General features: G+C 66.7%; 225 protein-coding genes, 2 tRNA genes and 2 riboswitches (2 of these 229 cut by a window edge). Of the genes, 122 read left to right on the top strand and 105 right to left on the bottom strand.

Going from position 1 to position 221,106, the window contains the following annotated elements:
* The 8 genes from GD628_RS05650 to GD628_RS05615 form a co-directional block, all read left to right on the top strand.
* Positions 1-470, top strand: partial view of an ABC-2 transporter permease gene (locus GD628_RS05650; RefSeq protein ID WP_091600908.1) — the 3' portion only. The gene continues 406 nt to the left of window position 1, outside the view; the window shows 470 of its 876 coding nt (coding positions 407-876); the start codon falls outside the window, past its left edge; it ends in the stop codon at positions 468-470.
* 161 nt (positions 471-631) lie between these two features.
* Positions 632-1,906, top strand: coding sequence for a M18 family aminopeptidase (locus tag GD628_RS05645; RefSeq protein WP_193313201.1), 1,275 nt, complete (start codon positions 632-634; stop codon positions 1,904-1,906).
* A gap of 211 nt (positions 1,907-2,117) precedes the next feature.
* The gene (gene rpsF / locus GD628_RS05640; protein ID WP_091600910.1) at positions 2,118-2,423 is read left to right on the top strand and encodes a 30S ribosomal protein S6; all 306 of its coding nucleotides are present in this window, start codon (positions 2,118-2,120) and stop codon (positions 2,421-2,423) included.
* A gap of 68 nt (positions 2,424-2,491) precedes the next feature.
* Positions 2,492-3,043 carry a single-stranded DNA-binding protein gene (locus GD628_RS05635; protein WP_055242870.1) on the top strand — a complete coding sequence of 184 codons (552 nt, stop codon included), beginning with the start codon at positions 2,492-2,494 and terminating at the stop codon, positions 3,041-3,043.
* A 103-nt stretch (positions 3,044-3,146) separates the two neighbouring features.
* Positions 3,147-3,386: a 30S ribosomal protein S18 gene (rpsR, locus tag GD628_RS05630; protein WP_003800144.1), complete on the top strand. Its 240-nt coding sequence runs from the start codon at positions 3,147-3,149 to the stop codon at positions 3,384-3,386.
* An 18-nt stretch (positions 3,387-3,404) separates the two neighbouring features.
* Positions 3,405-3,854, top strand: coding sequence for a 50S ribosomal protein L9 (gene rplI, locus GD628_RS05625; protein WP_055242872.1), 450 nt, complete (start codon positions 3,405-3,407; stop codon positions 3,852-3,854).
* Between the two features lie 569 nt (positions 3,855-4,423).
* Positions 4,424-5,803: a replicative DNA helicase gene (gene dnaB, locus GD628_RS05620; RefSeq protein WP_091600911.1), complete on the top strand. Its 1,380-nt coding sequence runs from the start codon at positions 4,424-4,426 to the stop codon at positions 5,801-5,803.
* A 44-nt stretch (positions 5,804-5,847) separates the two neighbouring features.
* Positions 5,848-6,471, top strand: coding sequence for a hypothetical protein (locus tag GD628_RS05615; protein ID WP_152274071.1), 624 nt, complete (start codon positions 5,848-5,850; stop codon positions 6,469-6,471).
* 15 nt (positions 6,472-6,486) lie between these two features.
* Here the strand turns inward: GD628_RS05615 and GD628_RS05610 are convergent, their stop codons facing one another.
* Positions 6,487-7,080 carry a helix-turn-helix domain-containing protein gene (locus GD628_RS05610; protein ID WP_152274070.1) on the bottom strand — a complete coding sequence of 198 codons (594 nt, stop codon included), beginning with the start codon at positions 7,078-7,080 and terminating at the stop codon, positions 6,487-6,489.
* A 110-nt stretch (positions 7,081-7,190) separates the two neighbouring features.
* Between GD628_RS05610 and GD628_RS05605 the strand changes: the two genes are divergently transcribed.
* A complete protein-coding gene (locus GD628_RS05605) occupies positions 7,191-8,231 on the top strand; it encodes an NAD(P)/FAD-dependent oxidoreductase (RefSeq protein WP_226802352.1) in 1,041 nt (346 codons plus the stop codon).
* 2 nt (positions 8,232-8,233) lie between these two features.
* On the opposite strand, the gene GD628_RS05600 is transcribed toward GD628_RS05605, so the two are convergent.
* Positions 8,234-10,264 (bottom strand): APC family permease, encoded by a 2,031-nt coding sequence (locus tag GD628_RS05600; RefSeq protein WP_226802351.1) that lies wholly within the window; start codon positions 10,262-10,264, stop codon positions 8,234-8,236.
* 415 nt (positions 10,265-10,679) lie between these two features.
* Between GD628_RS05600 and GD628_RS05595 the strand changes: the two genes are divergently transcribed.
* Positions 10,680-11,393: a LysM peptidoglycan-binding domain-containing protein gene (locus tag GD628_RS05595; protein WP_152274069.1), complete on the top strand. Its 714-nt coding sequence runs from the start codon at positions 10,680-10,682 to the stop codon at positions 11,391-11,393.
* A 99-nt stretch (positions 11,394-11,492) separates the two neighbouring features.
* On the opposite strand, the gene GD628_RS05590 is transcribed toward GD628_RS05595, so the two are convergent.
* Both GD628_RS05590 and GD628_RS05585 read right to left on the bottom strand, forming a co-directional pair.
* Positions 11,493-11,786, bottom strand: coding sequence for a MoaD/ThiS family protein (locus GD628_RS05590; RefSeq protein WP_226802350.1), 294 nt, complete (start codon positions 11,784-11,786; stop codon positions 11,493-11,495).
* Positions 11,783-12,886, bottom strand: a complete 1,104-nt coding sequence (locus tag GD628_RS05585; RefSeq protein WP_152274068.1) for a WD40/YVTN/BNR-like repeat-containing protein — start codon at positions 12,884-12,886, stop codon at positions 11,783-11,785. The genes GD628_RS05590 and GD628_RS05585 overlap by 4 nt, the downstream gene beginning before the upstream one ends.
* Before the next feature lie 145 nt (positions 12,887-13,031).
* Between GD628_RS05585 and GD628_RS05580 the strand changes: the two genes are divergently transcribed.
* The 5 genes from GD628_RS05580 to GD628_RS05560 all read left to right on the top strand — a co-directional run bounded on the left by GD628_RS05580 (position 13,032) and on the right by GD628_RS05560 (position 17,650).
* Positions 13,032-13,952 carry a DUF4031 domain-containing protein gene (locus GD628_RS05580; RefSeq protein ID WP_152274067.1) on the top strand — a complete coding sequence of 307 codons (921 nt, stop codon included), beginning with the start codon at positions 13,032-13,034 and terminating at the stop codon, positions 13,950-13,952.
* Positions 13,945-15,195, top strand: a complete 1,251-nt coding sequence (locus GD628_RS05575) for an MFS transporter (RefSeq protein WP_091601513.1) — start codon at positions 13,945-13,947, stop codon at positions 15,193-15,195. Before GD628_RS05580 ends, GD628_RS05575 begins: the two co-directional genes overlap by 8 nt.
* On the top strand, positions 15,192-16,550 hold the full coding sequence (locus GD628_RS05570) for an MATE family efflux transporter (RefSeq protein ID WP_226802349.1): 1,359 nt from the start codon (positions 15,192-15,194) through the stop codon (positions 16,548-16,550). The genes GD628_RS05575 and GD628_RS05570 overlap by 4 nt, the downstream gene beginning before the upstream one ends.
* Before the next feature lie 52 nt (positions 16,551-16,602).
* Positions 16,603-17,193 carry a DUF308 domain-containing protein gene (locus GD628_RS05565; protein ID WP_152274066.1) on the top strand — a complete coding sequence of 197 codons (591 nt, stop codon included), beginning with the start codon at positions 16,603-16,605 and terminating at the stop codon, positions 17,191-17,193.
* 64 nt (positions 17,194-17,257) lie between these two features.
* Positions 17,258-17,650 (top strand): hypothetical protein, encoded by a 393-nt coding sequence (locus GD628_RS05560; protein ID WP_193313200.1) that lies wholly within the window; start codon positions 17,258-17,260, stop codon positions 17,648-17,650.
* A 19-nt stretch (positions 17,651-17,669) separates the two neighbouring features.
* On the opposite strand, the gene GD628_RS05555 is transcribed toward GD628_RS05560, so the two are convergent.
* The 3 genes from GD628_RS05555 to GD628_RS05545 form a co-directional block, all read right to left on the bottom strand.
* Entirely contained in the window at positions 17,670-18,077 is a 408-nt protein-coding gene (locus GD628_RS05555) for a hypothetical protein (protein WP_091600925.1), read from the bottom strand.
* Between the two features lie 190 nt (positions 18,078-18,267).
* Positions 18,268-18,504 (bottom strand): hypothetical protein, encoded by a 237-nt coding sequence (locus GD628_RS05550; protein ID WP_091600927.1) that lies wholly within the window; start codon positions 18,502-18,504, stop codon positions 18,268-18,270.
* Between the two features lie 18 nt (positions 18,505-18,522).
* Complete coding sequence (locus GD628_RS05545; protein ID WP_152274243.1) at positions 18,523-19,083, bottom strand: CGNR zinc finger domain-containing protein; 561 nt, start codon at positions 19,081-19,083, stop codon at positions 18,523-18,525.
* Positions 19,084-19,183: 100 nt separating this feature from the next.
* On the opposite strand from GD628_RS05545, the gene GD628_RS05540 reads away from it, so the two are divergent.
* Both GD628_RS05540 and GD628_RS05535 read left to right on the top strand, forming a co-directional pair.
* Positions 19,184-20,245 (top strand): EamA family transporter, encoded by a 1,062-nt coding sequence (locus GD628_RS05540; RefSeq protein WP_152274065.1) that lies wholly within the window; start codon positions 19,184-19,186, stop codon positions 20,243-20,245.
* 97 nt (positions 20,246-20,342) lie between these two features.
* Entirely contained in the window at positions 20,343-21,272 is a 930-nt protein-coding gene (locus GD628_RS05535) for a cytochrome b/b6 domain-containing protein (RefSeq protein ID WP_091600933.1), read from the top strand.
* Between the two features lie 22 nt (positions 21,273-21,294).
* On the opposite strand, the gene GD628_RS05530 is transcribed toward GD628_RS05535, so the two are convergent.
* Entirely contained in the window at positions 21,295-22,839 is a 1,545-nt protein-coding gene (locus GD628_RS05530) for a long-chain-fatty-acid--CoA ligase (protein ID WP_152274064.1), read from the bottom strand.
* 190 nt (positions 22,840-23,029) lie between these two features.
* Here GD628_RS05530 and GD628_RS05525 point away from each other — a divergent pair, with 190 nt between their 5' ends.
* Entirely contained in the window at positions 23,030-23,737 is a 708-nt protein-coding gene (locus GD628_RS05525) for a ScbR family autoregulator-binding transcription factor (RefSeq protein ID WP_226802348.1), read from the top strand.
* Positions 23,738-23,989: 252 nt separating this feature from the next.
* Here the strand turns inward: GD628_RS05525 and GD628_RS05520 are convergent, their stop codons facing one another.
* The 6 genes from GD628_RS05520 to GD628_RS05490 form a co-directional block, all read right to left on the bottom strand.
* Positions 23,990-25,210: an MFS transporter gene (locus tag GD628_RS05520; protein ID WP_226802347.1), complete on the bottom strand. Its 1,221-nt coding sequence runs from the start codon at positions 25,208-25,210 to the stop codon at positions 23,990-23,992.
* The gene (locus GD628_RS05515) at positions 25,207-25,782 is read right to left on the bottom strand and encodes a TetR/AcrR family transcriptional regulator (RefSeq protein WP_152274063.1); all 576 of its coding nucleotides are present in this window, start codon (positions 25,780-25,782) and stop codon (positions 25,207-25,209) included. The genes GD628_RS05520 and GD628_RS05515 overlap by 4 nt, the downstream gene beginning before the upstream one ends.
* 403 nt (positions 25,783-26,185) lie before the next feature.
* A complete protein-coding gene (locus GD628_RS05505; RefSeq protein ID WP_152274062.1) occupies positions 26,186-27,049 on the bottom strand; it encodes a glycosyltransferase family 2 protein in 864 nt (287 codons plus the stop codon).
* The gene (locus GD628_RS05500) at positions 27,046-28,101 is read right to left on the bottom strand and encodes a glycosyltransferase (RefSeq protein WP_152274061.1); all 1,056 of its coding nucleotides are present in this window, start codon (positions 28,099-28,101) and stop codon (positions 27,046-27,048) included. The genes GD628_RS05505 and GD628_RS05500 overlap by 4 nt, the downstream gene beginning before the upstream one ends.
* Entirely contained in the window at positions 28,098-29,165 is a 1,068-nt protein-coding gene (locus GD628_RS05495) for a glycosyltransferase (protein WP_152274060.1), read from the bottom strand. Before GD628_RS05495 ends, GD628_RS05500 begins: the two co-directional genes overlap by 4 nt.
* Positions 29,162-30,277 (bottom strand): glycosyltransferase family protein, encoded by a 1,116-nt coding sequence (locus tag GD628_RS05490; protein ID WP_152274059.1) that lies wholly within the window; start codon positions 30,275-30,277, stop codon positions 29,162-29,164. The genes GD628_RS05495 and GD628_RS05490 overlap by 4 nt, the downstream gene beginning before the upstream one ends.
* Positions 30,278-30,403: 126 nt before the next feature.
* Between GD628_RS05490 and GD628_RS05485 the strand changes: the two genes are divergently transcribed.
* Complete coding sequence (locus GD628_RS05485) at positions 30,404-30,883, top strand: CinA family protein (protein WP_152274058.1); 480 nt, start codon at positions 30,404-30,406, stop codon at positions 30,881-30,883.
* A 52-nt stretch (positions 30,884-30,935) separates the two neighbouring features.
* Here GD628_RS05485 and GD628_RS05480 read toward each other — a convergent pair whose 3' ends face one another.
* The gene (locus GD628_RS05480; protein ID WP_152274057.1) at positions 30,936-32,585 is read right to left on the bottom strand and encodes a RecQ family ATP-dependent DNA helicase; all 1,650 of its coding nucleotides are present in this window, start codon (positions 32,583-32,585) and stop codon (positions 30,936-30,938) included.
* Between the two features lie 72 nt (positions 32,586-32,657).
* A complete protein-coding gene (locus GD628_RS05475; protein WP_152274056.1) occupies positions 32,658-33,542 on the bottom strand; it encodes a dihydrodipicolinate synthase family protein in 885 nt (294 codons plus the stop codon).
* A gap of 62 nt (positions 33,543-33,604) precedes the next feature.
* Between GD628_RS05475 and GD628_RS05470 the strand changes: the two genes are divergently transcribed.
* The 8 genes from GD628_RS05470 (at position 33,605) to GD628_RS05435 (ending at position 41,283) form a co-directional block, all read left to right on the top strand.
* The gene (locus tag GD628_RS05470) at positions 33,605-34,672 is read left to right on the top strand and encodes a serine hydrolase domain-containing protein (RefSeq protein WP_152274055.1); all 1,068 of its coding nucleotides are present in this window, start codon (positions 33,605-33,607) and stop codon (positions 34,670-34,672) included.
* Positions 34,673-34,795: 123 nt separating this feature from the next.
* Positions 34,796-36,301 carry a SulP family inorganic anion transporter gene (locus GD628_RS05465; RefSeq protein WP_226802346.1) on the top strand — a complete coding sequence of 502 codons (1,506 nt, stop codon included), beginning with the start codon at positions 34,796-34,798 and terminating at the stop codon, positions 36,299-36,301.
* A gap of 161 nt (positions 36,302-36,462) precedes the next feature.
* Positions 36,463-37,347, top strand: a complete 885-nt coding sequence (locus GD628_RS05460) for an amidohydrolase family protein (RefSeq protein WP_152274054.1) — start codon at positions 36,463-36,465, stop codon at positions 37,345-37,347.
* Positions 37,344-38,519, top strand: a complete 1,176-nt coding sequence (locus GD628_RS05455; protein WP_152274053.1) for an acyl-CoA dehydrogenase family protein — start codon at positions 37,344-37,346, stop codon at positions 38,517-38,519. Before GD628_RS05460 ends, GD628_RS05455 begins: the two co-directional genes overlap by 4 nt.
* Positions 38,520-38,577: 58 nt before the next feature.
* Entirely contained in the window at positions 38,578-39,051 is a 474-nt protein-coding gene (locus GD628_RS05450) for an RNA polymerase sigma factor (RefSeq protein ID WP_377955065.1), read from the top strand.
* Positions 39,048-39,647, top strand: a complete 600-nt coding sequence (locus tag GD628_RS05445; RefSeq protein ID WP_152274051.1) for a methylated-DNA--[protein]-cysteine S-methyltransferase — start codon at positions 39,048-39,050, stop codon at positions 39,645-39,647. The genes GD628_RS05450 and GD628_RS05445 overlap by 4 nt, the downstream gene beginning before the upstream one ends.
* Positions 39,644-40,330, top strand: coding sequence for an alpha-ketoglutarate-dependent dioxygenase AlkB family protein (locus GD628_RS05440; protein WP_152274050.1), 687 nt, complete (start codon positions 39,644-39,646; stop codon positions 40,328-40,330). Before GD628_RS05445 ends, GD628_RS05440 begins: the two co-directional genes overlap by 4 nt.
* Entirely contained in the window at positions 40,327-41,283 is a 957-nt protein-coding gene (locus GD628_RS05435) for a DNA-3-methyladenine glycosylase family protein (RefSeq protein WP_226802345.1), read from the top strand. The genes GD628_RS05440 and GD628_RS05435 overlap by 4 nt, the downstream gene beginning before the upstream one ends.
* Here the strand turns inward: GD628_RS05435 and GD628_RS05430 are convergent.
* Positions 41,270-41,653 (bottom strand): DUF1304 domain-containing protein, encoded by a 384-nt coding sequence (locus GD628_RS05430; RefSeq protein ID WP_176697499.1) that lies wholly within the window; start codon positions 41,651-41,653, stop codon positions 41,270-41,272. The genes GD628_RS05435 and GD628_RS05430 overlap by 14 nt on opposite strands.
* A 261-nt stretch (positions 41,654-41,914) precedes the next feature.
* Here GD628_RS05430 and pstS point away from each other — a divergent pair, with 261 nt between their 5' ends.
* The 3 genes from pstS to GD628_RS05415 all read left to right on the top strand — a co-directional run bounded on the left by pstS (position 41,915) and on the right by GD628_RS05415 (position 44,992).
* The gene (pstS, locus tag GD628_RS05425) at positions 41,915-43,030 is read left to right on the top strand and encodes a phosphate ABC transporter substrate-binding protein PstS (RefSeq protein ID WP_152274049.1); all 1,116 of its coding nucleotides are present in this window, start codon (positions 41,915-41,917) and stop codon (positions 43,028-43,030) included.
* A 167-nt stretch (positions 43,031-43,197) separates the two neighbouring features.
* A complete protein-coding gene (locus tag GD628_RS05420; RefSeq protein ID WP_091600979.1) occupies positions 43,198-43,398 on the top strand; it encodes a hypothetical protein in 201 nt (66 codons plus the stop codon).
* Between the two features lie 97 nt (positions 43,399-43,495).
* Entirely contained in the window at positions 43,496-44,992 is a 1,497-nt protein-coding gene (locus GD628_RS05415) for a mannitol dehydrogenase family protein (protein WP_152274048.1), read from the top strand.
* Here GD628_RS05415 and GD628_RS05410 read toward each other — a convergent pair.
* The 3 genes from GD628_RS05410 to GD628_RS05400 form a co-directional block, all read right to left on the bottom strand.
* Positions 44,989-46,386, bottom strand: a complete 1,398-nt coding sequence (locus tag GD628_RS05410; RefSeq protein WP_152274047.1) for an APC family permease — start codon at positions 46,384-46,386, stop codon at positions 44,989-44,991. The two genes, GD628_RS05415 and GD628_RS05410, sit on opposite strands and share 4 nt — an antisense overlap.
* Positions 46,387-46,547: 161 nt before the next feature.
* Positions 46,548-46,624 (bottom strand) — tRNA-Met (locus GD628_RS05405).
* Between the two features lie 55 nt (positions 46,625-46,679).
* Positions 46,680-47,537 (bottom strand): sugar-binding transcriptional regulator, encoded by an 858-nt coding sequence (locus GD628_RS05400; RefSeq protein ID WP_226802344.1) that lies wholly within the window; start codon positions 47,535-47,537, stop codon positions 46,680-46,682.
* Between the two features lie 195 nt (positions 47,538-47,732).
* Here GD628_RS05400 and GD628_RS05395 point away from each other — a divergent pair, with 195 nt between their 5' ends.
* The 7 genes from GD628_RS05395 (at position 47,733) to GD628_RS05365 (ending at position 56,159) form a co-directional block, all read left to right on the top strand.
* Positions 47,733-49,112, top strand: coding sequence for an ABC transporter substrate-binding protein (locus GD628_RS05395; protein ID WP_152274045.1), 1,380 nt, complete (start codon positions 47,733-47,735; stop codon positions 49,110-49,112).
* Entirely contained in the window at positions 49,112-50,056 is a 945-nt protein-coding gene (locus GD628_RS05390; RefSeq protein WP_152274044.1) for a carbohydrate ABC transporter permease, read from the top strand. The genes GD628_RS05395 and GD628_RS05390 overlap by 1 nt, the downstream gene beginning before the upstream one ends.
* 2 nt (positions 50,057-50,058) lie before the next feature.
* The gene (locus tag GD628_RS05385; RefSeq protein WP_193313199.1) at positions 50,059-50,952 is read left to right on the top strand and encodes a carbohydrate ABC transporter permease; all 894 of its coding nucleotides are present in this window, start codon (positions 50,059-50,061) and stop codon (positions 50,950-50,952) included.
* Positions 50,949-51,974 (top strand): NAD(P)-dependent alcohol dehydrogenase, encoded by a 1,026-nt coding sequence (locus tag GD628_RS05380; protein WP_226802343.1) that lies wholly within the window; start codon positions 50,949-50,951, stop codon positions 51,972-51,974. The genes GD628_RS05385 and GD628_RS05380 overlap by 4 nt, the downstream gene beginning before the upstream one ends.
* 126 nt (positions 51,975-52,100) lie before the next feature.
* Entirely contained in the window at positions 52,101-53,057 is a 957-nt protein-coding gene (locus GD628_RS05375) for an AraC-like ligand-binding domain-containing protein (RefSeq protein ID WP_091600991.1), read from the top strand.
* A 110-nt stretch (positions 53,058-53,167) separates the two neighbouring features.
* Positions 53,168-54,592 carry an aldehyde dehydrogenase family protein gene (locus tag GD628_RS05370; protein ID WP_152274043.1) on the top strand — a complete coding sequence of 475 codons (1,425 nt, stop codon included), beginning with the start codon at positions 53,168-53,170 and terminating at the stop codon, positions 54,590-54,592.
* 43 nt (positions 54,593-54,635) lie between these two features.
* Positions 54,636-56,159, top strand: coding sequence for a GMC family oxidoreductase (locus tag GD628_RS05365; RefSeq protein ID WP_152274042.1), 1,524 nt, complete (start codon positions 54,636-54,638; stop codon positions 56,157-56,159).
* Positions 56,160-56,244: 85 nt separating this feature from the next.
* On the opposite strand, the gene GD628_RS05360 is transcribed toward GD628_RS05365, so the two are convergent.
* Positions 56,245-56,814 (bottom strand): TetR/AcrR family transcriptional regulator, encoded by a 570-nt coding sequence (locus GD628_RS05360; protein WP_152274041.1) that lies wholly within the window; start codon positions 56,812-56,814, stop codon positions 56,245-56,247.
* Between the two features lie 85 nt (positions 56,815-56,899).
* Between GD628_RS05360 and GD628_RS05355 the strand changes: the two genes are divergently transcribed.
* The gene (locus GD628_RS05355; RefSeq protein WP_226802342.1) at positions 56,900-58,072 is read left to right on the top strand and encodes an MFS transporter; all 1,173 of its coding nucleotides are present in this window, start codon (positions 56,900-56,902) and stop codon (positions 58,070-58,072) included.
* Between the two features lie 106 nt (positions 58,073-58,178).
* The gene (locus tag GD628_RS05350) at positions 58,179-59,417 is read left to right on the top strand and encodes an MFS transporter (protein ID WP_152274040.1); all 1,239 of its coding nucleotides are present in this window, start codon (positions 58,179-58,181) and stop codon (positions 59,415-59,417) included.
* On the opposite strand, the gene GD628_RS05345 is transcribed toward GD628_RS05350, so the two are convergent.
* Positions 59,414-60,229 carry an SMP-30/gluconolactonase/LRE family protein gene (locus tag GD628_RS05345; protein ID WP_152274039.1) on the bottom strand — a complete coding sequence of 272 codons (816 nt, stop codon included), beginning with the start codon at positions 60,227-60,229 and terminating at the stop codon, positions 59,414-59,416. The two genes, GD628_RS05350 and GD628_RS05345, sit on opposite strands and share 4 nt — an antisense overlap.
* A 175-nt stretch (positions 60,230-60,404) precedes the next feature.
* On the opposite strand from GD628_RS05345, the gene GD628_RS05340 reads away from it, so the two are divergent.
* Together GD628_RS05340 and GD628_RS05335 are read left to right on the top strand one after the other, a co-directional pair.
* Complete coding sequence (locus GD628_RS05340) at positions 60,405-60,875, top strand: nucleoside deaminase (protein WP_091601003.1); 471 nt, start codon at positions 60,405-60,407, stop codon at positions 60,873-60,875.
* Between the two features lie 83 nt (positions 60,876-60,958).
* Positions 60,959-61,774 carry a DUF1295 domain-containing protein gene (locus GD628_RS05335; RefSeq protein ID WP_152274038.1) on the top strand — a complete coding sequence of 272 codons (816 nt, stop codon included), beginning with the start codon at positions 60,959-60,961 and terminating at the stop codon, positions 61,772-61,774.
* Here the strand turns inward: GD628_RS05335 and GD628_RS05330 are convergent.
* The gene (locus GD628_RS05330; RefSeq protein WP_091601007.1) at positions 61,771-62,289 is read right to left on the bottom strand and encodes a GNAT family N-acetyltransferase; all 519 of its coding nucleotides are present in this window, start codon (positions 62,287-62,289) and stop codon (positions 61,771-61,773) included. The two genes, GD628_RS05335 and GD628_RS05330, sit on opposite strands and share 4 nt — an antisense overlap.
* A 130-nt stretch (positions 62,290-62,419) precedes the next feature.
* On the opposite strand from GD628_RS05330, the gene rlmN reads away from it, so the two are divergent.
* A complete protein-coding gene (rlmN, locus tag GD628_RS05325) occupies positions 62,420-63,646 on the top strand; it encodes a dual-specificity RNA methyltransferase RlmN (RefSeq protein WP_152274037.1) in 1,227 nt (408 codons plus the stop codon).
* Positions 63,647-63,719: 73 nt separating this feature from the next.
* Here rlmN and purB read toward each other — a convergent pair whose 3' ends face one another.
* Positions 63,720-65,144, bottom strand: a complete 1,425-nt coding sequence (gene purB / locus GD628_RS05320) for an adenylosuccinate lyase (protein WP_152274036.1) — start codon at positions 65,142-65,144, stop codon at positions 63,720-63,722.
* A gap of 229 nt (positions 65,145-65,373) precedes the next feature.
* On the opposite strand from purB, the gene GD628_RS05315 reads away from it, so the two are divergent.
* The gene (locus GD628_RS05315) at positions 65,374-65,649 is read left to right on the top strand and encodes a hypothetical protein (protein WP_091601013.1); all 276 of its coding nucleotides are present in this window, start codon (positions 65,374-65,376) and stop codon (positions 65,647-65,649) included.
* The gene (locus GD628_RS05310; RefSeq protein ID WP_152274035.1) at positions 65,646-66,992 is read left to right on the top strand and encodes a hypothetical protein; all 1,347 of its coding nucleotides are present in this window, start codon (positions 65,646-65,648) and stop codon (positions 66,990-66,992) included. Before GD628_RS05315 ends, GD628_RS05310 begins: the two co-directional genes overlap by 4 nt.
* Here GD628_RS05310 and GD628_RS05305 read toward each other — a convergent pair.
* Complete coding sequence (locus GD628_RS05305; protein ID WP_152274034.1) at positions 66,989-67,387, bottom strand: phage holin family protein; 399 nt, start codon at positions 67,385-67,387, stop codon at positions 66,989-66,991. The genes GD628_RS05310 and GD628_RS05305 overlap by 4 nt on opposite strands.
* A gap of 114 nt (positions 67,388-67,501) precedes the next feature.
* On the opposite strand from GD628_RS05305, the gene GD628_RS05300 reads away from it, so the two are divergent.
* The 5 genes from GD628_RS05300 (at position 67,502) to GD628_RS05280 (ending at position 72,723) form a co-directional block, all read left to right on the top strand.
* Positions 67,502-68,641: a histidinol-phosphate transaminase gene (locus GD628_RS05300; protein WP_152274033.1), complete on the top strand. Its 1,140-nt coding sequence runs from the start codon at positions 67,502-67,504 to the stop codon at positions 68,639-68,641.
* Between the two features lie 145 nt (positions 68,642-68,786).
* Positions 68,787-69,992 (top strand): pyruvate dehydrogenase (acetyl-transferring) E1 component subunit alpha, encoded by a 1,206-nt coding sequence (gene pdhA, locus GD628_RS05295; RefSeq protein ID WP_152274032.1) that lies wholly within the window; start codon positions 68,787-68,789, stop codon positions 69,990-69,992.
* The gene (locus GD628_RS05290; protein ID WP_152274031.1) at positions 69,989-70,963 is read left to right on the top strand and encodes an alpha-ketoacid dehydrogenase subunit beta; all 975 of its coding nucleotides are present in this window, start codon (positions 69,989-69,991) and stop codon (positions 70,961-70,963) included. Before pdhA ends, GD628_RS05290 begins: the two co-directional genes overlap by 4 nt.
* Positions 70,964-71,024: 61 nt before the next feature.
* Entirely contained in the window at positions 71,025-72,485 is a 1,461-nt protein-coding gene (locus tag GD628_RS05285) for a dihydrolipoamide acetyltransferase family protein (protein ID WP_152274030.1), read from the top strand.
* 31 nt (positions 72,486-72,516) lie between these two features.
* Positions 72,517-72,723 carry a hypothetical protein gene (locus GD628_RS05280; protein ID WP_141653613.1) on the top strand — a complete coding sequence of 69 codons (207 nt, stop codon included), beginning with the start codon at positions 72,517-72,519 and terminating at the stop codon, positions 72,721-72,723.
* A 29-nt stretch (positions 72,724-72,752) separates the two neighbouring features.
* Here the strand turns inward: GD628_RS05280 and GD628_RS05275 are convergent, their stop codons facing one another.
* A complete protein-coding gene (locus GD628_RS05275; RefSeq protein WP_152274029.1) occupies positions 72,753-74,048 on the bottom strand; it encodes an aminotransferase-like domain-containing protein in 1,296 nt (431 codons plus the stop codon).
* Between the two features lie 45 nt (positions 74,049-74,093).
* A complete protein-coding gene (locus GD628_RS05270) occupies positions 74,094-75,062 on the bottom strand; it encodes a helix-turn-helix transcriptional regulator (protein WP_152274028.1) in 969 nt (322 codons plus the stop codon).
* Between the two features lie 515 nt (positions 75,063-75,577).
* On the opposite strand from GD628_RS05270, the gene GD628_RS05265 reads away from it, so the two are divergent.
* The 3 genes from GD628_RS05265 to GD628_RS05255 all read left to right on the top strand — a co-directional run bounded on the left by GD628_RS05265 (position 75,578) and on the right by GD628_RS05255 (position 79,273).
* On the top strand, positions 75,578-76,537 hold the full coding sequence (locus tag GD628_RS05265; RefSeq protein WP_091601035.1) for a lantibiotic dehydratase C-terminal domain-containing protein: 960 nt from the start codon (positions 75,578-75,580) through the stop codon (positions 76,535-76,537).
* A 51-nt stretch (positions 76,538-76,588) separates the two neighbouring features.
* Positions 76,589-76,780: a hypothetical protein gene (locus tag GD628_RS05260; protein WP_091601037.1), complete on the top strand. Its 192-nt coding sequence runs from the start codon at positions 76,589-76,591 to the stop codon at positions 76,778-76,780.
* 270 nt (positions 76,781-77,050) lie between these two features.
* A complete protein-coding gene (locus GD628_RS05255; RefSeq protein ID WP_152274027.1) occupies positions 77,051-79,273 on the top strand; it encodes a catalase in 2,223 nt (740 codons plus the stop codon).
* Positions 79,274-79,355: 82 nt separating this feature from the next.
* Here the strand turns inward: GD628_RS05255 and GD628_RS05250 are convergent, their stop codons facing one another.
* Positions 79,356-79,727, bottom strand: coding sequence for a hypothetical protein (locus tag GD628_RS05250; RefSeq protein ID WP_152274026.1), 372 nt, complete (start codon positions 79,725-79,727; stop codon positions 79,356-79,358).
* Between the two features lie 365 nt (positions 79,728-80,092).
* Between GD628_RS05250 and GD628_RS05245 the strand changes: the two genes are divergently transcribed.
* The 3 genes from GD628_RS05245 to GD628_RS05235 all read left to right on the top strand — a co-directional run bounded on the left by GD628_RS05245 (position 80,093) and on the right by GD628_RS05235 (position 83,289).
* Positions 80,093-80,830 (top strand): GAF and ANTAR domain-containing protein, encoded by a 738-nt coding sequence (locus tag GD628_RS05245; protein ID WP_152274025.1) that lies wholly within the window; start codon positions 80,093-80,095, stop codon positions 80,828-80,830.
* Positions 80,827-81,873, top strand: coding sequence for a Gfo/Idh/MocA family protein (locus GD628_RS05240; protein WP_152274024.1), 1,047 nt, complete (start codon positions 80,827-80,829; stop codon positions 81,871-81,873). Before GD628_RS05245 ends, GD628_RS05240 begins: the two co-directional genes overlap by 4 nt.
* An 84-nt stretch (positions 81,874-81,957) precedes the next feature.
* Complete coding sequence (locus GD628_RS05235; protein ID WP_091601049.1) at positions 81,958-83,289, top strand: MFS transporter; 1,332 nt, start codon at positions 81,958-81,960, stop codon at positions 83,287-83,289.
* Positions 83,290-83,360: 71 nt separating this feature from the next.
* On the opposite strand, the gene ald is transcribed toward GD628_RS05235, so the two are convergent.
* Positions 83,361-84,479, bottom strand: a complete 1,119-nt coding sequence (gene ald / locus GD628_RS05230; RefSeq protein ID WP_152274023.1) for an alanine dehydrogenase — start codon at positions 84,477-84,479, stop codon at positions 83,361-83,363.
* Positions 84,480-84,567: 88 nt separating this feature from the next.
* On the bottom strand, positions 84,568-85,029 hold the full coding sequence (locus tag GD628_RS05225) for a helix-turn-helix domain-containing protein (RefSeq protein WP_152274022.1): 462 nt from the start codon (positions 85,027-85,029) through the stop codon (positions 84,568-84,570).
* A 161-nt stretch (positions 85,030-85,190) separates the two neighbouring features.
* Between GD628_RS05225 and GD628_RS05220 the strand changes: the two genes are divergently transcribed.
* The gene (locus tag GD628_RS05220; protein WP_152274021.1) at positions 85,191-86,306 is read left to right on the top strand and encodes an alcohol dehydrogenase catalytic domain-containing protein; all 1,116 of its coding nucleotides are present in this window, start codon (positions 85,191-85,193) and stop codon (positions 86,304-86,306) included.
* A 326-nt stretch (positions 86,307-86,632) separates the two neighbouring features.
* Here GD628_RS05220 and aceB read toward each other — a convergent pair whose 3' ends face one another.
* The gene (gene aceB / locus GD628_RS05215) at positions 86,633-88,231 is read right to left on the bottom strand and encodes a malate synthase A (protein WP_152274020.1); all 1,599 of its coding nucleotides are present in this window, start codon (positions 88,229-88,231) and stop codon (positions 86,633-86,635) included.
* A 374-nt stretch (positions 88,232-88,605) separates the two neighbouring features.
* On the opposite strand from aceB, the gene GD628_RS05210 reads away from it, so the two are divergent.
* The 6 genes from GD628_RS05210 to GD628_RS05185 all read left to right on the top strand — a co-directional run bounded on the left by GD628_RS05210 (position 88,606) and on the right by GD628_RS05185 (position 91,947).
* Entirely contained in the window at positions 88,606-89,124 is a 519-nt protein-coding gene (locus GD628_RS05210; RefSeq protein ID WP_091601059.1) for an Asp23/Gls24 family envelope stress response protein, read from the top strand.
* A 62-nt stretch (positions 89,125-89,186) separates the two neighbouring features.
* Positions 89,187-89,366, top strand: a complete 180-nt coding sequence (locus tag GD628_RS05205; RefSeq protein ID WP_091601061.1) for a hypothetical protein — start codon at positions 89,187-89,189, stop codon at positions 89,364-89,366.
* Positions 89,367-89,368: 2 nt separating this feature from the next.
* Positions 89,369-89,767 carry an Asp23/Gls24 family envelope stress response protein gene (locus GD628_RS05200; protein ID WP_141653615.1) on the top strand — a complete coding sequence of 133 codons (399 nt, stop codon included), beginning with the start codon at positions 89,369-89,371 and terminating at the stop codon, positions 89,765-89,767.
* Positions 89,764-90,351, top strand: a complete 588-nt coding sequence (locus GD628_RS05195) for a DUF6286 domain-containing protein (RefSeq protein ID WP_152274019.1) — start codon at positions 89,764-89,766, stop codon at positions 90,349-90,351. Before GD628_RS05200 ends, GD628_RS05195 begins: the two co-directional genes overlap by 4 nt.
* A gap of 24 nt (positions 90,352-90,375) precedes the next feature.
* Positions 90,376-90,993: a hypothetical protein gene (locus tag GD628_RS05190; protein ID WP_152274018.1), complete on the top strand. Its 618-nt coding sequence runs from the start codon at positions 90,376-90,378 to the stop codon at positions 90,991-90,993.
* 114 nt (positions 90,994-91,107) lie between these two features.
* A complete protein-coding gene (locus GD628_RS05185; RefSeq protein WP_226802341.1) occupies positions 91,108-91,947 on the top strand; it encodes an MBL fold metallo-hydrolase in 840 nt (279 codons plus the stop codon).
* On the opposite strand, the gene cycA is transcribed toward GD628_RS05185, so the two are convergent.
* A complete protein-coding gene (cycA, locus tag GD628_RS05180; RefSeq protein ID WP_377955364.1) occupies positions 91,934-93,337 on the bottom strand; it encodes a D-serine/D-alanine/glycine transporter in 1,404 nt (467 codons plus the stop codon). The genes GD628_RS05185 and cycA overlap by 14 nt on opposite strands.
* 359 nt (positions 93,338-93,696) lie before the next feature.
* Positions 93,697-93,798, top strand: a riboswitch (glycine riboswitch).
* Positions 93,799-93,945: 147 nt separating this feature from the next.
* Here cycA and gcvP point away from each other — a divergent pair.
* The 7 genes from gcvP (at position 93,946) to GD628_RS05145 (ending at position 102,091) form a co-directional block, all read left to right on the top strand.
* Complete coding sequence (gene gcvP / locus GD628_RS05175; RefSeq protein WP_152274017.1) at positions 93,946-96,795, top strand: aminomethyl-transferring glycine dehydrogenase; 2,850 nt, start codon at positions 93,946-93,948, stop codon at positions 96,793-96,795.
* A 13-nt stretch (positions 96,796-96,808) separates the two neighbouring features.
* Complete coding sequence (gene gcvT, locus GD628_RS05170; RefSeq protein WP_152274016.1) at positions 96,809-97,930, top strand: glycine cleavage system aminomethyltransferase GcvT; 1,122 nt, start codon at positions 96,809-96,811, stop codon at positions 97,928-97,930.
* 318 nt (positions 97,931-98,248) lie between these two features.
* The gene (gene gcvH, locus GD628_RS05165; RefSeq protein WP_091601076.1) at positions 98,249-98,626 is read left to right on the top strand and encodes a glycine cleavage system protein GcvH; all 378 of its coding nucleotides are present in this window, start codon (positions 98,249-98,251) and stop codon (positions 98,624-98,626) included.
* Complete coding sequence (gene glyA / locus GD628_RS05160) at positions 98,623-99,924, top strand: serine hydroxymethyltransferase (protein ID WP_152274015.1); 1,302 nt, start codon at positions 98,623-98,625, stop codon at positions 99,922-99,924. Before gcvH ends, glyA begins: the two co-directional genes overlap by 4 nt.
* A gap of 24 nt (positions 99,925-99,948) precedes the next feature.
* Positions 99,949-101,370: an L-serine ammonia-lyase gene (locus GD628_RS05155; RefSeq protein WP_091601081.1), complete on the top strand. Its 1,422-nt coding sequence runs from the start codon at positions 99,949-99,951 to the stop codon at positions 101,368-101,370.
* Between the two features lie 80 nt (positions 101,371-101,450).
* Entirely contained in the window at positions 101,451-101,669 is a 219-nt protein-coding gene (locus tag GD628_RS05150; RefSeq protein WP_091601083.1) for a hypothetical protein, read from the top strand.
* A gap of 2 nt (positions 101,670-101,671) precedes the next feature.
* Positions 101,672-102,091: a ChaB family protein gene (locus tag GD628_RS05145; RefSeq protein WP_091601085.1), complete on the top strand. Its 420-nt coding sequence runs from the start codon at positions 101,672-101,674 to the stop codon at positions 102,089-102,091.
* On the opposite strand, the gene GD628_RS05140 is transcribed toward GD628_RS05145, so the two are convergent.
* Positions 102,088-102,663 (bottom strand): SDR family oxidoreductase, encoded by a 576-nt coding sequence (locus GD628_RS05140; RefSeq protein ID WP_152274014.1) that lies wholly within the window; start codon positions 102,661-102,663, stop codon positions 102,088-102,090. The genes GD628_RS05145 and GD628_RS05140 overlap by 4 nt on opposite strands.
* A 170-nt stretch (positions 102,664-102,833) precedes the next feature.
* Here GD628_RS05140 and GD628_RS05135 point away from each other — a divergent pair, with 170 nt between their 5' ends.
* Positions 102,834-104,648 carry an L-lactate permease gene (locus GD628_RS05135; RefSeq protein ID WP_226802340.1) on the top strand — a complete coding sequence of 605 codons (1,815 nt, stop codon included), beginning with the start codon at positions 102,834-102,836 and terminating at the stop codon, positions 104,646-104,648.
* Positions 104,649-104,685: 37 nt separating this feature from the next.
* Positions 104,686-106,059 carry an FAD-binding oxidoreductase gene (locus tag GD628_RS05130; protein WP_152274233.1) on the top strand — a complete coding sequence of 458 codons (1,374 nt, stop codon included), beginning with the start codon at positions 104,686-104,688 and terminating at the stop codon, positions 106,057-106,059.
* A 12-nt stretch (positions 106,060-106,071) separates the two neighbouring features.
* Here the strand turns inward: GD628_RS05130 and GD628_RS16840 are convergent, their stop codons facing one another.
* From GD628_RS16840 to GD628_RS05110, 4 genes are all read right to left on the bottom strand, one after another.
* Complete coding sequence (locus GD628_RS16840; protein WP_193313197.1) at positions 106,072-107,418, bottom strand: collagen-like domain-containing protein; 1,347 nt, start codon at positions 107,416-107,418, stop codon at positions 106,072-106,074.
* 268 nt (positions 107,419-107,686) lie between these two features.
* The gene (locus GD628_RS05120; RefSeq protein WP_152274012.1) at positions 107,687-110,185 is read right to left on the bottom strand and encodes an MMPL family transporter; all 2,499 of its coding nucleotides are present in this window, start codon (positions 110,183-110,185) and stop codon (positions 107,687-107,689) included.
* Positions 110,186-110,261: 76 nt separating this feature from the next.
* Positions 110,262-110,906: a TetR/AcrR family transcriptional regulator gene (locus GD628_RS05115; protein WP_152274011.1), complete on the bottom strand. Its 645-nt coding sequence runs from the start codon at positions 110,904-110,906 to the stop codon at positions 110,262-110,264.
* A 36-nt stretch (positions 110,907-110,942) separates the two neighbouring features.
* Positions 110,943-111,224, bottom strand: a complete 282-nt coding sequence (locus tag GD628_RS05110; protein WP_152274010.1) for a hypothetical protein — start codon at positions 111,222-111,224, stop codon at positions 110,943-110,945.
* 207 nt (positions 111,225-111,431) lie between these two features.
* Between GD628_RS05110 and GD628_RS05105 the strand changes: the two genes are divergently transcribed.
* The gene (locus GD628_RS05105; protein WP_152274009.1) at positions 111,432-112,277 is read left to right on the top strand and encodes an HpcH/HpaI aldolase/citrate lyase family protein; all 846 of its coding nucleotides are present in this window, start codon (positions 111,432-111,434) and stop codon (positions 112,275-112,277) included.
* A 127-nt stretch (positions 112,278-112,404) separates the two neighbouring features.
* Here the strand turns inward: GD628_RS05105 and rraA are convergent, their stop codons facing one another.
* Positions 112,405-112,872 (bottom strand): ribonuclease E activity regulator RraA, encoded by a 468-nt coding sequence (gene rraA, locus GD628_RS05100; protein WP_152274008.1) that lies wholly within the window; start codon positions 112,870-112,872, stop codon positions 112,405-112,407.
* A 65-nt stretch (positions 112,873-112,937) separates the two neighbouring features.
* On the bottom strand, positions 112,938-113,504 hold the full coding sequence (locus GD628_RS05095) for a TetR/AcrR family transcriptional regulator (protein WP_091601104.1): 567 nt from the start codon (positions 113,502-113,504) through the stop codon (positions 112,938-112,940).
* Between the two features lie 137 nt (positions 113,505-113,641).
* Here GD628_RS05095 and GD628_RS05090 point away from each other — a divergent pair, with 137 nt between their 5' ends.
* Positions 113,642-115,342, top strand: coding sequence for an MFS transporter (locus GD628_RS05090; protein ID WP_226802338.1), 1,701 nt, complete (start codon positions 113,642-113,644; stop codon positions 115,340-115,342).
* Between the two features lie 10 nt (positions 115,343-115,352).
* On the opposite strand, the gene GD628_RS05085 is transcribed toward GD628_RS05090, so the two are convergent.
* On the bottom strand, positions 115,353-115,793 hold the full coding sequence (locus GD628_RS05085; protein WP_152274007.1) for a universal stress protein: 441 nt from the start codon (positions 115,791-115,793) through the stop codon (positions 115,353-115,355).
* A 100-nt stretch (positions 115,794-115,893) separates the two neighbouring features.
* On the opposite strand from GD628_RS05085, the gene GD628_RS05080 reads away from it, so the two are divergent.
* Positions 115,894-117,096: a multidrug effflux MFS transporter gene (locus GD628_RS05080; RefSeq protein WP_226802337.1), complete on the top strand. Its 1,203-nt coding sequence runs from the start codon at positions 115,894-115,896 to the stop codon at positions 117,094-117,096.
* A 261-nt stretch (positions 117,097-117,357) separates the two neighbouring features.
* Positions 117,358-118,266 carry an SDR family oxidoreductase gene (locus tag GD628_RS05075; RefSeq protein ID WP_091601110.1) on the top strand — a complete coding sequence of 303 codons (909 nt, stop codon included), beginning with the start codon at positions 117,358-117,360 and terminating at the stop codon, positions 118,264-118,266.
* Between the two features lie 66 nt (positions 118,267-118,332).
* Here GD628_RS05075 and GD628_RS05070 read toward each other — a convergent pair whose 3' ends face one another.
* The gene (locus GD628_RS05070; RefSeq protein ID WP_152274005.1) at positions 118,333-119,355 is read right to left on the bottom strand and encodes a YrzE family protein; all 1,023 of its coding nucleotides are present in this window, start codon (positions 119,353-119,355) and stop codon (positions 118,333-118,335) included.
* A gap of 128 nt (positions 119,356-119,483) precedes the next feature.
* Between GD628_RS05070 and GD628_RS05065 the strand changes: the two genes are divergently transcribed.
* The gene (locus GD628_RS05065; protein ID WP_091601114.1) at positions 119,484-119,984 is read left to right on the top strand and encodes a DUF456 domain-containing protein; all 501 of its coding nucleotides are present in this window, start codon (positions 119,484-119,486) and stop codon (positions 119,982-119,984) included.
* Between the two features lie 2 nt (positions 119,985-119,986).
* On the opposite strand, the gene GD628_RS05060 is transcribed toward GD628_RS05065, so the two are convergent.
* On the bottom strand, positions 119,987-120,550 hold the full coding sequence (locus GD628_RS05060; protein WP_152274004.1) for a dihydrofolate reductase family protein: 564 nt from the start codon (positions 120,548-120,550) through the stop codon (positions 119,987-119,989).
* 162 nt (positions 120,551-120,712) lie between these two features.
* Here GD628_RS05060 and GD628_RS05055 point away from each other — a divergent pair, with 162 nt between their 5' ends.
* Complete coding sequence (locus tag GD628_RS05055) at positions 120,713-121,297, top strand: YdeI/OmpD-associated family protein (RefSeq protein ID WP_152274003.1); 585 nt, start codon at positions 120,713-120,715, stop codon at positions 121,295-121,297.
* On the opposite strand, the gene GD628_RS05050 is transcribed toward GD628_RS05055, so the two are convergent.
* On the bottom strand, positions 121,294-122,829 hold the full coding sequence (locus tag GD628_RS05050; RefSeq protein ID WP_152274002.1) for a S10 family peptidase: 1,536 nt from the start codon (positions 122,827-122,829) through the stop codon (positions 121,294-121,296). The genes GD628_RS05055 and GD628_RS05050 overlap by 4 nt on opposite strands.
* Before the next feature lie 359 nt (positions 122,830-123,188).
* Here GD628_RS05050 and GD628_RS05045 point away from each other — a divergent pair, with 359 nt between their 5' ends.
* Entirely contained in the window at positions 123,189-124,535 is a 1,347-nt protein-coding gene (locus GD628_RS05045; RefSeq protein ID WP_091601120.1) for an MFS transporter, read from the top strand.
* 90 nt (positions 124,536-124,625) lie between these two features.
* On the opposite strand, the gene GD628_RS05040 is transcribed toward GD628_RS05045, so the two are convergent.
* The 3 genes from GD628_RS05040 to GD628_RS05030 all read right to left on the bottom strand — a co-directional run bounded on the left by GD628_RS05040 (position 124,626) and on the right by GD628_RS05030 (position 126,785).
* On the bottom strand, positions 124,626-125,057 hold the full coding sequence (locus GD628_RS05040; protein ID WP_152274001.1) for an META domain-containing protein: 432 nt from the start codon (positions 125,055-125,057) through the stop codon (positions 124,626-124,628).
* 11 nt (positions 125,058-125,068) lie between these two features.
* Entirely contained in the window at positions 125,069-126,064 is a 996-nt protein-coding gene (locus tag GD628_RS05035; protein ID WP_152274000.1) for a magnesium and cobalt transport protein CorA, read from the bottom strand.
* A 76-nt stretch (positions 126,065-126,140) separates the two neighbouring features.
* The gene (locus GD628_RS05030) at positions 126,141-126,785 is read right to left on the bottom strand and encodes a M23 family metallopeptidase (protein ID WP_152273999.1); all 645 of its coding nucleotides are present in this window, start codon (positions 126,783-126,785) and stop codon (positions 126,141-126,143) included.
* A gap of 83 nt (positions 126,786-126,868) precedes the next feature.
* On the opposite strand from GD628_RS05030, the gene GD628_RS05025 reads away from it, so the two are divergent.
* Together GD628_RS05025 and GD628_RS05020 are read left to right on the top strand one after the other, a co-directional pair.
* Positions 126,869-127,876: an acetamidase/formamidase family protein gene (locus GD628_RS05025; protein WP_152273998.1), complete on the top strand. Its 1,008-nt coding sequence runs from the start codon at positions 126,869-126,871 to the stop codon at positions 127,874-127,876.
* An 8-nt stretch (positions 127,877-127,884) separates the two neighbouring features.
* On the top strand, positions 127,885-128,646 hold the full coding sequence (locus GD628_RS05020) for an SDR family NAD(P)-dependent oxidoreductase (protein WP_152273997.1): 762 nt from the start codon (positions 127,885-127,887) through the stop codon (positions 128,644-128,646).
* A 481-nt stretch (positions 128,647-129,127) separates the two neighbouring features.
* Here the strand turns inward: GD628_RS05020 and hpaD are convergent, their stop codons facing one another.
* From hpaD to GD628_RS05000, 4 genes are read right to left on the bottom strand one after another with little or no spacing between them, the layout of a single operon-like run.
* Entirely contained in the window at positions 129,128-130,198 is a 1,071-nt protein-coding gene (gene hpaD / locus GD628_RS05015; RefSeq protein WP_152273996.1) for a 3,4-dihydroxyphenylacetate 2,3-dioxygenase, read from the bottom strand.
* A 29-nt stretch (positions 130,199-130,227) separates the two neighbouring features.
* The gene (hpaE, locus tag GD628_RS05010; protein ID WP_152273995.1) at positions 130,228-131,745 is read right to left on the bottom strand and encodes a 5-carboxymethyl-2-hydroxymuconate semialdehyde dehydrogenase; all 1,518 of its coding nucleotides are present in this window, start codon (positions 131,743-131,745) and stop codon (positions 130,228-130,230) included.
* A gap of 36 nt (positions 131,746-131,781) precedes the next feature.
* Positions 131,782-132,459, bottom strand: coding sequence for a GntR family transcriptional regulator (locus tag GD628_RS05005; RefSeq protein ID WP_152273994.1), 678 nt, complete (start codon positions 132,457-132,459; stop codon positions 131,782-131,784).
* Positions 132,456-133,946 carry a fumarylacetoacetate hydrolase family protein gene (locus GD628_RS05000; RefSeq protein WP_152273993.1) on the bottom strand — a complete coding sequence of 497 codons (1,491 nt, stop codon included), beginning with the start codon at positions 133,944-133,946 and terminating at the stop codon, positions 132,456-132,458. The genes GD628_RS05005 and GD628_RS05000 overlap by 4 nt, the downstream gene beginning before the upstream one ends.
* A 265-nt stretch (positions 133,947-134,211) precedes the next feature.
* Between GD628_RS05000 and GD628_RS04995 the strand changes: the two genes are divergently transcribed.
* Entirely contained in the window at positions 134,212-135,732 is a 1,521-nt protein-coding gene (locus GD628_RS04995) for an SNIPE associated domain-containing protein (RefSeq protein WP_193313196.1), read from the top strand.
* A gap of 219 nt (positions 135,733-135,951) precedes the next feature.
* Here the strand turns inward: GD628_RS04995 and GD628_RS04990 are convergent, their stop codons facing one another.
* The 4 genes from GD628_RS04990 to GD628_RS16455 all read right to left on the bottom strand — a co-directional run bounded on the left by GD628_RS04990 (position 135,952) and on the right by GD628_RS16455 (position 140,707).
* Complete coding sequence (locus tag GD628_RS04990) at positions 135,952-137,283, bottom strand: hypothetical protein (protein ID WP_193313195.1); 1,332 nt, start codon at positions 137,281-137,283, stop codon at positions 135,952-135,954.
* Between the two features lie 612 nt (positions 137,284-137,895).
* Entirely contained in the window at positions 137,896-139,440 is a 1,545-nt protein-coding gene (locus GD628_RS04985; protein ID WP_152273990.1) for a DUF6297 family protein, read from the bottom strand.
* A gap of 3 nt (positions 139,441-139,443) precedes the next feature.
* Positions 139,444-140,130, bottom strand: a complete 687-nt coding sequence (locus tag GD628_RS04980; protein ID WP_152273989.1) for an ABC transporter ATP-binding protein — start codon at positions 140,128-140,130, stop codon at positions 139,444-139,446.
* Positions 140,131-140,134: 4 nt separating this feature from the next.
* On the bottom strand, positions 140,135-140,707 hold the full coding sequence (locus GD628_RS16455; RefSeq protein WP_193313194.1) for a hypothetical protein: 573 nt from the start codon (positions 140,705-140,707) through the stop codon (positions 140,135-140,137).
* A 188-nt stretch (positions 140,708-140,895) separates the two neighbouring features.
* Here GD628_RS16455 and GD628_RS04970 point away from each other — a divergent pair, with 188 nt between their 5' ends.
* A complete protein-coding gene (locus tag GD628_RS04970; RefSeq protein ID WP_152273988.1) occupies positions 140,896-141,021 on the top strand; it encodes a YegP family protein in 126 nt (41 codons plus the stop codon).
* A gap of 80 nt (positions 141,022-141,101) precedes the next feature.
* Positions 141,102-141,908 carry a PIG-L deacetylase family protein gene (locus tag GD628_RS04965; RefSeq protein ID WP_152273987.1) on the top strand — a complete coding sequence of 269 codons (807 nt, stop codon included), beginning with the start codon at positions 141,102-141,104 and terminating at the stop codon, positions 141,906-141,908.
* 45 nt (positions 141,909-141,953) lie between these two features.
* On the opposite strand, the gene GD628_RS04960 is transcribed toward GD628_RS04965, so the two are convergent.
* Positions 141,954-143,087: a baeRF2 domain-containing protein gene (locus tag GD628_RS04960; RefSeq protein WP_152273986.1), complete on the bottom strand. Its 1,134-nt coding sequence runs from the start codon at positions 143,085-143,087 to the stop codon at positions 141,954-141,956.
* A 162-nt stretch (positions 143,088-143,249) separates the two neighbouring features.
* Positions 143,250-143,942 carry a helix-turn-helix transcriptional regulator gene (locus tag GD628_RS04955; protein ID WP_152273985.1) on the bottom strand — a complete coding sequence of 231 codons (693 nt, stop codon included), beginning with the start codon at positions 143,940-143,942 and terminating at the stop codon, positions 143,250-143,252.
* Positions 143,943-144,012: 70 nt separating this feature from the next.
* On the opposite strand from GD628_RS04955, the gene GD628_RS04950 reads away from it, so the two are divergent.
* Positions 144,013-144,726: an alpha/beta fold hydrolase gene (locus tag GD628_RS04950; protein WP_152273984.1), complete on the top strand. Its 714-nt coding sequence runs from the start codon at positions 144,013-144,015 to the stop codon at positions 144,724-144,726.
* 1,282 nt (positions 144,727-146,008) lie between these two features.
* On the opposite strand, the gene GD628_RS04945 is transcribed toward GD628_RS04950, so the two are convergent.
* The gene (locus GD628_RS04945; protein ID WP_091601174.1) at positions 146,009-146,836 is read right to left on the bottom strand and encodes a formate/nitrite transporter family protein; all 828 of its coding nucleotides are present in this window, start codon (positions 146,834-146,836) and stop codon (positions 146,009-146,011) included.
* A 10-nt stretch (positions 146,837-146,846) separates the two neighbouring features.
* Positions 146,847-147,299: a cyanase gene (gene cynS, locus GD628_RS04940; RefSeq protein ID WP_091601176.1), complete on the bottom strand. Its 453-nt coding sequence runs from the start codon at positions 147,297-147,299 to the stop codon at positions 146,847-146,849.
* Between the two features lie 215 nt (positions 147,300-147,514).
* Here cynS and GD628_RS04935 point away from each other — a divergent pair, with 215 nt between their 5' ends.
* From GD628_RS04935 to GD628_RS04910, 6 genes are all read left to right on the top strand, one after another.
* Positions 147,515-148,249 (top strand): helix-turn-helix transcriptional regulator, encoded by a 735-nt coding sequence (locus GD628_RS04935; RefSeq protein ID WP_152273983.1) that lies wholly within the window; start codon positions 147,515-147,517, stop codon positions 148,247-148,249.
* Between the two features lie 91 nt (positions 148,250-148,340).
* The gene (locus GD628_RS04930; protein ID WP_152273982.1) at positions 148,341-149,699 is read left to right on the top strand and encodes a hypothetical protein; all 1,359 of its coding nucleotides are present in this window, start codon (positions 148,341-148,343) and stop codon (positions 149,697-149,699) included.
* A gap of 121 nt (positions 149,700-149,820) precedes the next feature.
* Complete coding sequence (locus tag GD628_RS04925; protein ID WP_152273981.1) at positions 149,821-150,744, top strand: metal ABC transporter substrate-binding protein; 924 nt, start codon at positions 149,821-149,823, stop codon at positions 150,742-150,744.
* On the top strand, positions 150,737-151,525 hold the full coding sequence (locus GD628_RS04920) for a metal ABC transporter ATP-binding protein (protein WP_152273980.1): 789 nt from the start codon (positions 150,737-150,739) through the stop codon (positions 151,523-151,525). Before GD628_RS04925 ends, GD628_RS04920 begins: the two co-directional genes overlap by 8 nt.
* 35 nt (positions 151,526-151,560) lie before the next feature.
* Positions 151,561-152,430 (top strand): metal ABC transporter permease, encoded by an 870-nt coding sequence (locus tag GD628_RS04915; RefSeq protein ID WP_152274231.1) that lies wholly within the window; start codon positions 151,561-151,563, stop codon positions 152,428-152,430.
* Between the two features lie 12 nt (positions 152,431-152,442).
* Positions 152,443-152,667: a hypothetical protein gene (locus GD628_RS04910; RefSeq protein ID WP_152273979.1), complete on the top strand. Its 225-nt coding sequence runs from the start codon at positions 152,443-152,445 to the stop codon at positions 152,665-152,667.
* Positions 152,668-152,695: 28 nt separating this feature from the next.
* Here the strand turns inward: GD628_RS04910 and GD628_RS04905 are convergent, their stop codons facing one another.
* Positions 152,696-153,907: a DUF8173 domain-containing protein gene (locus tag GD628_RS04905; RefSeq protein WP_152273978.1), complete on the bottom strand. Its 1,212-nt coding sequence runs from the start codon at positions 153,905-153,907 to the stop codon at positions 152,696-152,698.
* Between the two features lie 210 nt (positions 153,908-154,117).
* On the opposite strand from GD628_RS04905, the gene GD628_RS04900 reads away from it, so the two are divergent.
* The 4 genes from GD628_RS04900 (at position 154,118) to GD628_RS04885 (ending at position 157,813) form a co-directional block, all read left to right on the top strand.
* Complete coding sequence (locus tag GD628_RS04900) at positions 154,118-154,813, top strand: NADPH-dependent F420 reductase (protein ID WP_152273977.1); 696 nt, start codon at positions 154,118-154,120, stop codon at positions 154,811-154,813.
* Positions 154,814-154,894: 81 nt separating this feature from the next.
* Positions 154,895-155,611 carry an NADPH-dependent F420 reductase gene (locus tag GD628_RS04895; protein ID WP_152273976.1) on the top strand — a complete coding sequence of 239 codons (717 nt, stop codon included), beginning with the start codon at positions 154,895-154,897 and terminating at the stop codon, positions 155,609-155,611.
* Positions 155,612-155,810: 199 nt separating this feature from the next.
* Entirely contained in the window at positions 155,811-156,509 is a 699-nt protein-coding gene (locus GD628_RS04890; protein ID WP_152273975.1) for an NADPH-dependent F420 reductase, read from the top strand.
* Between the two features lie 224 nt (positions 156,510-156,733).
* The gene (locus tag GD628_RS04885) at positions 156,734-157,813 is read left to right on the top strand and encodes an alkene reductase (RefSeq protein ID WP_091601193.1); all 1,080 of its coding nucleotides are present in this window, start codon (positions 156,734-156,736) and stop codon (positions 157,811-157,813) included.
* 111 nt (positions 157,814-157,924) lie between these two features.
* Here GD628_RS04885 and GD628_RS04880 read toward each other — a convergent pair whose 3' ends face one another.
* Complete coding sequence (locus GD628_RS04880) at positions 157,925-158,635, bottom strand: TetR/AcrR family transcriptional regulator C-terminal domain-containing protein (protein WP_091601195.1); 711 nt, start codon at positions 158,633-158,635, stop codon at positions 157,925-157,927.
* Positions 158,636-158,903: 268 nt separating this feature from the next.
* Here GD628_RS04880 and GD628_RS04875 point away from each other — a divergent pair, with 268 nt between their 5' ends.
* Positions 158,904-159,263, top strand: coding sequence for a primase-like DNA-binding domain-containing protein (locus GD628_RS04875; RefSeq protein WP_091601197.1), 360 nt, complete (start codon positions 158,904-158,906; stop codon positions 159,261-159,263).
* Here the strand turns inward: GD628_RS04875 and GD628_RS04870 are convergent.
* Entirely contained in the window at positions 159,260-159,610 is a 351-nt protein-coding gene (locus GD628_RS04870) for a nuclear transport factor 2 family protein (protein ID WP_091601199.1), read from the bottom strand. The two genes, GD628_RS04875 and GD628_RS04870, sit on opposite strands and share 4 nt — an antisense overlap.
* A 66-nt stretch (positions 159,611-159,676) precedes the next feature.
* A complete protein-coding gene (locus tag GD628_RS04865) occupies positions 159,677-160,966 on the bottom strand; it encodes an MFS transporter (protein ID WP_152273974.1) in 1,290 nt (429 codons plus the stop codon).
* Between the two features lie 62 nt (positions 160,967-161,028).
* On the opposite strand from GD628_RS04865, the gene soxR reads away from it, so the two are divergent.
* Positions 161,029-161,496 carry a redox-sensitive transcriptional activator SoxR gene (gene soxR, locus GD628_RS04860; protein WP_091601203.1) on the top strand — a complete coding sequence of 156 codons (468 nt, stop codon included), beginning with the start codon at positions 161,029-161,031 and terminating at the stop codon, positions 161,494-161,496.
* On the opposite strand, the gene GD628_RS04855 is transcribed toward soxR, so the two are convergent.
* From GD628_RS04855 to GD628_RS04815, 9 genes are all read right to left on the bottom strand, one after another.
* Positions 161,493-162,050, bottom strand: coding sequence for a TOPRIM nucleotidyl transferase/hydrolase domain-containing protein (locus GD628_RS04855; RefSeq protein ID WP_152273973.1), 558 nt, complete (start codon positions 162,048-162,050; stop codon positions 161,493-161,495). The genes soxR and GD628_RS04855 overlap by 4 nt on opposite strands.
* 18 nt (positions 162,051-162,068) lie before the next feature.
* Complete coding sequence (locus GD628_RS04850) at positions 162,069-162,488, bottom strand: hypothetical protein (protein WP_152273972.1); 420 nt, start codon at positions 162,486-162,488, stop codon at positions 162,069-162,071.
* 110 nt (positions 162,489-162,598) lie between these two features.
* Positions 162,599-165,499, bottom strand: a complete 2,901-nt coding sequence (locus GD628_RS04845; protein WP_152273971.1) for an aminotransferase — start codon at positions 165,497-165,499, stop codon at positions 162,599-162,601.
* 221 nt (positions 165,500-165,720) lie between these two features.
* Positions 165,721-167,685, bottom strand: a complete 1,965-nt coding sequence (locus tag GD628_RS04840; RefSeq protein ID WP_152273970.1) for a heavy metal translocating P-type ATPase — start codon at positions 167,683-167,685, stop codon at positions 165,721-165,723.
* A 164-nt stretch (positions 167,686-167,849) separates the two neighbouring features.
* A complete protein-coding gene (locus GD628_RS04835) occupies positions 167,850-168,563 on the bottom strand; it encodes an IclR family transcriptional regulator (RefSeq protein WP_091601215.1) in 714 nt (237 codons plus the stop codon).
* 15 nt (positions 168,564-168,578) lie between these two features.
* Positions 168,579-169,439 (bottom strand): metal ABC transporter permease, encoded by an 861-nt coding sequence (locus tag GD628_RS04830; RefSeq protein WP_276529348.1) that lies wholly within the window; start codon positions 169,437-169,439, stop codon positions 168,579-168,581.
* Positions 169,439-170,203, bottom strand: coding sequence for a metal ABC transporter ATP-binding protein (locus GD628_RS04825; RefSeq protein ID WP_091601217.1), 765 nt, complete (start codon positions 170,201-170,203; stop codon positions 169,439-169,441). The genes GD628_RS04830 and GD628_RS04825 overlap by 1 nt, the downstream gene beginning before the upstream one ends.
* Complete coding sequence (locus GD628_RS04820) at positions 170,200-171,126, bottom strand: metal ABC transporter substrate-binding protein (protein WP_152273969.1); 927 nt, start codon at positions 171,124-171,126, stop codon at positions 170,200-170,202. The genes GD628_RS04825 and GD628_RS04820 overlap by 4 nt, the downstream gene beginning before the upstream one ends.
* A 93-nt stretch (positions 171,127-171,219) precedes the next feature.
* Positions 171,220-171,444, bottom strand: a complete 225-nt coding sequence (locus tag GD628_RS04815; RefSeq protein WP_091601219.1) for a hypothetical protein — start codon at positions 171,442-171,444, stop codon at positions 171,220-171,222.
* A gap of 162 nt (positions 171,445-171,606) precedes the next feature.
* Between GD628_RS04815 and GD628_RS04810 the strand changes: the two genes are divergently transcribed.
* Entirely contained in the window at positions 171,607-172,134 is a 528-nt protein-coding gene (locus tag GD628_RS04810) for a mycothiol transferase (protein ID WP_152273968.1), read from the top strand.
* Here the strand turns inward: GD628_RS04810 and GD628_RS04805 are convergent.
* Positions 172,131-172,538 carry a four-helix bundle copper-binding protein gene (locus GD628_RS04805; RefSeq protein WP_091601223.1) on the bottom strand — a complete coding sequence of 136 codons (408 nt, stop codon included), beginning with the start codon at positions 172,536-172,538 and terminating at the stop codon, positions 172,131-172,133. The two genes, GD628_RS04810 and GD628_RS04805, sit on opposite strands and share 4 nt — an antisense overlap.
* A 166-nt stretch (positions 172,539-172,704) precedes the next feature.
* On the opposite strand from GD628_RS04805, the gene GD628_RS04800 reads away from it, so the two are divergent.
* The 3 genes from GD628_RS04800 to GD628_RS04790 all read left to right on the top strand — a co-directional run bounded on the left by GD628_RS04800 (position 172,705) and on the right by GD628_RS04790 (position 173,833).
* A tRNA-Ala gene (locus tag GD628_RS04800) sits at positions 172,705-172,777 on the top strand.
* A 143-nt stretch (positions 172,778-172,920) separates the two neighbouring features.
* The gene (locus GD628_RS04795) at positions 172,921-173,295 is read left to right on the top strand and encodes a nuclear transport factor 2 family protein (RefSeq protein WP_055242628.1); all 375 of its coding nucleotides are present in this window, start codon (positions 172,921-172,923) and stop codon (positions 173,293-173,295) included.
* 31 nt (positions 173,296-173,326) lie between these two features.
* Positions 173,327-173,833, top strand: a complete 507-nt coding sequence (locus tag GD628_RS04790; protein ID WP_152273967.1) for a GNAT family N-acetyltransferase — start codon at positions 173,327-173,329, stop codon at positions 173,831-173,833.
* Here GD628_RS04790 and GD628_RS04785 read toward each other — a convergent pair.
* Positions 173,830-174,414, bottom strand: coding sequence for a hypothetical protein (locus GD628_RS04785; protein ID WP_141653619.1), 585 nt, complete (start codon positions 174,412-174,414; stop codon positions 173,830-173,832). The genes GD628_RS04790 and GD628_RS04785 overlap by 4 nt on opposite strands.
* The gene (locus GD628_RS04780; protein WP_152273966.1) at positions 174,411-175,010 is read right to left on the bottom strand and encodes a hypothetical protein; all 600 of its coding nucleotides are present in this window, start codon (positions 175,008-175,010) and stop codon (positions 174,411-174,413) included. The genes GD628_RS04785 and GD628_RS04780 overlap by 4 nt, the downstream gene beginning before the upstream one ends.
* 301 nt (positions 175,011-175,311) lie before the next feature.
* On the opposite strand from GD628_RS04780, the gene GD628_RS04775 reads away from it, so the two are divergent.
* From GD628_RS04775 to GD628_RS04755, 5 genes are all read left to right on the top strand, one after another.
* Positions 175,312-177,675: a transglycosylase domain-containing protein gene (locus GD628_RS04775; RefSeq protein WP_176697505.1), complete on the top strand. Its 2,364-nt coding sequence runs from the start codon at positions 175,312-175,314 to the stop codon at positions 177,673-177,675.
* Positions 177,676-177,814: 139 nt separating this feature from the next.
* Positions 177,815-178,765, top strand: coding sequence for an ABC transporter ATP-binding protein (locus tag GD628_RS04770; protein ID WP_218054917.1), 951 nt, complete (start codon positions 177,815-177,817; stop codon positions 178,763-178,765).
* Positions 178,762-179,643: an ABC transporter permease gene (locus GD628_RS04765; protein ID WP_152273965.1), complete on the top strand. Its 882-nt coding sequence runs from the start codon at positions 178,762-178,764 to the stop codon at positions 179,641-179,643. The genes GD628_RS04770 and GD628_RS04765 overlap by 4 nt, the downstream gene beginning before the upstream one ends.
* Positions 179,644-179,742: 99 nt before the next feature.
* Positions 179,743-180,339 carry a winged helix-turn-helix domain-containing protein gene (locus GD628_RS04760; protein ID WP_152273964.1) on the top strand — a complete coding sequence of 199 codons (597 nt, stop codon included), beginning with the start codon at positions 179,743-179,745 and terminating at the stop codon, positions 180,337-180,339.
* Positions 180,336-180,566 carry a hypothetical protein gene (locus GD628_RS04755; RefSeq protein WP_152273963.1) on the top strand — a complete coding sequence of 77 codons (231 nt, stop codon included), beginning with the start codon at positions 180,336-180,338 and terminating at the stop codon, positions 180,564-180,566. Before GD628_RS04760 ends, GD628_RS04755 begins: the two co-directional genes overlap by 4 nt.
* A gap of 17 nt (positions 180,567-180,583) precedes the next feature.
* Here the strand turns inward: GD628_RS04755 and GD628_RS04750 are convergent, their stop codons facing one another.
* Both GD628_RS04750 and GD628_RS04745 read right to left on the bottom strand, forming a co-directional pair.
* Complete coding sequence (locus GD628_RS04750) at positions 180,584-181,846, bottom strand: Nramp family divalent metal transporter (RefSeq protein ID WP_152273962.1); 1,263 nt, start codon at positions 181,844-181,846, stop codon at positions 180,584-180,586.
* A 104-nt stretch (positions 181,847-181,950) separates the two neighbouring features.
* Positions 181,951-182,196: a PLDc N-terminal domain-containing protein gene (locus GD628_RS04745; RefSeq protein WP_091601241.1), complete on the bottom strand. Its 246-nt coding sequence runs from the start codon at positions 182,194-182,196 to the stop codon at positions 181,951-181,953.
* A gap of 202 nt (positions 182,197-182,398) precedes the next feature.
* Here GD628_RS04745 and GD628_RS04740 point away from each other — a divergent pair, with 202 nt between their 5' ends.
* Complete coding sequence (locus tag GD628_RS04740; RefSeq protein ID WP_152273961.1) at positions 182,399-182,893, top strand: hypothetical protein; 495 nt, start codon at positions 182,399-182,401, stop codon at positions 182,891-182,893.
* Here GD628_RS04740 and GD628_RS04735 read toward each other — a convergent pair.
* The 3 genes from GD628_RS04735 to GD628_RS04725 all read right to left on the bottom strand — a co-directional run bounded on the left by GD628_RS04735 (position 182,888) and on the right by GD628_RS04725 (position 184,185).
* On the bottom strand, positions 182,888-183,262 hold the full coding sequence (locus GD628_RS04735; protein ID WP_091601563.1) for a DUF1622 domain-containing protein: 375 nt from the start codon (positions 183,260-183,262) through the stop codon (positions 182,888-182,890). The genes GD628_RS04740 and GD628_RS04735 overlap by 6 nt on opposite strands.
* A 74-nt stretch (positions 183,263-183,336) precedes the next feature.
* On the bottom strand, positions 183,337-183,654 hold the full coding sequence (locus GD628_RS04730; protein WP_152273960.1) for a hypothetical protein: 318 nt from the start codon (positions 183,652-183,654) through the stop codon (positions 183,337-183,339).
* Positions 183,655-183,714: 60 nt separating this feature from the next.
* A complete protein-coding gene (locus GD628_RS04725) occupies positions 183,715-184,185 on the bottom strand; it encodes a hypothetical protein (protein ID WP_141653621.1) in 471 nt (156 codons plus the stop codon).
* 126 nt (positions 184,186-184,311) lie between these two features.
* Between GD628_RS04725 and GD628_RS04720 the strand changes: the two genes are divergently transcribed.
* The 3 genes from GD628_RS04720 to GD628_RS04710 are packed head-to-tail and all read left to right on the top strand — an operon-like array spanning position 184,312 to position 187,932.
* The gene (locus GD628_RS04720; RefSeq protein ID WP_226802336.1) at positions 184,312-185,610 is read left to right on the top strand and encodes an MFS transporter; all 1,299 of its coding nucleotides are present in this window, start codon (positions 184,312-184,314) and stop codon (positions 185,608-185,610) included.
* Positions 185,611-185,657: 47 nt separating this feature from the next.
* Positions 185,658-186,401 (top strand): response regulator transcription factor, encoded by a 744-nt coding sequence (locus GD628_RS04715; protein WP_152273959.1) that lies wholly within the window; start codon positions 185,658-185,660, stop codon positions 186,399-186,401.
* Between the two features lie 7 nt (positions 186,402-186,408).
* A complete protein-coding gene (locus GD628_RS04710) occupies positions 186,409-187,932 on the top strand; it encodes a HAMP domain-containing sensor histidine kinase (RefSeq protein ID WP_152273958.1) in 1,524 nt (507 codons plus the stop codon).
* Here GD628_RS04710 and GD628_RS04705 read toward each other — a convergent pair.
* Positions 187,929-189,419 carry an amino acid permease gene (locus GD628_RS04705; protein WP_152273957.1) on the bottom strand — a complete coding sequence of 497 codons (1,491 nt, stop codon included), beginning with the start codon at positions 189,417-189,419 and terminating at the stop codon, positions 187,929-187,931. The two genes, GD628_RS04710 and GD628_RS04705, sit on opposite strands and share 4 nt — an antisense overlap.
* Positions 189,420-189,633: 214 nt before the next feature.
* Complete coding sequence (locus GD628_RS04700; protein ID WP_152273956.1) at positions 189,634-190,665, bottom strand: M14 family zinc carboxypeptidase; 1,032 nt, start codon at positions 190,663-190,665, stop codon at positions 189,634-189,636.
* Positions 190,666-190,893: 228 nt separating this feature from the next.
* On the opposite strand from GD628_RS04700, the gene GD628_RS04695 reads away from it, so the two are divergent.
* Positions 190,894-192,420, top strand: a complete 1,527-nt coding sequence (locus tag GD628_RS04695) for an acetyl-CoA hydrolase/transferase family protein (protein WP_152273955.1) — start codon at positions 190,894-190,896, stop codon at positions 192,418-192,420.
* A 30-nt stretch (positions 192,421-192,450) separates the two neighbouring features.
* Here the strand turns inward: GD628_RS04695 and GD628_RS04690 are convergent, their stop codons facing one another.
* Positions 192,451-192,801, bottom strand: coding sequence for a DMT family transporter (locus GD628_RS04690; protein WP_152273954.1), 351 nt, complete (start codon positions 192,799-192,801; stop codon positions 192,451-192,453).
* A 2-nt stretch (positions 192,802-192,803) separates the two neighbouring features.
* Positions 192,804-193,118: a DMT family transporter gene (locus tag GD628_RS04685; protein ID WP_091601258.1), complete on the bottom strand. Its 315-nt coding sequence runs from the start codon at positions 193,116-193,118 to the stop codon at positions 192,804-192,806.
* A 10-nt stretch (positions 193,119-193,128) separates the two neighbouring features.
* A riboswitch (guanidine-III (ykkC-III) riboswitch) is annotated at positions 193,129-193,196 on the bottom strand.
* Positions 193,197-193,566: 370 nt separating this feature from the next.
* Here GD628_RS04685 and uriH point away from each other — a divergent pair.
* Genes uriH through GD628_RS04670 form a run of 3 tightly spaced genes read left to right on the top strand, consistent with a single transcriptional unit; the run spans position 193,567 to position 196,879 of the window.
* The gene (uriH, locus tag GD628_RS04680) at positions 193,567-194,514 is read left to right on the top strand and encodes a uridine-preferring nucleoside hydrolase UriH (RefSeq protein WP_091601260.1); all 948 of its coding nucleotides are present in this window, start codon (positions 193,567-193,569) and stop codon (positions 194,512-194,514) included.
* Positions 194,511-195,935: a uridine transporter UriT gene (uriT, locus tag GD628_RS04675; RefSeq protein ID WP_476726878.1), complete on the top strand. Its 1,425-nt coding sequence runs from the start codon at positions 194,511-194,513 to the stop codon at positions 195,933-195,935. The genes uriH and uriT overlap by 4 nt, the downstream gene beginning before the upstream one ends.
* Before the next feature lie 29 nt (positions 195,936-195,964).
* The gene (locus GD628_RS04670; RefSeq protein WP_152273953.1) at positions 195,965-196,879 is read left to right on the top strand and encodes a ribokinase; all 915 of its coding nucleotides are present in this window, start codon (positions 195,965-195,967) and stop codon (positions 196,877-196,879) included.
* Positions 196,880-196,962: 83 nt separating this feature from the next.
* Here the strand turns inward: GD628_RS04670 and GD628_RS04665 are convergent, their stop codons facing one another.
* Positions 196,963-198,744: a BCCT family transporter gene (locus tag GD628_RS04665; protein ID WP_152273952.1), complete on the bottom strand. Its 1,782-nt coding sequence runs from the start codon at positions 198,742-198,744 to the stop codon at positions 196,963-196,965.
* A gap of 214 nt (positions 198,745-198,958) precedes the next feature.
* Positions 198,959-199,579, bottom strand: a complete 621-nt coding sequence (locus GD628_RS04660; RefSeq protein WP_152273951.1) for a flavin reductase family protein — start codon at positions 199,577-199,579, stop codon at positions 198,959-198,961.
* A gap of 91 nt (positions 199,580-199,670) precedes the next feature.
* Here GD628_RS04660 and GD628_RS04655 point away from each other — a divergent pair, with 91 nt between their 5' ends.
* The 3 genes from GD628_RS04655 (at position 199,671) to GD628_RS04645 (ending at position 200,951) form a co-directional block, all read left to right on the top strand.
* The gene (locus GD628_RS04655; protein ID WP_091601569.1) at positions 199,671-199,898 is read left to right on the top strand and encodes a hexameric tyrosine-coordinated heme protein; all 228 of its coding nucleotides are present in this window, start codon (positions 199,671-199,673) and stop codon (positions 199,896-199,898) included.
* A gap of 154 nt (positions 199,899-200,052) precedes the next feature.
* Positions 200,053-200,352: a hypothetical protein gene (locus GD628_RS04650; RefSeq protein WP_091601273.1), complete on the top strand. Its 300-nt coding sequence runs from the start codon at positions 200,053-200,055 to the stop codon at positions 200,350-200,352.
* A 125-nt stretch (positions 200,353-200,477) separates the two neighbouring features.
* Positions 200,478-200,951 (top strand): hypothetical protein, encoded by a 474-nt coding sequence (locus tag GD628_RS04645; RefSeq protein ID WP_152273950.1) that lies wholly within the window; start codon positions 200,478-200,480, stop codon positions 200,949-200,951.
* A 32-nt stretch (positions 200,952-200,983) separates the two neighbouring features.
* Here GD628_RS04645 and GD628_RS04640 read toward each other — a convergent pair whose 3' ends face one another.
* Complete coding sequence (locus tag GD628_RS04640; RefSeq protein WP_193313193.1) at positions 200,984-201,484, bottom strand: GNAT family N-acetyltransferase; 501 nt, start codon at positions 201,482-201,484, stop codon at positions 200,984-200,986.
* 46 nt (positions 201,485-201,530) lie between these two features.
* Positions 201,531-202,556 carry an LLM class flavin-dependent oxidoreductase gene (locus tag GD628_RS04635; protein WP_091601279.1) on the bottom strand — a complete coding sequence of 342 codons (1,026 nt, stop codon included), beginning with the start codon at positions 202,554-202,556 and terminating at the stop codon, positions 201,531-201,533.
* Positions 202,557-202,631: 75 nt separating this feature from the next.
* Here GD628_RS04635 and GD628_RS04630 point away from each other — a divergent pair, with 75 nt between their 5' ends.
* Positions 202,632-202,997 (top strand): nuclear transport factor 2 family protein, encoded by a 366-nt coding sequence (locus GD628_RS04630; protein ID WP_152273949.1) that lies wholly within the window; start codon positions 202,632-202,634, stop codon positions 202,995-202,997.
* 10 nt (positions 202,998-203,007) lie between these two features.
* On the opposite strand, the gene GD628_RS04625 is transcribed toward GD628_RS04630, so the two are convergent.
* From GD628_RS04625 to GD628_RS04610, 4 genes are all read right to left on the bottom strand, one after another.
* A complete protein-coding gene (locus tag GD628_RS04625) occupies positions 203,008-203,703 on the bottom strand; it encodes an HAD family hydrolase (protein WP_152273948.1) in 696 nt (231 codons plus the stop codon).
* A 138-nt stretch (positions 203,704-203,841) separates the two neighbouring features.
* Positions 203,842-204,558: a DUF3592 domain-containing protein gene (locus GD628_RS04620; RefSeq protein ID WP_152273947.1), complete on the bottom strand. Its 717-nt coding sequence runs from the start codon at positions 204,556-204,558 to the stop codon at positions 203,842-203,844.
* A 20-nt stretch (positions 204,559-204,578) separates the two neighbouring features.
* Positions 204,579-205,247: an alpha/beta hydrolase family protein gene (locus tag GD628_RS04615; protein ID WP_152273946.1), complete on the bottom strand. Its 669-nt coding sequence runs from the start codon at positions 205,245-205,247 to the stop codon at positions 204,579-204,581.
* Between the two features lie 37 nt (positions 205,248-205,284).
* Positions 205,285-205,734 (bottom strand): Lrp/AsnC family transcriptional regulator, encoded by a 450-nt coding sequence (locus GD628_RS04610; protein WP_091601289.1) that lies wholly within the window; start codon positions 205,732-205,734, stop codon positions 205,285-205,287.
* A gap of 80 nt (positions 205,735-205,814) precedes the next feature.
* Here GD628_RS04610 and GD628_RS04605 point away from each other — a divergent pair, with 80 nt between their 5' ends.
* Positions 205,815-206,543, top strand: coding sequence for a LysE family translocator (locus GD628_RS04605; protein ID WP_091601291.1), 729 nt, complete (start codon positions 205,815-205,817; stop codon positions 206,541-206,543).
* Positions 206,544-206,655: 112 nt separating this feature from the next.
* On the opposite strand, the gene GD628_RS04600 is transcribed toward GD628_RS04605, so the two are convergent.
* The 3 genes from GD628_RS04600 to GD628_RS04590 are packed head-to-tail and all read right to left on the bottom strand — an operon-like array spanning position 206,656 to position 209,540.
* Positions 206,656-207,900, bottom strand: coding sequence for an NAD(P)/FAD-dependent oxidoreductase (locus tag GD628_RS04600; RefSeq protein ID WP_152273945.1), 1,245 nt, complete (start codon positions 207,898-207,900; stop codon positions 206,656-206,658).
* 1 nt (position 207,901) lies between these two features.
* Entirely contained in the window at positions 207,902-208,225 is a 324-nt protein-coding gene (locus GD628_RS04595) for a 2Fe-2S iron-sulfur cluster-binding protein (protein ID WP_091601294.1), read from the bottom strand.
* A gap of 22 nt (positions 208,226-208,247) precedes the next feature.
* Positions 208,248-209,540 (bottom strand): cytochrome P450, encoded by a 1,293-nt coding sequence (locus tag GD628_RS04590; RefSeq protein WP_152273944.1) that lies wholly within the window; start codon positions 209,538-209,540, stop codon positions 208,248-208,250.
* Between the two features lie 118 nt (positions 209,541-209,658).
* On the opposite strand from GD628_RS04590, the gene GD628_RS04585 reads away from it, so the two are divergent.
* Both GD628_RS04585 and GD628_RS04580 read left to right on the top strand, forming a co-directional pair.
* The gene (locus tag GD628_RS04585; protein ID WP_226802335.1) at positions 209,659-210,555 is read left to right on the top strand and encodes a LysR substrate-binding domain-containing protein; all 897 of its coding nucleotides are present in this window, start codon (positions 209,659-209,661) and stop codon (positions 210,553-210,555) included.
* 170 nt (positions 210,556-210,725) lie between these two features.
* Entirely contained in the window at positions 210,726-211,325 is a 600-nt protein-coding gene (locus GD628_RS04580; protein WP_091601572.1) for an antibiotic biosynthesis monooxygenase, read from the top strand.
* A 60-nt stretch (positions 211,326-211,385) separates the two neighbouring features.
* Here the strand turns inward: GD628_RS04580 and GD628_RS04575 are convergent, their stop codons facing one another.
* The 3 genes from GD628_RS04575 to GD628_RS04565 are packed head-to-tail and all read right to left on the bottom strand — an operon-like array spanning position 211,386 to position 213,396.
* The gene (locus tag GD628_RS04575) at positions 211,386-212,366 is read right to left on the bottom strand and encodes a permease prefix domain 1-containing protein (RefSeq protein ID WP_152273943.1); all 981 of its coding nucleotides are present in this window, start codon (positions 212,364-212,366) and stop codon (positions 211,386-211,388) included.
* Positions 212,363-212,701, bottom strand: coding sequence for a PadR family transcriptional regulator (locus GD628_RS04570; protein ID WP_091601301.1), 339 nt, complete (start codon positions 212,699-212,701; stop codon positions 212,363-212,365). Before GD628_RS04570 ends, GD628_RS04575 begins: the two co-directional genes overlap by 4 nt.
* A gap of 50 nt (positions 212,702-212,751) precedes the next feature.
* Positions 212,752-213,396, bottom strand: a complete 645-nt coding sequence (locus GD628_RS04565; RefSeq protein WP_152273942.1) for a GyrI-like domain-containing protein — start codon at positions 213,394-213,396, stop codon at positions 212,752-212,754.
* Positions 213,397-213,524: 128 nt separating this feature from the next.
* Between GD628_RS04565 and GD628_RS04560 the strand changes: the two genes are divergently transcribed.
* Positions 213,525-214,229, top strand: coding sequence for an NUDIX hydrolase (locus GD628_RS04560; protein ID WP_193313192.1), 705 nt, complete (start codon positions 213,525-213,527; stop codon positions 214,227-214,229).
* Here GD628_RS04560 and GD628_RS04555 read toward each other — a convergent pair.
* The 3 genes from GD628_RS04555 to GD628_RS04545 all read right to left on the bottom strand — a co-directional run bounded on the left by GD628_RS04555 (position 214,226) and on the right by GD628_RS04545 (position 216,438).
* Entirely contained in the window at positions 214,226-215,473 is a 1,248-nt protein-coding gene (locus GD628_RS04555) for an MFS transporter (RefSeq protein ID WP_226802334.1), read from the bottom strand. The two genes, GD628_RS04560 and GD628_RS04555, sit on opposite strands and share 4 nt — an antisense overlap.
* 128 nt (positions 215,474-215,601) lie before the next feature.
* Positions 215,602-215,850 carry a hypothetical protein gene (locus GD628_RS04550; RefSeq protein WP_091601309.1) on the bottom strand — a complete coding sequence of 83 codons (249 nt, stop codon included), beginning with the start codon at positions 215,848-215,850 and terminating at the stop codon, positions 215,602-215,604.
* A gap of 90 nt (positions 215,851-215,940) precedes the next feature.
* Positions 215,941-216,438: a MarR family winged helix-turn-helix transcriptional regulator gene (locus GD628_RS04545; RefSeq protein ID WP_091601311.1), complete on the bottom strand. Its 498-nt coding sequence runs from the start codon at positions 216,436-216,438 to the stop codon at positions 215,941-215,943.
* 148 nt (positions 216,439-216,586) lie between these two features.
* On the opposite strand from GD628_RS04545, the gene GD628_RS04540 reads away from it, so the two are divergent.
* Positions 216,587-216,841, top strand: a complete 255-nt coding sequence (locus GD628_RS04540) for a hypothetical protein (protein ID WP_091601313.1) — start codon at positions 216,587-216,589, stop codon at positions 216,839-216,841.
* 9 nt (positions 216,842-216,850) lie between these two features.
* Here the strand turns inward: GD628_RS04540 and GD628_RS04535 are convergent, their stop codons facing one another.
* From GD628_RS04535 to fepB, 5 genes are all read right to left on the bottom strand, one after another.
* Entirely contained in the window at positions 216,851-218,197 is a 1,347-nt protein-coding gene (locus GD628_RS04535; protein WP_193313191.1) for an alpha/beta hydrolase-fold protein, read from the bottom strand.
* Positions 218,187-219,008, bottom strand: coding sequence for an ABC transporter ATP-binding protein (locus GD628_RS04530; RefSeq protein ID WP_226802333.1), 822 nt, complete (start codon positions 219,006-219,008; stop codon positions 218,187-218,189). The genes GD628_RS04535 and GD628_RS04530 overlap by 11 nt, the downstream gene beginning before the upstream one ends.
* 2 nt (positions 219,009-219,010) lie before the next feature.
* Positions 219,011-219,976 carry a FecCD family ABC transporter permease gene (locus GD628_RS04525; RefSeq protein WP_152273938.1) on the bottom strand — a complete coding sequence of 322 codons (966 nt, stop codon included), beginning with the start codon at positions 219,974-219,976 and terminating at the stop codon, positions 219,011-219,013.
* 74 nt (positions 219,977-220,050) lie between these two features.
* A complete protein-coding gene (locus GD628_RS04520; RefSeq protein ID WP_091601319.1) occupies positions 220,051-221,070 on the bottom strand; it encodes a FecCD family ABC transporter permease in 1,020 nt (339 codons plus the stop codon).
* Between the two features lie 23 nt (positions 221,071-221,093).
* On the bottom strand, positions 221,094-221,106 hold the end of the coding sequence (gene fepB, locus GD628_RS04515; RefSeq protein ID WP_226802332.1) for a Fe2+-enterobactin ABC transporter substrate-binding protein. The gene runs 995 nt beyond the window's last position; only the last 13 of its 1,008 coding nucleotides appear in the window; the start codon falls outside the window, past its right edge — the gene reads right to left on this strand; its stop codon occupies positions 221,094-221,096.

The raw sequence follows: 221,106 nt of genomic DNA, 5'->3' as shown, positions 1-221,106 counted from the left end.
CGCTGCTCGCCAAGGCCATCATCATCGCGCTGGTTGCCTTCGTCATCGGAGTCGCCGGAGCGTTCGCCAGCTACCTGATCAGCCAGCCGCTGCTGGCACCGGAGAACCTGGACTTCGGCCTGGACGCTCCGTGGGTGCTGCCCAGCATCATCAACACCGGAACACTCCTTGCCGGCATCGCGATCATGGGCGTAGCCACCGGATCGCTGCTCCGCAGCACGGCCGGCGGAATCGTCACCATCATTGGCGTGCTGTTCGTGCTGCCGGTGATCATCCAGCTGATCTCCGGTTTGGCGGACTGGATTCCCGACGCCGCCCGGTTCCTTCCCAGCAACGCAGGAACCCAGCTGGTGGCCACGAACATCGCCGACGGTGCCCTGAACCAGCTGGAAGGCGGACTGGTCCTTGGCGGCTGGGCAGTTGTCCTGCTGGTCGTGGCGATGATCGTCACCAAGCGCCGCGACGTCTAGGCGCACAAGACTTCGGTGAAGGCGGCGGTGGAAGAACGGCCGCCGACGTCTTCACTGAAAACCCCTCCACAACCCCCGGTGCCCGGCACCGGGGGTTGTTTGTTTCCACGGGCACATCCCACCGGTTACGCGGGCGCCCCCGGCTCTGGTTGAATCGGAACATGTCTGACGCACTGGCCCACGTAAAAGACCTCGGCGAATATGTAGCCGCCTCACCTTCCAGCTTCCACGCCGCCCGAACGGCAGCAGACCGGCTGCAGGCCGCCGGTTTCATCGAGCTGCATGAAGACGCGAACTGGCCGGAGACTGCCGGTAAGTACGTGGTGGTCCGTGACGGCGCATTCATCGCCTGGATTATTCCGGAGGGTGCAGCGGCAGGCACCGGATTCAACATTTTCGGCACCCACACCGACTCGCCTACCTTCAAGCTGAAGCCTTCTCCCACCACCGGGAAGTTCGGCTGGCTGCAGGCCGGCGTTGAGGTCTACGGCGGTCCGCTGCTGAACTCCTGGCTGGACCGCGAACTCCAGCTGGCCGGGCGGCTGGTGACGCTCGACGGCGCCGAGCACCTGGTTGCCACCGGTCCGCTGCTGCGTTTCCCGCAGCTGGCCATCCACCTGGACCGCGCCGTGAACGAAGGCCTGAAACTGGATAAGCAGCAGCACATGAATCCGGTCTGGGGGCTTGGGGACCCGTCTGCGGCAGACCTGCTGGGACTGCTCGCGGCCAGGGCCGGCGTGGACCGCGAAGAAATCGGCGGGTACGACGTCGTTGCCGCGGACACGCAACCCGCACAGGTGTTTGGCGCCAATGCTGAGTTTTTCGCCTCCGGACGGCTGGACAACCTCTCCTCCGTTCACGCGGGACTGTGTGCCCTTGAATCGGCGGCCGAATCCAAGAGCGGCGGATCGATCGCCGTGCTGGCTGCCTTCGACCATGAAGAAGTGGGAAGCGGAAGCCGTTCCGGTGCGGCAGGCCCGTTCCTGGAGGACGTCCTTGCCCGCATCGGTGCCGGGATGGGAGCCGGAACCGCGGATTCCCAGCGTGCCCTTGCCGCCTCCTTCTGCATCTCCGCGGATGCCGGGCACGCCGTGCACCCGAACTACGCCGAACGCCACGACCCAGCCAACCGTCCGGTGCTGGGCGGCGGGCCACTGCTGAAGATCAACGCCAACCAGCGCTACACGACGGACGCGCCAGGCGCCGCGTACTGGGCTGCGCTGTGCCGCGAGGCAGAGGTTCCCTACCAGGAGTTCGTCTCCAACAACTCGATTCCCTGCGGCTCAACGATCGGCCCGCTGACAGCAACCCGCCTGGGCATCCGCACCATCGACGTCGGGATTCCGCTGCTTTCGATGCACTCCGCCCGCGAAATGTCCGGGGTCAGCGACCCGTTCCAGCTTTCCCGGGCCGCTGCAGCGTTCTTCACGCGGTAGCCGCACGCTGGGAGACGGGGCTCTGTCCACAGGTGAACTTTGGAGTCGCGAAAATCCGATAGGATAGTGAAGTCTGTGCTGTCGGCTTCGGCTGGCAGGCTTCCGGGCGCAACGCGGGTTCACCGCCGGCCCGGAGCGCAAAGACAACGCTAAAGAACCTCCTGTTACGGAAAGACCGTGACCGTATAGCCCAAAGGAGGTGGGTTCACAAATGCGTGCTTATGAACTGATGGTAATCATCGACCCCGAGGTCGAAGAGCGTACCGTGGAGCCTTCGCTCGACAAGTTCCTCAACGTTGTCCGCAACGAGGGTGGAACCGTCGACAAGGTTGACATCTGGGGTCGCCGCCGCCTGGCCTACGACATCAAGAAGAAGTCTGAAGGCATCTACGCGGTGGTTAACTTCACCGCCAGCCCTGCAGCTGCTGCTGAGCTTGACCGCCAGCTTGGCCTCAACGAGACCATCCTGCGTACCAAGATCATCCGCCCCGAAGACCAGAAGGTTGTTGCCGAGTAATTTCGGTCCATCCTTTAATCGTCAACGAAAGGCCCGGGCATTCCGGGCCGAGACACCAGGAGGCATAAATGGCAGGCGAGACAACGATCACCGTGGTCGGCAACCTGACGAACGATCCGGAACTCCGGTTCACCCCGTCCGGTTCAGCAGTGGCGAACTTCACCATTGCCTCGACGCCGCGCACCTTCGACCGGCAGTCCAATGAATGGAAGGACGGCGAAACGCTGTTCCTCCGTGCGTCGGTCTGGCGTGAAGCTGCGGAAAACGTCGCCGAGTCCCTGACCAAGGGAACCCGCGTCGTCTGCCAGGGCCGCCTGAAGTCGCGTTCGTACGAGACCAAAGAGGGCGAAAAGCGTACCGTCATGGAGCTTGAGGTCGACGAAATCGGCCCCTCGCTTCGTTACGCGTCCGCAAAGGTCACCCGCACCCAGCGCTCCGGCGGTGGCGGCGGTGGCTTCGGCGGGAACGCCGGCGGCGGCTTCGGCGGCAACTCCAACTCCGGTTGGGGCGGCCAGCAGCAGCAGCAGTCCGCACCTGCGGACGATCCCTGGGGTGCCCCTGCAGGCGGCAACTCAGGCGGCTGGGGAGCCGGCCCGGATTCCAACGATCCGCCCTTCTAAGCAATACCCACGTGCCGCAAGGCACAACCTCTGACGGCAACCGCCGTCGAGCCCATCCCGTGGAACTGATCCACGGGCTCCACTAGACATAAGGAGCTCCACGATGGCTAAGGCTGAACTTCGCAAGCCCAAACCAAAGTCCAATCCCTTGAAGGCCGCTGACATCACTGTCATCGACTACAAGGACGTAGCATTGCTGCGCAAGTTCATTTCCGACCGCGGAAAGATCCGCGCTCGTCGCGTAACTGGCGTAACCGTGCAGGAACAGCGCAAGATCGCACAGGCAATCAAGAACGCCCGTGAAGTTGCACTCCTGCCTTACTCCGGCGCTGGCCGCGGCTAAAGGAAAGGAACCTAACTCATGGCAAAGCTCATTCTGACCCACGAAGTCACCGGTCTCGGTGCCGCAGGCGACGTTGTTGAGGTGAAGGACGGTTACGCACGTAACTACCTGGTACCCCGCGGCTTCGCTCTCACCTGGACCAAGGGTGGCGAGAAGCAGGTTGAGTCCATCAAGGCTGCCCGCGCTGCCCGCGAGCACGCTTCGCTGGAAGACGCCCAGAAGCAGGCTGCTGCACTCTCCGCCAAGCCGGTCAAGCTGACCGTCAAGGCCGGCGAGTCCGGACGCCTCTTCGGCACGGTCAAGCCCGCTGACGTTGCTGCTGCCGTTGAAGCTGCCGGCCTCGGCAGCATCGACAAGCGCAAGGTTGAACTGCCGACCCACATCAAGTCGGTTGGTTCCTTCCAGGCCAACGTCCGCCTGCACGACGACGTTGCTGCCGTCATCGACCTCGAGGTCGTTGCCAGCTAACAGCGTTTAGACGCACACTGCGGAATCTGCTGCGCCCCCGCCTCCTGAGGAGACGGGGGCGCAGCTGCGTTATAAGGGCCGTCGGCGTGGCAAGCAGGCTGAGCGTCGCGAGTAATCCCAAGAACCTCACAAGTATGTGGATATCGGCTGTGGATAACGGCGTGCTTATGCGCGATCCGTGAATCTGTCAACCTGAAGGTTGAGGCTGAATGTTGACCAAAATAGTTGTCTGTACACAGGTGTGGAGAAGTGTTTGCCCTAGTCAAACCCGTATTTTCCGTAAAAGAATTTTCTTTTCCACAGCCTTATGCCCAACCTGTGCACAAGACACGCCCGGTTATGAACAGCCTATCCACACCACCTGTGGATAACTCGTTTGATGAGGGGGCCTTACAGGGCTACGGTTGCGGTGGACTCCCTCATCGGCGCACCCGGCAGTATCGGCGAGGGCACGGCGGGCGCTGTCGCCCAGTGTCAGTGCCGTCGGCTAGAACTAAGCCAGCCTTACACGTTTTTTGGGTCTGCCTGACGGGACCCATGGATAGAACATTCTTTGAAAGGGTGGCCTCGTGTCGCTTGCACATGCGGATTCCGCTGAATCAACCCGAACTCCCGATTTTGGCCGGACTCCGCCCCAGGACCTGGTGGCGGAGCAGTCGGTGCTTGGCGGCATGATGCTTTCCAAGGACGCGATCGCAGACTGCGTTGAGGTGCTGCGCGGTGTGGACTTCTACCGCCCCGCCCATGAGGCCATCTACGAGGCCATCATTGACCTGTACGGACGCGGCGAGCCGGCGGACGCCGTCACCGTCTCCGATGAGCTGACCAAGCGCGGGGAAATCACGCGTATTGGCGGGCCCGCCTACCTGCACACCCTGATCCAGTCCGTCCCCACGGCCGCCAACGCCGGCTTCTACGCCGAGATTGTGCGTGAGCGCGCCGTCCTGCGACGCCTGGTGGACGCCGGCACCAAGATTGTCCAGCTGGGCTACTCCAATGACGGAGAAGTCGATGACCTGGTCAATGCTGCGCAGGCCGAGGTCTACGCCGTCGCCGAACGCCGCACGGCGGAAGACTATGTTCCGCTGAAGGACATCATTGAGGGCACGGTGGACGAAATCGAGTCCGCCGGCCACCGCGGCGAAGGCATGACCGGTGTTCCCACCGGTTTCTACGAACTCGACGAACTGACCCAGGGCCTGCACGGCGGCCAGATGATCGTCATCGCGGCCCGTCCCGCCGTCGGCAAGTCCACCTTCGCCCTGGACTTCGCCCGGTCGGCGGCCATCAAGCACAACATGACCACGGTTTTCTTCTCCCTGGAAATGGGCCGCAACGAAATCGCCATGCGCCTGCTCTCCGCCGAGGCCACCATCGGCCTGCAGGATCTGCGCAAGGGCACCATCAAGGACGAGCAGTGGGGCAAAATCGCCACCACGATGGGCCGGATGAACGATGCCCCGCTGTTCATCGATGACAGCCCCAACATGTCCCTGATGGAAATCCGGGCCAAGTGCCGGCGCCTGAAGCAGCGGCATGACCTGAAGCTCGTGGTCCTGGACTACCTTCAGCTGATGTCCTCCGGCAAGCGTGTCGAATCCCGCCAGCAGGAAGTCTCGGAGTTCTCCCGTGCACTGAAACTGCTGGCCAAGGAACTTGAAGTGCCGGTCATCGCCCTCTCGCAGCTGAACCGTGGTTCCGAGCAGCGCACCGACAAGAAGCCCATGGTCTCGGACCTGCGTGAATCCGGCTCGATCGAGCAGGACGCTGACATGGTGATCCTGCTGCACCGCGAGGACATCTACGACAAGGAGTCCCCGCGGGCCGGTGAAGCCGACGTGATTGTGGCCAAGCACCGTAACGGTCCCACCAAGACCATCGTGGTTGGGTTCCAGGGCCACTATTCGCGGTTCTCCAACATGGCCGTAGAAGGCGGCTCCGGCTTCTAGCCGCAGCCTCAAAGCAGTATCCACCCCACACCAGGAGATCCGCAGTGCCCAAGTCAAAGCCACGCAGGAAGGCCGTCCACAAGAAGAAGCAGGCCCGCCGCGCGGAGCACGAAGTCAACGCGATGCTTCGCGGGGAGACCGCCTACTTCAGCGACGACGCCGATGCGCTGCTGACCGCACGCGGCTGGATCAGTGAGCGGACCCAGCCCGGCGGCGCTGATCAGGGCGATGCGTGGTACTGGATGCCGTCGCAGCTGCCGGCCTATCTGGAGGAGGGTGAGCCGGTACCAACCTCGGTCTACCCCTCGACTGAGAACACCTTCGTTGCCCAGCTGGCGACTCCGGACGGCTCCGTGCCGCCCGCTGCGCAAACCGAGTACGGTTCCCTCGACGAGCTCGAAGCAGACCTGGAGCGCCTCGAGGCCTACCGTGTGCCCGCCGGTACCTGGACGGCGCTGCCCGGAGCGGACGAGGAGACACCGGCGAATCTGATCGACTCGATCTCCGAGGAGTGGGAGCTGATCGCCGAGCTGATCCATTACCCCTACACCGACGGCGACGAGTCCCGCTCCTTCGCCGTCGTCGAGCAGGCCGCGCAGGACGGCCGGCTCACGGACTATGCCTACCGGTCAGTCCTTGCCGGGCGCGGTGCCGCTTCCGCAAAGTAGTCCTGCGGGGCGGGGTCAGGACCGCTTTCGGGGATCCGCAGGCCTCGCCCGGACGTGCGCCTTCTCTCCCTGCGGTCCAAAGAGCGCGAGGAACTCCACCACGTCCGGTCCGGCGTTTCCCATCCAGTGCGGCACCCGGGTATCAAACTCGGCAGCCTCACCGGCGCCCAGGATGAGCTCGGTCTTTCCCAGCAGCAGCCGCAGCCGGCCGCTGAGCACGTACAGCCATTCATAGCCGTCGTGGGTCTTGGGGTCCGGGGCGGCTGGTTCCTTCGGTGCCGGAAGTATGTACTTGAATGCACCGATGCCGCTGGCCTTTTCGGTCAGGGCAATGACGGTCGCGCCCTGGCGGCGCACCGACCGCATGTGCACGCGCGGATCTCCGGTCCTGGGGCCGCCCACCAGTTCATCCAGAGTGACGGCGTAAATCCGGGCCAGGGGCAGCAGCAGTTCCAGGGTGGCCCGCCGCTGTCCGCTTTCCAGCCGGGAGAGGGTGCTGAGGGACATCCCGCTGGTCTCCGCGACTTCCGTCAGGGTTTTTCCGCGGGCTGTGCGCAGCGACCGCAGCCGGGGTCCGATTCCTGCCAGGACAGATTCGTCGTCGTTCATAATCCCCGATCTTGCCATAACAGCAAAACTTATTGCCGCCCGCAGGGGCGCCCGGAAGACTGGCACGCAGGGCGCCGGCGCATTGCCGGCCCAACGGGCCAAGGAGTTTGATGACCATGCTGGATTCGGAACAGGACGGCACAGCAGCCGCAGAGTACGACGTCGTTATTGTGGGTGGGGCCGCCGCGGGACTCAGTGCGGGGCTGGTGCTCTCCCGGGCGCGGCGGAGGGTTGCCGTGGTCGATGCGGGTGAACCCCGCAACGCTGCTGCCGGACACATTCACAACTACCTGGGCCGCGAAGGAGCCGCCCCCGGCGAGCTCTACGCTGCAGGACGGGAGGAAGTCCGCAGCTACGGCGGCACGATCATCCCGGGACGGGCCCAGAACGTTGAGCACCGCGGCAGCGGGATGTTCCGGGTCATCCTGGAGGACGGCAGGACGCTCTCCTGCCGCAAAATCCTCGCCGCCAGCGGAGCCCTCGATGAACTTCCGGCAGTTCCGGGCCTGTCAGGTTTCTGGGGCACCGATGTGCTGCACTGCCCGTACTGCCACGGCTGGGAGGCAGGAGGGAAGGCACTTGGCGTCCTGGCCTCCAACCTGGACGCAGCCATCCACCAGGCACTGATGTGGCGGCAGTGGTGCGCGGACATTGTGCTTTTCCTCAACGGCACTGGCACGCCGAGCGACGAACAGGAAGGGCAGCTCGCCGCCCGCGGAATTCGGATCGTGGACGGCCCGGTAACTGCGGTGGAGGGCGACGGCGCCGGCCTGGCCGGGGTGCGGCTGGCGTCGGGGGAGTTTGTGCCCCGCCAGGCCCTCGTTGTGATGTCGAAGCTGCGTGCCCGGGACGGTTACCTTGCCGGCGTGGGGCTGGCCGCGGAGGATCAGTACTTTGGGGACCTTGCCATTGGAACTGCCGTACCCGCGGAGCCCAGCGGTGCGACCTCCGTCCCAGGGGTGTATGCCACAGGCAACTTGACGTCCCCCATGACGCAGGTCATCGGGGCCGCCGCCGCCGGGCTCGCCACGGCCGCAGCGATTAACGCCGAGCTGATCGCCGAGGACACGGCCGCCGCCGTTGCTGCGGCCCGCCGGGAAGGGCTGCAGGACGAGGCTTTCGGCGCGGAAGCCGGCCCGCTGCTGCGCTAGGGTCAGAGGGTCTTGGCGTCCGGGTTCGGCTGCGCAACCGAACTCGGACGGACATCCTCGCCCGCTTCGCGTGACGCTGCGGCGGCGTCACGGCTGGAGGCCAGCTGCCACGGAACACTGGCAACCATGATGCCCGGTTCAAAGTGGAGCCGTGCCTTGATCCGCAGGGCGGTCTGGTTGTGCACGAGCTGCTCCCACCAGCGCCCGACGACGTACTCGGGAATGTAGACCACGAACAGTTCCCGCGGAGAGGCACGGCGGGCTTCACGCAGGTACGCCAGGACCGGTGAGACGGTTTCCCGGTAGGGGGAGGAAAGAACTGTCAGGGGCACGGGGATGCGCAGCCGCTCCCATTCACGGACGGTCCTCTCCGTTTCATCCGCATCCAGGTCCACAATGATGGCGTTCAGGCTCGAGGGGCGTGAGGCCCGTGCGTAGGCCAGGGCCCGCAGGACGGGCTTGTGCACCTTGGAGACCAGGATCACCGCGTTGACCCGGCTGGGAAGCGCCAGGACCGAGGGATCTTCCTCGACCCGCAGTTCTTCGGCAACCGCCTCGTAGTGCCGGCGGATGCTGTCCATCACCACGTACAGGAATGCCATGGCTAACAGGGCAATCCAGGCTCCGTGCTCAAACTTGGTGACCACCACGATCACCAGCACCAGGGCCGTCATGCCGAAACCACAGGAGTTGATCAGCCTGGAACGGACCATCCGGCGCCGGTTTTCAGGTTTGCGTTCGGTGCGGAGCTTGGCGGTCCAGTGCCGGATCATGCCCAGCTGGCTTGCCGTGAAGGAGACAAAGACGCCAACGATGTAAAGCTGGATCAGCCGTGTCACATCCGCGTTGAAAATGAGGATCAGGGCTAGTGCCGCCAGCCCGAGGACGATGATGCCGTTGCTGAAGGCCAGCCGGTCCCCGCGGGTGCGCATCTGCCGGGGCAGGTAGCCGTCCTTCGCCAGCACGGACGCCAGGATGGGGAAACCGTTGAAGGCCGTGTTGGATGCGAACACCAGGATCAGTCCGGTCGAGGCGACCACAACGTAGAAGAACAGTGAGCCGTCTCCGAAGACGGTCTCTGCCAGCTGGCTGATGACCGGGTGCTGGATGTAGTCCTGGACCGGCAACCCGTTCTGCAGCAGCTGGGTGGCAGGGTCCTGCACAAAATGGACCTTGGTGAGGGTCGCCAGGGCGAGGATGCCGGCAAGCATGGCTGCTGCCAGCCCGCCCAGCAGCAGCAGGGTAGTGGCGGCATTGCGGCTCTTGGGCTTGCGGAACGTCGGAACGCCGTTGCTGATGGCTTCCACGCCGGTGAGCGCGGCAGCGCCGGAGGAGAACGCCCGGAGCAGGAGGAAGGCACCGGCCAGACCGGTGAGTCCGGCGTCGAGTCCCGCCTCGGGAAGCAGGTCGAACCCTGCGGAAGGTGCCTGCTCCAGGGTGCCCGTGGCCGCCTGGAACAGGCCGATGGCGCACATGCCCAGCACTGAAGCGAGGAAGAGGTAGGTTGGCACCGCGAACACGGAGCCCGCTTCCTTCACGCCGCGCAGGTTGATGAGCATGAGGATCACCACGCCGGCTGCGGCGAGCAGCCCCTGCCGCCCGTGCAGCGCCGGCACGGCGGTGACGAGGTACTGGGCCGCCGAGGACATCGACACCGCGACGGTGAGTACGTAGTCCACCAGCAGGGCGGATCCGACGGTCAGGCCGGCTTTGCGGCCGAGGTTTTCACTGGCGATTTCGTAGTCGCCGCCGCCGGACGGATACGCATGGACGTTCTGGCGGTAGGACGCAACGACCGTTAGCAGAACCACGATGACTGCCAGTCCCACCCAGGGGGAAAGCGTTACCGCGGCCACCCCGGCCAGGGCGAGCGTCAGGAGGATTTCATCCGGGGCGTAGGCGGCGGATGACAGCGCGTCCGAGGCATATACCGGCAGGGCCACGCGCTTGCGCAGCAGTGTGCGGGAGAGCTGCTCGTTGCCGTACGGACGCCCCACCAGAATGCGCTTGAGCGCATTGAAGAATGTGAGCACGAGGACAAACCCTAGACCGGTTGCAGGACCAAGTCCAGACAGTCGGAAACCCGCTTTTCCGCGCTCTGTGGCAAAGTGCACATTGCGCCGCCCGATCGGCATGAGCACGCGGATCGCACGGTTGGCAACGACACTCCGGAGAAGGTCTCGGTTTGATATCGATTTGTGTCTTCCCTACCTTAGATGAGTGCCCGAAACACGGGCGGTAGCCGGGTCCCGAAAAGCTGAACCTGATCCGGCCGGCAGCACCCCATCAGACGGTGCAGCCGAGACAAATTGCATCGTGCCCCACGCCACCGCGCGTCGCCGCTGTGGGAGCACTGAACAAGACCTCTAACAGTCGGGGGCAGGCGACGGCGTAATGAAGCCCGGGGACGGGCGGAGCGCAGGTGGGCCTCAGGAGCAGATACAGCTAATGAAGAACTCGAAGATCACCCGTTACGTCCGTCGTGGACTTGCTGCCGCTGCCATCACTGGTGCCGGCGCTGCCGGACTCGCCGGCATGGCCGCTCCGGCCAACGCAGCCTCAATGGACTGGGATGCCCTCGCACAGTGCGAAAGCGGCGGTAACTGGGGCATCAGCACCGGTAACGGATTCTCCGGCGGCCTGCAGTTCACGCCCAGCACCTGGGCGGCATTCGGCGGCACCGGCGACCCCTCCAACGCAAGCCGTGAGCAGCAGATCGCTGTTGCCGAGCGTGTACTGGCCGAGCAGGGCCCCGGCGCCTGGCCTGCCTGCACTGCCAAGCTGGGCATGACCGGCGCTACTGCCAACCCGCAGGCTGCGGCTCCGGTGCAGCAGGCACCTGTTGCCGAAGCCCCCGTTCAGACCTACTCGGTACCGGTAGAGGCTCCGGCTGCACCGGTCGAGACCTACACCGCTCCGGTTCAGCCTGAAGCCGTTGCACCGGTAGAGGTTCCGGCCACCTCGCAGGGCGTTGCCGCTGCGGTTCCGGCTCCCGCGGTCAGCGGCGAGTCCTACACCGTCCAGGCTGGCGACACCCTGTCCACCATCGCCGAGAAGCTCGGCATCGAAGGCGGCTGGCAGGCTCTGTACGCAGCCAACACCGGCACCGTAATCCACCCCGACCTGATCCTCACCGGACAGGCCCTGCAGCTCCCGGCCTAACCGGTACCTGCAGCGAAAACGGCCGGACACCCCTCAAGGGTGTCCGGCCGTTCTTCTGTTTAACCGGGGGTCCACCCCGCAGTGGCGGCAGGAAGGCCTTCAGCCGCCGGCGATTGACTGCAGGATCAGCACTTCGGCACCAGGGCTGACCTCACTGTGCTGGCGGTCCAGGCCGCGGATGTCCTCGCCGTCCACATATATATTGACGAAACGGCGGACAGTTCCCTGCTCATCGCGGATACGCCGTTCCAGGACAGGGAAGCGGGAGCCCAGTCCGTCCAGCAGGGAACCTACGGTCAGCCCGGCCTCTCCCGGAACGCTGAGTTCCCGGGTTCCTCCTGCGGCAGCTGCGAGAACCTCCGGCAGGACGATCCGAACCTCGGTGCCGGTCACGGTTCCGGAGTTCCGACGGCGGCGGCCCGGACGCAGAGTACGTCCGGAAGGTTGGACGCCACGAGGGAAAACGTTCCGCCCTCATCGGCACTGGCATACACATCGCCCGCTCGGGTCCCAAAGTAGACGCCAGCCGGCTCGGCCGTATCGACCGCAGCGGCATCGCGCAGGACTGCGTTGTATTCGGCTGAGGGCAGCCCGGTGTCCTGCCGGGTCCATGATTCCCCGGCATCCGTGCTCCGGTAGACGGCCAGCTCGCCTCCGGGGGGAATGCGCTCGCCGTCGGCAACCAATGGAATGGTCCAGAGCGTGCCGCCGGTATGCGGATGAGCCAGCATGACGAATCCGAAATCCGCGGGCAGTCCGTCGGCAATCGATATCCAGGTGTCCCCGGCGTCGTCACTGCGGTACACCCCGTGGTGGTTCTGGGCGTACAGGCGGGCAGGATCCGCGGCGTCCCGCGCCACCTTATGCACGCACTGGCCGAATTCGGGATTCGGGTCCGGCAGGAAGTAGGCGGAGATCCCGTGGTTTCGCGCAGCCCAGGACTGCCCGCCGTCGTCGGAACGGTACACCCCGCCGGAACTGATCGCCACGTGCACACTCTCGTCTGCCGGGCTCGGAAGGACCGTGTGCGCTGCCGCTCCGCCGTACCCCTCGCCCCAGTCCGGGCGGTGGGGATGGTTCCACAGTGCCTCGTTCAGTTCGAAGCTGGTGCCGCCGTCGGTGGATTTCCAGACGGAGATCGGCTCGCAGCCGGCCCAGATGACTTCGGGGCGGTCAGCCGAGTCCGGCTGCAGCTGCCAGATCCGGCCCAGTGCCTCGCCTGTTTCGGGCGGAAAAGTGATGGCTCCCGCCTCCGGTTCGGTCCAGGTTTCCCCGAGGTCTCCGGAGATCACAACCGTGGGACCCCAGTGCGGGGAAAGCAGCCCGGCGAGGATACGCGGGGGAGAGTGCCGGGTGTCCAGGGCGACGCTGGCTACCTCGTTCATCAGGAAATGGGGACCGCTGAGCTTCCAGCCCGTGCGGTCGCTGCTCTGTGCCAGCCACAGGCCCTTGCGGGTGCCGATGGCAAGGAGGGTGTCCCCGGTCTGTGTCATGGCAGATATTGGACCACCCGGCGGGCGGCGGGACAAGGGAGTTCCGAAGCCGGATGGCGTGCCTGTCAGGGGCCGGATGGAAAATACGGGGCCGGTGGGCTAAGGATGGAGGAATGGTTGCTGCTCATTTCCCGGACGTGCGCGCTTGATCTACATTGATCCGCCCCTCTGGCCGGCCCACGGAACGTACTTCTCCCACCTCGTCTCCGACTCCTCCCTGGAAGAGCTCCACGCCTTCGCCGCCGCAGCGGGCATCCCGCGCCGGGCCTTCGACCGTGACCATTACGATGTGCCGCAGCACCGCCATGCGGATCTGGTGGCCGCCGGTGCCGCGCCGGTTGACGGCGCCACCCTGGTCCGTGCGCTGATTGCCGGCGGACTGCGTATCCCGGCCCGCGAGCGGGCGGCATCACTGGTGCATCCGCTGCGCCGCCGCTGGGACGCGCTCGTCCCCGGCGCAGAGGAGCTGGGCGCCGAACTGCTGAACCGCTGGGGTGAGCCGCACCGGCACTACCATGACAGGCGGCACCTTCTGCAGGTGCTAGAGGCGCTGCACCGGCTCGGCTGTTCCGACCGTCCGGTGCTCCTGGCCGCGTGGTTCCATGACGCTGTGTATGACGGCGTGGCGGGTGCGGATGAGGAAGCCTCGGCGGGGCTGGCCGAGGAACTGCTGCCGCCTGCCGGAATCCCGGCAGCCGAAACCGCCGAGGCCGCTCGGCTGGTCCGCCTCACAGCGGCCCACGACCCGGCAGCCGATGACGAACGCGGACGGCTGCTCTGCGACGCGGACCTGGCAGTGCTGGGCAGGGCCCCGGCGGATTATGACCGCTACGCGGCCGATGTCCGGCGCGAATACCGGCATGTTGGGGATTCCGCCTTTGCCGAAGGCCGCCGGAGAGTACTTGAAACGCTGCTTGCGCGCGGTGTGGACCTGTACCGGACGCAGCGCGGCGAAGAGCTGTGGGGCTCAGCGGCACGGTCAAACCTTGCCCGTGAGCTGGCTTCGCTCGCGCCGGGCAGCTACCCGGCCGGGAGCGGCAGCGGATCCGGTGCGGGCCGTGGCTGAAACGGCCGGCTTCGCCGGACATCTCCGGGGCAGCTCCGGTTACCGCAGGGTACTGGTGGGCCTGGCGGCCGCAGGGGTGGCGACCTTCGCGCAGCTCTATTCGGTTCAGGGCCTGCTGCCCCAGCTCGCCGCAGACTTTAACGTGAGCGCGGCCACCGCTGCGCTCAGCGTCTCGGCGGCAACACTGGGCCTTGCCGTCGCCGTGATCCCCTGGTCTGCGGCAGCAGACCGTTTTGGCCGCCTGCCCGCCATGCGCACAGCGATCATCACCGCCGTCATCCTGGGGCTTGTGGTGCCGCTGTCACCTGACTTCTCCGTCCTGCTGGCCCTGCGGTTCGCGGAGGGGGCGGCCCTGGGCGGGATTCCCGCCGTCGCCCTGGCCTACCTGAGCGAGGAGGTGAGTCCGGTCCATGCAGCCGTCGCCGCCGGGACCTACGTTTCCGGAACCACAGTCGGCGGCCTTGCCGGACGCATCCTGGCAGCGCCGGTCGGTGAATATTCCTCCTGGCGCATAGGTGTGGCGGCAGTGAGCCTGCTCGCCGCCGCGGCCGCCGTCGTGTTCATGCTCGCCGCGCCGCGGCAGCGCGGCCACGTTCCACAGCGCAGGGCCGACGGCGGAGCCACACTGGCCGTCCGCCTCACCGTGAATCTCCGCTCGGGACGCCAGCTGGTGCTGTATGCCCAGGCATTCCTGCTCATGGGCGGGTTCGTGGCCGTCTACAACTATCTTGGATTCCGGCTTGAGCTCGCCCCGTTCAATCTGCCCCAGTCGCTCGCCAGCTCGCTGTTTCTTGCCTACCTGGCGGGCACCTGGTCCTCGCGCTTCGCAGGCAAGGCCTCAGGATGGGCGCGCGGCGGCCGCCGCACCGTGCTGCTGGCGTGCACCGCGGTCATGGCCGGCGGGCTGGCCCTGACCCTGCTGCAGTCCCTTCCCGCCGTCATAGCCGGCCTGGTGATTTTCACCGCCGGCTTCTTCGGAGCGCATGCGGTTGCCTCGGGCTGGGTGCCGGTCCTGGCCCCGGCCGGCCGGGCCCAGGCCTCGTCCCTCTACAACCTCGCCTATTACACCGGGTCCAGTCTGGTGGGCTGGGCAGCGGGACTCTTCTTCCAAAGCGCGGGCTGGAACGGACTGGCCGGATTCGTGCTCTGTCTCATGGGCATTGCCGCGGCCCTGGCAGCCACCCTGCCCGGCCGGCTGAAACAAACTGCCGGCACTGCCGCCGGACGTAGGCTGGAAGCGTGAAAACCCGGAGCCCCGCACCGAACCGGACGCTCGGACGGCAGATCCTCGCCCTGGCGCTCCCGGCGCTGGGGGCGCTGATCGCCGAGCCGATGTTCCTGCTCGCCGATGCCGCCATCGTCGGCCACCTGGGCGTGAACCAGCTGGCCGGCGTCGGGCTGGCCTCCACCGTGCTCCAGACCGCCGTGGGACTGATGGTCTTCCTGGCGTATTCAACCACCGGAACGGTGGCCCGCTTCCTCGGCGGAAACCGGATCCCTGAGGCGATAGCCTCCGGCCGGGACGGCATTGCCCTGGCAGTCCTGCTGGGTGCGGCGCTCTCCACGGCGGGAATCCTGCTTGCTCCCTGGCTCACCGGTGCCCTCGGGGCGGAGGGGGAAGTGCAGCAGTTCGCGGTGGACTACCTGCGCTGGTCCATGCCAGGACTGACGGCGATGCTGGTGGTACTGGCAGCCACCGGCGTGCTGCGCGGCCTGCAGGACACCAGGACGCCGCTGGTTGTTGCGGTTGCCGGCTTCAGTCTGAACATTGCACTGAATTTCCTGCTGGTCTACGGCTTTGGCCTGTCCGTCACCGGCGCTGCCATGGGCACCAGCATCAGCCAGTGGGGCATGGCAGCGGCCTACCTGGTAATGGTGGCGCGCATGGCCCGGAGGCACGGGGTCTCGCTGAGGCCCACGGTTGCCGGCATCACCGCAGGTGTGCAGGTGGGGTCCTGGCTGATGCTGCGCACGGCGAGCCTGCGTATTGCGGTACTCGCCGCCGTCGTTGTTGCCACGGCCCAGGGGCCGGTTTCCCTCGCAGCGCACCAGCTGGTCATGACGTTCTTCACTTTCCTTGCCTTTGCGCTGGATGCCCTGGCGATTGCTGCCCAGGCCATGATCGGCAAGGAACTGGGAGCCGGAAACCGGGCGATGGCGAGGGAGCTGACCCGGAAGATGTCAGTCTGGGGAGTGGGTTTCGGCGTCCTCACCGGGGTGCTGCTGGCAGCCGCGGCGCCGTTCGCCGGCTGGATCTTCACTACTGACCCCTCGGTGGTCACCGCCCTTGCGCCAGGACTGTGGGTTCTGGCCGCGGCGCAGCCTGTCTGCGGCCTGGTCTTTGTCCTGGACGGGGTGCTGATCGGTGCCGGGGACGCCAAATACCTGGCCCTGACCGGTGTGCTCAACCTGGTGGCCTACCTTCCGCTGCTCTGGTGGGTCCATGCCTCGGGCCTGGAGGGCGGCTCTGGAATCGCCTGGCTGTGGGCAGCCTTCGGGCTCGGCTATATGACGGCACGCGCCGTGACACTTTCCTGGCGGGCCCGCTCCGACGCCTGGATGGTAACCGGTGCGGCAACCGGCACTATGAACGACTAAGCTAAGAACCGGCCGGACCGGCCGTCAAGCAACCTGAAAGCGGAGGCTCGCCGTGGGCGCACCCCACCCCAAAGCACCCTGGGTTCCGATTCTTCTCCGTTCCGCGATCGCCGCGGTCTACGGCGGACTGACCATCTTCTGGCAGGAACCCACACTTTCCGTGCTCGCCATTGCGGGCGGACTGTACTTCGTCCTCACGGGCCTGAGCCTGTGGCGCATGTCCGCGCTGGCTCGTTCCTGCCGCGTCCCGCAGGTCCCGGGGGCGCTGCTGGTAGCCGCGGCGCTCTACGCAGTGGCCGGTGTTGTTGTAGCGCTGACCCAGTCCACCACCGTCTTCGCCTATGTTGGCGGTGCGGCCCTGCTGGTGGGCGGCCTGATCGAGTTCGCCTTCTGGTTCCGGGTCCGCAAGGATTTCACGCCGGCACGTGACTGGCTGATCACCGGTGCCGCCGCGATCGGTGCTGCTGCGCTGATGCCGGCGTTCCTGGCCCTGGCGGAAAGCAGCCATGTCCGCGCGCTGCTCGGCGTCAGCGGAGGCTCCGCCGTCATCATCGCCGTGGTCCTGGCTATCTCCGGGCTGGGCCTGCGCCATGACGCAAGCCTGGCACCGGAAAGCGACGAACCGTCGAAGGCCGTAAACTAGTACCATCCGCGGCTTTCTACCGAAGGTAGAAGACCGCCCAGCCGACAACGCAGGAGGACACATAGTGGCGAAGAGCCAGCCCGGCGGGACGCAGAAACGGAACTCCGTGAAGGCCCCGCTGGTTTTCTCCGCAGTCCTGGCCGTCATCGCCGGTATTTTCACCATGATCTTCGCCACCGGCGGAGCCACCAAGGACCTGCGCTTCGACCTCGGCCTCACGGCCGCCGGGATCGCCTTCATCGCCTCCCTGCTGATTTCCTCGCTGCTCCTGATGACCGAAAAGCCGAATCCGGACCACCTTAGTGAAGGGTCCGGGGTTAACCGCAGCTCGGCCAAGATCCCCGGTGGAGCGGGCAGCGTCGGGGCGCCGGCCCCGCGCAGTGGGAAGGCCTCGGCTGAAAACGGCGGTCCCGCAGGGTCGGATCCGAACGACACCCAGGACGAGAGCGGCCACTAGGCCGGCCCGCGCTTGCGCATCAGCGTTTCCGGCCCTTCCCCGGCTGGTTTCTCTTAGCCATCGCGCCAGCGCCGGCCCCCGCCACCTGACCGGCCGGCGGGGATGCCGGTCCGTCCAGCAGCTGGTCAAGGCCAGCCTCCTCCGCCGTGTCCAGCAGGGAGGCAGGCGCCTGTACCCCTTCCGGCTCTTCCGGGTGACGGCTTGCGCGGCGGTGCAGCAGCAGGGCCCCAACGGCCGCGGCCGCTGCCACCACACTGGCCAGGGCTGCCAGGGCGTTAAGGTACAGCCACAGGAACATCAGTACCGGAGGTACTGACGAGGGCAGCTGCAGCAGGCCAAGGGCTGAGAGAAGCCAGAAAAATGCACAGATTCCCAGGACGCTCCATGCAGTCCGGGCGGGCAGGGCAGAAAGCAGCTTTTGCTCCATCAGTGGCTCCTGGAAGCTGGGGGTGCCGTACTGCTCGACCCGGCAAGTCTAGTTTTCCACCGCGGCCCGCCGGACCCCCTCCGGCCCAAAAGCGCCGTGTCTGAAGCCAATCTTTTGACCGGTCCTGCCCAGACGAAGATCGGGTGCTCCGGGGGGACTGCACCGATGTGCAGTCCCCCGAAGGCACTACCTACCGGGCAGCCACTGCCGCCCCGCGGGTGCGCCGGCGGCTGAGGCCAATGCCTGCGGCGCCGCCGGCCAGGAGGACTCCGGCGGCGGAAAGCAATGCCGTCAGCGATCCTCCGTCAGCACCGGTAGCGGCCAGTCCGCCCGGAGTCCTGGTAACAGCCGCGGCCTGGAGCGCCGTCACCGCGAAGGTGGCGGAGGCAGGGGCCGAGCCCACGCCGTCGAGCTCCTGGACGGACAATTCGAAAGGCTACTTGTTTTACTCTCCAAGTACCTGCGCCGACGATGCGAGACGGCGCCGGTACGCCCGCACGTGCTGCCGGTTGCCGCAGTTTCCGGTGTCGCAGTAGCGGCGTGACCGGTTGCGGGACAGATCGACGACGGCGTTGCTGCAGTCCGGTGCCGCGCAGGTCCGCAGCCGGGCCAGTTCACCGGCCCGGACGACGTCGGCCAGTGCCATTGCCGCCTCAGTAGCCATCCGGTCAGCCAGCTCGGCCTCCGGTGGAGTGCAATGCAGGTGCCAGTCCCAGCCGTCATGCCGGACCAGCTGGGGGAGCGCGCTCGCCGTGAAGAGGAGGCGGTTGATTCCATCCACCAGGTCTTCCTCGCCGGCGGTCCACAACTCGGTGAGTTCGGCCCTCAGCCGGAGAACCGCTTCCAGCTCCGGGGGCGTGTGGGTGCGGGATCCGGAGAACCGTTCCTGTGCCAGGAAACGGGTCAGCCCGGCGTCGTCTGCCAGCGGATCAGGGTCCTGGGAGCCGGTGTTGACCAGTGCCGCAGCAGTGGACAGCGCCATTTCCGTGTCATAAGTGAAAACCATCTTGACTCCTGACATGCGCGACTTTAGTGTCACTAGCATAGGCCCTTATAGCTCGTGACATGCCAGCCGGGAGCGGGCCCATCCCCTGGAAAGGTCCTCCATGGCAAAACCCATCTCCCTGCGGGCTTCCGGGACTGCGCACGTGCGTAGCGCCGGTGCTTCGGGTCTGCTGATCGCACTGCTCTCATCTTCGGTCTTCGGCCTCTCGGGTTCCTTCGCCAAATCCCTCATGGAACAGGGCTGGACGCCCGCAACGGCCGTGGCCGTCCGGATGGGCGGAGCGGCGGCAGTACTGCTTATTCCCGCCCTGATCGCGCTGCACGGGCGCTGGTTCCAGGTGAGGCAGAACTGGAAAACCATCGGGCTCTTCGGGCTGGTGGGTGTGGCCGGCTGCCAGTTCTTCTACTTCAACGCCGTGGAACGGCTCTCCGTGGGCGTGGCCCTGCTGCTGGAGTTCCTGGCACCGGTGCTGATGGTGCTGTGGATCTGGCTGCGGACCCGCCGCCGCCCGGGCGCGGCCACCATTGCCGGTGCCGCTGCCGCGGTCGTCGGCCTGGTCCTGGTGCTGGACCTCGGCGGCGACCTGCGCGTGGATCCTCTCGGCATCATGTGGGGCCTGGCCGCGGCCGTGTGCCTCGCCATGTACTTCTTCATCACCGCCAAGCAGAATGACACCCTTCCTCCGCTCGTGCTCACCACCGGCGGGCTGCTGGTTGGTGCGGCGACCATGGCCCTGCTGGGCCTCACCGGCCTCCTGCCCGTCGGCTTCAGCACCAGCGACGTCGAACTGGCCGGCTGGGTCACGCGGTGGTGGGTGCCGCTGGTGGGCCTGGTGCTCCTCTCCACCGTCCTGGCCTATGTCACCGGCATCATCGCCGCACGGGCGCTCGGCCCGCGGGTGGCATCCTTTATTTCCCTGACCGAGGTCCTGTTCGCCGTGCTCTGGGCCTGGCTCCTGCTCGCGGAACTGCCCCGCACCGTACAGCTGGCAGGCGGTGCCCTGATTGTCACAGGCCTTGTGCTGGTGCGCCTGGACCGGAAAACCGACCTGCCGGACGTGTCCGGTGAGGCGGTTCCGGCCGAGGACCCTGAACCGGTTGACGCCATGCGGCACGACCAGCCGCTGAATCAGGGTAGGCTCACCGGCAGAGACAGGCACTAGGACCAAACGGGAGCGCCACAACGATGTACCCTTCCACTTCGCATCTTCGCGGAAGATCCTGCCTGGCCGGCCGCAGTGCGGCCGCGGGGGCAGGGGCATGAGCCCCACAGCCGTCAAACCGACGGCGCGCTCCCGCTGGACGCGGCTGATCTGGCTGATTCCGGCGTCGATCGCCGCACTTGCCCTGGTGGTGCTGGCCGCCCGGTGGCTGCGCGAAACCTCCGGCGGCCAGGAGTTCCTCAACATGTACCCCGGGCATACGGACCTGCCGGAGGGCGCTCCGGTCGGCCTGCCCGCCTGGGTGGGATGGCAGCACTTCCTGAACTCGCTGCTCCTGCTGCTGATTGTCCGGTCCGGGTGGATGATCCGTACCCGGCAGCGGCCGGTGGGGTCGTGGACCCGCAACAATAAAGGGTTCATCCGCACCAAGAACCAGCCCAAGAGGATCAGCCTGGACCTGTGGTTCCACCTGAGCCTGGACGTACTCTGGGTGCTCAACGGCCTGGTCTTCTACATCCTGCTTTTCGCAACCGGACAGTGGATGCGGCTGGTTCCCACCAGCTGGGGCGTTTTCCCGAACGCCGCCTCCACGGCCCTGCAGTATGCTTCGCTGGACTGGCCCACTGAAAACGGCTGGGTGAACTACAACAGCCTGCAGGTCCTCTCCTACTTCTCCATCGTCTTCATCGCTGCTCCGCTGGCCATCCTCACGGGCCTGCGGATGTCCCCATCATGGCCCGCCCAGGCGAAGCGCCTCAACAAGGCGTTCCCGATCCAAGCAGCCAGGGCACTCCACTTCCCGGTGATGGTCTACTTCGTGCTGTTCATCGTCGTCCACGTGACCCTGGTCCTGGCCACCGGCGCGCTGCGAAACCTGAACCATATGTACGCTGCCTCGGACGGCACAGGCTGGACTGGATTCTGGTTCTTCGCGGCGTCGTTGGCGGTGATGGTGGCAGCGTGGGTTGCCGCCCGCCCGCTGTTCCTGCGGCCGGTCGCCGCCCTGACCGGCAAGGTGTCCCGGTAGGGAGCCCTGCCGGCCGGGCGGGCTAGGCCTCTGCGGCCGTGACCGGAACGCCGGACTGCTCATCGCGGATCTGGCGCTTGAGGATCTTGCCGGTGGGCCCCTTGGGCAGCTCGTCGGTAAAGATCACCCGGCGCGGATACTTGTAGGCGGCGAGCCGGTCCTTGGCGAACTGTTGGATCTCCTCGGCCAGGGCCTGCCGCTGCTCATTCCCGGCGGGTGCGGCGTCGGGTTTCAGGCCGATGACGGCGGCAACTTCCTCGCCGTTGAGCTCATCCGGTACACCGATAACGGCAGCCTCCGAAACAGCCGGGTGTTCGTACAGCACTTCTTCGACCTCCCGCGGGTACACGTTGTAGCCGCCGCGCAGGATCATGTCCTTCTTGCGGTCCACGATGTAGATGTTTCCCTCGTCGTCGAAGCGGGCCAGGTCTCCGGTACGGAACCAGCCGTCCGGGATGGCTGCTTCGGTCGCCTCCGGGTTGTTCCAGTACCCCTTCATCACCCCTAGTCCGCGAACTGACAGCTCCCCGATCTCACCTGTCGGCACGTCGCGGCCCTCGCCGTCGAGCATCCGTACCTCCATGCCGGAGACGGGCTTGCCGATCGAGCCGGGTCTCCGGCCTCCGCCGGGCAGATTGAAGGACACGATCGGGGAGGTTTCGGACAGGCCGTAGCCTTCGAGGAGGTCGATGCCGAAAACCTCCTCGAACTCCCGCAGGACTTCCAATGGCATGGGTGCTCCGCCGGTGATCGCACCGCGCAGCGAGGAGGTGTCTGTCTCCGCGAGCTTCGGGTGGCGCAGCATGGCGATGTACATGGCCGGAACGCCCTGGAAGATCGTCACTCCGTCCCGTTCAATAATCGCCAGTGCTTCACCAGGGTCAAACCTGGCCAGCAGGCTGATCATGGCGCCGGTCAGCACCGCTGCATTCAGCGCCGAAGTCTGTCCGAAGACGTGGAAGAACGGCAGGCCGCCAAAGATCACGTCATTCTCGTTCGTATCCAGGAGGTTCCGTGCCACCTCGGCGTTGCTGCGGAGGTTGTCATGGGTGAGCGCGGCGCCCTTGGGCCGGCCGGTGGTTCCGGAGGTGTAAAGGATGACGGCGACGTCGTCCCCGTCCACTTCCGCAACCGAATCATCCGCCTCGCTGTCCGCAAGCAGCTGCCGGAAACTGCCGGTGTTGACGGGAATGACGTCGACGCCGCCGGCTTCCTGGGCGCCGGCCGTGGCTTCCGGAAGCATCAGTTCGAACGCAAACAGCAGTCCGGCGCCCGAATCCTTAAGGGTGTGGGCCACCTCGCGGCCTTTCAGCAGCGGGTTCATGGGCACCACCACTGCCCCATACCGCAGCACCCCGTAGTACACGGAAGCCATGGGTGGAATATTCGGCATCATGAGTGCCACGCGGTCCCCCCGCTGCACGCCGCGGGCGCGGAGCAGTCCCGCGACTTGGGCGCTCATCGCATTCAGCATCGAGTAGCTGATGACCGTGTCATTGATCCGCAGGGCGGGGCGGTCGGGCATCCGTCCAGCGGTTTCGGTCAGAATTCCGGCGAGGTTGGGCATGGACGATCTCCTTTGATCGGGCCCGGGGGCGAGCCGTAGTGCTGCGAGGCTACCAATCTGCCGGCGCCGGGGGAATGCCCAAGCCCGGAAGCGCGCGGCAGGACGGCGGCACTCCCGAGGGGGGTCCTGGCCCGCAGTATGCTCAACCGGGGCCGGCGAACCACCGTAACCCTTTTCCATCTCGATTAATTTGCATCTAACTTGGAGGTGGGGGCAGTGCCGAGCGAAGGACCTAACCATCAAAGAACTGCAGGACAGGGCGAAAGCCACACGTGATGCCATCTTGGCCGGAGCAGCATCGGTTTTCGAAGAGCTGGGCTATGGCCGGGCCTCCCTCAGCCAAGTGGCGGAACGGGCCGGGGTCACCAAAGGTGCCCTCTACTTCCACTTCCCGTCCAAGGAGGACCTGGCCAGGGCCGTCATCGCCGAACAGCACGGGTACGTTTCAGCGGACAACTCCGCCGTGCTGCAGCTGGGGTTGCCACCCCTTGAATCGATGGTTGTGCTGTGCCGGAGGTTTGCCGAGAACCTGCTCCAGGCACCTATCGTCAGGGCCGGAACCCGGCTGACCCTCGAAGCCTCGATTTTCCATGAGGATGTCCGCCAGCCATACGACGACTGGATTGAGGTGATGGCGCGCCTTGCGTGCCAGGCGCAGGAGCAGGGCCAGATCCGCGCGGAAGTGGACGCCCCGGCCTTTGGCCGCCTGGTCGTGTCCGCGCTGGTTGGCGTGCAGATTACATCCGCGGTGCTGACGGCCCGTTCGGACCTGTTGGAGCGGGTGGAGCAAATGTGGACACTGATGCTCCCCGGCGTCGTGGTTCCGGCCCTCGCTGGCAGGATTGGTGAGCTTGCCCGGTATACCCCGGAGGGTGGCCAGCAGCTGCCGGATTCGTAGGTGTAACGGCCCGGACGTCAAAAACCGGTCAACCGTCTTGTTTTAATCGCGCTGAGCATTTAGGCTCTGGGCTGTGGGGGGGTACTGGGAGAATAACCGGGGGCCTTTGCCTGCCTTGACCGGCCCCGCTGTGTGGACGCAGCGGTGTGGCGGATGAGGGCGGGATGAGTACCGGCTCCCTGGTTTCGCAGTAGGGGAGGGCGGGTGGAGGCTTGTGCCGCCACCCGCCTGTGCTGTCTCCAGGCATGGAGCCTAGGAGGAGGCCCCCGCCCGCTTGGCGAGCACCGGTGAAGCAGCGAGCACCGCGAGTCCCGCAAGCGGAATAACAAGCAGTCCCGCGCGAAGCCCTGCGGTGTCCGCCACTGCACCCACGACGGGCGGGGAAATCAGGAATCCGAGCCGCATCAGCCAGCTCACCACCGTCAGGCCGGTGCCGGGACGCAGCCCGGGAAGGTTGTCTGCGCTTTGCATGGCCGCGGGAACCAGGGTGGCAACCCCCAGCCCTGCAGCCGCGAAGCCGATGATGGTACCCGGCACGGAAGGAAAGGCCAGGGCGAGTCCCATCCCTACTGCGGCGACGGCGCCGCCTGCCTGGGCTACCGCGCGCTGGCCGAAACGGTCCACCAGCCGGTCGCCCATGAGCCGTCCGGCAAACTGGGCGCCCACCAGGGCGACGAAGCCGAGTCCGGCAACGGTGGTCGATGCCTCAAGTCCGTTGACCAGGTAGAGGGCAGCCCAGGAACTGCCGGCATCCTCTACCAGCGTGCCGGCCATGGCAATGAGCACCAGTGCGGCCAGGATGCCGTAGCGCAACAGGTGCGGCCTGAAGGCAGCGGGCTGACCGGTGGTGGTTGCGGCGGCGCCGGGGCCGGCCTCTTCCGGCTCGGGCCCGGGCAACAGGAACGGGTAGCAGGCTCCTGCCAGGACGGAGAAAAGGGTCCCTGATACCGCCAGATGGACGGCCAGGGGGACGTTCCAGGCGGCCGCGGCGGTTCCCATTAGCCCGCCCAGCACCGCTCCAATGCTCCAGACGGCATGGAACGAATTGATGATCGACCGCCTGTAAAGCCGCTGTACCCGCAGTCCATGGGAGTTCTGCGCAACGTCGGTTATGGCGTCCATGGCGCCCGCCGTAAACAGTCCCGCCGCGAGCAGCCCCCAGGACGGGGAAGTTCCCGCGAGAAAGATCCCGGCACTGGTCAGGACCATGCCTGCGACTGCCACCCGTGAGGACCTGAATCGGCGGATCAGCACGCCGGCCGTGAGCCCGGCCAGCAGCGCGCCGAGCGGGAAGGCTGCCACGGCCAGACCGAACTGGGTGTTGGCCAGACCCAGATGGTCCACGATTGCGGGGTAGCGGGGTACCAGGTTTGCAAAGACAGCACCGTTGGTCAGGAAGAGGACCGCCACGGCGGCCCGGGCCCGCCGGGCCTGGACGGTAGGGGTCACCTTCGAGGGTGCGAGGGTATTCACTGAGGTGTCACGACTCTCTGAAGTGCTTCACGGATAAGGTTTCGGGGCAGGGGCTCGAGTGACAGGGCGCTGTGCATGGAAAGCCCTTCAATCATGGCGTCGAGCATGACCGTGGTTTGCTCGTCGAAATGCCGCCCGAGGGCGGCACGGCTGCGTGCCATCCAGCGGTCGGTGATCCGGCGCAGTTCCGGGCGCCGGGCTGCCATGAGGTAGAGCTCATAGGACGGGAACAGCGTTCCGGGGCTGCCGAGCATGCCGAGGATGTAGCCGCTGATAACATCCAGAGCCTCGTCGGGGGAGGCGGCGGCACCGAGGTCCTGTGCGTACTGCGCCGCCGTCCGTTCGGCGAGCCGGGTGAAGGCTGCTGCCAGCAGGTCATCCAGCGACGCGAAGTGGTAGGTCACTGAGCCGACGGGCACGTCCGCTGCTGCGGCGATCTTCCGGTGGGTGGTTCCGGCAACGCCGTGCCGGGCAATAACGTCCAGTGTGGTGTCGATCAGACGGTCCCTGCGATCCGGATCGAATCGGCGGGTGGCGGTTCCCGTTGTGATGCTGCCGTCGCTGTGCGTCATGGGCCGTCCTCTGCATGAACTGAAAGTGCAGGCCATCGGGCCGCCTTTATGTACAAATGTACATAACCATGCCATGTGCAGAATGGCAAGGAAAAAGGCAGGCGCCGAAGCTGCCTGCCTTCGTCCCGTCCGCTGCGGAGCTTACTCTTTCTTCAGTTTGTCCTGCACGGAGCCGGCGATCTTCTCCACCGTGTTCGGCAGTTCAGTAGTCCCGTAGTACCGCGAATCCGGGTGGGTGGGCGGAGGCGCAGACGCGGCACGGAAGTGTTCCCGGCGTCGTCCGCCGTGTGGGCTCCCATCTGGCTGCGGGAGCGTTCCGTTACTGTTTGGGCCGCCCTGTGGCACCGCCTGACCGGTGGAGTTCCCTATGCGGGCACACGGATCAGCAAAGCCGGCCATTCACTCAGGGAACTGCGGCGGACGGTTCCCGGGGCCCGGTGATACCGTCGGCCAGCTCGCAGCGTTCGGCGCCCGTCCCGCCGCGGATAAGTCCGCGCTCCCGAAACGCTGTCAGCCAGCCGCCCATGGGCCAGGCTCCCCACCGTTCGTAGAAGAGGTTGGCGTTGCGGACAATGTCTGCCACATGCTGCACCGGCGGATCTTCCGTGGGATGCCACTGGTGGTAGGCGCGTGCGGCACCCACCCAGGCGAGGCCGACGCCGCTGCGGCGGGCGAGGCGGGCAAAGTCGGTGTCCTCCCCGCCGTAGCCGGTGTAGTCCTCGCAGAAGCCGCCGATCCGCTGCCAGGTAGCAGCAGTCACGGCGAAGGACAGGGACCAGAACAGGTCCGGGTTTTCATCCGGAACCACCTTTCCCGGTTCCGGTGCTGGCCGGGCCGGATGGGGGTTGTCCAGCCGGGCCAGTCCGGAGAGGTCATATCCGCCCGTTCCCGGAGGATCCAGGTAGGTCACCGGCCCGCAGAGCAGCCGGCCGGCTCCCGCAGGGTCCCTTGCCGCCTGCTCGTAGCCGGAGAGGAGATCCGGAGCCGGCAGGCAGTCCACGTCCAGGAAGACCAGCAGTTCTGCCCCGCGGGCCAGGGCGGTTTCGGCCCCCAGGTTCCGGGCCCGCGCCAGAGGCAGGTTTCCACCGGCCGAATCCACGCGAAGGACAGTTCCGGACACATCCGGATGCGGCGCGGCAATCGCCGGATCATCCATCGCTACCACCACATAGTCTCCAGGCCGGAGGGTTGAATCACGCAGGGCCTGCTGCTGGCCGGCAAGGTGCGCATGCCGGTCGTGCGCCAGCGTTATGACGGCGGTTTTCATGCCCCGGCTCCGGACCGTGCGGCTGCGGCGGACGGTAAGCCTCCGCGAAGCCCGCGGCCAGCGGGAAGCGCGGTTATCCCAGCTGTTTGGGCGATGACCCGGGCGGCCCGTTCAGCACCTTCGCCGTCGTTCCACACAGTCCACTTCCGTCCGTCGAGCCGGGCGGCGGCTTCCAGTACGGCGGCCCAGTCCTGGCGGGCGAACCCGGAGGAAACAATCACCGGAACGTCTATTCCCGCCAGCGCCTCGGCGGTGGTGGCCTGCTCCCGGTAGGGGCGGTCCTGCGGTACTACTACCGCCGGAACTCCGACGGCGGCAACATCCGCCAGGGCACCCTGGCCGGCATGGGTAACCACGAGGTCCGCCGCGGCCAGGTATGGCCGCGGATCAGCCGTGCGGTTCCCCGCCGTCGTGCCGAGCGGCAGCCATTCCACGCCGGGCGTCTGGCTCCGGGCATCGTTCAGTGCGGCGTCGTCCATTCCGCCACCTCCTGAGCCGCCGAGCACCAGGACTCGGGAAACCGGACCCGGAGCCCGTCCTTCGCGGACCGGGATTCCCGAAATCGCCCCCACCGCCTGGACCGGCACATCCTCGTCCGTGTGCAGCATCTTCGGTGCTTCGGGCGGCCAGGCGGCAATCAGCGCATCGGAGACGCCGAAGCCGATGGTGTGCGGGCGGTCAGTCCGTACCCCCGGAAGGGCGACGGTGACTACCGGAACGCCGTGCAGCCGTGCCAGGAGTGCCGCTTCCACGGACACGTCAGCCACGATCACGGCCGGATCGGTGTCCTGGATCCAGGCGGAAAGCTGTGCCATTCGCGCCCGCATGCCGGGATCCCGGGCAGGGACCCAGTGGAGGAAACCGTTGGCATCAACGCTGCGCGGTGCCGCGGAGGTGTCATCCGGCTCCAGCTGTACCCATCCGCCCTGCCAGCCTGCGGGCCGGGGGAGCGTGGACAGCCCGGTAACGTTGCCCTCTGGCAGGAACGCGGCAATCGCCTGGGCCCGGCGGAGGTGGCCCATGCCGTGGTGATGGATGTAATACCCGATCATGCGGCGGCCTTTAGGGTGCTGGCCTCCTGTAGCAGGGTTTCGTACTCAGCCACCATCCGTTCGTGCGAACAGAAAGCCTCTGCCCGGACGCGGGCTTCGCTGCGGTCCAGCAGGCAGGCCGCCTGGAGGGCACCGGCCAGGCCGGTGACGTCGTCGGGCTCCGCCAGCCGCCCGCAGCGTTCGGTGAGGATTTCCGGAAGGGCGCCGCGGCGGAAGGCGGCAACCGGCGTGCCGGAGGCCAGGGCCTCGGCGGCCACCAGTCCGTAGGGTTCATCCCAGCGGGGCGTGACCAGCGCGGCACGCGCGTGCCCGACGGCGGCGCGCAGCCGCGCGTGGTCCAGGTGCCCCAGATAACGGATGTCCTCAGTGAGCAGTGGTTCGATTTCGGTCCGGAAGTACGCGCGGTCATAGATGGGGCCGGCAAGGTCCAGCGGGATTCCCGCGGCGCGGGCCGCGCGGATCGCCAGGTGAGTGCCCTTCTCCGGCACGATCCGGCCAAACCAGATGGCCGGCCCGCCGCCCGGTCCGGGCTGCCAGGATCCGGTATCCACGCCGTTGCGGATAGCAGTGCTCTGAACCAGGGGTGCCCAGGCGTCCCGGGTATGTGCGCTGACGGCAATGAACCGCGTGAGCTCTCCCCGCACCTGAATGGCAGACTCGAGCCAGCCCACCGGGGGAGTGTGCAGGGTGGTGATGAGGGGAATCCGCAGCATCCGGGACATGGCCACGGGCAGGTGGTGGATGCTGGTGTTCAGGACGGCGTCGTATTTCCGGTCCCCGTGTTCGGCGAGGTCCAGCATCAGGGAAAGGTAGGCATGGTGTTCGCCCATCCACTGCTCGGGGAGGGCACCGACGTCGTTCCTTGCCGCTTCGCTCGACTCGAACACGGGCACGTCCAGGAACTCGACGCCCAGGTTGGGGTCCGATCCTTCGGCCGCGAAGAGCGTGATCTGGTGGCCGCGGGCGGTGAGGGCGGAGACCAGGGCATGGGTGTGGGCTTCCAGCCCACCGGCGAAGGGTTCGGCGATGGGGAACCGTGAGGGGCCAATGATGCAGAGCCTCATTGGAGCACTCCGGTGCGTTCCAGGAGCCGGGAGTAGATCCTTGCATGCGCTGCAGCGACGTCATCGCGCTGGCCGGCCCGGTCTGCCGGAGCAAGGGGTGCAGGCGGCCCTGCACTGCGGGCCGCGCGGACCGCGGCCTTCAGGGATTCGGCATCCAGGCCGGCTTCGTTGTGGGTGTAGCCGAACACCGGACCCTGGTCCGCATAGAAGCCGCAGTCCGGTGCGGCGACGGCCGTGCCCAGATCCCGGCAGGCCTCCAGCCAGCCCGAATGGGTGCCGAAGCGGTAAGGCAGGACAGAGAGGTCAAGGCCGGCCAGGTATTCCCACAGCTGGTCATCCGGCAGGAAGTCATGAACGCGCAGGTCCAGGCCCCCGGCTGCTGCCTCCTCGTCGAGGAACGCTGCCAATCCGGCGTCGTACCGTGCGCCGCCGGGCTGGAGCACGTCGCAGTGTCCGTTGACCTGGACCACCATGTTGCCGTCCTCCCGCGCCACGTCGAGAAGCGTCCGGATAACAGGCAGCGGTTCCATGCTGGCGCGGAGGCTCTTGACGTGGACACCAACCCGGTAGGGACCTCCATGGGTCCGCGGCCGGCGGGCATAGTCCGCCATGGTGTCCAGCTCGACGACGTGGGGGTGGGGGATGACTTCGGCCTTCCGGTCCCAGCGGCGCTCGATTTCGGCTGCCGCGCCCTCTGTGAGGGTGATCAGGGCGTCTGCGCCGGGGATGAGCACATCCAGGTGTGCGTTGTGCGCCGCGGGGGACTCATGGTGGGGATTGCGCAGGTCGTGGACGGTGTAGATCAGCGGCTTGCCGTGCCGGCGAAGGGCGGTGACGGCTTCCTGCAGCGAGGACGGTTCCTGCGCATCAAAACCGAAGTGGATGTGGAACACGTCGAATGAGTCGTGGTTCGCATCGATCCAGCCGGAGTTCAGCATGACCGGGGGCCACCACTTGCCAGTCGCGGGGTTGTCCGGGGAGTCGGGGTCCGGATCAGGCAGGCGGTGGACGTCCGGCAGCCCGGGGAGGCTTCCCTGCACCGGACCAAGATGGTGGATGTAGACGTGTCCTGCCGGAACACTGGCGACCCGAATACGGTTTGGTGGCAGCAACCTGGGACCCCTTTTTGGTTATGGCGGACGCCCGTGGATGGGGGCGCTGCCGTGCGAGTGGTTTAAATAGTAAGTACCGTTAGTAATCAATAGCACAAGAACGCTGAAAGGTGGCAAGGACCCCAAATGGATGCAGTGAAAGACGCTCTGGAGGAACTGCCGCACCGTATTGCGGACGAAGTTGAACGTGCCGGCATCACCGTGGGGCTCGCTGAGTCCCTGACCTGCGGAAACCTCACCGGAGCCTTGGGGAAGGGCGGCAACAGCGGCGAATGGCTCAGCGGGGGAATCGTTGCCTACCAGACGGAAATCAAGCAGGCCGTGCTGGGGGTCGGCGAGGGGCCCGTGGTGAGTGCGCGTTGCGCCGAGGAGATGGCCGCGGGAGCCGCCGAGCTCTTCAACTCAGACCTGGCGATTTCCACCACGGGTGCCGGCGGCCCCGGCCCGCTGGAGGGCCAGCCGGCGGGAACCGTATTCATTGGCTGGAGCCTGTTCGGGGAAGCAGGCTCGGCCCAGTACTCATTCGACGGTGAGCCGGCGGAAGTCCTGGAGAAAACAGAGGCTGCGGCGCTGCGGAAGCTGTACGAGCTGGCGCAGAAGGCCTGACCGCAGCCGCCGGGTGGGGCAGCCCGGCCTCCGCTGCCGCCCGGCCGGCCGCCTAGGCCGGCTCCAGCAGCCCTTTCTCCAGCACCAGCTCCACGGAGAGAGTCTTGTAGCCCTCGGACTCGAAGAGCACGGTCACAGTCTCATCCTCATAGCTCATGACCGTTCCCGGTCCCCACTCAGCGTGGACGACGCCGGACTGCAGGGGGAATGGCTGCGGTGTCTCGGATTCCCCGGGCCCCAGCTCTTCGCCGTCGGCTTCCGCGCGCTCGCAGTTGTCGCAGTAACCGCACATGTCCGGGGCGTCTTCACCGAAGTAGTTAAGCAGGAGCCGACGGCGGCATTCGCTGGTTTCGGCGTACTGCCGCATCATCTCCAGCCGGGATTCCTCGATGTTCTGGCGCTGTTCGGAGAACTCCACGGCAGACTTGACCGCGGTCTTGGCGCCGACCCCGTCCCGTGCCAGGTAGCCGTCCTCGGAGACGGTGACTGAACCTGACTGTTCGAGTAGCCCCAGCAGTGACGCGAAGCGGCGCGGATTCAGGTCCAGCTCGTCGCGCAGCTCTGCCGCGGACACCGGCTCGCTGCGTTTCTTGACCGCCCGAAACAGCCTCGCGAGGGCTTCTTCATCCGGTGCCTTCGCTGCAAAGAACCGGCGGATGCCCAGGTCTTCGGCACGGTAGTGCAGGAAGATCTCGGTGGGTTCGCCGTCGCGTCCCCCGCGGCCTATCTCCTGGTAGTAGCTGTCGATTGAATCGGGTATGTCCGCATGTACGACGAACCGCACGTTGGGCTTGTCGATGCCCATGCCGAACGCGGTGGTTGCCACCACGATGTCCAGTTCATCCGACAGGAACTGCTCGTGGATGCGGTGCCGGTCCTCGTGGCTGCGGCCCGCGTGGTACGCGTCGGCCCTCAGCCCCGCCTCCTGGAGTGCCTCGGCGTATTCCTCGGTCTCCTTGCGGGTGGCCACGTACACGAGTCCCGGGAACTCCAGCGTCCCGGCCTGCTCCAGCACGGCACGGCGCTTGTCTTCGGCATCCTCGTAGCGCGCGGCGGCCAAGTGCAGATTAGGCCTGTCGAACCCCAGCGAGATTTCCTGCGGGCTGCTCATGCCCAGCTGTTCGCCGATCTCCGCCCGCACCGGCGGTGCTGCCGTGGCAGTCAGGGCAACCACCGGCTTCCCGAGTGCGCGCACCAGCTGGTCCAGCTGCAGGTAATCCGGCCGGAAGTCATGTCCCCAGGCGGAAACGCAGTGCGCCTCATCGATCACCACCAGGGACACCTTGAGGCCCCGCAGCTGATCCAGTACTTCCTCCCGTGCCACCTGCTCCGGCCCCAGGAACAGGAACTTCGCCTTCTCCGGGCCCTCAGCGCGGGAGGCCGCGGCCCATGCCTCGTCCCAGTAACCCTGCGGCTGGGCTGAGTTGAGCACGTAGGCGCGGGTTGCTCCGGTAGCCTCATTGATCCCGTCCGCCTGGTCGCGCTGCAGCGCAATCAGGGGAGAGATGACGACGGCGGTGCCCTCCAGGGCCATTGCGGGCACCTGGTAAACGGCTGACTTTCCGGCCCCGGTGGGCATCACGCAGATGACGTCCCCTCCGTTGACGGCTGCTTCCATCGCCTCGAGCTGGCCGGGCCGGAAGTCCTCCCAGCCAAAGACCTCCAAGGCGGTGCGCTGCAGGTCGGCGCGGGACGGTGACATGGGCATTCCTCCTGGGAATTAAGCGGATTATCAGCTTACTGATTAACCCGCTTCCCTGTCGCATCGGGAGGACTACGCCAGGGCGAGCTCCTCGACGACGCCGGCAACCCGCCGCCGGTCCACGGCGTCCAGGCCCCGGACAGGCAGCGGAAGACAGGACTGCGGCACCAAACCCAGGTGCTCGGCAACGGCGGCGATAACCCGTACGCTGCCGTGCTCGGCGAAGAGCTCCCAGAGCGGTGAGAGGCGGGTTGACTCCGCTGCGGCGTCGTTTGGGCGGTTCTCGGCAACAGCGCGCGTGATCCGGACGGCGGGCTCCGGCAGCGTGCCGGCCACCGCGGAATACCAGGCATCGCATCCCGCACTCAGCCCGTGCGCCGCTGCGGCGTCGCCGGAAATCCCAAGAGTCACGCTCTCCGGGATCACGGCCCGGACTTCGTCGACCCGGGCGCGGGCCGCCGCCGCGGAAACCGGAGGAATCTTGATGGATGCTATGCCCGGCAGCTCGGCGATGCGTCCGAAGAGTTCCGTGCTGAACGTGAAATGCGTCGTGCCCGGGTTGTCGTACACGATGACGGGCACATCCGTTGCGCCGGTGACATTACTGAACAGGCCGAACACGTCGTCGTCGGTCAGTGCCTGATAGCTCACCGGAGCGAGCAGGATGCCGGCCGCGCCGGCGTCTTCCGCACAACGGACATTCGCCAGCACATCTGAGGTCCGCAGTGCGCCCACCCCCACAATCAGCGGTTTCGAGCCGGCGTTGGCGGCAGCCAGCCGCACCACGCGCCGTCGCTCGTCCGGGCTCAGGTAGGCGTAGGAGCCGGTGGATCCCAGTACCGCGATTGAATCGACCTCCGACTCCGCCAGCCGGTTCACGAGAGCGGAGAAGGACGCCTCATCTACGGCGTCATTCCGCAGCGGAGTCAGGGGAAAAGCGCTCAGGCCGGTAAACAAAATACGTATTCCTTCCGGTGCCGGCAGCGGTGCGGCGTTCCGCTGCGCATTAGTATTCGGTTATGTTCGCAGACATCGACGCCGAATCCGTGGACCGGATCCTTTCCGACGCCGCCTCCCGCCAGGACTTCTCCGGAACCATCCAGCTATCCCGCAGTGGCAGGATCCTCCACGAGGGGGCCTACGGCGTGGCTTCCCGGCGCTGGAACGTGCCGGCCGCGCTGGACACCCGGTTCGACGTCGCTTCCATCACCAAGCTCTTCACCTCCGTCGCCGTGCTGCAGCAGGTGGACGCCGGCACCCTGGCGCTCGATGCGGGCATTGGCGGGTTCGTTGAGCTGGAGGGCACCCGGATAGACCCGGGGATCACCATCGGCCAGCTCCTGACCCACACCTCCGGCATCGGGGACGACGCCGACGAGGAAGCCGGCGAATCCTATGAGGACCTGTGGACCGACAAGCCCACCTATTCGGTCATCCGGACAGCGGATTTCCTGCCGCAGTTCGTGCACAAGGAACCAAACTTCGCCCCCGGCACCGGCTGCCGCTACTGCAACTGCGGCTACATCCTCGCCGGGCTGGCGCTGGAAGCAGTGAGCGGCCGGAGTTATCGGGACTACGTGCGGGAACACGTGTTCGCCGCGGCGGACATGGAGAATTCAGGGTTCTTCTCCATGCGCGACGCCGTCCCGAATGTCGCGGAGGGCTGGGACGCGGTCCGCGATGAGGCCGGGACGGTGGTCTCCTGGCGGCAGAACATCTTCAGCTACCCGCCGGTCGGCTCGCCGGATGGCGGTGCCCACGCGACCGCGGGGGACCTGATCCGGTTCCTGGACGCCGTCCGGGACGGAAAACTGCTGTCCACCGGATCCACGGCAGCGTTCCTCACGCCGCAGGTCAAGCACTCGGACCTGGACTCCGGTGAGCTGCACTACGGCCTGGGGCTTGAGTTCCGGCTCGGCCCCACGGGCGAGGTGCGCTCGCTGTACAAGGACGGGATCAATGCCGGGGCCAGTGCGTTCCTGGGCTATTACCCCGGTCCGGACGTGACCCTGGCCCTGCTGTCCAACTCCGAAGACGGGGTGTGGGGGCCGCTCCGGGAGATCACGTCCCTGCTGGAAGCGGGCTGAGGTCGGAGACCCGCACTGCTGCGGGACCATCCGGCACGGCGGTAACCTTGAACCGGATCCGATGCACGGCCCCGGCAATCCGCCCCGGCCGCCGGATTTCCCCGTACCCGAAATGGAACCGCCTTGTCCCTTCCTGCCCCGGTTTCCGTACCGGACGCCCCCGCCGCACGGCAGACCGTGCTGGGCACCCTGCGCTCGCCGCGCCTGCTGAAGACCGAAGTGCTGGCGGGTCTCGTCGTCGCACTGGCACTCATCCCGGAGGCGATCGCCTTCTCGGTGATCGCCGGGGTCGATCCGCGGATGGGCTTGTTCGCGTCCTTCACTATGGCTGTCACCATTGCCTTCGTCGGCGGCCGGCCGGCCATGATCTCCGCGGCGACCGGCGCCGTCGCCCTGGTGATTGCGCCCGTGGTGGCGAAGTACGGCGTCGACTACCTGCTGCCAACGGTGATCCTGGCCGGGGTCCTGCAGATCCTGTTGGCCTTGGCAGGCGTGGCGAAGCTGATGCGCTTCATTCCGCGTTCGGTGATGGTCGGATTTGTGAACGCGCTGGCCATCCTGGTGTTTTCCTCCCAGCTGCCGGAACTCCTTGGCGTGCCGTGGCTGGTGTACCCGGTTGTCGCCGTCGGCCTCCTCATTGTGTTCCTGCTTCCGCGGCTAACGACGGCGGTGCCCGCTCCGCTCGTGGCAATTGTGCTCCTGACTATCGCGGCGGTGGCCGCAGGCTGGGACATCCCCACGGTGGGGGACAAGGGTGCGCTGCCGGACAGCCTGCCATCGCTGCTTTTCCCGGACGTGCCGCTGAACCTTGAAACCCTCGAACGGATCCTTCCCTACGCCGTGGCGATGGCCTTTGTGGGGCTGCTCGAATCCCTGCTGACCGCCAAACTGGTGGATGACATCACCGACACCCGTTCTTCCAAACCCCGCGAAGCCGCCGGGCAGGGCATCGCCAACATAGTCACCGGGTTCTTCGGCGGCATGGGCGGCTGCGCCGTAGTGGGCCAGACCATGATGAACGTCAAGGCCTCCGGGGCGCGCACCCGGATCTCCACGTTCCTGGCCGGGGTCTTCCTGCTGATCCTGGTGGTGGTGCTGGGCGACGTTGTGGCGCTGATCCCCATGGCCGCACTGGTGGCCGTGATGATCTTCGTCGCGTACGCCGCCTTCGACTGGCACAGCATCCGCCCGTCCACGCTGCGCCGGATGCCTAAATCGGAGACCGCCGTCATGCTGATCACCGTGCTGGCAACGGTCATCACGCACAACCTGGCGATCGGCGTCGGGGCCGGAGTGCTGGCAGCCATGGTGCTCTTCGCCCGGCGGGTGGCCCACTTCGTGACCGTGCAGCGCACTCTGGCGGACGACGGCGGCGCGGTCACCTACCTGGTGCACGGCGAGCTGTTCTTCGCCTCCTCCAATGACCTCTATACGCAGTTCGAGTACGCCGCGGATCCCTCGAGCGTGGTGATCGACCTGGGCGGCTCGCACGTCTGGGATGCTTCGACGGTGGCGGCGCTGGATTCGATTACCGAGAAGTACCGGTCCCGCGGGAAAACCGTGCAGATCACCGGACTGAACCAGGCATCGGCGTCCATCCGGGAGAAGCTGACGGGGAACCTGCCGTAGCCGGTGCCCGCACCCATCGAGAGGCCAGTTACGGCTCTTCTGAACCTTCAAAGGAGCCGTAACTGGCCCCTCGGCGGGAAAGAAAACCGTTGACTTTCTCAACTATCCTCGACAGGATGAGGTAACTCCGCTGGTCAGCTACAACAGGAAGTACCCCACCCATGGTTTACACACTCGGCCTCGACGTCGCGGCCCTGGATGCCATTGACACCCACGTCCACATTGAAGTGGATGATCACGGGCACAACGCACTGCCGCAGCCGCTGGTGGACGCGGCTTCCAAGCACTTCAAGACCGACGGGCCCCGCCCCGGCCTGGACGAGATCGCCGCGTACTACCGTGAGCGGAAAACCGCGGCCGTCGTCTTCACCGTCGACGCTTCCAAGGCCCTGGGCCACCCGCCGAACTCCAGCGAGGACATCGCCGAAGGTGCGGCCCGCAACAACGACGTCCTGATTCCCTTCGGCTCGGTGGACCCCACGTCCGGCGCGGACGCACTGGCCCGCGCTAAGGTCCTGGCCGGCGACTACGGGGTGCGTGGATTCAAGTTCCATCCCACCGTGCAGAACTTCGACCCCAGCGACCGCACGTTCTACCCGCTCTGGTCCCTGATCCAGGACCTGGGTGTGCCCGCGCTGTTCCACACCGGCCAGACCGGCATTGGCTCCGGGCTCCCGGGCGGATTCGGCCTCAAACTGGGCCTGTCCAACCCGATGCTGCTCGACGCCGTTGCCGCGGACTTCCCGGACCTGCAGATCATCATGGCCCATCCCTCCGTCCCCTGGCAGGACGAAGCCATCGCGGTGGCCACGCACAAGGCCAACGTGTGGATTGACCTCTCCGGCTGGTCTCCCAAGTACTTCCCGACGAACCTGGTGCGGCACGCCAACTCGCTGCTGCAGGACAAGGTCCTGTTCGGATCGGACTACCCGCTGATCACCCCCGACAGGTGGCGGCGTGACTTCGAAGCCCTGGAGATGAAGGACGAAGTCCGGCCCAAGATCCTGAAGGAGAACGCCGTCCGGCTGCTCGGGCTGGGATCATGAGCGGGCTCTACCCGGCAGACCGGTACGGGTACTCGGAGCTGCTGAGCGGCCCCGAACAGGAGGCCCTGACCAAACTGCGTGCCGTCCTGGACGAGCAGGTTGCGCCGCTGCTGGCTGACTACTGGGAGGCCGGCGAGTTCCCGGAGCAGATCCGCCAGCCCCTGGTGGACCTGAATCTGATGGCCCCCGACGGCGCCACCAACAGCCAGGACCGCACCTCCGGACTTTACGGCGGGTTCCGGAACTTTGAGCTGGCCCGCACGGACGCTTCGGTGGCCACGTATTACAACGCCCAGTCCGGCCTGTTCCGCTCCACCGTCCTGCACGGCGGCAGTGCCGAACAGGCCGCCGAGCTGGACCCTAAGATCCGGTCCTTCGAGTACACCGGCGTCTTTGCGCTCACCGAACCGGAGCACGGATCGGACATCGCCGGCGGACTGGCTACCTCCGCCCGCCGCGACGGAGACGGCTGGGTCATCAACGGCGCCAAGCGCTGGATCGGCGGGGCCGGAACTGCCGATGTGCTGGCGGTCTTCGCGCGGGATGAGGCCGACGGGCAGGTCAAGGCGTTCCTGGTGCCGCGGAAAGAGGAGGGTGTCACGCTCACCAAGATCCTGCGCAAGACCTCCCTGCGGATGATGCAGAACTTCGATATTGATTTCCGCGGCGTCCGGGTCCCGGACTCGGCCCGGCTGGCAAACATCAACTCGTTCAAGGACGTGGCTGCCCTGATGCGCCGGCTGCGCTCCGACGTCGCCTGGATCGCCACCGGGATGCAGGCCGGCGCTTACGAGGCGGCCGTCCGGTACACCCTGGAGCGGGAACAGTTCGGCAAACCGCTGGCCTCCTTCCAGCTCACGCAGCAGAAACTGGCCACCATGCTGGCCAACCTCACCGCGTCCCTGGGCATGGTGGTGCGGCTGACCCAGCGGCAGGAGGAAGGCATCTTCCGAGACGAGGACTCGGCCATGGCCAAGATGTTCACCTGCACGTCGCTGCGGGAGACCGTTGCCCTGGCCCGCGAAGTGGTGGGCGGCAACGGCATCACACTGGACACCGGCGTCGCGCGTTTCCACGCCGATGCGGAGGCCGTCTACTCCTACGAGGGCACCCACGACATCAACGCCCTGATCCTGGGCCGCTCCATCGCGGGTGTGGGCGCCTTCCGCTGACAAGCCCTGAGGCAGCACCTCACAAACCTGGCCCGCCGCGCGTCTACAGTATGTGGAAGTGAAACCGTTCGAAGCGATCGTCAGGGAACACGGAGCCGTGGTGCTGCGCGTCTGCCGCGCTGTCCTGGGGCCGGACGAGGCCGAGGACGCGTGGTCGGAGACGTTCCTCGCGGCGCTGCGGGCCTACCCAGCCCTGGCACCCGGTGCGAATGTGCAGGCCTGGCTGGTGACGATCGCCAAACGCAAGGCGATTGACGTGACCCGGGCAGCTGCGCGCCGTCCGGTCCCGATCCCCGAGCTGCCGGAGCGGCCCGGACCGGAGACTGCACGCCCCGGCGAACATGACGGCCTCTGGGCGGCGCTCCGGAACCTCCCGCGGCGCCAGCGCGAAACCCTGGCCTACCACCACCTCGCCGGGCTGCCCTTCGCGGAGGTTGCCGTTCTTCTCGGCAGCACGGAGGCCGCCTGCCGGCGGTCAGCGGCGGACGGCATGAAGAAACTGCGAACACTGGAAGCGGAGGATCTGCGATGACCCCGGACACCCTGGACATGCTCAGCGCCGGTGAAGATGTCACGCTGGCCCGCCTGCACGCGAGGCTGTCCAGCGCGGCGCAGGAGCAGGACCTGCTCGACGTCGCCTACACCGTGATGCCCTCACCCGTGGGGGAGCTGCTCCTCGCCGCCACTCCTGCCGGGCTGGTGCGGGTCGGTTTCGGCATCGAAGGGCACGACGCCGTGCTGGCGCAGCTGGCGCTCCGCGTCAGTCCACGGATCCTGGAAGCTCCGGAGCGCCTTGCCGAGCCGGTCCGCCAGCTGGAGGAGTATTTCGCCGGGACCCGCAGGGAGTTCAACCTGCCGCTCGACTTCCGCCTGGCCACCGGGTTCCGGCGCATCGTCGTCGAACACCTGCCGGAGATTGGCTACGGCTCGACTGCCAGCTATGCCGCACTCGCTGCCCTCGCGGGAAACCCCGGGGCCGTCCGCGCGGCGGGCACCGCCTGCGCCCGGAATCCGCTGCCGGTGGTGGTTCCGTGCCACCGTGTGGTGCGCTCCGATGGCAAGATCGGCAACTACCTGGGCGGCACCGAAGCCAAAACCGCCCTCCTGGCAATGGAGGCTGCAGCATGACCGGCCAGCTGTTCCCCCGCGAACGCTCCACACCCTCGGCGGGGGCCGTCCACGTGCCCGGCTGGCTGGAACCCTCCCGCCAGCGCGAACTTGTCGAAGCCTGCCGGGCCTGGGCAGTGGGGCCTGTCCCCATGCGCTCCGCTGTGCTGCCCGGCGGGCACCGGATGTCCGTGCAGACCGTCTGCCTCGGCTGGCATTGGCAGCCGTACAAGTACACGCGGACAGCCGACGACGCCGGTGGCGGACGGGTTGCCGAGGTCCCCGGCTGGTTGGTTGAACTGGGCCGCGACGCCCTGCGCGCCGCGTATTTCTCCGAGGGGGAGGCTGGCTACGCACCGGACATCATGGCGCCGGAGGATTACACCCCGGACACGGCGCTGATCAACTTCTACGCGCACGGCGCACACATGGGGATGCATCAGGACAAGGATGAGCGGTCCAGCGCACCCGTGGTCTCCATCAGCATCGGAGACACGTGCATATTCCGGTTCGGGAATACACAGACCCGCACCAAGCCCTACACCGACGTGGAACTGGTCTCCGGGGACCTGTTCGTCTTCGGCGGACCTTCCCGTTTCGCCTACCACGGGGTGCCCAAGACCCTGCCCGGCACCGCCGACCCGGAGACCGGACTCGACTCCGGGCGGATCAACATCACCCTGCGCATGACCGGGCTCGAGTGACCGGCCTGCCCGGGGAGAGGACCCACCGCATCCCGGTAGCGGAGCCGTTCCCCTGGATTCCGCTGGTCCGAAGCCTCGCCGCCCACGCCGTGCCCGGCCTTGAATCCGTGCAGTTCGACGGCGCGGCCGCGACGGTCACCCGGTTGCTGCAGGCACCCGTGGGTCCTTCGCCTGGAAGTCCGGCACCGCAAAGCGCGGTGCTGGCCGAGGTCCGCTTCGGGGCTCCGGGCAGCGTGGCGGTCCGGTTAGCCGGAGGGACCCCGGCGGACGACACCGCAGTGCTCGCCCGGCTGCGCACCTGGTTGGACCTGGATGCCCCGGCCGCCGCCGTCGACCATTTCCTCTCAGGGTTCCCGCTCCTGGCTCCGCTGGTCGGGGCCCGGCCGGGACTTCGCATCCCCGGCAGCGTTGACCCGTGGGAAACCGCCGTGCTGACCGTGCTGGGACAGCAGGTTTCGCTGGCCGCGGCACGGACCTTCGGGTCCCGGCTCGTCGCTGAATTCGGCACCCGGGAGCCCGGCGGTTTCTGGCTCTTTCCGTCGCCGCAGCGCCTGGCCGGGGCCAGCGCGGACGAGCTGCAGGCTGCCGTGAGGATCACCGGTTCCCGGGCACGGACCATCCAGGCGCTGGCAGAAGCAGCGGCCGGCGGGCTGGATCTGGCAGGCGCCGGCGCCGGCACCCGTGCCGAACTCCTCGCCCTGCCCGGAATCGGCCCCTGGACGGTGGATTACCTGGCGGTGCGCGCCGCGGGGGACCGGGATGCGTTCGTGCCCGGGGACCTGGTGCTGCGCCGGGCGCTCGGTGTCGACTCTCCGAGGGAAGCCGAGGCCCTGGCGGAACCGTGGCGGCCGTGGCGTGCCTACGCCCTGTTCCATCTCTGGACCGCCGCGGCGTATGACGCCCCCGCATCACGGCCGTCCAGCGGACCATCGGCAAAGGTCAGGAACCCATAAGGGCCAGCACCAGGGCGAGCAGCGCCGGAATGCCCCGGATGAGCGCGATCCGGGCAAGCGGCCACCTGCTGGCCAGCAGCACCACCGAGGCCAGCACCATGCAGGCCGTGGAGAAGCTGATCAGGGTCATGCCGGCTACGGGACTGCTCACCCCCAGCAGCAGCACTCCCAGTACCGCCCCCACGCCAAGGAACAGATTGTAGAAACCCTGCGTGTAGGCCAGCGGCTGGGTGGTCTCCGCGTCAACGGAGGATGTGATTCCGTACACGCCCATGGTTTCCGGGACGTTCCAGCGGAGGGACTCCAGCACAAAGAAGTAGAAGTGGACGGCGGCGGAAACCAAGGTGAAAATTGCGGCAGCGACCAGCACGGAACCCCCTCGGGGCAGGGACCGCGCTGCCGGGTGCCTGTTCGGCAAACGGGTTCGCAGCGGTCCGCGGTCCGGCCAATCCTTGCATCCCGGGCCATGGCCGCCAAGGGTGGGAGGCGCTCCCAGTTGGCGGTGGAGACTAATCGGCGGCTAGCCTTGAACTGGCGGCAGCGCCGCTGTGCCCCGTGGGCACGCCGAACTGCCCGCCAAACGCCGTTAACGCCGGTTGGCCCAAAGAACAGCCCCTAAAGGAGCACCTTCGTGCGCACTTCCCGTCCACTTCGCGCCCTGGCAGTCACCGCCGCCGCAGCGCTGGCGCTAACCGCCTGCGGCTCCGACTACCCCCTGGGGGACGAACAGCGCGAAGCAGCCGAGAACAGCACCTCCACGCTCTCCGGCATCATCTCCGGTTCCGGGTCGACCGCCCAGGGACCGGCCATGGACGCCTGGATTGGCGGGTTCCGGGTGCTGCATCCCAAGGTGCAGGTCCAGTATTCCCCGGACGGCTCCGGGGCCGGCCGCAACGCCCTGCTGGCCGGAGCGGTGCAGTTCGCCGGGTCGGACGCCTTCCTGCAGGATGAGGAACTGGGTGAAGCGCGCGAGGTCTGCGGACCCGACGGCGCCCTCGACATCCCGGCCTACATTTCCCCGATCGCCGTCGCCTTCAACCTGCCCGGAATCGAGTCGCTGAACATGGACGCGGCCACGATCGCAAAGATCTTCCGCGGCGAAATCGACTACTGGAACGATCCGGCGATCGCGGCCCAGAACCCCGGCGTGGAGCTGCCGGAGACCCGGATCACGCCCGTCAGCCGCGCCGATGATTCCGGCACAACCGAGAACTTCACGGAGTACCTGCACGAAGCCGCTCCCCAGGCCTGGCCGAATGATCCCTCGGGCTCCTGGCCCGGCGGGCTCGGCGGCGAGAACGCGCAGGGCAGTGCCGGCGTCATCAGCACCGTCACCCGCACCGAAGGATCAGTTGCGTACTCGGATGACTCGGTGGTGGATGACTCACTGGGCACTGTGAACCTCAAGGTGGGCGAGGAGTACGTGCCGATCAGCGCCGATGCCGCGTCGATCGCCGTCGAGCAGTCCTCCCGGGTTCCCGGACGCAGCGCCAATGACATTGCCCTGCACCTGGACCGCACCACTACGGCTCCCGGCGCGTACCCGCTGGTGCTGATTTCCTACCAGATCTTCTGCAGCTCCTACGAGGACGCCGGCACGGTGGAGCTCGTGAAGGCTTTCGGACAGTACGTCATCAGCCCCGAAGGCCAGGAAGCATCTGCCGACGCCGCCAAGTCCGCTCCGATTCCGGAGAGCCTGGCGGAGGATGCCCGGACAGCGATCGAGAGCATCACCACGCGCCCGTAGCTCCTGCCCGCGCTCCCCGACGCAGCTGAATCCTGCCCCTGGGCAGGGCCCTTGTCCTGCACGCGGATATTCCCTGCCTGCCTTCCGAAGCGGTCTTCTCTGGACCCCTTGCGCCCCTTGGAGGCCGGTGGCACCGTGGACCTACCGCGACGGAAAGGGGGCAGGGAATGCAGCCCATCAGGATCGAAAGATGGTGGCCGTATCTCGACACCACTGCCAAGCAGTGGCTGCGCGAGAACCTCCGGCAGGACGGAATTCCGCCTAAGGTCCAGGACCGGATTGCCGAGGCAGGAGGCCCCGTCATTGATCCCATCCTCGATATCCGGGACTGGGACTTCATTGAAACCCAGTCCGAGCTGGTCGATTAGGACAGCCACCCCGCTCAGCATGCTCATTTGAGTGGACGTGTGATGCTCACATGATAAATTGAGCTGCACTTATCCGCTCGTCCCACAGGTGTGACCCATGAGCAAGCTGCAGACCGAATCCCTGGCCGGCCTCCCCGGAGCCCTGGCTGTTCCGACCTACGACCGCTCCGCTGTGAGCACCGGCATTGTCCACTTCGGGGTGGGCGGATTCCACCGGGCGCACCAGGCCATGTACCTGGACCGGCTGATGAATGACGGTAAGGCCCTGGACTGGGGCATCTGCGGAGTAGGCGTGCTGCCGCAGGACGCCGCGATGAAATCCGTCATGGATGCTCAGGACTGCCTCTATACCCTGGTGCTCAAGAATCCGGACGGAACGCGGGAGGGCCGGGTGATCGGCTCCATCACCGAGTACCTGCTGGCTCCGGAGGACCCCGAAGCCGTTATTGCCAAGATGGCCTCGCCGCAGACGCGGATCGTGTCCCTGACCATTACCGAGGGCGGGTACAACTTCCACCACGTCACCGGGGAGTTCGACGCCGGCAATCCGGCAGTGCAGGCGGACCTGGTTCCCGGTGCTGTCCCTGCCACGGTCTTTGGGCTGGTCACCGAGGCCCTCGCCCGGCGCCGGGAGGCCGGCACCGCGCCGTTCACCGTGATGTCCTGCGACAACATCCAGGGCAACGGCGATGTTGCCCGCCGCATGTTCACTGCGTTCGCGGACCTGCGGGATCCGGAACTGGGGGAGTGGATGCGCGCCAACGTGGCCTTCCCCAATTCAATGGTGGACCGCATTACCCCGGTCACCACGGATGCCGACAGGGACATGGTGGCGGAGGACTTGGGCATCGAGGATGCCTGGCCGGTGGTCAGCGAAGACTTTGAGCAGTGGGTCCTGGAGGACCACTTCCCGCAGGGCCGCCCGCCGTTCGAGGACGCCGGCGTGCAGGTGGTGGACGACGTCGAGCCCTACGAACTCATGAAGCTGCGCCTGCTCAATGCCAGCCACCAGGGCCAGTGCTACTTCGGCTACCTTGCCGGCTACCGGTACGCCCACGAGGTCTGCCAGGATCCGCTCTTCTCCACCTTCCTGCTGGACTACATGGAACGCGAGGCCACGCCCACGCTCAAGCCGCTGCCCGGCGTGGACCTCGATGCGTACCGGCACAAGCTGATCGAACGCTTCTCCAACGAACATGTACGGGACACCCTGGCCCGGCTCTGCGCCGAGAGTTCAGACCGGATTCCCAAGTGGCTGCTGCCCGTCATCCGCGAAAACCTCGACGCCGGCGGGGAGATCCACCGCTCGGCGGCCATCGTAGCCAGCTGGGCCCGGTACGCCGAGGGCACTGATGAGCAGGGTGCGGAGATCGACGTCGTCGACCGGCTGCGGGAACCGCTGATGGCCGCTGCGGCGCGCAACCGTGAAGACCCGCTGGCCTTCATTTCCCAGCCTGAGCTCTTCGGCGACCTGGCCTCCAACGAGCGCTTTGTTAAGGCCTATACGCAGGCGCTGGGCGTTCTGCATGACGCCGGCGCCCGTGCCACGGTTGAAAACCTCGTCCGCGGGCACGGGAGCCCGGAAGCCGGCTAACGGCGGGAAGCGTCCGCCGGCTCCGGTGTATCAGCCGGCGCCGGCCGGGTGCTGGCCGGCAGCGCAGCAGCCACCGCAAACACGAGGACCAAGGCCGCGCCCCAGATGACCGCGGCGAGGTTGCCGCCCACGAGGAACGGGAAGTTCCAGAGGGAGAGCGCCAGCACGCCGAGCAGGCCGATCCCGCCGGCCACAGCCGCGGCCCGCACTCCGCCGGGCGCGGATGAGCCGCGCGTGCCGAAGCTGACGATTGCGAAGCTGGTCAGGGTCATCATCACGATCACGCCGATGGCCCCTGCGCCGGAATACCAGGTGTAGATCTCCAGGACCGGATCCAGCTGGACGGCAGCGGAAACCAGTACGACTGCGGCGGTCACACCGGTCACCCAGAAAGAAGCACGCGAGGGCGCGCCGTGGGCGGGATGGACGGCGGCCAGGCCGGCCGGCAGCACGCCGCGCTGGCCCAGGGTGAAGAGATAGCGGGAGACGATGTTGTGGAAGGCCAGCATGCAGGCGAACATGCTCGTCACCACCAGCACCTGGACAATGTCCGTCATGATCGGAGCGAGGATCTCCCCGGCGAAGCCCACCACCACGCTGTCCGGGCTGTCCGTGGCCAGGGCAACGGCGTTGCCGGCCCCGAGGCCGCTGATGATCAGCCAGGAGGAGAGGATATACAGCGCGCCGATGGAGAGCACGGCGATGTAGGTGGCGCGCGGAACGGTGCGCTCCGGATCCTTGGCCTCATTGCGGAACACCGCCGTCGCCTCGAAGCCGAAGAAGCCGAGGAAGGCGAACAGCAGGCCCAGGCCCGGAGCGCCGGACATTGCTTCGGCGGGGCTGAACGGAAGGGAGGTGAGTTCACGGCCGGAGAAGAGGACGCCCAGGTCGATGGCCAGCACGGCGGCGACCTCCAGGACGAGGACGGTGCCCAGCACCTTCGCCGACAGGTTGATGTCCCGGTAGCCAAGGAAACCGACGACGGCGATCATGGCCGCCGAGATGGCCCACCAGGGAACCTGCACACCGGACCAGAGCTCAATCAGGTTTCCTGCCTGGACGCCCAGGTAGCAGGTCATCGAGACGGTGAGCAGGACGTAGGCGAAGAGTGCCAGCCCCGCGGTGCCCAGTCCGGCCCGGCGGCCGAGCCCGCGGTCCACATAGGAGTAGAACGCGCCGGCATCAGGTACGTGCGGGGTCATCCAGGCGTAGCCGACCGAGAACAGCAGCAGGATGGCCGTGGCTGCCAGCACCATCAGCGGCATTCCCACTGATTCGGAGACAGCGAGGATGAGGGGGAAGTTTGCCGCGACGACGGTGATGGGGGCCGCGGCCGCGACGACCATCAGGACGATTCCGGGCACGCCTAGCCGGCGGGTGAGAGTGGTTTTCAACGGGTTCCTTCGCTCTGTGGCCGGTTTATCTCCAGCCAGCACAGAGCCGATTTTAGTAAAACCGCCGGTTTCAGCCCTTCACAGCGTGTCACACACGGGGCCGGGAGCCGGGTAAACAAAAAGGTCCTGGTCCGGCGAACCGGATCAGGACCTTTTTACTATGGTTGCGGGGGCAAGATTTGAACTTGCGACCTCTGGGTTATGAGCCCAGCGAGCTACCGAACTGCTCCACCCCGCGGCGTGCTTAGAACTCTACCGTACGCGTGCCGGAGGGACTAATCGCGTGGTCCGGGTCACTTCCCGGAGAGCGCGACGGCGAGGTCCTCGTCAATGAGCAGGGTAGTGACGAAGCCGGCGGCGAGGACGGCCCGCACGGCATCGGCGCGTGCGGCTCCCTGTGCCACCGCCACCACCTGGGGCGTGCTCCGGAGCTGGTCCAGGCTGACCGCGAGCACCCGCCCATCCAGCTCTGAGCGGACCGGCCGTCCCCCGGCATCGATCAGCCGCCCGCTGCATTCGGCCACCGCGCCGGCCTGCGCCGCTTCGAGCTTCAAGTGGTTGTCCACCCGGTTCCACACGGTGGAGAGTCCCGGGAGCCAGGCGCCGACGGCGACGACGGCGGCGTCGAGCGAGCTGGCCTTGGCGAGGGTGTCCCCGATCTCCGGCTGGCGGCGCAGGCTCTGCGCGGTCAGCGCGTTTTCGACGACGAGCGGAGCCCACAGCGGCCAGGTGGCAACGCCGTCGTGCCGGCCCAGGTTCTGGATCAGCTCCAGGGAGTTTCCGCTTCCGGGAACCGGCAGCGCGCCGGCCAGCTGCACGATGTTGCACGGGGGCAGGTTGGTCACATGCCGGGCTGCCATGTCCAGGGTGCGGGACCAGGAAACCCCGATGCTCGCTCCCGGAGCGGCCGCCGCCATGATCTCCGCCGCGGCCTGCTGGGCCATGCTTTCGCGCGTGGTGCGGTCGTCCGCTCCCGTGGGGCTGATGCGGACCCGTTCGACGCCGAGGGATTCCGCCAGGCGTGCCGGGGCAAGGTCAGCGGCCGCTTCCGGAAAGCGGACATCAATGCGCACTATGCCCAGGGCGCGCGCTTCATCCAGCAGGCGTGCCACCTGAAAACGGGAAATGCCGTAATTGCGGGCAATGTCCACTTTCGAATGGTTGCTCAGGTAATAATCCCGGCCAATTCTGGCCAGGAGTTCCTCATGGGACGAACCTGTTCCGGTAATGATTCCGCCCTGCCTGTTCCCGAATGAGCGTTACTTTGTTGCTCATTTGAGTGTATATGACTAGAGTTCCTGACCAAATGAGCGCAAGGAAATATCTCAAATGAGCAAGGGTGACGTATGAGATCAGAACGCAGCCAGCCGCAGGAGCGGCGCGGACGCAGAGTGAAGCGGTTCGCAGCGGCCGCGGCGGCAGCAGCAATGGTGCTGACCGGCTGCAGCAGCGCCAATGCGGACGGGCGGCAGGAGATCGTCGTCGCCATCGTCTCCAACCCGCAGATGACGGACGCCATCTCCCTGCAGGACCGGTTCAAGGAAGAGCACCCCAACGTCGACGTCCGCTTCGTGTCCCTGCCGGAGAACGAGGCGCGTGCCAAGATCACCGCCTCGGTTGCCACCGGCGGCGGCGAGTTCGACGTCGTGATGGTCTCCAACTACGAAACACCCATGTGGGCGGAGAACGGCTGGCTGACCAACCTGCAGGACTACGCGGACAACACCCAGGGCTATGACCCGGATGACTTCATTCCAAACATCCGCGAGGCGCTCAGCTACGAGGATGACCTGTACTCCGTCCCGTTCTACGGCGAATCGGCTTTCCTGGCCTACCGCCAGGACCTCTTTGAGGACGCAGGGCTGACCATGCCCGAACAGCCAACCTGGGCTGACATCGCAGGGTTCGCCGAGGCCCTGCACAACCCGGACGAAGGCTTCTCCGGCATCTGCCTGCGCGGGCTCGCCGGCTGGGGCGAGGTTATGGCCCCGCTGACCACCATGATCAACACCTACGGCGGCAGCTGGTTCGACGAGGACTGGAACGCCACCCTGGACAGCCCTGAAGTGAAAGCCGCAGTCACCGACTACGTGGACCTGATCCGCAATTCCGGCCAGCCCGGCGCGGCGACCAGCGGCTACGGCGACTGCCTGACCCGCTACAGCCAGGGCAACGCAGCCATGTGGTTCGACGCCACCGCGATGGTTTCAACGGTGGAGGATCCGGACTCCTCGCTGGTGGTCGGCAAGACCGCCTACGCTCCCGCCCCGGTGGAGGAAACCGATTCGGCCGGCTGGCTGTACTCCTGGTCCCTGGCCATTCCCTCCACCAGTGAAGAAAAGGACGCCGCCTGGGATTTCATTTCCTGGATGACGGACAAGGACTTCATTGAACTGGTCGGGGAGGAAATCAGCTGGGAACGCGTTCCTCCGGGAAGCCGGCTCTCCACCTATGAAATTCCCGAATACGCCGAAGTGGCACAGGCCTACGCCGAGCCCACGCTCTCGGCAATGGCCGGGGCATCGCAGGAAACGTCCATGACGGGCAGCGTGCCCTATCCCGGCCTCCAATTTGTAGGCATCCCCGAGTTCCAGGACCTCGGCACCCGGGTCGCCCAGCAGGTCTCCGCTGCCATCGCGGGCCAGAAAACCGTCGAGGAAGCGCTGGAGCAGTCCCAGCGCTACGCAGAAACCGTCGCCGAGAGCTACCAGTCAGGAGAGCACTGATGACCACACTGGTAGAGCGGCATAACGCGAAGGCGCACCGCGACGTCGAAAAGCGCCAGTCCGGGGGGATGTCCCGGGCTGAGGGCTGGCGGCGAAGGGGGCCGCTGCTGCCGGCGCTGATCTTCACGATCATCGTCACCCAGGTCCCGTTCCTGTTCACCATCTGGTATTCGCTGCAGAACTGGAACCTGCTTAACCCCGACGGCGACCGGTTTGTGTGGTTCTCCAACTACGTGGAGATCTTCGCCGACTCGACCTTCCGCCAGGCCGCCCTGAACAGCGTCATCTTCACCCTCGGCTGTGTGTTCTTCGCGATGATCCTGGGCATCATCTTCGCCCTGCTGCTGGACCGTTCCTTCGCCGGCCGCGGAATCGTGCGGACCCTGCTGATCACGCCGTTCCTCATCATGCCGGTGGCCGGCTCGCTGCTCTGGTCCGTTTCAATCCTCAACCCCAGCTACGGCCTGCTCAACTGGCTGATCGGGCTGGTGGGCATCTCCCCGGTGGACTGGACCTCCGCCCATCCGATCGCCTCGATCCTGATGTCCCTGGTGTGGCAGTGGACGCCGTTCATGATGCTGCTGGTCCTGGCCGGACTCCAGGCGCAGCCCAAGGACGTCCTGGAAGCCGCGCAGGTGGACGGCGCCGGCTGGTGGCGCACGTTCTTCTCCGTCACGCTGCCGCAGCTGCGCCGCTACATTGAGCTGGGCGTGCTGCTCGGCGCGATTTACGTGGTGAACACGTTCGACCAGATTTACCTGATGACGGCAGGAGGACCCGGCACTGCCAGTGCCAACCTGCCCTTCTACATCTACCAGCGGGCCTTCCTCGGCTTCGACATTGGGCAGGCCGCCGCCATGGGCGTGGTGGTGGTGATCGCCACCATCATCGTGGCAACCTTCGCCCTCCGCCTGATCTTCCGCAGCTTCGACACTAAGGACTAGCCGTGGCCACCCAGACACAGCCGGCTCCGGCCGAACGCACCCCCGCTGCACGCACCTCCGGGCAGCGCATCAACCGCAAGCCCAAACCGCGCGCCGGGGCATCCCTGCTGACTGTCTTCACCTGGATCATCGCCATCGGGTTCTTCTCCCCGGTGCTCTGGATGGTGCTGACCTCCTTCAAGCAGGAATCGGCGGCAGCCTCCAACCCGCCGTCGTTCTTCTTCACCCCCACCCTGGACCAGTACCGGGCGGTGCTGGACGCCGGCGCCGGGACGTACTTCCTCAACTCGGTCATCGCCACCGGCGTCTCCACCCTCCTGGTGGTCATCCTGGCGGTCCCCGCGTCCTACGCGCTGAGCATCCGGCCGGTGAAGCGGACCCAGGATGTGCTGTTCTTCTTCATCTCCACGAAGATGCTGCCCGTGGTGGCCGTGATCATGCCGATCTACGTCATTGCCGGACAGCTGAAGGTCCTGGACAACGTGTGGACGCTGGTGGTGCTCTACACCTCCATGAACCTTCCCATCGCTGTGTGGATGATGCGCTCCTTCTTCCAGGAAGTGCCCTCCGAGGTGCTGGAAGCCGCGCAGATGGACGGCGCGGGCCTTCTGAAGACCCTGTGGCGGGTACTCATGCCCATGGTGGCCCCCGGCCTCGCCGCCACCGCCCTGATCTGCGTCATCTTCGCCTGGAACGAGTTCTTCTTCGCGCTGAACCTGACGGCGGCGAAATCCGCCACGGTGCCGGTGTTCCTGGTGTCCCAAATGACCAGTGAGGGACTCTACCTGGCGCAGCTTTCCGCTGCCTCAGTGCTCGCATCCCTGCCGGTGGTCCTGGCCGGCTGGGTGGCGCAGAAGCAGCTGGTCCGGGGCCTGTCGATGGGAGCAGTCAAGTGAGCAGCAGCGGTTCCGTGCCGGCATCGATGTCCGTTTCCGTGCTGGACGGTCCCGGCAAACTCCGGCAGGAGGACCGGCCGGTGCCGGTACCCGGGCCCGGGGAAGTCCTGGTTCGGATTGCCTCGGTGGGTGTCTGCGGTTCTGACACGCACTATTTCCACGAGGGCCGGATCGGCAGCTTCGTCGTTGAGGCGCCGCTGGTCCTGGGCCACGAAGCCTCCGGCCGGATCGAAGCGGCGGGCAACGGCGTCGACCCCTCCCTGGTGGGGCAGCGGGTGTCGCTTGAACCCGGCATTCCGCAGCCCTATTCGAAACAAACCCTCGCCGGGCACTACAACCTGGACCCGGACGTGCGGTTCTTCGCCACCCCGCCCGTTGACGGGGCCTTCGCCGAGTACGTGGTACATCCGGCCGCCTTCGCGCATCGGGTCCCGGACAGCTTGTCCGATGACTCGGCAGCCCTGCTTGAACCGCTGAGCGTGGCACTGGCCGCCCGCGCTGCCGGAGAAGTGCAGCTGGGGGACAGGGTCCTCGTGGCGGGCGCCGGACCGATCGGCCTGCTGGTCTCCGCCGTGTGCTCGCTGGCCGGTGCCGAGGTCACTGTGACTGACGTCCGCGCCGAACGGCTGGAGGTGGCCGGGCGGTACGGTGCCGCCCACACCTTCACGGCCGCGGAGGCGCCCGAACCGGCACCGGAATACCAGGTGTTCATTGACGCCACCGGGGCCGAACCTGCCGTCCTCGCCGGTATGCAGCGCCTGGCGCCGCGCGGCCGCTGCGTCCTGGTGGGCATGGGAGCGGACACCATCGCCCTGCCGGTTCCGCTGGTCCAGGGCCGGGAACTGCGCATCACCGGCACCTTCCGCTACGCCAACACCTGGCCGCTCGCGGTTTCCCTGGCCGGGCAGGGGCTGGTGGACCTGGACGGGCTGGTCACGTCCCGGCACGGGCTGGACGACGTCGAAGCGGCACTGGTTGCCGGTGCCCGGGAGGGTGCGCTGAAGGCCGTCGTCACGCCGTAAAAGTTTCCGTTCCTTCCCCGCCGAGAGGCCAGTTACGGCTCTTATGGGCGCTGAAACGAGCCGTAACTGGCCTCTCGAGGGTGATAGGTTCAGCTGAAACAGGCCGGCTCAGTGCGGAGGACAGGCATGGTCAAACCAGCGGATGCGGCACCGGACGTAGCCCACGCATCGAATTTTCCCGAGTGGAAGAGACTCGTCTCCGAATCGTTCGTTCCCCTCGAAGCCACCCCGGTGCAGCCCGGCCCCGCCGCGTTCTCCGGGCGCCTGACCGGACGCCGGCTGCGCGAGCTGGCCATAGTCCAGGTGGACGCCATGCCGCACTGCGTCGAGCGGACACCGGAGCTGATCAACGGGGCGGACGGCGGGTTCTACAAACTCAGCCTGCAGCTCTCCGGAACCGGAATCCTGGTCCAGGACGGCCGGGAAGCCGTGCTCGAGCCCGGAGACCTGGCCATCTATGACACCGGCGCGCCCTACACCCTGACGTTCCACGAGCAGTTCACCACCCTCGTCCTGATGTTCCCGAAGCAGCTGCTCGGGCTGGCACCTGAAGACATGGCGGAGATGACCGCCGTCCGGCTGGGCCGGGGGCACCGCCTGGGCCGCGCCGTCGTGCCCTTCCTGACCCAAATCGGCCGGATGCTGCCGGAGCTGGACGGCCCGATCGGCCACCGGCTGGCCATGAACACCGTAGACCTGCTCTCCACCCTGCTCGCCGACGAGGCGCACGCCCTTCCGGATGCAGACGCCGGTGGCCAGGAACGCCTGCTGCGCCGGGTTCAGCACTTCATTGACGGGCAACTGGCCAACCCGGACCTCTCTCCCGGTTACATTGCGGCCGCCCACTTCATCTCCGTCCGCAGTCTGCACAAGCTTTTCGAGGACTCCGGCACCACAGCCGCAGCCTGGATCCGTGCCCGGCGCCTGGACGGTGCCCGCCGGGACCTCGCGGATCCGCTGCAGGCAGACGTTCCGGTGGGGGCGATCGGAGCGCGGTGGGGGCTGCCGGATCCGGCGCACTTCAGCCGGGTCTTCCGTGCCGCGTACGGGCAGTCGCCGTCGGCGTACCGCGCTGGCCGCTGAAAAGCCGTGCACGGTTAGTCAACTGGCGCACGCGCAAAGCCAAGCAATAAAGCGTGACCTGGCACACAGTGGGATAAGCGATCCGTCCCGCCGCTTGCAAAGGAGCAATCATGCACACCACCGAATCCCTCACCAGCTTCTCGGACCTGCTCGGTGCCATCCCGGCAGCCCCGAAAACCCGGGACATCCTGGATCCCGCGACCGGGGAGGTGGTTGCGGCCGCTCCCGTCCACACCCTGGCCGACCTTGAGGCTGCCGTAGCCTCCGCCCGCCTGGCCCAGCCGGAATGGGCCGCCCTCGGCCACACCGAACGCTCCGCGTACCTGATGCGGGCCGCCGACGCCGTCGAAGCCGCGGCCGAAGGCCTCGCCGAACTGCTCTCCCGCGAACAGGGCAAGCCGCTGAACGGCCCCAACGCCCGCTTCGAAGTCGGTGCCTGTGCCGCTTGGCTGCGGGCCACGGCGTCGTTCGAGCTGGAACCCGAGGTGCTGGTGGACGACGACGGGGGCCGCGCCGAACTGCATTACCGTCCGCTGGGCGTGGTGGGCGCGATCGGCCCGTGGAACTGGCCCATGATGATCAGCATCTGGCAGCTGGCCCCAGCCCTGCGGATGGGCAACACCGTGGTCATGAAACCCTCCGAGTACACCCCGCTCTCCGTCCTGGCGCTGGCCGCCGTCCTGAACCAGGCCCTTCCTGCGGGCGTGCTGCACGTGGTGTCCGGCGGCCGGGACGTGGGCCAAGCCCTGGCCGGACACGCGGACATCAACAAGGTCATGTTCACCGGCTCCACCGCCACCGGCAAGGCGATCATCCGCTCCTCGGCGGACACCGTGAAGCGCCTGACCCTGGAACTCGGCGGCAACGACGCGGGCATTGTGCTGCCCGACGCCGATCCCGCCGCGATCGCCGAAGACCTGTTCTGGGGTGCCTTCATCAACACCGGCCAGACCTGCGCCGCGCTGAAGCGCCTGTACGTGCACGAGGACATTTACGACGCCGTCGTCGATGCCCTGGCCGGCGTCGCGAACGCCATGCCCATGGGTGTGGGGCTGGATGAAAACAACGTCCTGGGCCCGCTGCAGAACCAGGCCCAGTTCAACATCGTTGCGGACCTGGTCCAGGCAGCGAAGGACGCCGGAGCCCGGATTGTCACCGGCGGCAACCCGGCCTCGGGCCAGCCAGGCTACTTCTACCCCGCCACGCTGGTGGCGGACATCGAGAACGACAACCCGCTGGTGGCGCAGGAACAGTTCGGCCCCGCCCTGCCGATCATCCGCTACTCCACCGTGGATGAGGCCGTTGCCATGGCCAATGCCCTGGACGTCGGTCTCGGCGCCTCCGTCTGGTCCTCGGACAAGGACGCGGCCCTCGCCGTTGCTGCCCGGATCGAAGCCGGCACCGTGTGGATCAACAAACACGGCGCCGTGGACCCGCGGATGCCGTTCGGCGGCGCCAAGCAGTCCGGCTACGGCCTCGAATTCGGCGTCGAAGGCCTCAAGGCCCTCGGGGCGCCGCAGGTCCTCAGCTACTGACCCATCCTCATTTGATCGAACGAACGAAAGCAACGAAGCTTCCATGGAAACCGAATACATTGTCATTGGTGCCGGCTCGGCCGGCAACGTCGTCGCCCGCCGGCTGCTCGATGCCGGCAGGAAAGTCACCGTCCTCGAAGCCGGGGACCTGGACACCAACCCGGACATCGCCCACCTGAACACCCTCGGCGCGCTCTGGCACAGCCCGCAGGACTGGAATTACTACACCACGGAGCAGGCCGGAGCCTCCGGGCGCCGCATCCACCTGCCCCGCGGCAAGGTGATGGGCGGATCGCACGCGCTGAACGCCTCCATCTGGGTGCGCGGAGACCGCTGGGACTACGATTCCTGGGCCGCGGCCGGCTGCGAGGGCTGGTCCTGGGAGGATGTGCTTCCGGTGTTCAAGCAGATCGAAAGCTACGACGGCGGCGCTTCCGAAACGCGCGGCACCGGCGGACTGCTGGACGTGGTCCAGGACTTCCCCCGCAACCCTGTGCAGGAAGACATGCTGGCCGGCGCGCAGGAGATTGGCCTGGAACTCAACCCGGACTACAACTCCGGCAGCGTTGAAGGCGTTTCCCGCATGCAGCTGAACGTCCGGGACGGCAAGCGGTTCAACACCTGGCACGCCTACTTGAAGCCGGTCATGGACTCCCCGAACCTCACCCTGGTCACCGGTGCCCACGTGCGCCGGCTGCTGGTCGAGGACGGCGTGGTGCGCGGTGTCGAGTACGAACTCGCCGGGGAACTGCACACGGTTCAGGCAGGGGAGACCATCCTCTGCGCCGGTGCGATCAACTCCGCCGAACTGCTGCTGCGTTCCGGCGTTGGCCCGGCGGCTGAACTGGAGGCAGCCGGCGTCGAACCCGTCCTGGACCTTCCCGGAGTAGGCAAGAACCTGCAGGACCACCTGCTGGCCCCGGTGATCTTCTCCGCCGGTGCCCGCCCTGTGCCGGACGGCGAGGTTGCCCCGGCGGAAGTGCATCTGTTCGCCAAGTCCCGCCCGGAGCTGCCCGTGCCGGACACCCAGCCGATCTTCTTCTCCGTGCCCATGTACTCGCAGGACTATGCGGGCGGCGAGATGACCGGCCCGGCAAACGGCTTCTCCATGCTTGGCGGCCTGGTCCGGCCGGAAAGCCGCGGCGAGATCACGCTCACCGGGCCGTCTCCGGAGGACCCGCTGCGGATCGACCTGGGCGCGCTGTCCGAGCAGGCCGACGTCGATGCGCTGGTGGCGTCGGTGCGGCAGTGCCGGGAGATCGGCCGGTCCGAGGCGCTGGCCAACTGGGAGCCCAAGGAACTGCACCCCGGCCCCGCCGTCTCAGACAGCGACGAGGATCTGGCCCAGTACGTCCGCGACTCCGTGGTCACCTACCACCACCAGGTGGGCACCTGCCGGATGGGCACTGATGAGCTGGCCGTGGTCGACCCCTCGGATCTGACCGTGCGCGGGCTGGCCGGCATCCGGATCGCCGACGCTTCAGTCATGCCGATGGTCCCCACCGGCAACACCAACGCCCCCACGGTGATGATCGCCGAGCGCGCCGCCGGGATGATCCTGGGGTAAGCCTTCAAATCGAGATCACAGAAACTGCCCGTATGAGCGCTCATACGGGCAGTTTCTGTCATCTCGATGGGCTGGGCGGGGCGGGCTAGTAGGCAGCCGCTGAGGCGGCCGCCACCCGCCGGCCGGCCTCCACCGGGTCCGCCGGATACCCGCGCAGGTACGCGGCCAGGGCCCCGTTGTAGGCCAGTACGACGTCGTCCGCCAGGTTCGCGGCACGGTCGCCGGCCAGCGGCTTGGCAAAGTGCCGCAGCCTCTCGGTCAGCAAAGCGGTATCAGCGGCGAGGACGGCGGCGATTTCATCCCCGGCGTCCGGGAGCTCCGTGGCAGTGGAGAGGAAGGCGCACCACCGGGCCGCCGGTTGCCGGGCACGGAAGGCGGCCAGTGCATCGAAGACGGACAGCAGCCGTTCCAGGTCGTTGCCGGCCCTCACTGCGCACTCGTCCCACACGGACTGCCACTCGGCGAGCCGGACGCGCAGGGCCTCCGCAACGAGACCGTCCTTGCTGCCGAAATGCGTGTAGAGGCTGGCGGCGGACACCTTGGCGGTGCTGAGCACCTCGTCCACGCCCGTGGCACGGATGCCTCGGTCGAAGAACACTTCTTCCGCTGCCGCGAGCAGCCGCTCGCGGGCCGGGACTTTCTGGCCGGTGGTCATGCGCCAACTCTAGCCAGCCTTGTTCCATAACGATAGTTCTGTTTGACTGTAACGATCGTTCTGATTCGAAAGGCGGGAGCCCGCAGTGCAGTGGAAGCTGGTATTCAGTGGCCTGACCCTGATCGCGGCTACCTACGGGCTGGCCCGGTTCGGGTACGGGCTGTTCCTGCCGCGCTTCGCCGAGGATTTCGAGATGGGCCCCGGTCTGTCCGGGATGATCCAGGCCGGAAGTTTCCTCTCCTACTGCGTAGCCGCCTTGCTCGCGGCCCGGCTGGGAACACGGACCCGCGTGGTGGTGCTGCTGGCCGGGATCACTGCAGCGCTCGGGTCCGCCGGAGTGGCCGCTGCCCCGAATGCGGGAGTCCTCGCAGGCGCGGTGGTCCTCGCCGGGGCCGGGGCGGGCTTTGCGACCCCGGGGCTCGTGAGCCTGATCGAATCCAACGTGGCGGCCCGGCGGCAGGAAAACGCCCAGGCCATCGTCAATTCGGGGACGGGCGCCGGTCTGGTGGCGGCCGGGGTGCTGCTCATCCTGGTGGCAGGGCAATGGAGGTTGGGCTGGGCGGTGATTGGCGCCGTCGTCATCCTGGCGACCGCTGCGACGCTCGCCTCCGACCGGAAGCGCGCACTCCCGGAGCGGGGGGAATCTGCTGCGCCCCGGATGCCTGGCCTGCGTGAACTGGCGCTGCTGCGCCGCCCGTTGATCGCCGCGGGCCTGGCGGGAGCGTCGAGCGCCGCGGTCTGGACGTTCGGCCGCACCGTCCTGGCCTCCGGTACCGAGGATGAGCTGTACTCGATTGCTGCCTGGATGGTGCTGGGCGGGTTCGGGGTGCTGGGTGCCGCAGCCGGGAGCATTGTGCAGGCATGGAGCCTGCGGACGGCGTGGACCACGACGGCGCTGCTGATGTCCGGCGCTACCCTCCTTCTGGCGGCGGGTCCGGCAGTCCCTGCGGCGGGCTATGCGTCGGCCGCGGTCTTTGGCGCCAGCTACATCGCCCTGAGCGGCGTGCTGATCGTGTGGGCGGTTCGGACCCTTCCGGAACAGGGCGCCGCGGGGACCGTATTCCTCTTTATTGCGCTCGCCGTTGGCCAGGCCGCCGGATCCGTAGGCCTGGGTGCACTGCTCCAGCCGCAGGCGCCGCTGCCCGCGTTCGGCCTGGCGGCCGCCGTCGGGGTCCTCGCCGTCCTTCCCGCCTGGATCCGCGGGAAAGCGTCCCCGGCTTCCCACCGAGAGGCCAGTTACGGCTCATTACAGCGCTGAAAGGAGCCGTAACTGGCCTCTCGAGGGGAGGGTTTGGTCCGGCCACAGGGTTGCTCGTAGCGTAGTCCTGCGAACGTACGGGGCTGGTCCTCGGGGAGAGGACACCATGGGCAATACCGTCACAGCCGTCCAGGCACCGGAGCAGGCAGCCCCGCCGCAGGGCCCGTCCCGGAGCCGCGCCGGCATCCTGCTGGCCGTCTGCATTGTGCTCATCGGCCTGAACCTGCGCACTGTCTTCTCCAGCTTCTCCGCCATCCTGCCCGAGCTCACCGCGGCCTCCGGCATGCCCGCGGCTCTGGTCAGCGTGCTCACCACCGGTCCGGTGCTGTTACTGGGCCTGGCGGCCCCGGCGGCGCCCGTGCTGGCCCGTAAGGTGGGCATCGAACGCACTATCCTCGCCGCGATGGTGGTCCTGACCGCAGGACTCGCCGTCCGCGGCACCGGCGACTTCACCGCCATGGCCGCCGGGACCATCGCCGCCGGTGCTGGCATCGGCGTCGTCAACGTCCTGCTGCCGACCCTGGTCAAGCGCGATTTCCAGCACCGGCTGGGCCTGATGAGCGGCCTGTACACAGGCTCGATCTGCGCTGCCGCCGCGCTCGGCGCCGGATTCACCCAGCCCCTGCTGCAGGCCACCGGCTCCTGGCAGGACGCACTGGCGTTCTGGACCCTGCCGGCGGCGCTCGTCGTGGTTCTGTTCGCGCCGCTGGCCCTGCGGCGCGGCCGCACCCCGGCGGACAGCGCAGCCGACGCCGGTCCCTCGGTCTGGCGCTCAGCCCTCGCCTGGCAGATCACGGGTTTTATGGCCCTGCAGGCCATGACGTCCTTCAGTGTCTTCGCGTGGCTGGCCCCGATCCTGCGCGAACGCGGCATCGACGGAGCCGCCGCCGGCTACGTGGTGGCCGGCTCGATCGTGGTGCAGGTCCTCGGTTCCTTCCTCGCACCTCCGCTGGCAGCGCGGCTGCGCAGCCAGGCCTGGCTCAATGCCTTCATCGCGCTTCTCACGGGCGCCGGCTTCGCCCTCACCATCCTTGGCCCCCTGGAGCTGGTGTGGCTCTGGGCGGTGATGCTTGGCGTCGGGCAGGGCAGCCTCACCGCGCTGGCGCTGACCATGATCGTGCTGCGCACCCACGACGCCGACACCGCGGCCCGCGTCTCCGGCATGATGCAGTGCGTCGGGTACGGTGTGGGCTCCTCCGGAACCCTGCTCGTGGGCATCCTGCACACGGCCTCCGGTTCCTTCACACCCGCAGCGGTGATGTTCCTGCTGGTGGGAGCCGCGGCGGCGGGCATGGGCTTCCTGGCCGGACGCGCCAGGTTCGTCGGCGGTGCCCGCCGGGATTAGGCCAGCAGCTCGGACAGGGAGGCCGTGAGGGTGTAGCCGTCCAGCGGACCAGGATCGGAGAGGCCCGTGGCGGCGCTGGTGACCAGCACCCGGTCGCCGAGCACCAGCACGCTGGTGGGCTGCCGGGCCGGTACGGGCACGGACGCGAGCCGTTCGCCGTCGCCGGAGTAGACGTCCAGTCGCGACGCGCCCCATACCGCACTCCAGATCCGGCCGTAAGGGTCCACATGCATCCCGTCCGGGTTCCCCTCGGGCACCCGGGCGAAGACCTCCGCAGCGCCGGGGTCCGCCGTCGTTGTCCGGAGGATGACCCCATCATCGGTATCGGACACCAGCACGCCGTGCCCGTCCGGCAGAAACACCGGCCCGTTGGGAATGGGGATGCCGCTGCGCAGGCGCACGACGCCGCCGCCCACCGGGTCCCAGCGCCAGAGGGCGCCGTCGGGCTCCGAGCCGTCGTGCACCATGGTGCCGAACCAGAGGGACCCGTCCGGCGCAAAAGCGCCGTCGTTGACGCGGTAGCGTGCCGGGTCCAGGTCCGTGTCCGCCAGCGGAACCGCCGTGCCGTCGGGCAGCAGCTCGACGATGCCGGTGCCCGCAGCGCCGATCAGCCGCCCCGCTGCATCCTCCTCGGCAAAACCCAACGGCTGCGGAAGGCTGTGGGTGAGCACGGGAACGTCACTCCCCGGCTCCCACGCATAAAGCTCCCCGTTCACGAGGTCCACCCACCGGGCACCGCCGGCCGTGCGACGCAGCCCTTCGCCGAGCTGAAGTGCGTGCGTGCTGACCGGTGTCCACATCGTCTGGTCCATGCCTGCCTTTCCGGGGAGTTGCACGTGTTGGAGTAATCTACCGGACCCGCCTGCGCCGGCCGGCGGGCGTGGTGCTAATCTCAGTTCTGCGAAGGCGGGCACCGGCCGGTGCTAACTACCTGGCATTTCCCGGCCGGAGAGACCGCCGGGGCCTTGATCGCAGGGGGCAGTTCCCATGAATTCAGACGCCGCATATCTTTCCCGGGCCATCGAGCTGGCCACAGCCAACGTTGCAGACAGCGGAGGGCCGTTCGGCGCCGTCATCGTTACCGCGGACGGACAGGCGTTCGACGGCGTCAACCGGGTTACCGCCAACAATGATCCCACCGCGCACGCGGAAGTCACGGCCATCCGCAACGCGTGCGCAGCCCTGAAAACCTTCGACCTCAGCGGTGCCGTGCTCTACACGAGCTGCGAGCCGTGCCCCATGTGCCTGGCCTCGGCGCTGTGGGCGCGCATCGACCGGGTGGTCTACGCTGCGGACCGGCACGACGCCGCCGCAGCGGGCTTCGACGACGCCCTCTTCTACGAGTACTTCGAAACTCCCGTCGAAAAGCGGTCAATGCCCGTGAGCCAGCTCTCCGGGGAGACCCGCAACGCGCCGTTTGACGCCTGGACCGCAGCGGCGTCGCGCATCGACTACTAAGTCCGGCGCCGGGTCAGGGCCTCCGGCGTCCGTCAGGCCGTCCGGGGGTCCCGCCCGGGCTGCAGGAGCCGTATCCTCCAAGAATGGACCCGGTTCTTGTGTGTCTGTGGATTTTCGTTGTGGTCACCGCCGCAACGTGGATCCTGTCCCTGATCACGCGGGAGTACTCGTGGACGGACCGAATCTGGTCGATCGTCCCCGTGGCGTACGTCTGGGTGTTCGCAGCGGCGTCGGACATGGAACCGCGGCTGGTGCTCATGGCAGTGCTGGTGACCCTGTGGGGCGCGAGGCTGACCTTCAACTTCGCCCGCAAGGGAGGCTACGCGCCCGGTGGGGAAGACTACCGGTGGGCGATCCTGCGCGGCAGGCTGCGGCCGTGGCAGTTCCAGTTGTTCAACCTGGGATTCATCAGCATCTACCAGAACGTAATCATCTGGCTGATCACGCTTCCGGCGCTGACGGTGTTCCAGAATCCGGGACCGCTGGGAGCCTGGGACTGGGCGCTCGCTGCCCTGTTCGTGGCAGCGCTGGCGGGGGAAGCCACTGCGGACCAGCAGCAGTGGAGCTACCAGCAGCTAAAAAAGCGTGCTCCCGGAAGGGAAGCCGGGCAGGGCTTTGTGCAGACCGGGCTGTTCCGCTATTCGCGCCACCCAAACTTCTTCTTTGAACAGGCCCAATGGTGGCTGTTCTACGGATTCGCCGTCACTGCCTCCGGTTCCTGGCTGCACTGGACCCTGGCCGGACCCGTGCTGCTGACCCTGCTTTTCGCCGGCTCCACGGTGTTCACGGAAAGTATCTCGGCCAGCCGGTACCCTGCCTACGCCGAGTACCAGCGGCGGACCTCACCCATCATTCCGCTGCCTCAGCGCGGTTCCTCCCGTCCCCTCGAAGCCGGCTAGGACACCTTGAAGGAAGCGCTCAGCTCAGTGGAACGCACCCCGGGTTCAATCACCTTGGCAAAGCACGTTGAATACGGCAGGTCCTTGTACGGGCCGAAGTTCGGCACCTCGGCATAGCCGGCCTGGGCATAGAACCGCTTCCCGTCGGACTGGGCCGAGCCTGCCTCCGCGGTGACGGCACCGAACCCGGCGGCGCGGGCACGGAACTCCAGGGAAGAGAGGATTGCCGTCGCCACGCCTGACCCGCGGGCGTACGGCAGCACGTAGATCCGCTTCACCTCGGCCGTGGAACAGTCCAGCCGCCGGAGCCCCCCACACCCCAGCGGCTGCCCCGAACTTCGTTCGTAGGCGATCACGAACACCGCCGTGTCCGCTTCGGTAGGCGGGGACGGGTCATGGTCCGGGCTTCCGTAGCGGGAGTCCAGCTCGGCCTGCTGCGCCCTCCGCAGGTCAGTGCCCACCGGGTTGGACCAGGGCACCTCCCGGATATAGAGGTTCGGGGGTAGCGGGAACACGTGAACCTCCTGGGCCTGCGGAACTGGTTCACCTCAATCTACGAAGCCCGGATTTCGCCCGTGTTTCCGCTGTGTGAGAACTGGGCTAAGCCAAAAACACGATTTTCCAATACATGTCAAAATGGAAGGGATGACTTCCCCCAAAACTTCCCCAGCTGCCCTGAGCGTACCCGGCGACAAGCCGCAGGTGCGTCCCGCAACCGAAGGCTGGGAGCAGGCCAAGGAGCCCGACGGCCGGCCCCTGCTGCAGTTCAAGTCCCCGCGGGTTTCCCAGCCCCCGGAGCACCTCGCTGACCTGACGCTTGCCGAACGGCAGGAGAAGCTCAAGTCCCTGGGGCTGCCCGGATTCCGCGCCAAGCAGCTCTCGGTGCACTACTTCCAGCACTACACCACCGATCCCGAGAAAATGAGCGACCTCCCCAAGGAGCGCCGCGATGAGCTGGTCAAGGAGATGTTCCCTACCCTGCTCACCGAGGTGAAGCGCCTCACCACGGACAACGGTGACACCATCAAGTTCCTGTGGCGGCTATTCGACGGTTCGCTCGTCGAGTCGGTGCTGATGCGCTACCCGGGCCGGATCACGCTCTGTGTGTCCAGCCAGTGCGGCTGCGGCATGAACTGCCCGTTCTGCGCCACCGGTCAGGCCGGGCTGACCCGCAACATGTCCACCGCGGAAATCCTGGACCAGATTGTCCAAGCGAACCGGGTCATCGCCGAGGGCGGCCTGGGCGGCAAGCGCCGCGACGGCGGGCACGACGCCGAGCGCGTCACCAACATTGTCTTCATGGGCATGGGCGAACCGCTGGCCAACTACAAGCGCGTGATGAACGCCGTGCACCGCATGGCGGCCGAGGCTCCCGAGGGCCTGGGCATGAGCGCCCGCAACATCACGGTCTCCACCGTGGGCCTGGTGCCGGCGATCAAGAAGCTGGCCGAGGAGAACATTCCGGTCACTTTCGCGCTGAGCCTGCACGCACCGGACGACGAGCTGCGTGATGACCTGATTCCGGTCAACAGCCGCTGGAAGGTGGACGAGGCGCTCGACGCCGCTTACCACTACTACCGCACCACCGGCCGCCGGGTCTCCATCGAGTACGCGCTGATCAAGGACATGAACGACCACCCGTGGCGGGCGGCGCTGCTGGCGAAGAAGCTCAACTCGCGCGGCCGCGGCTGGGTCCACGTGAACCCTATTCCGCTGAACCCCACCCCGGGCTCCATCTGGACCTCCCCGGAACCCGAGGTGATCCAGGAGTTCATCGACACCCTGATCGACGCCGGCGTTCCCACCACGGTCCGCGACACCCGCGGCAAGGAAATCGACGGCGCCTGCGGCCAGCTGGCTGCGGCGGACTAAGAACCCCTGAACAATGACGGCGGGAGGCCGGGTTCGCGAACCCGGCCTCCCGCCGTCGTTTGTCTGTGGGGTCCTACTTCTGCAGGTGGTCCACCAGGTCCTCGGCGATGCCGATGTACCTGGCCGGGGTGAGGGCGAGCAGGCGTGCTTCGGCTTCGGCCGGCAGGCCCAGGCCGGAGACGAACTCCTTCATGCGCTCGGCGTCCACGCGGTGTCCGCGGGTGAGCTCCTTGAGCCGCTCGTACGGGTTTTCCATGCCCGGTGCTCCGGCGATGGCCTCGGCGCGCATGACCATCTGGATCGCTTCGCCAAGGACCTCCCAGTTGGTGTCCAGGTCCGCGGCCAGCACGTCTTCGGCAACGTTCAGGCGCTCCAGGCCCTTGGCAACGTTGGAGATCGCCAGCAGCGAGTGCCCGAACGCGACGCCGATGTTCCGCTGCGAGGAGGAGTCCGTAAGGTCGCGCTGCCAGCGGGAAGTAACCAGCGTGGAGGCCAGGGTGTCCAGCAGGCCGTTGGAGATTTCAAGGTTCGCTTCGGCGTTCTCGAAGCGGATCGGGTTCACCTTGTGCGGCATGGTGGAGGAGCCGGTGGCGCCGGCAACGGGGACCTGGGCGAAGTAGCCGATGGAGATGTAGCTCCAGACATCCGTGCAGAAGTTGTGCAGGATCCGGTTGAAGCGGGCCATGTCCGCGTAGAGCTCCGCCTGCCAGTCATGCGACTCGATCTGGGTGGTGAGCGGGTTCCAGGTCAGGCCGAGACCCTCGACGAAGGACTTTGCCACCTGCTGCCAGTCGGCGTTCGGGACGGAGGCGTAGTGCGCGGCGTAGGTGCCGGTGGCGCCGTTGATCTTGCCCAGGAACTCGGTGCCGGCAACGTGGTTCAGCTGGCGGGTCAGGCGGTGCACCGTGACGGCCAGTTCCTTGCCCAGGGTGGTGGGAGTGGCGGGCTGGCCGTGCGTGCGGGAGAGCATCGGAACGGCACGGGTTGCCTCTGCCATGGCGGCGATCTGGGCCACCATCTTCCGGGCCGCCGGCAGCCAGACGTTCTCCACGGCACCCTTGACACCCAGGGCGTAGGAGAGGTTGTTGATGTCTTCCGAGGTGCAGCCGAAGTGCACCAGCGCGGTGAGGTTCTCGATGCCTATCGCGGCCAGCCGGCGGCCAATGTAGTACTCAACGGCCTTCACGTCGTGGACGGTGACCTGCTCGATCTCCGCCAGCTCGTTGACGGAGTTGCCGTCGAATCCGGAGACGATTTCGCGCAGCTGTGCCTGCTGCTCGGCGGACAGCGGCGAGGTGCCCGGGAGCACGGCGTTGGAGGTGAGGTGGATCAGCCACTCGACCTCAACGTGCGTACGGTCGCGGTTCAGCGCAGCTTCGGAGAGGTAGTCAACCAGCGGTGCGGTGGCGGAGCGGTACCGGCCGTCCAGGGGACCCAGTGCGATTGCGGGGGTCACGGCGGCAAGGGACACGCGGGGAGCGGAAGAAGAATCGGCCATGGGGCCAATTCTTCCATGGTCCCGCGCCGGAGCCGATTCCGTGACAGGGCGCTCCAGCTGCCCTCCACAATGATCCGAACGAGTGCCGGTTTCCCCGGCAGGGGAGCGGACGACGGCGGCAGGCCCGCGGCTGCCTAGAGTTGGCTTCCCGGCGGAACAGGACCGCCGGTCCGCCCCGGAACCAATTCGGCGGCGGCATGAACGGCCGGCAGGACAGGCAGGAAAACACGTGACAGGCGGGGACGCAGCGGCCCAGGCGCTCAGGGCAGGGGAAACGGCGGAGCTGCTCGAGCAGCATGCGGCGGAGCTGCGCCGCCTGCAGCGTGAATTGGGGAACGGGGATGAGGAGCAGTGGAGGTCTGCGGCCGGCGCGGCATTCCGTGACCGGGTTTACCGGCTGGCCCTTGAATTGGGGGTCTGCCTGGAGGCCCTGGAGCGGGCAGCATCTGCCCGGCGTGCTGTTTCCGCTGCTGAACAGTTCGAAGAACAGGGGTGGCTGGAATGAGCGGCACGTGTCCGCTGCCGCCGGCGTACCAGGTCCGGGGCGGGCAGAACAGCATCCTCGTGGAGTTCGACGCGCTGGAGATCCGCGCCGGGCGCCTTGAGGCCATCGCCGGAACCTTGCGGGACATTGGCGCCGGCCTGCAGCGGGTCTGTGGGGAGGAGGCTGCCTGGAACCGGACGCAGCCTGCCTCCGCAGCCGAAACAGCCAGGGTGGAACTTGACCGTGCTGTCTTCCTGCTGCGCGCGTGCATTCAGGCAGCCGAGGAAGCGGCCTCCGGGCTGCGGACTGCGGCAGCCAACTACCGGGATGCGGAGGGGCGTGCCGAACGCCTTGGCGGGCTGCCCGGGCTGCTGCCCGCGGGACTCGCGTTCCTGGATGCCGGCCCCGGCGGATTTCCGAAGCTGCGCTGGGTGGAGTCCCTGCCGCTGCGGCTCGTGGACACTCCCGCACTCCTGGCGCTGGCAGGGATGCTGGGCGGGCGGAGCGCCCTGCGGGAAATCGAGGTGGAGCGGGTCCGGGCGGCGGACGGCACGGCCGAAACGGTCCAGGTTTCCGGAACCGCAGCTGGACTGCTGGAGCGGAGCGCCGTGCTGCTGCGGGAGGATGACCCCGGTGTGGTGGAGGTGCTGCGCCTGGAAACAACGGACGGAAGCGCAGGCCCGGGGCAGGTTTTCGTGGTGACAATCCCGGGAACGCAGCCGGGTTCAGGGGCCGCGGGGGACAACCCGTTCGACAACTACGGCAACGCCGAGGGCCGGGCAGCAGAAAGCCGGTTTGTCGCTGCGGCCGTGGCAGAGGCACTGCGGCAGGCCAAAGCGGAAGCGGGAGACTCCGTGATCCTCGTGGGCTACAGCCAGGGCGGCATCCATGCTGCCAACACGGCCGGCTACCTGCGGGAAACGGAGGGGCTGGATGTCCGTTACGTCCTGACCGCGGGTGCCCCGGCCGGTGATGCCGCGATCCCGCGGGAGGTCCAGGCCCTGCACCTTGAACATGCGCAGGACTGGGTGCCGGGAGCGGACGGCACGTCCAACCCCGACGCATTTAACCGCGTGACCCTGACCCTCACCGGCGACGCCCCGGTGGCTGGAGACAGCGGACTGGGCCCGGCCCACAAACTGCCCGTCTATCTGGAGGGAGCCGAGGTTGCGGACGGCAGCGCAGACCCATCGCTCCGCGCATCCCTGGCGGGCGCGGGCGCTGTGGTGGGTGCGGGAAGCACCGCGTCCCGGGAGCTCTACCGCTTCCGGCGCAGGGAACGCCGGCCGGCCCTGCAGGTAGTGCCGAAAGCGCCGGAGCCCAGTCCCGCGGCGCCCCGCAGGGTGCCTCCCGGCAGGGATTAGCGGCGGGTGCCCGCCAGTGAACCGGCCACCAGCGAGACCAGGGAGATGATGATCGAGGCGAAGATTGCCGTCCAGAAGAATGAATCAATCTCGAAATGCACCGGAGTGAAGCTGGTGAGCCACGCAGTGAGCATCAGCATGGCCGCATTGATGATCACCGTGAACAGGCCAAGGGTCAGGATGGTCAGCGGAAGGGCGAGCAGCCGGACGATGGGACGCACCAGGGCGTTCACGACTCCGAACACCAGGCCGATGAAGAGGTATGCCAGCACAATGTCGAAGGTGGTGTTGCCGGTAGCCGGTGCACCGGCTTCCCCTACGGTGATCCCGGGCAGTGCCCACGCGGCAACCCATAGGGCGAGGGCGTTGATGAGGACTCTCAGCACTAGGCGCATGCCCTAATGCTGGCACAGCCGCCGGCGCGGCCAAAGCCCTGCAGCGATTCGGCCCGGAGAGCATCTGTGCGTTCCGTCACATGAGCACCCGTGAATCCGGACTAGTCTTAAGCCATGACCACTACCGAGAATGACACCAGTGCTGTGGCAGGAGAGGCGCACACGATCAGCCCGCGCCCGGTCGTTGACCGCCTGCCGCGCTACGCTGCCGGAAAGCCGCCCGTGGCAATTGAAGGGCTGCAGAGCTACAAGCTCTCCTCGAACGAGAACCCCTTTCCGCCGCTGCCTTCAGTCCTGGAAGCTATTGCTGCCCACCCGAACGTAAACCGCTACCCCGATCCGCTGGCAACGGCGCTGCGGACGGAACTGGCCTCCTTCCTTGATGTGCCCGCCGAAGACATCGTCACCGGCGGTGGAAGCCTTGGCGCACTGAACCAGCTCCTGGCCACTTTCGCCGGGCAGCGGGAAGACGGCACCCAGGACGAGGTGATCTACCCGTGGCGCTCCTTCGAGGCCTACCCCATTTCAGTCGGTCTTTCCGGGGCCCGCAGCGTGCAGGTTCCGCTGCTTGCCGACGGGCGCCATGACCTTGAGGCGATGGCTGCCGCTGTCACCGAGCGCACAAGGATGGTCCTGCTGTGCACTCCCAACAACCCCACCGGCCCGGTGCTCAGTACCGAAGAAGTAGAGGGATTCCTCGCGAAGGTCCCCTCGGACGTGATCGTCGTGATCGACGAAGCGTATGAGGACTTCGTGCGTGATCCGGACGCCGTCAACGGTGTGGAGATCTACCGCCGGCACCAGAATGCCGTTGTGCTGCGTACCTTCTCCAAGGGCGCAGGGCTGGCCGGCCTGCGCGTGGGCTATTCGATTTCCCATCCGCACCTGACGCAGTACCTCCGCGTTACCGCCGTGCCGTTCGCCGTTTCCCAGATCGCCGAGCAGGCCGCGATTGCCTCCCTGCAGCACCACGACGAAGTTGTGGAAAGAATACAAGCGCTGGTAGCCGAAAGGACCCGCGTGGTTGAAGGGCTGAAGGCACTGGGCTGGGCCATCCCGCAGGCTGAAGGCAACTTCGTCTGGCTGGAACTGGGGGAGAATACCCCCGAGTTTGCAGTGCTGGCGGAGCAGCAGGCGCTGGCGGTACGTGCCTTCGGGACCGAAGGCATGCGGGTGACCATTGGTGAGGAGGAAGCCAACAGCCGATTCCTCGCTTTATGTGCAACCTATACAAAAGGCCCCCGCGTTTCCTAGCGTGTCCTGAGTGCTTTTGGGGCCCCGGCCCTCGCTAGGCTGTGGGAAGTAACTTCCACATATATGCCACAAAGGGTACATATTCCCTGAGCGGCATATTTCTAGCGGGGGCCGGACCCGAAAGTCCGCCCCGGCGAGGAGAGGTATGGCCCTGGAGCACTTGCCCGCCACCGAATTCGATTCGACGGCGCTGAATGAGACGTTGGTGCCTGCCCCCGGCAGCTCACCGGACGGCATGGTCCAGCTGCTGACCCCCGAGGGGGAGCGCGTCGGACACGAGCTGTACGGCCGGTACGCGGACGACGTCGACGGCGAGGCACTGCGCTCCTTCTACCGGGACATGTTCCTCATCCGCCGGTTCGACACCGAGGCCACTGCACTGCAGCGCCAGGGTGAACTGGTGATGTGGGTGCCCCTCACCGGACAGGAAGGCGCACAGATCGGCTCCGGCCGGGCGCTTGCCCCGCAGGACTACGTCTTCCCGACTTACCGCGAGCACGGAGTCGCGCTGACCCGCGGCCTGCAGCTTTCCCACCTCCTGCGGCGTTTCCGTGGAATTTCCCACGGAGGCTGGGACCCGCGCGAATCGAACTTCCATCTCTACACCCTGGTCCTGGCCGCCCAGGTGCCCCACGCAGTGGGCTACGCCATGGGCATGGCCCGGGACAACGCAGCCGACGCGTCCTCACCGGCCGGCGCCACGGTCGCCTACTTCGGCGACGGTGCAAGCTCCGAAGGCGACGTCCACGAGTCAATGGTCTTCGCGGCCTCCTATGACGCCCCCGTGGTCTTCTTCTGCCAGAACAACCACTGGGCCATCTCCGTCCCCACTGAAGTCCAGTCCCGGATTCCGCTGGCCAACCGTGCCCAGGGCTACGGATTCCCCGGCATCCGGGTGGACGGCAATGACGTGCTGGCTGTCCACGCCGTGACCCGGTGGGCACTTGAGCACGCCCGCAGCGGCAACGGCCCGGTGCTCATCGAAGCCTTCACGTACCGGATGAGTGCGCACACCACCGCGGATGACCCCACCAAATACCGCCTCTCCGCAGACGAAGAGGCGTGGATCGGCCGGGACCCGCTCACCCGCCTCGAGAAGCACCTGCGTGCCTCCGGTGCCGGCGACGACGCCTTCTTCGCAGCCCTTGCGGCAGAGGCGGACGACATGGCAGCCCAACTGCGCTCGGACGTGCAGGCCATGGAACCGCCGTCGTTCGCTGACTCGTTCACGGACGTGTACGCCGAACCGCACCCCCTGATTGCCGAGGAACTGGCGTTCCACAAGGCGTACGAGGACGGATTCGCCGACGCAGGGTCCGGCAACGACACCGAGGAAGAGGTCGGCGCATGAGCACCATGACCATGGCGAAGGCCATCAATGCCGGGCTCCGCGCCGGCCTGGCCGCCAATCCCAAGACCCTGCTGATGGGCGAGGACATTGGGGCGCTTGGCGGCGTCTACCGCATCACTGAAGGCCTGCAGGCCGAATTCGGAACCGACCGTGTCATGGACACGCCGTTGGCCGAGTCCGGCATCATCGGCACCGCGATCGGCCTGGCACTGCGCGGCTACCGGCCGGTCTGCGAGATCCAGTTCGACGGTTTTGTCTTCCCGGGGTTCAACCAGATCACCACGCAGCTTGCCAAGATGCACTCCCGCAGCGAAGGCGCGCTCAGCGCGCCGGTTGTCATCCGGATCCCGTACGGCGGCGGCATCGGTTCGATCGAGCACCACTCGGAGTCTCCGGAAGCGCTGTTCGCCCACACCGCGGGCCTGCGCATCCTGGCACCGTCCAACCCGCAGGACGGCTACTGGATGATCCAGCAGGCCATGCAGGGCAAGGACCCGGTGATCGTGTTCGAGCCCAAGCGCCGCTACTGGCTGAAGGGCGAAGTGGACACCACTGCGCCGTCCGGAGATCCCTACAAGGCGCAGATCCTGCGCGCCGGAACCGACGCCACGATCGTCGCCTACGGCCCTCTGGTTCCGGTGGCGCTGGCGGCGGCCGAGGCCGCAGCGGAGGACGGGCGCAGCATCGAGGTTATCGACCTGCGCTCCATCTCCCCGATCGACTTCGACACGGTCACTGAGTCGGTGCAGCGCACCGGCCGCCTGATCGTCACGCACGAAGCGCCCACCTTCGGCGGGATCGGCGGAGAAATCGCGTCGCGGGTGGCCGAGCGTGCCTTCCTGCACCTGGAAGCGCCTGTCCTGCGGGTGGGCGGATTCCACATGCCCTATCCCGTTGCCGCCGTAGAGGAGCACTACCTGCCGGACATTGACCGGCTCATGGATGCCCTGGACACCGTCTTCTCCTACTGACAGAGCACCTGCCCTACGCCTTCCGCCGCCGGTCCGCCGGCCAACGCCAGATCGAGATGCCATGACTGAAAAAACATTCAAACTGCCCGACGTCGGGGAAGGCCTCACCGAGGCAGAGATCGTCCAGTGGCGGGTCAAGGAAGGTGACACGGTTGCCGTCAATGACGTGATCGTGGAGATCGAGACCGCCAAGTCACTGGTGGAACTGCCCTCGCCGTTCGCCGGGACGGTCAGCGGGATCCTCGTCGAAGAAGGCGCCACGGTGGAGGTTGGCACGCCCATCTTCCAGGTCTCACCAGCCGGGGCGGGCGGGAAGACCCCGGCCAAGGCATCCGGCAAGGTGAAGGAAGCCGCCGACACCGAACCGGCAGTCGCCGACGGCCCGCCGTCGTCGTCGCTCACCGGAACCGGACCCAAGGCCGACGCCGTCCGCCGCCGTCCGCGGCGCAGCCGGGCCACGGCCGTACCGGCGGCCCCCGAAGCGCCGGCTGAGGCCCCCCGGCCGGCCGACGCGCCGGCTGAGGCCCCCCGGCCGGCCGACGCGCCCCGTGCCGCTGCCAGCCGGCCGGATCCCCGCGGAGCTGCCGTAGCGGCTGCAGGCGCGGCCGGTGCCGCGGTACAGGACCGCTTCAACCAGCTCATCCAGCGCGTGCTGGCCAAACCCCCGGTCCGTAAGGCGGCCAAGGACCTCGGCATCAACCTTGCCGACGTCCCTGCCACCGGCGCCGGCGGCGAGGTCACCAAGCAGGACCTGATCAGCTACCAGGCCCAGCGCGAGTCGGAAGTCGACTCGGCGGACACCTTCTGGTCCTCCTCCAGCAAGCCGCAGGACAGCCGCATAGAGCGTGTCCCGGTCAAGGGAGTCCGCAAGGCCACCGCGAAGGCCATGGTGGACAGCGCCTTCAGCGCACCGCACGTGAGCATCTTCGTGGACGTTGATGCCTCGCGCACCATGGAATTCGTCAAGCGGCTGAAGGCCTCCCGGGACTTCGAAGGCATCAAGGTCTCGCCCCTGCTGATCCTGGCCAAGGCGGTTATCTGGGCGGCCGCACGGAATCCCTCCGTGAACGCCACCTGGGCCGGCGACGAGATTCACGTCAAGCACTTCATGAACCTCGGTATCGCAGCCGCCACACCGCGCGGCCTGATGGTGCCCAATATCAAGGATGCCCAGGACCTCTCGCTGAAGGAACTTGCCGTAGCCCTGAATGAGCTGGCCACCACGGCCCGCGCCGGCAAGACGCCACCGGCGGACATGCGCGGCGGCACTCTCACCATCACCAACATCGGTGCCCTCGGCATCGACACGGGCACCCCGATCATCAATCCGGGCGAGGTGGCAATCGTCGCTTTCGGCACCATCAAGCAGAAGCCGTGGGTGCTCGACGGCGAAGTCATCCCGCGCTGGATCACCACCCTGGGCGGGTCCTTCGACCACCGCGTGGTGGACGGCGACCTTTCAGCGCGGTTCATGGCCGATGTGGCGGCCATCCTGGAGGAGCCGGCACTGCTTCTGGACTAGGCTCGAAGAGGGAACCAACGATCGGAGCAGCATGGCAATGAATCCCGGACCCGGAAACCGCGGCGGCGGACCCCAGATCGACTGGAAGCGGACGGCCTGGATCCTGGTGGGCGCCTTCATCGTGTCCAGCCTGCTGATCATCCTGTTCCCCAACCTTGGCATGCTCTGGCGGCTGGCGATCATGGCACTTCTGTTCGTGATAGTGGTGCCCTTCTTCGACCGCAGGCGCCGCAGGTAGCTGCAGCGGCGCCCACGGCGGCATCCGGACTAGGAGGCTCCGGCCGCCGCCAGCGCCCGCCGGATCACGGGGGCCAGCCGGCGCACGCCTTCGGCGATGTCCTCTTCGGAGACGGCGCTGAACGCCAGCCGCAGCCTGGAGCTGGGCTCGTCGCCCGGGGTGAAGGCCGTACCCGGAATGAACACCGTTCCTGCCTCAATGGCCTCTGCCAGCAGGGGATAGGTGTCGATTCCCTCGGGCAGGGTGACCCAGACGAAGAAGCCGCCGTCCGGCACCGTCCAGCTCACGCCGTCGGGCATCTCATCCTGCAGTGCCGCCAGCATCGCTGCGCAGCGGCCGGCGTACAGCCGGCGCGAATCCCGGATGCGGCTCATCCAGTCGAAATCCCGAAGGTAGGCCGCGGTGATCATCTGGGTCAGCGGCGAGGGGCAGAGCACCACGGCCTCGCAGGCGAGGTAGAAGCGGCGGAACAGGTGCCGCGGGACCAGCGCCCAGCCCAGCCGCATGCCGGGGGCGAAAATTTTGGAGAATGAGCCCAGGTAGAGGACGTCCTCCGGGTGTGATGCCCGCAGCGGGGCCAGCGGCTCGCCGTCGAACCGGAGAAGCCCGTAGGGATTGTCCTCGAGGATCAAAATGTTGTTTTCGCGGCAGATCTGCACTATTTCGTCCCGGCGGGCAGAGGAGAGCGTGATGCCGCTGGGATTGTTGAAGCTGGGAATCGTGTAGAGCATCTTGATGGTCTTGCCGGCTGCGCGCAGCGCGCTGATCCGTTCCCGCAGCGCCTCGGGAATCAATCCCTCGGAGTCCATGCTGACCGGCTGGATGTCCACTTCGTATGACTCGAACGTGTTCAGCGCGCCCACGTAGGTGGGGTCTTCGCAGAGCACCACGTCGCCCGGGTTGCAGAAGACCTTGGCGGCGACGTCCTGGCCGGACTGAGAGCCTGTGGTGATAACGATGTCCGCGGGGTCCGCATCCAGGATTCCCTCGGCGGCCATTACGTCGCACGCCAGTTCACGGAGTTCGGCGAGGCCCTGGCCAGGGCCGTACTGAAGGGCTGCCAATCCCTGGCTGCGGATGATGGACGCCGTGGCATCGGCCAGTTCGTCCAGCGGCAGTTCCTGCAGGTACGGGCTGCCCCCTGCCAGCGAGACCAGGCCCGGCTGGATCGAGATGTCGAAGACATCCCGGACGGCCGACTGCTTGATGTGGAAGGCCCGGCTCGACAGCAGATCGTGGTGTCGGTGGGCTGAACCCGTAGCCCGGTCAAGGGCCACCTGTGCTTCCGGGGTCAGCACCGACCCCGTGGTTTCCTCAAACGTCATGCCACATCATGGCACTCGGGTTGACCGGTAAGCAACACAAGTTTTCTAGATCCAGCCTGCCTTGTGTGCCTTGATTCCAGCCTGGAAACGGCTCTCCGCCTTCAGTTCCTCCAGCATCCAGGCGATGTGCCGCCGGCAGGTTCGCACACTAATGCCCACCCGGCGCGCGATCACCTCATCCGAGTGCCCCGCCGCCAGCCCGGCCAGCACGGAGCGCTGGGTGCTGGTCAGGCCGGACTTGCCCGGGTCGTCCGCGAGGAAGGGCTCGGCGAGGCTCCACGCGAACTCGAAGAGCTTGCTGAAAAGGCCAATGAGGTTTGCGTCGCGGATTACCAGGCCGGCCCTGTCATACGTGTGCAGCTGGCGGGCCACGACCGCCACCTTGTCATCGAAAATGAGCGTGCGCATGGGCACGTAGGGCAGTGTGCGGAACTCCCCACCGGCCTCGCTGATCCGCTCGACCGCCTTGCAGGTTGGCACGTGGTCCCGGGTGCTGGAGTGGTAGAGGGTCTGCCTCTTCACACCGGCGCGCAGCAGGTCCAGGTCCTTCTGCACGCTTTCCTCCTGGAAGTCCGCGTTGGAGCCGTGGCCCGGCCTCGCGATCAGCACGCTTTCCGACGCCGAGCGGCCGTATTCGATGAGCACCCGCTGCACCTGCTCCGGGTCCTCGAGTACTTCAACGGAGGCGTCTGCGGCTACCTGGCGGCGTGCTTCGGCGAAGGTGGGCACGAGGCTTGCCAGTTCGCGCCGTTTGGCGCCAATGCGCGCCCGCAGTTCCAGCATTTCGCGTTCATCCGGATCCACCAGCTCGGCCAGGGCAACGTCGGGGGAAACGGCGGTGTAGACAAGGTTGTCGGGGCCCTCGGAGAAGAGCAGGCAGCGGGACCGGAGCTCTTCCACGGCCCGGTCTATGGCACGCGTTGTATAGCCCAGTGCATCGGACGCTTCAGCAGGGGTCCAACCCGGATGGGAGACCGCATAGCGGTACACCTCAACCGATACCTGATCCAGCAAATCTCCTCCTACAACCGCGGTGCTGGGACGGCCGGCATGGATCCGGCGTGCACCTGATGCCCCCAAGAACTGCCGGCCTTCGGGGAACGCGCTGCGCCCCAAAATTGGAACCCGAAGAGAGTGACATGACAGCTTAATGCCATTCTCCACCTTAGACCGGTAGTTCGGTACCCAAAATGCCGATTTCCGCTTGTCTGCGGGCTTTTGAAGGCAGTGCGCCCAGGCCGAAAACGACCCCCGGGGCACCAACCGGACATGACAGGAAGCTGAAATTGGTAACGGTGGACACACCCTTCCGGCCCGGGGGAAGCTTTCGGAGTCAAACACGACCGGCTGTGCAACCAGCCGAACCAAAAGAGGGGATACGACCATGAAGAAGGCAACTGCACCGGTTTCCATCAAGAGCTGGGAATGGTTCTAATCTAGGCCCCTCTATTGGGGGATGAACCAACCAGCAATACATCTAGACCCGCCCCAGCGGCGGTAACCAGACTTGAACCCGGAGGAAGAACGCCATGAGCCAGCTAACAGCAGTTCGAAACGCCTCGCGAACTAATGCAAGCACTCACTGGTGGACACTATCCATCTATACCGGCGGCTTCGATGTAGCGGACGGCATCATTGGAGAACTGGTTACCCCGCTGGCGGCGCAAGCCCAGCTGTGGGGGGCGCAGCGGTGGTTCTACACCCGCTGCTCCGAACCCGCGAACGCCCACGTACGCATGAAGGTCCTGGCGCCCCAGGAAACCCTGGACCGGCTGAAGTCCCTCCTCGGAGCACTCCAGGAGCAGGCAAGCGGTGTCATCGGCCACCTGACCGTGACCCACGCCTTCGGTGATCCGGCCTGCGACAGGCTGAGCCCCGGCGGCGCCGAGCAGCAGGACCCGCGGATCGAAGCCGATCTGGCCAAGTACGGCGGAGTGGAAGGCCTGGCACTCGCCGAGGAAGTCTTCGAGCTGTCCTCGGACCTTGGCACCTGGGCAACGGCCCGTTTTCCGAAGGTGCAGAACCGGTGGGCACTTGGCTCGCTGCTGCTCTTCGATTCGGCACGCAGCATGATGAAGGGTCCGCGGGCATCCAGCTGGCCGGACCGGCGCCGGCTCTCCTGGGACTATTACTGGGACAGCCACCTGCGCAGCTGCACCGCCGGGTTCGGCCCGCGTGCGGCCAGCGTCCGGCAGGCCATGACGGTCCAGGTGGGTGCGAAGGTCATGCCGACCCACCGGCTGATGGCCGCTACGGCAGCCGAATCCGCCGTCGAAAACTGGAGACGCCGGTGGTTCCGGACTATGGACACCTATCTGTACCGGGCGGACAAGGCCCGCGTGAGCCGCAGTGCACAGCATTTGACGGTTTACCAGGCCCACATGCTCCTTAACCGCCTGGGTCTGTCCCTGCGGGAAGAAGCCGCCATGGGACTGTACGCCCGAACCTGGAGCACAGAGCGCGAAGCCATGCTCCTGGACAAGCACTAGTTCTCCCGGATGGACCGGGGAGAGGGCGTCGAGGAGAAGGAGGCGGTCAATATGTCGCAACGGAATGAAGTAGTTCTGGCTGCTGACGACAAGGACCTGGGGACGGTCCTGGGCTGCGACGAGGAAACAGTGGTTGACATGCGCGGCATGGGATACGTGGAGTCCCGCGGTGAGCTCTTCAATGTGGGTCCGGCACGGGACTACCTGAGGGACGCCGCCTGGGCGGACTGTCTCTGGGAGTAGCGCCGCCGCAGCATCATCACAGCCCGCGCCTGCCGGGCACAGAGAAGTCCGTTCCGGCACGCCGGCCCGCTGCGGGGCCGGGGTTTCGGAGCGGTAGGGGAAGCTTCCCCACGGAGACGGACCTGCCGGTACCCCCCACCGGCAGGTCCGTTTCTTTGTGTTTTACGACGTCGCCGCGAGTACTTGTTAAGCAGCCTTACTATTTTTCGATAGGCTGTTTCTGGAGCCGCGCTCCAGGCGCGGCAATAAGTTCCACTAGATGGAGGCCACATGTCAGATCAGAGCACATCCGCCAACGGACTTCCGATTCCCGGCGCACCTGCGCCGCAGCAGCCCTCACTTGCAGAACCCACCGAACCCCATGATCCGCTTCCCCCCAAGCCGGACCAGGACAGCCCGGAAACCGTTTCGCCAACCGGCGTCCCCACGGGCGCTCCCAAGACGTCCAATGCGCAGTCCGGCCGCTACCTGACGACGGCGCAGGGCGCCCGGCTGCGGGACACGGACCACTCCCTGAAAGCCGGTCCGCGCGGGCCCGTCCTTCTCCAGGACCACCACCTGCGGGAAAAGATCACCCACTTCGACCACGAGCGCATCCCCGAGCGCGTTGTGCACGCACGCGGTGCGGCAGCCCACGGCGTCTTCGTTGCCAACGGGGCCGCCGAAGGTATTACCCGGGCCGGATTCCTGGCGCGTGATGCCCAGACACCCGTCTTCGTGCGCTTCTCCACGGTCCTGGGCTCCCGTGGATCCGCAGACACTGTCCGTGACACCCGCGGGTTCGCCACCAAGTTCTACACGGACGAGGGAACCTTCGACCTGGTTGGCAACAACATCCCGGTCTTCTTCATCCAGGACGCCATCAAGTTCCCGGACGTCATCCACGCCGGAAAGCCGCACCCTGACCGGGAAATCCCGCAGGCGCAGAGCGCCCATGACACGTTCTGGGACTTCGTCTCCCTGCACACCGAAGCGCAGCACCACACCATCTGGAACATGTCCGACCGCGGTATTCCCCGTTCCTACCGCACCATGGAAGGCTTCGGTGTCCACACGTTCCGGGTGGTGAATGCCAAGGGGGAGACCTCACTGGTGAAGTTCCACTGGAAGCCGCGCCTGGGCGTGCACTCCCTGGTCTGGGAAGAAGCACAGATCATCAACGGCATGGATCCGGACTACCACCGCCGGGACCTGGCAGACGCCATTGAAGCCGGCGCGTATCCGGAATGGGACCTGGGCGTCCAGGTCTTCCCGGACACCGAGGATGAGATGTTCGAGGGCATCGACCTGCTTGATCCCACCAAAATCGTGCCGGAGGAGCTGGCGCCGGTACAGGTCATCGGTACCATGACCCTGAACCGGAACGTCACCAACTTCTTCGCCGAAACCGAGCAGGTTGCCTTCCACCCCGGCCATCTGGTTCCGGGCATCGACGTCACCAATGACCCGCTGCTCCAGGGCCGCCTGTTCTCCTACATCGATACCCAGCTGACCCGCCTGGGCGGGCCGAACTTCGCCCAGATCCCGATCAACCGGCCGCACGCCCCGGTCAATGACATGCTCCGGGACGGCTTCCACCAGGACGCAGTGCACAGCGGTGTGGCGCCCTACCAGCCCAACTCGCTGGACGGCGGCTGCCCGTTCCTGGCCGGCGCGGACATGGGCGCGTTCATCGATGTGCCCGCGCCGGTGGCGAAGTCCCGCAAGGTCCGGGAAAATCCGGCTACCTTCGATGACCACTACAGCCAGCCGCGGCAGTTCTTCCGCTCGCTGACCCCGGTGGAACAGGACCACGTCATCCAGGCGTACACCTTCGAACTCGGCAAGTGCTACGAAGAGAACATCAAGGTCCGCCAGCTGCAGGCCCTCGCAAACATTGACGAGCGCCTGTGCGCCGAGGTGGCAGCAGGCCTGGGACTTCCGGCACCGGCTCCGACGCTCAAGGTCGACGACGCCGAGCCGAGCCCCGCGCTGCAGCAGGTTGGCGGCACCTGGCCGGTTGACGGCCGCATCATCGGAATCCTCGCAGACGGAAGCACTGACCTGGCTGCCCTGGCCCGGATCCGTGCTGCCATTGACGCAGCGGACATGGTGCCGCTGGTCATCGCGCCGCAGGGCGGCATGCTGGGCGGCCAGATTCCAGTCCAGCGGACCTACCTGACGGCACGTTCCACGGAGTTCGACGCCGTCGTCGTTGCCGGTTCAGGTGAGTACGGTTCGGATGCGGTGGACAGCCTGGACGCCAAGGCAGGGAACCCTGCCGGGCACCCGGCAATCGACCCGCGTGTGGCTATCCTGCTGACGGAGGCCTACCGCCACTCCAAGGCGCTCGGTGCCTGGGGCAGCGGGGCGGGAGTGCTCGGCGCGTCCGGCATCCAGGAGGACGCCCCGGGCATCCTCGTAGAGTCCCCGGAAGAACTGGTTCCCGGACTGGTGACGCTGCTGAGCCAGCACCGGGTGTGGGAGCGGTTCCCGGTGGCTGCCGCTTCGTAGCGGCGGGCGCCACGTAAGCGACGGCGGGTCCCCGGCAGCACTGCTGCCGGGGACCCGCCGCTGTTGTTGGATAGGCGGGCCGTTACGCCGGGTCGGGTGCGTCCTTGGCTTCGAGGGACCGAATAAGTGTGTAAAGCGCCTGCCGAAGCTCAGCTTCGCCGGCCCGCGAATCACAGTTTTTCCTGACCGCGGCCAGTTCCTCCACCATGGCGGTACCTGCGGCCGTACGCGTCCACCGGCCCGGCCGGCGGGGCCGGGCGTATCCGGCCTGGTGCAGCGACGCGAGACTGAAGGACGCCTCGTCCTGGCTGAGGTGCGTTAGCTGGGCCACCCGTGCGGCGGGCATGCCCGGTGCGGTGAGGGCTTTGAGGACGCGGACCGATTTTTCGGTCAAGGACAGTTCGGCAAGGAAGAGCCTGCTGGCTTCGGCCGAGAGGTGTGCTGCGGCACCCAAAAGCAGCGTAAGTCCACCGGGAAGCGGGGACTGCGGATTAGTTTCCAACGCGCCACCCCGGCGGGGACCATCCCGCAGGCACTTCATGGCCGGCGAAACTCTCGCACGCGGAGCAGGTGTAGCTCACGACGCCGGGATCGTTTCCGGCAGGTGCCGTGTAGAACTCGTAAATCAGGTAATCGTCAACGCCGCAATGGTGGCAGATCGGCAAGTGCGCCGGCAGGCCCATCGATAACTCCGTAAAGGTATGCAGAAGCCGTGGCCGCGTCTTGACCGTATCCGGATATCGTAGTATCTAACCTCAACCACGACAATCGTGGGCGCTTAGAGCGGACACCGGGGCTGGAAAAAGGAAACAAGGCACTATGGATGACCTGAGGTCTGCGACCGCCACCGCAGCGCAGCTGCAGGACCTGCTGATACACCACGAGGATGTACTTGAATTCCTCCAGCAGCTGGCCCGGCTCAGCGCGTCATCGCTCTCCTCCATGGGCACGGTGTACTGCGGCATCACCCTGCAGCGGTCCCGCGGACATAACTACACCGTTGCCAGCAGCGAGAGCGCCGCGCTGGAAATGGATGAGATGCAGTACGCCTTTGATGATGGCCCGTGCCTGCATGCCCTTCGGGTCCATGAGGCCGTCGACGTTGCCGATACCTCGGCCGATCAGCGCTGGCCCGAATACATGCGCCACGTCGTCGCGCAGGGTGTGCGGTCCATTTACGCGGTTCCGCTGAGGCTGGAGGGGCATGCCCGGGCAGCCCTGAATCTCTACTCGCGCTCCGCCATGACCTTCGATGAAGATTTCAAGCGGGTGGCACGCACGTACGCGGAGGAAGCCTCAATGGCACTCCGCCTGGCAGTGCGGATGTCCCAGCGCGCAGCCACCGTTGAAGACCTGCAGTCCGTGCTGCAGTCGCGAACGGACATCGACCTGGCAATCGGCATCATCATGGGCCAGAACCGCTGTTCCCAAAGCGAGGCATTCGACACACTGAAGCGGGCCTCCAACAGCAGGAACCTCAAACTCAAGGTGCTGGCAGGGGAGATCGTCGCGAAGCTTAACGGCGCCCCCTCCGAGACGCACTTCCAGACCCCGTGACCGGCTCCGCACCGGCGGATGGCCCGCTGCGCACGCTCCTTCTTGGCTACGGTCTGGGCGGGAGGGTCTTCCACGCTCCGCTGCTCGAAGCCGATCCGCGGTACTCCCTGGACGTTATTGTCACCTCTGACCCGGAACGCGCCCGAGCCGCTTCGCTGGCTTACCCGCGCGCCGCCGTCGTTCCCTCGGCGGAGGCCGCCCTGGCCCTGGCCGGAGAGCTGGACCTCGCCGTTATCAGCACGCCCCCGGCAACCCATGCGCCCCTGGGGCTTGCTGCGCTGCGCGCAGGACTGCATGTAGTGGCTGACAAACCCTTCGCGCATTCTCCGCAGGCCGCACGGGACCTTCTGGAAACGGCGGCCGCCGCCGGCAAGGCGCTCTCGGTTTTCCAGAACAGGCGCTGGGACGGGGACTTCCTCACGCTCAAGGGCCTGATCGAACGCGGCGACCTCGGAACGGTTAGCCGGTTCGAATCCCGCATGGAATCCTTCAAGCCGTCCGTCACCAAGGCCTGGAAGCGGGAAGCCGGGACGGACGACGGCGGCGGGATCCTTTTCGACCTGGGCCCCCACCTGATCGACCAGGCACTGCAGCTCTTCGGCCCTGCCGAACCCGCCTACGCGGAAGTCCACGCCCGGCGGGAGGGCGGCGGCCCGGACGACGACGTGTTCGTGGTCCTGCAGCACGCCTCGGGCGTCCAGTCCCACCTGTCGATGAACTCCCTGGCCCCACAGCCGGGGGAGAGGTTCCGGGTCACCGGGTCCACAGCGGCCTGGACCAAGCGCGGAGTCGATCCGCAGGAAGCCCAGCTGGACGCAGGGATGCTCCCCGGAGATCCGGGGTACGGCGAAGAGGAGCCGGCCGAGTGGGGGGTGCTGGGGACGGCTGCGTCCGCCGTCGCCGTGCCCACGGAAGCCGGCCGCTACCAGGAGTTCTATGCCGGCTTCGCGGCGGCTGTCCTGGAGGGCGGATCCTTGCCGGTGGACCCTGCCGACTCGCTGCGGGGGCTGGAAATTATACGGCAGATCCACGCCGGAATCTGATTCGCCGAAGGCCGCCGCGTAACCACTCTGCACCAACGCGACCGAAATCACGTTGTGGTCCTCATCTCCTTTAGCATTTGAGGAATGCACCTCAAAGACCGGATCGAAGATTCCACCCTGAGCCGGCGGCAAGTCGGAATCATTGCAATTTGTACAGCCCTCTACATGATCGACGGTTTCGACGTCCTGGTCATGGCCTTCAGCGCCTCCGCCGTCTCAGCAGAGTGGGACCTCAACGGAGCCCAGCTCGGTTTCCTGCTCAGCGCAGCACTGGTCGGTATGGCTGTTGGCTCCATTTTCGTTTCCACCATCGCGGACATCATTGGCCGGCAGAAGACCCTGCTGATCGGCGTCTGCGTCGTCGCGGCAGGCATGTTCGCCTCCGTCTTCGCTCCGTCCTACGAGGTCCTGCTGGTCCTGCGCCTGATCACCGGCGTCGCGATCGGCACCCTGCAGGCGACCATCAACGTCTTTGCCTCCGAGTTCTCCAACGCCAAGCGGCGCTCAACCGCCCTGGCCATCGTCAGCATCGGCCAGCCGGTGGGCGGCGTGCTGGGCGGCCTGGTGACCGGTGTGCTGATCTCTTCCTTCGGCTGGCGCTCAGCCTTCCTCTTCGGCAGCATTGCCACGCTGATCATGATTCCGCTGGTACTCAAGGTGCTGCCGGAGTCCATTGACTACCTCTCGGTGCGCCGCCCGGCCAACGCCCTGGAACGCATCAACAAGACCCTGCGCAGCATTGGCCAGGAACCGGTGGCGGAACTGCCCGAACCGGCACCGCGCGGGGAAAAGAAATCCCGCTTCGCAGATGTCCTCACCGGCGCCAACGCCCGGCGTACCATCCTGCTCTCGCTGGCGTACTTCATCCTCATGGCCAGCTTCTACTTCGCGAACTCCTGGACCCCCAAGCTGATCACTGCCAGCGGCTTCAGCGCCCAGGACGGCATCAACGCCGGAGTGCTCTTCAGCGTCGGCGCGATCACCGGCGCAGTGGTGCTCGGAGTCTTCGGCGCCCGCTACGACATGCGGCGGGTCCTGGCCGTCTTCTTCGTCATTGGCGCAGCCACATTCGTGGTGTTCGCCAACTCCACCCAAGGCTCGCTGCCGCTGGCACTGTTCGCCGCGGCCCTCGTGGGCTTCGGCTCCAACGCCCCGATTGCCGGCATGCTGGCCATCAGCCCCACCTACTACGACTCCGAGGTCCGCGGCACCGCCCTGGGCCTGGTGATCGGCATGGGCCGTGTCGGCGCAATCGTTTCGCCGATCCTGGCCGGCGGACTGATCGACGGCGGCTGGACCCCGGGGGACCTGTACTTCCTGTTCGTCATCCCCATGGCCCTGGGCGCCGTCGTCATTTCGATGCTGGGCGCTCCGGTGCTCCGCGGCGCTGCAGCCAAGGTTCCGGCGCCGCACTAAGCCCTTCCGGAACAGCAAAGGGCCGGCAGCCCCCACGGGGGATGCCGGCCTTTACTGTTCCGTGCGGAGGACTACGGAGCAACCAGTTCCTTCCAGCCCTCGGTCAGGGACAGTCCGTGTGCGTCGGACACCGAGTGGTGGGTCACCGCGCCGCCGGCGATGTTCAGCCCCCTGGCCAGTGCCGGAGAATCCTCGAACGCGTGACGCACGCCCTTGTCCGCCAGCGCCACGGCGTAGGGAAGGGTGACGTTGGTGAGCGCATAGGTGGAGGTGTTGGGCACGGCGCCCGGCATGTTCGCCACGCAGTAGAACAGGGACCCGTGCACGCGGAAGGTGGGGTCTTCATGCGTGGTGGGACGGCTGTCCTCGAAGCAGCCTCCCTGGTCCACGGCGATGTCCACCAGGACGGAGCCGGGTTTCATGCGGGCCACCATGCCATTGGTGACGAGCTTGGGGGCGCGGGCGCCGGGCACCAGGACGGAGCCGATTACCAGATCTGCGTCCAGCAGGGCCCGCTCAATCTCGAAGGCGTTGGATGCCACGGTCTTGATGCGGCCGGCATAGAGCGCATCAAGTTCGCGCAGCCGGTTGATGTTGATGTCCAGGACCGTTACGTCCGCGTGGGCGCCCACGGCAACAGCGACGGCGTTAGTCCCGGCTACTCCGGCCCCGAGCACCACCACCTTGGCCGGCCGCACCCCGGGAACGCCTCCCAGCAGCAGCCCGGGCCCGCCGGCGGGGGCCATCATGCACTGCGCGCCAACCTGGACGGCGAGACGGCCGGCAACCTCGGACATGGGGGCCAGCAGCGGCAGTGCCCGGCCTTCCTGGACGGTTTCATAGGCGATAGCGGTAACGCCGGATTCGAGCAGGGCGCGGGTCAACTCCTCGGTAGCTGCCAGGTGCAGGTAGGTGAAGAGGACAAGCCCGGGCCGGAAGTACTGGTACTCCGAGGCGATGGGCTCCTTGACCTTCAGGATCATGTCTGCGCGCTTCCAGACATCCGACGCCGCCGGCACCAGTTCGGCGCCGGCTGTCGCATATTCCTCGTCGGTAATATTCGAACCGGCTCCGGCGGCTGCCTCCACCAGGACGGTGTGTCCCCGGGTGGTCAGCTCATGGACTCCGGAGGCCGTAATGGCCACGCGGTACTCGTTGTTCTTGATTTCTTTGGGGATACCGATAATCACGTTTTGCTCCGGTCAACAGAATTGAAAGTACGAGTGGAACCAGCTGCGCTGGCGAGCAGGTGTGCGGAGCCGCACGGCGGCGGTGCTCCTAGGTATCAGTCCCCCCTGAAGTGCCGTCCCCGCCCTGAGCGGCCGCCTTCGCCGCGCGCTGTTCGCGCTGGGACTTCAGCCAGGCCTCGACGTCGGACATCCTGATCCGGCGGTGCGTACCCCGGTATTCAACGGGGATGACCCCGGCGTCGGTCAGGTTGCGCAGGTACGTATGGGAAATCCCGGCCGCAGCGGCGGCCTGGGAAGTGGTGAGCAGCGGATTGTGCGCCGGGGATTCGCCGGGCTCCTTCGTATCGTCCGAAGAAGCGGAGGCGACGGTCACGGCAGAGCCCCCGGCAAGCCGGCCGAGCAGTTCCAGTACTGCGTCCCGCGCTGCGGCAGGAAGCCGCAGCGCCGTGCCGTCAACGAAGACCGTGACGTCGCCGGACGAAAGTGCCCGGGTCAGCGCGGAGGCATCCTTGCCGGTCAGCGCGGGGAAGGTCCTGCTCTGTTGGCTCATGGATCACATCTTGCCAAATGAAACCGGCCGGAAACATGATCTGGCGTCACAGAACTGCGCGCCGCGCCGCCGGGTGCCTCTTTGGCGTCCGGGATGCGCCGTGCTGGAATGGGAGCCAACCGCGCCCGCAGCGGCGCAGAACGCCGATTCAAAGGGGAATCATGAGCAGCCGCACCATACGGGGAGCCGTCCTGGAACGTACTGGAGCGGAGCGTCCCTACGCCTCCAGCCGCCCGCTGCACCTGGCCGATCTCGAGCTGGACCCGCCCGGCCCCGGAGAGGTTCTGGTCCGTATCGAGGCCGCGGGGGTGTGCCACTCGGACCTTTCCGTTGTGAATGGCAGCCGCGTCCGTCCGCTGCCCATGCTGCTGGGCCACGAGGCCGCCGGGCGGATCGAGGAGCTGGGACCGGACGTTCCGGACCTGCACCGCGGCCAGCGCGTGGTGATGGCGTTCCTGCCGCGCTGCGGGGAATGCGCCGCCTGCCGGACCAACGGCAAGATGCCCTGCACCCCCGGCAGCGCGGCCAACAACGCAGGCACCCTTCTGGGCGGCGGCATCCGCCTTCGCCGGAACGGTGAACCCGTGCTCCACCACCTGGGGGTCTCCGCTTTCGCCACCCACGCCGTCGTCAATTACCGGTCCGTCGTGGCGGTGGATGATGATGTTCCGCCTGCCGTCGCCGCCCTGCTGGGTTGTGCAGTATTGACCGGTGCCGGGGCGGTACTGAACGCGGCGCCCCCAGGCCCGGATGACGACGTCGCCGTGGTTGGGCTGGGCGGTGTTGGCATGGCAGCGCTGCTGGCAGCCCGCGCGGCCGGGGTGAACAGCGTCATCGGCATTGACGCGCTGCCGGAAAAGCTGAAGCGCGCCCTGGAACTCGGCGCTGACACCGTCTACACCCCGGCGCAGGCGGCCGACGCCGGGATCCAGGCCGCGCTGGCCGTGGAGGCTGCAGGGCACCCGCGCGCCTTCGAGACTGCCGTGCAGCTCACCGCTCCCGGCGGCACCACGGTGACCGTCGGGCTCCCGGCCCCGGACCAGCAGGCGCAGATCGCTCCGCTGACCCTGACGGCGGAAGCCCGGACCATCATTGGCAGCTACCTCGGCTCGGCCGTGCCGTCCCGGGACATTCCGGTCTATGCGGATCTCTGGCGCCAGGGGAAGCTGCCGGTTGAAGAACTGGTCTCGGCCGAGGTTGCCCTCGAAGACATCAACGAGGCCATGGACACCCTTGCGGACGGCCAGGCCATCCGCCAAGTTATCCACTTCGACTGACCCGAACCCGCGCTTGACCGAAACCTGATAGCGCCGGACGGGCCGGGTTAGGCGGTGCCGGAACATCTGGGCGCCGGACGGTCCGGGTTAGGCTGCGGTGCCGGAACATTGGAGCGTCGGACGGACCGGGTTAGGCGGCTTTAATACTCCGAAGCGAGCCCTGCGAGCGAAGGAGTTTCGTTGCCGCCGTTCCGGTCCGCCCGGCGCGTGGCCAGCCCGGCGCCCGGTCCGCCCGGCGCGTGGCCAACCCGGTGCGCAGCCAGCCCGGCGCGTGGCCGCCCGGCGTGTCGCCAGCCCGGCTGACCCGGCGCCACGCCGGTCGAAACCTAGTCCACCAGCCCGTACGCCGGCAGGGTCAGGAAGTCCACGTAGTCCTCAGCCAGGCTGATCCGGCCGATCAGTTCGCTGGCCGGGGCGTAGTAGCGGTTGAACTTCTCTTCATCCACTTCGCCGCGCAGCCGTTCGGTTTCCTCCGCCAGCAGGCGCTTGACCAGGTCCTCGGTGACAGTCTCCCCGGTGTCCTCAAGGGTGACGCCGTTGCGGACCTGCTGCCAGACCTGGGAGCGGCTGATCTCGGCAGTGGCGGCGTCCTCCATCAGGTTGTGGATTGCCACCGCTCCGTTGCCCGAAAGCCAAACGGCGGTGTACGCGACGGCGACGTAGAGGTTGGAGCGCAGCCCGGCCTCGGTGATCGATCCCTCGGCAGTGGTGACGTCCAGCAGGTCCCGGGCAGTAACGCTGACGTCTTCGCGGAGCTTGTCCACCTGGTTGGGCTTGTCGCCGAGGACTGAGTCGAAGACCTCGCGGCAGGTGTCTACCATGTCCGGGTGGGCTACCCAGGAGCCGTCGAAGCCGTCATTGGCCTCACGGGACTTGTCCGCCGTGACCTTTTCGAATGCCTTCGCGGTGATTTCGGGTTCGCGCCGGTTGGGGATGAAGGCTGCCATCCCGCCCATTGCGAAGGCCCCGCGGCGGTGGCAGGTCTTGACCAGCAGCTCCGTGTAGGCGCGCATGAAGGGTGCGGTCATGGCGACGTCGGCGCGGTCCGGAAGCAGGAAATCCTTGCCGGAGTCGCGGAACACCTTGATCATGCTGAAGAGGTAGTCCCAGCGCCCGGCGTTGAGTCCGGCGGCGTGGTCTCGCAGTTCGTAGAGGATTTCCTCCATCTCGAACGCGGCGGGAATGGTTTCGATCAGTACGGTGGCGCGGACCGAGCCTTGCGGAACGCCCACGAAGTCCTGGGCAAAGACGAAGACGTCGTTCCAGAGGCGGGCCTCCAGGTGGCTCTCCATCTTGGGCAGGTAGTAGTAGGGGCCCTGGCCGTTTTCCAGGAGCTTCTTCGCGTTGTGGAAGAAGTGCAGGCCAAAGTCGACCAGCGCTCCCACCGCCGGTTCGCCGTCGATCAGTACGTGTTTCTCCGGCAGGTGCCAGCCGCGCGGGCGCATGACTATGACGGCGAGGGGCACGTCGGTGCGCAGCGCGTAGTCCTTGCCGTCCGGGGAGGTGAAGGACAGGTCTCCGCGGGCGGCCAGGTACAGGTTGTATTCGGCATCCACCACGTTGTGCCAGGTAGGCGTCGCTGCGTCCTCAAGGTCCGCCAGCCACACCTTGGCGCCGGAGTTAAGGGCGTTGATCGCCATCTTGGCCGGGGACGCGGGGCCGGTCATTTCAACGCGGCGGTCCTGGAGGGCGGCGGGGGCCGGGGCCACCCGCCAGTCTCCTTCGCGGATTTCGGCGGTCTGGGGCAGGAAGTCCAGGGTTTCACCGGCTGCGATTGCCTCACGGCGCTTCGTGCGGGCGGCCAGCAGGTCATTCCGGGTGGGGGCGAAGCGGTGGTGAAGTTCTTCGATGAACGCCAGTGCCTCCGGTGTCAGGATGGTCCCGGCGCCCTCGGCCGGGTTTGGATCGGTTACTTCGATAGCCATGGGTTCTCCTCTCGCGCACCGGCTTGGTCGGGGCCGGACGGCGTCGTCGAAATGCAGCGTGCCCTGAACGTACGGGGCGAACCGAGGGGTGTAAACCCGCTCCTTCCCGCTAATCCAGCTCTCTGTCCGCTCACGTCGTGAACGAACTCTCATCCTAAACGAAAACTTATTTCCGTATCGTGAACATTATGGTCCGGTGGGAATGAGGGCAAGGTCAGGGGCTGGTGTGCCGGGAAAGGCCGAGGGGCAGCGGACGGATTTCGTGTTCGAGCCGGAGAAAAGTTCCAAGGGGAGTGACGATCCCCGGTCAATGCGCCCTTAATGGAGAGACGGCGATCCCCCTCCGGGATCCCCTTCTTCAGGAGATGAGTGCCATGGCAGAATCCGCCAGGAATCCTGGACAGTCCACCGCCTCGCCGACGGCCAGCGGAGACGATACGCAGCGGGACAGTGACCTCGCCCAGCACCGGCCCTCAGGGCCGCTGCACACACCACGCGGAGACACCACCATCGAAGAGAACGTGGTGCAGAAACTAGCAGGCATTGCCACCCGTGAAGTTCCGGGCGTCCATGCAATGGGAAATGCCGCTCGGCGCGCGTTCAGCGCCGTCACCGAGCGGATCCCGGGCTCCCAGACGAACTACGGGAACGGCGTGAGCGTGGAGAAAGGTGAGCGCCAGGCTGCGGTGGATGTGAGCGTGATCGTGGAATACGGCTTCTCGATCGTCGAGGTCAGCCAGGCGATCCGCACCAACGTCATCCGCTCCGTCGAAAACGCCACCGGGCTGGAAGTCCTTGAGGTCAACGTCAATGTTACGGACGTCCACCTCCCGGATGACGACAACGACGACGACGGCCAGTCGCAGAAGAAGCCGTCGGGACGCCTGGAGTAGAAAGCGCCCGGCTTTGCCCGGGCTGCACCCAAACGTATTGATACGTCCTAAGGAGAGCACCGATGAATGCAACAAGATGGTGCCTGGTAGTTGGTCTGGTTTTGGGAATAGTGCTGGCGTTCGGGGGGTGGTTCGCCTTCCTGGTCACCGTCCTCTTTGGCCTGATCGGGTTGCTGGTGGGCCTGGTGGCTGACGGCAAACTGGACATGGCCGGGCTGTTTGGCCGTGCCGCAAGCCGATGACCATGACGCAGGCGGACACTGAGCGCCGCCCCCGGCGGGCGATTGAAGACCGCGGCAGCACCTCAATGTCCCGCAGGGTCCTGGAGAAGATCGCCAGCCAGGTGGCACGCGACGAAACAGCAGCCGGCGGAACCTCCGGAGGATTCCTGGGAATCGGGTCGAAGGCGGATTTCACCGCGCGGCCCGAGGCCTCGGTGGAGCTGGCCGGTAACATCGCCAGCCTCTGGGTCAAGGTGGGGCTTCCCTATCCGGTTCCGCTGCGTACGGCAACACAGGAACTCCGCGAACGGATCGCCGGGCGGGTCACCGACCTGACCGGGGTACAGGTGCGGCAGGTGGACGTCACGGTGGCATGGCTCAGTCCCAGGCCTGCGTCGTCCGGGCGGAGGAGGCTGCTGTGAGCGCCGAGTCGCCGCCGGTGGCCCTGCGCCCGCGGCCCAGCCGCTCCGTTCCCGCCACCATCTGCGCCGTCGTGCTGCTGGTGCTTGGCGTTGCCGCCGTCGTGGCGGCACTGCTCCGGCTCACCTCGGGAACCTGGCCCGAGGCGCTCACCGCTCCCGTGCAGTGGCTGTCCGACTCGGCGTGGAACAGCACCGGAGTCTGGGCGCTGGGCATCGCGCTCGCCGTCGCCGGCCTGGTGCTGCTGCTCGCCGGCATCATTCCCGGCCGCTTCCATGACCTGCCGGTCCGGCTTCCCGCCTCCGGGGATCCGGAGGCCAGGAAGGCAACGGTGGGCGAGCCCTCGGCGGTGATGTCCCGCCGTGCCGTGGCCCAGCTGGCAGCGGCTACCTGCGAACACATCGACGGCGTCTCCTCAGCTTCGGCCACTGCCACGGACCGTGACGTCCGGGTTTCGGTCACCACTGCCCTGCATGACACCCGGGACCTGCAGCGCTGGGTTGCTGACGGGGTGCATTCACGGCTGGAAGCCTCAGGCCTGGATCCCGTTCCCCGGGTCCGGGTCACTATCCGCTCACGGGACTGACCCGGCGCAGGGGAAGGATGCAGCATGCGACACCATGCAGGAGCCATGAACCGGACGTGGCTGATCATCATTGGCCTCATCCTGCTTGCTGCGGGGACAGCCTCGATCCTCTTTTCCTCGGGACTCATGGATCAGTTCTCCGGCGGCAGCCTTGCCGGCCAGGACGAGCCGGTGCTGTCCGACGGTCCCGGTGTGCTGGAGACCCTCCCCGCTGCGGCCGTGCTGATCGGCGGCATCATCCTGGGGTTGCTGGGGCTGTGGTGGATGCTGGCCGAAGTGCCGCGGCGGCGTGCGGTTTCCAGCTACCGCCTCCATGAGGACCCTGCCCGCGGCATCACCCGGTGCGACACGGCGGTGCTGGCTGCTGCGGTAGAGGACGACGCCGCATCCGTCCCGGGCGTGGTCAGCAGCTCTGCGCTGCTGCGCGGAACTGCCGAGTCACCGGACCTCGCCATGCGGCTGACCCTGAACGAGCGGGCGGATGTGCAGGAGGCGCTGCGCCGCATCCGCAGTGACGTACTGGCGAACCTGAGCCGTGCCCTGGAAGTGCCGCTGCATACCGCTGGGATTGCCCTCGAGGTCAGCGGGCGGCCGGCGCAGTTGGGAAACACGGTTGAGTCCACCGGCACGGTTGTCTACTGAGTTGCCGAATCGTTACTCGGCACACCCGGTGATCTTTGCCGCAACGGTGTTCCGCCGCGGCGCCGCACGGTAGCCTGAACGGCACTTCGGCCTTAGCCGGCGACGGACGGGTGTATGACCATGGCGCAGCATTACCGGGAGGCGCTGCCTCCAAACGACTATCCCATCTGTGTCACCTGCGGGACCCAGTACGGCGAACTCCGCGCTGACTGCCCGGTGTGCCTGGATGAGCGGCAGTACGTTCCGCTCTCCGGCCAGGCGTGGACCACGCTCACCCGCCTTCGTTCCGGTGCCCGGCGTGCCAGCGTGCATCCGCAGGGACCGGGCGTGCTGGGAATCGGCAGTGAACCCAAGTTCGCCATCGGCCAGCGTGCCCTACTGGTGAAGGCTGCCGGGGGCAACGTTCTCTGGGACTGCGTACCGTACCTGGACGAAGAGCTGATCGACCTCATCAACGCCGAAGGCGGCCTGACCGCCATTGCCATCAGCCACCCGCATTACTACGCCACCATGGTGGACTGGGCCCGGGAATTCGGTGTCCCCGTCTATCTCCACAGCGCAGACCGGGAATGGGTGGGACGCAGCGACCCCGCCCTGCAGCTCTGGGACGGGAACAGGATGGACCTGGCCGAAGGCCTTGTCCTGTACCGGCCCGGCATCCATTTCCCCGGCGGCACGGTCATGCACTGGGATGACGACCCGGACGGAGTCGGGGCGCTGTTCAGCGGCGACATCATCCAGGTCATCCCGGACTTCAGCCACGTTGCCTTTATGTACAGCTATCCCAACCTGATCCCGGAGCGCCCGGACGTGGTGGAAGCCGGTGCCGAACTTCTGGCGCCCTTGTCCTACGAGCGGTTGTACGGGGCCTGGTGGGACTACATCCTGCACCGCGGAGCGGACCGGATAGTGCAGGATTCGGCCCGCCGCTACCTCAAGTTCACGCGCGGCTAGGCGCCGCGGCTTCCCGTTCTGCCTCCGCCATGGCCTTGAACTCCGCCACCCGCGCCTGGTGCAGCGGAGTGCGGCGCAGCAGGGCGTAGGCGCCGGCCAGGAGGGCAAACCAGATGGGCGTGACGAGCAGTGCCGTCAGCGTATCCGGCTGGGTAGTCAGCGCCCAGACAATGAACACGAAGAACGCCAGCACCACGTAGACCATCACCCGGCCGCCCGGAAGCTTGAACGCCGAGTCCCGGTGCAGCTGCGGACGGCGGCGCCGGTAGGCCAGGTAGCTCAGCAGGATGATGGTCCACACGAACATGAAGCACAGGGCGGAAATGGTGGTCACCAGCGTGAATGCCTCGCTCACCGAATCCCCGGCGTAGAGCAGCACCACCCCGGCCAGCAGGAACGTGCAGGAGAAGAACAGGGCGTTGCGCGGAACTTTCCGGCTGGACAGGCGGCCAAACGCCTTGGGGGCATCGCCGTCGTGCGCCAGGCCAAAGACCATCCGCGAGGTGGAGTAAATGCCTGAATTCGCCGAGGAGGCGGCGGAGGTCAGCACCACGAAGTTAACGACGGCGGCGGCTATGCCCAGGCCGGCCAGGGCGAACATGCCCACGAATGGGCTTTCGTCCGCGTTGAACCGCGTCCACGGAATCACGGCCATCAGCACCACCAGGGCGCCTACGTAGAAGAGCATGATGCGCAGCGGGATGGAGTTGATCGCCTTCGGGAGGTTCTTCTCCGGATCCTTCGTCTCCGCCGCGGCGGTGCCCACCAGTTCGATGCCGACGAACGCGAAGACGGCAATCTGGAAACCGGCCACGAAGCCCATGGGGCCGGTGGGGAAGAACCCGCCGTTCTCCCAGAGGTTCTCAAACCCTGCCGTGGCGCCGCCGCCGGAATCGAAGCGGGTAAGGATCAGGACCAGTCCCACCACGATCAGTGTCAGGATGGCAATGATCTTGATCAGGGCGAACCAGAACTCGGTTTCACCGAAGGCCTTCACGGAGGGCAGGTTCAGGGCCACCAGCAGCACAATGCAGGCCAGGGCCGGAATCCAGAGCGGAATCTCCGCCCACCAAAACGTGACATAGTGGGCAATCGCCACCACGTCCGCGATTCCGGTGACCACCCAGCAGAACCAATAGGTCCAGCCGGTGAAGAACCCGGCCCAGGGGCCGAGCAGGTCCGCAGCAAAGTCACTGAAGGATTTGTACTGCAGGTTGGAGAGCAGCAGTTCGCCCATCGCCCGCATCACGAAGTACAGCATGAAGCCGATGATCATGTACACGAAGATGACGGAGGGTCCGGCCACTGAGATCGTTTTGCCCGAGCCCATGAAAAGCCCGGTTCCGATGGCTCCGCCAATGGCGAGGAGCTGGATGTGGCGGCTGGACATCGAACGCGCGAGGCCCGGGTCCTTTGAACTTGTTACCGCAGCTGAATGGTCCGTGGTTGAAGCGGGGGTGGAGCTACCTGGCATGGGGGTTCTTTCTCATGGCGCCGTGTGGCATGCCGCCGGCAAGACACGCTGCTGCCACCAATATGCTCAGATATCCAATGACGCCTCATGAGATGCGGCGATACCGCCGATCGTTTTAGTTTCGGCAGTCACCGGGGCGCTGTCAATTTGGGACCCGGGCGCGGCCGTGCGCGTATACCAGATGCCGGGACAGCAAATGCGGCCCAGGTCATGCCTTGAAGGGGGCCGCAGGGCGGGCTAAAGTCAGGGTGCAGCCACAATTGAATATGCCTTTACCAGCCGTGGCGGGAGAGTCCCGCGCGTGACATGCAGACGCGGGCGCCGTAGGAGCAAACCCTCCCCGGGAATCTCTCAGGCCCCTGTACCGCCATGGCGAGGCAACTCTGGAAAGCAGGACCGGCCATGCCGGATCCTCACCGACGGTGCAAGCGGATAACACCCGCGGAATCTCTCAGGTCCAATACAGAGCGGGGAGGAGCCAACCGTCGTCTCGGCGTACCCTCGCCAGCCTCTTGGAGCCTCCCATGACAGCAGCCCCGTCCACCGCAGCCTTTGTTGACCGGCATATTGGTGCCCGCGCATCCGAAACCGACGCCATGCTCAAGGCCGTCGGTTATGACACCCTCGAGAACCTGGTGGACACTGCCGTCCCCGCTGCCATCCGGCAGGATGCTCCGCTGGTGCTGAACGCGCCGCGCAGCGAGCAGGAAACCCTCGCAGAGTTGCGCCGCATCGCCGCCAAGAACAAGACCGCCGTCCAAATGATCGGCCAGGGCTACTTCGACACCCACACCCCGCCGGTGATCCTGCGCAACGTGGTGGAGGACCCCGCCTGGTACACCGCCTACACTCCGTACCAGCCCGAAATCTCCCAGGGCCGGCTCGAAGCGCTGCTGAACTTCCAGACCATGGTCCAGGACCTCACCGCGCTACCGGTGGCCAACGCCTCGCTGCTCGATGAAGCCACCGCCGTCGCCGAAGCCGTTCTGCTGATGCGCCGCTCCAACAAGGCCAAGTCCGAGGGCAAGATCGTGCTCGACGCCGATGCGCTGCCCCAGACCATCGCGATCGTCCGCGGCCGCGCCAAGGCCCTGGGCTTCGACGTCGAAGTCTCTGACCTCGCGTCCGGCCTGCCGGAAGGCGAGATTACCGGCGTCGTGCTCCAGCAGCCCGGCGTCTCCGGTGCTGTCCGGGACCTGTCCGGCGTCATCGCCGAAGCCAAGGACCGCAGGGCCCTGGTAACCGTGGCCGCTGACCTCCTGGCCCTGACCCTGCTGACCCCTCCCGGCGAGCAGGGCGCGGACATCGCCGTCGGCTCCGTGCAGCGCTTTGGCGTTCCGCTGTTCTTCGGCGGACCGCACGCCGCCTACATGGCAGTGCGCAAGGGCCTGGAGCGTTCGCTGCCCGGCCGCCTGGTCGGTGTCTCCAAGGACTCCGCCGGCACCCCCGCCTACCGCCTCGCCCTGCAGACCCGCGAACAGCACATCCGCCGCGAGAAGGCCACATCCAACATCTGCACCGCCCAGGCGCTGCTGGCCATCGTCGCCTCCATGTACGCCGTCTACCACGGCCCCGAAGGCCTGAAAGCGATCGCCCTGCGCGCCAACGGCCACGCCCGCGCGCTCGCCACCGCTCTCTCCGGCGCCGGAATCGAACTGGCCTCCGACGTCTTCTTCGACACCGTCACTGCCCGCGTTCCCGGCCGTGCCGCCGACGTGGTGGCCGCAGCCGAAGCCAAGGGCATCAACCTGCGGCAGATCGACGCGGACACCGTGGGCGTCTCCGCCGACGAAACCACTACGGACGCCGTGATTGCCGACGTCGCACGCGCCTTCGGCGCACAACCAGCCGCACAGCCGGCCGCCGAGGCTGCCGGCTTCGAACTGCCCGCTGAACTGCTGCGCACCTCGGAATACATGACCCACCCGGTGTTCTCCTCCTACCGCTCCGAAACCCAGATGCTGCGCTACCTGCGCCGCCTCTCGGACCGGGACCTGGCCCTGGACCGCACCATGATCCCGCTGGGCTCCTGCACCATGAAGCTCAACGCCACCGCCGAGATGCAGGCCATGACCTGGCCCGAGTTCGCTTCCATCCACCCGTTCGCCCCGGACTCCCAGACCGAGGGCTGGCGGGAACTGATCTCGGACCTGGAAGCCCAGCTGGCCACCATCACCGGCTACGACCAGGTTTCCATCCAGCCCAACGCCGGATCCCAGGGCGAACTGGCCGGCCTGCTGGCCATCCGCGGCTACCACCACGCCCGCGGCGAGGAACAGCGCAATATCTGCCTCATTCCCGCCTCCGCCCACGGCACCAACGCGGCCTCCGCCGTCCTGGCCGGCATGAAAGTCGTCGTCGTCGGCACTGCCGGTGACGGTGCGATCGACCACGCGGACCTGCGCGCCAAGATCGACGCGCACCGGGACAACCTCGCCGCCATCATGATCACCTACCCCTCCACCCACGGTGTGTATGACGACGACGTCCGCGACGTCTGCGACGCCGTGCACGAGGCAGGCGGCCAGGTCTACATCGACGGCGCCAACCTCAACGCCCTGGTGGGGCTCGCGCAGCCCGGCGAGTTCGGCGGCGACGTCTCCCACCTGAACCTGCACAAGACCTTCTGCATCCCGCACGGCGGCGGCGGCCCCGGCGTCGGTCCGGTTGCAGCCAAGGCCCACCTGGCACCGTTTATGCCCGGCAACGCCGCCGCCTGGGACGGCGGGGACGACATCCCGATTTCCGCGTCCCGCTTCGGCTCCGCCGGCGTCCTGCCGATCTCCTGGGCCTACGTCCGGCTGATGGGCGGCGACGGCCTCACCGCAGCGACCAAGAGCGCCCTGCTGGCCGCGAACTACGTGGCAGCCCGCCTCAACGACTACTTCCCGGTTCTCTATACCGGCAAGGGCGGCCTGGTGGCGCACGAATGCATCCTGGACCTCCGCGAGCTGACCAGCAAGACCGGCGTCACCGCCGAGGACGTGGCCAAGCGGCTGGTGGACTACGGTTTCCACGCCCCCACCCTGTCCTTCCCGGTGGCCGGCACCCTGATGGTGGAGCCCACCGAGTCCGAGGACCAGGGCGAGATTGACCGGTTCATCGACGCGATGATCGCCATCCGCGGCGAAATTGACCAGGTGGCAGCCGGGGAGTTCTCCGTCGAGGACAGCCCGCTGCGCAACGCCCCGCACACGGCCACCGTCGCCGCCGGCAACGACTGGAACCGCCCGTACCCGCGCGAACAGGCTGTCTTCCCGCTGAGGAGCCTGCGCATGGACAAGTACTTCCCGCCGGTAGGCCGCATTGACGGTGCTGCCGGGGACCGCAACCTGGTGTGCTCCTGCCCGCCGATCGAAGACTTCGAGAACTAAGGGGATCGCCGCTATGACTGAGCAGTACACCGCGCTCTACGAAGAACACAAACGCCTGGGCGCTTCCTTCACCGACTTCGGCGGCTGGCAGATGCCGCTGAAGTACAGCTCCGAGCTGGCCGAACACCACGCCGTCCGGAAGGCCGCCGGCCTGTTCGACCTGTCCCACATGGGCGAAGTCGAGGTCACCGGCCCGCAGGCCGCCGCGTTCCTGGACTACGCGTTGACCGGCAAGCTTTCTGCAGTGGCCGTGGGCCGCGCCAAGTACTCGCTGATCACGAACGCCGACGGCGGGATCATCGATGACCTGATTAGCTACCGGCTGGGCGACGAGTCCTACCTGGTGGTTCCGAACGCAGGAAACGCAGCCACCGTGGCGGCTGAGCTGGCTGCGCGTGCCGAAGGATTCGACGTCGCGGTGCAGGACAAGACGGCCGAGACGTCACTCGTGGCCATCCAGGGTCCCGTAGCGGAGGCCATCCTCCTGGACCTCGTGCCCGCGGCGCAGCAGGAACTGGTCACCGGAATGAAGTACTACGCCGCGGCGCAGGTTGAGCTGGCCGTGGGGGGCAGCTCGCATTCGCTTCTGGTGGCACGCACCGGTTACACCGGTGAGGACGGCTTCGAGATCTATGTACCGAATGACGACGCCGCTGCCCTCTGGCAGGCACTGCTCGCCGCCGGTGAGGGCCGTGGACTTGTTCCGGCCGGCCTCGCCTGCCGCGACTCGCTCCGCCTGGAGGCCGGTATGCCGCTCTACGGCAACGAGCTCTCGCTCGGCGTGGATCCGTATGCGGCCGGCCTCGGCGGCGTCGTCGCCCTGTCCAAGGACGGCGGTTTCGTGGGCCGCGATGCCCTCGCGGCCAAGAAGGAACAGGCTCCGGCACGCAGGCTGGTTGGGCTGAAGGGTTCCGGCCGCCGGTCGGCCCGTTCGCACTACCCGGTCCTTCAGGACGGCAACCCCGTCGGCGAAGTCACCTCCGGCGCTCCCAGCCCCACCCTCGGCTACCCGATCGCCCTGGCCTACGTCGATGCCGCCGTCTCCGAGCCCGGCACCCTCCTCGACGTCGACCTCCGGGGCAAGCCCGAATCCTTCGAAGTCGTCTCTCTCCCGTTCTACAAGCGCAGCAAGTAAGTCATCCCTCCCGCCGAGAGGCCAGTTACGGCTCTTTTCAGCCCTGAAACCAGCCGTAACTGGCCTCTCGATGGGGGAACTGGCACCTCAGCCGGACGGACTCGGTGGTGGCGGAGCGTTTCGTGTAGCCCGCATCGCCGAGCGAGGAACGAGCGAGGCAGTGAAAGATCCAGGGTCCCTCTCCGAGCTTGCGAGGAGGCGGGCGGGATCTGGAAACGCTAAGGGGCGGCAGAATGCCGTACCGTCTGCCCCAGGCACGCAGCATCCATATCCGTAGACTTTGAACCAGTTGTTCACACCACTTGAAAGGCACACCCCATGAGCAAAGTTGTTGAAGGCCTCCGTTACTCCGCTGAGCACGAGTGGGTGGACTCTTCCAACCCCGTGAAGGTCGGCATTTCCGCCGTCGCCGCTGACGCGCTGGGCGACGTTGTCTACGTCGACCTTCCCGCCGTCGGCGACACCGTCACTGCGGGCGAGACCTGCGGCGAGGTTGAATCCACCAAGTCCGTCTCGGACCTGTACGCCCCGGTTTCCGGCACCATCGTGGAGGTCAACCAGGAAGCCGTGGACAACCCGGCCATCCTGAACGAAGACCCCTACGGTGCCGGCTGGCTGTTCACCGTTGAGGTCACGGAGGAGGGTGAGCTGCTGAGCGCTGCTGAGTACGCAGAGAAGAACGGCGGCGAGCTGTGACCGATTTCCTGAACTCCCGCCTCGCGGAGATCGATCCCGAGGTGGCTGAGCAGATCGATAACGAGCGCCGCCGCCAGCAGGACGGCCTGGAGATGATCGCCTCCGAGAACCACACAGCGGTGGCCATCATGGAGGCCCAGGGCTCGGTACTGACCAACAAGTACGCCGAGGGCTACCCGGGGCGCCGCTACTACGGCGGCTGCGAGTACGTGGACGTCATTGAGCAGCTGGCCATCGACCGCGCCAAGGAACTCTTCGGTGCCGGCTTTGCCAACGTGCAGCCGCACTCCGGTGCCCAGGCCAACGCGTCGGTGATGCATGCGCTGATCCGCCCGGGTGACACCGTGCTCGGGCTCTCCCTGGCCGACGGCGGCCACCTGACTCACGGCATGAAGATCAACTTCTCCGGCCGGCTGTACAACATCGTTCCCTACGGCGTGGACGAAACCACCCACACCGTGGACATGGACGACGTCGCGCGCCTGGCCCGTGAGCACAAGCCGAAGCTCATTGTTGCCGGCTGGTCCGCCTACGCGCGGCAGCTGGACTTCGAGGCATTCCGTGCCATCGCTGACGAGGTGGGTGCCTACCTCATGGTGGACATGGCGCACTTCGCCGGACTGGTCGCGGCCGGACTGCACCCCAGCCCGGTTCCGCACGCCCATGTGGTGACCTCGACGACGCACAAGACCCTGGCGGGTCCGCGCGGCGGCATCATCCTCTCCAATGACGCGGACATCGCCAAGAAGATCAACTCAGCGGTGTTCCCCGGCCAGCAGGGCGGCCCGCTGGAGCATGTGATCGCCGGCAAGGCGACCGCACTGAAGATCGCCGGCACGCCCGAGTTCCGCGAACGCCAGGAACGCACTCTCGCCGGTTCGAGGATCCTCGCCGAGCGGCTGCTGTCCGGGGACGTCGCTGCCAAGGGTATCTCGGTGGTCTCCGGGGGCACCGACGTGCACCTGGTGCTGGTTGACCTGCGCAACGCGGAGCTGGACGGCCAGCAGGCCGAGGACCGCCTCGCGCAGATCGACATCACGGTCAACCGCAACGCCGTGCCGTTCGACCCGCGGCCCCCGATGGTCACCTCGGGTCTGCGGATCGGCACCCCGGCGCTGGCCACCCGCGGTTTCGGGGAGGAAGCGTTCCGTGAAGTCGCAGACATCATCGCGCTGGCCCTGATCGCCGGCGACGGCGAGGACCTCAGTGCACTCAAGGACCGCGTCCACGCACTGGCCGCGGCCCACCCGCTCTACCCGCAGGTCGCCGACCTGTCCGGAGCACCCGCCCGCGCCTAACCGGCGCGAACCAAAGGACACCGCATGGCTGTAGGCGTATTCGACCTCTTTACCGTAGGCATCGGCCCCTCGAGCTCCCACACCGTGGGGCCGATGCGGGCGGGCGCGGCCTTCGCCGCGGAGCTTGCCGACGCCGGTGTCCTTGGTTCCGTGGCCGGTCTCCGCGTGGACCTTTACGGGTCCCTCGCGGCGACCGGCCGCGGGCACGGAACTTTTCCCGCCGTCCTGCTCGGCCTGGAAGGCTTCGCTCCGGAAGAGATCCTCCCTGATGAGATGGAGGAACGGCTCGCCGAGATCGAAGCCAGCGGCAAGATCTCGCTGGCCAACCGGCTTGAGCGGGCCGGCGGCGTCGCGGTGGTCCTCGAATACGGGATTGCAGACATGGTGCTGCACCCGCTTACTGTCCTGCCCCGGCACACCAACGGCATCCGGTTCGCGGTTGCCGGCGCGGACGGTGAACTCCTCCACGAAGCGACGTTCTTCAGCGTGGGTGGCGGGTTTATTGTGCGCGACGGCGAGGAGGAGACGGCCGCCGTCGAGCTTGAAGCCTCAAAACAATCGCTTCCGTATCCCTTCCGCACCGCCGTTCAACTGCTGGAACACTGTACGGACAACGGGCTGTCCATCAGCGAGGTGATGCTGGCGAACGAGCTGGTGTCCCGCTCCGAGGAGGAGATCCGGGCCGGACTGCTGCACATTCGCGACGTGATGGACCAGTGCAAGGACTCAGCCATTTCCCGCACCGGCCTGCTGCCCGGCGGCCTGAAGGTCCGGCGCCGGGCGCCGCAGTGGCACACCCGCCTGCGCGAGGAGGATCCCACGCGGGACCCGCGTTTCTGGCAGGAATGGGTCAACCTGGTGGCGCTGGCCGTTAACGAGGAAAACGCCTCCGGCGGCCGCGTTGTTACCGCGCCGACCAACGGTGCCGCGGGCATCATCCCCGCTGTGCTCTTCTACGCCACGCACTACGGCCCCGGCATGGACACGGCCACGCAGGAACAGAAGGACGACGCCGTCGTCCGTTTCCTGCTCGCTGCCGGCGCGATCGGGGTGCTCTACAAGGAGCAGGCTTCGATTTCCGGCGCGGAGGTGGGTTGCCAGGGCGAGGTGGGATCGGCGTCGTCCATGGCTGCCGCGGGCCTTGCCGAAATCCTGGGCGGAACGCCCGAACAGGTTGAGAACGCCGCGGAAATCGCCATGGAACACAACCTCGGCCTGACCTGCGATCCGATCGGCGGCCTGGTCCAGGTGCCCTGCATCGAACGGAACGCGATCGGCGCCGGAAAGGCGGTCAACGCCGCGAAGATGGCCCTTTGGGGCGACGGCGAGCACCGTGTCTCCCTGGACGAAGTCATTGTGACCATGCGGGAAACCGGACGGGACATGAGCTCGAAGTACAAGGAGACGGCGATGGGCGGCCTGGCCGTGAACGTGGTGGAGTGCTGACCTCCGCGGGTTGAGGCGGGCCTGCCCGGGTGGTAGACAGTAAGGACGCTTAGTAAGTTGCCGACCGGAAGGAAAGCACCATGGCCGAACGCGGAAACAGCACCCATGGGCGCCGCATGGATGAGGAAATGAAGCACGAAACGCAGAACCTCACCCGTAACGCCGCTCCGGACCACGCCCAGGAATGGCGCCAGCCCGAACCGCTGGCGGATGACACGGACAGCGCTGAAGTCCAGGAAGTGCTCGGCGGGCCTCAAGGAACCGAAGCTTCCACACTGCAGCCTGAGGGGGACGACTGAGAATGCCGAAGACCACCAAGGCCGGCAAGGCCAAAAAGAGCGAGCTGCCGTCAACCCTGGAACGTTCAGACCAGAAGGCGCAGGACACGTTCGCGAAGACCTACGACTCCGCGATGGATGAGTACGGGAACGAGCAGCGGGCCGCGCAGACCGCGTATGCCTCGCTGAAGCACACCTACGAAAAGGTCGGCGACCACTGGGAGCCCAAGGACTCGAAGGGCCCCTCGGACAAGAAGGCTGAAGAGGGCAGGCGCTCCAACGCGAAGACCGCCGGGGGAGTGGATGCCAATGCCACCAAGGACCATCTGTACGACGTCGCATCCAAGCTGGAGATTACGGGCCGGTCCCGTATGACCAAGGATGAGCTGGTTGAGGCCATCCAGAAGGCCAACGAGAAGGAAACCCGGAAGAGCCGGTCCTAGCCGCGGCCGAGGTAGGGCATGCCGGCTGCCGTGAGCACCACGGAGCCCGGATTGGCCGACGCCGGCAGGCCGGCCATGAACACGACTATCCGGGCCGCTTCTTCCGCCGGGAAGGTCGGTTCTGCTTTGCGGGTGCCGTCCGGCTGCAGCGCGCCTCCGGCGGTGATGCCGTCCAGCAGCTCCGTGGCAGCGTTGCCGATGTCGATCTGCGCGCAGCTGATTCCCCAGGTGCGGCCGTCCAGGTCAATCGACTTGGTGAGCCCGGTGACGGCGTGCTTGGTGGCGGTGTAGGCCGCGGCCAGCGGGCGGGGAGCGATGGCGGAGAGGGAGCCGTTATTGATGATCCGGCCGCCGGGAGGGTCCTGTTCCTTCATTTGCCGGACCGCCGCCGCAGCGCAGGGCATACTGCCGGTCAGGTTCACTGCGATGGTTTCATTCCAGTCGCCGAGGCTGATCTGGTCCACGGAACCTGACGGGCCGAAGCTGCCGGCATTGTTGAACAGCACATCCACCCGGTAATGACCGCTGTCCGCACGCCCTCGAAACTCATGACCATATCCTGCCGTATCCATCGAGATAGCAGAAAGTGCCCGTTTCAGCGCTGTAACGGGCACTTTCTGCCATTTCGGTGAGAAGGGCAGGCAGGGGCGTTGACCGGCCGGACCGGCGCGCCTAGTGTCTACCCAACTTGTCTACGGGCAGGACCGGATCCAACCGGCCCGGCAAAAACAAAGGGGTTTTTGTGCATTTTCCGGCAGCGCAGTACGAACAGGTCCTTGATCCTATTGGCGATTCCCTGGTGCTTTCCGCCATCCTCGCCGCGCTCCCGCTGCTCCTGCTCTTCGTGATGCTCGGCGTCTTCCGGCTCAAGGCCTACCAGGCGGGCATCATCTCGCTGGTCCTGTCCATCCTGCTGGCGCTGTTCGGCTGGGGCATGCCGCTGGATCAGACCCTCTCTGCCACCGCCCTGGGTGCGTTCTACGCCATCTTCCCGATCCTGTGGATCCTCATCAACGCACTATGGATCTACAACCTCACGGTGGCAACCCCGTGGTTCGACGTACTGGGACGGACCATCCGCTCCATCTCCGATGACCTGCGGATCCTGTCCATCCTGATCGCGTTCTGTTTCGGTGCCCTGCTCGAATCGCTGGCTGGTTTCGGCGCCCCGGTAGCCATTGCCGCCGCGATGCTGATGGCCGCCGGCATGAAACCGCTGAAGTCGGCGATCGTGGCGCTGCTGGCCAACACCGCGCCGGTGGCATTCGGTGCCATGGCCGCGCCCATCATCGCGCTGAACGGCGTCACCGGCATTCCCCTGCAGGAGCTCTCCTCCATGACCGGGCGGCAGACGCCGTTCATCGCCCTCGTGGTCCCGCTGATCCTGGTGTTCCTGGTGGATGGCAAGCGCGGTGTGCGGCAGACGTGGCCGGTGGCCCTGGTGGCCGGCATCGTCTTCGGCCTGGCGCAGTTTGTGGCTTCCAACTTCTTCGTCGTGGAACTGACCGACGTCGTGGCGGCCGTCGCCACGGTGATCGCGGTGCTCGCAATGCTCCGGGTCTGGCAGCCGAAGGAACTGATCGGCATGTCCGGGGAAGCGATGGACGACGACGCCGGTGCGGTGCGCGGTGCCGCCGCCGGAGAACGTGCGGGCGAAGGCGCTGCTGAGGAAGGAACCGACACGCTGACCCGCACAGGCGGAGACGGCAGCACCTCGCAGGCTTCCGGAAGCGGCGGCTCTGGGCGGCGGTCTGCCGCCAGCGGCGGGAGCGAGGGCTCCGCAGGAGAAGGCGGACGCGATAACGCACGGCCGCCGGCCCGCAGCGTCTGGCTCTCCGTGGCCCCGTACCTGATCATCATTGTGGTCTTCTCCCTCGCGCAGATCCCCGCCATCAAGGCATGGCTGACCCAGGTGGGCGGTGTTACCTTCCATTGGCCGGGCCTGGACGTGGTGAATTCTTCCGGAGATCCGGTGGGGGCGCAGAACCTGCGCTTCGACCACCTGAAGGCCACCGGAACGCTGCTGCTGATCTCCGGGATCCTGACCATGGTTCTCTACCGGATTGCACCCGCGAAGGGAATCCGGATCTACGGCGAGACCCTGAAGACCCTGCGCTGGACGATCGTCACAGTCTGTTCGGTGCTCGCGCTGTCCTTCGTGATGAACCTGTCCGGACAGACCACCACCCTCGGTGTCGCGCTCGCCTCCGCCGGCGGCTTCTTCGCACTTCTGTCTCCGCTGCTGGGCTGGATCGGCGTGGCGCTGACCGGGTCGGACACGTCGTCGAACTCCCTGTTCGGGCAGCTGCAGGTTGCCGCCGCCGAGGAGACCGGCCTGTCGCCCACCCTGATGGCGGCGGCGAACTCCTCCGCGGGGGTGCTGGGCAAGATGCTGTCGCTGCAGAACCTGGCCATTGCCGCTGCGGCCGTGGGCCTCAACGGGGTGGAGGGCACGCTGCTGCGCAAGCTGATCGGCTGGTCCCTGGGCCTGCTGGTCGGGATGACCCTGCTGATCTGGTTGCAGTCCACGCCGGTGCTCGGCTGGATGGTCCCGTAGGTTGGCAAGTCAAGGAGAACGTGTGAGTACGAAGTCCATGAACGCTCCCGGCATTCCTGTCGCGGATGGGGCGGCCGCCGTGCTGGGCGCGGCAGCCAGGTTTTCCGTTGACCAAGGGGACCGGCTGGCGGCCAGCACGGACCGATCCGGCTTCGTGGCTGAGAGCATCCCGGACGGAGTGGTCTTCGCCCAGGACGCCGGGGAAGTAGCCGAAGTCCTGCGCCGGGCCAGCGCGCACCGGATCCCGGTGGTTCCCCGCGGGGCCGGAACAGGGCTGGCAGGCGCCTCGTCTTCCCGGCAGGGCGAAATCGTGCTGGATGTGTCCGGCATGGACTCGATCCTGCGGATCGATCCGGAGGAACAGCTCGCCGTCGTGCAGCCCGGGGTGCTGAATGCTGAGCTGAACGCTGCCGCCGCTGAGTACGGGCTGTTCTACGCCCCTGACCCGGCCAGCACCGCCATCTGCTCCATCGGCGGGAACATCGCCACGAACGCCGGCGGGATGCGCTGCGCCAAATACGGCGTCACGCGCGAAGCCGTGCTGGCGCTGCGCGTTATCCTTGCGGACGGGAGGGAACTGCGCACCGGCCGGGAGACCATCAAGGGCGTGAGCGGCTATGACCTGAACGCCCTGATGATCGGGTCGGAAGGGACCCTGGGAATCGTCGTCGAAGCAACCCTGCGGCTGCGTCCGCTGCCCGTGCAGACCGCCACGGTTGCGGCCTTCTTCCCGAGCGTTGAACAGGCGGCCCGGGCGGCGTCGGCGGTTGTTGCGGCGCGCATCCAGCCGTCCATGATGGAGCTGATGGACGGGCAGACCCTCGAAGCAGTGGACGCTGCACTGGGCACGGACTACCGCTCCCGCGGTGCGTCCTTCCTGCTGGTTCAAACGGACGGACACGGCGCCTTCCTGGAGCAGGACGTGGTGATGGACGCCGTCTCACCGTTCGGGATCTGTGAACGGGCGGTCGACGACGAGCAGGCGGCCGCGCTGGTGACCGCCCGCCGGGAAGCTATCCCCTCACTCGAAAAGCTCGGTCGGGTTTCGATTGGGGACATCGGGGTGCCGCGCGGGAAACTGGCCGACGTCGTCTCCGGGCTGGAGGCGATCGCCGAACGCACCGGCGTGCGCATCTTCACCATCGCCCATGCCTCCGACGGCAACCTGCACCCGATGATCGTGATGGACCCGGAGGAGTCCGTGACGGAGGGGCCGCCCAAGGTGGCGCTGGGGGAGATGTTCCACCTGGCCAAGTCCCTGGGCGGCACGCTCACCGGAGAACACGGCATTGGCCTGCTGAAACGGGACTGGCTCCAGGAGGAGCTCGGGAACGTCTCGCTGGAAGTCATGCACACCATCCGCGCCGCGCTGGATCCGCTTGGCATCCTCAACCCGGGCAAGGCCATCTAGGAGCCGGTTGCCCTACTCGAAGACCAGTGAGACGCGCAGGTTCTCAATGGGAGCGGGGCCCAAGCCGTAAACCCACAGGACGAGCTTCTGGTTCTGCTGCACGGACAGCGATCCAGTGCGTCCGCATTGGGAGGTAGTCGTGCAGGACATGAGGGGTTGGAACAGGCCGTCACGGACGAGGTACACGTCGATGAGGCTGCTCCGTTCCGTCATCTCGACTCTCATTTCGGTGATGGTCCCCGCGCGCGGCATTCGGATTTCGTTAGCCTCTCGGGAGCTGGAGGGAGCCACCGAGCCGGAGATCGGGAAGTAAGCCGCACCGTTAGTGAGAGCTGTGGGATCTATGGTGCCGGGCAGGAAGCTGACGAAGACCGTCCCTGCCCCGGCCGGTCCGGCCGGACCGGTGGGCCCGGTATCGCCGGTGTCGCCCTTATCGCCCTGCGGTCCGGCGGGCCCTGCCGGCCCCTGGGGCCCTGCCGGCCCCTGGGGCCCTGCAGGTCCCTGTGGCCCGGCCGGGCCAACCTGACCTTCTGGTCCCGCAGCACCGGTGGTTCCCGCTGGGCCCGGGTCACCCTGATCACCTTGAAGGCCTTGCACGCCTTGAGGGCCCATGGGTCCCTGCGGGCCAATCAGGCTTTGAGACCCACCCGGCCATGTTCCCGCCGTCTTGGGGCCGTAGATGGCGAAGGTTGCGGTGTCGAGGTAGAAGTCGCCGTCCACACCCACGTTATTTGAGGGAGCCCCGGATCCGTTGTGGATGCTGTTCCCATCCCGGCCGGGAAGGCCGGCGGGTCCAGTGGGACCGGCTGGGCCCGGTTCGCCGGCGGGCCCGGTGGCACCGTCGGCACCGTCGGCTCCGTCAGATCCGGCGGCACCGTCCGCTCCGTCAGATCCGTCAGATCCGGCGGCACCGTCCGCTCCCGCCGCCCCGGCCGGTCCCGCCTGGCCAGCCGCCCCGGTCTTGCCGTAAGCGCCCGCCGGTCCCGCCGGTCCCGCCTGCCCCGGAACACCGGCCGGCCCGGATTCTCCAGGCTTGCCGTCGGTGCCCGGTTCGCCCTTGTCTCCCTTGGCATCGGCTGACGCTGAAGCTGACGCTGACGCCGCGGGCGACGCCGACACCGCCACGCTGGGGACCTCCCCGTCAGCTCCGGCAGCCAACCAGGACACCGGGATACTGCCCTGGCCGCAATCGAGCTCCCCGGGTGATGTGGCAATGCTCGTGAATTGCAGCGAGGTGTCGTCGAGGCAAGCGTGATAGGAGGCCGCAGCCGAAGAAGCGGGGGTGCAGGCGGAGAGTGCCAGGACGGCAGCGGCGGCTGCGGCAAGTGCCGGCATAAGCCGGGGGACGGGGCGGTTCACGGGGATCTCCTGGGTCGTCTTTCGGGACAGGGCGGGGGAGAAGGGCTGAACCTGCCAGGTGCGGTCCTCCCCCAGCGGGTCCCGCATGCCGTAAACAGCAGTAAATAGATAAAGACCAATTATGGACTTCGTCCAGACAGTTATATGCCATCTTTTGGACGGCGTCCAGAAATTTACACGCTACCCGCGATGATGACGGAGGCCACAAAAAACAGCAGCCGCCCCGAAAGGGGCAGCTGCTGTTTCGAAAATCCGGGCCGGGACGCCGCTAGCTGCGGCTGGCCGGTTCCGGTTCGTGGTGGTCAACGTGCGGGTGGCGGCGCTCCAGAGAGGAGCCCTCGACGTCGACGTCCGGCAGGATCTTGTCCAGCCACTTCGGCAGCCACCAGGCCTTGTCCCCGGCCAGGTGCATCAGCGCCGGGATCAGCAGCATGCGGACCACGAAGGCGTCCAGCAGTACACCGAATGCCAGCGCGAACCCGATTGGACGGATCATGGCGCTGTGGGAGAAGACGAAGCCGCCGAACACGGAGACCATGATGATCGCCGCAGCGGTCACCACCGCGCGTCCGGCGCGGACACCCTGCACCACGGCAACCCGGGAGGGCGCACCGTGGGCGTAGGCCTCCCGCATGCCGGAGCCGATGAACAGCATGTAGTCCATGGCCAGGCCGAACAGGATGCCCACCAGGATGGTTGGCAGGAAGTTCAGGATCGGGCCCGGTGTCTCCACGTTGAAGACCCCGGAGAGCCAGCCCCACTGGTAGATCGCCACGACGCCGCCCAGGGCGCCGAAGTAGGAAAGCACGAAGCCCAGCGTGGCAATGACCGGAACGTAGATGGACCGGAACACCAGGATCAGGATCAGCAGTGACAGGCCCACGACTACGCCAAGGTAGATCGGCAGGGCGTCGGAGAGTTTGTCTGAAATGTCGATGTTGCCCGAAGCGGTTCCGGCCACGCCAATCTCGTACTCGCCGTTCAGCGGGGACATGTCCCGCAGGGTGTGCACCAGGTTCTCGGTGGACTCACTCGTGGGACCTTCTTCGGGAACCACCTGGAAGGCGATCGTGCTGCCGTCTTCCGAGGAACCGATCGGCGCGACGGCGGAAACGCCGTCCTGTTCGAAGAGGATCCCGGCGATCTCCGCCTGGACAGCGGTTGCCTCGGCGTCGGTCGGCTCGGAGTCCAGCTCGGCCACCACCAGCAGGGTGCCGTTCTGGCCCTCGCCGAACTTCTCCGACAGCGTGGAGTAGGCCCGGTACTGCGTGGAGTCATGCGCCTCGGAGGACCCGTCCGGAAGCCCGGTGCGCAGATCCAGGGCGGGAATGGCGATCACCAGCAGGGCGGCAATCGAAACCAGTGCCGTGAGCACGGCGCTCACCGTGGACATTGGCTTCGCCGAACCGGGTACGGCCGTGGGAGAGGCTGCTTCCTCGGCGTGGGACACGGCGGCGCGTTCCTTTTTGCTGAGGATGCGCATGCCGGTCAGCTTCAGCAGTGCCGGGGTGAGCGTCACAGCGATCATCACGGCAATCGCGATGCACGCAGCACCCACGGTGCCCATGAGGCCAAGGAATGGAATGCCGGTGATGTTCAGGGCCAGCAGGGCAATCAGCACGGTCGAGCCGGCGAAGACGACGGCGTTGCCCGAGGTGCCGTTGGCCAGGCCGATCGACTCCTCCAGGTCATAGCCCGCCTTCAGTTGGCGGCGGTGCCGGTTCACAATGAACAGCGCGTAGTCGATGCCGACGGCCAGGCCGAGCATCAGGCCCAGCACCGGAGTCACGGAGACCATTTCCACAACGCCGGAGAACGCCAGGGCGCCCAGGGCGCCGATTCCGACGCCGATCAGGGCGGTGATCAGCGGCAGTCCCGCACCGACCAGCGTGCCGAGCATGACCACCAGCACAACGGCCGCGACAACCAGGCCGATGACCTCGCCGATGCCGAAGATGGTTGGGATGCCCTGGGCGATGTCCGTGGAGAAGTCGGCGGTGACGCCCTCAACCGGTGCGTCGTCGAAGACCGCCACGAGGGCATCCTTCGTTTCCTGGGTGACCTCCATCTGGGTGTCCTCGAAGACCACCGTCACAATTGCGGCGCTGCCGTCCTCGGAAACCATGCGGATGTTCTGGGCCATGTTGAGCAGGGCGGCTCCCTGTTCCAGCTGCGGAGCCTGCTCTTCCGCGGCGGCGGCCTGCGCCTCGAGTTCGGCCCGGCCGGCATCAATCTGGGCCTGCTGAGCGTCCAGCTGCGGCTGGGCCGTTTCGAGTGCGCCGGCTGCTTCCGCCTGTGCACGGGCGGCGTCGAGCTGCTGCTGGCCGGCGTCGAGTTCGGCGCGTGCCGCCTCCAGCTGGGCGCGGCCGGCGTCGAGCTGTGCCTGGCCTTCCTCCAGCTGGGTGCGCTGAGCGTCCCGCTGGGCTTCGGTGGCGAAGGGGTCCACGGCGTTTTCGACGCCGTCGACCTCGGAGGCATCGGCCGCCAGCGCAGCGATGGCGTCCTTCTGCTCCTGGGTGAAGGGCGAGCCGTCCTCGGTCTGGAAGACCACGGAGCCGGTTCCGCCGGAGGCTTCCGGCAGTTCCTGCTGGAGGCGGTCTGTCACCTGGGTGGTGGGTGTGCCCGGGATGGAGATGGCGGTGGAGAGGGTGCCGCCGAAGAGTGCGAACGCTATGCCGGCGATTGCCAGCACGGCGATCCACACTCCCAGCACGGTGCGGGCACGCCGTGCGGCGCCCCGCCCCAGGCGGTAGAGGAATTCAGCCATTTGGAAGGTCCTTATCGAAAAACTTGGGTTTTGCTGCGGACGGGGGCGGCGGAGGTGAACCGCCGCGAGCGAAAACTTAGGGGCTGCCCGGAGGAGTGCCGGAGCCTACTCCGGTACGAAGGGCAGCAGTGAGCCGCTGGAGCAGTTCGATCCAGGCGGTGCGGGAATCAGGGGTGTTGACGGCGCCGGTCAGCGAGCTCCAGCGTTCATAGAGCACGCTTATTCCGCCGGCGAAGGTGCCCACCAGAAGCTGGATGTCTTCCGGATCGGATTCCGGGTGGCGGGAGGTGAGGGCGGAGATCACCTGGTCTCCGGCGAGGGTCACGGAGCGGAAGGCCATGATGGCCTGCTGCGGCGAAGACCGGGTGTCTGCCCGGCCCAGGACCTCGGTGAGGTAGGAAACCGCCTCGATGAACCTGGGCGAACTGACCAGGTCCACCAGGTCATCCAGGGGAGAGTGCCCGGCCGGTGCCGTGCCTTCCGGCAGCATGAGGGAGGATGCGACGACGCCGGTGCCCACCTCGGTAACGACGTCGTCCAGGGAGGCGAAGTGGTTGAAGACGGTGCGGCGGGAGACGTCTGCCCGCTGTGCGAGTTCATCCACGGAAAAATCGGTGCCGCGGCGCTCGGAGAGCAGGTCAGCGCAGGCGTTGACTATCGCCTGGCGGTGCTTGCTCTTGAGGGCAGACCGGCGGTCGGGAGAGGTACTGGCAGGAAGCACACTCCTACACTAAGTGCATCGTTGCACCGGGTGCAACTAATCCCGTTCCGGCTCCGAAGCCTCGCGCGCCCGTCCGGCAGCGGGCGAGCGCCGCGATCCGAGGAAGTGCACCAGCACTCCCGCGCCAACCAGAGTGAGCGCGGCTCCTCCGTAGACGGTGGCCAGTGAATAGACCCCGTCCGGGGCGCCGGAAAACAGTCGGCTCAGGAGCCCGGGAATCTGCGGCCCGGCGAACAGGAGCACCGTCAGCAGCGGCCCTCCGGTCAGCCAGCCGCTGCGGCCGGGCTGCGTGTTTTTCCCGCTGCTCTGCTCACTCATGGCTTAAGTCTTCCAGATTTCCGGGCGGGGCGTTTTCCGTCCCCGGCCGGCGCTGCGTATCAGGCGGGTGCCGAGGAAAAATTGCCGGCCTGGAATACCATCGCGGGATTCTGCAAAGCAAACCCGGGTGCATTGGGGGAGTAACGGTGATCACACCTGGGGGTTCCGCATTGGGGTATCGCCGGGCCGGAAAGTAGGCTCGACCGTATGGCTCCCTTCCGAAACAGCCGCGCTGCGGCGCTGCCCGCGAAATTGTCCCGTTCCTGGCTGCTGGCTTCTGCCGCGGACGAAGCACATTTTGCTCCCGCGCTGGCATCGGAAGCGGACTCTGTCGTATTCGACATGGAGGACGCAGTTCCCGCCGAAGGCAAGGCCGAGGCACGTGAGCGCGTGGTGGAGGCCCTCTCCACCGGGATGACTGCCTGGGTGCGCGTCAACGGCATCGAAACAGATTACTGGGCCGATGACCTGGCTGCCCTGTCAAAGGCGCCCGGCCTGCGCGGCGTCATGCTGGCCATGACCGAAGAGCCGGAGCAGGTCACGCACACCGCCATGCGGCTGCAGGCCGGCACCCCGGTGCTGGCGCTGGTCGAGTCCGCGCTCGGCATCGAAAACGCGACGGCGATCGCCAGTGCTCCGGGCACCTTCCGCCTGGCATTCGGCGTCGGCGACTTCCGCCGCGACACCGGCGCGTCCGATGACCCGATGGCCCTGGCGTACGCCCGCTCCAAGCTGGTGGTGGCCTCCCGCGTGGGCCAGCTTCCCGGCCCGATCGACGGCCCGACTCCGGGCACGCTGGGCGAGAAGCTGCTGGATGCGTGCAAGGTGACCGCATCAATGGGCATGACCGGCAAGCTCTGCCTGATGCCCGAGGCTGCGGACACGATCAACAAGGGCCTCTCGCCGAGCGAATCCGAAATTGTCTGGGCCCACGAACTGCTCGAGGCACACGCCGCCGGTGCAGTGGTGGGCGACGGCTCCTACCTGCCGCGCCTGGCCCGGGCCCAGAAGATCTCTTCCCTGGCGGACTCCTACGGTCTCTGGAACGCCTAGTTTCGGGGCGTTCCGAGAACGGGCCGCTCCCGCACACCTTCCGGTCAGGGCGTGCGCGGAGTCTTCGCCGTAGTCCGCTGAACTTAAGTGCAGAGCGGAACAGCGGCACCTGCGCCACTTCCAGTGCTTACCGCTCCACCAGGATGCCGTCTTCGTCCGCGTAGAGCGCCGCGCCGGGCCGGAAGGTGACTCCGCCGAACTCCACCGGAACGTCCACCTCGCCCACGGAAGCCTTGGCGCTCTTGCGCGGGTTGGAACCGAGGGCCTTCACGCCCAGCGGCAGCTTGGCGACGGCGGCCCGGTCACGGATCGGGCCGTGGATGACGACGCCGGCCCACCCGTTGTGGACCGCTGCCTCGGCGATCATGTCCCCCATCAGGGCGGTGTTCAGCGAACCCCCGCCGTCCACCACCAGTACCGCGCCGTTGCCCGGTGAGTTCAGGGTGGACTTCACCAGACCGTTGTCCTCATGGCAGCGGATGGTGCGCACCGGGCCGGTGAAGCGGGTGGAGCCGCCGAGGTCCTGGAACTGGAGGGAGACCGAAGCCAGGGCTTCGCCGTGTTCGTCGTAGAGGTCTGCTGTGCTCTTTTCCATGGCACATACTGTGCCACAGGACACATCCGGGCCGCGTGGACGCGGCGGGCTGTCGAAGGTACCGCTTAGGCGTGCTTGGCTGCGGCCTGGGATTTGAGCAGGTCCACAACCTCCAGCAGCTCCTCCACTGAACCGGAGGTGGGGGAGTCCTCACCCTGGGGCCAGCCGCCGGGCAGGCCCTCGTTGTAATACAGTCCGTCGCCCAGCAGCATGATGGCGCGGGCAATGGCCTGGTCTCCCACTTCGTCGAGAATCAGGTTGAACCAGTCGCGGTGGATCCGCTGGAGCAGCTCGGAGGCGGCGGCGTCGTTGGCCTGCGCCAGGCGTACCGCGGCGATCAGCGCGCGGTCCAGGCCGCTGTCCACGTAGACGGAGGTGCGGACCAGGAAGCGTGCCGGACCCTCGGCGTCGGTGCGCATGCGCTCCAGGTCCGCAGCGGCAAGGACCCGCAGGCGGTCAAGGATCCCGGTGGCCAGGGCCTCCTTGTTCTTGAAGTGGTACAGCAGTCCGCCCTTGGAGACGCCGGCAAGTGCGGTCACGGCGTCGAGCGTTGCCCCGCGGGGTCCCTCATTGATCAGCAGATCCTCGTAGGCGGAGAGGACGCGTTCCCGGGCGGGTGTCTGTTCAGGCATGGCTTTACGCTAGCCCATTCCGTGCTGTACAGTCTAGACGGTACAGTAACGTACGGGTAGACCCCGCTGGTTGCTGGCATGTCTTTTTAACCCATCATTTTCGGCAGGCGGAGCCCTGCCAGGTCCAAGGAGGAATTGTGCCTGCGGTACAGGAACGGCCCGTGCTTCAGCGGGCCGGAAAGCGTGAATGGCTGGGACTGGCGGTGCTGATGCTCGCCGTCCTGCTGGTTGCGGTAGACAACACCGTGCTCAGCTTTGCCGTCCCGTCCCTGTCCCGTGCCCTGGCGCCGACCGGAACGGAACTGCTCTGGATCATCGACATCTACGCGCTGATCCTGGCCGGCCTGCTGGTCCCGATGGGCAGCCTCGGGGACAGGTTCGGCAGGCGGAAACTGCTCATGATCGGTACGGCCGGTTTTGGCCTGGTCTCCGTCGCGGCGGCCTTCGCTCCGTCTGCCGGAGCGCTGATCGGTGCCCGCGCCCTGCTCGGCTTCTTCGGTGCCATGCTGATGCCGGCCACACTGTCCATCATCCGCAACATGTTCGTGGTGCCCGGCCAGCGCCGGATCGCGATCGCCGTGTGGGCGGCCGGATTCTCCGGCGGTGCCGCACTGGGCCCGATTGTGGGCGGCACCCTGCTGGAACACTTCTGGTGGGGCTCGGTCTTCCTCCTCGCCGTTCCGGTGCTGATCCCGCTGCTGGTGTTCGGGCCCAAGCTGCTGCCCGAATCCCGTGACCCCAAGCCGGGCAAGGTGGATCCGGTCAGCATCCTGCTGGTCATGGCCACCATGTTCCCGCTGGTCTACGGCATCAAGTCCATCTCCACGCACGGCCTCGACGCCTACGCCCTGGTTCCGATGGCCGCCGGCCTGCTCTTCGGCGTTGCCTTCGTGCGCCGCCAGCTCAGCCGTTCCGAACCCATGCTGGATGTGCGCCTGTTCCGGAATCCGGTGTTCACCGGTTCCATCTCCGCCAACCTGCTGAGCGTCTTCGCTCAGGTGGGCTTCATCCTCTTCCTTTCCCAGCACCTGCAGCTGGTCCTGGGGCAGACGCCCCGCGAAGCCGGACTGATGATGCTCCCGGGCCTGATGCTCACCGTGGTGGCCGGCCTCGCCGTCGTCCGCGTGGTGCGCCGCGTGCGTCCGGCTTATGCCGTCGCCGCCGGCCTGACCTTCAGTGCCATTGGCTACACCGTGGTGCTGATGACCGGCCATGACGAGAGCCCGCTGGGACTGGTGATCGCCTTCATGATCCTGGGCATCGGCGTCGGTTCTGCGGAGACCATCTCCAATGACCTGATCCTCGGCAGTGTCCCGCCGGCTAAGGCCGGTGCGGCGTCGGCCATCTCCGAAACCGCCTATGAAGTGGGTGCCGTCCTCGGCACCGCTGTGCTAGGCAGCATCCTGACCGCCGGCTACCGCAACGGAATCGTGCTCCCGGACGGCATGGATCCTGCGGCGGCGTCCGCGGCTTCGGAAACCCTCGGCGGAGCGGTTGAAGCAGCCAAGGCGCTGCCCGGCCCGCAGTCCGCGGACCTGCTGGCCTCCGCCCAGGCCGCCTTCGACTCGGGTGTGGTGGCGACGTCGCTGATCGGCATTGCGCTGATGGTGGCCGCCGCGGTGGGCGCCCTCTTTATGCTGCGCCGGGTGGCGGCGGACCAGGATGCGGCGTCCGACGGCGATGCTGCGCCTTCCGCCGCGCCGGAGTCCGCACTTGCCGCGTCCGGCACTGCGCTCGACGATGCGCCCGCTGAAACTGCCGCCGTCTCCAAGGGTGCCGGCAGCGTGGAACTCCAGACCGAACGGGCGGAGCAGGACGCCTGCTCGCCCCGCCGCTAGCGGAGAACTCCTAGTCCGCTTCCGGCGGATGCACGATCAGCACGGGGCAGTGGGCATGGGCTGCCGCAGCGGAACTGACTGACCCAAGCAGCAGTCCCGCAAAGCCGCCCCTGCCCCGGCTGCCGACCACCAGCATTTCCGCGCCCTTGCTGGCCTCCACCAGCACCTGCACCGGCTGGCCGGACACGACCAGCTTCTTCAGCCCCTCCGGAACGTCCTGGCCAAAGGCGGCCTGGAGGGTTTCTTCCAGTGCGCTCTGGGCCTCCACCCGGGGGGACCACTCGGCGGAAGCAATAGGCACGGCCAGCGCCACCGGGTAGGACCAGACCGTCACGGCCTCGATTCGGCACTCCAGCAGGTCAGCCAGCCGCCGCGCGGTTCGCAGTGCCACGAGGGAGAGTTCCGAACCGTCGACGCCGACGACGATTCGCTTGCGGGTGTCCTGTGCCATGGCCCTGGTCCTGTCTGTCCGCTGCGAATGCTTCCTGCAAAAAGTCTGCGGCCCGGCTGCCGTTTTCTCCAGAGGCGGGGATTGTTCGTACTATCAGCAGGTGCCAGCCAACGAGTCCCAGCCCCGTGCGGCAGCCCCGCTGGGAGCGGGCCTGCTGCTGGTGCTCGCGTTCCTGGCGGCTACCGGGCCATTCACCACGGACCTGTATCTGCCCTCCTTCCCGGGCATCGCCGCGGACCTCGACGCTTCGGCGTCGGGGGTCCAGTTGACCCTCACTGCGTTTTTCCTCGGCATGGCGGCCGGGCAGCTGGGCTTCGGGCCGCTGTCTGACAAATACAGCCGCACCCGCCCGCTGCTTATCGGAACCGGGGCCTTCGTTCTTGCGTCCATTGCCTGTGCCACTGCGCCGAATCTGGGGGTCCTGATTGCCGCGCGCTTCGTGCAGGGCCTGTGTGCGGCATCCGGGCCGGTGATTGCCCGCGCCGTGGCTGCCGATCTCTCTTCCGGCCCCGCCGCGGCGCGGACCTTCAGCCTGCTCATGACCATCGGCGGTGTCGCTCCGGTGGTGGCGCCCGTCATCGGCGGGGTCCTGGCCGGGCTTTGGGACTGGCGCGGCGTGCTCTGGACGCTGGCCGGCATTGCGGCGCTGATGTTCATCTGCGCAGCGGCCGCGGTCCGTGAATCCCTGCCTGCCGAGCGCCGCTCCAGCGGCCCGCCCTTCGCCGGGCTGGGCGTGGTGCTGCGCCGCTGGCGGTTCCTGGGCTACGTGCTGCTCTTCGCAAGTTCCTTCGGGGTGCTGATGAGCTACATCTCGGCCTCCCCGTTCGTCTACCAGAGCATCATGGGCCTGGGGCCGGAGACCTACGGGCTGATGTTCGGCCTCAACGCCGCGGGGATGGTTGCCTCCGGGTTCATTGCCGCCCGGCTGAGCCGAAGCGTTCCGCCGCGCCGCACCGTCCTGCGGGCCGTGAGCGTACTGCTGGGGTTCGCCGTCGTCCTGCTGGTTCTGGTGGTCGCGGCTGTTCCGCCGCTGCTGCTCGCAGTGCCGCTGTTCTGCATGGTTTCCTCCCTTGGATTCATCATGGGGAATACGACGGCGCTGGCCCTGGCCCAGGCGGAAGGAGCCACCGGAAGCGGCAGCGCAGTGCTCGGCGGGGCGCAGTTCCTGATGGGTGCAATCGTCTCCCCGCTGACCGGACTGGGCGGAGAATTCACCGCCCTTCCGCTGGCCCTGGTGATGACGTCCTCGGCCCTGCTGGCGGCCACCGCCCTGTTCCTCACCCGCCAGCGGCATCCCGCGTAGACTGTGGGGACCATGCGACACATGAACAAGTTCCGCACGCCCATTGTCTGGCTCCTGATTATCGGCCTGGTTGGCAGCATCAGCGTCGGCTTCCTCGGCCTCTTCTTCTAGGCCCTTCCCCACCAGATTTCCGGCCCGGCCATCGGCCCGGGTTTGCCCGCCGGTGCCGCACCGCAATAGGATGCTAAGCATGCTTACCTAATGTAGGCGGCCGCCAGTTGCGGCTCCATATCCATGAAGAATGGGAAGTGGGGAAACTCAATGGCCAACGAAAACACTTCGGACCAGTACACATTCCAAGATCCGGTCAACCGGTATCCCTCCGTCAGTCCACCCAAGCAGGACCAGCCGGAACCCGGCCTTGATGCGGACCTCGAGCCCAAGACGGACCGCGGCGAGGACTCCTACCGCGGAACCGGACGGCTGGAAGGCCGCAAGGCACTGATTACCGGCGCGGACTCCGGAATCGGCGCGGCCGTGGCCATCGCTTTCGCCCGCGAAGGCGCCGACGTCGCGCTCTCCTACCTGCCGGAGGAAGAGGAAGACGCCGCCAAAGTCATCCAGCTCATCAAGGACGCCGGCCGAACCGCCGTCGCGCTCCCCGGTGACCTCCGCGATGCCGGGTACTGCACCCAGGTGGTCGAGGATGCCGTGAAGGGCCTCGGCGGCCTGGACATCCTGGTGAACAACGCAGGCAAGCAGGTGGCCGTCGAAAACCTTGAAGACCTCAGCGACGAACAGCTCGATGACACCTTCAAGACCAACATCTACTCCTTCTTCCGGGTGACCAAGGCGGCCCTGCCGCACCTCCCGGCCGGATCGAGCATCATCAACTCCACCTCCATCCAGGCCTACAGCCCCTCTCCGCACCTGCTGGACTACGCCAGCACCAAGGCGGCGATCAACAACTTCACGAAGGGGCTGGGCCAGCAGCTGGCACCCAAGGGCATCCGGGTGAACGCGGTGGCTCCGGGTCCGTTCTGGACTCCGCTGCAGGTGTCCGACGGCCAGCCCAAGGATGCCCTGCCGGAGTTCGGCAAGGACACTCCGCTCGGCCGCGCCGGCCAGCCCACGGAGCTCGCGCCGGCGTACGTCTTCCTGGCGTCACCGGAATCGAGCTACGTGGTGGGCGAGACGCTCAACGTCAACGGCGGAATGCCTTCCCCCTAAGCTCCAGGGCACAAAACGCCGGCCCCGCGCACGTTGCGCAGGGCCGGCGTTTTTGTGTTCCGGGACCTAGGCCGGAACCGGAGTGAGCCTGGCGCGGTCCACCCGGCGGTGGAAGCGCATGCCGGCCAGTCCGCCGAGGACGGCGCCAACCAGGCTGACCACCACGGTGGCGAGCAGGGCCAGCCAGGAGCCGGCGCTGACATCGCCCAGGTCCTGCGGCAGCGGAGCCACCGAGTTGAGCTGGGTGAGGCTGCGGATGTCATCGTTGAAGATCAGTCCAAGGACAATAACGACGGCGGCCGCCACCAGGGCCCACAGCCAGACGGCCACACCCTGCTTGGCTCCGTTGAACCGGGCCATCCGGCCGGCCACGTAACCGCCGGCGTAGTAGGCGAGCAGCAGCACGGCCAGGGTAATGATGGCTCCGATCAGCCCGGTGGACTGATTCGCTGCCGCCTGGTCCAGGGCCGCGCCCAGGTCCGTGTCCGTGGAGACACCGACGGCGGCTCCGATAGCGGCGGCCAGGGCGGAGAGCAGGACGACCATGCCGGTGGCGGTCAGCCAGCCGAAGAATGCCGCGCCGAATTTGATGCCGCCGAAACGCTCTCGTTCGGCGGCCAGGAGTGCTTCCCGGTTCGGCATCACGGGTTCCTCGGCGGTCCGGACGGAATCCTGGTGTCCGGCGGGGACTGCTGCGGGGGCGGCGGTGTCTTCGCGGTCCCGGTGCGCGGCGCGGCGCGTGGTTCCAGCGCCGGCATCCTCACTCCGGTAGGCGGCGTCGTTCGGGTCCCTTGTCCCGGTGACGCTGGTGTTGAGGACTTCCGTGTCATTGGTCCGGGAGCCGGCCGTGTGCCGGCTGCCTGCATGTGCTGCCGGTTCTGCGTGCCCGGTGGACTCGGCGGGCATCGCCGAATCGGTGCGGCGGGACGCTCCATCCTGCGGCGGGGTTTCCAGCCGCCGGGTGACATCCGGCTCCTGCCGGACGGGGTTTGCCTGCGCTGCGGCGTCCGCGTTCTCGCGGACAGGCACATCCTCTGCCTGCCGGCGTCGGGGTTCGCCTGCTGCGGTGCTGCCTGGTTCGGTGCTCATCTGCTGCTCCTGTTCCCGTGGGGGGTGCCGGACTGAAGGTGATGACTTCATAAGTAACCTTACTGTAGCGCCGGGGCGCGGATTTTGGCGGTCCCGCGCCCGCCCTGCGGCGTGGAAGACTTGGCTGCATGGATACGGACCTGATCATCACCGTCGTTGCCGGCCTGCTTATCGCCGTGGGTGTGGCCGGCATTGTGGTGCCGGTCCTTCCGGGCAGCATCCTGATCCTGCTGTCCTTCCTGGGCTGGGCCATCGGAGTGAGCAGCGGCGCCGGCTGGTGGTCCTTCGCTTTTGGAGCCCTGTTCGCGCTGACGGGCCTCTCCGCCAGCTGGGTCCTGACCGGCCGGAAACTCAAGCAGCGGCAAATCCCCAACCGGTCCGTCCTGATCGGCCTCGCTGCGGGCATCGCCGGGATGTTCTTCATTCCGGTGGTAGGGCTGATCGTTGGTTTTGCCGGCGGCCTGCTGCTCAGTGAGTTCGCCCGCCAGCGCAGCCTGCCTGCAGCGGCGTCGTCATCCTGGGCGGCACTGAAGGCCACCGGCCTGGGCCTGCTGGTGGAACTCGGATTGGCGCTGGCGGCAGGAACCGCCTGGATTATCGGCGTCTGGATCCACTTCGCCACCCGGTAGGGTCAGGAGCGTCTCGGACGGTAGGTCCGGCCGAAACTGCGCTCGGCACCCGAAATGATGCCGGTCAGCTCCCAGTCATGGCGGCTGCCGCCGGGGACGTCGAAAATGCGGATCCCGTCGCCGAGCAGCACCGGAGCCACGAACACCTGCAGTTCATCAATGAGGCCGTGTTCCAGCGCCTGCCGCGCAATGTCCGCGCTGATGATCTGCACGTCCTTCTCTCCGGCGATCTCCTGCGCCCGGCGGACGGCCTCCACCACACCGCAGTTCAATGCGGTCACGGCAGGATCCCCGGCCAGCTCCTCCGGACGGTGGGTCAGGATGAACTCGGTGCCGGACCAGGCGCCGCCGTAGGCCTCAGCCGTGGCTTGGTCCCGCTCGCCCTGCTGGGCCTTTGCCGCGTCATAGCCGCGACGACCCGAGATGATCACCCCCACAGCCCCGGCCATGCGCTCGGTGAGGCCCGGCGGCAGGGGCTCCAGCGTTTCGAACCACCCCATGTCATGGCCGGGACCGGCAATGAACCCGTCGATCGAACTGGTGAACCCCCACGCGACCTTACCCATGGCATCCTTCCGGTGGTGCGGGCCGGAGCCCGCGTCCTGCAGGCGAAGCTACCCAGCCAGCCGAAAGTGCCGCAAGGGGAGCCTGCTTCTCCAGCGGACAGAAGCTGTCCTCAATGTGCGGAATACTCGAAGAACGGCGCCCGAGATGGAGGTCCTGAACCGATGACTGAACGAGCAGTTCCGCCCCAGCTGGTGGTGGCGGACGCCGCTGCCTGGCGCGCGTGGCTCGCGGAGAACGACGCAACGAGCGACGGCGTCTGGCTGGTCCTCGCGAAGAAGGGCACCCTGGTCCCCACTTCCCTGACCTACGCCGAGGCGCTGGAGGAGGCGCTGTGCAGCGGCTGGATCGACGGCCGGCGGAACAGTGTGGACCAGGCGACCTACCGGCAGCACTTCACGCCGCGGCGGGCACGGTCCCTGTGGTCGAAGCGGAACGTGGACCTGGTTGCCGGACTGGTCGGGGCGGGCCGTATGCGCGGACGCGGGCAGGCGGAGATCGACCGGGCCAAGGCGGACGGGCGGTGGGACCGGGCCTACGGCGGGCCTGCTGCGCTCGAGGTTCCCGCAGACCTCGCAGCTGCGCTGGCGGCCGCCCCGGACGCGGCGGGCGCCTTCGCCGAACTGGGCCGCTCAGCCCGGTATCCCATCCTCCACCAGGTGGTCACCGCACCGAATGAGGCCGTGCGGGCAGCCCGGATCGCGCGGCAGGTGGACCGGCTGGCCGGCGGAGCCTACGCAGCCGGTTAGCCGGCGGCCGGTGCCACGAACTCCGCCAGCGCGGCGAGCTCAGCCAGCCGTGCCTCCGGCTGCAGGTACATCATGTGCCCGGCTTCGTAGTAGTGGTGCGTGAACCGCGCACGTGCCTCCTCCGTCAGGCGCATGTGCGCCCAGACGTACTCCGCCGCAAAGTGGGGCGTGGCGCCGTCGTAATAGCCGTAGTCCACATGCACCCGCAGGCTGGGGTTGTGCGCCATCAGCCGTTCAAGGGTCTTGGTGACATCAATCGGTACGCCCTCGAACTCCCGGTAGCTCCACGGCTGCACCCGGCCGGTCAGGACTTCGTAGGGCAGGTCATTCTCGTAGCCGAGCTCAGCGCGGATGTAGTGGTTGATCGCCGCGGCGTACGGGCCGTTGATGGCGGCGAGGCTGGGATCGTCCCAGTTGACGGAGGCCTGCGGGTCTTCGGCAGGGGCAGTGAAGCGCCCGTCGATCCGGCCCACCGACAGTTCGCGGTCACGCAGCAGTTCGGCGGAGAACTGGGAATAGTCCCAGCGCAGGTTGGTGCGGCGGATGAACCCGGGGTCCAGGGTGGTGAGTTCAGCCAGGCGCCGGATTGCGGCGTCGTACTCCTCGGCGCTGAGCCGTGAACCCTGGCTCAGTGCATAGCCGTAGTACCGCGCTGCGTACTCCTCGGCGTCGCGGACCACCTCCGCGAGGTCGCGGCCCGGATGCCGCCCGTGGAAGTGCGCGATTGCCGCGTAGGTGGGCAGGTGCAGGGCGTAGGGCGTGTCCACGCCCGGGGCGAACATCAGTGTGGACATGTTCAGGACGGTGGAAATCAGGCCCAGCCCGTTGACGGACATGCCGTACGCATCAAAGAGGCGCCCGGCAACGGCGACGGCCCGCAGGGTCCCGTAGGACTCGCCCACCAGGTATTTGGGGCTCAGCCAGCGGTTGTTGCGGGTGGTCCAGAGCCGGATCACTTCGGCTACGAGGTCCCGGTCCTGTTCGAACGCGTGGAACTCGTCTGCGGTATTGCCGTCCACTACCCGGGAGAAGCCGGTGTTAACGGGGTCGATCATCACCAGGTCCGCGTGTTCCAGCAGCGTCTGCGGGTTGTCTACCAGGCCGTACGGGGGAGGGGTGAGGTTCCCCGCGTCGCCGGAGTCCACAAGCCGCGGGCCCAGCAGGCCCAGGTGCAGCCAGACGGAGGACGAGCCGGGCCCGCCGTTGAACGCGAAGACCACGGGGCGCGGGTTCGGCGAAACAGCCGCCTGCTCGTCCGCCGTGTAGGCGGTCAGGAAGATCTCAGCCTTCGGTTTGAATCCTTCGGACTTCCCCTCGGACGTTTCCTCCCGCCGGAACACCACCCGGCCGGTGGTGGAGGTGTATTCCAGGCCGGAGGGCAACCGGTGGCTGCGCTGCACCAGGTCGTCCGCCACGTCCGCTGAGCTGCCGGTGCCCGACGATCCGGTGCCCGACGGCGATCCGGCGGAGTTGGAGGAGGATGCGGCGGCTGCGTCGGGGGCGGGGCTGGTCTCAGCGGACTGTGAAGGCATTCGTCCAGCCTAGCGGCCAAAATCGGGGCTTGTGTCTCGGATCACACGTCCTCTATAGTTCCACTAGTTCGCTATCAGAAACGAGTGTTCAATTATCGAACTCTGGTCATGCGAATGAAGGGTGCAGGGCGGCAGGGGTGAGATCCATTCAGGGCTCCGCTGCACTCTTGGCGGGGCCTGGCTGTCCGTTGAATGGGCTGGATTTCCGGGCGCCTGCCTGAGGCAGACGTCCGGCTCATGGGCTGTGCGTCACATTCACGAAATAGTGTGTTGCCCGTCACAGATCAGGGTATCTTGGGGCGACAGGTGACCGACCGTTCTTTCAGTAATTTTTCCCAGTCAAAAATAACGGAGTTTCAATGACTACAACAAGTGCGTCTGCTGCGCCGTCCCAGCGGATGACCCGGGAGGAACGCAAGGTACTTGCGGGCACCCTGGTTGGTACCACTATCGAGTGGTACGACTTCTTCATCTACGCCCAGGCTGCAGGCTTGGTGCTCGCGTCCCTGTACTTCGCCCCGCTGGGCGAAGGCACCCCACTGGCGCAGGTCGTCTCCTGGGCCACCATCGGCATCAGCTTCCTCTTCCGTCCGCTGGGCGCCATTGTCGCCGGCCACCTGGGCGACAAGCTGGGACGTAAGAAGATGCTGGTCTTCACCCTGATCATGATGGGTGCCGCCACGGCGCTGATCGGCGTGCTGCCGACCTACGCGCAGATCGGCGTTGCTGCTCCGATCCTGCTCCTGGTCCTGCGTATCCTGCAGGGCTTCTCCGCCGGCGGCGAATGGGGCGGCGCTGCGCTGCTCTCCGTTGAGCATGCACCCATCAACAAGCGCGGCTTCTTCGGTGCCTACCCGCAGATCGGCGTGCCGATCGGCATGATCCTGGCAACGTTCGTCATGTTCCTCCTGACCAGCTCGATGAGCGAAGAGGCTTTCCTTGAGTGGGGCTGGCGTGTTCCGTTCCTGCTCTCGGTGGTCCTGATCTTCGTGGGATACTTCATCCGCCGCTCGGTGGACGAAAGCCCGGTCTTCAAGGAAATGCAGGAGCGCAAGAAGGACTCCTCCGCGCCGCTCGGCAAGCTCTTCAAGTACAACTCCCGCGAGGTCATCCTTGCCGCGCTGATCTTCATCGCCAACAACGCCGCCGGTTACCTGGTCATTGCGTTCTTCGCCTCCTACGCCGGCAAGGCGCTGGGTATGGAGCGTCCGTCGGTGCTGCTGGCCACCACGGTTGGCTCCTTCGGCTGGCTCATCTTCACCATGTACGGCGGCATCCTGTCGGACAAGATCGGCCGCGTGCGCACCTTCCAGATCGGCTACGCCTGGGTGTTCCTCTGGGCCATCCCGATGTTCCTGCTGATCGACACCGCAAACGTGTTCCTGTTCGGTCTGTCCATCTTCGTGCTGACCATCGGCCTGGGCCTGTCCTACGGCCCGCAGTCTGCGCTGTACGCCGAGATGTTCCCCGCCAGCATCCGCTACTCCGGCGTTTCCATCGGCTACGCGATCGGCGCCATCCTGGGCGGAGCCTTCGCTCCGATGATCGCCCAGCTCCTGCTGGATGAGACCGGCTGGTCCGGCTCGATCGGCATCTACATCATGGTTCTCTGCGTCATCTCCTTCGGTGCCGTGACCATGGTCAAGGAGACCAAGGGTGCAGACCTGGGCATCGAGGATTCGCACCGCGCTCCGCAGTCCAAGTAAGCCTTTCTCGACCCCCCACAACGAGATAACAGAAACTGCCCGTATCAGGACTGATACGGGCAGTTTCTGTCATTTCGATGCGGGGGGACGCTACCGGGTGAGGGAGCCGATCTGGTTGCCGGCGCCGTCGTACACCAGCAGCGTGTCCTCGGCCAGGACCGCACTGGCCGCCGAAGCCAGCCACTGGTCCACGTCGGGGCAGGCCATCATGGTCATGGCCACCTCCTGGAAACGGACAGTCCCGTCCTCCAAAACCCAGCGGCCCATCAGCCGGTTGCATCCGTCGGTGCCGGTCAGGCGTCCGTCCTCGTGAAGCTCCAGGGAAGGCTCACGCATGTTCTCCGGGTTGCCCCAGACCCCCTCGGGCGCGGAAGGATCAGTATTTGAGGAGGCGGAGGACGACGGCGCGTCCCCGGCGGCCCCCGAATCGTCCGGCGAGGTGCCGGCCGTGCCGGGGTCAGCCCCGCAGGCGGATACACCGAGCAGCAGGGCCAGGGCCAGGAGCGTAAACCGGGTGCGCATTGAGGGGCCTCCTACAGCCAGTTGTTCCGTTTGAACGCTGCATAAAGCAGGATGCCCAGCACCACCATCAGCGCCAGGGCCGTCGGATAGCCCAGCGGCCAGTCGAGCTCCGGCATGTTCTTGAAATTCATACCGTACACGGTGCCCACCAGGGTGGGAGCGAACAGGATTGCGGCCCACGCGGAGATCTTCTTGGTCTGCTCGTTTTGGGCGATGGACGTCTCCGCCAGCCGGTTCGAGGCCAGGGTGGAGCTGAGGGACAGGGCGTTGTCCAGCAGGGAGCGGTAGGCGGTAAACCGGTCGATCAGCCGCAGCACGTGGTCCAGCACATCGCCGAGCCGGTCCTTGAGTTCGGGCGGCACGTCATACTTCTCCGGATTGCGCTGCAGCTCGCCGACCACGGTTTCCAACGGGCTGATGGCGCGCTGGCAGCCGATGACCTCGCGTGAGAGCTCGTAGATGCGCCGTGAGACTTCGCCGTCCCCGCCGAAGAGCTGGTCTTCGATCTCATCGATGTCGTTTTCGAGTCCGGCGGACACCGGCGCGTATTCATCCACCACCTGGTCCAGGATGGCGTACAGCACCGCCTGGGGGCCCAGGGACAGCAGATCGTGCTCGCGCTCCATCCGGGTCCGCACCCGCGCCAGGTCCGGGGACTCGGCGTGCCGGACGGTCACCACGAAGTTGGGTCCCACAAACAGGTGCAGCTCGCCGATTTCAACGCGTTCGACGTCGTCAAGGTAGCGGGCGGGGCGCAGCACCACAAAAAGCTGGTCCCCGTACTGCTCCAGCTTGGAGCGCTGGTGCCCGGCGAGGGCGTCCTCCACGATCAGCAGGTTCAGCCCGAATTCCTCGGCGACGGCCGGCAGCTCAATGTCATCCGGGCGGTAGAGCCCAATCCAGGCCATGCCGCCCGTCTCCCGGGTGAGATCAAAGGTCTCCTCGAGGGTTTCCGGGCTGTGCAGGCGTTTGCCGTCCACATACACGGCGTTGTCCACCAAAGTCACTGCTGCTCCTCACGCTGCCAAGCCTGCTTACCAGATGAGCCTACGTCGCTGGGCTGGCCGGAGCGGCCATCCCTGCTTAGCCGGCTTCGAGAATGTCCCGATTGCGCGGCAGCCAGGGCATACCCGTCTGCGGATGCCGGAACGCCAGGGGCAAGCCCCGGGCACGCTCCCAGTCCATCGAGTCGCACGCCTGGAGGTGCACATGCGGTTCCGTGCTGTTGCCCGAATTGCCGCATTCGCCCACAAACGTGCCCGGGCGGACGGTGTCCCCCACGGCGACGGCGGTGGACCCGCGGCGCAGATGGGCCAGCAGGATGTAGGCCCGGTCCTCTCCGGACCCGGTTGCCAGGACGACGTGGTTGCCGGCGATCCCGGCCGCTCCCCGCCGGACCCGTTCGCGCTGGGTGAGGGCGTACCCGGCCAGCGCGAACGGTGAGCGCCGCGCCTCGTGGTCCGGTTCGCCGTCGTGCACTGCCGTGACCGTCCCGGCGGCGGGCGCCAGCACCGGTACGCCGAAGCCGGCGAAATTCTCCGGCGCCTCGGTGCCGAACACTGCCCGGAACGACGGCGGCGCGGAGCGGCCGTGCGCGTCAACCGCCACGAAGTCGATGGCGTAGGCGGTGCCGAACAAGCGGATTCCGTGGCTTGGCACCCGGTTGGCCGGGCTGTTCTGCACGGTCCAGCGGCCGGTGAAGGGGAAGTCCAGCAGCACGGGGTCCATCCTTCCAGCGTAGGACCGCGTGCTGCCGAGGGGCGGGTGTCCGCTATTTCCAGAACCCGAAACCTCGGCTAGGCTCCCGGCGCATGGAGATCATCGAGTATCGCCCCCGCCCGGACCAGCTGGTTTACACCTTCGGCGGCGCCGAGCCGGTTATGCTGATCAAGCCGGGCACCGCCCTGAAACTCTGGTCCGAGGACGCGTTCAACAATGCCCTGACCTCTGTGGAGGACCTGTCCAGCGAGAAGGTCAACCTGAACTTCGTGAACCCGCAGACCGGTCCGTTCTTTGTGGAGGGCGCCGAGCCCGGGGACACCCTCGCCCTGCACATCGTGGACCTGACGCCGGCGCGCAGCTACGGCGCGTCCGCCACCATTCCGTTCTTCGGCGGGCTCACCAGCACCGACCGCACCGCGTTCCTGCAGGACCCGCTGCCGGACACCACCTGGATTTACCACGTGGACTCCGCCCGCTCCACGGTCGGATTCCAGGCCCGGTTCGGGGACTTCGAGGTCGCGCTGCCGCTGGAACCGATGCTCGGCACCGTGGGTGTGGCCCCGCCCGGCGGCGAGGTCCGTTCCTCGCTGGTGCCCGAGCGTTTCGGCGGCAACATGGACGCGCCGGAGGTCAAAGCCGGCACCACCGTGTACCTCGGTGTGAACCAGCCGGGCGCGCTGTTCTCCATTGGCGACGGCCACTACCGCCAGGGCGAAGGCGAGGCCTGCGGCACCGCCGTCGAAGGTGCCATGCACTCCACCATCCTGGTGGAGCTGATCAAGGGCGGCGCCCCCGCCTGGCCACGGCTGGAGACCGACGGCGAGTGGATGGCCGTGGGATCCTCCCGGCCGATGGAGGATTCCTGGCGGATCGGGCAGGTGGAGATGGTGCGCTGGTTCGGGGAGCTCTTCGGCCTGCACCAGATGGATGCCTACCAGCTGCTCACCCAGACGGCCCAGGCACCGATCGCCAACGCCGTGGACGCCAATTATTCAGTGGTGGTCAAGGCACGGAAATCGCTTTTCCCCAAGGCCGACGCCTACGGCGGCCTGCATGCCGACCTGCGCCGGCGCAGCGCAGACCTTCTCTCAGACTAGGAGCACTCATGGACCTGCAGTTGCGCGGCAAAACGGCACTGGTCACCGGCGGAACCCGCGGAATCGGGCGGGCGATCGTGGAGGCCTTCGCGTCGGAGGGAGCGAACGTTGCGTTCTGCGCGCGGGATGCCGCGGAGATCGCGGAAACCGAGGCAGCCCTTGCTGACAGCGGGGTGAAGGTGGAGGGTGCCGTCCTGGACATGGGCGACGGCGACGGCGTGGCCGCCTGGGTGGACAGCGTCGCTGGCCGCTTCGGTGGACTGGACGCCGTGGTGAGCAACGTCAGCGCGCTGGCCATTCCGGACACTGCTGAAAACTGGGAAGCTAGCCTGCGGATTGACCTGATGGGAACCGTCCGGCTGATGCAGGCCGCGATCCCGCAGGTGCGCCGCAGCGACTCGCCCCCGCTGGTGGCAATCTCCAGCGTCTCCGGCCGGGAGGTGGACTTCGCCTCCGGCCCGTACGGCACGGTGAAGTCCGCGCTGATCGCGTACATGGCCGGGCTGGCCTTCCAGCTAGCCGATGCGGGGATCCGCGCCAACACCGTCTCACCCGGCAACACCTATTTCGACGGCGGCGTCTGGCAGGGCATCGAGTCCGGCTCTCCGGAGATGTTCACCGAGTCACTCGCCCTGAACCCCACCGGCCGGATGGGCACGCCGCAGGAGGTGGCCGACGTCGTCGTCTTCGTGTCCAGTCCGCGGGCTTCGCGGATGACCGGTGCGAATGTGCTGGTGGACGGCGGCCTGTCCCGCGGGATCCAGTTCTAGCGGGCTGTTCTTGCCGGTGGCGCGTACGTCTTCCCATCCCCTGTGACGGGTGTGGCCTCCTGTGGTCACATCCGGTGACAGGAGTAACGAGGGCTGGGAAACCGTGCCGGCGTGCCGACGCGTTGGGCGGATTCGCTCCGCTTTGGGACGGATTCGGCCCGCAAACCGGAGCAGATGTCACAAACCGGAGCGAATGGCGCGAGCCGGAGCAACGTCCCAAATCGGAGCCACAGCCCGGAGCAAACGTCACAGGCCGGAGCAAATCGGGTGGAGGATCCCCTGCCATGCCCGCCTTTCCCACCCGACGTGACGTCTGTTACCGGGAGTGGTCACAGCGGTAGACACCAGCAACGGAGAGTGGGAACCCCGGCAGGCAGGGCGCCCGGCGCCCCCAAACCCAGCCCAACGAAAACGGGAGGGGCAGCCAAAGCTGTCCCTCCCGCCGTCGTACCCGGATTCCCGGAGCCGGTACGCCCGAGAACTAGAGCTGCGAACCGACCTTGAAGTCGGTCTCGTCGCCGCGGGTGTAGGAGAAGCCGTCAGCGCCGATGGTCACTTCCATTTCGGAGGAGTCGGTGCGGGCAACAACTTCCTGCGGGTTGCCGTCCAGGTCCAGGACCAGCGAGGCCTCGGTGTACCAGGACGGAACAACGGGGTTGCCCCACCAGTCGCGGCGCTGGTTGTCGTGGACGTCCCAGGTGATGGTGGGGTTGTCCGGGTCGCCGGTGTAGTAGTCCTGCGTGTAGATCTCGATGCGGTGGTCGTCCGGATCCAGGATGTAGAGGTAGAACGCGTTGGAGACGCCGTGGCGTCCGGGGCCGCGTTCGATCCGGTCGGAGATGCGCAGGGCGCCCATCTTGTCGCAGATCTGGATGATGTTGTGCTTCTCGTGCGTGGCGAACGCAACGTGGTGCATGCGGGGGCCGTCGCCGCCGGTGAGGGCGGTGTCATGCACGGTGTCCTTGCGGTGCAGCCAGGCAGCGTAGGTGGTGCCCTCGGAGTCCTTGATGTCCTCGGAGACGCGGAAGCCCAGGTTCTCCAGGTAGGTGCGGCCGCGGGGAACATCGGGGGTGACCTGGTTGAAGTGGTCCAGGCGCACCAGCTCACCGGCGGAGTAGAGGTCGTAGCGCTGGGTCAGGCGCTCCACGTGGTCAACGTGGTAGAAGAACTCGTACGGGAAGCCCAGCGGGTCCTCCACGCGGACGGAGTCGCCCACGCCCTTGGTGAAGCCGTTGGCCCGGCGCTCGGTGCGGCAGCCCATTTCCTTGTAGTACGCCTCGGCGATGTCCACGTCTTCCGGGGTGCGCACGCGGTAGGCGAAGGACGCGACGGCGGCGACGGGTCCCTTGCGCAGCACCAGGTTGTGGTGGATGAACTCCTCGAGGGAGCGCAGGTAGATGGCGTTCTCATCTTCCTCGGTCACGTGCAGGCCCAGGACGTCCACGTAGAACTCGCGGGACTTGGCCAGGTCGGTGACCACCAGTTCCATGTAGGCGCAGCGGACGATGTCCGGCGGGTTGATGGACGGCTTGGGAATGGGGTTGGCGTTCATGGGTTCTCCTTCGAACAGAGCAGGGGGATTTAGTAGTCGATCTTGGCGGCGTCGTCGCTGCCGAACTTAGGCGTGTGCACCTTGCCGAGGGTGATGTGCACGGCCTGCTGGTCGGTGTAGAAGTCGATCGAGCGGTAACCGCCTTCGTGGCCGAGGCCGGAGGCCTTCACGCCGCCGAACGGGGTGCGCAGGTCGCGGACGTTGTGGCTGTTCAGCCACACCATGCCGGCTTCGGTGTTCTGCGCGAAGTTGTGCGCGCGGGTGAGGTCCTGGGTCCAGATGTAGGCGGCCAGGCCGTACTTGGTGTTGTTGGCCAGTTCCAGGGCTTCTTCTTCGGTGTCGAACGGGGTGATTGCGACGACGGGGCCGAAGATCTCCTCCTGGAAGATCCGCGCGTCGGGCTTCACATCGGCGAAGACGGTGGGCGCAATGTAGTTGCCCTCTTCCAGGCCTTCGGGGCGGCCGCCGCCGGCCAGCAGGCGGCCTTCGGTCTTGCCGATCTCGACGTAGGATGCCACCTTCTTGTAGTGCTCGGGGTGCACCAGGGCGCCCACCTGGGTCTTCGGGTCGTGGGGATCGCCGACGACGATGGTCTTGGCGCGGGCGGCGTACCGTTCGCAGAACTCGTCATAGACCGGGCGCTCCACCAGGATGCGGGAGCCGGCGGTGCAGCGCTCGCCGTTGAGGGAGAAGACGCCGAACAGCGCGGAGTCCAGGGCGGCGTCGAGGTCCGCGTCCGCGAAGACCACGCACGGGCTCTTGCCGCCGAGCTCCATGGACAGGCCCTTCAGGTTCTCTGCCGCGTTGCGGAAGATGGTCTGGCCGGTGGTGGTCTCACCGGTGAAGGAGATCAGCGGAACCTGCGGGTGCTTCACCAGCGCATCGCCGGCTTCCTCGCCCAGGCCGTTGACCAGGTTGAACACACCGGCCGGGACGCCGGCTTCGGTGAAGATGTCCGCCCACAGGGAGGCGGAGAGCGGGGTGAACTCGGCGGGCTTGAGCACCACGGTGTTGCCGGTGGCCAGCGCCGGGGCAAGCTTCCAGGACTCCAGCATGAACGGGGTGTTCCACGGGGTGATCAGGCCGGCGACGCCGATCGGCTTGCGGTTCACGTAGTTGATCTGGGAGCCGGGGACTTTCATCGCGTCGTCGAACTGGGCGACGATCAGGTCCGCGAAGAAGCGGAAGTTCTCCGCCGCGCGCAGGGCCTGGCCCTTGGCCTGGGTGATCGGCAGGCCGGTGTCGAAGGTTTCCATCTCTGCCAGGCGTTCTTCCTGGGCCTCGACGGCGTCGGCAATCTTGTTGAGGATGCGGGCGCGCTCACGCGGCTTCATCTTCGGCCACGGGCCGTTCACGAAGGCTTCCCGGGCGGCAGCGACGGCGGCGTCGATGTCTTCCTTCTGGCCCGCGGCGGCGGTGGCGTAGTTCTGGTTGGTTACCGGATCCAGCACGTCGAAGGTGGCGCCGTTGATGGAGTCCACGAATTCGCCGTTGATGAAGTGCTGGATGTGGGTCGGAAGGTTCTCCGGGATGTAGTGCTCAGCCATGGGGCGTCTCCTTTGATGCGGGGGTCTGGTCTGGGGTTATGGGGTGGAGCTTGCGGGGGAGTGCTTCAGGTAGGCCTCGAGGGTGGCGATCCGGTGGGCGCGGGCCGCGGCCTCGATGGTGCCGGCGTCGGCCTTTGCCTCGATCAGTTCGAGCAGGCGCTCGTGCTCGGCCACCGAATCCTGGGCCCGGCCGGGAACGTAGCTGAAGGTGGAGGAGCGCAGGGCGCCCAGCCGATTCCAGCCGCGGTGGACCAGGTCCAGGATGTGCGGATTAGGGCAGTTGGTGAACAGAGCGGAGTGGAAGTCCCGGTTCAGGGCGGTGAAGCGGACCGGGTCGAAGTGCTCCAGGCACTCGCGCATCTCGGCGTTGATGGCCTTGGCCTGTGCCAGGTCCTCCGCCGTGACGAGCGGTGCGGAGAGCGCCGTCGCGTACCCTTCCACCAGGCTCAGGGTCTGCATGGTGTAGAGATACTCGGTGGGATCGATGCCGGTGACCGTGGCGCCGACGTTCCGCTCGAACCGGACCAGCCCTTCGGCCTCCAGCCGGCGGATCGCTTCCCGGACCGGGACCGCGGAGCAGCCCAGGTCCGCGGCGATCCGGCCGAGCACCAGGCGGTACCCGGGGCCGTATTCACCGGAGGCGATCTTCGACTGGACGGTCTGGTAGGCCTGTTCGGCCTTGCTGACTGTCCCGTCTTTGGACTGAGTGCTCACGCCTGTTCCGCCGCCCAGGCCTCGTACTTTTCCTTCCACGCGGCGTTCATCGGGTAGAGGCCGTCGACGCCGTGGCCGGCCTTGACCATCTCGGCGATGAACTCTTCCTGGTGTTCCTGCTTAATGCAGGCTTCCACCAGTTCCTCGGCGATGGCCGGCGGGATGACCAGGATGCCGTCGTCGTCGGCCACGATGATGTCACCGGGCTGGACGGTGGAGCCGCCGCAGGCGATGGTGATGTCCGTGTCCCAGGGGATGTGCCGGCGGCCGAGCACCGCGGGGTGCGGGTTGGCGCAGTACACGGGCAGGTCGAAGCTGGCGACGGTGGAGTAGTCGCGGACGCCGCCGTCGGTGATGATGGCTGCAGCGCCGTTGTGCAGGGCGCGCAGGGCGAGGATGTCGCCCAGGGTGCCGGTGCCCTTTTCGCCGCGGGCTTCCATGACCAGGACTTCGCCTTCGCGGACGGAGTCGATGGCGCGCTTCTGCGCGTTGTAGCCGCCGCCGTGGGTCTTGAAGAGGTCCTCGCGGTTGGGGACGTAGCGCAGGGTGCGGGCGGTGCCCACTACCTTGCGGCCGGTCTTGGTGCCGGTGAGGCCGTCGATCGAGACGTTGTTCAGGCCGCGGGCGCGCATCTGCGAGCTCAGCGTGGCGGTGGCCACGGATTCAAGCTTGGCCTTCAGTTCCGGGGTGAGAATCTTTCCCTCTTCCCGCGTTGCCTCCGCGGCTGCCGCGATCCCTGCCTTTTCGGCGGAGCCCCAGGCTTCTTCGCGCTGTTTGTCATCGATCTTGGGCTGCGCGCCGAAGGGAGCCAGCGGCGTCGTGCCTTCGGTGACGGCGGTGGTCAGGCGGCCGGTCGTCTGTCCTGTGGAGGGGGAGTCCACTTCAATTTCGACGACGTCGCCCGGGACGGCCACGGAGGCGCCGGCCGGGGTGCCGGTGAGGATCATGTCTCCGGGTTCGAGGGTGAGGAGCTGGGAGAGGTCGGCGACCAGCTGGGCGAAGGGGAAGAGCAGGTCTTCGGTGGTGTCATCCTGGGCGAGTTTGCCGTTGACCCAGGTGCGCACCCGCAGGGCTGCGGGGTCCACCGTGGTGGCGTCGAGGATGGCCGGGCCCACGGGGGTGAAGCCGTCGCCGCCCTTGGAACGGAGGTTGGAGCCCTTGTCTGCCCAGCGGAGGTCGTACACGCCGAGGTCGTTGCTGGCGGTGACGCCGCCGACGTAGCTCCAGGCGTCTTCAACGGAGACGCGGTGGGCGGTCTTGCCGATGATCAGGGCGATTTCGCCTTCGAAGCCGAGCAGTTCGCAGCCGGCCGGGCGTTCCACCGTGCCGCCGGTGAGGGCGAGGGAGGAGCTGGGCTTCAGGAAGTAGGAGGGCTGCTCCGGCGTGCGTCCGCGTTCGGCTGCCCGGCTGGGGTAGTTGATGTGGACGGCGATGACTTTGCCGGCCTGTGCCAGTGTCTCCGGTGTGGCGGTGCTGCTCGTGGACATCTCACTCCTGGATCAAGTACGAAATCGTATATGATCCAGTGTGCCCTGTGGGGTGGGTCACGTCAAGGGGGAGGCGGGTCCGTCTTGTGGACATATCCGCCGGTATGGGAGCGCTTACCTCACAGGCGGCTCGCTAGTGTGCGAGGACGACCTCATGTAAGGCCAGGTCTGGGCCCTCATCTTGATGCATGACGGGGTGCGGATTGCAGCGGGGTCAGTGCCGACTGCTACCGTTCGAGCATCATCACGTGACTATGGGGGGATCATGTCCAATTTGTCGTTTGGCCCTGCGCCGGAACCTGAACAGCCGAAGAAGAAGCAGGCCGGGTTCGGTCGCCACGTCGGGCTGGCTTGCGCTTGCCTTGTGCTGATGGCGTTGTTTCCAACTGAGGCGTTTTTACTGAGTCTGCTCGTTGGAGGAGGCGTGCTGTGGATCCTGCTGGATGTACTTAAGCAGTACAGGAAGGCTTTCGGAGCGCCTGCCGAAGGTTTCGGGATCAGCGCGGAGAACACATACCGCACGGGCATGGGTGCCCCGCCCCTGCCAGCCACCGGCCTAAAGCACTATGCCGACGAAGTATACCTAGCCAATGCTCAGATGCTCGCGGACTTGCAGCGAATTGGGGCTCTGGACACCATGGGCCGAGAACGCCACAACGCCCAGCTGTCCCAGGCCATCTCGACTGCCGAAAAGGAGTTAGCGGCGGTAAACGCGGAGCTTGTAGCGGTCCGGGACGAGGTGCTCGATGTGCGCCAGGTTGCTGACCGGCACAACTTGGGGTTCTACGACTATGAGCACCCGGCTGAGACTTCCGTTAAGCTTGCTGACGAACTGGCTGCGGTGCGCAGCCGCATTAAAGAGAAACTGCGGGAGAAGACTGCGGTCACCACGGTATCCGGGTTCATGTTTAACAACTCGACTAGGGAAGGGAACAAGTTCGTCCGGGACCTGTCAGCCCTATTGCTGCGAGCCTACAACGCCGAAGCAGAGAACTGCGTGAAGACTGTCAAGGCTGGCAATCTTGCTACGGCCCAGGCTCGGTTGGAAAAGGCGCGCGAGCAGATCGCCAAGCGCGGCACCATGATCGGACTTCAGGTCACCAACGCTTACCACCGTTTGCGCGAGGAGGAACTCCGCCTCGCTGCTAACCACCTGCAGGCCTTGGCGATTCAGAAACAGATCGAAGCGGAGGCCCGCGCCGAAGCCCGTGAAGCAGCCAAGGCGCAGCGCGAATGGGAGGCATTGAAGGCCAAGCAGAAGAAGGAAGTCGATCACTATGCCACCGTGCTGGCCCAACTCCAGGCCTCGGGCGACGTCGAAGGCGTCCAGCGAGTCCAGGAACAGCTAGAGGAAGCTGAGGCCAAGCTGGCCGACGCCGAGGACAACGCCCTGAACACTCGCGCCGGGTATGTATACGTCATCTCAAACCTCGGAGCCTTTGGCCAAGGCGTGGTAAAGATCGGTATGACCCGCAGGCTCAACCCGATGGAGCGGGTCCGCGAACTGGGAGACGCCTCAGTCCCGTTCCTGTTCGATGTGCATGCCCTTTTCTTCTCGAAGGACGCTGTGGGTGTTGAAAACATGCTTCACCAGCACTTCGCCGGCCAGCGTGTAAATCTGGTGAATCTGCGACGCGAGTACTTTTACGCCAGCCCGGCCCAGGTGCGCGAGGCCCTCGTGGAGCACCACGTCGAACTCGTGGAGTATCAGGAAGAGGCACCCGCGGAGGAGTTCACAGTCTCCAGAGAATTGCGCGACGCCGGACAGTTCGCCGGCGCCCGCTAGCAGTGGAATCTGGCTAGATAAAGACTGCCGTCCCAACGACGCCCGTCGCTGGCTGGCTCCTCAGAACTAACGAATGGGCCGCAGGACCTTTCCGGCCTCACGACAGCAGAGCCGTTCGGGAGTTGGAAGTCGGCTTGCACGCTGCAGGGGTGTACGTCCCCTGCAGCGCTCAGGCCGCCTGGTTTTGAGCGTAGTTCTCGCTCGTCGTAGCCCGTGAGTTCAATCAAGCGATGGGTGGTCTACTGGGGGACGCCACAAACATTGGTTCCATCTATGGATGCTTTTCAGGGGAAGAAAGTGGTAGCTCGGACGCCATTCAGGTGATACGGGCGGGGTTGTTTTAGTTGGATAAACCATGCAACTCACAACATCCCAGTCATCGAAACTCATATTTCGTTCCAAGGTCTCTTGAGTGATTGAATCAAGTATTGGCTCGGCGATCTCACAGGCTAGATCCACCTCTTCGTCGACGAGATACCACCGCTGCGCTCCGTTTGGATACGCAACGAGGACCACCACCGAGCGTTCCAAGCTAGGGGCTGACGTGCCGTAGCGGATCCGGTCTACCTCATTTTTCCAGAGTGTGAACAGCGAGGTTGCATGCGCGGGGAAGATCTCGTTTCCACTCGCAAACTTGCTCCACGCCTTGGCCCGATTTCGCCGGGCAATACCATCTTCATTCAGATAGGTGCGCACCGTCTGTGAGTAGCGCACGAAGTTTCGCCCCTCTAGGAGTCGGTCCCCCACGTACCCCTCTAGTGCTTGAACTGAGGCGAATGCAGCTTGCACCTCTTCTTCGGAGGGCGATGCGCCGAGGTGGGCCACTCTGTTCCTGAGATCAGCCACGTTTCTTTGCCAGCGTCCCAAGGGGCCGTTGCCGTTCCTGTCCCAGTCGCCACGCAGCCTGTGGGCGATGGACGAGAGCAGTTCTTTAGAGATATTGTCCCTAGAGCCGAACAGCTCAGCCACTTCATGCAGCGGCTTGTCTTCCTCCCAGAAGAGCATTAACACCAGCTCGGTCAGGAGAGCTTCCGCTGCGATGCCACAGAAGAGGCTCGCAGCAGCATAGTTGCAACTCAGGCGGGAGATGTGTGCCTCTTGTCGCATCTCGACAAAGGTCCTGAAGATGTCGGCTGGTCCGTGGGTAGATCTGCCCAACAGACGATTTAGTCTTTCGTGCGAAACTTCGACCACGGCAGCGGCTGCAGCATCAGGGCCACCCTCGTGGACCAGCATCATTGTCGTGCTGGGAGTTGAGGATCCGTCTGCGCTGCGTCTGAGGACAGGTATGAGTTGCGGAAGGGATTGTCTGGTCAGCCGCCGAAGCCATACCTGGGTCTCCAAGTGGTAGTGAAGTTGGAACTCTCGGACGTGCTCGATGGCTTCATCGAGGGCCTGGCTGAGCGGGTCGTCAGCCGTAGGGTCCAGGGCTACGATCACTTCCGCAACCGTTAGGTGGGCTGACTCTTCCAGCGGCTCGTCAGTCTTGACGAAGGGGGTTCCCCTGAATCGAGCTTCTTCTTCGGCCATAATGTCGAAGGCGGCCTGCAAAGGGATCAGCTTGCGTTGTACTTTTATTTGGTGAAAAAGAATGTAGTGGCGCGAGGCATGCTGGGTGGAGCCATTAGAGTCTAAAAGGAAGCAGGGTCTGTCATCGGCGAACGAATTATGGACGTAAGAAACCGGATATTGGAAGAGATGCGGCGTCTTCAGGGGGGGCTGGAAGTGGCAGGTAAAAATGCGCGATTCCCGGATTTCCCAGAACAGATAATGAGAAGGCTGACGCGGATTCCATTGATCGTTTCAGATCGTGTACCCAGGATTTCGCCTCGGCTCTCGATTTTTTTGCCTTGCGACCGCTTGTCACCCTATAACCAGTCTTTCTTCCCTAGGCAATGCGACGGAACTCTGCGTTTGTCCACTACATGTCATTACACTAGCTAGGTTCGTTGCGAACATCGTTAGGGCCAGCTCTCCGCGCATCTCTTAGGTAACGTTGTAGTTCGCGGGTTGCACGGCGGGGCATCGGTAAGGTCATGCGGGAGGGGGGGGCGGCCGACGCTGTCATCGGACAGCGGCATGACTGCGCCGTTCGGCAGGAACATGTTAGCTGCCCAGCCCGCCGAGACCTACCCCTAAACGCCATGTAAGGCTTGCACGCCACTAGTTCGGGCTCGAATACATCACCACAAGCACACACACCACCGAAAACCCAGCCTGCGCCAGCAGCAACACTCCGGGCACATAGCCCAGGAAGAGCCCGAGCAGGAGCGGAACCAGCGCCAGAAGCGTTGTGTCGAAACCGCGGAGCATCGACCCGGCCTGGGCACGGGGCACCGGGCCGAACGGGGTTTCGATAGGAGGAGCTGTCCAGTCGGGCTGGACCCGGTAGGCACCCCGCACCGCCGACGCACCAAACCCCACACCAGCCAGCGCACCCAGAGCGATCAGCGACGGATCGCCCGCGTCTAGCAGCACCAGCAACGCACACAACACTGCCGTCCACAGAGCCAGGGCGGCGGCAGGCAGCGCCATCCGGCTTAATTTCACGACGGACACCGACAATGGCAGCAGCAGATCCAGCCCCGGCATGATCGCCGTCCTCCGGGCCACCACACCCAGCGCCGGAACCGCCACAAACACCGCAGCAGCAATCATCCCCAGCTGCACCAGCGGCGGCTGCGCACCGCCGGCCAGCAGCAGGGCCACACACAGCAGAAGCACCAGCACCGGCCGCACCCACAAGCCGCGCGTCCGCAGGAACGCCGCTGTATCAGCGCGCAGCAGGGCACCAAACGGGGTCCGTCCGCCGCGCGCATACCAGCGGGCCGCATGGGTGGAGGCAACGCCGTCGGGCTCCGCCGACAGCGCGCGGCCCACCTCATTGAGATCCATCAGGAACACCGCGGCACCGGCATGTCCGGACACCGCCCCGCCGCGGATCAGCTCGCGGCCCGGGATCCGATTCAGCCGGGAGAACACGAGCAGGCCCGAGGGGTACGTGACGCTCAGGACCGATAGGGCCAGCGCCCAGGACCCCGCCGCGACCCGCACTGTGACCAGACTCAGGAGCGCCAGCACCAGCAGGCCGAGGAGCAGGCCGCGGCGCCGCCCAGCCGTCGACCGCGGAGCCGGTCGGGTCTGCTGCCACGCCGCCAGCAGCACGGCGCAAACCGCAGCCATCCCGAACGTTCCGGCGGTCAGGAGCTGCCCCGCCATGCCGGCCTGAAGATCCAGAACAAACCCGAACGGCAGATACAGCACGGTGGCGCCCGCCCACACCAGCGCCAGCCGGCGAGCCAGGCGTCCGGTCACCATGGGGCGCCGGTCCAGCGGCAGGCTCAGCCACCAGTACCCCTCGGGGCCGCTGACCGAGGCCGGGCCGAACTTCCGGGCCACGCTCATCACCGTCACCAGGGCCGCGAACACCAGCACGGCCGCGGCCGTGCCGTCGGGCAGGGCGAACGACGGCGGCGCCACCAGGGTGCGTCCGGAACCGGCGTCCCAGGCCTGCGCCACCTGATCGCGCAGGGCCAGGACGAGTCCCACGGCCAGCGCCCCGATGGTTCCAAGCGCCAGCACGGCGGTGTACACGTCGACGAACGCATCCCGGAACCGGGTCCGGCCGCGGGAAAAGGCCCGCGAGGCCTGCCGGGTGTAGCGGACCGGGTCGAAGGAAGGAGGGGCCTGGACGGTTTCGGTGGTCATCGGTCAGCGTCCGGCGATTTCCGCGGCGGCGCGCTCGGGCGCGATCTCCCGGACGTCGTCGTCAATCAGCAGGCACCGCTGCGCAGTGGCCAGCAGCAGCGCCGGATCGTGCGTGACCAGTAGGACCGTCCCGCCGTCGGCGGCATAGGCCTGGAGACGTTCGCCGACGCGTTCGCGCATGGCGGGGTCCAGACGCTGTTCCGGCTCGTCCAGGATCAGCAGCGACGACGGCCGGATCAGGGCAGACGCCAGCAGCAGCCGGCGGCGCTGGCCGGAGGAGACGGAGGCGGGAACGGCGTCGGCCCGCTCCTGCAGGGCGAAGAACTCCAGTTCGGCGTCGACGGCAGCGTCCGGATCCGGGACCGAGTGGCCGCGGGCGACCAGCTGCAGGTGCTCGCGCAGGGAGAGGGAAGGGAAGAACGCATCCTCGTCGAACAGGGCGGCGACCGAGCGGCGGAACGGGATGGCGTCCTCGTTGACCGGCAGCCCGTGGACCCGCACCTCGCCGTCAAGCATCTGCTGCTTCCCGGCGATGGTGCGGGCGGCGGTGGACTTCCCGGCACCGTTGAAGCCGACGATGCCGAGGATCTCGCCTGCCTCGGCGCGTGCCGTGATCGGCCCGCACACCGGCAGGCCGCCGTAGCCTACGGACAGGTTGCAAATGTCGAGCACGGCCCCCGGGAAAGTCATGGGACTAATCTAATCGGGGCCTGGGATCGTTGCGGGCCGCAACGTTCCCTGGCGGGAGGTGGGCCGCATCCACCGGCAGAGGCCAGCGCCCCGTAGCCCGGTGAAAATCAATGGCCTGCATCATGGGCGCCACATTAAAAGCATTGACGTTCAGGCTGTATTTGACGCCATTGGCGAATCTGACCCACAGAAACGGCTGTCCTTTCAGCCGCTGCATCCGGTAATCAACAATGTCGCTGTAGGGGAGCACCTGCTCCGGCCCAAAGATCTTCCGGAAGGCCAGCTCATATGGGCGCGGCGCCACATAGACCTTCCGGTAGATCCACAGGAATGCTAATCCGCCAAGGAAGATGGCCACGGAACTGATGACGATCCCAATGTCCGGGTTTTCAATGGACAGGGCCGCCAGACCCATCAGGAGCCCGACGGCGATGAAGAGCCATCCGACTCCCGGCACCACTTTGGGCGGGCGGATCCGTTCCGGATGGTCCTTGGCGCGGTTGGGGTGTTTGCGTGCCCACCAGGAAATAAGGGCGATAGCTAAGGTGACGCCGGCCGTTATTGCGATTTGCAGCATTGTTCCTGTTGACACAAATTCCCCCATGGCCCTTTCCCGCAGTCTGTTCCCGCTGATCCGAAATCTACCGCAGGGAGCCGGTCCCGGTCCGCCCGCAGGCCGGCGGGTGAACTTTCCGGGACGGGTTGACTTGCCCGGCCGGCAAACGCTGAATGGGACGTACCGGAGCAAACCCAAGCGAGGCAGTCATGGCAGGGAAATTCGAGGTCTATCAGGACAAAGCCGGCGGATTCAGGTTCCGCCTCAAGGCAGGCAACGGAGAGGTCATCGCGTCCTCCGAAAGCTATAAGTCGAAGGCATCGGCGCTCAAGTGAGTGGAGTCCGTCCGCTCCAACGCCAACTCAAGGATCACCGACCTGACCTGACGGCCCGACGCCGCCACCCAGGTGCCGTGATGGGTAGTTCCCGCGTCCTGGCCCTCGTCGTCGCGCACCCCGACGACGACGCGTACGGGCTCGCCGGAACCGTGGCCCTGCACGAGGACGATCCCGGCTTCCGGTTTGTCCTGGTCCACGCGACCGACGGCGGCGCCGGCCTGATCGATCCGGCTTATCCGCCGGTCAGCGAGGACCTCGGCAGCATCCGCCGCCGGGAAATGGACGCCGCGTGGACCGCGCACGGCCGGCCGCCGGACCGGCACGAATGGCTTGATTACGCCGACGGCGCCGTGGACCGGGTTCCGTTTGCCGAGCTGGTGGAGCGCATCGGCGGAATCCTGGACCAGGAACGGCCCGACGTCGTTGCCACCTTTGGTCCGGAAGGACTCACCGCGCATCCGGACCACATTGCGGTGGGAGCCGCTACCGACGCCGCGTTTACCCGGCTGCGTGCCGAAGGCGGTCCGGGCCTGCAGCGGCTGCTGCACGGCTGCGTCCGCCGCTCCACCTGGGAGCGCTGGAACAGCGGGCGGATTCGGCGCGGGCTGAAGCCGTGGGAAGCGGGACGCCTGTATGACGTGTGCCCCGTGCCGGACGAGGAGATTGGCATCGAGGTTGATGTCAGCGCCGTGGCGGACCGGATAGTGGCGGGCCTGATGCAGCACCGGACGCAGCGCCACGTGATCTCGCCGGGGGTGCCACCGGACGCGGAGGAGGACGTCCGCTGGAACCGGATGGTCGGCGCCGAACCGCTGGTGCAGGCCTGGCCGCCCAGGCTCCCCGGCGCGCCAGTGCTCGGTGATGTCTTTGAAGGGTTGGGCTGACCGGGCCCGGCACGAACCGCCGCCAGACCGATGCGCAGGAGCAGGTCAGCCCTTCGGCGCCCCAGGGCCGGTAGGCCAGCGCAGCAGTGCGGCAGCGTCCACGCCGTGGGGGAGGACGCCGTCGGGCACCAGCAGCAGACTGGCGTCGGTCAGGGCAGCGGCACGCACCAGCGCCGCCGGGGCCGGAACCTGGCCCAGGACCTCAGCACCGAGGGACTGTTCCGGAGCGGTGGCGACCCACGGTTCGGCCCCCAGGGCCAGGGCATGATGGTCGGCCAGCGCATTGTCATTCAGAATCAGAAGCTCCACCTGGGCCTGCTGGAGGGCGTTCACCACTGCGCCGAAGCCGGTGACAGATTCCGGGTTGGCCTGCCCCTGCTGCTGAGCCAGGCGATCCATAATCTGCTCCTGCTCCTCAGCCCACAGCAGTGCAATGCGTTCCTGGACTTTGTCCTCGAAACTCCTGCGGCCCGCCCCGGCTACAGGCATGTGGGAATCGATCATGCTGACCAGTGGCTTGTGGGCTTCGGAGAGCTGGTCCTGTACCAGTCCCCGCGCCCGGACGTCACCGGCAAGCACGATCAGTTTGGCCCCGCTGCTGTCCACGATCCGGTCGATCTGCTCCGCGACCTGGTCCGCATTGCGCCGCCAGATCTGCTCGGTCTGCCGCTGGAACTTGTCCTGTGACCAGCCTCCGGCGGGGAGCTTGGTGATGTCCTCTTTGTCCCCCTCCACATCCTCGACGGTGGAGACTTCGCGGCCGACGAAAAGCAGGCGGATCTCGGCGTCCTCGCGGGAGACTTCCGCGACGATGTACGGCAGTTCCTCAGGACGGTGTTTGAGCAGCGGCAGGAGATCGGGAACCGGGTCCACCGAGATGCGCTCCGGCAGCACCAGTTCTCCGGGCAGGAGTTCGTTCAACGCCACCGTGCCCTGCTGGACGAGGAGGTAGCGGGAGACCGGAGAGGGAACTCCTTCGGCGGGAAGCACTGCAGTCTCCGCGGCTTCCTGGTCCTCCGGCGGTGCGCCCTGTTTGGCCAGCGCCCTCCTGACATCCTCCGGGCGGACCTCGGCTGCTTCCAGGCTGTCCACGTTCCCGGCGGAGGCATCTATGTAGGCGACGCACCAGGGCCCCTTGCGCCGGTAAAGCTCAGCAAATTCGTGGAGTTTCCGGGTCATGACGATCTCCTTCCGCAAGGCCTGCGGCCTCACAGCGAATCAATCCGTGCCCCACGTTAGCACCGGCGTCGGCGGCATTTATAGGTCCGGGGCAGCTGTTGCCCGCCCTGCCGCGGACTCTCTCAGAGCGTGGTCGGCTGGTGCTCTCCTCCGAACAGCGAGCTAGCCGCCGTGCACCGGCCGGGCGTTCGCCGGCGGCTCGCCGACCTCCTCAACGGTGTGCCCGGTGCACGCCATCGCAGTGACGCTCGCCCGTTCGATGCCGGCAACGGTGAACCACCGGATTCCGTTCCGCAGCCTGCACCATCCCACCAGGAACCACCGGCCGCTGGTGGAGGCGAAGAGGATGGGCTCGACGTCGCGGGTTGTCACCGCGCCGTCCTTGGCCGTGTAGCGGATGCGGACCACCCGCTGGTCTGCCATTGCTTCCTCCAACGCGGACCGGACCGCGCGGGAGGACGCGGGCGGGGCATTGACCCACACGCGGGATGCCAGCTCATCGGCCCGGGCGCGGGTACGAGGGTCCAGCACGTCCAGTATTTTGCGGACGCCGGCTGCCGCCAGGTCCGCATAGGGAGCGTCCGACGCCGCCGAAACAGCCGCCATCAGCGCCACCGCCTGGGACGGGGACAGGGTGACCGGGGGCAGGGACCCGCTGCTCGCCAGTCCATAGCCGCCGCCGGGGCCGGGGCGGGACCAGATGGGTGCGCCGCTGTTTCCCAAGGCGTCGAGGTCCCGCTTGACGGTGCGGACGGAGACGCCGAATTCGCGGGCCAGTTTCTCGGCCGAGCAGCCCCGGCTGCCGCTGCGCCGCAGCATCTCGGACAGGGCTACAAGCCGCTCGGTGCGCTTCATGCGGCTGCTCGAAAATTCATGACATAAATAGTGACATACACCTGCCCAGCGGAGGTGTGAAGGTAGGAACATGAACACTACGAAGAGCCCCGTCATCCTGATCGCCGGCCACTGGCTGGGCGCCTGGGCCTGGGACGAAGTCCTGAAAGACCTGGCCGCAGCGAACGTCCCGGCGACCGCAATGACCCTGCCGGGCCTCGACCCGGAAGACCCCAGCCGCACGGCACGGACCCTCGATGAGCAGGCAGCGGCAATTGCCGACGTCGTCACCCGCCACGGCAGGCCGGTTACCCTGGTCGCGCACAGCGGCGCGAACTTCCCCGTCAGCCTGGTCCTGGACCGGCACCCTGAGCTGATCCGCCGGATGGTGTGGGTGGACTCCGGTCCTGTGGGCCCGGGCAGCGTCTTCGCGCCGGGCTTCCCCGAGGACGGGGCCGAGCTGCCGCTGCCGGACTTCGAGTCGCTGGGGCAGCAGGCGAGTCTGGAGGGCCTGAGCGAGGAGGCCCTCGACCGTTTCCGGACCCGCGCGGTCCCGGAGCCCGGACCCGTGCTGCGCCAGCCGCTCGAACTGTCCAACGATGCGCGCCGTCAGGTTCCCACAACGCTCGTGTGCTGCTCCATTCCCGGCGGGCAGATGATGGAGCTGGCCCGGTCGGGACACCCCATGTTTGCCGAAACCGCGGAGCTCATGGACATGAAGGTTCTGGACCTGCCCACCGGGCACTGGCCGATGTGGAGCCGCCCGGGGGACCTGGCGGAGGTTCTTGCTGCTGCGGCCGGCTGACGGGGGAGGCATGAGGAGTCCGGCTCGGTCCTTAACGATGGGGCGACCCTAGATTCCTGTTGCTGCTAAGACCGACGGTCTTAGGGCCACCGTTTCTTCAGTGCCAGCTCATGACGCAAGGCAGGAGAGCTCTGTTGGCGCATCTCTGGACCTTCTACAGATCATCGCGTCTGTCCGTTAGGAACGGCCCCACTGCGAAGTCTTCGAGGAAACAGGAGAGGGCTAGAACATCAGTCCGGCGGACATGAGCGCGGGTCGCCGATAACGCCGAGTCGGGAGCTTTGAATTACGTCTACCCTTGGTGGTCTGGCCGTTCAGGAGTATTGGCAGCCGGGGGAGCCAGAAGAGCGAATCCCTGAAGGAGGCCTAACGCCGTGATGATACTGAGGATTGTCCCGCCGATGACCCCTATCAAGGAGTGGTTTCCGGGACCCCAGAAACCGAATACTAGCCAAGTTAAGATCGGAATAAACAGGACGAGAAGCAATCCACCGCAACCGTAGGCGCTATCTGGAGTTTGGTGGACGACACCGGGCGATGGGGTGGTGGCAGAGGCGGCCGGGCGGTAGATGACCGACATTTGTCCACGGTCAAAATATGAAATTGAGATCTCGGATGCAAAGATTAGCTGCCCGGGGCGGGGTCTTAGCTCGCCTTCGACATCCCAGAGCTCCACCCGGTCCGTCTCATGCAGACGCTCCAATCGAAGAAGAGTCCGTTTATCCCCGGACACGGAGTCGTGAACGGTGTAGGCAGTGTATCCACTTCCACCGCTCCATGATGCGCGCCCTGTTGGCTGGGGCTCTTCACTGGCGCCCTTCACCGGGGTGGTAAGGCCGGATAGGTCGATGCAGGGGTGTTTCGGCCAAGGCGGCCCAATCTCGTCGAAGTAGACCTTGCTGCCAGCTTCATTTCGGTAGAAGTAGACTGGCGCACCGCAGACCGGGCAGCTGGCGTTCGGCTCGGCCCACCGTGCGGGTCTCGAACGAGGAGCGGAGACGGAAGAATTGTTGGATTGAATTCCTTGTTTTGGTGGAGTGTAAAAATACTTCTTCCCGCCGCCCCTTGTTACGTCGTGAGCGGACACCCACACCTGCTGGCCATTCGGGCCGCGCCTGTAGTGCCCGCGGCGGTGATAAGTCGACATTAAATTATTCCCCCATGATTCCCGTCCGTTAATGCTAACCCCCTAAGTTCTTAGATTTGCGTTACCCAACACGAGCGGGCCGGCACCCGGGCTAACCCCGGATGCCGGCCCGCCGCCGTCGTAGTTCCGCTGAACCTAAACCTTCACCTTGGCCGCGAACTGGCGTCCCGGCGCGGTGCGGGCGTGCGTCCCGTAGATCATCAGGCCCACGAATGTCAGGCCGCCCACCAGGTTGCCGAGCACCGTGGGGATCTCGTTCCAGATCAGGTAGTCCATCAGCGTGAATTCGCCGCCGAGCATCAGGCCCACCGGGAACAGGAACATGTTCACCACCGAGTGCTCAAAGCCCATGTAGAAGAAGAGCATGATCGGCATCCACATGGCGATCACCTTGCCGGATACGCTGTCGGACATCATGGCGCCCACGACGCCGGTGGACACCATCCAGTTGCACAGCACGCCGCGCACAAACAGGGTGAGCATGCCGGCTGCACCGTGGTCCGCATAGCCCACCGTCCGTCCCTCGCCAATGTGCCCGATCGCCTGGCCCACCTCGCTCACCGCGGAGGAGAAACCGTAGGTCCAGACAATCGCCATCAGCAGGGCCGTGGTCAGCGCACCGGCGAAGTTGCCGAGGAACACCAGCCCCCAGTTCCGCAGCATGGATTTCCAGGTCACGCCGGGCCGCCGGTCCAGCCAGGCCAGCGGCACCAGGGTGAAGACGCCGGTCAGCAGGTCAAAGCCCATCAGGTACAGCATGCAGAAGCCGATGGGGAACAGCACCGCGCCGAGCAGCGGTGAGCCGGTCTGCGTGCTGACCGTGACGGCGAACGCCGCGGCCAGGGCCAGGATGGCGCCGGCCATGTAGCTGCGGATCAGCGTGTCCCGGGTGGAGAGCATCACCTTGGAGTGTCCGGCGTCGATCATCCGGACCGCGAAGTCCTTGGGAATCACATAGCTCACGGCCGGCCCCTTACCACTGGTACTTCAGGAATTTGCCGTCGATGATCACGCGCACGCGGTCACCGTCCGGATCCTCGCGGCGGGTCAGCTCCACGTTGCAGTTGATGGCACTCATGATGCCGTCGCCGAACTCCTCGTGGATGGCTTCCTTCAGTGCCGGGCCGTAGACCGCCAGCAGTTCGTAGAAGCGGTAGATCGTGGGGTCATCCTTCAGCGAATCCCCGGCAATCCGGTACGGCTGCTCCTGCAGCGCGAGCACGGTCTCCTCATCGAGGTCCAGCAGCTCACCAGCCTTTTCCGCCAGCTCCGCGGGTACCGGGTGCGAACCCAGCAGCGCGGCGATGGTCCACAGCAGCGGCCGGTCCAGCTTCTCGGCGAGCTCCGCCCAGGATGAATCCGACCGGGCGACGGCGGTGCGCACCTTGAGTGTTGCCTGGTCCCGGGTGGTGTTCCAGTTCGTCATTTCTGCCTCCTCGTGAATGGTCTGCAGGCACTTGCCCTGAGGCCAACGTAGAAGCGTCCGGAACCGGCCCGTCAGGCTTTTTGCGCAGCCCGCGGCGCAATTCGCGCAGCGAACCATGGGTTTTACGCAGGTGAAACACCGCCGCAACCTTTGCTGCCGCTGGGCTCCGTACGGTGAAACCGAACTGAAACGCTGCGTCCAGGAGAGGTGAGGGCATGGATCTGCTGGCCGAGGTGGTGCGCGAGGCACCCGTTCCGCTGTGGCTTATCGATTCACAGGGGCTGGTGGCCCTGGCCAACCTCGAAGCGATCCGGTTCCTGGGCTACCGCAAAGAGAACGACGTCGTTGGCGGGCCCAGCCACGAACTGCTGCACCGCAGCCGCCCGGACGGAACGCCGTATCCGGAGCACGAATGTCCGATTGTCGGTTCCGCCGGTTCCGCACCCGCCACCGAATGCTTCGTCACCCGGGCCGGGGATGCCCGCCCGGTCCGCTGGTCCACGCGCAGCATTTCAGACGGGCACGCCACCCTGCTGAGTTTCAGTCCCGAGCCGCGTGCCGAAGCGCAGATTGTCCGGGAACTGCGGAGCCGCGGGCCGGGACCGCGCACGTCCCCGGCACAGGCCCGCGCCGAACTGCGCGAGTCGCTGTGCCGCACCATCAGCAGCAGGTTCACTGACCCGCAGTTCACGACGGCGGAGCTCGCCGCCTCAGCGCATCTCTCGGTCCGCTCGGTGCAGGCGCTCTTCGCCGAGGCCGGAACCTCTCCGGCGGCCGAAATCCGCCGGGTGCGGCTGGAGCATGCCCGGGCTCTGCTCGGGCGGGGCCACGCGGTGCAGACAGCGTGCTTTGCCTCCGGGTTCCTGGACCCCGGCACGTTTGCCCGCGCGTTCCGCCAGCGGTTCGGCTGCGCGCCCAGCCAGGTGCCGGCGTCGTTGGCTCCGGTGTAGGCCGGGGCGCGCCCCGGTGGGTGTCGCAACATTGCGAACCTGCACCGACCCCTTATTGCTATTGAGACTCATTCTCACATAAGCTCTCGGCATGTTCACTTCGAAATCATCCGTCGCTCTGTCCACAGCTATTGCCGCAGCGCTCCTGCTATCGGCCTGTTCAACTACTCCTCCACCGGGGTCCACGGCCAGCGAGAACGCCGGTTCCGGATCCGCGGATGGATTTACCGGGGCTGAAGGCCAAACCGAAGTCTCTGCCCTGGCACCACGGGCCGTGCTGACCTACGACGGCGGGGTTCTCACCCTGGACACAGAGTCCGGCGAGGTCCTGGACACCACCGAGATGGACGGCTTCCTCCGGGTCAACAACGCCGGAGACGGCCGCCACGTCATGGTGAGCGGAGGAACGGGCTTCAGCCTCTTCGACACCGGCCTGGTGGTTCAGGGACACGGCGACCACAACCACTACTTCGTGAGCGATCCCCGCCTCACTGAGCAGACCATGGAGGCCCCGGAACCGGGTCACGTGGTGATTCACGACGGCAAGACGGCACTGTTCTCCGACGGCACCGGAGCCATAACCGTTGTGGACTCCCACGACATCCACGACGGAGAGATCAGCGACGATGAGATCGAGAAGTTCTCCACCGAGACGGCCCACCACGGAGTGGCCGTGCCCCTGAGCAGCGGAGACCTGCTCCTCACCCAGGGCACCGCCGACGCGCGCAACACCGTGCAGGTGCTCTCCCCATCGGGAGACCTCGTTGCCGAAACCACGGACTGCCCCGGAGTCCACGGGGAAGCGGCCGCCAAGCCCACGGCCACCGGCGACGTCGTAGCGCTGGGCTGCGAAAACGGTCCAGTCATCTACCGTGACGGAGCGTTCCACAAGGTAGCCGTCGAAGAGGACTACCAGCGCTCCGGCAACCTTTTCGGCCACGATGACTCAACCGTCATCCTCGGGGATTACAAAACCGACCCGGATGCTGAGAAAGAGCGCCCCACCCGCATCGGCCTTTTCAATACCCTGACCGACTCGGTCACCACCGTGGATCTCGGATCCGCGTACTGGTTCCGTTCCCTCGCCCGCGGTGCCGACGGCGAAGCCCTGGTTCTGACCTACGACGGGCAGCTGAACATCCTGGACGCGGACACCGGCGCCGTCATCCACGAGATTGACGTCGTGGAGCCCTGGGAAGAACCGGAGGAATGGCAGCAGCCCGGTCCCGTGGTCAAGGTTGGCGCCGACGGCTTCGCCTACGTGACTGATGCCGCGGCGAAAAAACTGCACGTCATCGACGTCGAAGCGGGTGCCGTCCTGGACAGCTTCGACCTGCCCGAGACACCTCTGGAGCTTGCCGTCGTGACCGGTGACCCGGAGACCGCTGCCCGCGATGAGGAGGACCACGCTGGGCATGACCACGCCGGGCATGATCACGCCGAAAGCTAAGACCGAAAGCCGCATCGCGGGCCGGGCAGCAGGCTGACCATCACCGCGTCCGGACCTGTTCCCGGCGGCCCCGGACATACCGGGACCGCCGGGAACACTACCGACCACTGTTAGGAATTCGATGACGTCCCGTCTGCGTCGTTCACTCATCTTGCCCGTCACGTTGTCGGCAATGCTCCTGTCCGGATGCACTGCCATCGGCAACGGAGCAGCTGCCGACGGCAGTGCATCCCTGGATGCCCTTGCGTCCTTCTATCCGCTGCAGTTCGTGGTGCAGGCGGTGGGAGGGGACGCCGTCGACGTCAGCTCGCTGACACCACCGGGTGCGGAACCCCACAACCTTGAACTTTCCCCGGCGATGGTCAGCGACCTGGCTGCCGCTTCCCTCGTTGTGTATGCCTCCGGTTTCCAGCCGGCAGTCGACGCGGCGGTGCAGCAGACCGGTCCCGAGCACGCACTCGACGTCGCCGGGACGGCTGACCTGCAGGCAAGTGACGGAACCAGCCTCAGCGCCGGATCGGCGCACAGCGCTGCCGATCCGCACTTCTGGCTTGATCCCCTCCGCTTGGCGGCCGTGACCGAGCAGGTGCGGGCCACGCTGAGCGACATCGATCCGGAACACGCTTCGGCGTACACCGAAAACGCCGAAGAACTCATACAGGACCTGGAGTTACTAGACGAGCAGTACACCGCCGGGCTGGCCGCGTGCCAGCGACGGACCATCGTTGTATCCCACGAAGCGTACGGATACCTGGCCAGCCGCTACGGCCTTGAGCAGGCCGGGATTGCCGGGATTGATCCCGAAGCGGAACCTGCGCCTGCCAGGGTGGCCAAGATCCAGCGGGTGATCGAGGGCAGCGACGTGACGACGATCTTCACCGAGTCTCTCGTGAATCCGAAAGTGGCCGAGACCATCGCAGCAGACCTGGGGATCCGGACCGCCGTCCTGGACCCACTCGAATCCCTTGCCGACCCCGGTACCGACTACCTCTCAGTGATGCGCAGCAACCTCTCCGCCCTTCAGGAGGCTCTCGGTTGTGAGTAGCCATTCCGCTGTTCCCTCCGTTGTCCGTGCTGAGGACGTTCGAGTCGACCTCGGAACAGGACCGGTCCTTCGCGGGATAGACCTGCAGGTACCGCGCGGACAGGCCCTGGCCCTGCTGGGGGCCAATGGCTCGGGCAAAACCACGCTGGTCAAGGCTCTCATCGGGCTTACACCGCTGGCTTCCGGGAGGGTGGAACTGTTTGGAACGGACGTCAGCGCACGCCGGTCCGTTCCCTGGCCACGCATCGGGTACGTCCCGCAGCGTGTCAGCTCCAGCCCCTCCATGTCTGCAACCGCCGAAGAGGTGGTTGCATCCGGCCTGCTCACCAACCGGCGCCTCCGCCCGGAGCCCGGCAGCCGCAGGCAGGTCCGGGACGCCCTGGCGGAAATGGGACTCGCCGAGCGGGCAAGGGACAGCGTGCACCTTTTCTCGGGCGGACAGCAGCAGCGCGTCCTCATTGCCCGGGCACTCATCCGCCAGCCGGACCTGCTCGTCATCGATGAACCGCTCTCCGGCATCGACCAAGCCTCCAAGACGGCCCTTGCCGCCAGCCTGCAGCGGCTGCACCGCGCCGGAACCACCATCATCGTGGTCCTGCACGAGCTGGCCGAGCTGCGCCCGCTGATTGGACGAGCCGTCACCCTTGCCCAGGGACAGATAGTCCAGGACGGGCCTCCTCCCGTACACCAGCCGGCTGAACCGGGCCATCACCACCCGGATGCGCTGCCGGGAACCGTATTCAACGGGTACCCGGTACACGGACCGGGCGTACGGCGGTGACTGTGGGGACAGAATTCTGGGACACCCTTGGGGCCATGATCGTCAGCCCGCTGATGCAGCGGGCACTGGTCATTGCCGTCCTTGTCGGAACCGCGGCGCCGGTGATCGGAACCTACCTGGTCCAGAGGCGGCTGGCCCTCCTGGGCGACGGCATTGGTCACGTGGCACTTACCGGCGTGGCTATGGGCTGGCTCGCCGGCGCCGCAGCGGGCAGTGCCAACGTGGAGGCGTGGGCGGTTCCGGGGGCGGTCCTGGCCTCGGTGGCCGGGGCACTGCTCATTGAATACGTCCGCAGCAGGGGCACGAGCAGTGCGGACGTAGCCCTTGCCCTGCTTTTCTACGGGGGGATTGCCGGCGGCGTGCTTCTGATCGGTGCCGCCGGCGGGACCTCAGCCAACCTCACGGGGTATCTTTTCGGTTCCATCTCCACGGTTGACGGGCTGGATGTGTGGCTGACCGCCGGGCTTGCCGCTTTGATTCTCGGAGTGGGGCTGGGCCTGCGGCCCGCTCTTTTTGCACTCTGCCATGACGAGGAATTCGCGCGGGCCAGCGGCCTGCCCGTCCGCGTACTGAACATCCTGGTGGCGGTGACTGCCGCCCTGACGGTGGCCATTTCGATGCGGGTGGTGGGGGTGCTCCTGGTTTCCGCGCTGATGATTGTTCCGGTCGCCGTGGCTCAACTGCTTACTGTTTCATTCCGGCGAACCATGGGGCTGGCGATGGGTCTGGGCGGAACCGTCTGTGTGACCGGGCTTTCCGTCACCTACTTCCATTCCTTTTCGCCGGGGGCGGTCATCACCATGTTGTCCGTGAGCCTCTATGGCCTCCTGGCAGCCATTCGCCCGCTTATCCGAACGGTTCAGTTCCGCGTGCAGCGCGGCGCAGCGGCGGAGGCCCAGGTGTGATTGGGTGTCCCGATGGACAACTATGTAACCCAAAGCACCTTCTGGTTCACGCTGGCCGTGATCAACGCGGGCCTGGCCGAACAGAAGAACCGCTCACGCTGGGTCTGGTTCCTCGTTTCCATCCTGCTCGGTCCGGTTGCCACGCTGCTGATAGTCATCTGGCGGGCACCGGAGCCGGCGCCGCCGTCCATGACCCACCGCGGCGGCTGGCAGGAGCCTGCGCCGGAGCCGCGGTAGCCCGCCTTCCCTGGGTCTGCTGCCCGGCCTACTGCGGCGGAGGTGGAGGCTGCACCGGCGGAGGCTGCACGGGAGGTGGCTGGACCGGCGGCGGGGGCTGTCCGCCGTCGTACCCGGTTGTACCCGCCGGACCCGTGCCCGGGCTGCCGGCTGCGCGCAGTTCGCGGCGCCACGGACGCTTCTCGTAAAGAGCCAGCAGCTGTGCGCCCAGGCCGAAGAACACCATGGCGAACCAGACCAGGACGTTCAGCCACGGGATCTGCAGCGCCACAATGAGAATCACCCCGCCGACGAGCGCCATGATCACAGGATGCCGGCGGTCGCGGAAGATCAGCCGGCCAATGTAGTAGGCGCCGAAGACGAACGTGGCGAGCATCAGCGTGAGCCAGACCAGCAGGGCAGTCAGGGCCAGCGGCGCTCCTATGACGGTGAACAACAGCAGGAGCAGCACCAGCGGAACAACAATGAACGCCACGAAGCCCACAAGCAGCGCTTTCCAGGGCCGGGGGATCAGCTGGTCCGTCACCCGGTGCAGCAGGCGGGGGAGGAGCCAGCCCGCCGCGGCGGTGATCAGGCTGAGGGCAACCAGCGCGTAGAGCAGGCCGAGCAGCCATCCTGCGAATTTTTCACCGGCAGTCGGTTCCTCATTGGGCTGGGGAACAATCTGCTCAGTGGTGCCGCTGACCGCGCCGTCGGCAATGTCCGCTTCGTTTGAAGAGTTGTAGGTGACGTTGCCGCCCACTGTCCCGTCGATCGTGAGGTCACCGACGCCCACCGCGACGTCTCTGCCAACCTCGCCGGCGATGTCGATGTCCCCCGCGGCACCCACCAGGTCATCGCCGAAGGAGCCGGTGTCCGTGACGTCGACGGTCGAGGCGAAAATGGTGCCGCTGCGGGACACTTCCCCGCTGATCGTCACATCCTGCCCGGCCAGGCGCACGTTGCCGTCCACGTTTCCGGTGATGTTGATGTTCTGGCCCGCGGCGATGACATCGCCCGTGACATTGCCGGAAATGGTGATCCGCTGGCCGGACGCGTACACGTCCCCGGACACGTCGTCGCTCACATTGACGTTCAGCCCGCTGTAGAACTGGGGACCCGAACCGTCATTGTCCCCGTAGGGTGCAGCCGTCAGTGACTTGGGGGCCGAGGCAAAGGCGCCGGTGCCGGTCAGGAGCAGCAGGAGCAGGGCGGCCAGCACTGCGGGAAGAACCCGCCTCTGGGATGAAGGAGGTCTCATTGCGTTGCCTTTCAGGTATCTGCAGACGAACACAGCGGTTCTGATCCTGGCAGCGGTGGCAGGCATCACGGCACAGAGGCCATGGGCCCATGGTCACGCCGGCGGAGGGCGCTGTAAAGACGGCGCCGCAAATAGTTCCCGGGTCTGTCGCCCGCTGTGGGCTTGGATACCAGGGGGAATGCCCGTGCGCCGGGCTGTGTTAGCGATGGCATGACCCCTCTTCAGGCCACGAATGACCAGTCCTCCACACCTGCCGCCCCGGAGTCACTGCACATAGCCGTGATCGGCGCGGGCAAGGCGGGCACCGCCATCGCCCGCTCGCTGCTTGAATCCGGCTACCGGGTGTCACTCAGTGCTTCCGGGAACCCCGCCCGGCTGGAACTGATGATCGACTTCGTCACCCCCGGCGCCGAACCGAAGTGGACCCACGACGCCGTTGCTGACGCTGACATCGTGGTCCTGGCCCTGCCCCTGCACCGGCTGAAGACCATCGATCCCGCCCTGCTGGCCGGCCGCGTGGTCATCGACACCATGAACTACTGGCCGCCGGTGGACGGCGAGATCCCCGCCTTCGCGGCCGGGGACCGCCCGTCCTCCGAAGTGGTGCAGGAAATGTTCCCCGGTGCCGCCGTCGTGAAGACCTTTAGCCACACCGGCTACCACCACCTGGAACCGGACCGCCGCCCCGCAGGCCATCCGGAACGCCGGGGCCTGGCCGTGGCCGGAGAGGATTCCGCCGCCGTCGCCCTGGTTTCCGACCTCGTGGACCGCATCGGCTATGACCCGGTTCCGGTGGATTCCCTGGCCGGGACCGCCTTCCTGCAGCCCGGCGGCCCCGCGTTCGGTGCCCGGCTCACTGCAGCGGAACTGCGCGAACTCGCGGGAGCAACCGCGCCCGTGGCCTGAGGCCCGGCTGCGGATACCGGGAATTTCCGTGCACCGGCCGTTGCTTGCACACACCACAACCACCACTGAAGGGACGTGCTCATGGCGACACTGGGAATCATCGGAAGCGGAAACATCGGATCGGCCGTGGCCCGGCTGGCCGTCGCGGCGGACATGAACGTGGTCGTCGCGAACTCCCGCGGCCCGGAATCCCTGCAGGAGCTGGTGGCGGAGCTGGGCCCGCTGGCCAGGGCCGGAACGGTGGAAGAGGCAGCGAACCTGGGCGACGCCGTCGTGCTTTCAATCCCGCTCAAGGCCGTGAAGGACCTGCCCGAGGGCCTGCTGGCCGGCAAGCTGGTGCTGGATACCAGCAACTACTATCCTTCCCGGGACGGACGCATCGAGGAACTTGTCACCAGCACGGTCACCAGCAGCGAGATGGTGCGGGGTCAGCTCGGCACCGCGGAGTACGTGAAGGTCTTCAACAACATTACGGCCGCGCACATCCCCGCGCTCGCCCGGCCTGAAGGCGCCGCAGACCGTTCCGCCCTGCCCATCGCGGGCGACGACGCCGCCGCCAAGGCCGAAGCGGAAGCCATCCTCAGCGCAATCGGTTTCGACGCGGTGGACGCCGGGACGCTCGCCGAAAGCTGGCGGTTCGAACCCGAAACCCCGGCCTACGGACGGGTCTACTTCTCCGACCCCACCGTGTCCGACGACCAGCTCATGGACACGCCTCCCGGCCCGACTCCGGCGGACCAGGTCCAGTCAGCGCTCGACGCCGCCACCCGGGTGAACGTGGCAGAGCGCCGGTTCTAGGTCCCGCGCCGGACCTGCAGCGGATGGACGTTCGGGATTACGGCACGTCCGGAAGGTTTCCGGTCTTCAGCGGGAAGTAACCGCCTGGCAGTCCAGAGGGGTCCTGCCGGTCCCCGGGTTCAAGGGGAGTCTGGCTGCCGGCGGCACCCGGTCCTAGCGTTGTGCCCAGACCACAGGACTGAGCCAGGAGAGACCAGTTATGACAACCATCGGCATTCTCGGCGCCGGGCAGGCCGGCAGTACCATCGCCCGCGCTGCCCTCGCCGCCGGCTATGACATCGTCATCGCGAATTCGCAGAACCCCCAGGCGCTGCAGGGACTTGTTCGTTCCCTGGGCCGCGGTGCACGCTCCGCCTGGGCAGCCGAGGCCGCCGCCGCCGGGGACTTCGTGGTCCTGGCCTTCCCATACCGGCCGGATGATCAGCTGCCGGCCGCGGAACTCGCCGGGAAGATCGTGCTGGACACCAACAATTACATGATCTGGCGGGACGGCAACTATCCGGAGATCGATTCCGGACTCAGGACTGTCCACGAGCTTCGCCAGGAACAGCTGCCCGCCTCGAAGATCGCCAAAACCTTCTCCCACATCCAGCACCACGCCCGTTCCCCGATCCGGGTTCCGAGCGATAACCTGCCGGGCCTGTTCCGCCTGGCCCGTCCCGCCGGTGCGCCGGACCGCAAGGCGCTCAGCGTTTCCAGTAACTACCCGGACGCCGTCGAACTGGTAACCCGCCTCTACGACCAGCTGGGTTTCGACACCGTGGACAACAGCCCGCTGAACGAATCCTGGCGCTCCGCACCCGGATCCCCGGCGTGGAACAACTCCATCGACGGGCAAACCCGCGGTCAGCTCATCCGCAACCTGGAGCGGGCGCCGCAGGAAAGGGTCCGCGGGTAGCCCCGGTCAGGCCGGCTCGGCCAGCTCCAGCAGCCGGGAACGGGCACCGATCAGCTCCGGCTCGGTGAGGTACGGAGTGCCAATGGCGCCAGCCGGGCGGAGCTAGCGGGATGTGATCTTGGCGGCTGCCGGAATATCCGCCCCGGGGCATTGGGTTGTCGCTGGGTGTACGAACGTCGGGACAATCCCTGCCCTGATGCGGTCGAGAGAAAGTACCTGCCCCAGTGAACCTGTTTACCCCGCTGTCCGTCGGCGCCATGGAACTGCCCAACCGGCTGGTGATGGCACCGCTGACCCGCATGCGCGCCGACTTGAACGGCGTCCCCACCGACATCATGGTGGACTACTACCGCCAGCGCGCCTCCCTGGGCCTGATTGTCAGCGAAGGCATCTATCCCTCCTTCACCGGACAGGGCAACACCCGCATGCCCGGCCTGGTCACCGACGAACACGTTGCCGGCTGGAAGCGCGTCACCGACGCCGTGCATGAAGCCGGCGGCCGGATCGTCGCCCAGCTGATGCACTCCGGCCGGGTGGCCCATGAAAACGTCAACGGCGGCCGCCAGCCCGTGGCTCCCAGCGCCATCGCACTCTCCGGCGAAGCGCACACCTATGACGGCAAGCAGCCCTACCCGGTGCCGCACGCGCTGACCGAGGCTGAACTGCCCGGCGTCGCCCAGGAATTCGCGTCCGCCGCGGCGAACGCCATGAAGGCAGGGTTCGACGGCGTTGAGCTGCACGGTGCCAACGGTTACCTGCTGCAGGAATTCCTCTCGCCGGTCTCCAACACCCGCACCGACTCCTACGGCGGCTCCCCGGAAAACCGGGCCCGCTTTGTCCTCGAGGCCTTCCACGCCGTCGTCGAGGCCGTCGGTGCCGAGCACACCGGCATCCGCATCTCGCCGGAACACAACATCCAGGACGTGCTGGAAACCGACCGCGAAGACGTCCTTGCTACCTACACGGCCCTGGTGGACGGCATCGCGCCGCTGAAGCCCGCCTACCTGAGCATCCTGCACAAGGACCCGTCCGATGACCTGGTCCAGGAACTGCGCCGCCGCTTCGCCGGGCCCGTCCTGCTGAACACGGGTTTCGGCGTGGAAACCACGCGCGAGTCCGCGCTCGCCCTGCTGGACGAGGACCTGGCGGACGCCGTCGTCGTCGGCCGTCCCGCGCTCGCCAATCCTGACCTGGCACGCCGCTGGCAGGAAGGTGCCGAGCTGAACGCGCCGGACTACGCCACGTTCTACACGGACGGCGCCGCCGGTTACACCGATTACCCGGAGCTGGCTCCGGTCTCCTAGCCAGCCCGTTCCCAACCGCCGAGAGGCCAGTTACGGCTCATTTGAGGTCCCAAACGAACCGTGACTGGCCTCTCGATGCAACGGTTTTTCTCCTCGGGGAGGGCCGGGGGATTAGCGGCTGTGGTCGGCCGGATCTATCTTGAGTTTCTGTGCCAGCCCCGAGAGCAGGATATCCAGCCCCGCGTCCAGCTCCGCCGCGCCGTCGTACTCTGCCAGGACCGGTGCCAGCTCCCGCAGCCGGGGGAATTCCCGCGGTGGAAGGCGGTAAAGCGCCAGCCGGAGCAGGGGTTCCTCTTCCTCCGGATTCACCACGGTTTCCTGCAGCTCATTGAGGATGTGCCCGTACAGGAATCCGTAGTACGCACGGTAGACGTGCAGTGCATCCGGCGGCGTGAACCCGGTTCGGATCAACAGGGTAAGGATCAGCTCCAGCGGGCGCAGCATTCCCAGCGGCCTCATCCCCAGCGGAGTGGACAGCGGCCGGGTGACCAGCAGCGGCACGGCGTTAGGGTGCTGGAGCGCCAGCCGCCGGACGGCATGAGCTGTCCGGCGCAGCTGCTCCTGCCAGTCCGAAGTATCCGCATCAATCACAAGTTCGTCCAGCACCAGTTCGGTGACGCCGTCCAGCAGTTCCGCGCGGCTGGCTGCGTAGCGGTACAGGGCCATGGGATCACACTGCAGTTCCTGGCCCAGGCGGCGCATGCTCAGCGCTTCCAGCCCACCAGTGTCCACCAGCCGCAGGGCCGTGGTGAGCACCAGGTCCCGGTTCAGCCTCGGCTTGGCGGAGTCGGGTTCGGGTGGCCTTCGCGGCGGCGGCGCCATGGGTCTGTTTCCGTTCCTTCGTAGGGAAATCGCTCGTCAGAACTCTGTCCGTAAGGTTGCTTACCGGGCAGTCTACAGCTAGCGTCTACGGTGTAGAACCGATCATGGCTTCCAGTCCCCAGCTACTGTGCTGCCTCACCCGCAACCCGCTCCGCCCGCGCACTCCAAGTCCGCACCAGTCCGCCCCAGGACAGCGGCGGCATCCGGACCACCACGTGGTTCCCGGACCCTCCAATCATCACCGCAAAATTCTTCAGAGCTGAGCATCATGGATACCACTACGCAGCAGGTTCGCCAGTTCCTCGCCGAATGCACCGTCCGGGACTTGGACGACAGCGATGTACTTCCCGTCGCAGACCTTTACGGCATGTACAGCATTTGGTGTGAACGCAGCGGCGGCACGGCTGTTGCCGCCCCCATCTTCTCCCGCCTGGTCCGGGCAGACGGGATCGGCTCTGGAATTCGCCGCCGGGAAAGCGTGTTCACCGGCGTGATAGCAACCGGGCCCATCCCGATCCAATACATCCTGGAGACGGACAAGGGGCCGGGCCGCAACAGTGTGCTGGCTTCGGATACGCGCTTGATGCCAGCACCATCTGAGGCGCAGACTTTCCCCATTGGCGCCTAGGCGACGGGCACGATGTAGGAGTCGATCTCGCTGATGAGGCCGTCCCGGAACGTGATGACATCGCAGTAGTTGAAGTAGACCGGGCCGATGGTTCGGTGCACCCCGTGCCCGGCGCCGATGATGGCAGTGGTGTTGCCCTCGGTGACCATGCGCTCCATGCTGAGGTCCGGGGAGCCCTCGAAGCCCGGCTCGCCGATCTCGGCGTCGAACTCCGCCTTGCCGCGGGCGGTACGTGACCCGTGAATGCGCCACACGACGTCGTCCGTCAGGCAGGCGAGGATCGCCGGGTGGTCACTGCGGCGGAAGCCATCCAGGTACTTGGTAACCAGTTCCTGCTGCGTGCTCATGACCGGACCTTCCTTCGCATCCGGGGTACCGGATTATCCGAAACCGGGTACCGAATGCTGGCTACGCTAGCCGTTTTTGCCCGCTGCAGGAACAGCCGAGCGCTTCCTGCGGCTTCGGGGACGGGAGGACGCCGGCCACAGTTCGTTCCGCAGTATCGCCAGCGCGGCCAGCGCCAGGCCCAGCGAGACTGCAGCTGAGAGGAACAGGGATTGCCTGGAGCCGACCATGCTGACCAGCGGTCCTCCAAGCGCCAGGCCGAGAGGGAGGGCGGCGGTTAGGCCCGCGGTCCAGAGCGTGAAGACGGGCTGCTGTTCATGGTCTGCCAACTGGCCCTGCAGGACCACAAAGACCAGGGGATTGAACGGGGCGTACACGAATCCCGCGGCGGCAAAGGCGGCGAACGCCGCAGCGCCGGTGCCGGCTAGGCCCAGCGCTGCTACGCATAGCGCCCACCCGGCAATGACCGCCACCAGTACGGGTGCCGGCGGGAAACGGCGAAGATAGTTGACCGCGACGGCGCCCGCGAGAGCGCCGAAACCGTAGCAGGCCCAGATTGTTCCGAGCGCCGTTGACGGCTGGTCCAGGTCATGGAGCATCAGCAGGGGCATCGCAATCTCGACCGGCGCGTAGAACAGGTCGTACAGGAAAAGCACGGCAAAGAGCCGCAGGATCCTGGGTTTGCTTCGGAGGATCGACCAGCCTGAGACGGCTGCCGGCGGGTCCGCCGGACGGGGGCCGGGTTGCGCGCTCGAATGCCTGACGACCAGCACCGCGGCGAGCAAAGCGACATAGGTGCCGGCGTTTGCGAGCAGCGCCGGGGCCGCCGATCCCGAGAGGAGGAGCAGGCCGCCGCAGGCGGGGCCAAAGACGAACATTCCAGCGCCCAGGGACAGGCCGATCATCCCGTTGACAGCGTAGGATCCCTGCGGACCGGCGAGACCCAGGGCGAAAAGACGGCGGGCACCCGCCCCCAGCGAGCGAAGCACGGACCCGGCGCTGAGCAGTGCCAGCAGCCAGCCGAACGTCAGTGTTCCGCCCAGCGCCAGCCCCGCAACCAGACCGTAGAAAAGGATGCGCAGGGCGGAGTCGGCAGCAACAGTGACCGCCGGATCGAAACGCTTCGTTCCCAGTCCGAAGAACAGGCTGACGATCAGCGGCGCGGCGAGCGGCACTGCGTACACGAGGGACAGCCTGACCGCCGCCGGCAGTTCAGACGGCAGACCCAGAACGAGGACAGGCAGCGCTACGAGAGTCATGCCGTCACCGATCCGGGACACGAGGTCTCCGGAGAGGAAGGCGGCCAGGCGCTTGTTCTTCAGCGCCTCCAGGTAGGAGAGGGAGAGGGTACGGGACATGACGGTGACCGTATGTGCTCAAGTTCACTTGAGCGCAAGTTGAACCCGCGTAGCCTGTTCCTGTGACCCAGCCCAAACCCGAAGCCCTGCTGCCCATCTCCGTGGTGTCGGCACGTTCCGGCCTTGCGGTCAGCGCCATCCGCTATTACGAAGAACGCGGACTGGTAAACAGCCCTCGGCGGGTGGCCGGGCGCCGGGTCTACCACCGCACGGTCCTTCGCCGCCTGGCATTCATTGCCGCCGCGCAGAAAATCGGTCTCACCATCGCGGAAATCCAGGCCGCCATGGCGGAGCTGCCGATCGACCGGGCGCCGTCCCCCAAAGAATGGGCACGGTTGAGCCAGCCGTGGAAAGAGCGGATCGACCAGCGGATCGCGGAGCTGGAGGGCCTCCGGATGTCCCTGGAGGACTGCATCGGCTGCGGCTGTCTCTCGATGACTGCCTGCGGCATCCTCAACCCGCAGGACCAGGCGGCGGAGGAGGGCTCGGGTGCCCGCTGGTCGGGCCGCCGGAAGAGCCCGGAGGCCTAGGAGGCCGGCCTCGGGAACGCCGCCACCAGCCGGGCCAGCGGCTCCGGAACGTTCGCTGGGTCCAGGGCGCCCACCAGCAGCGGTGCGTAGCGGATCTTATTGCCGGAGCGGCCGGCCAGGAAGCGGTGCAGCTGCTCATCCAGGGCCAGTTCGCGGAGCGAAGGCTGGCGCTGCAGGAGCCGGAAGGACCCCAGCTCGCCCTCTGCCGCAATGATGTCCACGACGACGCCGGGGCCGAGCGCCCGGATCAGTTCGTCTTCCAGATCCAACCGGCAGACCTGGAATCCCCGCCCGGGGAGGTCCCCGGATCCTATGCCCGCACGGTCCAATGCCCGCCGGACGTACCAGGCCTCCGCTTCGTCGCAGAGTCCGAGCAGCCGGTGGCCGGCGCCGTCGGGCCCGTACCGGGACAGGAACCGGGCGACGTTGGTGACACCGCCCATCGGCACCACAGCGACGTTTCCCGCCGCAAGGTCGAGCCCGGAGCGGGCGGCCAGCACCTGGAGTGCCAGCCGGTCGCTCTCGCCTTCGACCAGTACCGTCGTCGAGTGCATGCCTCCAGTATGGCTGCCCTAGCGGGAGGCATCGGTGAGGACGAGCGCAAAGGACAGCGGATTATCCACGGACTCGACGGTGACATCAAACGCGGCACCCCGCGGGAAGTTGTCGAAGAGGGTGCGGGTGGGGCTCTCAGTGGTCCCGCAGGGCACCGTGCGGGCTTCCTGACCGGTCACCTGCAGCCGCAGTTCACCCTGGGGTTCCTCCTCGGAGCCGCAGGCCAGATACGCGGCGACCGTCGGTCCTTCGGCGGTGAAGGTGGCTGTCACACCGGTGGAGGAAAACCCCTCCATGGCACCCAGACCGGTCTCCGGGGCCGGGTGGACGGGCAGGCCGTCCTCAACTGTAAGGACCTCCTCCGTCGCGGTGGCCTGGGAACAGCCGCTCAGCAGCAGGGCCGCGGCGCTTGCGGCGGCGAGGAATTTCAAGCGCATGGTGCCTCCCGGATTCTGGCAGTCCAGCTGCAAGGCGAAAACGGCGGCTGGTCCACGGTGACCTGATGAATCGACAGCGTACAGTACGCATTTTTGCGGACGGTGCGGGCTTACCAGCCCTCGGCCAGCACCCGGTCCAGCATGGCCAGGAAGAACCGAGCACTCTCCTCCGTAAAGCACAGCGGCGGCTTGACCTTGAGGATGTTCTGCCGGTCGCCCGTAGGCAGCACGATCACGCCCAGCCCCAGCATGCGCTCGCAGATGGCCCGGGTCTCCTCCGGAGCCGGTTCCAGTGTTTGCCGGTCCCGGACAAACTCCACCCCCTGGTACAGGCCCATGCCGTGCACCGCACCGATCAGCGCATGCCGGTCCATCAGTTCCCGGAACCCCTGGGACAGCAGCTGCCCCACGGCGTCGGCGTTTTCCTGCAGCTGCTCCTTCTCGATCACGTCCAGCACGGTGACGCCGATCCGGCTGCTGAGTGTGCTGCCGCCGCCGGAGGAGAAGAAGGAGCCCTCGCCGGCCAGCGCCGCAGCAATTTCCTTCCGGGTGATCACCGCACCGAGGGGGTGCCCGTTGCCCATCGCTTTGGCCATGGTGATGATGTCCGGCACCACGCCGTGTTCCTCGAAGCCCCAGAAGTGCCTGCCGAGACGTCCGTAACCCATCTGCACCTCGTCGCAGATATTCACCCCGCCCTGCCCGCGGACCGCGGCGTACACCTGCTCCAGGTAACCCGGCGGCGTGCCGATTGCTCCCGCGTTGCCGTTGCGCGGCTCGGCGATGAACGTGCCCACCGGAGTGCCGGCGTCGTGCAGGCGCTGCAGCTGGCGCACGACGTCGGCGGCGTAGGCAATGCCCGCACCCTCACCGCGGTGCCGGCCGCGGTAGGCGTTCGGAGCGTCGGCAATGTGGACCCAGTCCGGCCGGGTTTCAAGCGCCTGCGGGTTGTCCGAGACAGAGGTGGAAACCGCATCGGCTCCCAGCGACCAGCCGTGATAGGACTCGTGCACGCACAAAACGTCTTCCCGGCCGGTGAACGCCTTGGCCAGCCGCAGCGCCAGTTCCACGGCCTCGGAGCCGCTGTTGACCAGCAGCACGGTATCGAAAGAGTCTGGAACCTTGGCCAGCAGCCGTTCGGACAGTTCGGCCACGGAGGCGTAGTGGAACCGCGAGTTCGTGTTCAGCCGCCGCCATTGCCGTGCGGCGGTCTCCGCGACCACCGGGTGCCCGTGCCCCAGCGACGTCACATTGTTCACCATGTCCAGGTAATGCCGCCCGGAGGTGCTGACCAGGTGTTCCTTCCAGCCGCGCTCGATCCGCGGCGGGGCCTCATAGTAGTGCGACTGCAGGGCGTCATAGGCATTCGTCCGGCGCTCCAGCAGGGCTTCGTCCCCTGCAGGTGGGGCCGGTGGGAGGCCAAACAGGGGTGAGGGATCCAGGAAACCCGCAGCGTAGCCGGGGAACTCAGACGTCTTCACAAACCGGGGCGGTGTTTCTGCGGCGGAATAGGCACCCGGCAGCTGCACCCACACGGTCAGCTGGTTCGCTGTTCCGAGCCGGGCCCCGGCGTCCACCGGTCCGGGACTCGCCTCCAGCTGAACACCGGAAAGCACGACGGCGGCCTCCGCGCCTTCGAGCCGGACGGTTCCGTCCGGTGCGGCGGAGAGGGTTCCTGCGAAGGGGGTGTGCACCGCCGCCGGCACTGCGGTCCGGAGTTCGACAGCGATGGCTGTGTTCGCCGGTTCCTCGGCACTGTTCACGGCGGCGCGGGTGAGGCGGGCTTCCCCGAACCGGGTTAGCACCGCGCCCGCGGCTTCGGCGAAGATGCGTTCTTCTTCGGCTGCGCCGTCCAGCCAGGAACCGTTGCTGAACTCCTCGCTGTCCCAGCTGAAGTCCACCGGAGCCGGGACCGGCAGGCTGGGCACCAGCGGCAGCCAGGCTGACGTGTCGGGAGGGGATGGCAGCTCCATCCCGAGCGCTGCCCGGATGGAGGCTTCGGCGGCGTTCCAGTCGCTCCGTGCCGGGACCTCGAACATGGCCCATTCACGGTCCAGCGCGTCGGAGGCGTAGTCATTGCCGGCGTCGATGGTGACCTGGTGTTCGCCGCTGACCGCCAGCACTGCCCCGCGCAGCACGATCAGCGGCCACAGTGCCCGCACCTCGGCGTCGGACAGTGGTGCCCGCGCATGGAAAGCCCGGATCATGGGGAGCACGGTGAGCGGATTGACCGGATCGTGGTGGAAGAGTGCGGAGCAGCCGACGGCCAGTTCGGCTACCCGCCAGCTGTACATCGCGTCGCTGAAATCGATGATTCCGGTCAGCTCCACGCTGCCGCGCGGGCCGGAAGTGCAGACGATGTTGTCATCCGTGAGGTCACCGTGCACGGCCTGGACTGGCAGGCGCTCCTTCAGCGGGGCCAGCGTGCTGCTGATTCGCTCCAGCGTCCGGAGCAGCAGGTCCTGTTTCCATTCGGCGCGGACAAAGGGAACCAGTGCAGCGACAACCTCCTCGCCGTGCCGCAGATCCCACTGCAGGGACCGGTCCAGTCCGGGGTGCTCCAGCCCGGCCAGCGCCGTGCTGGCCCGTCCCAGCCAGTCGCCAAGAGCGGACCGCAGGGCCGGTCCCAGGTGCGGCCGGTCTATGACGGGGGTTCCCTCCACGTAGCTCAGCAGGCGCAGGCAGTGCTCCTGCCCGCCCAGCACAGTGGTTTCCACCGGTTCGCCGTTGACGGACAGCTGCGGCAGCGGGGTGGCGAATCCGGCGGCGGCCAGGCATTCCATGGCAGCGTTCTGCGCTTCGATCTCCGTGCGTGTGAAGGCCGGGTTGCTGATCTTCAGGAGCTGCCGGGACCAGTCTGCGGCAGTCAGCCGAAAGTTCCGGTCCTGCTGGCTGCCCAGTTCCCTGATCGTGGCCACTTCGAGGCCGTAGACCTCCGCGGCCAGCCGGACGGCGTCGTCGGCGGAAACAGCGGGGCGGGGCAGGCCCTCAGGCGCAATCAGTGCAGACATGTTCAGTTCCCGGGTCCATGACGGTGTTCAAGCGATGATCCGCCATCGTATTCGCGCGCTGATCAGGCCTTCAACGAATCCGAGGATTATGACGTGGGAACCGGCATCCGGGGCCTGGACTGCCCGCCGGCTTCCCACGCGCCGTGACGCGGGGTGACTGATGTGACCTCATCCGTCCCGTCAGTCACAGGGAGTGGGAAGGAGGGTCGCAGCAAACCTGGTTACACGGACCCCGCAACCGGAGCCGACTTCACGGCGGCGGGTGTGCCCGCGCGGCGGAACAGGGTCTTGCCGTGCAGGGCACGCAGTGCGTTGAGAATGGTGGCCAGGTCCACGAGTTCCTGGGTGAGCGCGCCGGCTACGGCCGGAATGTACCCGAAAGCAGCCACCAGCATCAGTACCACGCTCAGCGCGATGCCCAGCCAGATGCTGCCCAGCGCCACCTTCATGGTCCGCTGGCTGATGTCCATGGCGGTGGCGACCTTGGAGATGTCATCCGCGACGATCACGGCGTCAGCAGACTCGCTTGCCGCCGTCGATCCGCGGGCGCCCATGGCTATTCCGACGTCGGCGGCTGCCAGCACGGGCGCGTCGTTGACGCCGTCGCCCACCATGATCACCGGACGCAGCGGCAGCTCCGCCACGGCCTTCACCTTGTCCTCCGGCAGCAGCTCGGCCCGTACCGAGGAGATGCCCACCGCGCGGGCCATGCTCTCGGCGGTGGCCTGGCCGTCGCCGGTGAGCATCACGGTTTCGCGGATGCCCAACCCACGCAGCCGTTCCAGGGTGGCCGCAGCGTTTTCCCGGGCCGTGTCGCTGAGGATCAGCGTGCCTGCGAAGCGCCCGTCCACACTCAGGTACACCACCATCTGGCCGGGCGCGAGGTCCACGGCCTGCGTTGAACCGTCCACTTCCTCGATGAACCGGCGTTTGCCAACGCGCACGGTCCGCCCGCCGATGAATGCTTCGACGCCGTTGGTCGCCACCTCCTGGGCGGTCTCCGCAGGCTGGACCGGAAGGCCGCGCTCCTCGGCGGCAGCCAGCACGGAGGCTGCGAGCACATGGGAGGAATACTGCTCGGCCGACGCCGCCAGTCCCAGCAGCTCGTCGCCCGTGAAGCCGTTGACCGGGTTCACCGAGACCAGCTCCGGACGGCCGTAGGTGAGGGTGCCGGTCTTGTCGAACGCGGCGCTCTTCGCGGCGGAGAGCTGCTCCAGCACCGCGCCGCCCTTGACGATGATGCCGTGCCGGGCGGAGCGGCTCATACCGCCCATAAACGCCACGGGGGCAGCGATCAGCAGCGGGCACGGGGTGGCCAGCACCAGCACTTCGGCAAACCGCACCGGATCCCCGGACACCGCCCAGGCAATGCCGGCGATGAGCAGGGAGACGATCGTGAAGGGAACTGCGAAGCGGTCTGCGAGGCGCACCACGGGGGCCTTGGATTCCGAGGCTTCCTGCACCAGGGCGACGATGCGCTGGTACTGGCTGTCCGCCGTCGTCGCCGTGGCCTGGATGCGTACCGCGTGGGTGCCGTTGACCGATCCGCTCATCACCGAGTCTCCGGCTGCCCGGGAGACCGGAATCGCCTCACCGGTCAGGGAAGATTCGTCGAACGCCGCGGCGGGGGAGAGCAGCACGCCGTCGACGGGCACCACTTCGGAGGGCTTGATCAGCAGGATGTCGCCCACCGCCACCTCGGTGGCCGGAATGTCCTCGGCCAGTTCGGCAGCCGGTTTACCGGAGGCCGGGTTCCCGCCCGTGTCGGCGCCGGACGGCAGCCGGTGCGCGATCTGCGGGGCACGGTCCAGCAGGGCATCGAGTTCCCCCTTGGCCCGGCCGGCGGCGTAGTCCTCCAGCGCCTCGCCGCCGGAGAGCATCAGCACGATGATCAGGGACGCGATGTATTCACCCACCGCGACGGTGGCGAGCATGGCGATGACCGCAAGGATGTCCAGGCCGTAATGCCCGCGACGAATGTCCTGCACCATGCCGTAGCCGGTGATGCCCACGATCCCCAGGGTGTACAGGCTGGCGATCCACTGCGCAGGGCCGGACGCCCCGGTTCCCCACAGGATGAGGACGACGATGAGCACCACCACGGTTGCCGCGACAACCGGATAGTTCCGAACCGCCGTTTTTACGCGCGCGGCTGCCGTGTTCGTAGACGCATGATGATGGGCCATGCTTTCGTTTTAGGCCCCTTCCGCTCCAGTTTCCAGCAAGTGAATGCTTGCCTAACCCAGATGGCGGCGGAATCGCTCCGCTTTGGAAGATCGCTCCGCCGCGGAGCGGAGCAAACGTTACAAACCGGAGCGGAAAGGCGAACGGTGCCGGAAGCCTGCGAAACCTAGTGCAGCTGCGCCTCGATCTGCTGGACACTTTCGATCAGCCGCGCACCGATTCCGGCGTCGTCCTTGCCGGTGCCGAAGTACACCACGGACAGGGACGCCGGGAGCTGGCCGGGGACCTGCACCGGAACGGCAACCGAGCCCACGCCGTCGATCACCTCGCTGTGGCTGGTGGCGTAGCCGCGGCGCCGGGCCAGCCGGGCCTCTTCGCGGTACGGCTGGCCCGGGGCTAACCGGTTCCAGTGCTCCTCGGACACGGCAGACTGGATCGCGATCCCGGGTGCCCCCGCGGTAAAGGAGTGCCGGGTGCCCGGACGCTGGATCAGGGCAGTGCGGCTGTGCCGGGGTTCCACGGTGACCAGGGTGACGCAGTCGTGCTGGTCCCACACCGCGATGAACGCGGTCATGGACAGCTCATTCGCAAGCACGGTCAGCTCCGGGAGCGCGGCGGACTGCAGGTCACGGGACACTCCCCGGGCCAGCGCTGCGAGTCCGGGTGCGGCCGAAACCCGGCCGGCGTCGTCGCGCATCACCAGCGAGTGCGCCTCCAGCGTGCGCAGGATCCGGTAGGCGATGGAGCGGTGCACACCCAGGCCGGCGGAGAGCTCAGCGATGGTCAGCGGCGTCTCCGATTCGGCGAGGAGTTCCAGTGCCTGGATCCCGCGGGACAGGGTCTGGGACTGGGAGCCGGAACCGGTGGACACAGAAGTCATGCGCCCATCATAGGCTCAGGCGGCTGCCGCACGGCGCCGCTTCCTGGCACCGACCGCACGGCCAACCACTCCCTGACGTGGGCTGAAAAGGTACGCCAGGGCGAAAACCGTGCCCTGTGCCAGAACCACCATGGGGCCGGTGGCGGTGTCCAGGTAGTAGCTGGCGTAGATGCCGGCCACCGCGCAGCCCGCCGCCAGCGCCGGTGCGATCAGCAGCATGCGGCTGAACCGGTCGGTCAAAAGGTAGGCCGTGGAGCCGGGGATGATCAGCATCGCGACCACCAGGACCACGCCCACGGCCTGCAGCGCGACGACGGCGGTGAGCGCCAGCAACCCGAGCAGCGCCGCGCCGAGCAGCCGCGGATTAAGCCCGACGGCGTGGGCGTGGGTTGGGTCGAACGCGTACAGGGTGAAGTCGCGGCGCTTGAACAGCAGCACGGCCAGGGTCAGAGCGGCCAGGACGGCGACCTGCGCCAGGTCCGCGGAGCTCACGCCCAGCAGGTTGCCGAAGATGATGTGGTTCAGGTCCGTCTGGCTCGGCGTCACGGAAATCAGCACCAATCCGGCGGCGAACAGCGTGGTGAAGACGATGCCGATTGCCGCGTCCTCCTTGATCCGGCTCGTGTCGCGCACCAGGCCGATCAGTCCCACCGCCAGGAATCCGAACAGCACCGCGCCCAGCGCGAACGGCGCACCGGCCACGTACGCCAGCACGACGCCGGGCAGCACGGCATGGGACACCGCGTCGCCCATGAGCGACCAGCCAATCAGCACCAGCCAGCAGGACAGCACCCCGCACACCACCGACGCGACGACGGCGGTGGCCAGGGCGCGGAGCATGAAGTCATAGGCCAGGGGTTCGGCCAGCAGGTCAATCACGGGGTGGCTCCTTCCGGTGCGGGTGCCGGTGTGCCGTCCGGCAGGACGTTCAGGCCGAACGCACGGGCCAGCTGTTCCGGCCGGAGGACCTCGTCCGGGGATCCGTGCGCCAGGACCCGGCGCATCAGCAGCACGGCTTCATCGGCCAGCTGGGGGAGGGCATGCAGGTCGTGCGTGGAGACGAGGACGGTCCGTCCGTCCCCCGCGAGTTCACGAAGCAGGGCAGTGATGGTTGCCTCTGACCGCTTGTCGACGCCGGCGAAGGGCTCATCGAGCAGCAGCACCGATGCCCCCTGGGCAATTCCGCGGGCCACGAAGGCACGCTTTTTCTGTCCGCCGGACAGGCGGCCGATCTGCCGGTCAGCCAGGTCGGTCAGTTCCACCCGTGCCAGGGCATCGGCGACGGCGGTCCGGTCGGCGGGGCGCGGCCGGCGTGTGGGGCCCATATGTCCGTAGCGTCCGGTCATCACCACGTCCCGGATGCTGAGTGGAAAGGTCCAGTCCACGGCCTCGCTCTGCGGAACGTAGGCGACCAGGCCGGCCTTGCGTGCCTTGGCAGGAGGCATCCCGCTGAGCCTGACGGTTCCGGCGGATGGCTTCACCAGGCCCATGAGGGACTTGAACAGCGTGGACTTGCCGGACCCATTCATGCCCACCAGCCCGCAGACCCGGCCCGGCCGGACGGTGAGGCTGACGCCGTCGAGCGCCGTAACGTCGTCGTACTTAACCGTCACGGAGTCCAGTTCAAGTGCGGCGCTCACTGTGCACCGGTCGCGGTGAGCGCGCTGATGATGGTCCGGGTGTCGTGCCGGATCAGGTCGAGGTATGTGGGCACCGGGCCGTCCTCCTCGGAGAGCGAGTCGACGTACAGGACACCGCCGAACGCGGCGCCGGTGGCCCCTACCACCTGCTGCATTGGGGCGTCGGAGACGGTGGACTCGCAGAAGACGGCGGGAACCCGGTTCGCCCGGACGAATTCGATGGCGGCGGCGATCTGCTGCGGGGTGGCCTGCTGCTCGGCGTTGACCGCCCAGATGTAGCGCTCGCGAAGACCTGCGTCGCGGGCGAGGTAGGAAAATGCCCCTTCGCAGGTGACCAGTGCGCGCTGGTGTTCCGGCAGGGTGCCGAGTTCGGTGACCAGTTCGTCCTGGACGGCCTGCAGTTCCTGCTTGTAGCCCTCGGCGTTGGAGCGGAAGGCTTCCGCGTTGTCCGGATCGAGCTCGGCGAAGGCCTCCGCCATGTTGTCCACATAGACCTGGGCGTTCAGCGGGGACATCCAGGCGTGCGGGTTGGGCAGGCCCTGGTAGGCGTCCTCGGCGATGTCCACCGGGTCAATGCCGTCGCTTACCGTCACCCGGGGAACGTCGAGGCCTGCGGTGAACTGTTCGAACCAGGCCTCGAGGTTCATGCCGTTGTCCAGAATGAGGTCTGCCCCGGAGGCTTTGCGGATATCTCCCGGGGTGGGTTCGTAGCCGTGGATCTCGGCGCCGGCCTTGGTGATGGATTCGACCTGGAGATGGTCGCCGGCGACGTTCTCGGCCATGTCCGCCAGCACGGTGAAGGTGGTCAGGACTACGGGTTTGCTGTTATTGGACGCCGCGGTGCCGGAGCAGGCGGTGAGCGAGAGCAGGAGCGCGGCGGCCGGCAACGCTGCCAGCCGGCGGAGGCGGGAGTTGGAGTTCATGCCGAAAACCATAAGTTCGGCAGACTGATTAAACAAGTTCGGTATGCCGAACTTTGTTAGATCAGGCGGATGAGCGCAGGCTGGTCAGACACATTAGGGAAGGCGGCGGCGGCTCAGCAGGCCCGAACCCAGCAGCAGCAGTCCGCCGGCCAGCGGCCACCACAGGTACATGGAGATGGTGCCGCCCACGAAGGCCGTAGCCATCACCGCGATCATCACGGCGCTGACCAGCAGCACCCCCGCCACGATCCGGGCCCGTCCGCGGTGCGGGGGCGGGAGGGGCGGCAGCCAAGTGGGACGTTCATCGATCCACTCCATCCGGTCAGTGTAGAAGCGCGGAGGCCGTCTGCCACCCCGTTCCGGGTAAATACTTGCCGGGTACGCCCAGGCCGCACCCGCCGCCGTCGGACATCCCTTTTGTCTGCGGCGCCGAACTGGCACAGTGGCGTGCAACCACTTCCAACCTGCGGAGGAACATCCATGGAATCGAGCGAGCTGTTAGTTGACGCATTCGGCCGGCTTCCCTCTACCGTGCGGCGGGTGGTGCACGGGCTGAGCGCGAAGGAGCTGAACTCCCGGCCGTACCCGGACGGGAACTCCATCTCCTGGCTCATCTGGCACCTGGCCCGGGTGGAGGACGCGCAGGTTGCTGACGTCGCAGGACACCAGCAGGTGTGGACGGCCGAGGGCTGGGTTGACCGGGTTGGGCTCCCGCTGGAGGCTGAGGACACGGGATATGGGCACACGTCCGAACAGGTCGCCAAGGTGCAGGTGCAGTCCGCGGAGGTCCTGCAGGGCTACTACGACGCCGTGAGTGCCCGGACGGTGGCTTTCGTGTCCGGCCTGTCCGCCGCGGATCTGGACCGTGTGGTGGACACGTCCTGGGATCCGCCCGTCACGCTCGGTGTGCGGCTAATCAGTTCCCTGGCAGACTGCCTGGAGCATGTGGGGCAGGCCGCCTACGTGCGGGGCATGCTCACCTCCGGTTCCAGCTCCGGTTCCAGCTAGGAAGCGATGGTCAGCAGCAGCGCATCGCAGGCTGCGGCGCAGCGGTGGCAGGCTTCGGCGCAGATGCGGCAGTGGTCGTGGGCTGAGGCATGCTGCTCGCATTCCCCGGCACACCGCCGGCAGGCCGCCGCACAGGCACGGACAAGCTCGACGGCGGAGGCGTAGTTCTTCCCGGCCCTCGCCAGCACCTTCCCGGTGGCTCCGCAGACCTCCGCGCAGTCCAGGTCGGTGCGGATACAGCTGACCATGTCCCCGAGCATGTCTTCGCCCAGGCAGGCATCCGCGCAGGCAGTGCACGTCTGGACGCAGTCGAAGCACGCCTCGATGCAGGCGGCCAGCGCATCCATGTCCACGGTGGAGTTCCCTGCCGGGTGGGACGTCAGCATGTCTTTGATCAGGCTCATCGCGTGCTCCTTGTTCTCGGTGGCTTGCCGGGGCCGGCGCGGGCATGCCGCGAGCCTAGCCAAGTGCCGGCAAGGCCCTCAAGGACCGTGCGGCATTTTGCCCCCGGACTAGGCGGGTGCATAGAATCGGCGTAGCCTGACATGGCCGGTTCTCCGGTTCAGGCTTGGGGCTTTAGCTCAGTTGGTAGAGCGTTTCGTTCGCAATGAAAAGGTCAGGGGTTCGATTCCCCTAAGCTCCACAGGATCTGTCCCGTCCTCTCCGCCCAGCGGGGAGGACGGGACTTTTTTGTGCCCGAATGTGAAGCACCCGAATAGGCGGCAGGGGAGCGCTCCGGCCTATATTGGCCGCAGCATGTAATGGGCGTCACATGAAGGGAAGAGCGTGAACAACAAGGAACTGGTCCTCGATTTCTACGAGAAATACAACAACCGCGACGTCGAGGGCGCCATGGCGTACCTGGGGGACACCTACATCCAGCACAACCCCTGGGTCGCAGACGGCCCCGAGGCATTCCGCCGCTTTGTGACCTACCTGCGCGAGAACTACCCGGACGGCCGCAACGAAGTGAAGCGCGCAATTGCCGACGGCGACCTGGTGGCGCTGCACGTTCATTCCCGCCGGGTTCCGGGCGAAGAAGGCCGGGCCATCGTGGACATCTTCCGGGTTGAAGACGGCAAGGTGGTTGAGCACTGGGACGTCATCCAGCCGATTCCCAAGGAGATCTACCCGCCCATTAATGACAACGGGTACTTCTAGCCAGCCCTGCAGCCCGGTTTAAGCTGGAGGAATGCTGCCCCAGGACACCGCCAGGCTCCGCTTCCGCGACATGACGCCGGAGGACCTTGACCTCATGGCTGGCCTTCTGGGCGATCCGGAGGTCATGACGTACTACCCGGCGCCCAAGACCCGGGACGAGTCGGCCAAGTGGATCGCCTGGAACGAGGCGAACTATGCCCGCCACGGCTACGGCCTCTGGATCGTTGAAACGCACGACGGCGAGTTCCTGGGCGACTGCGGCCTCACCTGGCAGAAGATCAACGGCGAAAACATCGAACTGGAAGTGGGTTACCACGTCCGCGCCGACCGGCAGGGCCGCGGCTACGCGACAGAAGCCGCGGCCGCCTGCCGGGACTTCGCCCGCGAAACGCTGCAGGCACCCCGGCTGGTCGCCCTTATCCACCCGGAGAACACGGCGTCGAAACGGGTGGCCGAGAAGCTCGGTATGGCTCCGGTCGACGAGGACTTTGACGGGCCCATCCCGGTGCGGACCGTGATGGGCATGAACCTGCGCTAGGCGGATTCACGTCCGTGCCGGTAGCCCCGGCGGACCTCGGCGATGGCCCGGGCAATGTTCGGGTCCCGTCCGGATGCGGTCATGATGGTGTCGAAGTCCGTCAGGCCCACGTCGCCGTGGCGGACGGTTACTTCAATTTCAGTGCGCTTGGCACTGTGCGGGCGGCATGGCTGCCCGGCAATCGCTGTGTTTCCGCCCAGCGATGAGCGCCCGGTGCGCACCATCCGCATCTCCCCGCCGACGTCGTCCCTGAACCGGAAGGTCTTCCCCTTCCTGGTGGTCATCAGTTCTCGCCACTGCTCGCGCTGCACCTTCGGCGCGGCAGGGAAGAACTGAGCGACGGCGTCGTTCAGGGCGGCGGTCTCCGTTTCCTCCCGGCGCGGCCGCAGGACGAGCCGCTCCCGAAGGATAAAGAGCGGATAAACCACCAGGAGGATGGCCAGTGCCACGGCGATGAAGTTGAAACCGCCGAAGATGATGAACACGGCCGCCGTAAAGACCAGCCGGCTCACCGCCTTCTCCGAATAGGACCGCGGCGGCGTATACGGAACTCCCACCCGCACGCTTGATTCTTCACTCATGCCCATCCGCCTTTCAGCTCTGCCAGGGCTTCTGCTTCCCGCGCCAGCCGGGTGGCTTCGCGCAGCTCTATGTCGAACGGGTTGCCGGGACCGGTCGGAACGTCAGCTGACAGGCCGCCCAGTCCATCCAGCCGCAGCCGGCTTTGCTCCACGGTGACGGCAAGGCGCAGTTCCGCCTGCGCCTTGACCAGGTCTGCCAGCAGCTGGTGGGCCTTTTCCCGCCGGGAACGTATCTCCGACAAATGGGCGGTGGCCATTTCCCCACGTTCAGTTGCCAGTGAGTGCATGCGCCGCGCCGTTCCGGCCAGCGTCAGCACCGCAGGGGACGGGCTGGCCGGCATCGCGGTCTCTACTGCTTCGCGCCGCAGCCGGTAAGCCTCGGCCACCGAGGCGAAGTGGGCGGCTGTTTCTCCCGCTATCCGTTCCTGTTCCTCGAGCGTCCGTCCGGCGGCGCGGGCTGAGGCCATGGCACTTTCAAGCCGCGCATGGATTTCTTCGTGGTTGGCCCGCGGCGGTGCAAGGGTTCCCCGCCGCGCATCGATGTTCGCCCGCAGGCTGCTGCCCGCTCGACGCAGCTCGTGGAGTAACCGGGCCATGACTCTCCTCAGCCGGGGATGGTTCCGGACTCCCGATGCCCCGCGGCCGTGTGCCTGGATGTGCCTGGAGCCACCGTGCATCAGAAGGAAGTGTGCAGGAGTCTAGCAGCGGCGGGGAGCGGCCGGGATGGGGTTGCACAGATTAGTTGGGTGCCTGCCCGGAGTTCCCCGCGGCGTGAGTCCTGCCACGTCCGGACGCCGCGGATTATCCCCATCTGCCGCCCGGATGCAACGGTGCCGCCCCGTATCGGCTCCTCAACAGAACCAGAAATCCCATGTTCCTGCGTTATGCTCCCATATCATGGCTGCGCGTAAATCTCCCGTGTTCACCACGGCAACCACATTCGGACGCCTGCTCTCCTTTATTGGGGTCAGTGTGCTCTGCGGAGTACTTACTGCAGGGCTGTTCGTTCCCATGGCCGCCGGAGCCGGATCAGCGGCGTCGGCCTCCATCACCTTCTTCGACGGACTGCCCGCGGACCTGGAGCGTGCCACGCTGGCCACGCCAACCCGCATCGTCGCGTCCGACGACTCGCTGATTGCCACCCTCTACGAGGAGAACCGCCAGCCGGTCACCTTCGACCAGATCTCCCCGCACATGGTGGATGCACTGCTTTCCGTTGAGGACTCCCGCTATTACGACCACGGCGGCGTGGATGTCCAGGGCATCTTCGGTGCCATTGCATCCAACGTCTCCAGCGGAACCAACCGCGGCGCCTCCACGATCACCCAGCAGTTCGTGACCAACGTGCTCATCAACTCAGCCAATGAACGCGGCGAAGAAGCCACCTACAGCGGCAGCAAGGGAATTTCGGACAAGGTTCGGGAAATCCGGCTCGCCATCGCCGTTGAAAATGAGATGAGCAAGGACGAGATCCTTGAGGGCTACTTCAACATTGTTCCCTTCACCGGCAACACCTACGGCGTCCAGGCGGCGTCCAAATACTTCTTCAACAAGGATGCCAAGGACCTGAATATCCAGGAATCCGCCCTGCTGGCCGGCCTGGTCAACGGCCCCGGCTACTACGATCCGCAGGCCTTCCCCGAGCGGGCGCTGGAACGCCGCAACCTGGTGCTCGGCGAGATGCTTGAAAACGGCAAGATTGACCAGGCGCAGTACGACGCCGCTGCGGCCTCGGGCCTGGACCTCACCATCACGCCCACCAAGCAGGGCTGCGTGGCTGCCGAGCAGGCACCCTACTTCTGCTCCTACGTGGAGCGCCTGATCCTGAACAGCGAGGAGTTCGGTGAGACTGAGGCTGAGCGCCGGTCTGTGCTCTACCGTTCCGGCCTGACCATCAAGACCACCCTGGATCCCGCCGTTCAGCAGGCCGCCCAGGATGCAGTCAACGAAACTGCAAACCCGGACACCACCGCTGCCGAGGTTGGGCATTCAATGATCAGCCTGCAGCCGGGCACAGGCAACGTCCTGTCCATGGCGCAGAACACCCGATACACGCCGGGGGACAACCCCGGGGATTCAGTGCTGAACTTCAACGTTGACCAGTTCCAGGACGGAGACCCGGACAAGCCGCTGGACGGTGTGGGCGGGTTCCAGCCCGGTTCAACCTTCAAGCCGTTCACCGTGGCGGCCTGGGTGGACGCGGGCAAGTCCCTGGGCACCCAGCTGGACGGGCGCAAGAAGACCTATCCGCAGGGTGACCGCTGGACAGCAAGCTGCCTCGACGGCGGCGCCTACGTTGAAGGCGATGCCAACGGCTGGACCCCGCAGAACTACGGCGACACCAACTACGGAGACGCCACCGTGCTGCGCGGGCTCGCCCAGTCGCTGAACACGATCACCTTCTCCACTGCCAAGCAGCTGGATCTGTGCCGGATCATGGAGATTGCCGAGTCCATGGGCATCCACAACGGCAAGAGCGCTTCCGGCGAGGAAGAATCCCTGTCCGTCAATCCGTCAGCCCTGATTGGCGGCGTGGAAGACGTCTCGCCGATGGCCATGGCCCAGGCCTTCGCCGGCTTCGCGGCCGAGGGCAACGTCTGCGAGCCCCGTGCCCTGCTGGAAGTCACCGCAGCCAACGGCAAGACCTACAACGTGCCGGAACCCGACTGCGAACAGGTGATCTCCAAGGAGACCGCCCGCGGCGTGAACTATGCGACTCAGGAGGTCATGAAGTCCGGCTCAGGATCGCTGCTGAATTACGGCGGCCAGCCCATGGCCGGCAAGACCGGAACCAATGACTCGCGGTCACAGACGTGGTTCATCGGCTACAACTCAGGCATGGCTACCGCCAGCTGGATCGGCAACTGGAAGGCCGGAACAGGGTCCCTGTCCGATCTGGAAATCGGCGGCCGCATCTACCCCGAAGTCGACGGTTCGCTTATCGCCGCTCCGTCCTGGGCCAGGTTCATGCAGCAGGCAGGCAGCCTGTACCCGGGTGAGGCCTTCGCCAACCCGCCGGGCAACCTCCTGGCGAACCCCACTCCCAGTCCGAGTCCAACGGAGTCCGAAGAGCCCGAGGAAGAGGAGGAGAAGCCGGCCCCCAAGCCGTCGGCCACTCCGGTCCCGCGCCCGACGACGGCACCTGCTCCGGCGCCAGCTCCGGTTGTTCCGAGCGAGGATCCCGAGCCCGAACCCGAGCCGGCCCCGTCAACTCCGGCCGCCGTGGTGCCAAAACCGAGCCCCTCTGAGACGGGCAGCTAAGCGGGAGGAATTCGCCGCAAAATGCCATAAAAACCACAGGTCAGTGCGCAAGGCCCCGAGTCGGATAGTGTTTCCGCTCGGGGCCTTCTGCGCTCCCGCCGCCGGCGGGATCAGCCGGAGAGCTCTCCTGGAGGATGAAGTGACGAAAAACCTGCCGGCCATATCGGTTCGGGGCCTGACCAAGAGGTACGGCGCAAAGACCGCGGTGGATAACCTGTCCTTCGACGTCGAAGCCGGAAGCGTCTTCGCGTTCCTCGGCACTAACGGCGCCGGGAAATCCACCACCATCAGCTGCCTCACCACCTCCATCCCGTTCGACTCCGGATCAGCCGAAGTAGGCGGGTTCGATGTCCGCTCCGGCGGGGAGGGCGTCCGGTCCCGCATCGGCGTCGTCTTCCAAGAGTCCGTCCTCGATCCGCTGCTGACCGGCCGGGAAAACCTGCGCGTGCGGGCGCGCTTCTACTCCGCGGACCGCGCCGCCAACGAAGCACGCATCAGTGAGCTGTCCGACCTGATTGGGCTGGGCAGCTTCATCGACCGCCGCTACGGAACATACTCCGGCGGACAGCGCCGCCGCGTGGACATAGCCAGGGCCCTGCTGCACGCCCCTCCCATCATCTTCCTGGACGAGCCAACCGCCGGACTTGATCCGGCCAGCCGCGCGATTGTCTGGTCCACCATCCACGACCTCCGCGACCGCCACGGGCTGACGGTCTTCCTCACCACGCACTACATGGAGGAAACCGAGGAAGCGGACAGGGTCTGCATTCTGGACAGCGGCCGGATCATCGCCGACGGCACCCCCTCGGAACTGCGCGCGGCCTACAGCTCCAGCATCCTCAGCATTACGACGGCGGACCGGGCAGGCCTCATGGCGGCCGCCGGGGAACTGGGCGGGACCATAGAAAGTGCGGAAGGCGCCGTCGTACGCATTGGCGTGGAGACCGCCGAAACGGCCCGGCAGATCCTGGCCCGGCACGGTGCCGCCGTGCAGGACTTCGAATTCCGCCACGGCACCATGGATGACGTTTTCCTGGCCCTCACCGGCCACGAGACCCCTGCCCCGGCAGCCGAAGGAGCTGGCAAGTGAACGTGGTCCTGGACATCACCACCCGCAACCTGAGGCTCTTCTTCCGCGACCGGCTGGGCGTCTTCTTCTCGCTCGTGTCCGCCCTGGTGGTGTTCCTGCTGTACACCCTGTTCCTGGGCAACCTGCAGACCGAAGGGCTCGCCGAATCCTTTCCGCAGGCCACCGAGGACCAGATCCGCGGCTTCGTGGACAGCTGGATGTTCGCCGGCATCCTGGGCATCACCACCATTACGACGGCGCTGGGTGCCATGGTGGTGTTCGTCGAGGACTCCGGGTCAGGCCGCTTCCAGGACTTCCTGGTTTCACCGATCCGGCGGGAGAAGCTGATCCTGGGCTACCTGCTCTCCGCCGTCCTGATCTCCATGGTCATGACCGCGCTGGTGCTGCTGGTGAGCCTGGCCTACCTGTTCGTGGTCAGCGGTGTGACCATCGCCTTTGTGTCCCTGCTGAAGATCTGCGGCTACCTGGCGCTGGCCTGCTTCGCGTTCTCCGCGCTGAGTGCGTTCGCGGTGTCCTTCATCCGGACCGCCGGCGCCTACTCGGCGCTGTCCACGATTGTGGGCACCGTCCTGGGTTTCATTGCCGGGTCCTACATTCCGGTTGGCAACTTCCCCGAGGGGGTGCGCCAGTTCGTGAGCGCCCTGCCCTTCCTGCAGTCCTCCATGCTGGTCCGGCAGGAAATGACCGCCGAAACACTGCCCGCCATGACCGGCGACCAGCCTGCAGCGATCGAGGAACTGCAGGGAGTCTTCGGCATCACGGCTCAGGTGGGGGACTGGCACGTGGGTACCGGCTACGTCATCTTCGTGCTCGTGGCGATGACAGTGGTGTTCACCCTCGTGGCGGCCATCCGGATCCGCGGCCGGGTCCGCGCCTAACGCTCTTCTTCACCGTCCCCTGGGTACGGTTGCGATTGCAAAGAAGTAGTTGCAAAGAAATGCTTGCAAAGATTTCTTTGCAAGCGTAGGCTCCTAGGCATGGAAGAGCAGTCAGCCCCGTACGACGCCACGGTCCTGGACATGACCCGCCTCAAGGCCTTGGCGCACCCCATCCGCATTGCCCTGTTGGAGAGCCTCACCCGCTACGGCGCGCAGACTGCCTGCGGCGTGGCGGACCGCCTGGGCGAATCCAGCGGTTCCACCAGCTACCACCTGCGCCAGCTGGCGAAGCATGGCTTCGTCCGTGAGGTGGAGGGGCGGGGGACTGCACGGGAACGCTGGTGGGAGCGGGTTCCCGAGGCAATCCAGACCACCTCGGAAATGGCCGCTTCTCCGGCCACCCGGGACGCCACCCGAATGCTCGCGAAGACCGTAACGGGCGGACAATCCCGTGCGGTGAACAGCTTTATCGACCACAGTGACGCGCTCCCGGACGGCTGGGCGGATACCTCCATCCTCATGGGGGCCACGCTGCACCTAACGCTGGAAGAGGCGCAGGCGGTCTCCCGCCAGGCGTCGGAGCACCTGGAGCAACTGCTTGCCCCGTACCGCGGCCGCGACAGCGCCGGCGGCACCCGGCCAGTGGAGCTGTACCTGAACTACTTCCCGCTTATCGAACCCGGAGACCAGCCATGAATGCTGTCATGACCTACGCGTCCCTGCCTCCGCACACGCGTCCAGCCACCCATTCAACCGTTTGTCCCACCGGCGTCGGGCGCCTCTTCGTCACCACCGGCGAGCTCCTGATCAGTCTCGGCGAACGTACCGCCCGGCGGCCGCGGCCGAACGTCGGGCTGCTTGCCGCACACGTGGAGGAGCGGCGGGACCTTGAAGCCCGCGCCCACTCCGCCCTCTGGCCCTAGCCGGCAGCCGGTGCCGGCTACCCGGCGCCCGTAAACGTCAGGTACAGCAGCACCACGTTCAGGGTGATGAGCAGACCGGCTACCAGAACACCCACCGCGGTGGTCCACCACCGGTTGCGGTGTTCGCCCATCAGGTCCGCCCGCGTGGTCAGCCACAGCAGCGGCACCAGGGCGAACGGGATCCCGAAGGACAGCACCACCTGGCTCAGCACCAGCGCCCAGGTGGGGTCCACCCCGGCAGCCAGGATGGCCAGCGCCGGCAGCAGCGTGATCAGCCGCCGCAGCAGCATGGGAATGCGCACCTTGAGCAGCCCCTGCATGATTTCGGCACCCGCGTAGGCGCCCACCGACGTCGATGCCAGGCCGGAGGCCAGCAGGCCCAGCGCGAACAGGAGCGCGACGCCGCTGCCCAGGGCACCGCCGATAGCGGCATGGGCGCCTTCCAAGGTGTCCGTCCCGTCCACGCCCTGCAGGGACGTGGCGGCCAGCAGCAGGATGGCGAGGTTGACGGTGCCGGCCACGGCGAGGGCAATGGTCACGTCCCAGCGCGTGGCGCGGATCAGCGTGGAGGTGGTCAGTCCCGCGGAGCGCTCGGGAAAGCGGTCACGGGTCAGCGCGGAGTGTGCGTAGATCGCATGCGGCATGACGGTCGCCCCGAGGATGGACGCCGCGAGCAGGACCGAATCCGGGCCGTCGAACCGCGGTACCAGGCCCTCCGCCACGGCGCCGGAATCCGGGGGTGCCACAAAGACTCCGGCAGTGAAGCCGACGGCGATGATCGCCATCATTGACACGATCACGTATTCGAAGCTGCGGTGCCGTCCGCTGCCCTGCACGGCCAGCACCGCCATGGATACGCCGCCCGTAATCGCACCGCCCAGCAGCAGCGGAAGGTCAAAGAGCAGCCAGAGTGCGACGGCGCCGCCAATCACCTCGGCGACGTCGGTGGCCATGGCCACCAGCTCCGCCTGCAGCCAGTACAGCCTCCGCCCCGGGGCCGACCGTACCCGGGCGCCGAGCAGTTCGGGCAGGCTGCGTCCGGTGGCCAGTCCCAGCTTCGCGGAAAGATACTGGACCAGCCAGGCCATCACGTTTCCGGCGACTACCACCCAAACCAGCAGGTAACCGAAACGGGCTCCGGCGGTCATGTTGCTTGCCACGTTGCCGGGGTCCAGGTAGGCAACCCCGGCAACGAGCGCCGGGCCGAGGAGCCAGGGCAGGCGCGTTCCCGCCCTGGACTGGGAGGTCCGGGGCGCGGGGTCTGTGGGAGCAGCCTGCATAAGGCCAAGGTAACACCGGGAGTTCGGACTGCCTAACAGTTATCAGCAGGCGTGCTCAACAACGCCGCAACCGGTGGCCGGGATCTCGGGCGATCCGTAGGAGGCTAGGCCAGGGGCTCCGTTCCGGAGCCTCCGGCGGCAGCAGTCCGGGTGCTGTGCTGGAGCACGGCAAGCCAGGCCAGCGCTCCCACGACGGGCAGCAGGAGCACCACGGCGAACCAGAACACCCGTTTGCCGCCCGTGGTTTCCCCGGTCCGGAAAAGACTGAACAGGGCACCGGCTGTCAACGTCAGGACGAGCAGTGCCAGGAGCACCGCGGCGGGTATCCACATGAGGAAATCAACGGACATGGTCTTGGGGCACTTTCAGGCAGGCCAGTAGGAAGGTGGAAGCGCGGGGGTCACTGCGTGCCGGCGAAGCTTTTCGGCCAGTGCTGAACCCAGATTATGGCGCGGGAGGCTGCTGGGGCATCATCCCTGAAGATGACATTTGGAGGGACGTCCTCATTCCTTCGGTTCAGGGGAGGGGGACGGCGCAGATTAAGGTTGAAGCATGCCTGACCGTCCGTCCTCCGCCGTGCCCCGAATCTTCACCGCAGTCCTGGCCGGTGCGAGCCTTCCCATGGCGCTGCCGGTACCGCTGTGGATCACCGCGGGACGGATGCTTTTTGGCGTCGAGGGGCACCTGGTTTCGATTTTCGCGCTGACGGCCGGGCCGGTGCTGGCCGTGCTGATGCTTGCCGCTGCCGTAAAGATCACTGCCGCGGCCGCGGCACGCCGACCATTTGGTGCGCCCCTGAAGACCTCGCTGCTGCTGCTCGCCAACTACGTGCTGGCCGGCGCGTTTGGATTCTTCGTGCCGGATTTCGGTACGCCCCAGGCAGGATCGGTCTTCTCCGCCCTGGCCGGACCGGAGGTGCTGGGATATTCGGCGGCCCTGGCCAACCCCTTTGGCATCGCCACCCTCATGGTCACCGTGGCGGTGCTGGTCACCGCCCTCCGGGCCCGGCCCGAACCGGCTGGACGGCAGCAGGCGGCACGCCTATAGCGCCTGCTTTGGTCCTGCAGGCTCCGCCGGGCCGGGTGCCCGCTGCCACGGCAGCCGGCCGGTTACCTCCAGCTGCAGCGAATAGCTCAGGAACGTCCGGATCAGCACAATGACCGCCAGCACCCCGAGCGACTCGAACGTGGGGGTGACCGCGACAGTCCGGATGATGTCCGCAGCCACCAGCAGCTCCAGGCCCAGCAGGATGGCCCTGCCCAGCTGCTGCCGGTACATCTCATAGACCTTTTCGCGGCGCTGCAGCAGTCCCCGGGCGGCCAGCACGGAAGCGACGGCGGCACCGGCCACTATCGCGGCGACTCCGGCCAGGTCCACCACGGACCCGGCCGTCTCAATGAAGTAGTGGAAGTCCATTCCGCTGACAGCTCCCGCCTGCCTCGAAGGAAACATCCGTCATCCTCAACTGAGCCCCGGCCGCCGGTGCGGTGTCAACGCGCCGGGGCCCCGGAGGCGTGCAGGGACGGATAGTAGAAGTCGAAGTCGTCATACGGATCCCGCCAGGCGGAGTCGTCCCGCGCAATACGCACGACGGCGGCTGCCGGCACCCAGCGGTTGTGGGCCTGTCCGTCGTCGTCGATCCAGTGCACCAGCACCTCGGTGCGCGTCCACGCTACTGCTTTGCCGTCCGCTGCCAGAGCCTCGAAGCGGCACCGCACGTACGGTTCCTGCCGGTACTGGGCGTGTGAAACCCGGGGTCGGGCCGGGGAGGAAGAGCGGAGCGGGACGGAGTGCGCGGTAACGGTCATGTGCCAACTGTTGCCGACGGCACTGACATTGGGCCCGCACAACGGCCGGGGCCGGGCAGGCTAGGAGGCCAGGTCCCGCCATTTCGCGGCGGCACGGTTGCCCAGCGAGGTGCTGCTGTCCTTGACCTTCCGCGGAATCATGCGGATGACCGGAGCCAGGTCGGCGCGCACCGAACGCTGCGGCGGGACTGGCTGCTGGACCCGTACCGGACGGGCGGTCTCGGAACGCTGCGGCTGCGATGCCGCGGCGGGAGCCTGCTGCGCCGCCACTTTGCCCGGCCGGTTCATCAGCAGGTAGGCCAGGGCAACGGGTGCAATCAGCAGGGAAATCAGGGTGAGGGTGCCCAGCGCATAGAGTGCCAGCATGGCGTAGAAGGGCCGGTCAAACAGCGAGGCCACAAAACCGGCGCTGCCCAGGAGCATCCACAGCCAGAAGATGATGAGGGCGCCCAGGACGGTGCGGGCGCGGCGGAAAAGCATAACGGAGTGACGGCGTGCCGAAGGCGCGCTTGCCTGAGACTCACTGCCCATTTCGTTCTCCCCCAGCTACAAGAGCCCAAGACCGGCGGACCCTACCGCTGATATTAGTCCCTTTTTGTCCGTAACTCTGGCATACACAGGCAACAATGGTTTGTGTCGTTCCACGAGAGGAAGATTTTGCGCTCCAACCCCGGCCCCGGTTTGCTGTTCGTGCTCGTCTGCGCCATGGGAGCCGGGCCGGTCATGAACTACGGCATCTCCGCCACGAGCACACTGATCATCGCGGACCTGGGCATCAGTGAATCCCAGTTCGGCCTGCTTGCGGCTACCTGTTTCGCCAGCGCCGCACTGTCATCGATGTCCCTGGGCCGGCTGAGTGACCGCATCAGCTCCCGCTCCCAAATGCTGATCATCTTCGGCGGCACGGCCCTGGCCCTGGTGCTGATGGCCGTGTCAGGGAACTACCTGTGGCTGCTCGCCGCCGTCCTGCTCTCCGGGCCTGCGCAGGCCATCTCCAACCCCACCACCAACCGGATCATCATCCACGCGGTCCAGCCGGGAAAACGGCCGGGGTGGATGGGCATCAAGCAGTCCGGCGTGCAGGCCAGCCAGCTGTTTTCCAGCCTGTTCTTCCCCGCCGCCGCCCTGTTCGCCGGCTGGCGCGGAGCCGCCGTCGGAGCAGCACTGGTGCTGGGCCTGCTGCTGGCCTACGCCTGGCAGCGGCTGCCGGCAGAACCCCGTGGAACGTCGGGAACGGAGCGGGAACGTCCGTCCGCCGAACGCCGGTTCCCCACGGCGGTATGGCTGCTGGCCGCATTCGCGCTCTTCTCGGGTGCCGGCATGCAGGCCACCAACGTCTACCTGCCGCTGTTTGCGCAGCGGGAACTGGGCTTCTCGCTGCTGCTTGCCGGAGCCACGGCCGCGGCCGCCGGAGTGGTGGGGGTGGCCTCCCGGGTGCTGTGGGGCCGGCGCATGGCCGAAGGCGTCCGTGCCTCAACCCTGCTGCTCATCCTGGCCGCCGGGGCCATCTGCGGTGCGGCGCTCCTGCTGGCCGCCGGTGAAACCGGCAACCCGGCGCTGCTCTGGGCCGGTGTGGTCTTCCACGGCGCGTCCGTCCTCGGCGTGAACGTCGTGGTGATGGCCGGCGTCCTGCGAGAGGTACCCAAGGAACGTGTGGGAGCGGCGTCGGGCGCCGTATCCCTGGGCATGTACGCCGGGTTCGCCACCGGCCCGCTGGCAATGGGCCTGCTCCTGGAATACTCCGGGGACTTCCTGGACGGCTGGATCTTCATCGGTGCGTCCTACCTGGTGTGCGTGCTGGTGGGGCTGGCCTATCTCCGGCTCGGCCGGCGGGCGGCCGGATCCGGTTCTCACAGCCCCCGCACAGCAGCGGATCAGGACGGCGAAAGCCCGGAAGGGGAGAATGGAACCGGAAGGGAAGCGGCCGGGACCGGAAACCCCCGCCTGCCGGAGTAGCAGCCCTTCGGGCACAGATTCAGGGCAGCATCCAGGGAAGGCACACGTTGACCGAAGCATCGAAGAATTTTGTTGCGGACCTGCCCCGGCTCACGCATCCGGACGGCACTCCCATCCGTGCACTGGTGGTGGACGACGAACCGAACCTGGCGGACCTGGTCAGCATGGGCCTGCGGATGGCCGGCTGGGAGGTGGCGGTGGCAGGCGACGGCCGCTCCGCCGTCGCGCGTGCCCGCGAGTTCCGCCCGGACGTCCTGGTGCTGGATGTCATGCTGCCGGAGTTCGACGGCGTGGAAGTCCTCACCAAGATCCGCAGCTTCGATCCGGACGTGCCGGCACTGTTCCTCACCGCCAAGGACTCAGTGGAGGACAGGCTCACGGGTCTGGCGGCCGGCGGGGACGACTACGTGACCAAGCCGTTCAGCATGCAGGAGGTGCTGCTGCGCCTGCACCGCCTGGTGCAGCGTTCCGGGGCTGCCTCCGCGGACAGCGCCGAGCTGGTGGTCGGGGACCTGGTGCTGAACCTGGACACCCGTGAAGTCACCCGCGGGGGCGACGAAATCCAGCTCACCGCCACGCAGTTCGACCTCCTGCGCTTCCTGATGGAGAACCCGCGCCGCGTGGTCAGTAAATCCCAGATCCTGGACCGGGTCTGGGACTACGACTTCGGCGGACAGGCCAACATTGTGGAGCTCTACATCTCCTACCTGCGCAAGAAAATCGACGCCGGACGCGCTCCCATGATCCACACCGTCCGCGGTGCGGGCTACGTGCTCAAGCCGGCCACATGAGCGCCACATGAGCGCCGCGGCGCGCTTGCGGCAGCTGCGCAGCGGGCTGGTCCGGCGGCTGGGCGGCTGGCGGCTGCGCAGCAAACTGCTGGCGGCAACCCTGGGCCTGCTGCTGCTGACGTGCCTCACCATTGGGTTCTTCAGCCACGCCGTCATGAACGTTTTCCTGGTTCGGCAGCTGGACACTGAGCTGCTGGACGCCTCTGACCGGGCCGTCAGCTTCCAGCCGCCGCCCGGCGCCCCGCAGTACCTTCCCGGCATGGCACCGGACCCGCTGGACGCTCCCGGCCAGGGCCGGATCGGGATGCTGGGTGCACGCGTCACGGACGGCACGGTGGCCAGCGCCGGCGTGGTGCAGCCGGACGGAACCCGCGCAGCCCTGTCCGGGGAGGATGCCCGGGAGCTCGCATCTCTGCCGGCAGACGGCCAGCCCGTCACCCGTATCCTCTCCCTCGGTGAGTACCGCCTGGTTGCCCAGCCGCAGCCCGGAACGAACGGCGGCGTCGTTGTGTCCGGCCTCCCCCTGGCCGAAACGAACAGCACGCTGCTGTCCCTGGGGCTGACCATTGCCGGTGTGTCCGCCGCGGGCATGGCCCTCACCGGAGTGCTCGGTTACCTGATCATCCGGCGTTCGCTCGAACCGCTCGAGGAAGTCTCCGAGATCGCCACCCAGGTGGCCACCATGCCGCTGGCGGCCGGCGACGTCGAGCTTCCGGAGCGGGTGCCCGAATCCCTGGCCCATCCGGGCACCGAGGTGGGGAGCGTGGGCCTGGCCTTCAACCGGATGCTGGACAACGTGGCCAACGCACTGGGGGAGCGGCAGCGCAGTGAGATGCAGGTCCGGCGATTCGTGGCGGATGCCAGCCACGAACTGCGCACCCCGCTCACCACGATCCGCGGCTATACCGAAATGGTCCGGCTGACCGAGGACCTGAGCCCCCAGGCCACGCAGTTCCTGGGCCGGGTGGAGGCGGAGTCGCTGCGCATGAGCGGCCTCGTGGAAGACCTCCTGCTCCTCGCCCGCCTGGATGAAGGGCGTACCGCGGAACCCGTTGAAGTGGACCTGTCCCAGCTGGCCGTTGAATCGCTGTCCGACGCGCAGGTTGCCTCACCGGACCACCATTGGGTGCTGGCGCTGCCGGAGGAACCGGTCCTGGTGCAGGGGGATCCCGGCCAGCTGCGCCAGGTCATGATCAACCTGCTCAGCAACGCCGGAAAGCACACCGGACCCGGGACCACCGTGCATCTGGCCCTGGCTGGAGAGCCCGACGGCGGGAGCGTCCTGACCGTGGCGGACGACGGACCCGGCATTCCCCCAGACTTTCAGGACCGCATCTTCTCCCGATTCGCCCGGGCGGACACCGCACGCAGCAGCCTGTCCGGGTCCACCGGCCTGGGACTGGCGATTGTGGTGGCCATCGTCAAGGCCCACAACGGCACCATGGGTGTGGACAGCCGTCCCGGACGGACGGTCTTTACGGTCCGGCTGCCGGCGGGCGGAACCGCACCGGCACCCGCCCGGAAGGCCTAACCCGTGCTGCCCGGTTCCGGCGAGGCGGAGGGAGCCGGCCCGGTTCCGCCGGAGTCCGTGTGCCGCGGGCTGTCCGGATTCAGCAGCGAGTGTTTCCGGCTGTAGAACCAGTACACGGCCATTCCGATCAGCAGCCAGACGGCGAACCGCAGCCAGGTTTCCCAGTGCAGCTGGGAAATGAGGAACGCCGAGGCCAGCACGCCGAAAGCCGGGATCCAGGGCATCAGCGGGAGCCTGAACTCCCGTGGAGCGTCCGGCTGGGTCCGGCGCAGCACAATCACGGCGATGCAGACCACCACGAACGCTGCCAGGATGCCGATGTTGGTCAGGTCCGCCACGGCGCGGATCGGGAAGAACCCGGCCAGCAGGGCGGAGACGCCGCCGGCAATCCAGGTCACGCGCTGCGGGGTTCCGTTGTTGTCAGTGGCGGAGAACCACCGGGGCAGCAGCCCGTCCCGGCTCATCGAGAACCAGACCCGGGTGACGCCGAGCAGGAAGGTCAGCATCACGGTCAGGATGGACAGGACGGCGAACGCGGAGATCACGGTGGCGATCACCGGCAGGCCAACGTTCTGGAACGCTGATGCGAATCCTGCCGTGGGGCTGATCTCGGTGTAGTTCTGCATGCCGGTGAGCACCAGGGTAGCCAGGATGTACAGCACCATGGCGATGCCGAGGGACAGCAGGATGGCCTTGGGCATGTGCTTCTTGCCGTCCTTGGCCTCTTCGGCGGCGGTGGACATGGCGTCGTAACCGAACACCGCGAAGAACACCGTGGCGGCGCCCGTGAACACTGCGCCGAACCCGTTGGGCAGGAACGGCGTGTAGTTGGACGTGTTGATGAAGAAGATGCCCAGGCCAATGATGAACAGGATCAGCAGGACCTTCAGTCCCACCGCCACCAGTTCAAAGCGGCCGAATGTCTTGGTTCCCCGGCTCAGGATGAACGTGATGAACAGGCAGACCACCAGGGCCGGCAAGTTGACCGCGCCGCCTTCCACGACGTCGCCGGTGCCCTGCATCCATACCGGCACATCCAGGCCGATCCCGGCCATGAACTCGGTGAAGTACCCGGAAATGCCAATGGCGACGACGGCGACGATCGCCGTGTATTCAAGCAGCAGGTCCCAGCCGATGAACCAGCCGATGATCTCCCCGAGGGCCACATAGCCGTAGGTGTAGGCGGACCCGGCGCGCGGCACCATCCCGGCGAACTCGGCGTAGGACAGCGCCGCCGCGGCGCTCGCCAGCCCGGCGATCAGGAAGGAGATCAGGACCGCCGGACCCACGCCCTCGGCGTCGGGCCCTCCGTTGGCCACCAGCCCCGCCAGGGTAAAGATGCCGATGCCGATGATGCCGCCCACGCCGATGGCCGTCAGCTGCCACAGGCCCAGGCCCTTGAAGAGTTTGGAACCGGATGCCTCGTCTTCAGTCAGCTCAATGGGCTTGCGCCGGAAGACGGAGGTTTCCCTGTTTGCCGCGGACATATTGGCTCCTTGGACATCATGGACGGTGGTGCTGCATGGAAGTATCTGCCCCGTTCGCCCCGGCCGGAACCCTATACGGCTTTTTCTCCGCCCGGCTCGGCCAAGCGCCCCCTGCTCGGCTCGGCCAAGTGCCCCCTGCTCGGCTCGGCCAAGTGCCCCCTAACCGGCGAAGGCGCAGCCCGTGCGGGAACTGCGCCTTCGCGGGTTGGGGGAGTTATTCGCCGGGACGGGTGGTCTGTTCCGCCAGCGTGTCCCAGATAGACGTGTCGGTGGTCCCGATCGAGCCGTCGGAGATGGCCCGGGCCGTGGCATCGAGGGTGGTGACGGTTTGCTTGATCAGGTAGCCGTTGCTCTTCTGGCCCAGTACGGCGGAGGGGTTGGTGTTGTCCGACATGCCGCGCATTTCGAACAGCAGGGTGGAGATGCCGTACTCAACCGCAATGCCGTTGCGGCTGATGGTCTCCGCGGAACCGCCCACGTATCGGCCCAGGTGGCCCCAGCCGGTGGAATCGATCGCGTTGAACACCACGGCACCGAGCTGCTTCGAACCTTGAACCACCTCGGGGGAGGCGTTCGGCGTCGTCGGGTAAAGGATCGATCCGGAGACGAGCTTGCCGTCGCGCTCGCTCTGCGTGCCCTGGTGGTGCAGGTCGATCATGTAGTCGATGTCGTAGGCGCGCATCACGTTGTTGTGCAGGGCCTGCGTCTCCGGCTGGATCTTTGCCACATGGTCCCGGTTCAGGTCCGTGCCGGTGGCATTGGCGCGTGTGAGCGTGCGGCCGGTGGCGATGTAGCCGTCCAGCGGGAAGTCGACGTCGCCCATCGCTCCGTCCGGGTTGAGCATCGGCACAATCAGGATGTTGACGCCGTCGAGCACGCCCTTGGTCTTGCCGGTGCCGAGGTGCTTCACGAACTCCAGGGCGCCCTCGGTGGTGAGCTGTTCATTGCCGTGCTGCTGCGTCAGGTACAGGATGGTGGGGTTGTCCGGGTTGCTGATGTACTTCGCGAGGTACAGGTCGCGGCCCTTCACGGACTGCCCAATCACTTCCAGCTCCATTGCCGGCTGCTTGGCGTCCTGCTTCTTCAGCTCCGCCACCACCTCGTCATAGGTGCGAAGGATCGAGGTGTTGATGGTCTCGTTGCCGTTGTAGTTCGGCCCTTCACCGACGGCGGCGGCGGGAACTGCCGTGCCGGCTGCGAGCAGGGCAGCAATCGAGAGTGCTGCAGCTGTTTTCGGGATCCTCATGGGGGTCTCTCCTCAGGTAGCGCGGGGTGCGGTCCAAGCAGTGAAACCGGGCCGGATGGATGTGTCAATCGAAGGGCGCGCAGTCTTCTCTTTTCGCGGAGTGTCCTATATAAGGCCACGTCAGAGCACATTTTGAGTCATGGGACGCAGGTTCGGAAGCGGTGCCGAATGTGAGCTGGCGCTCAGCTGCGGATAGGGTTGTTTGATTCGTTCTTTGAAAGGCCAGTTATGCGCGACCGTATTTCCCATCCCGGACTCTCCGAACTCGTCATGTCTGCGGAGCAGGCAGCAGCGATGATCAAGCCGGGAATGACGGTAGCGATGAGCGGCTTCACGGGCGCCGGCTACCCCAAAGCCGTGCCCCAGGCGCTCGCCTCGCAGATCGAAGAAGCCCACACCCGGGGCGAGGACTTCCAGATCAAGGTGCTCACCGGCGCCTCCACCGCCCCGGAGCTCGACGGCGTGCTGGCCAAGGCCCGCGGCATGGAGCTGCGCCTGCCGTACCAGTCGGATCCCACGCTGCGGAAGCGGATCAACGACGGCGAACTCGAGTACATCGACATCCACCTGGGGCACGTGGCGCAGTACGCCTGGTTCGGGTTCTACGGCCACATTGACCTGGCCGTTATCGAAGTGGTGGGCATCAACGAGGACGGCAGCCTGATCCCGTCCTCCTCGGTGGGCAACAACAAGACCTGGATCGAGCAGGCAGACAAGATCATCCTTGAGGTCAACACGCAGCAGCCCGCCGCGATGGACGGCATGCATGACGTTTACTACGGAACCGCCCTGCCCCCGCACCGCAAGCCGATTCCGCTGGTCAACCCGGACGACCGCATCGGTGAGCCCTACCTGCGCCTGGATCCGGAAAAGGTGGTTGCCGTCGTCGAAACCGATGCCCCGGACCGGATGACGCCCTTCGCCGCACCGGATGAAACCTCGCAGCAGATTGCCGGGCACCTGCTGGACTTTTTCGAGTCTGAAATCCAGGCCGGGCGCCTGACGGACAAGCTGCTCCCGCTGCAGTCCGGCGTCGGCAACATCGCCAACGCGGTGCTGGCCGGTCTCGCCGGCGCCGGGTACACCGGACTCACCGCATACACCGAGGTGATCCAGGACGGGATGCTGGAGCTGATCCGGGACGGCGTGATCCGGGTGGCGTCGGCAACCTCCTTCTCGCTGAGCCCGGCGGGGATCGAGGAGTTCAACTCCAACATCGAGTTCTACCGCAAGCGGATCATCCTGCGGACCCAGGAGATCTCAAACCACCCCGAGCTGATCCGCCGGCTGGGCTGCATCGCCATGAACGGCATGATCGAGGCGGACATCTACGGCAACGTGAACTCCACCCACGTGGGTGGAACCGCCATGATGAACGGCATCGGCGGGTCGGGGGACTTTGCCCGCAACGGGTTCCTGTCCGCGTTTATGTCCCCGAGCACGGCCAAGGGCGGAAAGATTTCCGGGATTGTGCCGATGGCGTCCCACGTGGACCACACCGAACACGACACCATGCTCATCATCACCGAGCGTGGCCTGGCGGACCTCCGCGGCCTGTCCCCGAAGCAGCGGGCCCGGACCATCATCGACAAGTGCGCGCACCCGGACTTCCAGCCGCTGCTGCAGGATTACTTCGACCGTGCCAGCCGGGAATCGGTGGGCAAACACACCCCGCACCTGCTCGATGAGTCCCTGGCCTTCCACCAGCGGTTCGTCGAGACCGGTACCAGCCTTCCGGAGACTGTGAGCAGCTAACTCTTGCCCCGTGCGCTGCCGGCTGCCGGATCAGGAGCCTGAGCGGTCGGCGGGCACGGGAGCCGGCTTGTCCACGAACTTCAGGCCAATCACGCAGCCGACAATCCCGGCCAGGAACAGCACCTTCAGCACGCCGGGTTCCTCGGTACCGGTGAACATGGCCCAGGCCACCGTGAGGACGGCTCCCAGTCCGGTCCACACCGCATAGGCGGTACTAATGGCGATGTGCTTCATTGCGTAGCCGAGGCCGGCCATGGACAGTGCAGCCGCCACGGCGAAGACGATCGACGGCACCAGGACGGTGAAGCCGTTGGAAGCTTCCAGCGCGGTGGCCCAGACGGCTTCAAGGACGGCGCTCAGCAGGAGAATGATCCAGGCCATGGCTATGCCACCAGCTTCAGGCCAACAACGCAGCCGACGATTCCCATCAGCAGCACCACCTTGATGACGGTGGCCTTCTCGCCGCCGAACAGCATGGCGTACCCGGCTGTCAGCACGGCGCCGATCCCCACCCACACGGCGTATGCGGTGCCCACGGGGATGCCGAGCATCGCCCAGGCGAGGCCGGCCATGCTGGCGGCAAGCGCGACGGCGAAGATCAGGGTGGGAACGGGTTTCTTGAAGTTGTTCGACTTCCCCAGCGCTGTGGCCCATACGGCTTCAAGCATCCCGGAGGCGATGAGGACAACCCATGACATGGCTAGCTCCTTTGGCCAGTCTTGTCGCGTGCCGGGTACTGAACCGTCGTCCGGGGGCCGGAGTATTCACGGCCCTGCCACCAAGGTAGCAAATCCTGGAATTCCGTGCCGCGTGCCGGGTCACCATTGCCCCGGGGAGGGGACCCCGGCAAAGGATAAGCACCCCCGAGCGGTGCACCAAATCGTCTCGGCGCCAGCACCCATCCGGTTTCCGGCGGCGGCGCATCCGGACCAGCTTCGCCGATATCGTTAACCCTGTGCCCGCCCAGCACGGGCCTTAGGCACTGACCGGACCCCCTCCCCGAGAGCCGGCCCGGCAGCAGCCAAGACACTCCTGCACATCCGTTGCGTCCGCACAGCCGCGCGCGCCCCGGAGTGCCAGAGCGGGGCACTGCGACGCCGGGACTACGGTCCCCGGCGTTTGGAACCTCAACGAAGCGGAGAAGCAATGCCCCACAAAATCATCCTGGACTGCGATCCCGGCCACGATGATGCGGTCGCCCTGCTGCTGGCACACGGCAGCCCGGAGATCGAGCTCCTGGCGGTGACCACCGTCGTCGGAAACCAGACACTTGAGAAGGTAACCCGCAACGCGCTCGCGATTGCGCGTGTCGCAAATATCACAGGTGTTCCGTTCGCCGCGGGCTGCGACCGGCCCCTGGTGCGCACCATCGAGAACGCTCCGGACATCCACGGCGAGTCCGGCATGGACGGCCCCGAGCTGCCCGAACCGACCGTTGAACTCGATTCCCGCCACGCCGTGGACCTGATCATCGACACGGTCATGTCCCACGAGCCGGGCACCGTCACCCTGGTTCCCACCGGTGGGCTGACCAACATCGCCATGGCCGTGCGCAAGGAACCGCGGCTGGCCGAGCGGGTCAAGGAAGTCGTGCTGATGGGCGGCGGCTACCACGTGGGCAACTGGTCCGCCGTGGCTGAGTTCAACATCATCATCGACCCCGAAGCAGCCCACATCGTCTTCAATGAGAAGTGGCCGCTGACCATGGTGGGCCTTGACCTGACCCACCAGGCGCTGGCCACGGACGAGGTCGCCGAGCGCATCGCCGCCGTCGGCACCAAGCCGGCCAAGTTCGTCGGTGAACTGCTCGAATTCTTCGGCCACACGTACAAGGACGCCCAGGGCTTCGACTTCCCGCCGGTGCACGATCCCTGTGCCGTTGCCTACGTGATCGACCCCTCGGTGATGACGACCCAGCGCGTGCCGCTGGACGTCGAGCTGACCGGAACCCTCACCCTCGGCATGACCGTGGCGGACTTCCGAGCCCCGGCGCCGGCTGACTGCAACACCTCCGTCGCCATGGAACTGGACCAGGACAAGTTCTGGGGCCTGGTGGTAGACGCCCTCGAGCGCATCGGCGAGGTGGACCTGTGAGCGCCACCGCCCAGCGACGCGTCAATGTAGGCGCGCTGATGGCGGCGCTGCTGGCCGCCTGCGTTGCGTTCCAGCTCAACGCCTCCATGCTCTCCCCGGCACTGGTCACCATCGAAGAGGAACTGAACACCACCTCTGCCGCCGTTGGCCTGACCCAGACGGCGTTCTTCACCGCCGCCGCACTGTTCTCCCTGTTCCTGCCCCGGCTTGGCGACATCATTGGCCGCAAGAAGGTCCTCGCCGGAATGCTGATTGTGCTGACCATCGGTTCGGTGGTCGCGGCGCTTGCTCCCAGCATCGAGGTCCTCTTCATTGCCCGCCTGATCCAGGGCGTCTCCGGACCTGTTGTTCCGCTGACGCTGATCATGCTGCGCGTCGAAATCCGCGACGCCAAGCTCTACGGCACTTTGATGGGCGTCATTACCGCCGTCAACGGCGGCATTGCGGGCGTAGACGCCATCGCCGGCGGCTACCTGGCGCAGAATCACGGCTTCGCCTCGGTCTTCTGGGCCATGGCCGCCGTTGGTGCAGTCGCCACCGCGCTGCTGCTGTTCCTGGCACCGGAATGCACGGCAGAGAAGAAGGAAAAGATGGACTGGGTCGGCGTCGTGCCGCTGGTCATCTCCGTTGGCACCCTGCTGACCGCCTTCAACGAAGCCGGCAAGCTGGCGGACGCCAACTGGCCGCTGGTTATCGGACTGATCGTGGTGGCCGTGGTTGCGTTCGCCGTGTTCTGGAAGGTTGAAAATCGCACCGAACAGCCGCTGGTTGCCACCTACCTGCTGAAGCAGCGCTCCACCTGGGCCCTGCTGCTGACCACGCTGCTGACCATGACCGGCGTCTTTGCGGTCATGAACGGCATTATTCCGGCACTGGCGCAGGACGGCGTCATCGGCTTCGGCATGGGTGCTGAGGAATCCGCCTGGTGGACCCTGACCCCGTACGCCATCGCCGGCCTGATCGTCGGCCCGATCGCAGGGCGCCTGGCGGCGACCCTGGGCTACGGCAAGGTACTCCGCATCGGCATGATCGGTTCGGTCATTGGTCTCACCCTGGTGCTCCTGGTGGTGGGCAGCGACTCGAAGCTGGGCCTGCTGGGCGTGTCCGTGCTGATCGGTATCACCTACGCGGGAATCGGCAACATCATGCTCAACGGCCTGGGCATCGTGCTCTCACCCAAGGAGAACCCGGGCTTCCTTCCCGGCCTGAACGCGGGCGCGTTCAACCTGGGTGCGGGCCTCAGCTTTGCCGTGATCTACGCGGTCAAGACGGCCACCACGCCGGCCGACGGCGGTGCCGGAGGCTACTACGGCGGTATCGTTGCCGGTCTGGTCATCCTGGTGCTGGCCCTCGCCGCGTCCTTCCTCATCCCCAAACCGGTCGCAGCCGAGGTGCCGGTCGGCGCCCCGGCTGACCGCTGACGCCAGCCCGTTCCCAAGGAGAATCCCGCATGCCTGCAGGAAAAGTCGTTGTTGTTGGGTCGCTCAACGCGGACCTGACCGTCCGCACCGAGCGCTTCCCCTCACCGGGGGAGACCCTCAACGGGTCCGAGCTGGTGATCGTCCCGGGCGGCAAGAGCGCCAACCAGGCCGCCGCCGCCGCGATCCTCGGCGCGGACGTGCGCCTGTTCGGTGCCGTGGGTGCGGATGGGAACGGCGATCTGCTGCTCGCCGCCGCCTCCAGTGCCGGTGTTGACGCGTCCCGCGTGCTGCGCCGCACCGGCACCGCTACGGGTACCGCCATGATCGTCGTGGACGCCGCCGGCGAAAACACGATCATTGTGTCCCCGGGCGCCAACGGAACCGTGACGGGCGCTGAACTGCCGGCAGACCTGTTCGACGGCGCTGCCGTGCTCACGCTGAGCCTGGAGGTGCCGCTTGAGGCGGTCACCGCTGCGGCCAGGGCAGGGCACGACGCCGGTGCCCAGGTGCTGCTGAACCTCTCGCCTTACCGCGACGTGCCGGCGGAACTGCTCGGGCTGACCGACGTGCTGCTGCTGAACGCGCACGAAGCCGCGCTGGTGACGGGGCTCGCGGACCCTGCTGCGGACTGGGAAGCGGTTCTCGCTGCCCTGGACGCACTGGGGGTGCGCCGGACCATCATCACCCTCGGCGGGGACGGCGCCGTCGTACTGGATGGAACCGCGGCCGGGGACGCGCGCGTGGTGCGCGTTGAGCCGACCAAGGTGACCGCAGTGGACACCACGGGGTGCGGGGATGCCTTTACGGCAGCCACGGCAGCACGGCTCGCTGCCGGCGAATCCCTGGCCGAGGCCGCCCGGTTCGCAGCGCGTGCCGGTGCCCTGGCTGCCACCCGCGAAGGCGCGCAGTCCTCCTACCCGGTCCTGCGGGACCTGCTGGACTAGAACGGTTTTCCGCCAGACGGTTACAGACAGGAGAGGCCCTGCACCACACGGTGCAGGGCCTCTCCTGTTACGGGGACGGAACGTCAGGACTTCGGTGCCTTGTGGGACCCACCCGTCCGCCGCCACTGTCTCTTCACGGCGGCGTCCACCTGGGTTGCCACGTGGTCCTCGTAGTGTTCCTGCATGGTGTCCTGGACTTGTTCGGTCACGTGGGCCGTGATCTGGTCCCGGGCCAGCTTCCGCTGGGCACGCATGAGGGTCTCGTGTTCCTGATGGAAGGCCTTGGCCGTCGCCACGCACATCAGCAGGATGACCACGCTGAATGGCACCGCCGTCAGGATGGCCGCCGTTTGGATGGCCTCCAGGCCGTTGGCTAGCAGCAGCGCAATGGCCACGGCAGCGGCGGAGAGTGCCCAGAAAATCCGAATCCAGTTCTTCGGTTCAACATCGCCGCCGGTGGAGAGCATGCCCATAACCAGGGCGCCGGAGTCAGCGGAGGTGATGAAGAAGATGGCGATGAGCACCACCGTTCCGATGGTCAGCGCCGTGCCGCCGGGCAGGCCGCCCAGCATGCCGAACAGTGCGCCTTCGGTGTCCACCGTGCCGTCGGCGCCTACCAGGCCTCCTTCGCCAAACAGTTCACGGTAGATCGCAGTGCCGCCCAGGACGGAGAACCAGAGGAACCCAACGATGCTGGGAACCAGCAGCACGCCTGCGACGAACTGCCGGACGGTGCGTCCCTTGGACACACGGGCAATGAAGATGCCTACGAACGGTGCCCAGGAAATCCACCAGCCCCAGTAGAAGGTGGTCCAGGCCGCCTGCCAGGCTTCACCCTCGGCGCCGGAGAAGGCCAGCGTGTTGAAGGTCAGGCCAATAACGTTCTGCAGGTAGTTGCCGATTGACTGCACGAATTCGCGCAGGAGGAACAGGGTGGGGCCGGCGAACAGGACGAACAGAAGCAGCAGGCCGGCGAGCATCAGGTTGATGTTGGAGAGCCACTTCATGCCCTTGCCCACGCCGGAGACCAGCGAAGCGATGGTGAGGGTGGTGATGCCGAGGATCAGGCCAACCTGCGTCATCTGGGTGGCCTGCATGATGTTGGCTTCTTCCAGGCCGGCGGAAATCTGCAGCACGCCCAGGCCAAGCGAAGTTGCCACACCGAAGAGGGTGCCAACCAGTGCAACGACGTCGATCAGGTTGCCCCAGCCGCCGGAAACGCGGCGCTTGCCCAGCAGCGGCTCCAGGGTCCAGCGGATCGAGATCGGCCGCCCCTTCCGGTGCACGGCGTAGGCGATGGAGACACCTACCACGACGTAGATGGCCCAGGCATGAAGGCCCCAGTGGAGGTAGGTCTGCGTCAGGGACTGCTGTGCCAGCTGGATGGGGGTGCCTTCGACGCCGGGGCGCGGCGAAGCAAAGTGGTTCAGCGGCTCTGCAACGCCGAAGAACACCAGGCCGATGCCCATGCCGGCGGCGAAGAGCAGGGAGAACCAGGAACGGATTGAGAACTCGGGCTCGTCCTCGTCCTTGCCCAGCTTGATGTCGCCGTACCGGCTGAGGCCGATCCACAGTGCGAACACCACGAAGACGGCAATGGCGGCGACGTAGTACCAGCCGAACCAGCGGATGACGTTGCTCTGCACGGAATTGAACATTTCCGTGGCTGCATCCGGGAACACGATTGCGAAGACCGCGAACACCACGATGATGGCAGCGCCGGGCCAGAAGACCCAGCGGGAAATTTTGTTGCCGGCCTTCGGCGTGCCTGCGGGGGGTTCCCGGTCCACCTTCGTGGAAGGCTCATTCCCCGTTGGTTTCGTTTCGGGGTCTTCTCCGGTACCAGCGCCTTGTGTGGCGGTCATTCCCAGTTTCTCCTCCTGCGCTTTTGTCAAGCACTTCAGACTTTTTCTGGCGGATGCTCTTGCTGCGGCGACTTGCACCGTCTATAAGCGTACTGAGATACCGCCGGGTGTTGAAACTGGTAGCACAAAGTGACTGGGAGGAAGAGATTCGGCGCGTGGGGAAAAAACGCGCCCCTGGAGTCTCGCTTGCCTCTTTCACGGGGCTCCGCGGCGGTTAGTTCCCGCCGTAGTGTCCGGGCCATTCATCGGCAGGAATCCGCGTGATTTCCCGGACGCCGCCAACTGTTCCCCATTCGTTCAGGCCCAGCCGGGACAGCGGGCGCAGCGCTTCGATCCGCGGATGTGAATCGGCGTCGAGCGTGTCCGAACGCACTGCCGCCCGGAGGATTTCGCCGTAGACAACAAAGCAGTCGCCCACCGGGTGGATCTCACGCAGCCTGCATTCCAGGGCCACGGGGGAGCCGGCGACCCGAGGCGGCCGGACGGTGGCGCTGGGCTCGGCGGCGATGCCGGCGGCGTCGAACTCGCTGACCTCGGCGGCGAAACCGGTGCCGGTGGCGTTGACGGCTTCGAACATGTCCTCGGGCGTCAGGCTGATGACGAACTCGCCCGTCTCCCGGATGTTGCGCAGCGAGTCCTTTTCGCCCACGGAAGTGAAGGAGACCACCGGCGGATTGACCGAGGCGATGGTGAAGAAGGAGTGCGGGGCGAGGTTCTCCACTCCCGCCGCGGATACGGAGGAAACCCAGGCGATGGGGCGGGGGACCACCACGGAGGTAAGCAGGCGGTAGAAGCTGCGGCCGCCCATTTCGGCGGGATCGAAGTCCGTTCTCATGGTGTTGAGCTTAGCGGCGTTCCCAAAAGCGGGACGGGCTGGAATCGTTGGAATGGGGTTTGTGACCGACCTACACGAAACCAGGTGCAGCATGGAACTCATTCCGGGTAACTCCCTTGTGACCGCGACGCCGGAGGAGGGCCGCAAGCTGGCCCTGGAACTGGCACTGCACAGCATTTATGCGATCCAGCCGGATGAGAACGTACTCCGGGCCGGACGCGACGTCTACACGACGGACCCCGAGGAGCTCATCGCGTCGTCGCACGTGGTGGCCATTGAGTTCGCCACCATCGCTGCGGCCAACAACTACTGGCGCTGAACGCTTGGGGGCTCAGGCGCGGAGGGCGCGATGTTGTGGTTGCGCCGGAACAGGTTCTGCGGATCGACGGCGGACTTGAGTGCCGAGAGGCTCTGGCCCAGTCCTTCCGAAAGGCGGGGTTAGGCTGGAGGCAGTCGATCCAAAGGAGAACACCGTGGCATCCCTGCTGACCCCGCTCATCACTTCCGCCGGCCTGATCGGCGGCTTCAAGACTGCCCGCGACACCGGCAACCGGCAGCTCGGCGGCGCGGTTCTGGCCGCTGCAGGTGCCGCAGCCTTCGCCCTGTGGAAGCGCGACGCCGGCACGGGCACCGCCGTCGCGCTCACCTCCACCTACGTGGCGGCCTTCGGCCTCTCCCACCCGCTGGCCAAGAAGCTCGGCGCCTGGCCCTCGGTCTACACCGTCACGGCAGCGACCGCTTTGGCGTCCCTGGTGTTCGGCCGCCGGAAGTAACCGGCTCCCTTCCCCGACATTGCAGAAACTGCCCGTTTGAGCCTTCAAACGGGCAGTTTCTGCAATGTGGATTCGGAGGAAGTGCCGTCGGGCACCTTCGGGCATGGCAGTGTAGGCTCCCTGCCATGCGCCGACGCCGATACCTTCTTGTTCTTCCAGTGGTGCTTTCGACGGCGCTGGCGTCCTGCAGTTCGCTTCCGGAACCTGAATTGCAGGCAGCCCAGGCGCAGGCGGACGCCTTTGTGGAAAGCGAGGCGGCGAGTGCGAACTTCCTCGGTGCGGGCAGCTTTCTCGCACTGCAGCACGACGCAGTTCCCCTGCCTGATGAAGGCATAACGCTGGATTATGAGTCGGACGCCCGCATCGAGGGCATTAACGTGGCCTGTTTCGGCGGCGGCGAAGCCAGCTTTGGTGCAAGCGTCCGTACAGGGTCGTCCTGGACCGGCTTGGACGTCATGACCCTGGCCTGCGACGGCGAACCGCGCACGGCGCCGCTGAACGAGCCGCTCGAACGGGTCAACGCGCTGCGCCTCAACGGTCAGGTCCAGGACGGCGCCGGTGCGGTGATCGCCGCCGCCATCACGGGCACCGCCGGGTGAGCAGGCGGACTGCTGCCATCCGGCGTCGGGCGTTATAAGACGCCGCTTCTGGCGGCCAGGCGCCGCCCACTCAGCGGTTCGTCGACAGCTCCATGTGAAGGGTCGGACGGTCGAGAGTCCGCGTCGAGCTCGCTGCGCCCCACTCGGACGAAGCCTCGACTGACGTAGAAGCCGTAGGCCCCGTGGTTCTGCTCGTTCACGTCAACCTTGGAAACCCCCTGATGGGCAATGACCCCGGAGAGGAGAGCGGTGCCGATGCCCTGCCCACGCACTGCATCGGAGACGAAGAGCATCTCCAGCGAGTCGCCGTGGACGCCGGCGAACCCGACCGGCTTCCCGTCCTTCTCCGCGACCGTGAGGGTTACGGCCGGAAAGTAGTCGGAAGCGAGACGGGATTCGATCCGGGTGAAGTCGGATCCGTCGAGGAAATCATGGGTAGCACGGACTGCGCTGCGCCAGATGTCAACGAGCGCCGGGTACTCCGCCTCACCGCGGCAGGCTCGCAGGACCACCTGGCCATTTCCTTTCTTCATGTGCCTGATCCTACCGCTGGGGTTCCCTGCAGGAGGCCTGCATGCCTTACCGCCAGCCGGCGTCGGGTGCCACGAGCTTGACGATGTTCTCCAGCAGTGCCGCGTTGTAGTCGACCCCGAGCTGGTTGGGCACCGTGACCAGCACGGTGTCTGCCAGCTGGACGGCGGCGTCGTCGGCCAGTTCCTTGGCGATGACGTCCGGTTCGCCCACAAAGCTGCGACCGAACCGCGCCAGCCCGCCTTCGAGCCGGCCCACCTGGTCCTTCGCTTCAGCCTGTGCACGGAGCCCGAAGTAGCGCCGGTCCTGTTCGCTGACCAGCGGGATAACGCTGCGGCTGACGGAAACTTTGCCCTGCCCGGGGTGCCCTGCGGCTTTCCAGGCCTCGTGGTAGGCGTGGATCTGCTCGGCCTGCAGTTCATCGAAAGGAACGCCGGTGTCCTCCGTGAGCAGGGTGGAGCTCATCAGGTTCATGCCCTGCTCGCCTGTCCACTTCGCGGTTGCCCGGGTTCCCGAACCCCACCAGATGCGGTCGCTCAGCCCGGGAGACTGCGGCTCGATGGGCAGCAGGCCGGCGTGCCCGGTCATCTGCGGGTTGGCCGGTGCCATGCCGCGGCCGGTGATGGCGGCACGGAAGATTTCGGTGTGCTGGCGGGCCATATCGGCGTCGTTCTGTCCCTCGCCGGGAACATAGCCGAATGACTCCGCGCCACGCAGCGCGGGCTCGGGGGATCCCCGGCTAATCCCAAGCTGCAGCCTGCCGCCGCTGATCAGGTCAGTCGCGGCGGCTTCTTCGGCCATGTACAGCGGGTTTTCGTACCTCATGTCAATGACGCCGGTGCCCAGGTCGATCCGCGATGTGCGTGCTGCCATGGCGGCGAGCAGCGGGAACGGGGACGCCTGCTGCGGAGCGAAGTGGTGCACCCGCACGAACGCTCCGTCAGCACCCACCTCCTCGGCAGCAACCGCGAGTTCGATGGCCTGCAGCAGGGCATCGCCTGCCGTGGGCGTCAGCGAACCGGGGACGTCCTGATAGTGGCCAAAGGAAAGGAATCCAATCTTCTTCACATTCATGCCAGCGCATGTATTGCCCCGGATATTCCGGACGGTACTTTTTCCGTCCGCTGACCGGGGCTAGAGTGCCGGACCATGGAAAACGAACTCGTGGAAATCGAAACCGCCGGCTGGCATGCGCTGTCCACCGGACCGGGGGAGGCGACGGCGTTCTACTCCAATGTGCTGTCGAGCCAACCCGTGGTCCTGCTGACCAACGGGCTGCGGATTATGGACCGGCAGCAGATCATCGAGTCGATGGGCGGTCCGCCCTGGACCGCCTTCGAAATCCTCGAACCGCGGGAGGACTACTTGGCGGACGACGTCGGTGTGCTCACCTATAAGGTGCGTGCCGACCGGGACGGTACTCCCTACACAGCACTGCTCACCAGCGTGTATGCCCGGGAAAACGGCGAGTGGAAGCTCGCTGTCCACCAGCACACGCCGTTTGAGCAGGACTAGGGGTAGGCGGCTAGGCCGAGGCGGAAACCCGCTCCGCAACAAGTGCCTGCAGGTCCGCCACACCGCGGCCGGCCAGCGTCTCCCAGCGGGTGATCCCTGGCTGTTCCGGCACATCGACGGCGTTGGGCACGGCAACGGTCACGGCACCGGAGGCCTTGGCGGAAGCGACTCCGGGCAGGGAATCTTCCACGGCCACAATGCGGTCCAGCTCCAGGGGCATGCCCACTTCTTCGCCCATCAGCTTCGCCGCCAGCAGATAGGGTTCCGGATCAGGCTTGCCGTTGGCGACCATCTCTCCGGTTACCAGGAACCGGAACGTGCCCTCCGGCAGCTGGTCCGCGATCACCCGGGCGAGCAGGGACTCGCTCATGGTCACCATGGCGCACGGGATTCCGGCCGCATAGAGTTCTGCGAGCATTTCGCGGGCTCCGGGACGCCACGGGATTTCTTTCTGCACGGAGCTGACCACACTGGCCAGCATGGTGTCGAGGATCTCCCGGATGCCCAGGTCCGCGCCGGCCTGCTGCAGCGCGCGGGCCGAATCGGGAAGGGCATTGCCCACCAGTTCCATGGCCTGCTCGTCGCTCCAGCTGACCCCGAACCGGGCCATCAGGTCCTTCTCCGCGGCGAACCAGTACGGCTCGGTGTCCACCAGGGTTCCGTCCATGTCCCAGAAAACGGCCTGCAGGGCGGGATGTGGCGACAAATGTTCCTCCTGGACGGTGGCCGCAGGACCCTGCGGCGCATAAAACGGACGGGCACTGACGACGGTGAACACCCAGACTGATCGTGGCAGGACGCTGCACTTCCGTCAAAACCGGCACCCGTCACTGGCGGCAGCGGACTAAAGTGCTTCTGCCTTGCGCCGGCTGCTGCGGGAGACGAAGTAAATGACGGCAGGAACAGCGGATAGCCCCAGGCCCATGATCATCAGGAACCAGGTTGAGCCGTTGACGGGGTTGGTCCGTTCTTCAAGATACGGACTGAGAACCACGATTTTTTCGGGAGCAGCAGGATCGGCATACAGCTCAACAGATTCCCCCGGCCGCCATTCAGGTTCGGGATATCCGTCTTTCGAGTGGGACCGGTGCTCCACGGTCCCCGAGAACGAATCCCCTCCCACGGAATAGGTGACAACCGCTGCTGTATCGGTCGTGTAGGTCCTGTCAGTGTTTTTTCGGTGCCGGGTGGACGTCTCCGTCGAAACCGACTGCACCAGGGCCTGGGTCTGGACGCCCTCTGCCGAGAACCGGTAGTACTCCTTATTGTCGAGTACCGTTTTCACAGTCCAGCCGCTGAAGAAAAGCAGGGACAAAATGGTCAGGGTCCCGGCCACGCGCTGGACCACACGCATATTCCGCGCCAACCGTACCCCGTTCCAGCCAGGCGCGAAATAACCGTTGCCGGCGCCGTCGTTCAGGTAGATTCCGCGCCAGGCGTGCCTGCCATAGGCCACCTCCATGGCGTACCTGCTGGTATTGCGGTGCGGGGAGAGGACCCACCCTTCGGGCACCTGGAAGGAACCCGGGGACGGAGGGGTAACCTGAGGAGTCTTTTTCACCCCAGCAGAATACCGTCTGACTAGGGAAGATGCTGCCGCATGAACTCCAGCACCGGCCCGGCGAGGGACGCGCCAATGACGTCCTGCGGCCGCTTGTTCCCCGCCACCTCGAACATGTGATTGCCGCCCTCAATGCGCTCGACGACGGCGTTCGGCCCGATCTTGGCGGCCACCGGTTCCAGCTCGCCGGGCAGGGCGAACGGATCCCGGGTTCCCTGGAGGAACAGCATCGGCTGGGCAAGCCCGTAAAGGTGCTCGTCGCGCAGTTTTTCCGGTTTGCCCGGCGGGTGCAGCGGGTAGCCGAGATACACCAGGCCGGCAGCCGGCATCCCCTCGGCCACGGCCATGGACGCCATCCGCCCGCCAAACGATTTGCCGCACGCCCAGACGGGTACGCCGTCGGCGTTGTCTTCCGCGGCGAACATGACCGCCCGCCATGCCGCGATCGCGGCCGGGGCACGGTCCGGGAACTTCTTCCCGGCCTCCCGGTAAGGAAAGTTGAACCGCCAGGTAGCCACGCCGCCGTCGTTCATCGCATCGGTAAAGCCGGTGAGGAAGGGATGCTCCATGCCGGACCCGGCCCCATGCGCCACCACCATGGACGCCCAGGCACCGGCGGGCTGCGCGAAGACGGCACTGACGGTCCCCTCGCCAACCGAGACTGTGAGGTTCTCCTGCTGCACTGGCATGCGTTCCAATTTACGGGACGTCCTCGCGCCGCTCACCTCACAGCGGCAGGCCGGCCTCCTCTTTGACGGTTTTCATCACGATGGTGCTGGTGAGTTTTTCCACCCCGGGCAGGTTCACCAGCACGTCATCGTAGAACTGCTGGTAGCCGGGGAGGTCCGCCGCGATCACCTTCAGCAGGAAATCGGGATCCCCGAAGAGACGGTCCGCCTTCACAATCTGCTCGTGCAGGCCCACAGCCTTCTCGAAAGCCAGCATCTGCGCACGGTCGCGCAGGGTGACGAACAGCAGGGTCTGGAAGCCCAGCCCCACGGCGGCTGGATCAACCACGGCGCGGTAGCCGGTAAGGACACCGGCACGTTCAAGCTCCTTGATCCGTCGATGGCACGGGGCGACCGTCAGTCCCACCCGGGCGGCAACCGCCGTCGCACTCATCCGTCCGTCATTTTGGAGCAGGCGCAAAATTTCCCGATCAATCGCGTCAATCACGCAAAAATCATACTGTAAGGGTGGTTTTGGCAGCACATTCCAGTCAGCACTTCGCGCCGTGTTTTTCCTAAGGTTGAGGAATGGATTTTTCGCAGCTCGCGGGTTTCGCGGCCGTTTCGATCACCCTGGCCATGACCCCGGGCGCTGACTGGGCGTACTGCATCTCCTCCGGCCTGCGCTCACGGCGCGTGACCCCCTCGGTAGCCGGACTGTGCACCGGCTACCTCTTCCACACCGCGCTGATCGTTGCTGGTCTCGCCGCACTCATCGCGGCCTCGCCCGGCCTCCTCACCGGCCTGACGCTGGCCGGCGCCGCCTACCTGCTGTGGCTGGGCATCTCCACCATGCGGTCATGGCGCGGTGCCGGGTTCACTGACGGAATCACGACGCCGGTGCCCGCGGCCGAAGGGCAGCCGGAACCGTCTGCGGAGACCGGTTCCGGTTCCGGCGGATCTGTGGCGCTGGCAGTGCGCGCGCCGGTACGCTCCCGCCGCGCCGTCGAGCGCCGGGAATTCCTGAAAGGGCTGGGAACTTCCGGCACCAATCCAAAAGCCCTGCTCCTCTATCTCGCACTGATCCCGCAGTTTGTGGACCCGGCCGCCGCGCTCGCACTGCCGCTGCAGTCGCTGGTGCTGGGACTGTCCCACTTTGGTGTCTCCGTGCTCGTCTACACACTCGTTGCCCTCGGCGCCCGGCGGCTGCTGCGCTCCCGCCCGGCAGCAGCCCGGGCAGTCACCCTGGCCAGCGGGATCCTGATGGTGTGCGTGGCGCTGGTCCTGCTCGGCGAGCGGCTCCTGCTGCTGGCCTGAACCGGTCTGCTCAGCCCGGACCGCCCATCGAGATGGCAGAAACTGCCCGTTTGAGGGCTCAAAAGAGCAGTTTCTGCCATCTCGATGGAGGTGGGCGCGGGAGGCGGCAGACCTAGACGGGCGACGCCGCCGCGACGGCCTGCCGCGCCAGTGTCTTCAGGCTGAAGCCGGGGACAGCAACCTCCTCGGGGGCCGGACCGGTCCCGGCCGCCAGCAGTTTCCTCGCCCCCAGATGCTCCCCGGGCGAATTGACCGACTCCACGGCAGCCAGCCGTCCGTCCCGGAAGCACAGCACGGAGAACTTCCCACTCTCCGGATCCCCGCTGGTCACCAGTTGGTCCCCGGGCGCGGAGAGACCGGCGATCTGCAGCCGCAGGCTGCCCTGGTTGCTCCAGAACCACGGCAGGTCCGTGTACGGCTCGGCGGCTCCGAGGATGGTCCGCGCCGCATGCCGTCCCTGGTCGGTGGCGTTCTGCACCGACTCAACCCGGATCCGTGCCCCCGTGTGCGCCGACGGGAAGCTGGCGCAGTCGCCCACCGCCAGGACCGACGGATCCGAGGTGCGCAGCGCGGCGTCCACCACAATGCCGTTCCCGGTTTCCAGCCCGGCCGCGGCGGCCAGCGCATCATTGGGCACGACGCCGATGCCCGCCACCACCAGGTCCGCCCGGTACCGGGCGCCGGTCGTGGACACTGCCCAGCCAACCCTGCCGTCCATGCCCGGCTCCAGGGAGGCAATGCCTTCGCTGAACTGCAGCCGGATCCCGGCACGGGTGTGGGCGGCGGCGAACCAGGCGCCCGTCACCGGGCTCAGGGCGCGCCCCATGGGGCCCGGCGCGAACTCCAGCACCGTCACTTCGCAGCCGCGTGCCCGGGCCGCGGCGGCAACTTCCAGCCCGATGAATCCAGCCCCGACCACCACAACGCGGCGCGCCGCAGCGAGGTCTGCGTGCAGCGCCGCGGCGTCGGAAAGTGTCCGGAGAAGATGGACGCCGGGCAAATCTGCGCCCGGGCAGGTGAGTGCACGGTTTGCGGCGCCAGTGGCGAAGACCAGGTGCCGGTAGTCCACCTGCTCGCCGTTGCCGAGCGTGACGGTCCGCGCGGCGCGGTCCACGGCTGCGGCACGCACCCCGCTGCGCAGCGTGATCTCCTTGTCCGCGAAGAACGACGCCGCGCGCAGCGGCAGGGGAGCGGAGCTGCCCTCCGGGGAGAGGTAGTCCTTGGACAGCGGCGGACGCTGGTAGGGCAGGCCGGGCTCGTTGGCGATGACGGTGACGGCCTCCGGGTAGCCGCCGCTGCGCAGCGAGTCCGCCACCTGCAGCCCGGCCTGTCCGCCGCCGATGATGACTACTGACATCTCAGACCTGTTCCGCAGGAACGTCGACGACGATCCCGTCCAGTTCCGCACAGGCCTTGATCTGGCAGCCCAGGCGGGACAGTTCGGTCCGCTCGGCGGTGGTGCAGTCCAGCATTTCCTCTTCGTCGTCGCTGGGTTCCGGCAGGGCAGCGGCGAATTCAGGGCGGACATAGACGTGACAGGTGGCGCACATGGCCTGGCCGCCGCATTCCCCGACAATGCCGTCCACTCCGTTCGTGACGGCGGCGCGCATCAGGGACGTTCCCGGCTCCACGCTCACCGTGGCCGGCGTACCTGAGGGCTGGATAAAGGTAATGGAATTCATGGTTCTCCTAGGAAAGGCGGGATTAATCCCAGAGCACGGGCATCTTGAGCATGCCGCGGAAGACCCAGCCGGCGTCGACCGTTTCCGCCGACGGGTCCAGGCGCAGCCGCGGGAACCGCTCAAAGAGGGCGGGCATGGCTACCTGGGCCACCTGGGTGCGGGCCACCCAGGTTCCCGCGCAGAAGTGCGTTCCGCCGCCGAATCCCAGGTGCGGCTTCTTGGGCCGGTGCAGGTTGTAGGTTTCCGGGTCCTCGAAGACGGCCGGGTCCCGGTTGGCGGCACCGATAACGACGCCGATGCGGGCTCCCTTGGGCAGCCGGACCCCCTCGAGCACGGTGTCGCGGGTAGCTTCCCGCGGGTACATTCCGATCGGAGCCACCCAGCGGACGGATTCTTCGAAGGCCGCGGCATACAGTTTCGGGTCCCGGCGCACCGAGGCCAGCTGGTCCGGGCTCTCCAGCAGGGCCCAGACCGTGGTGCCCAGGACGTCCCGCGGCTCGTTCAGCCCGCCGCCGATGGTCATCTTCAGGTTGGCGCGGATGGCTTCCAGCGGGATCGGCATGGAGGCCAGCCCGGAGAGCAGTGAGTGGTCCGGGTTCTCCCGGAAGTACGGCAGCATTTCGTCAATCGCGGCATCCACTTCCGCAGACGAGCGCGCGCTCTTCTCCCAGACATCGGCGTCGTCTGCGTAGTTTCCGGTGCCGTCGATCATCGTCTGGCTCCAGCGCTGCAGGTCCTGCTGCGTCGCGTTGTGGAAGCCGCAGACCAGGCGCAGGTTCTCGGCGGCGTAGGGCGCGGCGTAATCCCAGACAAAGTCGGCGCCCGGCCCCTTCGCCTCCAGCTCGCCGAGGTACTTCTCATTGTTCGCCTCGAAGAGGGCTTTCCAATGGTTCTTGATGGTGCCCGGGCGCAGCGTGGAGCCGTAGGAGTCACGTTCGATGCGGTGCTCCGGATCATCCTTGCGCAGCATTGAATGGCCCATGGAGCGCTTCATGAGGGAGCCGTTTTCGTTGGCGGAGAAGGTCGCATCATCCTGCTCGATGGTGTGGCACGCGGCGTAACTGGTCACCATGTAGCGGTTCACCGCCGGGACCCAGTGCGCCGGTGCTTCCTCGCGCATCCGCCGGTAGATGGGGAACGGATCCCGGTACAGGTCGGGGATGGTGACCCAGTCGGCCACTGGTGCTTCCCTGACATCGACTGCGGAAGGCACGGTAGCCGTCACGGCGGCGGGTGCGGCCGCGGCGGCGTCGTGGTCTGCCTGCACGCCGGAATAGGGACAGCTGGGGGACTGGGTGGTATCCGGGGTGGTCATCGGTGATCTCCTCGTATGCGTCGCGGCGGCACCCGCCTGGCTATCAGTGTGCCCTGCGTCATATCCCCGGTAAAGTACAAGAAATCATTGATTATCCACGTCTTTAGTGAGGTTATGGATGCTCCGATACACCCTGCGGCAGCTGGAAGTGTTCGCTGCCGTGGCGGACCACGGCAGCATCGCGTCCGCAGCGGGGAGCCTGCACGTCTCTGAATCGGCGGTAGCCGGGGCACTGAACAACCTCGAGCGGGCCTTCGGGGCACAGCTGGCCATCCGGCGGAAGGCGCACGGCATCACCCTGACCACGGCAGGGCAGGGCGTACTGGCCAGGGCACGGAACCTGCTGGTGGATGCCGTGGACCTGCAGCTGCACGCCGGCGGCACGGACGCCGAGGTGCGCGGTTCGCTGGTGCTGGGTTGTTACCTGACGCTGGCGCCGACGGTGCTGGCCCGGCTGATCGAACACTACGGACAGCGGTATCCGCTGGTGGAGCTGGACTTCTACGACGGTCCGCAGTCGGAAATCCACCGTCGCCTGGCGGACGGGCAGCTCGACGTCGCCATCGCCTACGATCTCTCGCTTCCGGCGGGACTGAACCGGCAGCCGCTGTTCGCTGCCGAGCCGGCCGTGGTGCTGTCCGCCGAACATCCGCTGGCGGAGCGCAGCGAACTGTCCCTGGCCGATGTGGCGTCCGAACCCATGATCCTGCTGGACGTGGACCCCAGCCGGGAGAACACCATGACCATGTTCGGCGCCGCCGGTCTGACACCCAGTGTCCGGTTCCGGACCACGGACTATGAGGTGACGCGCTCGCTGGTGGGACGCGGTATGGGCTACGCCATCCTGGTCCAGCAGCCGGCAGGGGAGCTGTCCTATGAAGGCCGTCCGCTCGTGGTGCGGCCGCTGCGGCCGGCGGCACGCCCGGTTCCCGTCTCCATGGTGTGGCCGGCAGCGCTGCGGCCATCCCGGAGTGTGGCGGCGATGCTCAGCCTCGCGGCGGAGCTTTACGGCTGACCGCCGCCCCTCGAGAGGCCAGTTACGGCTTTTTTCAGGCCTGAAAGGAGCCGTAACTGGCCTCTCGTGGGAAGGAGGGGGCCCGGTGACAGCAGTACGGCGGCCAGATGTGGCAGGAAGCACGTTCCCGGAATTCGACGCCCGCCAAACCCGTCCGGATACTTGGAGGCATGACATCAACGCACACTGACACCCTTCCGGCCCGCGGGCCGGAGGCGGTGACGGTCTCCATCACCCGGCGGGTCGATCCCCGCCGTGTGCCTGAGGCCACCCACTGGGTCCAGGAGGGCGTCAACCTCGCCAACACCTGGCCCGGGTTCCTCGGCTCCGGATGGGTCCGCGCCTCCGCCACCTCCGACGAATGGCACATGCTCTACCGCTTCGCCGACGCCGCTGCCCTGGACGCCTGGGAACACTCCGAACCGCGCCGCGAATGGCTGGAACGCGGACGGGACATGGTTGAGGACCGCACCGTCACCCGCCGCACCGGCATTGAAGGCTGGTTCGATTCGCCGTCCTCCACCACTGACCTGGAGGCCCCGGGAACACCTCCGCGCTGGAAGCAGGCCGTGGCCATCTGGCTGGGCTTCTTTCCGGTCAACCTGGCCTTCACCTGGCTGGTAGGGCTGGCTTTCCCCGGCTGGGAGCAACTGCCCATGCCGCTGCGGGTACTGATTACGACGGCGGTCCTCACCCCGATCATGGCGTACTGGGTACTGCCCTGGGTCACCGGCCTCCTGCAGCCGTGGCTGGCGCGCCGCCGCTCCTAAGACACGGCCACGCACGACGGCGCTGCCCGGGACACTGCCCGGCCGGCGCCGTCGTTATATCTACCGGACCGCAGCGGGAACATGGCCAGACCGCCCCGACTTCCAGGCCTTGAGGAAACCGTCGCCAATGTCCCACAGCCCGATGAACAGGACGGCCGCAGCGGTGATTCCGCTGATCCAAGTGGACGCGTCCGCACCCCAGTCCACGTTCGCCAGGAAGGCCCAGTCAAAGATCTGGCCCGTGGACAACAGCCACAGCACCGGCACCATAAACGCCAGCGCCAGCACGGCGTTAACCCCTGCAAAAGAGTAGGTCCAGCGTCCGGCCAGGTAAAGCACGACGGCGAAGCCCGCCTCGATGACCAGCAGGACGATCACGTACGGCAGCCAGAAACTCCACAGGCTTTCCTGCAGGACCACCACGGGTTCGCCGTCGAGGTACATCACGGAACCCACCCGCTGCCAGAGCAGTACGCCGATAAAGAAGGCGGCAAGCGCCACCGAGGCAATGGTGTCGCCGAGGGAGACCTGGGATTTCCGCGGAACCTGCGGCAGCATGGCCGGTGACCACGGCTGCAGGCCCAGGTCCTTCCGCCGGGTGCCGTTGAACTGGATGACGGCGAAGACCAGGGTGACCCAGAAACCGAGGTGCACCAGGACACTGATGGCCGTGCCGATCGCGGCGCCGAAGGCTCCGGCAGGGTCCCCGGGCTCTAGGGCCATCTGCACCACGGCCGAGCCGAGGAACGCAAGCGGCGTAAGGATGACGGCGAGGGTTTTCAGCAACCGCCACCAGTCCAGGAAAAGGTCCGGCCCAATCAGGTAGAGGGGCCGCCCGCTGTACTGCGCGGCCAGGCGTGCCGGATCCCCGAGTTCCGTGAGGACCGCGTTTTCCGCTTCGGCCGGCGGCTGGCCAGCCTCGACGCGTGCATCGACGTCGTCCGCGATGGAACCTCGCAGTTCCCGCTCAATGTCCGCCCGTGCTCCCTCCGGCAGTGAGCGCAGGGCGGCGAAGACATAACGGTCAGTGAGAGTACTCATGATGCTTTTCCTTCGTTGAGCCGGCGGATGGAGGCGTGGAGCGCTTCCCAGTCCTTCAACAGGGCGTCCAGCAACTCGGTGCCCTGCTCGCTGGTGGTGTAGAACTTGCGCGGGCGCGCCTCTTCGGTGTCCCAGGAGCTGGTGAGCAGCCCCTGCTTCTCGAGGCGTCGCAGCAGCGGGTAGAGGGTGTTGGCCTCGACGGCGAACCCGGCCCGCTCAAGGGCTTCAAGCAGGCCGTAGCCGTAGCCGGGCTGTTTGAGGATGGAGAGGCAGGCCAGCACCACCGTTCCGCGGCGCAGTTCCTGGAGATGTCCACCCAGCAGGTCTTCGTCCATGACTCACACTATGGTGTGTCACGCACAATCTTGCAACAGGCGGGCTGTTTTTATCTTCGCCGGACCGGCTGGCGCAGGATGGTCTTTAGCTTCTCCGGCGCAGTGCGCCGCGGGTCGCTGAGATAGACCTCATGGTGGTCGCCGTTGAAGTCCAGCTGGTTCTCGGGCATGAACTCGTGGTGCAGCTGTGCTAGCAAGGGAGCTTCGTCGTCATAGGAACCGATGTGCATCACCTGAACTGCGAGGCCTTCCTTCAGCTCCAGCCAGTGGATCCGTGCCGCGGCGTCGAGGTCCTTCCTGGCCCGGACCTCAGCGGCCGCTTCCAGGGCAGTTTCTTCGCTGACCCACTCCGGCTGGCTGATGAGCATGGTCCAGTCCCACAAATCCTTGCTGCCCTGGAGGAACGCTGCCGGGTCCTCTGCCCGCCAGAGACCTTCCAGCGGTGCCACCACCGAGTCCTGCCCGCTGCTGCGCTTCGCAGCGAACTTCAGCGAATACGCCACCGCGTAGAGTGCCTGGACCGCGGCCGCATAATCCGGCGAAGTGTTGGGGTTCCCGTGCCCGTCCACCGCCAGGAAGCGCTGCGGAGGCACCTCCAAGAGCGTGAAGCTGCGCCCAGGGGAGTAGAGCTGCCGCAGTGCCTTCTTGACGTCATACTTGGCCTGGCTTCCTGCCGGGCCTGGGGATGAATTCATGGGGCGCCTCCTGGGAACCATCAAAGGTCACCCGGGCCCCCGGGGGCAACGGTGCGCGGCAGGGTTCGGCATTCGCTACGATCCAAGGAAGCATCCGCTCCGTGGAGCGGGAACAGAACAGGGGAAGAATGACACTGGTAGGCACAGCCGCAACGGTGGTCCTGCTGCGCGACGGCGCGGACGGCCTCGAGGTCCTCCTGCTCGAACGGCCGCGGCACACGGGTACGTTCGCGGGAGCCTGGGTCTTTCCGGGCGGCCGGGTGGATCCCGAGGATTACGCTGCGGCGGGGTCCTTACCGCCCGATCTCCGGGCCGAGCCGCGCTCCCCGGCGGAAGATGTGCCGGCGGCAAGGATTGCGGGAGCGCGGGAGGCGGTGGAGGAAACCGGCTTGGTGCTGGAGCCGGACGCGCTGGTGGAACTGTCCTGCTGGGTTCCTCCGCTGCAGGCGCCCAAACGCCTGCGCACCTGGTTCTTCCTGGCGCCGGCGCCGGACGGAGAAATCCGGCTGAATCCCGGTGAACTGATCGATTCCGCGTGGCTGACGCCGGACGCAGCCCTGGAGCTGCACCGCGGGGGCAAGATGCTCCTGGTTGCTCCCACCTTCGTCACCCTGACGCTGCTGCAGCAGTTCCCGAACGCGGCGGCGGCCCTGGCGGTTGCCGCTGCCGCAGCCCCGGAAACCTACAGCAGCCGGCTTCTGGACGGATATGAACCGGACGCGGTGATTGCCTGGCACGGGGATGAGGAGTACCCCGCCGACGGCGCACGGCGGCCCGGGAGCCGGCACCGCCTGGTGATGCGCGGCAGCGATTGGCGCTACGAGCGGAGCTAGGCTCCGGGTCGAACTTCCGGGCGCACCCGGGGGTGTTCCGGAAGCACGCGGTCCCGCCCGGCGAGGAAAGCCATGGCACAGCTCAGCCCCATGATCCCGGCGCTCACAGCCAGCGGGACGGTCCAGCCTCCGCTGAGGTCATAGAGGAACCCGAAAAGCACGGGCCCGGCGGCTCCGATGGCGTAGCCCACTGACTGCGCCATGCCGGAGAGGGCAGCCGCCTGGACATGGTTGGTAGTCCGCAGGCTGAACAGGGACAGCGCCGTAACAATCATGCTGCCGCAGCCTGAGGCGCTGACCACCACCCACACCAGGGACAGCTGCGGCGCAACCAGGAGCCCGAGGAAGCCTGCCATGGCCAGCAGGCTGCCCGCCATGCCCAGCAGCCGCTGATCCGAAAACCGGCCCAGGACCGCGCCGGTCAGCAGGGATGAGGCGGTGCCCACTACCAGGAAGGCGGAGACGTGCAGCCCGGAAGTGGTCTCGGAGATTCCCTGGTCACGTTCAATGCTGGGCAGCCAGGTTGTCACTACGAAGAAGCCGACCGACTGCAGGCCCATGAACAGGGTGACCTGCCAGCCGAGGAGCGTCTTCCAGGGGGACCGGAAGCGTACCGGTGCCGCAGGGGCGCCCGCCGCGGCGGCATCGCCGTCGCCCGTTCCGCGTTTCAGTCCCGGGAGCAGGATGGCCATTGCGATCAGTGCCAGCCCGGCCCAAATCCCCAGGGCAAGCCGCCAACCGGATCCGGGAATCAGGGACACGGGCACCACTATTGCGGCGCCCAGGGCGGTGACCAGGCTCTGCGCAGCTATGTACAGGCCGGTGAGCTGGCTGATCCGGCCTGGGAAATCCCGCTTGATCAGCGAAGGGAGCAGAACGTTGAGGAAGGCAATGGCTATGCCTATCAGGAGGGTCCCGCTCCAGAGCGCCGCCGGGGCCGGAGTCGACCGGAAGACGGTACCGGCGGCCAGCAGTGCCAGTGAGAGCCAAAGGGCCCGGTCAAGTCCGGTCCGCAGGGCAACGGCCGGAGCCAGCGGGGAGAACAGGGCGAAGGCAATGAGCGGAAGGCCGGTAAGGAGTCCGGACTGTGCGCTGGAGAAGTCGAATTCGCGGCCGATGTCCGCGAGCAGGGGGCCGACGGAGACGAAGGCGACGCGGAGGTTGACGCCGATCAGCAGGACTCCGGTCAGGGCCAGGCCTGCCCGCACGGGCGGCGCCTTCCTCGTCCTGCTGAAAACCGCCACGCTTCTCCTTTGCAGCTGCGGATGTGTCATGGACCACGTTAGCGCGAGGTTGGGGCGCTCGGGCTAAGAGTAGATATGTGACACGTTGCAGCCTGCGGCGAGAAGCGCGGCGGCGGGGTTAAGGAGGCCTAGGCTACGGTGCCTTCGGCCGAGATCTTTTCGATTTCCTCCGGAGTCAGTCCGGCTACTGCGGCGATGCTGCCAGTCTCCAGCCCCTCGTTCACCGCGCTCTGCACCAGTTCGGTGAGGACCTGCTCTGCGCGGTCCACGGCCCACTGCTGGGCTTCGAGATTCGAGGCAGCCATGGCGAGGGAGGAAAGGGATTCATCATCCGTGGCGGGGAAAGCGGGGACCTGCTGGGAATTGATAACCGTCATGACTGCACCCTTCGATAGGTAGGCTAGCAACTAGCTAGACAGACTATTTATAAACTAAGGCTCCTGCTAAGTAAAGTTTGGACAACCATACTACCCGTCGGCGTCGAGAACCCGGGTCATCTCCTGCAGGAACCGGGTGATGGTTCCTGCCTCTTGAGGGGTCAGCGCCTCGGCGGTGTCCAGCATTTTGCGGTGCATTGCACCGAGCGTGTCGCGGACTTCGAGGTCAGCGTTTTCGGTGGGGATGATCTCCAGGGCCCGCCGGTCCGTAGGGTGCGGCCGCCTGGTCAGATATCCGCCCTTCTGCAGGCGGTCGATCAGGGCTGTGGTGGACGCTGTGGAGATGTTCAGGACGCGGGACAGGTCCTTGGGCCCAATGGATTTGCCGGCCTGGCGGGCCTGCATGACGTAGCGGATGGCCAGCAGGTCCGTTTCGTTCATGCGCATTGAATCGCGGGTGCGGCGGCGCATGGCGGCTTCAGCGGCTCGGTACGCGCGGAGCGCATTGAGGACGTCCACGCCGCCTGCGGTTGCAGGGGACTGGGCGTACCAGTATCCGGCCCCTGTGGGATTGGCGTGTTCAGGCATGCGCACAAGTCTAGCCGAACGGAATACTAGCCAGGCTACTTACTCGGATTGGTGATTCATTGAGTTTTATGGCCTAGGGTTTTAACCCCGTCCCGCGATGCCCGCGCCTGTGGCGAAGGCACGCACGTGCTGCAGAGGAGAATCGGCTATGGCCACGCCCTTTGAGGAACCGGCAATTCCTTCCCGCACTGAGGAAGACACCTTGGAACAGCAGCTGCCTGCCGTTCCCGAACCGGAAGAAGACGGCGGCGCTGACGATCCCGTCCGACCACACGGCGATCCCCTCCTGCCGGGAGGGTCTGAAGCGGACCGCCTGGACCAGGAGCGTGATGGCTCCGCCGCCGACGGAGAGGACGACTACCCCCGGAACGCGGGGGAGGAGTTCCCGGACGACGGGGAGTAGCCGCCACCGCTAGAGGATTCCTGCCAGTCCCCGGATGAGCCATGGATGCCACCATGCCCAGTCGTGGCCGCCGGTAATCGAACGGAATCCGGTGTCCACCCCGGCAGCAGCCAGCGTGTGGTGAAGCGCCTGCGCCGGGACATGGATACTCGGCTCGTACACTCCGGCCTGCACCCGGACCAGAATCCGGCCGGGGACTGACAGCAGCGGCTCCTGCAGGTTGTACCTCCACAGCGACGGCGACTGCGCCAGGGCGACGGCGGACGTTTCCGGGTATCGGGCCACGTGCCACAAGGCAGCCAGGCCACCGTAACTGGCCCCTGAGATGATGGTCCTTTGGGGGTCCGGTGACAGCGGCAGCGAGCGCCGCAGCTCCGGAATGAGGTCGCAGGCAGTGAAATCCACGGTGCCGGTCGGTCCGGGTAGCTCCCGTGCCCGCGTTGCTGCGTCCACCGAGTCCACCATCGCTACGTACAGCGGCGGCAGCGTGCCGTCAGCGATGGCTGCATCCAGGGTGGCGGCGAGGTTTTGGTATTGCGCCCACACCTGGCCATCGTGCAGGACCAGCAGCGGAGCCGGGCCCGACTGGGGCTGGCGCGGACGGTACAGCCAAACCCTGCGTGACCTGCCGGTGTGCCGGTCACGGACGTGGCGCAATTCCAGCCTGGGGGCACCGTGGACGTGGTGCGCGGCAGCAGTTCCGGTTCCTGCCGCGGCTCCGGCCGGAGCCAGTCCGTTTAGGCGGAGCGCCACGCCCATAATGCTGGACCCGTCCGCTCCAGCGGGAACCGGGGCTGCGAGCCACGGGGATGGGGGCGCCGCAGGCAGCCGGGCCACCGACGTCGCCGCTCCCGACATGCCGGTGGACCGCGCCGGGTTGCGGGGATCCGTTCCTCCGGCGTCTGCTGCCAGGCGGACGCCGCGGCGGTCCACAGCCGTACGCCAGGGCGGTGTACCGGGCCCTTTATGTACGGTGATCCGGTAGCTGGCCTCCCATGAAGCCGGCATGATCCAGGTCAGTGCCCACAGTCCTTCCGGCAGGGCTTCGAACTCACAGGATCCGAGGGTGTCCGGGTGAACCATGGCGTTCGCGGAGAGGATCACGGCGGATGCCTCCGGGTCCAGGCAAAGGAAGGTCACGGCACGGTAATCCGGTCCTGCTTCGGGCGCGTCCTCAATGAGCGGGGTTTCCCAGGCGTCGCGTCCGGTCAGCAGCTGCACGCGTTCAGGTCCGGACAGTGAGTCCCAGTATGCGCGGAAATGCCCGGGCAGGACATGGATGGCGGCCGGTGGCTGGGGGACAGGCTCGCGAGGTGGCGGGAACGCCGGTGCAGCCCCCGGTGTCTCAGCGCGCATCGCTGTACTCGGGTTCCAGGGGTACGACCATCGGACCACCGGTGGCAGGGTCCGTAATGACGAGGACATCAATTCCGTAGATCTCCTTCATGAGCTCCGGAGTCGCGATCTGCGCCGGCGCCCCCTGCGCCACGATCCGCCCGTCCTTCATGGCAATCACGTGGTCCGCGAACCGAAACGCCAGTCCCAGTTCATGCAGCACGGTCACCAGCGTGTACCTGCCCGTCCGGTGCAGGGTGCGGCACAGGCGCAGGACTTCCAGCTGATGCGATATGTCCAGGAAGGTTGTCGGTTCGTCCAGCAGCAGCACCGGGGTGTCCTGCGCCAGTACAAGGGCCAGCCACACGCGCTGTCGTTGCCCGCCTGAAAGTTCGCCTACCGTCCGGTCCGCCAGGTCCTGCACTCCGGTCGCCTGCAGGGCAGCGCTGACCGCGCTCTGGTCCTCCTCGGACCACTGGCGCAGCAACGACTGGTGCGGGAAGCGTCCCCTCGCCACCAGGTCCGCTACGGTGATCCCGTCCGGAGCCGTCGAACTCTGCGGCAGGAGCGCGAGCCGCCTGGCTGCCTCCCGGGTGGGGTAGGACCCGATGTCCTTTCCCTGCAGGAACACCTGGCCTGCCTGGGGTTTCAGCAAGCGTGAAAGGGCGCGCAACAGGGTGGACTTGCCGCAGGCATTCGGGCCAATGATGGCCGTGAATGAGCCCGGCGGAATCACCACATCCAGGTGCTCGGAGACGGTCCGGCCGTCGTAACCGATGGTCAGGTCTCGGCCGGAAAGGACGTCTTCCATGGGATTCTCCTTGCTGGTCATGGTTACACCTGCTTGCTGCGGGTCAGGAGCCAGAGCAGGTACACGCCGCCCACCAGCCCGGTCATCAGGCCGATCGGCACCGCGGCCTGGATTGGCAGGCGCTGGGAGAGCAGGTCCGAGCCGGCCACCAGCACCGCGCCCATCAGGGCGCCGGTACCTATGTGGACGCCCTCGGAGCGGGTCAGCCGGAAGGCCAGCTGCGGAGCCGCAAGGGCAACAAAGACGATCGGTCCTGCGGCTGCCGTGGCCACGGCAGTGAGTCCCACGGCTGCGGTCATGGCCAGGATCCGCGTCCGCTCGGTGCGGATCCCCAGCGCCTGCGCGGCGTCGTCGCCCATTTCCATCTGGTTCAGGTTCCGGGACAGCGCAAGCAGCACCGGCAGCAGAAGTACGACGGCGGCCAGTACCGGCACCGTGTGTCCCCAGTTGCGCGCCGCCAGGGATCCGGAAAGCCACAGATGCGCCTCGGCAGCGAGGTCCGAGTCTCCCTTTGCCAGCAGGATGGTGTTGACAGCGGTGAGCATGGCTCCCACGCCGATACCGATCAGGACGAGCCGGTAGCCCCCGGTCACGCCGCCGCTGAGCGAGAGCAGGTAAACGATGCCGGCGGCAAGCAGGCCGCCCGCAACCGCTGCGAGTGCAGTGGCGCCGGGGCCGGCGTCGAACAGGATGATCTGGGCCACCGCTCCGGTGGCCGCACCGGTGGTGAAGCCGATGATGTCCGGTGAGCCGAGCGCGTTGCGGGAGATGGACTGGAACGTGGCGCCGGCTGCACCAAGGCATGCACCGACGCCCAGGGCGGTGAGTGTGCGCGGCAGCCTGATCTTCTGGATGACTTTGATACTGCGGTTCTCGCCTTGGCCAAATAGTGCACCCAGCACGTCGCCGAAGGCCAGCGAGATGGTCCCGGTCTGCATGCCGGCAAGGCCCAGGACGACGGCGGCAGCTGCCAGTATTGCGCCGGTCACCAGTGTCCGGCGGCGGTAGCGCAGGCGTAAGGGGCCCAGTGAGAGTGTGCGAGTTCGGGAGGGATCGGAGCGGATCACAGCTTTGCCAGCTTTCGCCGCCGGGCGAGGGCGATAAAGAAGGGGGCACCAACCAGCGCGCTCATGACTCCGGCACCGATCTCAGCGGGTGCGGCCACCAGGCGGCCGGCAACATCGGCGAACAGCAGCAGCAGGGCCCCGAAGAGCATGGACAGCGGCAGCAGCCGCCGGTGGTTGGGCCCGGTGATCAGCCTTGCCACATGCGGTGCCGCCAGGCCCAGGAACGCGATGGGGCCGGCTGCGGCAGTGGCCGCGCCTGCCAGTACAAGGATGGACAAGGCACCAAGGACCCAGGTTCGGCGGATCCGCACGCCCAGGGTCCGGCCGAGGTCAGTGCCCAGTGACATTGAATCCAGGCTTTGGGAGAGCGGCAGGGATGCCAGCATGGCTGCCAGGCAAGCTCCGAGGACCCAGGGGAGCACGTCGTATCCTCGGCCCTGAAGGGAGCCGGAGGCCCAGGCGGCATAGGCAGTGATGGTCTCGTCCGGTCCGCCGATGAGGATGATCTTGGTGCCGGCACCCAGCATGACGGAGAGCCCTGCACCGGCCAGCACCAGCCGAACGGGATTGGTCCCGGCGTCGTGCGCCCGTCCCAGCAGGTAAACCAGCACGGAGGAAGCCGCCGCACCGGCGAAGCCCAGCCACATGTACTCGTAGGGGGAACGCATAGCGAAGAACCCCAGGCCGATGGCTACCGCGAAGGCAGCGCCGGCGTTGACGCCGAGCAGGCCGGGTTCGGCGAGGGGGTTGCGGGTTAGCGCCTGCATCAGCGCGCCGGCCAGGCCGAGGGCCGCGCCGACCGTGATGGCCAGGAACGTGCGTGGCAGCCGCAGCTGGCGCACGAGCAGGTGGGAATCCCGGGAAGGGTCAAAGTCGGTCAGGGCTGTCCAGGTGTCACTGAGGGCGATGGTGCGGGAGCCGGAGGCGAAACTGGCAAACGCCAGCAGCACCAGCAGGGTCAGGCCAAGGACCCAGACACTTGCCTGCCGGTGCTGCTTTCGTGGTGTTTGGAACACGGAATGATTTCGTTCTGGTGCGGCTACTTGGCCGGG

Origin of the sequence: Arthrobacter koreensis (assembly GCF_009193255.1) — a bacterium.
GTDB lineage: Bacteria > Actinomycetota > Actinomycetes > Actinomycetales > Micrococcaceae > Arthrobacter_B > Arthrobacter_B koreensis.
The sequence above is the reverse complement of the archived record's forward strand: the minus strand, read 5'-3'. Positions and strand labels throughout refer to the sequence as shown.

Excerpts from the sequence above, each read along its gene's own strand:
- GD628_RS05645 (WP_193313201.1), top strand. The coding sequence starts at position 632 with ATGTCTGACGCACTGGCCCACGTAAAAGACCTCGGCGAATATGTAGCC.
- rpsF (WP_091600910.1), top strand. The coding sequence starts at position 2,118 with ATGCGTGCTTATGAACTGATGGTAATCATCGACCCCGAGGTCGAAGAG.
- GD628_RS05635 (WP_055242870.1), top strand. The coding sequence starts at position 2,492 with ATGGCAGGCGAGACAACGATCACCGTGGTCGGCAACCTGACGAACGAT.
- rpsR (WP_003800144.1), top strand. The coding sequence starts at position 3,147 with ATGGCTAAGGCTGAACTTCGCAAGCCCAAACCAAAGTCCAATCCCTTG.
- rplI (WP_055242872.1), top strand. The coding sequence starts at position 3,405 with ATGGCAAAGCTCATTCTGACCCACGAAGTCACCGGTCTCGGTGCCGCA.
- GD628_RS05610 (WP_152274070.1), bottom strand. The coding sequence starts at position 7,080 with ATGAACGACGACGAATCTGTCCTGGCAGGAATCGGACCCCGGCTGCGG.
- GD628_RS05605 (WP_226802352.1), top strand. The coding sequence starts at position 7,191 with ATGACCATGCTGGATTCGGAACAGGACGGCACAGCAGCCGCAGAGTAC.
- GD628_RS05595 (WP_152274069.1), top strand. The coding sequence starts at position 10,680 with ATGAAGAACTCGAAGATCACCCGTTACGTCCGTCGTGGACTTGCTGCC.
- GD628_RS05585 (WP_152274068.1), bottom strand. The coding sequence starts at position 12,886 with ATGACACAGACCGGGGACACCCTCCTTGCCATCGGCACCCGCAAGGGC.
- GD628_RS05555 (WP_091600925.1), bottom strand. The coding sequence starts at position 18,077 with ATGGAGCAAAAGCTGCTTTCTGCCCTGCCCGCCCGGACTGCATGGAGC.
- GD628_RS05545 (WP_152274243.1), bottom strand. The coding sequence starts at position 19,083 with ATGGTTTTCACTTATGACACGGAAATGGCGCTGTCCACTGCTGCGGCA.
- GD628_RS05540 (WP_152274065.1), top strand. The coding sequence starts at position 19,184 with ATGGCAAAACCCATCTCCCTGCGGGCTTCCGGGACTGCGCACGTGCGT.
- GD628_RS05535 (WP_091600933.1), top strand. The coding sequence starts at position 20,343 with ATGAGCCCCACAGCCGTCAAACCGACGGCGCGCTCCCGCTGGACGCGG.
- GD628_RS05530 (WP_152274064.1), bottom strand. The coding sequence starts at position 22,839 with ATGCCCAACCTCGCCGGAATTCTGACCGAAACCGCTGGACGGATGCCC.
- GD628_RS05515 (WP_152274063.1), bottom strand. The coding sequence starts at position 25,782 with ATGACGCACAGCGACGGCAGCATCACAACGGGAACCGCCACCCGCCGA.
- GD628_RS05505 (WP_152274062.1), bottom strand. The coding sequence starts at position 27,049 with ATGAAAACCGCCGTCATAACGCTGGCGCACGACCGGCATGCGCACCTT.
- GD628_RS05500 (WP_152274061.1), bottom strand. The coding sequence starts at position 28,101 with ATGATCGGGTATTACATCCATCACCACGGCATGGGCCACCTCCGCCGG.
- GD628_RS05495 (WP_152274060.1), bottom strand. The coding sequence starts at position 29,165 with ATGAGGCTCTGCATCATTGGCCCCTCACGGTTCCCCATCGCCGAACCC.
- GD628_RS05485 (WP_152274058.1), top strand. The coding sequence starts at position 30,404 with ATGGATGCAGTGAAAGACGCTCTGGAGGAACTGCCGCACCGTATTGCG.
- GD628_RS05480 (WP_152274057.1), bottom strand. The coding sequence starts at position 32,585 with ATGTCACCGTCCCGCGCCGACCTGCAGCGCACCGCCTTGGAGGTCTTT.
- GD628_RS05470 (WP_152274055.1), top strand. The coding sequence starts at position 33,605 with ATGTTCGCAGACATCGACGCCGAATCCGTGGACCGGATCCTTTCCGAC.
- GD628_RS05460 (WP_152274054.1), top strand. The coding sequence starts at position 36,463 with ATGGTTTACACACTCGGCCTCGACGTCGCGGCCCTGGATGCCATTGAC.
- GD628_RS05455 (WP_152274053.1), top strand. The coding sequence starts at position 37,344 with ATGAGCGGGCTCTACCCGGCAGACCGGTACGGGTACTCGGAGCTGCTG.
- GD628_RS05445 (WP_152274051.1), top strand. The coding sequence starts at position 39,048 with ATGACCCCGGACACCCTGGACATGCTCAGCGCCGGTGAAGATGTCACG.
- GD628_RS05440 (WP_152274050.1), top strand. The coding sequence starts at position 39,644 with ATGACCGGCCAGCTGTTCCCCCGCGAACGCTCCACACCCTCGGCGGGG.
- GD628_RS05420 (WP_091600979.1), top strand. The coding sequence starts at position 43,198 with ATGCAGCCCATCAGGATCGAAAGATGGTGGCCGTATCTCGACACCACT.
- GD628_RS05415 (WP_152274048.1), top strand. The coding sequence starts at position 43,496 with ATGAGCAAGCTGCAGACCGAATCCCTGGCCGGCCTCCCCGGAGCCCTG.
- GD628_RS05395 (WP_152274045.1), top strand. The coding sequence starts at position 47,733 with ATGAGATCAGAACGCAGCCAGCCGCAGGAGCGGCGCGGACGCAGAGTG.
- GD628_RS05390 (WP_152274044.1), top strand. The coding sequence starts at position 49,112 with ATGACCACACTGGTAGAGCGGCATAACGCGAAGGCGCACCGCGACGTC.
- GD628_RS05375 (WP_091600991.1), top strand. The coding sequence starts at position 52,101 with ATGGTCAAACCAGCGGATGCGGCACCGGACGTAGCCCACGCATCGAAT.
- GD628_RS05370 (WP_152274043.1), top strand. The coding sequence starts at position 53,168 with ATGCACACCACCGAATCCCTCACCAGCTTCTCGGACCTGCTCGGTGCC.
- GD628_RS05365 (WP_152274042.1), top strand. The coding sequence starts at position 54,636 with ATGGAAACCGAATACATTGTCATTGGTGCCGGCTCGGCCGGCAACGTC.
- GD628_RS05360 (WP_152274041.1), bottom strand. The coding sequence starts at position 56,814 with ATGACCACCGGCCAGAAAGTCCCGGCCCGCGAGCGGCTGCTCGCGGCA.
- GD628_RS05350 (WP_152274040.1), top strand. The coding sequence starts at position 58,179 with ATGGGCAATACCGTCACAGCCGTCCAGGCACCGGAGCAGGCAGCCCCG.
- GD628_RS05345 (WP_152274039.1), bottom strand. The coding sequence starts at position 60,229 with ATGGACCAGACGATGTGGACACCGGTCAGCACGCACGCACTTCAGCTC.
- GD628_RS05340 (WP_091601003.1), top strand. The coding sequence starts at position 60,405 with ATGAATTCAGACGCCGCATATCTTTCCCGGGCCATCGAGCTGGCCACA.
- GD628_RS05335 (WP_152274038.1), top strand. The coding sequence starts at position 60,959 with ATGGACCCGGTTCTTGTGTGTCTGTGGATTTTCGTTGTGGTCACCGCC.
- rlmN (WP_152274037.1), top strand. The coding sequence starts at position 62,420 with ATGACTTCCCCCAAAACTTCCCCAGCTGCCCTGAGCGTACCCGGCGAC.
- purB (WP_152274036.1), bottom strand. The coding sequence starts at position 65,144 with ATGGCCGATTCTTCTTCCGCTCCCCGCGTGTCCCTTGCCGCCGTGACC.
- GD628_RS05310 (WP_152274035.1), top strand. The coding sequence starts at position 65,646 with ATGAGCGGCACGTGTCCGCTGCCGCCGGCGTACCAGGTCCGGGGCGGG.
- GD628_RS05305 (WP_152274034.1), bottom strand. The coding sequence starts at position 67,387 with ATGCGCCTAGTGCTGAGAGTCCTCATCAACGCCCTCGCCCTATGGGTT.
- GD628_RS05300 (WP_152274033.1), top strand. The coding sequence starts at position 67,502 with ATGACCACTACCGAGAATGACACCAGTGCTGTGGCAGGAGAGGCGCAC.
- pdhA (WP_152274032.1), top strand. The coding sequence starts at position 68,787 with ATGGCCCTGGAGCACTTGCCCGCCACCGAATTCGATTCGACGGCGCTG.
- GD628_RS05290 (WP_152274031.1), top strand. The coding sequence starts at position 69,989 with ATGAGCACCATGACCATGGCGAAGGCCATCAATGCCGGGCTCCGCGCC.
- GD628_RS05285 (WP_152274030.1), top strand. The coding sequence starts at position 71,025 with ATGACTGAAAAAACATTCAAACTGCCCGACGTCGGGGAAGGCCTCACC.
- GD628_RS05280 (WP_141653613.1), top strand. The coding sequence starts at position 72,517 with ATGGCAATGAATCCCGGACCCGGAAACCGCGGCGGCGGACCCCAGATC.
- GD628_RS05275 (WP_152274029.1), bottom strand. The coding sequence starts at position 74,048 with ATGACGTTTGAGGAAACCACGGGGTCGGTGCTGACCCCGGAAGCACAG.
- GD628_RS05265 (WP_091601035.1), top strand. The coding sequence starts at position 75,578 with ATGAGCCAGCTAACAGCAGTTCGAAACGCCTCGCGAACTAATGCAAGC.
- GD628_RS05260 (WP_091601037.1), top strand. The coding sequence starts at position 76,589 with ATGTCGCAACGGAATGAAGTAGTTCTGGCTGCTGACGACAAGGACCTG.
- GD628_RS05255 (WP_152274027.1), top strand. The coding sequence starts at position 77,051 with ATGTCAGATCAGAGCACATCCGCCAACGGACTTCCGATTCCCGGCGCA.
- GD628_RS05245 (WP_152274025.1), top strand. The coding sequence starts at position 80,093 with ATGGATGACCTGAGGTCTGCGACCGCCACCGCAGCGCAGCTGCAGGAC.
- GD628_RS05235 (WP_091601049.1), top strand. The coding sequence starts at position 81,958 with ATGCACCTCAAAGACCGGATCGAAGATTCCACCCTGAGCCGGCGGCAA.
- GD628_RS05225 (WP_152274022.1), bottom strand. The coding sequence starts at position 85,029 with ATGAGCCAACAGAGCAGGACCTTCCCCGCGCTGACCGGCAAGGATGCC.
- GD628_RS05220 (WP_152274021.1), top strand. The coding sequence starts at position 85,191 with ATGAGCAGCCGCACCATACGGGGAGCCGTCCTGGAACGTACTGGAGCG.
- aceB (WP_152274020.1), bottom strand. The coding sequence starts at position 88,231 with ATGGCTATCGAAGTAACCGATCCAAACCCGGCCGAGGGCGCCGGGACC.
- GD628_RS05210 (WP_091601059.1), top strand. The coding sequence starts at position 88,606 with ATGGCAGAATCCGCCAGGAATCCTGGACAGTCCACCGCCTCGCCGACG.
- GD628_RS05205 (WP_091601061.1), top strand. The coding sequence starts at position 89,187 with ATGAATGCAACAAGATGGTGCCTGGTAGTTGGTCTGGTTTTGGGAATA.
- GD628_RS05200 (WP_141653615.1), top strand. The coding sequence starts at position 89,369 with ATGACGCAGGCGGACACTGAGCGCCGCCCCCGGCGGGCGATTGAAGAC.
- GD628_RS05190 (WP_152274018.1), top strand. The coding sequence starts at position 90,376 with ATGCGACACCATGCAGGAGCCATGAACCGGACGTGGCTGATCATCATT.
- GD628_RS05185 (WP_226802341.1), top strand. The coding sequence starts at position 91,108 with ATGACCATGGCGCAGCATTACCGGGAGGCGCTGCCTCCAAACGACTAT.
- cycA (WP_377955364.1), bottom strand. The coding sequence starts at position 93,337 with ATGTCCAGCCGCCACATCCAGCTCCTCGCCATTGGCGGAGCCATCGGA.
- gcvP (WP_152274017.1), top strand. The coding sequence starts at position 93,946 with ATGACAGCAGCCCCGTCCACCGCAGCCTTTGTTGACCGGCATATTGGT.
- gcvT (WP_152274016.1), top strand. The coding sequence starts at position 96,809 with ATGACTGAGCAGTACACCGCGCTCTACGAAGAACACAAACGCCTGGGC.
- gcvH (WP_091601076.1), top strand. The coding sequence starts at position 98,249 with ATGAGCAAAGTTGTTGAAGGCCTCCGTTACTCCGCTGAGCACGAGTGG.
- GD628_RS05155 (WP_091601081.1), top strand. The coding sequence starts at position 99,949 with ATGGCTGTAGGCGTATTCGACCTCTTTACCGTAGGCATCGGCCCCTCG.
- GD628_RS05150 (WP_091601083.1), top strand. The coding sequence starts at position 101,451 with ATGGCCGAACGCGGAAACAGCACCCATGGGCGCCGCATGGATGAGGAA.
- GD628_RS05145 (WP_091601085.1), top strand. The coding sequence starts at position 101,672 with ATGCCGAAGACCACCAAGGCCGGCAAGGCCAAAAAGAGCGAGCTGCCG.
- GD628_RS05140 (WP_152274014.1), bottom strand. The coding sequence starts at position 102,663 with ATGGATACGGCAGGATATGGTCATGAGTTTCGAGGGCGTGCGGACAGC.
- GD628_RS05130 (WP_152274233.1), top strand. The coding sequence starts at position 104,686 with ATGAACGCTCCCGGCATTCCTGTCGCGGATGGGGCGGCCGCCGTGCTG.
- GD628_RS05120 (WP_152274012.1), bottom strand. The coding sequence starts at position 110,185 with ATGGCTGAATTCCTCTACCGCCTGGGGCGGGGCGCCGCACGGCGTGCC.
- GD628_RS05110 (WP_152274010.1), bottom strand. The coding sequence starts at position 111,224 with ATGAGTGAGCAGAGCAGCGGGAAAAACACGCAGCCCGGCCGCAGCGGC.
- GD628_RS05105 (WP_152274009.1), top strand. The coding sequence starts at position 111,432 with ATGGCTCCCTTCCGAAACAGCCGCGCTGCGGCGCTGCCCGCGAAATTG.
- rraA (WP_152274008.1), bottom strand. The coding sequence starts at position 112,872 with ATGGAAAAGAGCACAGCAGACCTCTACGACGAACACGGCGAAGCCCTG.
- GD628_RS05095 (WP_091601104.1), bottom strand. The coding sequence starts at position 113,504 with ATGCCTGAACAGACACCCGCCCGGGAACGCGTCCTCTCCGCCTACGAG.
- GD628_RS05085 (WP_152274007.1), bottom strand. The coding sequence starts at position 115,793 with ATGGCACAGGACACCCGCAAGCGAATCGTCGTCGGCGTCGACGGTTCG.
- GD628_RS05075 (WP_091601110.1), top strand. The coding sequence starts at position 117,358 with ATGGCCAACGAAAACACTTCGGACCAGTACACATTCCAAGATCCGGTC.
- GD628_RS05070 (WP_152274005.1), bottom strand. The coding sequence starts at position 119,355 with ATGAGCACCGAACCAGGCAGCACCGCAGCAGGCGAACCCCGACGCCGG.
- GD628_RS05065 (WP_091601114.1), top strand. The coding sequence starts at position 119,484 with ATGGATACGGACCTGATCATCACCGTCGTTGCCGGCCTGCTTATCGCC.
- GD628_RS05060 (WP_152274004.1), bottom strand. The coding sequence starts at position 120,550 with ATGGGTAAGGTCGCGTGGGGGTTCACCAGTTCGATCGACGGGTTCATT.
- GD628_RS05055 (WP_152274003.1), top strand. The coding sequence starts at position 120,713 with ATGACTGAACGAGCAGTTCCGCCCCAGCTGGTGGTGGCGGACGCCGCT.
- GD628_RS05050 (WP_152274002.1), bottom strand. The coding sequence starts at position 122,829 with ATGCCTTCACAGTCCGCTGAGACCAGCCCCGCCCCCGACGCAGCCGCC.
- GD628_RS05045 (WP_091601120.1), top strand. The coding sequence starts at position 123,189 with ATGACTACAACAAGTGCGTCTGCTGCGCCGTCCCAGCGGATGACCCGG.
- GD628_RS05040 (WP_152274001.1), bottom strand. The coding sequence starts at position 125,057 with ATGCGCACCCGGTTTACGCTCCTGGCCCTGGCCCTGCTGCTCGGTGTA.
- GD628_RS05030 (WP_152273999.1), bottom strand. The coding sequence starts at position 126,785 with ATGGACCCCGTGCTGCTGGACTTCCCCTTCACCGGCCGCTGGACCGTG.
- GD628_RS05025 (WP_152273998.1), top strand. The coding sequence starts at position 126,869 with ATGGAGATCATCGAGTATCGCCCCCGCCCGGACCAGCTGGTTTACACC.
- GD628_RS05020 (WP_152273997.1), top strand. The coding sequence starts at position 127,885 with ATGGACCTGCAGTTGCGCGGCAAAACGGCACTGGTCACCGGCGGAACC.
- hpaD (WP_152273996.1), bottom strand. The coding sequence starts at position 130,198 with ATGAACGCCAACCCCATTCCCAAGCCGTCCATCAACCCGCCGGACATC.
- hpaE (WP_152273995.1), bottom strand. The coding sequence starts at position 131,745 with ATGGCTGAGCACTACATCCCGGAGAACCTTCCGACCCACATCCAGCAC.
- GD628_RS05000 (WP_152273993.1), bottom strand. The coding sequence starts at position 133,946 with ATGTCCACGAGCAGCACCGCCACACCGGAGACACTGGCACAGGCCGGC.
- GD628_RS04995 (WP_193313196.1), top strand. The coding sequence starts at position 134,212 with ATGTCCAATTTGTCGTTTGGCCCTGCGCCGGAACCTGAACAGCCGAAG.
- GD628_RS04985 (WP_152273990.1), bottom strand. The coding sequence starts at position 139,440 with ATGACCACCGAAACCGTCCAGGCCCCTCCTTCCTTCGACCCGGTCCGC.
- GD628_RS04980 (WP_152273989.1), bottom strand. The coding sequence starts at position 140,130 with ATGACTTTCCCGGGGGCCGTGCTCGACATTTGCAACCTGTCCGTAGGC.
- GD628_RS16455 (WP_193313194.1), bottom strand. The coding sequence starts at position 140,707 with ATGCTGCAAATCGCAATAACGGCCGGCGTCACCTTAGCTATCGCCCTT.
- GD628_RS04970 (WP_152273988.1), top strand. The coding sequence starts at position 140,896 with ATGGCAGGGAAATTCGAGGTCTATCAGGACAAAGCCGGCGGATTCAGG.
- GD628_RS04965 (WP_152273987.1), top strand. The coding sequence starts at position 141,102 with ATGGGTAGTTCCCGCGTCCTGGCCCTCGTCGTCGCGCACCCCGACGAC.
- GD628_RS04960 (WP_152273986.1), bottom strand. The coding sequence starts at position 143,087 with ATGACCCGGAAACTCCACGAATTTGCTGAGCTTTACCGGCGCAAGGGG.
- GD628_RS04955 (WP_152273985.1), bottom strand. The coding sequence starts at position 143,942 with ATGAAGCGCACCGAGCGGCTTGTAGCCCTGTCCGAGATGCTGCGGCGC.
- GD628_RS04950 (WP_152273984.1), top strand. The coding sequence starts at position 144,013 with ATGAACACTACGAAGAGCCCCGTCATCCTGATCGCCGGCCACTGGCTG.
- cynS (WP_091601176.1), bottom strand. The coding sequence starts at position 147,299 with ATGACGAACTGGAACACCACCCGGGACCAGGCAACACTCAAGGTGCGC.
- GD628_RS04935 (WP_152273983.1), top strand. The coding sequence starts at position 147,515 with ATGGATCTGCTGGCCGAGGTGGTGCGCGAGGCACCCGTTCCGCTGTGG.
- GD628_RS04930 (WP_152273982.1), top strand. The coding sequence starts at position 148,341 with ATGTTCACTTCGAAATCATCCGTCGCTCTGTCCACAGCTATTGCCGCA.
- GD628_RS04925 (WP_152273981.1), top strand. The coding sequence starts at position 149,821 with ATGACGTCCCGTCTGCGTCGTTCACTCATCTTGCCCGTCACGTTGTCG.
- GD628_RS04915 (WP_152274231.1), top strand. The coding sequence starts at position 151,561 with ATGATCGTCAGCCCGCTGATGCAGCGGGCACTGGTCATTGCCGTCCTT.
- GD628_RS04910 (WP_152273979.1), top strand. The coding sequence starts at position 152,443 with ATGGACAACTATGTAACCCAAAGCACCTTCTGGTTCACGCTGGCCGTG.
- GD628_RS04905 (WP_152273978.1), bottom strand. The coding sequence starts at position 153,907 with ATGAGACCTCCTTCATCCCAGAGGCGGGTTCTTCCCGCAGTGCTGGCC.
- GD628_RS04900 (WP_152273977.1), top strand. The coding sequence starts at position 154,118 with ATGACCCCTCTTCAGGCCACGAATGACCAGTCCTCCACACCTGCCGCC.
- GD628_RS04895 (WP_152273976.1), top strand. The coding sequence starts at position 154,895 with ATGGCGACACTGGGAATCATCGGAAGCGGAAACATCGGATCGGCCGTG.
- GD628_RS04890 (WP_152273975.1), top strand. The coding sequence starts at position 155,811 with ATGACAACCATCGGCATTCTCGGCGCCGGGCAGGCCGGCAGTACCATC.
- GD628_RS04880 (WP_091601195.1), bottom strand. The coding sequence starts at position 158,635 with ATGGCGCCGCCGCCGCGAAGGCCACCCGAACCCGACTCCGCCAAGCCG.
- GD628_RS04875 (WP_091601197.1), top strand. The coding sequence starts at position 158,904 with ATGGATACCACTACGCAGCAGGTTCGCCAGTTCCTCGCCGAATGCACC.
- GD628_RS04870 (WP_091601199.1), bottom strand. The coding sequence starts at position 159,610 with ATGAGCACGCAGCAGGAACTGGTTACCAAGTACCTGGATGGCTTCCGC.
- GD628_RS04865 (WP_152273974.1), bottom strand. The coding sequence starts at position 160,966 with ATGTCCCGTACCCTCTCCCTCTCCTACCTGGAGGCGCTGAAGAACAAG.
- GD628_RS04855 (WP_152273973.1), bottom strand. The coding sequence starts at position 162,050 with ATGCACTCGACGACGGTACTGGTCGAAGGCGAGAGCGACCGGCTGGCA.
- GD628_RS04850 (WP_152273972.1), bottom strand. The coding sequence starts at position 162,488 with ATGCGCTTGAAATTCCTCGCCGCCGCAAGCGCCGCGGCCCTGCTGCTG.
- GD628_RS04845 (WP_152273971.1), bottom strand. The coding sequence starts at position 165,499 with ATGTCTGCACTGATTGCGCCTGAGGGCCTGCCCCGCCCCGCTGTTTCC.
- GD628_RS04840 (WP_152273970.1), bottom strand. The coding sequence starts at position 167,685 with ATGGCCCATCATCATGCGTCTACGAACACGGCAGCCGCGCGCGTAAAA.
- GD628_RS04835 (WP_091601215.1), bottom strand. The coding sequence starts at position 168,563 with ATGACTTCTGTGTCCACCGGTTCCGGCTCCCAGTCCCAGACCCTGTCC.
- GD628_RS04820 (WP_152273969.1), bottom strand. The coding sequence starts at position 171,126 with ATGAACTCCAACTCCCGCCTCCGCCGGCTGGCAGCGTTGCCGGCCGCC.
- GD628_RS04815 (WP_091601219.1), bottom strand. The coding sequence starts at position 171,444 with ATGGAGTGGATCGATGAACGTCCCACTTGGCTGCCGCCCCTCCCGCCC.
- GD628_RS04810 (WP_152273968.1), top strand. The coding sequence starts at position 171,607 with ATGGAATCGAGCGAGCTGTTAGTTGACGCATTCGGCCGGCTTCCCTCT.
- GD628_RS04805 (WP_091601223.1), bottom strand. The coding sequence starts at position 172,538 with ATGAGCCTGATCAAAGACATGCTGACGTCCCACCCGGCAGGGAACTCC.
- GD628_RS04790 (WP_152273967.1), top strand. The coding sequence starts at position 173,327 with ATGCTGCCCCAGGACACCGCCAGGCTCCGCTTCCGCGACATGACGCCG.
- GD628_RS04785 (WP_141653619.1), bottom strand. The coding sequence starts at position 174,414 with ATGAGTGAAGAATCAAGCGTGCGGGTGGGAGTTCCGTATACGCCGCCG.
- GD628_RS04780 (WP_152273966.1), bottom strand. The coding sequence starts at position 175,010 with ATGGCCCGGTTACTCCACGAGCTGCGTCGAGCGGGCAGCAGCCTGCGG.
- GD628_RS04775 (WP_176697505.1), top strand. The coding sequence starts at position 175,312 with ATGGCTGCGCGTAAATCTCCCGTGTTCACCACGGCAACCACATTCGGA.
- GD628_RS04760 (WP_152273964.1), top strand. The coding sequence starts at position 179,743 with ATGGAAGAGCAGTCAGCCCCGTACGACGCCACGGTCCTGGACATGACC.
- GD628_RS04755 (WP_152273963.1), top strand. The coding sequence starts at position 180,336 with ATGAATGCTGTCATGACCTACGCGTCCCTGCCTCCGCACACGCGTCCA.
- GD628_RS04750 (WP_152273962.1), bottom strand. The coding sequence starts at position 181,846 with ATGCAGGCTGCTCCCACAGACCCCGCGCCCCGGACCTCCCAGTCCAGG.
- GD628_RS04745 (WP_091601241.1), bottom strand. The coding sequence starts at position 182,196 with ATGTCCGTTGATTTCCTCATGTGGATACCCGCCGCGGTGCTCCTGGCA.
- GD628_RS04740 (WP_152273961.1), top strand. The coding sequence starts at position 182,399 with ATGCCTGACCGTCCGTCCTCCGCCGTGCCCCGAATCTTCACCGCAGTC.
- GD628_RS04735 (WP_091601563.1), bottom strand. The coding sequence starts at position 183,262 with ATGGACTTCCACTACTTCATTGAGACGGCCGGGTCCGTGGTGGACCTG.
- GD628_RS04730 (WP_152273960.1), bottom strand. The coding sequence starts at position 183,654 with ATGACCGTTACCGCGCACTCCGTCCCGCTCCGCTCTTCCTCCCCGGCC.
- GD628_RS04725 (WP_141653621.1), bottom strand. The coding sequence starts at position 184,185 with ATGGGCAGTGAGTCTCAGGCAAGCGCGCCTTCGGCACGCCGTCACTCC.
- GD628_RS04710 (WP_152273958.1), top strand. The coding sequence starts at position 186,409 with ATGAGCGCCGCGGCGCGCTTGCGGCAGCTGCGCAGCGGGCTGGTCCGG.
- GD628_RS04705 (WP_152273957.1), bottom strand. The coding sequence starts at position 189,419 with ATGTCCGCGGCAAACAGGGAAACCTCCGTCTTCCGGCGCAAGCCCATT.
- GD628_RS04700 (WP_152273956.1), bottom strand. The coding sequence starts at position 190,665 with ATGAGGATCCCGAAAACAGCTGCAGCACTCTCGATTGCTGCCCTGCTC.
- GD628_RS04695 (WP_152273955.1), top strand. The coding sequence starts at position 190,894 with ATGCGCGACCGTATTTCCCATCCCGGACTCTCCGAACTCGTCATGTCT.
- GD628_RS04690 (WP_152273954.1), bottom strand. The coding sequence starts at position 192,801 with ATGGCCTGGATCATTCTCCTGCTGAGCGCCGTCCTTGAAGCCGTCTGG.
- GD628_RS04685 (WP_091601258.1), bottom strand. The coding sequence starts at position 193,118 with ATGTCATGGGTTGTCCTCATCGCCTCCGGGATGCTTGAAGCCGTATGG.
- uriH (WP_091601260.1), top strand. The coding sequence starts at position 193,567 with ATGCCCCACAAAATCATCCTGGACTGCGATCCCGGCCACGATGATGCG.
- GD628_RS04670 (WP_152273953.1), top strand. The coding sequence starts at position 195,965 with ATGCCTGCAGGAAAAGTCGTTGTTGTTGGGTCGCTCAACGCGGACCTG.
- GD628_RS04665 (WP_152273952.1), bottom strand. The coding sequence starts at position 198,744 with ATGACCGCCACACAAGGCGCTGGTACCGGAGAAGACCCCGAAACGAAA.
- GD628_RS04660 (WP_152273951.1), bottom strand. The coding sequence starts at position 199,579 with ATGAGAACGGACTTCGATCCCGCCGAAATGGGCGGCCGCAGCTTCTAC.
- GD628_RS04655 (WP_091601569.1), top strand. The coding sequence starts at position 199,671 with ATGGAACTCATTCCGGGTAACTCCCTTGTGACCGCGACGCCGGAGGAG.
- GD628_RS04645 (WP_152273950.1), top strand. The coding sequence starts at position 200,478 with ATGCGCCGACGCCGATACCTTCTTGTTCTTCCAGTGGTGCTTTCGACG.
- GD628_RS04640 (WP_193313193.1), bottom strand. The coding sequence starts at position 201,484 with ATGAAGAAAGGAAATGGCCAGGTGGTCCTGCGAGCCTGCCGCGGTGAG.
- GD628_RS04635 (WP_091601279.1), bottom strand. The coding sequence starts at position 202,556 with ATGAATGTGAAGAAGATTGGATTCCTTTCCTTTGGCCACTATCAGGAC.
- GD628_RS04630 (WP_152273949.1), top strand. The coding sequence starts at position 202,632 with ATGGAAAACGAACTCGTGGAAATCGAAACCGCCGGCTGGCATGCGCTG.
- GD628_RS04615 (WP_152273946.1), bottom strand. The coding sequence starts at position 205,247 with ATGCCAGTGCAGCAGGAGAACCTCACAGTCTCGGTTGGCGAGGGGACC.
- GD628_RS04605 (WP_091601291.1), top strand. The coding sequence starts at position 205,815 with ATGGATTTTTCGCAGCTCGCGGGTTTCGCGGCCGTTTCGATCACCCTG.
- GD628_RS04600 (WP_152273945.1), bottom strand. The coding sequence starts at position 207,900 with ATGTCAGTAGTCATCATCGGCGGCGGACAGGCCGGGCTGCAGGTGGCG.
- GD628_RS04595 (WP_091601294.1), bottom strand. The coding sequence starts at position 208,225 with ATGAATTCCATTACCTTTATCCAGCCCTCAGGTACGCCGGCCACGGTG.
- GD628_RS04590 (WP_152273944.1), bottom strand. The coding sequence starts at position 209,540 with ATGACCACCCCGGATACCACCCAGTCCCCCAGCTGTCCCTATTCCGGC.
- GD628_RS04585 (WP_226802335.1), top strand. The coding sequence starts at position 209,659 with ATGCTCCGATACACCCTGCGGCAGCTGGAAGTGTTCGCTGCCGTGGCG.
- GD628_RS04580 (WP_091601572.1), top strand. The coding sequence starts at position 210,726 with ATGACATCAACGCACACTGACACCCTTCCGGCCCGCGGGCCGGAGGCG.
- GD628_RS04575 (WP_152273943.1), bottom strand. The coding sequence starts at position 212,366 with ATGAGTACTCTCACTGACCGTTATGTCTTCGCCGCCCTGCGCTCACTG.
- GD628_RS04570 (WP_091601301.1), bottom strand. The coding sequence starts at position 212,701 with ATGGACGAAGACCTGCTGGGTGGACATCTCCAGGAACTGCGCCGCGGA.
- GD628_RS04565 (WP_152273942.1), bottom strand. The coding sequence starts at position 213,396 with ATGAATTCATCCCCAGGCCCGGCAGGAAGCCAGGCCAAGTATGACGTC.
- GD628_RS04560 (WP_193313192.1), top strand. The coding sequence starts at position 213,525 with ATGACACTGGTAGGCACAGCCGCAACGGTGGTCCTGCTGCGCGACGGC.
- GD628_RS04550 (WP_091601309.1), bottom strand. The coding sequence starts at position 215,850 with ATGACGGTTATCAATTCCCAGCAGGTCCCCGCTTTCCCCGCCACGGAT.
- GD628_RS04545 (WP_091601311.1), bottom strand. The coding sequence starts at position 216,438 with ATGCCTGAACACGCCAATCCCACAGGGGCCGGATACTGGTACGCCCAG.
- GD628_RS04540 (WP_091601313.1), top strand. The coding sequence starts at position 216,587 with ATGGCCACGCCCTTTGAGGAACCGGCAATTCCTTCCCGCACTGAGGAA.
- GD628_RS04535 (WP_193313191.1), bottom strand. The coding sequence starts at position 218,197 with ATGCGCGCTGAGACACCGGGGGCTGCACCGGCGTTCCCGCCACCTCGC.
- GD628_RS04530 (WP_226802333.1), bottom strand. The coding sequence starts at position 219,008 with ATGACCAGCAAGGAGAATCCCATGGAAGACGTCCTTTCCGGCCGAGAC.